The organism is Thermodesulfovibrio sp. TK110, from assembly GCF_054658355.1.
Map to the genome: position 1 here is coordinate 340,853 of NZ_BAAHNB010000001.1, position 206,648 is coordinate 547,500.

Here is a 206,648-nt window from a genome sequence, read left to right on the forward strand (position 1 = left end):
TATTGCTAAAAAATGAATCAAAAGCACAAGGGATATCAGGATCATATTGTAAATAATTATGGAGCATTTGAAAAATTCTTTATAAGCAAAATAAAACTCAAAAAAATTCAAAGCTTTTATCATAGAATAAAAGTCAGAACTGTTAATCTGAAACTAATTCCCAATATTAAATCTGCAAAGAAAATTTTAGATATAGGATGTGGTCAAGCAGACACTTTAAAATTTATAAAAGAATATATTAATTCCTCTGCTGAGCTTTATGGTGTTGATTTAGAAAAAAATAAGAATATACCTTCTTTTGTTAAATTTTATGAAGTTGACATAGATGAAGAAAAACTTCCCTTTGAAAATGAGTATTTTGATACAGTTATTTCTACATTTGTATTAGAGCACTTAAAAAATCCACAGCAACTTTTCCTTGAAACAAATAGAGTTTTAAAGAAGGCTGGATATTTCTACTGTATTACTGAGAATTATACGTCAGTTTTTTTACCTGGTAGATTTAATTTTTACTCAGATCCAACTCATATAAGGCCATGGACAAAGAAAAGTTTTAAGGCTCTTTCAGAGATGTCTGGTTTTGAAGTTGTAAAAATTGGTCATTTTAGACCGGTAGGCTATTTTCTTCTCATTCCATTTGTGCCTGTTTTGAGCTTGATTTTTGGCTCAGAATGTTCTATTGTGATTTATGAAGTATTTTTTGGGAAGAGTATTTATTGTATTCTGAGGAAAATTTGAAAACTAAAAATTCATAATGTTTAAAGATATATCTTCTGTCACGCTTGCCTTTGTCTATGTAAATATTCTTGGATATGTTTTTCATTCTGTTGTAAGCCGAAGTCTTGGTCCAATCGGATTTGGAGAGTTTATGGTTTTGTATTCTTTAATGTTAACAGTTGGAAATATTACAGTGCTTCTTGGAACTGTAAGCATTAAAACTATAATTGAAAATTATCAAAATAGATTTAATTTTTTAAGCTCTCTAAGATTAGTGGGAGTTGTGATTGGTGCAGTATTTGCTTTTTCAGTATGTGCTTTCTCTTCTTATCTTAAAGACTTTCTACATGTAACTGAATACTACTACTTTTTCATAATTGCCTTAGCATGGTTTGGAATGGCTTTAGTTGCTGTGGAAAGAAGCTTTCTTCAGGCAACTGGTAAATTCTCTCTCTTTGCCTTTTCTACAGCACTGGAGCTAACACTTAGATTGATTGCAGCATTATCAGCAATCTATGCAGGATTCAAAGTAGGTGGAGTTCTTTTTTCTACAGTTGTTGGAGTATTGGCTGTATTAATAATTCTTCTTAAAATAAATGGAAATCTTAATAGCAAAAGAGCACAATTAAATATAAAGAAAATGTTAACAGTAGCTCTTTATGCCTCTCCTATTGGTTTTTTTATCTATGCAGATAACATATTTATAAAAAGAGTATTTGATGAGCATACTGCAGGACTTTACTCAGCAGTATCAATTGTTGGAAAAGTGCTTGTATGGTTTATTTTAACAATTCTTAGTGTTTATTTCCCGAAATTTGTACAGGCAAAAAATTCAGCAGTTTTTAAAAAACTGGTGTTTTCTTTGTTAGGAATAGTAATTCTATCTGAAGTAATAGCTCAAACAGCTTGTTTTTTAATTGGTAAACCATTATTTTTACTACTTTTTGGAGCAAAGTTTGAGCCTGCTTTAAATTTTCTTCCCCTTTATTTTATTGCTATATTGCCTCTTCTTTTCAGTATAGTTTTTATCAGTATGGCAGTAGCCTTAGAGCGATATTTTTACATGATTTATATGCATCTATGCCTATTTTACGGAGGATTTATTATACTTCCCTTGAGGAGTATTTCTGATTATTTAGCATATATTTTTTGCATAAATGCCTTTTTTGTATTATTATATTTCTTAAGCTTTAAAAGGGCGTTAAAATGAATGTAATTGTAATTCTGCCTACATACAATGAAGCGGAAAATGTAGAAAAATTAATTCCAAGACTGCTTGAGCATGAAGTTGACATACTTTTTATTGACGATGCCTCTGAGGATCATACAGCGGAAAAAATAAAAAATTGGATGAAGCACACTCAGAGAATTAATCTAATACAGAGACCATCAAAACTTGGTCTCGGAACAGCCTATATAACAGGCTTTAAATGGGCTTTAAACAGACATTATGATTATATCTTTGAGATGGATGCAGACCTATCTCATGATCCTGGAGAGATTCCAAAATTTATAGAAAAATGCAATGAAGGATATGACCTTGTAATTGGCTCAAGATATACTCGTGGCACAATAAGTGTTGTTGGATGGGATTTTCGGAGGTTGCTGCTTTCAAAATTTGCAAATAAATATGCTACAACAATACTGGGACTCAAATTTCTCAGCGATGTAACAAGTGGATATCGCTGTTACCAAAGAAAAGTTCTTGAAGCCATAGCTCTTGACAGTATAAAATCAAATGGCTATGCCTTTCAGATAGAAATGATTTACAGAGCTTACAAAAGGGGATTTAAAATCACAGAAATTCCTATAATTTTTTACGAAAGAAACAGTGGTTCATCAAAAATGAGCAAAAAAATTGTCATAGAAGCAGCAATCATGGTGTGGAGATTGAGATTTGGTAAGTAAAAAAGTGTTATAATTCAATCATGTTTGAATATGAAAAGATTTCTCTAAAAAGAATTACAGAAAATTTAAAGAATAGTTTTTCTTACAGGCTTAAAGCTGTTGTGGCATTTGGTTCAAGGGTAAGGGGAGACTTTAACAGGGAGTCTGACTTTGATATTCTTGTTATAGTTGAAAATCTGACAATTTCTGATGAAGAAAAGATTATAAAAATTATTTTAGAGGAAGAAGAGAAAACAGGGATTCCCTATGAACCTATCATTAAATCCCTTGATGTTTTTGAAAAAGAAAAAGAGTTCAAAACAGGATTTTATTTAAACATTATAAAAGAAGGAGTATTTTTATATGACTCTAACATTAGAGGAAAAGAGAGCACTTGCAGAGTATAGAATTAGAAAGGCAAAGGAAATTTTTGAGGAAGCCAGCAGGACTGAGGATTCTTTAAACAAAGCTCATGAATTTCTGATTATGGCAGAGAAGCTTTTAGAAAGATTAATGAAAGATGAGCAAACTTTTAATTGATGGATATAATCTTATTGGAATTTTCCATAAAGATTTAAAAAAAGCAAGACAGGAACTGATAGAAGAACTTATCAGATATGGCAACAAAAAAGGACATGAGATTACTGTTGTTTTTGATGGATATAAAGAAGGACCGGGAAAGGAAACTGTGGAGTATCGTGGAGGAGTGAGAATAATTTACTCTGGAGCAAATGAAAAAGCTGATGATATAATAAAAAGAATACTCAGTAATGAAAAGTTCCTATGGATTGTGATAACCTCTGATAAAGAAATAGAAAAGGCAGCATGGAAGGAAAACTGTGTTGCTGTTGAGTCTTCAGTATTTTTTGATATTCTTAATGGTGAAGAGTTTTATTTTGAGCAGAAAAAAGGCATGACTTTATCAAAAAAACAAAAGGCTATACTAAGGGCAATAGCAAAACTCTAATGATAAAAGATTTTTTCAGGCTTCAGCCTGCATTTCAATTAAATATTGTTTTTTTTACAGCACTGTGCTTGATTTTGCTTATTTTTTTAAATAAGCTACCTTCTTTAAATTTTTTTATAGTTTATGTCTCCATAGTTATATTCCAGATTTTTCTTTGTAAAGTTCCTGAAAATGCTCTTCTTGGTTTCATAAAAAACATTGGATTGCCTGTTTTTTCTGTTTTAATAGCTTTTGATACAATTGGTGAGCTTATCCCTTATATAAATCCAAAAGATATTGATACAGCATTACTCAAACTTGATTATTCAATTTTAGGATTTTATCCCTATGTTTATTTTGATAAAATAGCAAATCCTGTATTAACTGAATTAATGCAAATTTCCTACTGTTTTTATTATATTCTTCCCTTTATGATTGGCATTTATCTTATGAAAAACGGAAATAAACAGGAATTTTATAGAGCTCTCTTTCTTGTGCTTTTCTGTTATTATCTTTCCTATATTGGATATATGTTATTCCCAGCAGTTGGTCCAAGATACAGTATCCCTTATATGTTTCAAAATGAACTAAATGGATTATTTCTGGCTCATAAAATTAAAGATTTTCTGAATTCTCTTGAAGGAATAAAGAGAGATGCCTTTCCAAGCGGACATGTGGCTGTTTCATTGGTTGTCCTGTTTTTAATGTTAAAATATTCAAAAAAGCTTTTCATGCTGAGTTTTATTCCTGTGATTTTTCTAATACTTTCCACAATCTACTGTAGATATCATTATTTTACAGATGTTTTAGGAGGAACTTTACTTTCAGTTGTAACTTTAGTTGCAGGTAATTTATACTATAACTTTTGGCTATCAAAAAATGGAGATACCTTTATCAAAAGATAAAAATGGTTTTTTATTAAAACTAATAGTGAAGACAGGAGCTAAAACTGCTGGCATTGAAGGAGTTGAAGGCGATATATTAAAACTAAGGCTTAAAGCTCAACCCCATGATGGATTGGCAAATAAAGAACTTGTTGAAATGCTTTCTGAGATATTGAATGTTTCCAAATCAAGAATTGAAATAATAAAGGGTAAAACATCAAGACATAAGCTTGTTAGAATAAAAGGAGAATTAGATTGATAGAAAGTCTTACAGGTTATGGATTTTCTGAAAAGGGAATATTCAGAGTTGAGGCAAAATCTTTAAATCATAGATTTCTTGAGATAAATTTAAAACTACCTCAAATACTCTCCAGATATGAAATTGAAATCAGAAATCTTATACGGAAAAAATTTCAAAGAGGCAAAATAGATGTTACTGTAACAATCAATCAGAAAGAGAAAACAGGCAGAGTTTACCTCAATAAAAATCTTGCAAAGCAAGTTTATGAAGCGTTTATTGATTTAAAAAAAGAGTTAAGCATTCTTGGCTCAATTGATATTTCAATGTTTTCAAATTTTAGAGAACTTTTTATATATGAGGAAGAAGAACCTGATATAAATACCCTTATGCTTGCCTTATCAGAGGCTCTTGAATCGCTTCATGAAATGAGAATAAGAGAGGGACAGATAATTTATCAAACTTTAATAGAAATTACTGATAATCTTGAAAAGGACATAGCAACTTTAGAAACTTTTGTGGATGTAAGTTATAATAATTATATTAACTTTTTGAGAAATAGAGTAAAACAACTGATAACTGAAAACAACCTTGATGAAAAAAGGGTTTTAGAGCAGATTATTTTATATGCACAGAAAATAGATATAAAAGAGGAAGTTGATAGACTTCAGAGTCATATTATTCAGTTTAAAGAAAATATCTTGAAAGGCGGGATAATGGGGAAAAAACTTGATTTTTTACTACAGGAGATGAACAGAGAAATCAATACAGTTCTGGCAAAAACAGAGGACTTTCAGGTAAAAACCCTTGCGATTGAGATAAAAACAAATGTTGAAAGACTTAAAGAACAGATTCAGAATATACTATGAGTTTCATAAACATTGGTTTTGGTAACATAGTGTCTCTATCAAGAATTATTGCTGTAGTGAATCCTGGCTCTTCTCCTATGAAAAGAATGAAAGAGGAAGCAAAGAAAAGAGGAAAACTTATTGATGTAACTGAAGGAAGAAAAACCCGTTCAATTATAATTACTGACAGTGATCATGTAATACTTAGTGCCTTACAGGTTGAAACAATTTTACAAAGAATTAATGAAACAAACATGGTGGATGATGGAACTTTATAAAAGAGGTAATATTTTTGTTATTTCTGCTCCTTCAGGCGCTGGCAAAACAACATTGTGCTCAAGACTGCTTAAAGCATTACCTGATTTAAAAATGAGTATTTCTCATACAACAAGAAAGCCAAGACATGGAGAGATAGATGGAGTTGATTATTTCTTTGTAGATAAAAAAACATTTGAAAAAATGATAGCGAATGAAGAGTTTATTGAATGGGCAGAGGTTTACGGAAATTTTTATGGAACATCAAAAAACATTATATTTCAACTAATAAAACAGGGATATGATATACTGCTTGATATTGACACTCAGGGAGCAAAAAGCATAAAAAAAATTTATCCTGAAACTATTTTGATTTTTATTCTTCCACCTTCTATGGAAGAACTTGAAAGAAGACTTTTACAGAGAAATGAGGATAAGGATATAATAAAAAGAAGATTGAGCAAAGCAGGAGAGGAAATCTCACAGTATAAATTTTATGACTATATTGTAATAAATGATAATCTTGAAAAAGCATTAAATGATCTGCTCTGTATAATCTGTGCTGAAAGACTTAAAACAAAAAGAATACAACAGAATGAAATAGAAAAAATCTTCAAAAAATAAGGAGGAAAATAAGATGGAAAAACAAGAACAAACCATTGATATTATCTCTCTACCAATAGAAATTGACAGGACAAAAATTGATTCAAGATATCGTTTGGTTCTTATAGCAGCTCAAAGAGCTGCTGAACTTTCTCTTGGTGCCACATCAAAATTAGAAAAAAAGGCGAGAAAAGTTACGACCACAGCAATACTTGAGGTTTTATTAAACAAAATAGAGTATATTACAGGTGAAGAAGCATTGAAAGCCAAAGAAAAAATTGACCAGATTGATGTTAAAAAACTTCTTGAAGACAAAAGAAGAGCAATTCCTGACCTCAGCGAACTTGAAAAAGACCTTAAGGTTTACTTACATGGTAAGGAGTCTGCTGAAAAACTACTTGAGGAATTGTTCTCAGAACAACCACAACAGCATTCTGATGAACAAGAATAAATAACAGTGAAGGATTTTTTAAAAAATAAAAAAATTCTGTTAGGCATAACAGGAAGTATCGCAGCTTATAAAGTATACGAAATAATCAAGCTTTTAAAGGAATCTGGTGCTGAGATTTTTCCTGTTATGACTGAAAAGGCAACTTATTTTATTACACCTCTAAGTATTGAAATATCCTGTAGTAACAAAGTTTTGATTGATATGTTTCAGGAACCTCTCTCTCATATTGAACTTGCAAAAAAAGGTGATCTCTTTTTAATAGCGCCAGCCACTGCAAATTTAATCAACAAATATGCTTGCGGAATTGCTGATGATCTTCTTACAACACTTCTTCTTGCCTTTCGTGGTCCTGTAATCATAGCTCCTGCTATGAACTGGAGAATGTATCAGTCTGCACAGGTTCAAAAAAGCATTGGTTATTTAAAAAGCATAGGAGTTGAATTTGTAGGACCAGAAGAAGGACATCTTGCCTGTGAAGAAGAAGGTACAGGAAGACTTGTGAGAGCAGAAAAGATTTTTGAAGCAGTTGTTTCGGCTTTAACTGAAAAGGATTTAAAAGAACAGCATGTTCTTGTTACAGCAGGACCCACACGGGGATACATTGATGCTATAAGATTTATAACAAATAAATCATCAGGTAAAATGGGTTATGCCCTGGCAAAAATTGCAAAAAGAAGAGGTGCAAGAGTAACCCTTATAAGCGGTCCTTCAAACATTGAACCTCCAGAGGTGGATAAATTTGTCAGAGTTGAAACAACTGAAGAAATGCTTGAAAAAGTTATGGAAACTATAAATTCTGCGACAATTCTTTTAATGGCAGCAGCACCAATTGACTTTGAACCTGAGAAATTCTCTAATACAAAAATTGATAAAAAATCAATAAATTCCATATCTCTCAGGCTATGTCCTGATATACTTAAAGAAGTTTCAAAACTTAAGAAAAAGCCTTTTATTGTAGGCTTTTCTGCTGAATCAGGGTTCAATACAGAAAGAGCAAAAACAAAGTTTAAAGAAAAATCTCTTGACATGATTATTTTAAATGATATTATGCAAAAAAACACAGGAATGCAGTCTGATACAAATCAGATAATAATGCTTTACAAAAAGGGAAATAAATTTTTTGAAGAAAAAACTGAATTACTTCCAAAAGAAGAAATAGCCAGCCTGATTCTTTCTAAAATCAAGGAGTTAAAAGTTGGCAGATAAATATGAAAAGAGAGTTAAGAAGGTTTTTGATAAAGTTTCTTCAACATCTGAAGCATTTTTAATAACAAATCTTAAAAATATCAGATATTTAACAGGCTTTAAAGGCTCCTTTGCGGTTGCTCTTTTAACTCATAAAGAGCTTTTTCTTTTTGTTGATTTCCGTTATGTGGAACAGGCAAAAAAGGAAGCTTTTGCTGAAATTGTTTTTTTTAAAGACTCCTGGTTCAATGCTTTAATAAAATTTATTGATGATTTGAAGATAAAAAAACTTTCTCTGGAAGTTACATGCAGTGTGGAAACTTTTTTAAAGCTCAGTGGTAAAATTGAGATGGTTCCTCAGTATTATGTGGTTGAGCATATTAGAGCAGTTAAGGAATGCGAAGAAATTGAGCATATGAAAGTAGCGGTTAAAATAGCTGAAGAGGCTTTTTTACGAATTAAACATCTTCTGAGAGAGGGCACTACAGAAAAAACAATAGCAAAAGCTCTTGAAAGTGAGATAAAAAAACAAAGCGATAGTTTACCTTTTCCTGTGATTGTAGCATCTGGAGCTAATTCTTCCATGCCACACTGGCGAAACTCTAACAAAACACTAAATTATGGTGATTTTGTTATAATTGATTGGGGTGCAGAATATGAAGGTTATTTTTCTGATATGACCAGAACATTTATAATTGGAAAGGCTGACGATAAAAAGAAAGAGATTTATGAGATAGTAAATAACGCAAGACTGGAAGCAATTATGTCATGTAAAACAGGAGTGCTTGCCAAAGATATTGACCAGGCAGCAAGAAATCTGATAAAACAATCAGGTTATGAAGAAAATTTTGGGCACGCAACAGGTCATGGAGTTGGGCTTGATGTTCATGAATTTCCAAAGATAAGTTATCAATCTGAAGAAATAATTGAGCCTGGTATGGTCTTTACTGTGGAGCCTGGAATTTATATTGAAGGCTTTGGAGGAGTAAGAATAGAAGACATGGTTGCTGTAAGAGAAAATTCAGTAGAAATTTTGACTACCCTTTCAAGAGATTTAGAAATCTTATAGGAGGTAAAGCATGAAAAAATTCAGATATAGAATAGTAATAGAGCAAGATGAAGATGGAGTTTATATCATTTCCTGTCCAGCTTTAAAAGGATGCTATTCACAGGGAAATACAGTAGAAGAGGCAATTGAAAACATCAAGGATGCTATAAAACTTCATATTGAGGCAAGACAATCTCTTGGAGAGCCTGTTCCCATAGAAGTAGTAATGGACGAGGTTGAAGTTAGTGTCTAAGTTGACTCCTATAAAGCCTGATGAATTAATAAGAGTGATTGAAAAGTTGGGATTCAAAAAGATAAGACAGAGTGGAAGTCATGCTGTTTTTTTTCATTCTGATGGAAAATGGACAACAGTGCCTATACACAAAGGTAAAGATGTTGCAAAAGGAACTTTAAGAAAAATACTGAAAGATTTAGGAATCTCATATGAAGAGTTTAAAAAATTGTTATAGGGGAGGTAGAGCATGATTTCAACATCAGAGTTTAAAAAAGGCTTAAAGATTGAATACAAAGGAGAACCCTATGAAATAATTGATTTTCAACATGTAAAAATGCAACAAAGAGCACCAATTGTTAGAACTAAAATAAAAAATCTTAAAACAGGAAGGGTTCTTGAGGAAAACTTCCCTGCCGGAGAAAAATTTGAAAAACCAGAGCTTGAAGAAAAACAGATGCAGTATCTTTACTCTCAGGCAGACTCCTATGTTTTTATGGATATGGAAACCTATGAACAGATTGCTATACCAGTAGATAGAATTGGAGATGCAATTTATTATATAAAAGAAGAAATGATTGTTGATGTGATTTACTACAAAGGGGAGCCTCTTATAATTGAACCGCCAATGTTTGTTGAATTAAGAGTCATTGAGACTGAACCAGCCTTTAAGGGTGATACAGCTTCTGGAGGAACAAAACCTGCAAAACTTGAAACAGGTCTTACAGTAAAAGTTCCTTTTCATATCCAGACAGGAGATTTATTAAAAATTGATACAAGAACAGGAGAATATATTGAAAAGGTAAAGGAGTGAATGATGGAACTTGAAGAAATAAAAGAAATTATATCCTTTTTAAAGGATACTGATGTAACAGAGTTAAATATTGAAAAAGAAGGTTTTAAAATTAGAATTAAAAGGGGCTATGTTTATACTCCTGTAGAATTTGCAAAACCCATCAAGCCAGCAGCAGAATCCTCAACCTCTCAAGCAGAAGTTTTAAAGGAAGAGGAAGTTCTTCACACTATCACCTCTCCGCTGGTTGGAACATTTTATAGAGCTTCTTCTCCTGATGCACCACCCTTTGTTGAAATCGGCTCAAAAGTGGAAAAAGGACAGGTTTTGTGCATAATAGAAGCAATGAAAATTATGAATGAGATTGAAAGTGATGTTTCAGGAATTGTGAGAAAAATACTCGTTGAAAACGGACAGCCAGTTGAGTATGGAGAGCCACTGTTTTTAATTGAGGTAACTGAATAATGGAGTTATTCAAGAAAATTCTCATTGCAAATAGAGGAGAGATAGCTGTAAGAATTATCCGTGCCTGTAGAGAACTGGGCATCCGTACTGTTGCAGTTTACTCTGAAGCTGATAAAGACTCTTTACATGTGAAACTTGCAGATGAATCAATATGTATAGGTCCTGCAAATCCTGCTCAGAGCTATTTAAATATTACTTCAATTCTCTCTGCAGCAGATATAACAGATGCTGAAGCAATTCATCCTGGTTATGGCTTTTTGTCTGAAAATGCTCAATTTGCAGAGGCTTGCATAAACTCTGGGATAGTGTTTATTGGTCCTACACCTGAAAATATTAAAGTTGGAGGAGATAAAGCTAAAGCAAGGCAGATACTGAAAAGAAAGGGTATTCCTGTAGTTCCTGGAAGTGATGGTCCAGTAAACGATGAAGACTCCTGTATGAAGATAATCAAAAAAATAGGACTTCCTGTAATATTTAAGGCTTCTGCTGGTGGTGGTGGAAGAGGAATGAGAATAGTAAATGATGAAAAAGATATTGAACAGGCTTTTTTTATGGCACAGAGAGAAGCCCTTGCAGCCTTTGGAAACGGTGAACTTTATATTGAAAAGTATTTCCCTAAGGTAAGACATATAGAAGTGCAAATACTTGCTGATAAACAGGGGAATATTATTCATCTTGGAGAAAGAGATTGCACAATACAACGGAGGCATCAGAAATTGATTGAGGAAGCTCCTTCTTGTGTTTTAAATGAAAAATTAAGGAAAAAAATTGGTGAATATGCTGTAAAAGCTGCTAAAGCACTGAAATTTAGAAACATAGGCACTTTTGAATTCATTGTTGATCATGAATTAAATCCTTATTTTATTGAAATAAATACAAGAGTTCAGGTAGAACATCCAGTAACAGAGGAAATTACTGATATTGACATTATTAAAGAGCAGATCAGGCTTGCGAAAGGATATCCTTTGTCTTTCAAACAGCCTCAAATTAAATTTCGTGGACATGCTATAGAATGCAGAATTAATGCAGAAGACCCTGAAAAGTTTATTCCTTCTCCAGGTATAGTAGAGTTTATACATCTTCCAGGTGGCCCTGGCATAAGAGTTGATAGCTTCCTCTATCAGGGATGTAAGGTGTCTCCTTATTATGATTCTCTGGTAGCAAAAATCATTGCTAAGGGAGCAAATAGACAGGAAGCAATAAATAGAATGAAAAGAGCTCTTCACGAAACAGTGATAAAGGGCATAAAAACCAATATATCTTTATTTTTAAAAATTCTTGACCATCCTGATTTTATCAAAGGAAAGTTCTTTACTGATTTTATCCAGATGATGAACAATAATATTACTTAATTTGGGTCTTGATATTGATAGAAATAATTTGCTATCCTTTTATAAAGCTTTATGAAAAAAAATCTTTCAGATATTATTGAGAATTTATTTCAAACAAAAAGCACAGGGTTGCTTACTGTAAATTTTGAATCAGAAAAAAATCTGCTTAAGTTTTATCTAAAAAATGGTCAAATTTATCATATATCCTTTGGATTTCAAAAAGGCAGACGATGCTTAGATGAGATAGCTTCAAGACAGCCCATTTCGTGTAATTTCATTCCTCAAATTTCAATTGATATTACAAGCGATGATATTCCTTCAACTGAAGATATAATTAAAAATTTACAAGATATGAACAAATTTGTAGGTTTCGCTGATTCTTCTTTTGTTCAGTCTTCAGATTTTCAAAAAATAAAAGATGCTATAAAAACTGCATTAATCAGGCAAATTGGACCAATTGGAGGAAAAATCACAGAAAAATATATGAGTGAAAAATGGCTTCCTTCTCAGCCACCATCAAAAGAAGATTTTCTCAATTTAATTGATATGTTAAAGGAAGAGATAGAAGATCCTCAATCAAGAAAAGAGTTTTTACAGGAAGTAAATAAAATTTTAGGAGGTATATAAATGAGAATAGAACTTGGATTAAGAGCAGGAATAGCTTTGCCTCTTTTAGCAACTTTGATTGCAGGAATGAGCATATTAGTTGTTTTTAATTATATCATGCAGGTAAATCTTTTAAAGGATGAAGAAAACCGAAACATTGAGGCATCAATTAATACAGCTCAAATTTTGCTTGAAACTTCCACAATTCATTATCAACAAATGGCTCATCTGATTGCACAAATGTCAGATGTTCAGGAAGCTGTTAATAAAAAAGACAGAAATCGCTTAATAGATAAATTTCTGCCTGCTTTTAATTCTTTAAAAGAAAATTTTGGAGTTGCTCAATTTCACTTTCATATACCTCCTGCAGTTTCTCTTGTAAGGCTTCATGATCTTTCTCATTTTGGTGATGATATTTCAAAAGAGCGTAAAACTGTTGTTCAGGTACAAACAATTAATAAAGGTGTAAGAGGTATTGAGATTGGTTTGGGTGGAGTTGGATTAAGAGGAGTTGAGCCAATTTTCTACAAAGGTGAGTTTGTAGGTAGTGTTGATTTGGGTGGTGGATTGAAAACAGAAATTGATCAAATTAAAAAAGCCATAAATGCTGATTTAGGAGTTGCTGTTTACAAGGATCTACTTTCTGGCTGGCCTGGACTAAAAGATGTAAAACATACTTTTGGTCAATGGATTTCTCTATATTTTACTCAACCTGATCCAAAATTGTTTGTCTCTGAAGCTTCTTTAAAAAAAGCTGCTCAATCAAAAGAGAGATATTATATTGAAGTAGTTCCTTATGCAGGTAAAGAATATATTGTTGCTTACAGTCCTCTTAAGGATTTCTCAGGTAGGGTTATAGGTTTTATATATATTGTAAAAGAAAGAATTCTCAGTCCTTTTAAAGTTTTTACAATTCTTGGTATAAACGTTTTAGTTTATATTATAATGCTCATAGTAATAGCTCTTTTAATAGGATATGGTATGAATAAATATGTAATAAATCCAATAGTGGCACTTACAAAGGTTACAGATGAAATATCTATGGGTAAGACATCTCAAAAAGTAGAAATTAAAGATGCTCGTGGAGAAATAGCTATACTGGCAAGAGCTGTTGAAAGAATGCGTATAACAATGAAAAAACTTCTTGAATAGGAGTAAAAAATGGCAGGAGAAAAAATATTAGTAATGGATGATAGTCCTCTTGTAAGAAAACTTGCTGAAGTTTCTTTGCAAGAGGCAGGATATGAAGTTTATACAGCTAGTGATGGAGAAGAAGGTTTAAAAATTGCCGAAGAGATTAAGCCGGATTTAATTTTAGTTGACTTCATAATGCCCAAGATGACAGGTTCTCAGGTTTGCAAACTCATAAGGGAGAATGAAACTCTTAAAGATATTCCCATTATTTTAATTACTGGAAAAGGGGAGACAGTTGGGCAGACATTTATTGAAAAATATGGAATTCTGGATTACTTTATAAAACCTTTTAAATCAGAAGAACTGGTAGATAAGATCAATGAGGTTTTAAGTAAAGCTCCTGAAATTAAAGAAATTCCTGTTTTTAGTTATGAATCACAGGAAACAGAAAAGGAAGTGGAAGAAACAGAGCCTATTGTATTACCGAAAACAGAAGAAGTATTCTCCATTGAAGAAAAAGAAATTGATTTAACAAAAGAAATTGAATTAAAAGAAGATATATTTGAAGAACCATCACAAAAAATAAAGGATTTGATTGAATCTCCAGAAATTGAACTTCCAGAACTGGAAATGATAGAAAAAGAAGAAATATTTGAAACAGAAGCGGTTGAGCCTGTTCAGGATTTAAGGGAAGAGCCATTAAAAACAGAAATTGAAGAAACAAAGTATACTTTTGATTTAACTACTCTGGAAAAATTAATAGAAAACAAATTCAATAGCTTTTGTGAAAAAATTACACCTTTATTTGATATTTCAGTGGAAGGAGTATTAAAAAAATATGGTTTAATAAAAGATTCTTCTGTGATTCTATCAGGCAATTTAAATTTCTTTAAAATTAAGGAAATTTTTGCTCTAATAAGTTCTAATGATTTAAATGGTATATTTTCTGCTTACGGTAATGGAATAGTTTACGAATTTCTATTTATGAATGGAAAAATTATTTATGGAATCTCAAGCCTGCAAAAACAAAAAGCAGGAGGCAAACTATTGAATGAACTGTCTGAAGAGGAAATTAAGAATATTACAACTGAGACATTAGATTCCTTAGAGAATCTTCAAAATGGAACCTTTATTTTTGAAAAAAAAGATTTTTCAGACACATGGTTGCTGAATAGAACTGGCTATAATCCATTAGAGCTTTTTAAATAAACATGAAAATGATATAATACATAAGGGAAGAGTAAAATGCATAAGGTGCTTGTTGCAGAAGATTCAGTTACAGATGCAAAATATATTGAGTCTATTCTTAAAGAAGGTGAATATGAACTTTTTTTTGCAAAAGATGGTGAGGAAGCTGAAGAATTGATAAAAAAAGAAAATTTTGATCTTGTTATTTTAGATGTTGTCATGCCTAAGAAAAATGGCTTTCAAATTTGTAGAGAGATAAAGAAAAACGAAAAAACAAAAGATATACCTGTAATTATTGTTAGCTCTAAAAAAGAAGAAGCTGATAAGTTCTGGGGAAAGCAGCAGGGAGCTGATGAATACATTACAAAACCCTTTGAACCAATTGATCTTCTGGTGGCTATAAAGAAATGCCTGAAGAAATAAAAGAAAAAACAGAAAAATCTTATTGTGTATTAGGAGTAGGGGAAAGAGAGTTTTTAGTCCCGAAAGAAAGCGTTGTTCAGGTTCTGGATATTACAAGAATATTTCCAATTCCTGGTGCTCCTGACTACATAGTTGGAGCTTTACCTGTAAGAGGCAAAATTATTCCTGCTGTGGACCTGGCAAAGGTTTACAATATTGAGAGATTAAACTATGCTGATAATAAATTACTGGTTATTGAAGTAAAAGGTGAAAAAATAGGAATTTTATCGGATACTGCTCCTTTCTTTGTCAGTTTTGACTCTGATATAGTGGTAGAAGACTTTATTGATCCTGAACAATTATTTGAACAACTTAAAATAAGTTATCAAAAACCTGCGGAAAATCTAAAGAGCGGACTCCCTGGCGAGACCAATACACACAAAGCATGAAAAAACTCAGAGAAAAATGATAGATAAATCTGAGCTTATAAAATATTTTTTACTGGAAGCAGAAGAACATGTAAATACTTTAATTGAAGGAACAGAGGAGCTTGAAACTAAAGGATACAACAAAGAAACTGTAGAAAGCCTGTTCAGAGCAACTCATACATTAAAAGGCTCTGCCTCTATTGTTAAATTCAATAAAATTGCCACAATATCTCATCGTCTGGAAGACCTTTTTGAAGCTTTGTTAAATGAAGAAATAAATTATGAAAATTTTCTTATTTACCATATTAAAAAAGCTATTGATGCAATAGTGGGATTTGTAAATGAAGTAAATGAAACAGGTGAGGAAAAAAGCGAGCTTGATGAAGAAGTTATAAAATCAATTGATAATATTCTACGTAAAAAACAAATACCTGCTGAAGAATATGAGCCTGCAGTTTTTAAAGCCCTTCCTATTGGTAACACTGTCAGAGTCGGAGTTGAAGTCATTGATCATATTCTCACCTCTCTGGGAGAGACTCTTGTTCAGAAAAATACAATAATGGATAAAGAAAGAGAATTATTAAACATTGTGGAAGAAATTAACAACAGCGGGAAAAGACTTTTAAAAGAAATAACTGATTTTTCAGACAGGTATTGGTTATCCACGCAAAATAAAGATGAAAAAGTTATAGACAGTTTTTTTGCAGACTTCAGCGATCTTGAATTTGATCGCTATGATGAATACCATATTTTTTTAAGAAAAATTCAGGAGATAACCAATGATATAACAGAAGGTATAAATTCATTGTTTATTTTTTCTGAAAATCTCTCATATCATTTCAAATCTCTTAATAGAGAAATCAACTACTTAAAAGATAGTCTGATTGAAATAAGAATGATACCAGTTGGAAAGCTTTTACATAGACTTTCTGAAGCTGTTAAAGACATAGCAAAAGCCCATGGTAAAACTATTGAAATAGAGATAAAAGGAGCAGAAACAAAAATTGACAAACCAATTTTTGATGCATTATATGAGCCAATTCTTCATATTCTTCGTAATGCTGTCCAGCATGGAATTGAATATCCTGAAGAAAGAACAAGAAAAGGAAAAGAAAAGACAGGTCACATACAAATTAATGTACAAAAAGAAGGGAAATCCATTGTTATAACTATAAAAGATGATGGCAGAGGAATAGATATTGATAAAGTGAAAAAAATAGCTATTCAAAAGAAATTCATTACTCCTCAATATACTCCTTTTATTTCAAATGAAGAAATTCTATCTTACATATTTGCCCCTGGTTTTTCCACACAAGAAGAAGCAGATTTCCAGAGTGGAAGAGGCATGGGACTTAATATTGTTAAAACAGCAATTTCAAAACTTAAAGGCACAATAGAAGTTTCTTCAAAACTTGATAAAGAAACCACTTTTATAATAAAAATTCCGCAATCGTTAACTATAAGCAATCTTTTAGTTTTTAGCTCACATAATTTAGATTTTGCTATACCTATCAACTACATTGAAGAAATCTTGACACTGGAGGATTTTCCGCAAGCAACAGTAGAAAGAAATATCAATCATAAAAATAGAATTATTCCTGTGAAACTATTTTCAGAAGTTTTTTTCTCTGCAAACGGTAAAAAAATTGAAAAAGGGTTTATAATTGTTTTCAATTTTTCAGGAATAAGAAAAGGACTTATTGTTGAAGAAATTCTGGGACATGAGGAAGCAACAGTTCATAGTTTTGGAAAGTTTCTTGAAGGATTAACTCAATATCTTGGTTATTTTATATCTGGTAAAGGCTCTCCAAGATATGTCATTGATCCTTTGAAGCTATTTGAAGAAGAATTTGTATTTACAACACCATTGGCTGAGAAAATTAAAGAATCATTCATATACAAAGGTTCTGTCCTGGTTGTGGATGACTCCATAAGTGTAAGAAAGAGCTTACAAAGTATTCTTGAGGATAGAAAACTGAAAGTGTATACTGCAAAAGATGGGGCTGAAGCATTAAATTTACTGGAAAGAAAAAAAATTGACCTTGTAGTAACTGACCTTGAAATGCCTGTAATGCACGGCTATGAGCTTATTAGCAGGCTAAGAAAAGATGTAAGATTCAAAGATTTACCAATTATAGTTCTTACTTCAAGAGGAACAAAAAAGCATGAAGAAAAAGCCATTGCACTGGGAGCAGATGGATATATTGTAAAGCCCTTTGATGAAAAAGCCATACAAGAACAGATTCTTAATCGCCTTATATATTCAGAATTATAGTTATTAAACTTTAAATTTTTCAGTTACATTAACAAATTCTTTTGAAGTATCTGATAGAGAATGAGATATATCTGTAAGCTCCTGAGTTATTTCATAAATATTTTCAGTCACTTCCTTTACTTTCTGAGCTGAATTTACCTGTTTATCTGTTATTTCTTTCTGTTTTAAAGTATATTCATTAATGTCATCTATAACCTCTCCTATTCTTTTTATGATTGAATCAATCTTTTCAAATATTTCTGTTGTTTGATTTACCATATCTGTTCCTATTTCAACATAGTTTGTTTCTTCTTCAAGATTTTTTGTAACAGCTGTTGCCTCCTCCTGAATTGCTGTAATAATATCTGCAATATTTTTTGATGATTTGGCTGTTTTCTCAGATAAACTTCTTATTTCTTCAGCAATAACCACAAATCCCTTACCCTCCTCACCTGCTCTTGCAGCTTCAATTGAAGCATTAAGGGCAAGAAGATTTGTTCTGTTTGCAATATCACTAATTATAGTTGAAATTGTTCCTATCTCCATTAATTTTTCTGAAAAAAGCTTCATTCTTCTGTTTATTCCTTGAACAGCTGTTCTGATTAATTGCATGCTATTAATTGTCTCTGTGACAACTTCATTACCCTTGACTATTGCATCAATGGCTTCTTTTGAAACATCTGTTGCTGTAGCGGTTTTATTTTTTGTCTGTAGAGCAATTTCTGAAGCGTCTTCAATAAGAGATACTATTTTATCAATCTCCTGTTTCTGTATTTCTGCACCTGCTTGTAATTTCTGAATTATCTCATTGAGCATGTTACTTTTCTGTCCTACATCTTCTGCTGTGTTTTTAACTTCTTTGACAAGTTCACTCAATCCATCTGTCATAAGATTAAAAGCATCAGCCAGAGAACCAAACACATCTGGAGTAACTTCTGCTTTCTGCGTGAGGTCTCCTTCAGCTGCCTGAGTCATTATCTGTAAGAATTTTATAATGTTGTTCTGCATCTCTTTTCTCTGTTCTTCTGTCTGAATAAGTGTAGAAAGTTTATCCATCATCTGATTAAAAACATCTGCAATTTTTTCAAATTCATCACCGGTTGTTAATCTTATTCTTTTTTCAAAATTTCCTTTTCTTATAGCTTCTACAGCTTCTTCAATTATTGAAAGTGGAAATATAATCTGTTTTCTAAACCATAAAACATTGGCTGTTGATATTCCTATCAATGCTAAGGCAAATATTCCAATAACAGGTAAAAATTTTAAGAGACTATTTATAATTCCCATTTTTTTCATAATAAATTCTTCGCCATAAATTTCGTATCCTGTAATAATAAGCCCAGCAACAAGAATAATGGTTGAAAAAACAATGGATAGATTAAATACAATAAGGAATTTTCTATAAAGACCTGCTGGCTTTTTAAGTTTTGATTTAGCTACCTGAGGCATATAATTTCCTCCTTTGTGAAAAATTAAGCTTATAAAGTATGTAAGAAAAATGCTTCAATTGTCAATATTTCATTATCACCTATACCCCAATTATTTTACCTGTTTTTAAGTCAATGTCTATTCTTCTGAAATTTGGATTTGAGGCAGTTCCTGGCATCAGATTTATATGCCCTGCTACAGGAACAATAAGTTTCGCACCTGTAAAAATTAAAACATCTCTTACAAATAACTGCCACCCTCTTGGAACACCTCTTAATTCTGGATTGTCTGAAAGGCTCAGATGAGTTTTTGCCATACATATGGAAAACTGGGAGAATTCAGGATTTGAGTTGATACTTTTAAGCTTCTCTAAAGCCTCGGCTGAAAACTCAATAGAATCTGTTCCATATATCTCTCTTGCAATTAATTCTATTCTTGAAATATGAGGAAGCTTACTATCATAAAGAAATTTAAACTGTGATTTATTACTGCATGCATCAATAACCATATCAACAAGCTCCAGAGCTCCAGCACCTCCTTTTTCATAGTGCTCTGAAATTGCTACTGGAATTCCTATTTCTTTACAGGCTTTTTTAACAAATTCCAGCTCGTCACTGTCATCTACGTAGAATTTATTTATACAAACAACAGGATTCACCCCAGCTTTTTTAACAATATTGATATGATGAAACAGATTTTCAAGCCCTTTTTCAAGCCATTTAAGATTTTTTTCAAAATACTTCTCTGGTAGAGGATTTCCTGAAATAATCTTTGGAGCATCTCTATCTGCTCCATGATATTTTAATGCCCTTAAAGTAGCTACAATAACTGCTGCATCAGGTTTTAATCCTGATATTCTGCATTTTATGTTCCAGAATTTTTCAAAGCCAATATCTGCACCAAATCCACTTTCTGTAATATGATATTCACTGAGTTTGACTCCTATCCAGTCAGCAATAATTGAAGATTGTCCTATTGCTATGTTAGCAAAAGGTGCAGCATGAACAAACACTGGCTGTCCTTCAATAGTCTGAATTAAATTGGGATTTATTGCAGGAAGCATAAAAGCTGTCATAGCTCCAGCAACTTCAAGATCTTCAGTTGTTATTGGATTCCCTGATTTTGAATAGGCTACCACAATTCTGCCAATTCGTTCTCTTAAATCTTTTAAATCTTTCACCAGTGATAGAATAGCCATCAATTCTGAAGAAGTAGCTATATCAAACCTTGATTCCATAGGTATTCCGTCTTTTTTGCCGCCGATTCCAATTACAATTTTTCTTAATGCTTGAGCACAGAAGTCAATAACCCATCCAATCTGCACTCTTTTCGGATCAATATCAAGCCTTTTTAAGCCTTTTTTATTAAGGATCTCATCTGAATAGTTGGCTTCATGAAGCATTCTTGCAGTCAAAGCTACCATTGCAAGATTATGGGCATTCATAACAGCATTTATATCTCCTGTGAAGCCCAGGGAAAATTCTGTTCTCGGAATACACTGGGAAAGTCCTCCACCTGCAGCACTTCCCTTTATGTTCATTAATGGACCTGCTGAGGGCTGCCTTATAGCACAGCTCACTTTTTTGCCTCTTTTTCCGAATCCCTGTGTTAATCCAATAGTTGTTGTTGATTTTCCTTCTCCAAACGGCGTAGGAGTGATTGCTGTTACAACAATGTATTTACCATCTGGATTATTTTTGATTTTTGAATAAAGTCTTTGATAATCAATTTTTGCCATGTAATAGCCATAGGGAATTAATTCATCCCTTTCAATACCAACTTCCTCGGCAAGCTCAAATATTGTTTTCATTTGCTTTTCAGCTTGCTGCGCAATTAACCAGTCTTCAATCTTAGCAGGCATAAACTATCCTGAATTATTTTTTGTTTTATTCTGATGGATTATCTATATCTGCGAGATAATCTTTAAGTTTTTCAATTAATGAATCTGGTAAAATCTCATCATAAAGCAAAGCATTCATCTCTTCAATAGTCAGTTTCTCTTTGATATCTCTTGGAAGCATCCTCACAATAGCAACTCTTTCAGTTAAAGGCTGTTTTTTTTCATCCATTTTTTTCTCCTTTCTAACAGGTTAAGTGAAAGGCACCTGCTACAGCTTTTCCTTCAGCTAAAAGTTGATTAAATACTGCTACAGCTTTTTCTGTTCCATAAACAAAAGTTTCAATTCCCCTTTTTTTAAGCTCTTCTATTAAGCTCTGGGGTACCTGCATTCTTTCATAAGCTCCTGTTCCAACAACAAGAATTTTAACATCTTTTTTAAATACTTCTGCGAGGTCTTCCATACAAAGGGAATGCCCCTGTTTTCTCCACCATGATGGGAAAACAGAATCAGGAAAAACAATAAGATCCTGCGCGTATTCGTTTCCGTTAATCACGATTTTTCCAAAAGAATAATGTGTTATTTTCATTTCCGTCACCTCTCTAAATAAGCTGGCGGGAGTGTGTGGGAATCGAACCCACCCTGCCTGCTCCTTGCAGGCAACACTGGATTTGAAGTCCAGGAGGGACACCAGAACCCCATACACTCCCATTTATAGAATTTTACAGGATTTAAAGAAATTTTTCAAAACCTATTTATTAAGATAAAAACTTGTCCCTTAAGTACCTGAGAATATCATCATATGCAGAGGGAACAACAAGAAAAATTTCTATGTCTTTTGGAAGGGAGAGCTTAACTCTATCCTGATCTCTTAATATCAAAACTGCTGATTCTCCTTCCTGAAGTTTATCTGAAATTTTATTGCCCATTTCTTTTATTCGCCTCTCTGTGATTTGACTGAAATAGTCAAAAACTTTGTGCATCACAGCATTGGTTTTAACAACTCTCAGACAGTTTCCCCAATCAATAAATTCTCCAAATATTTCAGGATCTTCAATGCCTATGACAGTAGCTCCTTCAGAAACTTTTTTCTCTATAAAAGGATAAAGATAAGGATTTGTCTCTCTTATGACATCAACTGCTTCCTGGCCTTCAATGAATATTGTTTCTACAAATATTTTTGTAACAAAACCTAATTTTTCAAGCTTTTCAATATGAGAACTCGCTTCCTGCCAGTATCTCTCAATTAAATCTTTAAGTTTTTCATCTTCCTCATCAACAACAAAAATATTGGGAACGCAAAAAAGTCTTTTTTTGCCTTTAAATTCATCTATGCTGAGTCTCTGTATTTTACCTAATTCAGCCATATTTAATTTAAGTTAGAAAATTTTTTAAATTCTTCAAACTTCCTGTAAGCCCTGCCACTATAAATTGATTCTCTGGCTGTCTCAATTCCCTCTTTAAAATCTGATGCCAGTCCTGCAACCTGAAGTGCTCCAGAAGCATTCATTAAAACCATATCCAGACATGGAGATTTTTCACCTTTAAGAATACTCAAAAATATTTCTGCACTTTGTTTTTTATTGCCACTTTTAATATCCTGAAGGGATGCTCTTTTTAAGCCTATATCTTCAGGAGAGATTATGGCTGATTTTACCTCTCTGTTTTTAGCTCTTATAATGTACGTCTTCCCTGTAACTGTTATTTCATCAAGCCCATCCTCGCTGTGAACAATCATTACATCCTCAGAGCCAAGTTTTTGTAAAACTTTTGCAATTGTATCCATGTATTGCCTTGAAAAAACGCCTAAGAGCTGACGCTTAACCTGCGCAGGATTAAGCATTGGACCAAGAATATTAAACATCGTCCTTATTTTAAGCTCTCTTCTTACTGGAGCAACTCTCTTCATTGCAGGATGATAAAGAGGTGCAAAAAGAACTGTGATTCCACACTCAAAAAGGCATTTCTCCGCAGTTTCTGGATTCATATTTACATTTATACCAAGCTCCTCAAGAACATCAATGCATCCACATTGACTTGAAGCAGAGCGATTGCCGTGTTTTGCAACAGGCACACCTGCTCCTGCCACAACAAAGCTTGTTACAGTGGAAACATTAAAAGTTCCTGAAAGGTCTCCACCTGTTCCAACAATATCAATAGCATTCTCAGGAGCTTTAATTTTTATTGCATATTCTCTAAAAAGCTTTACTGCTTCAAGAATTTCTTCTTCTGTCTCACCTTTCATAGAAAGCCCCATAAGAAAAGCTGCAATCTGAGCTTCTGATGCTTTACCTTCAATAATTTCAATAAAGCTTTCTCTTAAAAGCTCAGGCTCCAGATTTTCTTTTTTGTTTAATTTAACTATTGCATCAGTTATCATAGTTTTAAAAAATTCTTTAATAAATCCTTGCCAACTTTTGTCAGAATACTTTCAGGATGAAACTGAACACCCTCAACTATGTATTCTTTATGCCTTATACCCATAATTATACCATTTGAAGTCCATGCTGTGACAGTCAAACACTCTGGTAAACTCTCTTTATCAACAACAAGAGAGTGATATCTTGTTGCCTCAAAAGGATTTGGAAGACCTTTAAAAATCGTTTTACCATCATGATAAATAAGAGAGGTCTTACCATGCATTATCTCTGGAGAAAGAACTATTTTTGCACCAAAGGCTGCACCAATTGCTTGATGACCAAGACATACTCCAAGAATTGGTATTTTACCTGCAAAATGCTTTATTACATCACAAGAAACTCCAGCTTCTTTTGGAGTACAGGGACCTGGCGAGATTATTATTCTTTCCGGATTAAGCTCTTCAATTTCCTCTATAGTAATCTGATCATTTCTGTAGACAGCGATATCTGGATTAATCTCTCCAATATATTGATAAAGATTGTATGTAAATGAGTCATAGTTGTCAATTAAAAGAATCATTTCTGCTCCTTACGCTCTAAAAAAACTCACTGCTTTAAGCATGGCAGTTGCCTTATTAACTGTTTCAGTATATTCTTTTTCAGGAACTGAATCTGCCACAATACCAGCACCTGCCTGAACATATACTTTTTTGTCCTTTATAACAAGCATTCTTATGCCTATACACATATCCATATTTCCACTGAAACCAAAATAGCCAACTGCTCCAGCATAGGGACCTCTTTGGGTTGGTTCAAGCTCTTCAATGATCTGCATTGCTCTTACCTTTGGTGCTCCTGTTACAGTTCCTGCAGGAAAACAGGACATAAAAACATCAAAAATATCAAGCCCTTGCCTGAGCCTGCCTTCAACATTGCTTACAATATGCATAACATGACTGTATCTTTCAATTGTCATAAGCTCTGTAACCATAACACTGCCTATTTCTGCAACCCTGCCAACATCATTTCTTCCAAGATCAACAAGCATAATATGTTCAGCCTTTTCTTTTTCATCACTGAGAAGTTCTCTTTCAAGGAAGAGATCTTCCTCTTCAGTTCTTCCTCTTGGACGGGTTCCTGCAATGGGTCTTAAAGTGATTTTTTCATCTTCCACTCTTACAAGGATTTCAGGAGATGAACCAACAAGATATCCTTCTTCTGTATCAATATAAAACATGTATGGTGAAGGATTTATTACCCTTAAAGCCCTATAAATATCAAAAGGATGAACTTCTAAGGTAGTTTCAAATCTTTGAGAGATAACAACCTGAACAACATCACCTGAAAGAACATAATCTCTTGCTTTTTTTACAGCATTGATAAAATCTTCTTTTTTAAAGTTTGAGGTAAATCCAAGCAATGGTTCTTTAAACTTGTTTTCTGAAAACTCTCTTAAATAGGATCTGAATCTTTCATCCTTAAGGTTTTTCAATTCTTTGATTATTGTCTCTATTTTATCCTGAGCTAATGCGTAAGTCTCTGAAGCATCTTCAGAACTAAGAAAAGCATTGTAGATAATTTTTATTGACTGTTTGAGATTATCAAAAATTAAAAGGGTTTCTGGAATCATAAGAAATATATCAGGCATATTCAGATCTGGGTTACCGAGGTCAGGAACTTTTTCAAAAAGTTTTACAGTATCATAGGAGATGTAGCCTACCATACCTCCGAAAAATCTTGGGAGTGAGGGGTCTATATATGCTTTGAATTTTTTGAAAAAATCTTTTAAAAAATCAAAGGGATTTACATTATCAAGCCGGATTTGATTTAAACCTTTCAGGCTTATATTTCTTTTCTTTGATTTTATAATAAACGCAGGATCGAATCCAATAAAAGAATACCTTCCCCATTTTTCACCTCCCACAACGCTTTCAAGAAGGAAAGAAGGCTTTTTATTAAGTTTTAAAAAAGCTCCTACAGCAGTATCAAGATCAGCAATTATTTCCCTGTAAAGAGGAATAACATTGTAATGTCTGGCTAAAGATAGAAATTCATCACGTTTCAGATTCATAAAATAGTTTAAATAATCAGCTTTAAAAAAGGCAAACCGAGACGGGTCCCTAAAAACTCGGTAGAATTTTGTATATATTTTCTCTCTTTAAATTCCTCTTTCTTTCCCTCATTCCAGTTATCTACAGGTCTTAGGTAACCAACCACACGGGAATAAACTTCTGTAGTTCTTCCACATTTTGGACAATGGGAATGTTCTCCCTCAATATATCCACATGCAGGACAAACACTAAATGTTGGTGTAATGCTTATGTATGGAAGTTTATATCTTGTAAAAACTGCTTTTATAAAGTCTTTAAGCCTCTCTGGTTCAGGACTTTCTCCTAAAAATACATGAACAACTGTTCCACCAGTGTATTTACTCTGAAGTTCATCTTGATGGTCAAGTAAATAAGTAATTGATTCTGTAAAATTCACAGGTAACCATGTTGAGTTTGTATAGTAGGGATGGTCTTTACCCTGTGTAAAAATATCTGGATATTTTTGCTTGTCAATCTTTGCAAGTCTATAACTTGTTCCTTCTGCAGGAGTTGCCTCAAGATTGTATAAGTTGCCTGTTTCTTCTTGATACTCTATGAGTTTCTCTCTTATAAAATCCAATACTTTTAATGCAAAGGCTTTACCTTCATTTGTCCATATTCCTTTTGTGTTAAGCCATTTTGCATTAGCAATGGCTTCATTCATACCAATTACTCCTATTGTTGAGAAGTGATTACTCCAGTATGCACCTGTGCGTTCCTTTACTGAATTGAGATAATGCTTTGAATATGGATAAAGCCCTGCATCTGTAAATCTTTCAAGCACCTTACGCTTAATCTCAAGGGAAGTTTTTGCTATATCCATAAGTTTTGTTAAACGCTCAAAAAACTCTTCTTCTGATTTGCTTAAATATCCAATTCTTGGTAAATTCAATGTAACAACACCCGTAGAGCCAGTTAAAGGGTTTGAACCAAAAAGTCCACCACCACGATGTTTAAGCTCTTTTGTTTCAAGCCTGAGCCGGCAACACATACTCCTTGCATCTTCTGGTTTCATGTCAGAGTTTACATAGTTTGCAAAGTAGGGGATTCCGTATTTTGCTGTTGCCTGCATGATTAAGCGGGTAACAGGGCTATCCCAGTCAAAATCCTTTGTTATGTTGATTGTAGGAATAGGAAATGTGAAAACTCTTCCCTTTGCATCTCCTTCTATGAGAACCTCAAAAAGTGCCTGATTAAACATATCCATCTCTTTCTGAAATTCTCCATAAGTGGATTCTTGAGGAATGCCACCAATAATAACAGCCTGTGATGCAAGATGTTCGGGCACTTTCAAATCAAGGGTGATGTTAGTAAAAGGACTTTGAAATCCCACCCTTGTAGGAATGTTAAGGTTAAAAACCCATTCCTGCAAAGCCTGTTTTACCTGTTTGTAGTTTAGTTCATCATATGCAATGAATGGTGCAAGAAAGGTATCCACATTGCTGAATGCCTGTGCACCAGCAGCTTCTCCCTGAAGAGTAAAAAGAAAGTTCACTACCTGTCCGAGTGCACTTCTAAAATGTTTTGCAGGCAGGGATTCTACTTTTCCTGCCACACCACCAAATCCCCTAATTAACAAATCCATTAAATCCCAGCCCACACAATATGGTGCAAGCACATTTAGGTCATGAATATGTAGCTCTCCATCTATGTGAGCTTGTCTTACCTCAGGTGGATATATTTTATGAAGCCAGTAACTTTTGCTTATCTCACCTGATATGTAGTTGTTTAGTCCCTGAAGGCTAAAGCTCATATTTGAGTTTTCTTTTATCCGCCAGTCAACCTTACTTAAATAATTATCAATTAACTCAAGCCCACCCTGACGGGCAATCTCACGCATACGGGCATGTTGGTCACGATAAATAATATAGGCTTTTGCAGTTTTACGATAAGGACTGCTTAGGAGTATCTCTTCAACAATGTCTTGAATCTCTTCAACATGGGGGTCACGGTCACGAATCAGTTCCTCAGCTAAAAGCAAAACCTTAATTGTAAGTCTTCTGGCTGTATCATAGTCAAACTCTCCTGTTGCTTTACCTGCCTTTGATATAGCTATTGTGATTTTTTCAGGGTCAAAAGGAACCTGACGACCATCACGCTTTATAATGTTTTTAAACATCTTTTACCTCCTTACGCATTATCTCTGCAACTTTAACCATGTTTTTAAGGGAAGGAATGGTTTCTTGCCATCCTCTTGTTTTAAGTCCGCAATCAGGATTTATCCAGAAAAGTCTTTTATCAATAAGCTTTATTGAGCGTTTTACTATTTCAAGCATCTCTTCCACATCTGGCACTCTTGGAGAGTGAATATCATATACTCCGATTCCAATGCCTCTGTCATATTTAAAGTTTTCAAAGGCTTTAAGAATCTCTCCTTTGCTTCTTGATGCCTCAATTGATATCACGTCAGCATCCATTGCATAGATTTTTTCAATTATGTCATTGAAATCAGAGTAGCACATATGGGTATGAATCTGGGTTTCAGGTTTTACTGAGGAGGTAATAATTCTGAAGCTTTTTATAGCCCAGTCAAAGTATTCATCAACTTTTGCTCTTTTAAGAGGCATTCCTTCTCTGAAAGCAGGCTCATCAATCTGAATGATTTTTATTCCAGCTTTCTCAAGCTCCATTACTTCTTCTTTTAGAGCAAGAGCAATTTGATAGGCAATTTCTTTTTTTGAAATATCCTTTCTTGGATATGACCACTGAAGTATTGTGACAGCTCCTGTAAGAATTCCTTTTACTGGTTTTTTAGTGAGAGACTGAGCATAGAGGGTTTCTTTCAAAATTAAAGGTTTGTCTCTCCATACATCGCCATAAATTATCGGTGGTCTTACACATCTTGAGCCATATGACTGAACCCATCCATTTTTTGTTATTGCAACTCCCTGAAGACGCTCTGCAAAAAACTCAACCATGTCAGTTCTTTCAAACTCTCCATGCACTAAAACATCAAGCCCTAAATGCTCTTGAATTTCAATTGCTTTTTTAATTTCATTATTTATAAATGATTCATACTCCTTAAGAGAGATTCTGCCTGCCTTATAGTCTGCCCTTACTTTCCTTAGCTCAGGAGTCTGGGGAAAGCTTCCTATTGTGGTGGTTGGAAAAAGAGGAAGTTTGAGAATTTGCATCTGTTTTTCATATCTCTCTTGAAAAGAGGATTTTCTTTCAAGAGCATTTTCATCAATCTGAGAGATTTTCTTCTTGATTTCAGGATTAACAAATTTCATGGATAAATTCTGCTCTGGAGGCTCTTTACCTTCATTTATTACTGTTTTAAGCAGTGTAAGCTCTTCAAGCCTTTCATTGGCAAAGCTTAACAGATGCAAAATTTCCTCAGGTAGGGTTTCATTTTTCACACTCACTGGAAGATGCATAAGAGGACAGGAGTTTGAAAGAATTATGTTTTCCGTAAACTTTGTAAGAGTCTCAATAAGTTTCAATGTTTCAGTAAAATTTGTCTTCCAGGGGTCTCTTCCTGAGACAACTCCTGCAATTAATAGTTTATCCTTTGGAAAGCCGAATTTTGAGAGACTCTCAAGATTATCTCTCCCATCAACAAAATCAAATCCAATACCATGAACTGGCATTTCGTAAACTACTTTCTCATACTGTGAGAGGCTTTCATAGTAAGTTTGAACATAAACTTTTATCTTACTCAGTGCAGAAGTGATTTTTCTGTAACAATCTATAATTACATGAACAGTATCATTATCTAAATCAATAACCATTGCAGGTTCATCAATCTGAACCTCTTCAATTCCTGATTCTTCAAGCTCTTTAAGAAGCTTTATGTAAACATTAGCTATCCTGTGAAGGAAATAAGCATGGTCTTTTAGTTTAGCACAGTAAAGATAGGTAAAAGGACCTGTGATAACAGGTTTTGTTTTAAGATTAAGAGAGTTTTTTAAAAGTTTATATTCTTTTAAAGGTTTATTTTCAATGAGTTCAAACTCTGTATCATTTTCAATTTCAGGAACAATGTAGTGATAGTTTGTGTTAAACCACTTTGTCATCTCTGAAGCAGGAGCATCTGCAGAGCCTCTTGCTATTGCAAAGTATCTTTCCAGTGGATCAGAGATATTTTTAAATCTCTCTGGAATGACATTAAACATTACTGAGAGGTCAAGGATAAAGTCATAAAGGGAAAACTCATTGGATGGAATAATGTCAATTCCGTGTAGAGTAATGGTTTTTGCATTGTTGATAATTAATTTTTCAGCTTCTTCAATAAGCTCCTTTTGAGAGATTTTTCCACTCCAGTAGGATTCAAGGGCTTTTTTAAGCTCTCTTTGGGGACCAATCTTAGGATAGCCAAAGACAGTTGTTTTAACGGTCATTTAATTCCTCCCACGAGGTATTCTGAAAGCCAAAGGCTTTCAGGCTGGATAGGTCTTCCGGCTTTGGGCTCAATCTCCTACTTACCCGCCTTCCCGGAGACTTCTCTCCAGTGGCTTAAGACAGCAGTGCTGCCTTCCTGGGCTTTCGTTCCCAACACGGCTGCGGGGCAGCGGGGGATTCTCACCCCTCTTCCCTTACATCCAGCAATTTTGAAGATACATTAAGTAGAATTTTTTTGTCAAATTAGCCAAGGTTCACATGAACAGGCGTTCAGGATATGAGTCAAGGAAGAGAATAGTAGATGCTGCTGTGAAGCTATTTTCCCAGAGTGGCTTCAGTGGCACGACAATGAGAATGATTGCAAAAGAAGCAGGAATAAGCGTAGGAGGACTTTATCTTTATTTCAAAAACAAGGAAGAACTATCACTTTGAAACTTGTCAAGAAAATTGTGTCTGTTTGTAAAATTTTGCATTAAACCTTACATTGTTTGTATCTTCATCTTTTATGCTGGTATGATAGGCGTCTATAAAAAGGGCAAATAGCTCTGAGGGTATCTCTTTTGTCTTGAATTCCTTCGCTTTATTGTATAAATCTTCTTTTATCTCCTCTAGTCTGTTTTATTCTTTCTTATACCAATTATTTTAAACTAGAAGAAGATTTAGAAATTCCTACTTTGCAAAAGTTTTTCTAAAACGGTAGACTGAAAAGCTAAACAGTATGCTGCCAAGAACAATTATTCTAAGAATATCATGCCAGACATAGTTTATTCCATTACCTTTAAAAAGAACACTGTAACCAAAGTCAATAAAATACCGCATTGGAGAGATAAGGCTTAAATATCGCATCAAAGGCTGCATAGACTCAGGTGGTGTCCATGCACCTGAGAGCATGAGCATTGGTGTAAGAATTACGAGCATGAGCATCATTGATTGGGCAAGATTTCTTGCCACAGTAGCAATTGCTATTCCAAGAGAAGACATGGTAAAAACATAAAAAAGCATAACAGGATAAAAAAGCAGCAGGCTTCCCCTTATTGGAACTTTAAATACCCCTTTAATTATCAAAAATATGCTTAAAAGGGAAAGAATTCCTACTGCAAAAATTGTTGGAATTATTTTAGCAACAAATATCTCCCATGTTCTGACAGGTGTAACAAGAAGTTGTTCAACTGTGCCATATTCCTTTTCTCTTACAAGTGCTGCGGCAGTTACAAGAAGAGAAACCATTGTTGTTACATTGAAAAGCTCAAGCAAACTCATAAACCATGATGTAAGTATGTTTGGATTGAATTGAACCCTTACTCTTTCATCAATGATCGGAATTTCATTGAAAAATCTGCTCGTTATACCCATCTTTCTTTCAAAAAGTTCTATTGCATAGTTGTATGTTATGGATGATACATAGGCAACAGCCATTGTTGCAGACATAGACATTGTTCCATCAATTATCACCTGTATTTTTGCTCCTGAACTGTCAAGTTTTCTTTTGAAATCTGGAGGAATAACAATAGCCATTGATGCTTTACCATTGTCAAGCCATTCTACCACTTCCCTGTCATTATCAACAAAAGCAAGGATTTTAAAGTAAGGCTTCTGAAATCTGCTGGCAATTTCTCTGCTTTCAGGACTATGGCTCATATCGTATATAATTGTTGGGAAGTTTCTTACTTCCATAGAAACTCCATGACCTGCAGTATAAATCATTCCAGTAAATCCCCAGAAAAGAATGAAAATTAAAACTTTATCCCGCATGAGCTGAGTCATTTCTTTTTTTATGAGCGACAGTAGCCTCATCTTATTCTTTTCCTGAAAAATAGAATTGAAAGCGAATATACAATCAAGACATAAAGTAAAAGAGATAGAATATTAGGCAGATAATAACCGAGCCCAAGTCCCTTAAGATAAACCCCTCTTACAACACCTATAAAATATGTTGCAGTAATAAATTTGCTCATTATCTGTCCTGTAATCTCCATACTTGTTACAGGTGAGAAAAACCCTGAATACATAAAAGATGGAGTAATAGTCCCTAAAAATGCCATAAGCATTGCTGTTATCTGAGTTTTTGCTATCATTGATATAAGTATTCCTATTCCAATTGTGCATGTTAGATAAATTAGGGTAGCAATTGTTAGCACGAAAAAGTTGCCGATAAACTTTGTTTTAAAAAAAACAACTGTGATGATAAAAAGAATTATGTAGGTGGTAAAAGATATGGTTATGTAAGGAATTGCCTTACCTAAAACAACCTCCCAAGCTTTAACAGGTGAACAGTAAAGATTAAATATGCTTCCAGATTCTTTTTCCCTTACAACAACCAGAGATGCAATCAAAACAGGATAAAACATTAAAGTTATAACAAGCATCCCGGGAAGTACAAAGTTTTTGCTCTCAAGTGCAGGGTTATACCAGGCTCTCATTTCAGTTTCTACTGGAAAACTTATGTGTCTACCCTGCATTGAGACGAAATCTTCAAGAAGTTTTTGATTGAACTGATTATTGATTGCAGAGACATATCCCTTTGTTATCTCTGCACGGGATGGGAAAGAGCCATCAATGAGAAACTGAACCTGAGTTTTCTGCCCGCTGTAAAGTTTTTTTGAAAAATCAGGAGGGATTACAACAATCACTCTACATTTCCCTGATTGAATCAACTTATATGCTTCATCGTAGTTATTTATCATTAAATAAAATTTGAAATACTCAGAGTTTGTGAATGAGTGTCTGTAATCCCTGCTTAAAGCTGAACGGTCAAAATCAAGAAAAGCCACAGGAATATTTTTCACATCAAGTATTAATCCATAACCCATAAGTATCAGTATAATTACAGGAACAATAAGAGTAAGGCTAAGATAAAGAGGGTCTCTCAGCAGTTCCCTGAATTCTTTTTTAAGTATTGCAAAAAGTCTTTTATGTATTTTCATAAGCTTTAAGAATGATACCGGTCTGCGTGCAAATTGTAAATCTCAATCCTCCTTTTCATATTTATTCTAACAGATTTACATCCACAGTACTGTTATAGAAAATTCTAAATTTTCACTTCATTGAGAAACTTTTCACTTTCTCTTATATAGTCAATAAATGCTTCCTGAAGGGGGATAGGTGCCTGTGTGAGTTCAAACTGTTTGATTTCTGCATTCCTTAATATTTCGCTTAATACTTGCTTTGTCTTTTCTGGCTCAAAGCTTCTTATAAATATTTTGCTTCCGTAAATTGATATGTCTTTGAAGTTTTTTATAACCAAATCATAAGCTTTTGTAAGTTTCTCTGTTTTCACCTGAATAAGACTTCCTGAAAGCTTTTCAGAGTTTTTCTTGATTTCTTCAGGGCTTCCCAACCCAATAACCCTTCCATGATGCATAAGACAGAGTCTATCACAGTTTTCAGCTTCATCCATGTAATGGGTTGATACAATTACTGTTACATTTTTATTCCTTGATAGCTCAAAAATGATCGCCCAGAAACTTCTTCTTGCGACAGGATCAACGCCACTTGTTGGCTCATCAAGGAATAAAATAGGTGGTTCATGAACCAGTGCGCAGGCAAGAGCTACTCTCTGTTTTATTCCAAGAGGAAGGTCTTTTGTGATTCTTTCCTCAAGTCCTTCAAGTCCAAGCAGTTTGATTATTCCTTTGAAATCACTGTTTTTTATATTGTAGAGTCCAGCATAAAGCTTCATGTTTTCCATCACTGTTAGGTCTCTGTAAAGGGAAAATCTCTGTGACATGTAGCCAATTGTTGACCATATTTTTTTCTTTTCTCTTTGCACATCAAAGCCATTTATGTTGATGCTTCCATCTGATAGTTCAATAAGTCCGCACATCATTTTTATGAGAGTTGTTTTGCCTGCTCCATTCGGACCAAGAAGTCCTAAAATCTCTCCTTTTTTTACATCAAGCGTAACAGAGTCAACAGCTTTAAATTTTCCAAAAAGTTTTGTCACTGATTTGCATGAGATAACAGGAGATTCCTCGCCCGTGGTTCGGAATGAAGGCTTAAAACTCTTAATAATCTCAACTTTATCATCAGCCATTTTTTCTATAAAAACTCGCTCTAAATTGCCAAATTCATCAGGGCTTCCCTGAAGAAGAATTCTTCCTTCATGCATGAGTGCAACCCTATGGCATCTTTCTGCTTCATCCATATAGGATGTGCTAAGCAAAACAGTCACACCCCTTTGTGTTACAACTCCGTGAATGATGTTCCAGAAATCCTGCCTTGAAAGAGGATCTACTCCTGTTGTGGGTTCATCAAGAAGAATAATATCTGGAAGATGTAGCAGTGTGCAAACAAGAGCAAGCTTCTGCCTCATGCCTCCTGAAAGAGCTCTTGCCTGCCTCTGAAGAAATGGTGTGAGCCTTGTTATATCAAGGAGTGTTTTTTTATTTTTTTTAAATACTTCATCGGGAATAAGCCTTAGTCCTTTGAAAAATTCAATATTTTCCTCAATTGACAGAGAATCATAAAGATTAAGTCCAAGACCCTGAGGCATATAGCCGATTATTGATTTAACAGCCTCTGGATTTTTTGTAACATCAATGTTATTTATGAAAGCTTTCCCTGAGCTTGCTTTAAGCACTCCTGCAAGAATCTGTATTATTGATGTTTTTCCAGCACCATCAGGACCAATAAGACCAAATACTTCTCCTTTGTTTACAGAGAAGGAGACATTGTCAACTGCTTTGATTTTTTTATAGCTTTTACAGAGATTTTCAACTTTTATTACTGTGTTTATCTTGGCTTTATCCAAGGTACATCATCTTTCCATTTTATTACAACATCAGCAGGCATTCCAGGTTTTAGGAGTCCCTCTGGATTATCCACAGATACTTCCACGCCGAATACAAGTTTAACGCGCTCTTGTTTTGTTTCCACATTTTTGGGAGTAAACTCAGCTTGCTCATAAATCTTTGTAATCCTTCCATTGAAAAATCTATCAGGATAGGCATCAATATAAACTCTTGCTGGCATTCCAAGCTTTAGCTTGCCAATATCAGGCTCAGGCACATAAACTTTTACATAAAGCCTGTTTAAGTCAACGATAACATACAAAACAGTTCCAGGATTTACAACCTCTCCAGCTTCAACAGGCCTGCTGAGAATAACTCCATCAATGGGTGAATAAATCTTTGTTTCATTTAGATCAGCCTGTGTCTCCTTAAGCCTTTGCTGTGATGCTCTGAAGTTTGCTTCAGCCTGAGCTATAGCCTTGGAAGCAGCTTCAACTTCAGCCTGTGCTGATTCATACTGCATCTTAATTCTATCAAAATCACTCTTTGAGACAAGTTCTTCTTTAAGAAGGCTTGTGTATCGCTCATAATCTTTTCTGGCTTTATCATATGTAGCTCTGGCTTTCATTAGATTTGCCATAGCCTGAGCAATTGCAGCAGAATGTAGCCTTCATGGTAGGTTTAGCATTTGCAGTTTCATTAGATTTGCCATAGCCTGAGCAATTGCAGAGTAGGAAGCTTCTCGAGTTTCAACTGCAGCTTTGTATCTTGCAGAGAGTTGTTCTGAATCAATCTCGCATAGAAGCTCTCCCTGCCTTACACTATCTCCTTCATCTTTATAAAGTTTGATAATCCTGCCCTGAATTTTTGGAGATACATTTGTTTCTCTCCCTTCAATTCTTCCACTTAGAATAATAAGTCCCTGAGGAGTTTTTTCGGAGCCTTTTATTATCAGAAATGATAAAGCAAACAAAAGAATCAGAATAATTGTAACTATTATCAGCTTTTTAAAATTGATTTTCACTGCATCTATTATAGACTTTATTTTTCAATGATTTCAATAAACCAGAAATTGCGGTAGAAATTAACAAAACATTACATCACCTTAAATCTCCGAGGCATTTAGAGATAATTTTCTCCCGCCAACTTCATGATTTGACTTTTATAAGGATATTGTTATAGTATTTTGTTTATGGAACTTACAGTTATTGACCTTATAAAACAAACAGGAGTTGTTGCAAAGGCTGTTTTACTTATACTTCTTTTCTTTTCCATACTTTCCTGGGCAATTATATTTTACAAGTGGAAACTCTTCAAAAACATGAAAAAGGAAAATCAAAAATTCTTTGAAGCCTTTTTAAATTCCAATGGAGCAAAGGAGCTTTTTGCTATAGCTAAAAGATTTGAATTAAGTCCTCTTGCATCTCTTTATAGAGGAGTTTTCTCAGAGGCTTACGGTAAAAGCCACAGCAATATTGAAGCTATTGCAAAAAAATACTCCTCTGATGAAGTAAATAAAGTGGAAAGTTATCTTGGTTTTCTTGCAACTACAGGTTCAACAACTCCATTTATAGGACTTTTTGGAACAGTATGGGGAATTATGGATGCCTTTAGACATATAGGAGTTAAAGGTTCAGCATCAATTGCCACTGTTGCACCAGGTATTGCAGAGGCACTGGTTACAACAGCTGCTGGTCTTTTTGCAGCAATTCCTGCAGTAATTGCTTATAATTACTTTACATCTCAGGCAAATAGAATAATCAATGAAGTTCATGACTTTTCTGAAACTCTCTTAAAATATCCATGGCAGGATTAAACCCTCGTAGAAGGTCTTCAATAGCAGATATTAATGTTACTCCTCTGGTTGATGTTATGCTTGTATTGCTCATTATTTTTATGATTACAGCTCCGCTTCTAAAACAGGGAATTGATGTAAATCTCCCCAAGGCAAAAGGAAAAAGTCTTGAAGAAACTGAAAAAATAAGCATTGTCATTACTAAAGAAGGCAGAATATTTTTAAACGATAGAATAATTAACAAAGATGAGCTGCCTGCATTACTTAATTCTTATAAAGAAAGCAATACTGCTGTGCTTTTAAAAGCTGATAAAGATGTTCCTTACGGTCTTGTAGCGGAAGTTATGGGAGAGATTAAAGCTGCTGGAATAGAAAAAATAGGAATGGTAACAGAGCCTAAAGAAACTAAATGACAGGCAAAATTTATTCTTCTCTTTTTCTATCTTTTCTTTTTCATGGTTTGGTTATTCTGGTTTTAATCTTTGGAGTAAGAAATTCAGTTAAGGATTTTAAAAATCTCACATATGTAACATTGATTCAAGAGGCAGGCAATCAATCACAAACAGCCTCATTAAATGAAGAAAATAAAACCCAGAGCAGATTTCAATCAATAAAACAACCCGAGCAGCAGACAAAAGAAGTTTCAAAAAAGCCTCAGGAAAAAGCACAAAAAATTTCAAAGGAAGATGAACAGCTTCTTCAGGAAAGAATTGCTGCCCTTAGAGCTAAAAAGAAAGTCCTTGAAAAAGCTCAATCAGGCTCTGTAGAATTTAGAAGCGGGCAAAATACTAAGGGCAGTGGAGTTTCAACAGCTTATTTAGCATTAATCTCTGGAATTATAAGAAAGCACTGGAGCATTCCTGATACAGTTCCTAAAAATCTTGAAGCAGTTGTGTCAGTGCGCATTCTTTCAAATGGACAGGTTATCATTGAAGGATTTGAACAAAGATCAGGAAACATGCTTTTTGACTCCTCTGTATTAATGGCAATTAAGAATTCCTCTCCTCTTCCTCCTCCTAAGAGTGAGATTTTTGTAGGATTGAGGTTTAAACCATGAATTCAGGATTAAAAAAACTCATCTTTTTAACTATTTTTTTTACCCTTTACCTTAAGCCTTTTACCTTAAGTTCTGCTCTGGCAGAAAAAATTTATCTTGATATAAATCAGCCAGGAATTAAAAAACTTGCTCTGGCAATTGAAGGATTTGATAGGTTGCCTGTTCTGTTTAACACCATAAAAGAAAATCTTGAATTTACAGAATATTTCAGGGTTTACGGACCTTTTCCATTTAAAGGAGAGGCATTTGACCCTAATTTATGGAAGTCCTCTGATGTTGAAATTATTGTAAGAGCTGAAACTTTAAATAATATTTCAATGAAGATTTTTACTGTTACATCTGCATCACCCATATTTGTGAAGGAATATCCTTTAAAAAATGATCAGGCTACAGGAAACCTTATTGCTTCTGACATATATAAATTATTGACAGGAAAAGAGGCACCATTCTTTAATCGCTTTGTTTTTGTGAGAAAACTATCAAAAACCATGGGAATTTTTCTAAGTAACTGGAATGGGAAAACTATTTACGATACAGGATTGAGAAGAGAAATAATATCAAAAGTTGTTTTTAAAGGAAATAAAATTTTTTACTCCTGCCTTAATGGAAAGTTCTGGAGAATAGAAGTATTTGACACAGCAACCAAGACGAACAAAGAGATTATAAAGAGCAAATCCCTGCTTTTACTTGGTGATGTATTAGATGAATCACAGTTTCTGTATTCAGAAAGTGATGGAGAGATATGGGAAATTAAAATATCTGACATTTATGGAAAAACAAGAACAATATCCTCATCAAGATGGATTGATACTTCACCAAGATGGACTAAGTCTTCTATATTTTTCGTTTCAAACAGAAGCGGTTCTCCGCAAATTTATGAAATGACGCAATCAGCAACGGGCATAAGAAGAGTAACCTATCAAGGGAAATACAATACAGAACCTGCTATAACTGCAGATGGCAGTAAACTGGCTTTTTCAACTCTTGATGGAAACTTTCAGATTTATGTTATGGATATATCCTCAGGTATACAGAACCAGATAACAAAAGAGGGGAATAATGAGCAGCCTTCTTTTTGTCCTGATGGTCATTTTTTAACAATAATGTCAGACAGAAGAGGTAAAAAGGAGATATATCTTATAAGCTCTGATGGTGTAGTGCAGAAACCTTTAACACATGGGTATCTTCCCTCGTGTAGCAGATAATGGTTTATTCAGGAATAGATAGATTTGAAAAAACTCTTCCAAAAAGATTTTATGGTTTACAGGCTGGAGTTCTTATTCATCCAGCATCACTAAATAGGAAACTTGTTTATACCAAAGACATTCTCATTAAAAGCAAAAAAATCAGGGTTAAGGCTTTTTTTGGACCCCAGCACGGAATATTTGGAGATACTCAGGACAACATGATTGAATGGGAAGGCTTTGTTGATAAGCTGACAGGTTTACCAGTTTACAGTTTATATGGAAAAACAAGAAAGCCTACAGCACAGATGCTTGACGGTATTGAACTCTTTATTGTTGATCTTCAGGACATTGGAGCCAGATATTACACATTTATCTGGACAATGGCTTTATGCATGGAAGCCTGCGAGGAAAAGACAATACCGATGATTGTTCTTGATAGAGTAAATCCAATTGGAGGACATCTAACTGAAGGACCTGTGCTTAAGTTAGAGTTTTCATCCTTTGTAGGATTGCATCCATTGCCTATCCGCCATGGAATGACAATTGGTGAAATAGCAATTTATTTTAAAGAACAGTTTTATCCTAAACTTGATCTTACAGTAGTTCCTCTTTCTGGCTGGAAAAGAAATCAATGGTTTGATAAAACAGGACTTCCATGGGTGATGCCATCACCAAACATGCCAACCCTTGAGACTGCCACGGTTTATCCAGGAATGTGTCTTCTGGAAGGAACTATTTTAAGCGAAGGAAGAGGCACAACAAGACCCTTTGAGATATTTGGTGCACCTTTTATAGAGCCTGAAAAGCTTGTAAAAAGATTGAATGATTTCAAGTTAAAGGGAGTATTTTTTAGGCATATTTATTTTAATCCCACTTTTAATAAATTTTCTGGTAAGTTATGCGGAGGTGCACAGATTCATGTTATTGACAGGGAAAAATTTAAGCCTTTCAAAACAGCCATTGCAATTCTTCTTGCAGTAAAGGAGCTTTATCCAGAAGTTAATTTATGGCGTGAGCCTCCATATGAATACGAGTTTGATAAACTTCCTTTTGACATTCTTACAGGCTCAGATAGATTAAGGATTGAAATTGAAAAAGGTGTTACACTAAAACAGATGGAACAGTGGTGGAGTGAAGAAAATGAAAATTTTGAGAAAATACGAAATAATTATTTGATGTATAAATAAATGTCAAACAGTATTAAAGCTTTTATTCTTGCTGCAGGATATTCAACAAGATTGAGACCTATTACAGAGCAGATTCCCAAGCCTTTGATGCCAATTGCCGGTGAGGTTTTACTGGAATACATTTTTAGAAATTTAAATGCCCTGACTAAAGAAGTTGGCATAAATTTACATTACAAAGCAAAGGAAATTGAAGATTACATAAAAAAGCAGAATCTTCCCTTAAAAACATTTTATGAAGAGGAGATTCTTCTTAGTGGTGGAGCATTGCGGAATGCAAGAGAGTTTCTCAAAGACTCTATTTTTATTGTCCATAATGGAGATATTTACTCTGATGCAAACATTAAAGAAGCAGTAAAATGGCACATGGAACATGAAAACTCAATAACTCTACTTGTTCATGATTATAAGCCTTACAATAAATTAATCGTTGATGAAAATGGAAATTTACGTGGAGTTGGAGACTTGGATAAATCTCATCTTGCTTTCTCAGGAATTGCTATTTATAGTCCCCATATTCTTGAGCTTTTGCCTGAAGGTCCTTCATCAGTTATTGATTTATGGATTAACTGCATTAAAAATGGATTTAAGGTAAGCACATTTAAAATAAAATACAGCTTCTGGTTTGATATTGGAACTCCATGGGATTATGCCAATGCAGTTTTTGATAAATTAAAGAGAAATTTTACTTCTCTATACATTCATCCTTCAGCCTCTGGATGTGAGCTTATCAAACCTGAAGGTAAAGTGGTGATTGAGAGAGATGTAAAAATAAAAAAGAGATTCAGGGGAAAAAATATTATAATTTTGCCTGAGACTGAATTTACACCTGAAAACGAATATCTCTCAAATCTCATAATTGGTAAAAATTTTATGATACCAATTGAGACACTACATGGTGCTGAAACACTAACTTCTGGTGGGTCTGATAGAGAATACATTAGAGAAAATAACAGAATCCTTTGCAAATGGGGAAAATTATCAGAGGATTTTGAAAAAACGATTGTTTTAAATAAGTTTTTCATTGAAAAAGGAGTCTCTGTGCCTGAAATCCTTGAAGTAGACAGGGATAAAAAAACGATTATTTTTAAAGACCTTGGAGATTTAACCCTTTACAGCTGGCTTCAATGTAAAAGAAAAGATGAAGAAATTGAAAAAATTTATAAAAAAATAATTGAAAAGATTGGAAAACTTCACTGGAAAATCTCTAAGGAAGCAACTGATTTAAATCTTCCGGAATTTGACTACTCCTATTTTCTCTGGGAAAGTGATTACTTTTTAAAAGAATGTGTCAAAGAAATCTTTAAAATTGAAGAAAACCCTCAGGAAGAATTCCACATAATTGCTGAAATTCTATCAAAAGCTAAAAAAGTAATATTGCACAGAGACTTACAGAGCCAGAACATAATGTTGAAAAATGGAAAAATCTATTTTGTTGACTATCAGAGTGCAAGATGGGGCCCTGCAGCTTATGACATAGCTTCACTTCTCTGGGATCCATATGTAAAGCTCAAAGATGAAATGAGAACAAGGCTTGTTAATTTCTATATTCACAGCCATAAGCTTGATGAAAAAGCTTTTTTAGATGAGCTTTCTTTATGCAGAATTCAAAGACATATGCAGGCTCTTGGAGCATACGGATTTCTATCTTTAAAAAAAGGAAAAAAGAATTTCCTGAAGTTTATTCCTGATGCATTAGATTTACTGGCAAAAGACCTTGAAGAATGCCATATCAATCTCTCAGAGCTAAGACACCTTGTTTTTAAAATCAAAAAAAGCTTTATAATATTTAAATGAAACGATTCTGGATAGTTTTAACAGTGATGTTACCCACCTTTATTGAAATTCTTGATACAACAATAAATAATGTTGCATTAAGACACATTCAGGGAAGTCTTTCCGCAGGGGTTGATGAATCAACATGGATTATTACTTCCTATCTTGTCTCTAATGCAATTGTAATTCCAATGGCTGGATGGTTAAGCAGAGTTTTTGGAAGAAAAAACTATTTGATTTTTTCAATATCTCTTTTTACAATTTCCTCATTTTTATGTGGAATGTCTTGGAGTCTTACATCTTTAATATTTTTCAGAGTTCTTCAAGGAATTGGAGGAGGGGGGCTTCAACCTTTAAGCCAGAGCATTCTTCTTGAAACATTTCCAAAGGAAAAATATGGCACAGCAATGGCAATTTATGGGATGGGTATAATTATGGCACCAATACTTGGTCCAATTGTGGGAGGCTGGATTGCTGATAACTTTTCATGGAGATGGATTTACTATATAAATATTCCTGTTGGTGTAATATCTATTTTAATGACCTATCTTGTTATAGAAGACCCTGATTATTTGAAAAGGAAAGAAAAGCTGAGAATTGACTATCCCGGAATCATTCTTTTAGCATTGGGAATCGGATGTCTTCAGGTAATGCTTGATAAAGGTGAAAGAGAAGACTGGTTTGAATCAAAATTTATAATAACTCTATTTGTGGTAAGTATCGTAAGTCTTATAGCTCTTTTATGGTGGGAGCTAAAGCGAGCAGAACATCCAATTGTTAATTTCAGACTTTTTAAAGATAAAAACTTCTTTTTTGGAAATCTCGTAATGTTTTTTACCTTTGTAAATCTTTTCGGAAGCATTATTCTTTTACCAATTTATGTTCAGAATTTAATGGGATATACAGCATTTTTAGCAGGACTGGTTCTTGGTCCTGCTGGAATTGTCCAATTTATAGCTTTCCCAATAAGTGGAAAAATCGTAGATAAGATTAATCCTAAGATACCACTTGCTTTCGGTATTATCATGTGTGCTTATTCAACACATCTTATGAGTTTATTTAATCTTCAGGCAGGATTCTGGGACTTTGTATATCCAAGAGCTGTCCTTGCTCTTGGTATGGCTTTTGTTATAACTCCTCTGGCAGTATTAACAGTGGCGTATATTCCAAAAGAAAAAATGCAGGATGCAACACCATTGAATGCTGTTATAAGAAACATAGGAGGTTCTGTAGGTACAGCAATAGTTACAACAATCGTGTCTCAGAGAGCACAGTTTCATCAGTTCCGACTTATAGAAAATCTAACTCCCTATGATATTCCCTATCAAATAGCCATTGAAAAACTGAATGAGTATCTGCAGCCAGGAGCATTATCAGCTGAGGGAGTAATTTACAGAGAACTTATAAGACAGGCACAGTCAATTGCTTTTAATGAAGCATTCTGGATACTAAGCATTGGAATGATTTCAATGGTTTTAACGATTATGTTTTTCCGTAAACCTATTTATAAAAATAAAGGAGGGACTCCTGATGCTGTCCATTAAAGGAAAAGTTGCACTTATAACAGGTGCATCAAAAGGTATAGGACTGGCAACTGCTGAGAAATTCGCCAGTGAGGGAGCTAATCTTGTTTTAGTAGCAAGGTCTCGGGAACTGTTGAATAATGTTACACAGAAGCTTAAAATCTATGGAACAAATGTTGTCAGTGTTCCTGCTGATCTTACAAAACATGAGGAAGTTGAAAGAGTCTTTGAAGTATTGAAGGATTCTTTTCAGGAAATTGATATTCTGGTTAACAATGCTGGAAGGGGAATTTTTAATTACATTGAAAATGGTTCTCCGGATGAATGGAAAGAAGTTATTGATCTGAATCTTACAGGAGTTATTCATTGCACTCATCTGGCTGTAAAAATGATGATTCCAAGGAGAAGTGGCCATATTGTGAATATTTCATCAGTAGCTGGAAGAGTTGGAATTCCTGGTTGGTCTGTTTACTGTGCCACAAAATGGGCAGTTATAGGTTTTTCTGAATCAATTCGTAAGGAATTGATAAAATACAACATTCGTGTTACAGTAATAGAACCAGGTGTTACAGCAACTCAATGGGGTGAAAACATGCCTGAAGAATGGATAAAGAGCAGAGGAGCAATGAAAGCACTAAAAGCTCATGATATTGCAGAAGCTATATATTATGTTGTAACGCAACCCGAGCATGTCAGTATAAATGAGCTACTTATAAGACCATCAGAGCAGGAAAGATGAAAATAATGATAAAATGACAATAGGTTCAGTATTTTCTATTTCAGGAATAAGAATTAGATTGACTTCTGAGAGATGGGTGCATATAGTAGAATCGCATGATTATATGGCAGGTAATCTTGACTTAATTCTGGAGACTATTGAAAATCCAGATTTTATTGTTCAAGGGAATAAAGGAGAGTTAATAGCAATTAGATACTATGAAAAAACTTCAATATCAGAAAAACACTTAGTAGTAGTTTATAAAGAACAAAGAAAGTGATGGTTTTGTTATTACAGCATTTATGACATCTAAACCAGAAAGCATAATAAAGCGAGGAATAATATGGAAAAAAGAATCATTGAAATTTTGAACCTTATTCCTTCATTATTACAAACTTCTTTTAAAAAAATCTGGATAGACTATGATGAAGAGGTTGATGTGCTTTATATAAGTTTTCAAAAACCTCAACAGGCAAATGACAGTATTATGGAAGGTGAAATAGTTTATCATTACAGAAATGATGAATTGGTTGGAGTGACTATTTTAAATGCCAAGAAAATTGCGTATTCAAAAGAAAAAGTAACCGTTTAAAAGATTATGTTTACTCATTTTGACGAAAAAGGACAGGCACGAATGGTGGATGTTACAGGAAAACCTGTAACTGAGAGAATTGCCATTACTGAAGGCATTGTAAGAATGAAATCTGAAACCTTAAAAATGATTTTGAATAAGGAAATTGCAAAGGGCGATGTTTTTCAGGTTGCTCGTCTTGCTGGAATTATGGCTTCAAAGATGACACCTCATCTTATTCCGCTCTGTCATCCCATTCCAATTACATCTGTTGAAATTGATTTTGAACCTGATGAAAAAAACTCTCAGGTTAAAATAAAAACCACTGTTAAAACAACAGCGCAAACAGGAGTTGAGATGGAAGCAATGGTTGCAACCTCTTTAGCAGCACTTACAATATATGACATGTGCAAAGCAGTTGACAAAGAGATGGTAATTGAAGATATAAAGCTTGTTTACAAAGCTGGAGGTAAAAGCGGAGAGTTTTTTAGAGTTTAATTGTCCCTATTTGAGTCTCCTCCAAAATAGAGCTGTTTTTCCACAATTGGATTAAGTCTTATAAAAATCAAAATAGAATTGTCTTCCTTTTTATAAACTGTTTCAACTGGCTCCAAAACTCCAAATACCCAGGGGAAATAAATTGGTTTTAACTCATAACCTATAAGATTTCCTTCAACTGATATGGCTGAGCATTTTATAGAACTAACAGAAGGAATTTTTAAAATTTCATCAACAATCTTCAAAGCTTCTTTTTCGCTCAGATTTTCCATTGTTGTATATTTAAAATGAGGAGCATAGGGAACTATTTTAAATCTGTCAAGGGCTTTATCAAGAATTATGAAAGTTTCAGGATCCTCTATAAAGGAATTTGAATAAATAATCAAATTGAATGTTCCTTTAATCTCGCCTAAATTGCAGTGATTGAGTAAAATCTCAGCATTCAGATTTAATGGCAGTATAAGCAATCCGAGGAATATTAATATTTTAATCAGCTTCACAAAAATATTATACTAAAAATTGTGAATGCAGTGGTAGGAAAAAATTTAACAAAGTATTACGGGCAATTTAAAGCACTTGATTCAGCCAAATTTGAAATAGGGCAGGGAGAATGTTTTGGATTTCTTGGACCAAATGGTGCTGGAAAAACAACCCTTATGGGAATGATTTATGGATTTATTAAACCCTCTTCAGGAGAAATAGAAATATTTGGTATCAAAGTAGATGAAAAAATTTTTCCACAACTTAAAAAGAGAATTGGTGTGATTCCACAGGATAATAATCTTGATCCTGACCTTGATGTCCTTGAAAATCTTATTGTTTATGCAAGATACTTTGACATTGGCAAAAAAGAAGCCATTAACAAAGCTATGGAGCTTCTTAATTTTGTAAGGCTTGATGAGTGGAGCAAAACCAATGTTAGAAAACTTTCAGGAGGAATGCAGAGAAAGCTTATATTTGCAAGGGGGTTAATAAATGACCCTGATATAATAATTCTTGATGAACCTACAACAGGACTTGATCCACGTAGCAGAAGACAGATATGGGATAAAATTGAATTTTTAAAGCATTCTGGAAAAACACTCATCCTTACAACTCATTACATGGAAGAAGCTGAAAAGCTATGTGATAGAATTGCCATTATGAACAGAGGTAAAATACTTGTTATTGATACTCCTCAGAATCTTTCAGACAGATTTGGCGGAAATCTTGAGCATGTTTATCTTAACATGACAGAGGAGTAAGATGAATCTGAAAAGAGCATTCAGAGTATGGCAGAGAAATGCAACAGTTTATAAAAGACTTTATCGTTCAAGTCTTACGCTTAATTTTTTTGAACCAATGCTTTATTTAATTGCTCTTGGTTATGGTCTTGGAGGATTTATAAAAGAAATAAAAGGGATTTCATACATTGAGTTTATTGCTCCAGGAATTGTAATGTCTTCAGCCATGTTTGCAGCCTGCTATGAATGCACCTATGGAACTTATGTGAGGATGGTTTATCAGAAGACATTTGATGCAATTCTGGCAACTCCCATAACTTTTAATGAACTTATATTTGGAGAATTGCTATGGGGAGCAACAAAAAGCATGATTTATGGCACTATTATAATTATTGTTATTTCCCTGTTCGGACTTGTAAAATCTTCTTATGTTATTTTTCTAATTCCATTGATTTTCATATGTGGATTGATATTTGCCAGTTTATCATTAATTGCCACAGCTATAGTTCCTGGAATTGATTCATTTAATTATTTTTATACTCTGATTCTCACACCTCTTTTTTTATTCTCAGGAATTTTTTTTCCTCTTGAAGACATGCCTGACATTGTAATCAAGCTTTCTCAGGTAAATCCTTTACTTCATTTTGTAAATATTTCAAGAATGCTCTGTTATGGAAACATTTCTGATATTCTTTTTAGTGATATAGGTATAGTTTTTATATATCTTATTTTGCTTGCTCCTCTTCCATTTATTTTACTAAAAAGGCGATATATTTTATGAAATTAAGCTTCACTCTTTAACATTTCACATATTTTTATACCCTGAATTCTGAATCAGGATAATTTTACTACACCTCCAGATTTGCCGATAGAAGTCTCAAAGGAAGTTATAATAGAATTGTGTCAATTTGGCAGGTAATTGAATTAGTTAAAGGAAGAATTAGGATGACAGACAGGTTTCATTGAGAAAAATCTATCTTTTATATTAATTTTCCATTTTTCTATTTTACCTGAATGCAGTGATCGGATAAGAGGACATCCTTTCAATAAATGAATCAGTTTCATACACAATCTGATAGCATTTTTTACCTATCCGAGAGTCTGCATCCTGATTTACAATTTTAGCAAAGGAGTGGATTATTATTCCGTCAGGTTTTAGAAATGCAATTGTATCAAAGATTGCATTACAAGTTTCTGCCACTTGAAAAAGTTATTATTGATTTCCATAATTAATTAATTTTTTAAGCTTTCGTAGATTTCTTCAATTCTTGAAGCGTTTTTCTTGAATGCATCAAGAACTTTTGGATCAAAGTAATGAGGCATGTATCTTCCATCTCCCTCTGTGATTATTCTGTAAGCAGTTTCATGGTCAAAGGCAGGTTTGTAGGGTCTCTTACTTCTTAATGCATCATATATATCAACAATTGTTACAATTCTTCCTTCAATTGGTATCTCCTCTTGTTTAAGTTTATTGGGATATCCTGAACCATCCCACTTTTCATGATGTGTAAGGGCAATTTTTTTAGCCATCTTAAGCCTTGGATGCTCTCCTATTATTTTTGTACTCAAAATTGTATGCTTTTTTATTTCTTCAAATTCTTGTTCTGTAAGTTTTCCAGGTTTTCTCAATATATCAGGATTAATATGGACTTTCCCTACATCATGCAAAAGTGCCTTAACCTTTATTTTTTCTATGAAATACTGTGGTAACCCTAATTCCTGAGCAATTACTGCTGCATAACTGTCAATTCTTAAAATATGATTTCCTGTATCTTCATCATTTGCTTCAGCAGATCTTGCAAGAACATAAACTGTATAAACAAAGGCATCCTCTGTTTCTTTTATTTGATTGGAAAGAGAATTCATAAAAAGAATAAGGGCAGTATAATAAAATTTTGTCTGTTTTAAGGATACTTTAAAATAATTGGTATGAGAAAGAATAAAACAAAACAATTAAAAAAAGGAAATAAAAAAATAAGGAGGCACTTGTCAAGAATTTTGTGTCTGGGCATAGAATTTTCTATTAAAAATTTGTCTAAGTTCATAGGTATTAGCTTTCAGTATAGGTACAGGATTTTTCCATCTGCCTTGTAACAACCTTTCCCTCTGCAAAAACAGATTTGTCTCAAGTATTTCAATTGATTGAAAATATCCTCCAAGCCTCAGTCTTATTTCCTCTATTCTTCTGTTAAAGTTCTCTGCTGCATTAGTTGTGTATATATATTTTCTTATCTCTTCGGGATATTTGAGAAAATTAAAATACTTCTCTGCCTTTTTCTTTAGTTCCTTCATAAAATAAGAATAGTTTTTCTCGTATCTATCACAGAGAGATTTAAACCTCTCTAATGCATCCTCAAATCCTAAGCTTAGCTGTTTTATTTGATTAAGCATTTTAAGAAATTCCTGAGAAGCCAGTTTTCCCATGTTTTTTCTGATGTTTCTTTTTAAATGTACAAAACAGAGTTGATGCTCTGTAAGTGGATAAAGTGCCTCAAGAGCCTCACTTAGCCCTGGGAAATCATCGCTTACTACCACAACTACCTTGTGATAGCCATCTATGAAAAGGGCAAATACTTCAGAGGGTAATTGCCTTGTCTTAAAATCCTCAAGTCTTTCCCTCAGGTCTTCAATTATCTTTTTCATCTCATCCTGAGTATAAGGAAGTCCTAACTCACTGAGTGTCCTGTGAAGCTGAGCGGGACTGTATCCGTTTATTATTAAAGAATAAAGGACATCTGTATAAGATGCACCTACTCTCTGGTATGGCTGAGGTAAAATGTAAGGCCGAAACTCACCATGTCTGTCTCTTGGAACAGTAAGGTCAAGGCAGAATGAGCCTTCAGAGAACTGACGATGATAATAGCCATTGCCCTTATTGCCAGGGCTATTTTTTAGATATATCTCTCTTTCAGATTTCATTATCTGGTTTAATGTTTCTTCAAAAAGCTTCTTTAGTCTTACCTGTTAAAACATCATCTCAAAGTACTTTCATGGCTGCTTCCCTGAATAGCTCCTCTTTTACTGCCTCATACATCTCTTTTGATTTTCCATATCCTCTTTCCTCCTCTTTATTTAGTTTTCAAATTCATATATTTTATCCATAGACACAAAATTATTTTAACTTCCCTCAAAGGACATTACAGGATGGTTTTAGGGATGATGTAGACAGAAGGATCTATTGGTAAGGAAAACTTTTTCTATATGATGCTCTGTGGGCAAGGAGTGTTGTAGGTGTTTTTAAAATTCTGAGTTATGGTAATATATTTTATTATTAGTTTAATTCCAAAAAGGGAGGAAAAAAATGATTTTAAAAAAATATCTGCTTGCACCAGGACCAACTCCAGTCCCTCCAGAAGTTCTTTTAAGTATGGCAATGCCTGTTATTCACCATCGGAGCCCTGATTTTTTACCAATTCTTGATTCAGCAAAAAAAGGTCTTCAATGGATTTATCAAACTAAAAATGATGTTTTAATACTTTGCTCTACAGGAACAGGTGGAATGGTTGCTTCAGTAAATAACTTTTTTTCACCTGGAGAAAAAGTTCTTATAATAAATGGTGGTAAATTTGGCGAAAGATGGGTAAAAATAGCACAGGCTTATGGATTAAATGTATTGGAAATTCCGGTTGAGTGGGGATATTCAGTTAATGTTAATAGAGTTGATGAAGAATTAAGGAAACATCCTGATATTAAAGGTGTTTTCATACAGGCAAGTGAGACTTCCACAGGTGTATATCATGATGTGGAAGCAGTTGGAAAAATAGTAAAAAATTATGAAGATACACTATTTATTGTGGATTCCATTTCTGCTCTTGTTGCTCATGATATAAAAACTGATGAATGGGGAATTGATATAATGGTGAGTGGTTCACAGAAAGGATTTATGCTTCCTCCAGGGCTTGCTTTTATAAGCGTTAGTGAAAAGGCATGGAAAAGAAATGAAAAATCAAAAATGCCGAGATTTTATTTTAACCTTAAAAAAGAGAGAGAAAATCTTGCTAAAAATCAAACAAATTTTACCTCTGCTGTGTCTCTTATTATTGGTCTCAATGAGGCATTGAAATTTATGCAAAAAGAAGGGCTTGAAAACATATTCCGAAGGCATGCAGTTTTAGCCCGTGCAACAAGGGAAGCTGTAAAAGAAATAGGACTTAACTTATTCCCTAAAGGCACGCCAAGTAATGCTGTTACAGCAATTGAAGCACCACAGGGTATTGATGGGCAAGTTATCTATAAAACCTTAAGAGAAAAACACGGAGTTACAGCAGCTGGTGGACAGGATAAACTGAAAGGAAAAATATTCAGAATTGCACATCTTGGATATGCTGATAAATTTGATGTAATCGTTGGGATTTCAGCTCTTGAGATGACACTTAAAGAGCTTGGATATCCGATTACTTTTGGTAAAGGGGTGGCAAAGGCTGAAGAAATCTTTTCAAAGGAGGAAGTAAGGTGAAAGTCCTTGTCAGTGACAGCATTTCTCCAAAGGGAGTTGAAATTTTAAAAAAAGCAGGATTTGAAGTAGATGTTAAGACAGGATTAAAACCCGAAGAACTCAAAGCAATAATAGGTGAATATGATGCTTTGATTATAAGAAGTGCTACGAAAGTGACTGCTGATATAATTGAATCTGCAGATAAGCTTAAAGTCATAGGTAGAGCAGGAACAGGAGTTGACAATGTAGACAAAGTTGCTGCTACGAAAAAAGGAATTGTTGTTATGAATACTCCTGGAGGCAATACTATCACCACTGCTGAACACGCTATTGCAATGCTTTTTGCTCTTGCAAGGAGAATTCCTCAAGCAACAGCATCTATGAAAACAGGAAAATGGGAAAAGAAAAAATTCATGGGCGTTGAACTTTACAATAAAACTCTTGGAATAATTGGACTTGGTAGAATTGGTTCTGAGGTTGCAAAAAGAATGCAATGCATGGGAATGAATGTTTTAGCTTATGATCCTTTCTTAAGTGATGAAAGAGCAGAAGAACTTGGAATTACAAAGACTGACCTTGACAGACTTTTTTCTGAATCAGACTTTATTACAATTCATACTCCTTTGACTGCTGAGACAAAGTATTTAATAAATAAAGATACAATTGCGAAAATGAAGAATGGAGTTTATATAATTAACTGTGCTCGTGGTGGCATAGTAAAAGAACAGGATCTTTATGAGGCAATTCAATCAGGAAAAGTTGCTGGTGCTGCTCTTGATGTTTTTGAGAAAGAACCTCCAGAAGAAGGTTATCCACTCATAGCAGATGAAAGAGTTATTTGCACTCCTCATCTTGGGGCATCTACAGTAGAGGCTCAAGAAAATGTGGCTGTTGCAATAGCAGAACAGGTTGTAGATTACTTAATTAATGGAACTATTCGTAATGCTGTTAACTTTCCATCAATTCCCTTTGACCAGCTACCGCTTATCAGACCATATCTTGTATTGCTTGAAAGAATGGGAAGTTTTGCTTCTCAGATTTTCACAAAAAGCATTAAACAGGTTCAGATTGAGTATCTTGGAGAGATTTCCACTCTTAACACACAGGCATTAACAGCATCAGCACTAAAGGGAGTTTTAGATCCTATACTTGGAGAGCCTGTAAATTATGTTAATGCCTTATTTATTGCAAAAGAAAGAGGCATAGAAGTTAAGGAAATCAAAGGAAAAGAGGCTGGAGATTACCAGAGTCTTGTTAAAATAATTCTGATCGGGAAAGAAGATAGAACAGTTGTGGCAGGGACACTTTTAAGTAGAAGAGATCCAAGAATAGTTCAGATCAATGATATTTCTATGGAGATTATTCCTGAGGGTAATATGATTTTTATGAGAAACTGGGATCGCCCTGGTGTTATTGGCAATATCGGAACTTTGCTTGGACAGAACAATATAAATATTGGGCATATGCATTTCGGAAGAAAGGAAGCTGGAGGCATAGCTTTTTCTGTTATAAGTATTGATGCTCCATTGACAGAGGAAATAATTGACAGAATAAAGAAACTTCCAAACATTCTGGAAGTAAAACCAGTTTATATTTCTGCTAATTAGAAAAACAAAGGAGAAAGAAAATGCCAACAGTTGTTATTGTAGGAGCACAATGGGGAGATGAGGGAAAAGGTAAAATAGTTGATTTTTTAACAGAAAAATGTGATTATGTTGTGAGATTTCAGGGAGGATGTAATGCAGGACATACAGTTGTTGTAGGAGATGAAAAGTACATACTTCATCTAATTCCTTCTGGTATTCTTCATAAAAATAAAAAGTGCATCATTGGAAATGGCGTAGTTATTAATCCTGAAAGCTTGTTAAAAGAAATAGAGACACTGGTAAATAAAGGAGTAGAAATTGACAATAACCTCTTTATTGCAAAACACTGTCATCTTATAATGCCCTATCATATTGTTATAGAAGAACAGATAGAGAAAAAGAAAAAAATCGGAACAACAAAAAAAGGAATAGGACCATGTTATACTGATAAAATTGCCAGGAATGGTGTTAGAATGATTGACCTGCTTTATCCAGAGGTTCTCAAAAACAAAATTCACGCAAATCTTGAAATTGTTAATTTCTTACTTGAAAATTTATACAATGCTAAGCCATTAAGTATGGAAAAGATATTCAATCAATATATGAATTATGCAGATAAGCTTAAAAAATATATTGCTGATGCAGATATTTTGATAAATCAGGCAATTGACAGTGGTAAAAATGTCTTATTTGAAGGAGCTCAGGGCAGTTTACTTGACATTGATCACGGAACCTATCCCTATGTTACATCTTCAAACACAGTTGCTGGAGGTGCTTGCACAGGAGCAGGAGTAAGTCCCATAAAAATTAATAGCATTATAGGAGTTGTAAAGGCTTATACTACCAGGGTAGGTGGAGGTCCTTTTCCTACTGAAATAAAAGATGAACTTGGTGAATACATAAGGCAAAAAGGCGGAGAATATGGAGCTACCACTGGAAGACCTCGGAGATGCGGATGGCTTGACCTTGTAGGGCTAAAACATGCTGTAAGAATAAATGCCTTTACAGGCATAGCAATTACAAAACTTGATATTCTTGATGGAATTGATACAATAAAAGTTTGTGTTGCATATAAGTATGGAAACAAAATTTTAGAAGAGTTTCCAAAGGAGATTGAAATTCTTGAAAATTGCACTCCTGTATATGAAGAACTTCCAGGATGGCAGGAAAGCACAAGAGGTATCAGAAATTATGCATTATTACCTGATAATGCTAAAAAATATCTAAAATTCATAGAAGATTCATTAGATATCAAAATTCAGATTGTTTCTACTGGACAGAAAAGAGATGAGATTATCATTAGGGAGTCTCCTTTATGATTTAGTTTTTTACGAAAACTGCCCTGTGTGTAATAAAAAATCATACTGGAGGTATTCTCCTTTTTGTGAGTCATGCTGGAATAAAATAGAAGGGTTCACTACCCATAGAATTACTGCAGGAAAGTTTCATAATGATTTCTGGAAATATATTGATTCCCTTAATTGCTTTGGAGTATATGAAGGAATTCTAAAAGAGGCAATACATTGCTTTAAATACAGCGGTATAAAAAGAGTTGGTAAAGAACTTGGTAGGCTTCTTAGTTTAATTACACCTCCAGAGGTTGAGATATTGATTCCTGTGCCTTTGCACATAAATAAGCTTCGTCATAGAGAGTTTAATCAATCAGCAATTCTTGCAAAGGAATGCGCAAAGGCATGGAAAATTCCATTATCATTAACAATTCTTGTTAAAGTTAAAGATACCCCTGATCAGGCTTCACTTGAAGCAAAGGACAGATGGAGTAATGTAAAAAATGTTTATGCAGTAGCACAGTCAATTAAAGGCTTAAAAATAGGAGTCATTGATGATGTAGTTACAACTGGAGCTACCTTAATGGAATGTGCAAAGGTGCTTAAAAAAGCAGGAGCAAAGGAGATTCACGGGATAACTCTTGCAAGAGCCTAATAGAAAAACTGAATAATGTATCTCATGGCAATATAAACTATCAAGATACTTAGAATAAGCTTTATATACTTTTGAGGAACATGTTTTTGCGTTCTTGCTCCAAGATATATGCCAAAAGCACCACCAATACCAAAAAGTAAACCAAGTAACCAGTCAGGAGTTGTCTGAAGTCCTGCAGGTGAAGGCAAAATTGCATAATAAAGAACTCCAAAAACAGAAGCTGTAGCTGTTCCCATAAGACAGGCACCTGCTATGCTGTGTACAGGAAGCTTAAAAAAAGTTACTAAAAATGGTGACATAATTGCTCCACCACCAATACCATAAGCACCACCTATTACTCCAATGACAAAGGCGAGAGTAAACACTCCTATTGTAGTGAATGAAAATCTTTCACCCCAGAACTCATAAACAGTCTTTTTCAATGAAAAAGATATTGTTTTAACCGTGGCTTCCTTAGTAAGCTTCTGGTCAAACTTTTTCTGTGCTGCTGCTTTTTTCTTTTTAAAAGCATCAAGAAAAAGTCTCACACCAATATAAAGAAGCACAAGCCCTACAAAAAATTTGAAAGATTTAGGGTCTGGAAGAATTTTTATTCTTATGTAATAACCAATGATTATTCCGGGGATAGTTCCTATCATAATAACCCATGCAAGGGGCCAGGGAATTCTTTTTTCTTTATGATATCTATAAACACCTGAAGGAATTGCAACAACATTAAAAATAAAGTTAGTTCCACTTACTCCAGGAGATGTGTAATTAAGAAAGCTTACTTGAAAAGGAAGAAGTAGAAAAGCACCTGATACGCCTCCCATTGATGTAAAAAAAGAGACAATAAAAGCAACAATGGGCGGAATAAGAATATTGGTGGTAACTCCTGAAATAGGAAATGTATATGTGAGGAAATCTAACATGCTCCTATTCTATTCAAATTCCTCACATAGAGCAAATTAAAATTTTTTATTTTCAGATAAAATTATTTTGAACTGAGTTCTTCAATCAATATATTTCTTATTTTCTCTTCTGATGGAAGAGGAAATCCTGCATGTTTAAGTTTTCCATTAACAAGCAATCCAGGCGTGACCTGAGTGTATTTAAAAATCTCCTTCATATCTTTGATGTGACTTATTTCAGCCTGAATACCAAGCTGGGATACAACTTTTTTCACTGTTTCTTCAACTTTATAACAGTTAGCACAACCAGGACCAAGAATTTTTATTTCCATAATTCCCTCCTATAAAAATTTTTTTATCTATAATATCATAATTTCAAAAATTTTGCCAAATCTTCTGGCTTATAGATTGGATCAAAGTGTTTTGAACCAACTGAAGGAATAATGTAATTGCTGTCCTTCTGTCTGTGGGCAATAACTGTAAAAGGTGTTATTTGATGAATCGTTGCTTTTCCAATATTAGACTCTACCGTGGTATAAAAATTCAATGTAAGTAAATCATAATAACTGAGCAATGCTTTAACATAGTAAGGTGAAAGATATGGAGAAGCCAAATTTGAAAAGGCTTTCAAGGACAGGTTTGCAAGGTCAAAGTATTTTCTATTTTCAGTAATGGCATGCAATTTTAAAAGATTAATTATCATTATTGAATTTGCTGAAGGATAGGAAGTGTCATGAATATTTTTGTGTCTGATAGAAAGAATTGAGTCTTCAGAGTCATAGAATCCACCATATTCTTTATCCCAGAGCTTATTTATTGCCATTTCTGTTATAACAACTGCCTTATTTAAATACTCATTGTTTGATGTAACTTCATATGCTGAAATCAGAGCTGAAATCATGTAAGCATAATCTTCAAGCAAAGCGTTTATCTTTTTTGTTGTTCTATAAAGAGTCCTTTCATTAAATAGAGCTTCCAGAGTCTTATCAATGGCTGAAAGAGCCATTTTAAGCAAGTTTTTATCTTTAATAACTCGCCATGCTTTAATAAATGCTTCAGCACAAACTCCATTTACAAAACAATAAATTGTTTTATCTACTTCTGGAGACTGCCTTTGTTTTCTTTTTGAAATGAACCTTTTCTTTAACTGTTTAATCAGTTCCCTGTCTCTGCCAATAAGAACAAATCTCTCATTAACCATTGCATTTCCGTCAACAAGTGTAATTGTCATGTCAGAGATCTCTTTGAGTTCATTCTCCTTCCATGTATAATAAAAAGCATCAGCAAACTGGCTTGAATAAAAATAGCCATCCTGAGAAAAGAGATTATTTTTAATGTAATCAACAGTTTCAAAAACTATGTCCATATAAAAGGATTCTTTAAAGATATTGTATGCATCAAGATAATTTATTATATGCCATGCATTATCTATGGCAAGTTTTTCAAAATGTGGCATTAACCATGCTCTGTCAGTGGCATATCTGTGAAAACCTCCTTCTAAATTATCATAAATCCCTCCAGAAACCATACTCTTGAGAGTTATCTCAATTGCAGTTTTAATCCATGGTTTAGCTCTTATCCAGTATCTCCATAGAAGCAGATCAATATGAGCATAAATTGGAAATTTAGGAGTTTTTTTAAACCCACCAAACTCAAAATCAATCTCTTTCACTATGTCTTCTTCCGGATTTTGAAGAAGTTCTTCTCTAATTTCAGATGGTAGGAAAGATGCTGGCTTTATCGCATCTATTATTGTCTGGGAGCGAAATGAGATTTTTTCTTTATTTATTTTATATAGATCAATGGCTTTCTCTATCATTGCTTTAAAATAGTTTTTCCCCTCTTCAATTTTGTAATTAACTCCAGAAAAAGGCTTACCTTCAGGAGTTAAAAAAAGATTAAGAGGCCAGCCACTTCCCTGTCCAATGATGTATGAAGCTTTTTGATAAAACATGTCCAGATCCTGTCTTTCATCTCTGTCAATATGAATGGGAATGAAGTTTTTGTTTATCATTTCCGCTATTTCATAATCATCAAGACAGTCTTCTTTCATTTTTCTACAGTAATTACACCATTTTGCAGTAATATGAAGGAAGATTGGTTTGTCCTCAGCTTCTGCCTTTTTAAATGAAGTTTCTTCATAGGGTAACCATTCAATCATTTTTTTCTCCTTTAATTTTTTTTGATTTTGCTTTTTCAATAAATTTTTTTACAAGTTCAGGGTCTTTTTTGCCTTTGTAGAGCTCCACTCCACTACTTACATCAACTCCGTATGGTAATGCTTTTTTTATTGCCTCGGAAACATTTTCAACATTCAATCCACCTGAAAGTATAACCCTTCCAAACTGTTTTGCTATTCTGACGAATTCCCAATTAAAGGTTTTTCCTGTGCCACCATATTCATCTTTGCAGAAACTATCAAGAAGAAAAGCAGATACTTTGTAGTCAGGCAATACTTCTTTTAAAGATTTACCATCTGGTAAATTGCCAGACTCATTAATTCTAAATGCTTTTATAACTCTTTGAAACTGTTCACAAACCTTAGGAGGCTCATCTCCATGAAGCTGAATTGTATCAATTCCAGTAAAAGCCTTGATTTCTTTAATTTTTTCAATATCTTCATTGACAAAAACACCAACAAAATTTATAAAAGGTGGAAGAGCTTTTATTATCTCTTTTACTTTCTGAGGCTCAATATATCTTGGACTCTTTTTATAGAAAATAAATCCTATGGCATCAGCTCCACATTCTGCTGCCCATAGGGCATCTTCAAGATTAGTTATTCCACAAATTTTAACTCTAACCATTTATCCGCCATTGTATTATCTTATTGTATACCATTTGAGGTGTAATTTCTTTCATGCATTTGTGTTCATCACATTTCTTCTTAAAACAGGGGCTACATGGCATATCTGACTTTATAATAAGATGCCAGTTACCAAAAGGTCCTGTTCTTTCTGGAGATGTTGGTCCAAATAGGGCAACAACTTTCTTTCCACATGCCACAGCAAGATGCATGGTTCCTGTATCCGCAGTTATGACAAAAAGAGATTTTTCAAAAACAGCAATTAGTTCTTTAAGTGTTGTTTTTCCTGCCACAGATTTTGCTTTACCTCTGGTATATTCCTCAATTTTGATTGCCTCATTTTTATCAGATTTTGAACCAACAATGAGGAATTTGTAAGGCAACATCTTTACAAGTTCAACAAAATAGGGTATGGACCAGTTTTTTGACTGCCATCTTGTTGATGGAATTATTACAACAAAATCATCAAATTCATTGAGCCACGCTGGTTCTTTTACCTTAGGAAGAGGAAACTTTATGGAGTTGATTCTGCACCCAAGTGCTTTTGCAACCTCAAGATAACGGAAAACAGCATGTATGCCCTGTGAAACAGAAATTTTTTTATTGTAAAAAATGTGGCTAAGCTCTCTTGCCTCCTTAAATCCTGCTCTTATTGAAGCATTACTCAACCATGTAATAATTCCGCTTCTAAGAAGTCCCTGAAGATCAACAGTAATATCATAATTTTCGTTTTTTAATACTCTTCTTAAATTTTGGAATTCCTTGAAAGTCAATGCAATGTTTTTCAGGTCCTTCCATTTGTTTTTATCCACTGTAATAACTTTATCAATCAATGGATGTTCAGTTAAAAGCTCTTCAAATTCCTTTGAGACAATCCAGTGAATTTTAATATCTTTAAAGTTTTCTTTTACAGTATTTAAAAAAGCTAAACTGTGAACAATATCTCCAAGAGAACTTGGTTTGACAATAAGAAGTTTTTTTGCTTTCTCAAGCATTCATATCCCTTTTTATAAGTGATACTACCTCTTTCAAATTCTTTGCATCTCTTCCAATAAGAATGCCTTTTGCACCAATCATTCTGGCAAGTTCTACATCTGTCTGCTTATCTCCCACAACATAGGAGTTTTTAAAACTAATATTGTACTTATAACGGGCTATTAAAGGCATTGCTGGATTTGGTTTTCTACAAAAACATCCATCATCAGGATGATGAGGACAGTATAGAAAATCATCAAATCCGTATTTATCAATAAAAAATTTATTAACTTCCCTTACGAACTCCTCTTCAACAATGCCTCTTCTGATACCAGACTGATTTGTGACTCCAATAAGAAGAAATCCTAAATCCTTTAACTCTCTTAGACTTTCAATCTCAGGAAAAAGCTCAAAATCTTCCCACTTTCTTAAGTAATTTGCATCTTTACATAGTGTTCCATCTCTATCAAAAAATACTGCACGCTGTGAAGGAAAAAGTTCTAATAGAGCATTCCATACTTCTTCAACATCAATGGATCTCATGCATTTTATGTCATCGCATCTATTTTTAAAACAGGGACTACAGCTTATATTACTTCTAATAACTTTTCCAGCAAATCTTGGTGGTCCTGTAAGCTCTGGAGAGGTAGAACCGAATATGGCAACAAGAGGAACTCCTAAAGCATATCCAAGATGCATTATTCCAGAATCATTGCAAAGTAAAATGTCACACTCTGAGAGAAGACAGATTAACTCACTTAGAGAGGTTTTTCCAGTAAAGTCATAAACACTGGAATTTTCAATTTTTAAGCCTTCTTCAGAGTTTCCAAAAATAACAACAGAGCCCTTTTCAGCAAATCTTTCCACTATTTCAATAAATTTGTGAGTTTCCCATTTTTTTGTATCTCCATATTTTGCACCAGGAGCAACTGCAAGAATTGGTCTTTTAAGTCTTTTTAATTCTTCTCTTGCCCTTAATCTTTCATCAGCTGAAGGATTTATCCACGGATAATCAGGAGAAAGGGAAGGATTAAATCTTTTAGGAATCTCAAAAAAATAATCAATGTGATGAATTTTCCTATCTTCTCCGTGATATGGAACAGGATGGGTAAGAAGCAGTCCTCTCATGTCTCTGTTCCATCCAATCCTTTCAGGTATTCCTGCAAGAAAGCTTATCAGAGCAGCATCAAAGGCATTCTGAAGAAGATAGGCTCTTTTGAATTTCTTTTTCCTCAACTCCTTGATTGTTTTTATTTTCCCTGAATAAATAATTATTTCATTAATGGAACTCTCCCATTTAAATAATTCAGCAAGCTTTTCCTTTACAAGAATTGAAATGTTTGAATCTGGATGAAGCCTTCTAATTCCCCTTATAGCAGGCAAGCTCATTACAGCATCACCAAGCCAGTTAACAGAACGAATTAAAACATTGTCCATGCATGTATTTTAAAGCTATTTGCACTTGCATTGCAAATGGTATAATTAAAAAATGCGTACACGAACTTATTTAAAAATTGGGGATAAAGTGAGGCATCTCAATTATGCGTGCTGGGGTATTGGAGAGGTCATTGAAGAAAAAAACTCTCATCTGCCAGGTGGATTATGCCTTGTTAGAATTATATTTGAAGATGGCATTGAAAGATGTTTTATTAACAATCTTGACCATGAAATGTGCTGCTACTATACTGGAATTAGATTAATTGAAGAGTTCAGTATCTGGGAGACATAATTGGCAGTTTTAAAAGCCATTGACTTAAATAAAACTTTCAAAATTAAAACTTTAAAAATTCCAGCAGTAGAAAATCTCAATATTGAAATTGATAAAGATCAAATTGTTGCTCTGGTTGGAGAAAGTGGATCAGGAAAATCCACTGTGGCAAGACTTTTAGTTAAATTGATAAAACCAGATAGTGGACATATCCTTTTTAGAGATCAGAATATATGGGAGATGAAAAGAGATGATTCAATGATTTTCAGAAAGTCCTTAAACATAGTTTTTCAGGATCCTTATGCATCTTTGAATCCAAGAATGAAAATTCAGAGTATTGTGGAAGAACCATTAAAAATACACGATAAATCTGCATCAAAGGAAGCAAAATCAAAAGTTATTGAAATTATCAAAGAAATGGGATTTGATGAAACAATACTTGACAGATATCCCCATCAACTAAGTGGTGGACAAAGACAGAGAGTAGCTATTGCAAGAGCTTTAATACTGAATCCAGAAATTTTAATAGCCGATGAACCCCTTTCTGCTCTTGATATTTCTCTGCAGGCTTCTCTTTTACAGTTATTGATAAAAATAAAAGAAAACAAGAAAATGGGTATTTTATTCATTACCCATGATTTAAATATTGTAAGGACAATAAGTAGCAAGGTAGCAGTAATGCATCTTGGAAGAATAGTAGAAGAAGGCAAAACAATGGAAATATTTAAAGAACCCCTTCATCCCTATACACGGATTCTTATGAATAGTATTCCTGGTTTTCATAGAAGAGATAGGGAAAAAATCCCTAAAATATCCACTGAAGAGAAACTATCATGGAATTTAAAGGGCTGCAGATTTTTCAATAGATGTGATTATAAAATGGCTATCTGTGAAAATAATATTCCTGAACTGAAAACAGTCAGTGGCAGAAAAGTTAGATGTTTCCTTTATTAACAGGAGTGGTTCAGTTCCGGTGGAAAAGGCTCAAGATATTTTTGTAAAAGAATATACTCATTTTTAAATCTATATGCAAGACTTCTAAGAAGTTCTGTTATTACTCTGATTTCTATAATTCCTTTGCTGTACCTGTCAATTAATTGAAGAATATGCTTTTTTTCTTTCGCATTAAGCTTCTTTGACACACATCCCATTATATGCATCAGAACATTCACATTTTTTCTTCTGTTTGTTTTTTTTGTAAAAGCCTGATAAAATTTTTCTCTATATCTGTTAATTTTATCTTCAATTGGCATTCTACTGTCTGCCACTATCTGCCCAAGTTCTTTTAAATACTTCTGACTGTAAGCCATGAGTAAGAATTTATATCTTGAGTGAAAATCCACAAGGTTTTTTGCTCTTGAATGCCCATTCAACTGTCTCAATTCAGAAAAGGCAAATATTCTTGTAAGAAAATGCGTTTTGATTTCTTCATCTCTTAGCCTTCCTTCATCCTCAATGGGTAGGTAGTGGAAGTGTTTTTTTATTGCTTCAGCGAAAAAACCATCGGTTTTTGCAGCTATAGAGCCATTTCTATAAAGTTTTGCTGAACCCACTCCGCAGGATGGTGATTTTGCTTTAAGAATAAATCCGTCAATATTAGTCATTGAAGAAACTGTTTTAGACACATATTCAAGCATCTTTTCAGTAAAGTCTTTTCCAGTATCAGGTTGAATTAGTCTCTTAGATAAGCCATCATCAACAATTATTAATCTTTCACGGGGAACTCCCAAACCTATGTCAGATTCTGGACAAAAGTCTATATATTCAATATAAGGCTTGAGTTTTTCAACAAATTCATCCACAACAACTCCACCATTATACCTCACAGGCTTTGAAAAACATCTGCTGAGCACTATTTTTGGCTTTATCATGATTTATATTATAATGTAAAAATGATTGAAACTTACATACAATCTCTATCTCCTCCTGTTCAGGCTTTGATTGCTGGAGTTTTTACATGGGGATTGACTGCTATTGGAGCATCCTTTGTTTTATTTGCAAGAAATGTTAATAAAAAACTTCTTGATACAGCTCTTGGTTTTGCTGCAGGAGTTATGATTTCTGCAAGCTTCTGGTCTTTGCTTGAGCCAGCCATTGAGATGTCTCAGAAGCTGAGTATACCTTCATGGATACCTCCAGCTACCGGTTTTGTAATGGGTGCTTTATTTCTTAGATTGATTGATTTTATTCTTCCTCACCTTCACCTTCAAGCATCAATAAATGAAGCAGAGGGAATAAAAACATCCCTTAGAAGAAGTACTCTTCTCGTTTTTGCTGTTACACTGCATAATATTCCTGAAGGACTTGCAATCGGAGTTTCTTTTGGTGCTCATGGAACAGACCCTCAAGCTGTAAGTCTTCTATCTTCCATAATGCTTGCAATTGGAATAGGAATTCAAAATATTCCCGAGGGATTTGCCATCTCAATGCCCTTAAGAAGTGAAGGTTTTTCCAAGAAAAAAAGTTTTTTAATTGGACAGTTTTCCGGTCTGGTTGAGCCTGTTACAGCAGTTTTAGGTGTTTTATTGCTTGAGATTATGCATAATCTTTTACCTTATGCACTGGGTTTTGCAGCAGGTGCGATGATTTTTGTTACAGTTGAAGAATTAATTCCTGAGTCTCAAAGAAGTGGTAACTCTGATATTGCCACTGCAGGATTAATCATTGGATTTACATTAATGATGATTCTTGATATTGCATTTAAATAAGTCTCAGCATATTAGAGGACAAGAGAACATTTGACTGTTTATGAAGATTTCTGCTAATGTAAAAAAATTATGAAGAAGAAATCAAGACAGGAAAGAATTCTGGAAATAAAAAAGAAACTTCTTGAACAGAAAAGGCAAATTCTTATTGATGCTGGAGTAATGCTATCAAATCTTCCCTCTGAAAGCAACTTATCTGAAATAGGAGATATAGCATCTCAGGAGATTGACAGAAGCTTTCTTTTGAGGCTAAGGGACAGAGAAAGAAAGCTACTTAAAAAAATTGAAAAAACGCTTGAAAAAATTGAAAATGGCACTTATGGAATATGTGAGTCCTGCGGTGCAGAGATTCCTATTGAAAGGCTTGAAGCAAGACCTGTCACTGATTTATGTATTGAATGTAAGACAGAGCAGGAAGAAGCTGAAAAGCTCAAAGAGAGTTAATTTTCAAAAGTCTTTCAGGATTTTTTTCTCCAGCCAGTTTTAGTTTATACTCATCAATATTCAAATTTTTAAGCCTTCTTACTACATCTCTGAGGCTCATTGAGCCACCCTGAATCTTCTGGCTTTCTTCCTTTAGTTTCACCATATCAGAAATCAAAATAATTCTTTCAGGATTTTTAATATGAAAGAGCCATTTTAAAAGTTCATCATCTAAATGTCTTCCATCTCCAATCAACTCAACATAAATTTCCTGATTAATAACTCCAAATCCTGCTATTCCAGGTTCTCTATGATGAATTCCTCTCATGGCATTAAAAAGATGTGTTATAAGGCAGGCACCTGCTTTAAAACCTTCATGAGCTTCCTTATATGTAGCATTTGAATGTCCCATGCTTACAATAATTCCCATTTCACTGCATTTTTCTATTATTTTAACTGCTTCAGGAAGCTCTGGTGCTACTGTAATTACTTTAACAATCTCTTCAAATCCATCAATTAATTTATATAAAATTTCAATGTGAGGCTTCAAAAAATAGCCACTTTCCAGTGCTCCAGCTTTCTGTGGATTTAAAAAAGGACCTTCAAGATATACACCAAGTAGTTTTGCTTCTTCCTTTTGATTTTCCATTGCTTTTTTTATGTTTAAAAGAGTTTTTCTCATGGAGTTAATCTCTGCAGGATAAAGGGTAATTAAAAACCTGTCAACTCCCATTGCCTCATATTCCTGAGCAATTAAAAGAACTTGTTCTGGGCTGTTAATATCTCTCACATCTATTTTATTTGTTCCGTGAAAGTGGATATCAATCAGAGACATGCTTTATAATAACATATGCTTTTTAAAACAGGTAAAATTGATATAAACAGCTTATTGAATACTGTTAAAGAACATCCCACTAAAGGAAAAATCTCTGAAATATCCCGATATTTTCTTGGTATTCCTTATAAAAAAAATTCATTGATTTGCAGTCTCACTGAGCAGGAACAACTGGTTATTGATTTTGAAGGAGTTGACTGTATGACTTTTATTGAGTATGTGGAGGCATTGAGACTTTCCATTGATTTAAGCTCTTTTATTGAAAATTTGAAAAATGTTAGATATTTTGAAGGTGTTGTGGATTTTAGAAAAAGAAGACATTTTTTTACAGACTGGCTGGAGTTAAAATCAGTAAAAAATATGACTGTAGAGCTTACTGATAAGTTTGTAACAGTGGCAAAAAAGCTTAATTTTATTGAGGGATTAGAGCCGAAACAGAGAATTGTTAATTACATTCCAGCAGATATAGTAGAAAAAGTTGCATCTAAACTTCAGACAGGAGATTACTGCGGTTTTTATACATCAAGAGCCTGCCTTGATGTTACCCATACTGGAATAATTATTGTAGATGAAGGCATTGTGAGGCTCAGGCATGCTTCAAGCCAGAAAGGTTATGTAATTGATGAAGATTTTTTAAAATACTCAAAACAAAAAGAAGGTATAATAATTTTCAGACCTGTGGAGGAATAAAATGTTACATCTTCATGAGAGGAAAAAACAAATTAGAAAAGTTCTTCTGATTACGCTTTTATTGAATCTATCTGTTTCTTCAGCAAAAATAATTTATGGATGGTTAACAAACTCTGTAGCTATTTATTCAGATGGATTTCATTCTCTTTTTGATGGAATTTCAAATATTGGAGGATTAATCGCTCTTTCTATAGCAAGTCATCCACCTGATAAAGAGCATCCCTATGGACATAGAAAATTTGAAACAGTTTTTGCAATTTTTATAGGGGTTTTAATGTCTCTTACAGCAATAGAGATAGTAAGAAACGTCTATGAATCATTTATTGAAGCAAAAAAGCCTGAGACAGATGAAAAAGCTTTTATTGTTTTGCTTAGCACTCTCATGGTGAACATTTTTGTCTCCTTCTATGAAAAGAAAAAGGGAAAAGAACTTAAGAGTGAATTTTTAATAGCTGATTCAGCACATACAAAGGTTGATATTTATATAACCATTGGAGTAATAGCAAGTGTAGTCATTACCACATTAACAGAATTTAGTTTTGTTGATCCAATAGCTGGATTAATTGTTGGAGTTTTTGTTGGAAGAGAGGCAATTCTGATAATAAAAGAAGCTGCCCATATTCTTGCTGATAGAACAGCTCTTGATGGTAAAAAGATTGTCAGTATTGTTGAAACCTGTAGAGATGTTGAAGCCTGCATGGATGTAAGAACACGGGGAACACCAGGTGGGATATTTGTTGATTTAAAGATTTTAGTAAATCCTTCACTTTCTGTATTAGAAGCCCACAATATAGCAGAAAGGGTTGAAGAGTTGATTAAAAAAGAGTTTCCTGATGTTGTTGATGTTGTGGTTCATGTAGAGCCATTTGAGAAAAGTTAAAGAATTTTTTCAGAATCAAAAGAATTCAAAGATTGTAAATATTGCTCCCATTCTATGGGAAGCATATACTTTTTTTTATTATTGCATTCTTTACAGGCAGGCACTATGTTGCTTTTTACTGATCTACCTCCTCTAATAAGAGGCACCACATGATCCATTGTAAGCTCTTTTTCTGAGACTTCTTTACCACAGTAGTAACATCTTCTTCTGGAAATTTTTTTACGCCACCAAGAACTGTTTTTAAGAAGTCTTGCTTTCTCTTTTTCTTTTTTAATCTCTTCAGGGGTTACAGCAGGTATAAATCTATCCATTAACGGCCAAATCTCTTTTTTTCTTCTTCTTCAAAGAATTTATTATAAAGGACATTCCATTCAGGACTTCCCTCAATGATTTTCTTTGAAAAAGATTGAAGTTTCCTCCTTACAACCTCGTCAATTGCTTCACCGATTTTTAATGCCTGAATAAAACTTCTTTTGATTTCTCTTCTTACTTCCTGTTCTTCAACTTTAAGCTTGATTAATCCTTTATTAATCAAGCCATTGAATAAGACATGGGAAGTATGAGTTATTTTTTCCTCTGAAAGCATCATAGAACTAAATTTCTCTGTTTTACCAGTTTTTGTTTCGTCATCTCAAAAAGTTTTCTGTAGTCAAGCTTGCCTCTTTCAATTTCAGCTTCATATTTCTTGAGAAGCTCTCTTACTTCTTCATTAAGTCTGTCTTCCACCATCAACTCATCTAAAATAAGCTTTTCAGTTTCCTGAAGAAGTTGTTCTTTTGTAACTGTCATTTCAATCATGTCTTTCTTTAAAAGATTTTCTATTATCTTGTTTGCTATGTATGGCACCCAGCTCTTAGGTATTCTCATTTTTTAAATCTCTATATATGGTAATAATGCAATTGCTCTTGCTCTTTTAATTGCTCTTGTTAACTGCCTTTGATGCTTTGAGCATGTTCCTGTCATTTTTCTGGAAAGAATTTTACCTCTTTCAGTCATGAAACTTCTCAACATTTTAACATTTTTGTAATCAATAAAATCAATTTTTTCTGCGCAGAATCTGCAGTATTTTTTTCTGAAAAATCTTCTTTGCGTTGCCTGTTGCACATTTACCTCCTTTAAAATGGTTCTAAATCTGTGTATTCTTCTGGTGGAGTCTCTGTTAATTCGTGAGATTCCACAGCTTCTCTCTTTGGGAAAAATCTTATATTATTTGCGATAACTTCAAATTTGCTCTTTTTTTGTCCTTCATACTCCCATCTTCTTTCTCTCAATCTTCCTTCAACCAGTACAGTTCTTCCTTTGTTCAAATACTGGCTACAGGTTTCAGCTTGTTTACCAAAGACTATAGCATCAATAAAAAGAGTTTCTTCTCTAAGCTCTTCCCCCTGTTTATATCTTGAATTAACAGCTATTGGCACAGTAGCAACTGCTACTCCAGAAGGCGTATATCTTATTTCAGGGTCTCTGGTAAGATTTCCTATGAGTATTATTCTATTAAACATCTTACACCTTAAGCAGTAACTTCAGAAGGCTCTACTGGCATACCTTTTATTTCAGGTGGCATCATGGCAATTTGTTGTTTTGTGAGTTTAATTATCATGAATTTGAAAACAGGATCATAAACTCTGTAAAATTCTTCCATTTTTTTTATTGCTGAAGGTGGAGCTTTAAAAAGAAACAATACATAGTATCCCATATTTTGTTTGTTAAGTTTATAGGCAAGTTTTCTTTTGCCCCAGTTGTCAATTTTTAAAATTTCTCCACCATTGTCAGTAATAATAGAGGAAATTTTTTTAACTGCTTCCTGCACTTCTTCTTCAGAAAGTGTTGGAAGAAGAAGAACCACTTTCTCATAAAAATTATTCATACAATACCTCCATCTGGATTTTAAGCCCTTCTCCTAAAGGTAAGGGCATGGAGTAACCAAAGCTTCAACATATTTTATAACATATTTGTGATTTTTAAATCAAATTATAATGTTTTAGTTTTTTATTTAGAGTATTTCTATTTATTCCGAGAATCTTTGCAGCTTTTACCTGATTACCTCCAGTTTCATTAATGGCAAGAATTAAGAGCGCCTTTTCCACTTCCTGTATAACAGTTTCATAAAGGTTTGAATTTTCAATATTTGCAAAATCTTTTAAAAAATTGCCAATTTTTAATTCAAGAAAATTTTTTATTGATAGTTGATCACTGTATTCACCAAATAAATCTTTTGATGTAAGTCGGTAATGTCTTGACATAATACAGGCTTTAGCCAGACATTGTTTGAGTTGATGAGCATTTTCAGTCCATGAATGCTCTAATATTGCTTCCTGAGCATCTTTTGATAACTCTTTTTTAGGAAGATTTAAGCATTCTGAAATTTCCTGTAGAAAAAAATTAGCAAGTGGAATTATATCCTGCTTTCTTTCTCTTAGAGGAGGTATATAAATTTTTTTGGAATTTAATAACTTCTCATATAATTCAAAGGGTATTAAACCATTTTTATAAAGCTCCACGTAATCGTAGTCAGATAAAAAAATGGCGCATTTAAAATTTTTTTCAGGATCAAAAACAAAGGAAGCATTAATATTTTCAGGATTTTTAATAATATAAACTACATTTTCTTGCTTAAAGGAAGTTTTTTTACTAATGTCCTCGGGAATTTTTATAATCTCTGGCTGAATTATATTTGCAACTATTATCTTCGCTATGTAGTCTTTTTCAGTTCCCTTTTCTCCATATAGAAAAAATACAGTATTATCAAAAGAAAGCTTTTTTATGCTCTCCAGAATCTCTCGCATTACTGGGCTTTTATATACTCTGATTAACTGCATTGGCTCCATGGATCTACTCCCTGTAAAGTTTGTTTTTTTCAATATAGATTCTTACCTTTTCTGGTAATAGGTAACGAATGCTTTTCCCATTCTGAATCATTTTTCTTAGATGAGTTGATGATATCCAGAATGGTGAAACAGAAATAAAAAAGACTCTTTTATCTGAATTCTTTATTTTAAAACAATTTTTTGACTCTTCATGTTCAATAAACTCAGAATTTTGCAAATTATCAAAACCAGGTCTTGACATTACTATAAAATCAACCATTCTTAATAAATCTTCATACCTGTACCAGGATTTTAACTCAAAAAAGGCATCAATACCCATTATAAAAAAAAGATTATCCTTTTGGTAAAGTTTTTTTAAATGTGTAAGAGTATTTACTGTATAAGAGGGTGCTTTCTGTTTAACTTCTATATCAGAAACCTCAAAAAAGGGATTATCCTTTACTGCTAACTTAGTCATTTTCAATCTATGCATAGCCTCTAAGTCGTATTTTTTTAATGGTGGAATCCCTGCAGGAATAAATATAATCTTATCCAGCAAAAAAGCCTCTCTTACTTCTTCCGCAACTCTTAAATGTCCATAATGAATTGGATTAAAGGTTCCACCAAAAAGTCCTATTTTCATTGCCTTAACTGCCCGGATCCAAAAACTATGAATTTAGTGCATGTAAGCTCCTCAAGTCCCATTGGACCACGAGCATGAATTTTATCCGTTGAAATTCCTATCTCAGCACCAAGTCCAAATTGATATCCATCATTAAGTCTTGTTGAAGCATTAACAAAAACAGCTGATGAGTCAACTTCTCTTAAAAACTTCATTGCTTTGTTATAATCTTTCGTAACAATTGCATCAGAGTGTGCTGAGCCATACTTTGTTATATGCTCAATAGCCTCGTCCATATCCTTTACAACTCTCACATTAAGGATTAAATCAAGGTATTCTTTGTAAAAGTCTTCTTCTGCTACATCCATTACATTCGGATATATTCTCTTTGTTTTTTGGCAGCCTTTGAGCTGAACTCCTGCTTCTTCAAATCTTTTTAACATCTTAGGTAAAAATATTTCAGCTATAGCCTCATCAACGAGCATTGTTTCCATTGCATTGCATGTTCCAGGTCTTTGAACCTTGGCATTAAAACAGATCTCTTGAGCCATTTCTAAATCAGCATCTCTGTCAACAAAAACATGACACACACCTTTGTAATGCTTGAGCACTGGAATTCTTGAGTTTTCAGTAACAGTTCTTATGAGTGATTCTCCACCACGAGGAATTATTAAATCTATTAAGCCTTCAAGCTTGATCATCTCAACTACTGCCTCTCTTTGAGGAGTATCAATGAAACTTACAACACCTTCATGCATTCCTTCATCTTTTAAAGCCTGCTTTAAAATTTTTACCAGAGCTGAATTAGAATTTATGGCTTCAGAACCTCCTCTTAAAACAACTGAATTCCCTGCCTTAAGGCATAAACCTGTTACGTCTACTGTAACATTTGGTCGTGCCTCATAGATTACTCCTATTACTCCAATGGGAACTCTCATCCTACCAACAAGCATTCCATTTGGTCTCGGCCACATTTTTGTTATTTCACCAACAGGGTCCGCAAGAGCAATTACCTCTTCAACTCCTTTTATCATTTCATCAATTCTTTTTTCTGTTAAACTAAGTCTGTCAATTAAAGCTTTTGAAAGCCCTTTTTTCTGGGCATTTTCCACATCAATTTTGTTTGCCTTAATCAGTGCATCCTTTTCCTTTTTAAGATATTCAGCCATCCTGGTAAGAATTTTGTTTTTCTTTTCTGTTGAGGCTTTTCCTACAACTCTGGAAGCCTCTTTAGCTTCCTTTGCTTTGGTTAAAACCAGTTGTTTAATATCCATCTCCTTCACCTCCTAAAAAATTTAATTGCATATTTTAACTTTTTTTGGTATATTTTATAAAAATATAATTTTAAAAAAGGAGGAGGGTATTATGCCAACACCAGTAGTTGATTATGACCTTTGCGTAGGTTGCGGAAGCTGTGTGGAGATATGTCCTGAAGTTTTTGAAATGAGAGATGACAAAGCATGGGTTATTGGTCCTGACAAATGCAACACCTGTGATTGTCAGCAGGCTGCTGATCTCTGTCCGTCTCAGGCAATCAGACTGGAGTAGTTTTTTGAGGGTGGAGGATAGCCTCTGCCCTCAAATTATTTATAAATTTTCTGGCAAGTTCTAAAAAACCAAAAATTTTTAAATCTATATAGTTTCCATGAGTTCTTAGTTCATTGAGTTTTTCCAGAGCCTGGTTAAATGGAATTTTTAAAACTTCAATGTTTTCACTTTCATCAGGAGGATAATTTTTTTTAAGTTCCTGAGGAGCTTCTTTTACATTTTTTGCAATAAATACTGTTAGAACTTCTGTAGAGAGTCCTGAAGAAACCGGTCCTTCTGCAAGAAAAAAAACTTCATCTGAAAACAAGCCTGTCTCTTCAATTAACTCTCTCTTTGCAACTTCTATAAGTGCCTCTTTTCTATCGTTTAGTCCTGCTGGAAACTCCACAACAAAGCCACCAAGAACAGGTCTGAACTGCCTGATAAAAACAATTTCATTGTTTTCTGTTACAGGGATAACAACAACTATTCCCTTACAGTTGACTCTTTCAACAGCTTCCCACTGTCTTATTTTTCCCTGATTGTCCTCATAGGAAAGCAAGACAACTCTAAGATATTTTCCCTGCCAGACTACTTCTTTTTTAAGAATTTTCATGATATTATCCAGGAGGCCAGTGCATCTGTCTTCCTGCTAAAAGGTGAAAGTGAACGTGATAAACTGTCTGTCCTCCCTGAGAGTTGCAGTTCAGAACAATTCTGAAACCTCTTTCATCAACACCTTTTTCTTTAGCAATTTTCTTTATAACCATAAAAATATGTCCGATAAGCTCCTTTTTTCCTTCATCTATTTCAAGCAAAGTAGAGTAGTGTTTCTTAGGAATTACGAGAACATGAATCGGTGCTTGTGGAGCAATATCTTCAAAGGCTAAAACCAATTCATCTTCATAAATAATTTTTGATGGAATTTCCTTTTTTATAATTCTGCAAAATATACAATTCATTTTACGCTCCCAAAGTCAATTTTTCTATAAAAACAGGTTCTATTCCCTGTATGACAGGCACCCTGTCCATGTTGTTTAACCATAACAAGCAATGTATCACCATCACAGTCATAGTAAATCTCTTTTACTTCCTGAACACACCCAGAGGTTTCACCTTTTTTCCAGTAAGTCTGCCTTGAACGAGACCAGAAATGAGTAAAACCTGTCTCAATAGTTCTCCTTAAAGCTTCTTTATCCATGTAAGCAACCATTAAAACTTCCTTTGTATCTATCTCCTGAATTACTGCAGGAATAAGCCCCAATGCATCAAATTTTAGCTCAGACAGGTTCATATTTCTCCTTTCTTCATTTTTTCTCTGCAAAGTTTATATTCAATACTGTCAACTATTGCCTGCCATGAGGCTTCAATTATATTTTCAGACACACCAACAGTACTCCATACACTTTCCTCATCTCCTGATTCCACAAGCACTCTAACCTTTGAAGCTGTGCCTCTGCCTGAATTAACTACTCTGACTTTGTAATCTTTAAGCTTCACTTTTTTTAGTTCAGGATAAAATCTTTCAAGAGCTTTTCTCAGAGCATTGTCAAGGGCATTTACAGGTCCATTTCCTGTGGCAGCAGTATGCTCAATGCTTTTTCCTACTTTTACCATTATTGTTGCTTCACTCAGTGTTGGTTCATCTCCCTTTCTTTTTTCATCTATCACCCTGAACCCGATTAAATCAAAAAATTTTCTCTTTAATCCCAATGTCTTTCTGAATAAAAGTTCAAGCGATGCTTCAGCTCCTTCAAATTGAAATCCTTCATTTTCAAGAGTTTTTACAGCATCCACTATTGCCTGAACCTCAGGAGAATCAGGATTAAGAACAATGCCGAATTCTTCTGCTTTTTTAAGGATATTGCTCTTTCCAGCAAGATCTGAAACAAGTATTCTCTGATGATTGCCCACAAGCTCTGGTCTGATATGCTCATAGGTTTCTGGTCGCTTTCTTACAGCACTTACATGAACTCCTCCTTTATGGGCAAATGCACTTTCTCCAACAAATGGTTGTCTTTTAAAAGGAATGAGATTTGCTATCTCGTAAACAAATCTTGAAATTTCAGTAAGTTTTTTTAATCTGTCTTCATCAATGCATTTATATCCAAGTTTCAGTTGCAGATTTGGAATAACAGAACAGAGATTGGCATTTCCACATCTTTCACCAAATCCATTTATGGTTCCCTGAACCTGAGTAACTCCATTTAGGACTGCTATGATGCTATTAGCAACAGCGCAATCAGAATCATTGTGTGCGTGAATGCCAAGGGGAGCGCTTACTGATTTTTTAACCTCTTTTATAATTTTTTCCAAATCAGCTGGAAGAGTTCCACCATTTGTATCACAAAGTATGATACAGTCTGCCTCTGCCTCTTGAGCAGTTTTCAAACACTTTGTTGCATACTCAGGATTATCCTTATATCCGTCAAAAAAGTGTTCTGCGTCAAAAAAAACTTTCTCAGCGTATTTTTTTAAATAGCTGATTGTATTGAAAATAAGTTCAAGGTTTTCTTCAAGACTGATTTTAAGAGCTTCTGTTACATGAAAATCCCAAGTTTTGCCAAAAATTGTTAATATACTGGCTTCAGAAGCAATAAGGGATTTCACGTTTGAATCATTTTCTACTTTTATTTTTGGTCTATGAGTACTTCCGAAGGCAACTATCTTAGAGTTTTTAAGTGAAAGCTTTTTAACTTTTTTAAAATATTCTGCATCTTTTGGATTTGAGCCTGGCCATCCACCTTCTATGTAATGGATTCCAAGTTCATCAAGTTTTTCAGTGATTCGTAATTTGTCATCCACAGAGAAAGATATGTCCTCTGCCTGAGAACCATCTCTCAAAGTTGTATCATAAATTTCTACAGTTTGCATAAAAGTAATATATTACATTTTTGAACCATTAAGCAAGATATGTTATATTAAATACTATTATTTTTATTGAGAGGGAGAGTATGGAAAAGCTTTTAATGTTAGGATGTGATGCAATTGCCAGAGGAGCTATTGAAGCAGGAATTTCCTATGCTTCTTCATATCCTGGGACACCTGCAACACAGATTCTTGAATACATTGCCAATAATTCTAATGTAAAAGCTGAATGGTCTGTGAATGAAAAAGTAGCTTATGAGGTTGCCTATGGAGTATCCTTAACTGGAAGAAGAGCATTATGTTCAATGAAACATGTAGGCTTAAATGTGGCATCTGACCCCTTTATGACATCGGCATATCTTGGAGTAAGGGGTGGTCTTGTTCTGGCAGTAGGTGATGATCCTGGAGCATACTCTTCACAGAATGAGCAGGACTCCCGTTTTTATGCTTTCTTTGCGAAAATTCCATGCCTTGAGCCTTCAGATGTTCAAGAAGCCAAAGATATGACATATTTAGCCTTTGATATATCTGAAGAGTTAGCACTTCCTGTAATGGTAAGAAGTATTACAAGATTGCTTCATTGTTATGCTCCTGTAAGTCTTGGTGAGGTCAAACCTCAAAAAGAGATTAAACTTGAAAAAAATCCTGATTATTTAATTGCGATTCCAAAAAATGTTGTAAGACTTCATGGAGAGTTAAATAAAAAGCAAGAAAAAATAAAAAGAATCATAGAAAATTACGAATTTAATAAAATTTTTCCTGGCAAAGGGGAAAAAGGTATAATTGCCTGCGGGATTACCTATCTTTATGCAAGGGAATTGGAAGAAAACTTACCAATTCTTAAAGTTTCAGCCTATCCAGTTGATGAAAACTTAATTAAAGATTTTGTTACAGGAGTTCAGGAAGTTATTGTAATGGAAGAAGGTTATCCCTTTGTGGAAAATATTGCAAGAAAATATAGTTTAAACATCAGAGGAAAGCTTTCAGGGGATCTGCCTCTTGAAGGAGAGGTTGGTCCAGAACCCCTATTAAAGATTTTTGGCAGAATAAAATCTTATCACTCAGTAAACAGCCTCATTCCAAGACCACCTATGCTTTGCCTTGGATGTCCCCATAGAGAGTTTTACAAAGCATTGAATGAAGCCGCTCCAGCTTTTGTTACAGGAGATATTGGTTGTTACACTCTTGGTGTAAATCCTCCTCTCCAAGCAATTGATACATGCCTTTGCATGGGAGCAAGCATAAGTAAGGCAGCAGGTATTGCCTCACAGGGAGTAAAGAGAGTGGCTGCTGTAATTGGAGATTCAACATTTATTCATTCAGGAATTCCTGCATTAATAAATGCTGTCTATAATAAATTGAATATTCTTGTTTGCATTCTTGATAATTCTGCAGTAGCCATGACAGGACATCAACCAACTCCTGCTACTGGAGTTACAGCAAAAGGAGAGAATACAAAAAAATTAGACCTTGCTGAAATATGTAAAGCCTGTGGAGCAGACTCAGTGGAAGTTGTTGATCCCTATGATAAAAAAACAACCTATGAAGCAATTAAAAGAGGACTTGACAACCCTGGTGTCAATGTCATAATAGCTCACAGAGCATGTGTTTTGCTCGCTAAAAAATCAAAGAGCTAAATTTATAAAGAATCTCCAAGATGCCCTAATCAAGTTCCTCTCTCTCTAACACAATCTCTGATTGTTTGAAGGCTTCTTTGATTTTGTCTTCATAATCTGCCTTTGAAATCTGTCCTTCCATTGCTTCAAGGGTTATTTTAACTGAGACCTGTTTGAATTTACTGGTAATGTATCTTAAAGTTCCCATGAAATTTGAAAATTTGCCTGCTGGCACTCTTATTTCAAATCTCATATGAGAGAATAAATCAAGCTGTAGAGGACCAGCAGATGGAACTGTCTTTTCATTTGTATATTCTGTCTTTTGCACTGCTGGTAGTTCATACTTTTCTTCCTTTTCTTCGCAAACTTCCTTTTTAACCAAAATCTCTCCTTCGCCAAGTTCAACTTCGCAGTCTTCTTTAAAATACTGACATAGGGGATTTTCCTTTTCAAGCATTCCCAGTCCAAAAACACCCTCTCTTACTCCTTTTTTAATTGCCGTTTTCAATACTTCCTGAGAAGGGATTCTAAGCTCACCGGGGACTTTGAGAAATGCCTCGTAAATTTTCTTTGTTTCAGAAAAATGAGCATCCTTCAGATATTTTTCAACTAAAACCTCTGGTGCAATACTCATTACAAGTTCTTCATTCTGTCTGAGGCTTTCATATACTTCCCTGTCAATTCCTCTGTCAGAACCATAGGTTCCAATACCCATATCAATCTCCTTCAGTCCATCCTTTGAAGGAAGATATATTTTTCTGTATAAATCTCTCAATGCACCTTTGAGCAACTCCTCTGCTTTTTTTATCTTTCCCTTTATCTCCTTTTTCTGCTCATCAGTGAGTCTCAGGAGTTTATCTTTTTCAATCATTTCCCATGCAAGTTTTTTCTTTATCTCATTTTCAAATCTCGGTCTCTGAGCTATTTCTTGCATTAAAAATATGAGAGTATTTTTGTAAACCCTGGGCCTGTCTCCATAGCTATGCAGTATTTCTTCTATATTGTTTCTTTTATTAAGAATAACAAGTTTCAATGAGGGAGTATCTGGAATATCCTTTGAAGTTCTGGGCCAGATATAGTTTTCAAAGCATTTCTCAAGTCTTGCCATAAGAAGTTCTTTTTCAAAGTTTTCAATGATCTCAGGATTGATGCCTTCCATCTTATCAATGAGTACTCTGTTAAGATTTGGCTTATTTGAGAAGAAAAGACCTTCATCGGAAAGATAAAAAAGTTGCTCCTTAAGCTTTTCAATGGTCTCCACTATTATGCTGCTGCTTACAGATGTTTCAGCTGATGAAAGCTTTATTTCACCTATGGTAGCTCCTTTTTCAGGTCCTCCGGAGAAGGAATACATAAAGATTGTAGTTACTACTGAAGTTCCGAAGTAATAGGGTCTGTAACTGTCTCCCAATGCTCTGTCTACTTTTTTTGCTCCTGAGTTTGGTGATGTTATATCCTGAGCAATCACACTATCATACTCTAAACCTATGTGTTTAATAAGTTCTCTTCTAATTTCTTGATTGGAAAGATTGAAATCTGCCAGTCTGATGTATGGTCTTTTCAGGTTAATGAGGGAGTGAACAACCATTGCAAGAAGTCTCAATACTCCTCTTGTTCTCTGAAAGGTAGGAAAACTTCCCCACCTCTTGTAAAGTACATCTATTACCTCTGGCTGGAAGGGATAGCTTCTTAGAAATCTATCTCTATAAAAAGACCTTTCCATTCCCTCAGATAAGAGAGCTTCCCTTTCGGCGTAATCAAGAAATTCTTTTATTACTTTTTTCATTCCATTTTCATCAATTCTTGAAAAAAGTCTTCTACGAATAACATCTGCCACTTCCTCATCACTCACAGGAGTGTAAACCTTTTCAACTCTTCCTACAATTTGCTTTAAGTTATTTAAAAGCCTTTCAGATGATTCATCACCATAGGGATCGCTTGCTGGAAGACTCATAAAAACTGCAGTTTTTTCCATTGTCTTCACTACATTTGTTAAACTCTGAAGAAAAACAAGGCTTTGGGCTGAAAGAGTGCTTTCTCCAATTTTTTCAGATGATGCTGATACAAGATAGTGATGCACCTCATCCATTAAAATTAAAAGGGGTTCATAGCTCTTTAAAAACTTCTTTAAGACTTCACCTCCTGGAGGAACTTTTCCTCTGAATCTATCAATCTTTCCAGTTAACTGCCTTTCCATTTCTTCCCAGATAGTGTTGTCCTTTGCTCCAACCTTGTCACCACAGAAAACCACCACATTTGCTCCCCATTCCTGTGCTTTGTAATAAAGATAGATGAGCGTATGAGTTTTACCACCACCAAAGGGAGTTTGTAGCTGAATTACAGAGTCTGAAGGCTGTCCTTTAAGCCTTTTTTCTGCCTCAATTAAAATCTGTTTTAATCCCAGTGTCTCATAGGTTCTTGAAAGGAATGTCTCACTGTCACCATATTCCTGAGGAGCGGTTCCTTTTGCCACTTCCCAGAGGTCAGCAGCATAGGTCTCCATTCTGAATTTACCTTCAAGTATATCCCTGTGAGGTATGGCTATCTCTGTAAAAGCCTTCATAGGTTTTTCTCCTTTAAATTAATCTCTGCTGTTGAGGTTTTTTAGTTTTAAGCTCATCTATTAGTCTTTCCTTGCCAGTTAAAAATCCATCAAGAAGTTTTTTCTCTTTGCTATCATTCGGCAGACACTCTGAAACTGCCTGTGCTACTCTGAATAAAATATCTTTCTCTCCATATCCAGAGGCATTGAGGAGTTTTATAATTTCATCCCTTTTGCCCCTTTCCCAGAAAATTAAACTCTGATGAAGCACATCAATCAGTTCAGCAGCCTGAGTTTGAACTTTTAAATTTAAATCCTCCAGAGCTCGTTCATGCGGTCCTAAAACCTTTATAAACTCTTTTTCCTTTTTTATAAAACCTTTATTCCAGAACTTCTCAAGATCAACACCTACAGACTGGGCAAGCTTTCTTGCCTCATCAAAAACCACCTTTGATTCTTTAAATGTCCATCTGTAGAGGATATAAAACCTTGTCAGTGCAGAAATCTCACCAGCTACACCATTATGGAGTATCTGACGGACAGCATAGTCTGTAACCATCTCTCTAACAAATTCAAGGAGTTTGTTAGCCCTGATTATGTTTCCTTCATAATCCATAACTTTTTCATATTTGCCGAATAATTCAATGGCTGAACCAATTCCTGCAATAAAAAAGTCCGCTCCAGATATTCCTTCTGCCCATAGGCGTTCAAGTTTTTCTGTGAGATGTTTTTTTATCTCCTCTTTTACATCATTAAACCAGCCTGTGGAAATTCTTTCAATCTTAAGTGCTACAATGTATATGGATGATGCAAGTACAGCGGATTTATTTGCCCTTAAGCGAGCTTGCATCTCTGTATTAATAGGCCAGGAAGCTGTTATTACCAAACCTGAATCTAAAAGAGAGTTTATCAGAGTTTCCCAGCCTTCTGTAGATTTATGGGCATAGACAATTACGGCTTTTGCCTCAGGCTTTAAAACTCTATTTATCTCCTTAAAGGATTTCTTCAGGTTTTCTTCAAAACATCTTTTACCTGCCTCAAAACCACCTTCGCCATGAGAATAGGCAACTATTTCATTTTTCTTAGGGGTAAGCGGTGTAGTAAATAAATCTGGATATAAATCACCGATAGCTCTTTTGAGCCAGACATAAAAGAAATCAGAAAGGTAAGAGTAAGGCACATTGTCATAATAAGGCGGATCTGTAAAAACCGCATCAAAGTGGTTATCAGGATAGGGAAGGGAGGTGGCAGAGCCTTGGGTAACGGTGGCGGGGATATAGCTGGGCAAACTACAATGCTTTACTACGCTCAAGTTATATTCTAATGAGTTTAACCAATCACCTGTGGAGCCACAAAATGGGTTAGATTCAAAATAATCCCATATCATTGGTAATGCTTGACGACTGAAAGAACCCGCAATAGTTTCTTTAGTATTAGCCCATCTACTGATAGAGTTATTTTTCTCTGCGATGTTATCTATGCTTATAGCCAAATAACTCACCATCGCCTTCGCATACTCCTCATCATATCCTTCTTCAATCATTTTTTTGTAAGATTGTCTCACTTTCTCAGTAAAAGTAATCAAAGCAAGCTTCTGCCGGGAGTTGAAAAGGTCGCCCCATGTATTCATCCCATAAACCCAAACATTAATAACTCCAAAGGTCACCGGAACTCTTACCAATGGTTCATCAGGCACAGGGTCAATTCCCCATTCTTCCATAAGTTTTTGCCTTTTTTCTTCGAGGTATTTTTCCGCCTCTTTAAAAACTTCCATGTCATTCTCTGTTGCCAATCTGTATGTCTTCCCCTGCCTCTGCGGGTCCCCAAAAACTCGTAGAGTTTTTGGGGTGCCCCTATTTGGATGATGTAGTACAACAGCAACCATTCTCTGTTCTGTCTTTCCTTGCTGAAATAGCTTTCTTACTGTATTATCATCCACTGTTGAACCACAAACTAAACATCTTGCAATTGCCCTTGATACCGTTCCTTTTTCAGGGTCAAAGCCAGATGGCATTTTCTCATAACCATCACCTACTATCTTAAACTTTACCTCTTTACCTTCCACATAAGGGTATAAGGAAACTTTTTTATTCTCTTTCTTTGCAAGCCAGAATTGACGCATCAAAGGAATTTCAGCATTGCATGTTGGGTTCTGGCATGGTACTGTCCTTGCCCATATATAGCCAACAGGAATAGAACCATCATTATCCTCTGGATAAAATCTTCCAATTTCTTTTTTTGCGGATTCAAGAACCCAATTGCCCCATTTTTTCACATCTTCAAGAAGTGGATTTACCTCTATCTCTGAAGATATTCCTAAACTTCCCTCTTCAACCTTTTTCTTAATTTTCTTTCCGTATTTTTGTGGATATTCAAGGGTGCACTTTAGGATTAGAGTTGCCACTGGATTGTATTCAAGAGCATGAACTTCACAGCCCAAGCGCAAAGCCTCTAAGGGAATAGAACCACCGCCAGAAAATGGATCAAGCACCCTTGGTGGTTTACCACCACTTTCTTTAAGAATATCTTCTCTTGCCTTTTTGATAAAGTTGGAATTTAAACTATTTTCCCATTTTGCAAGGTTTATTATAAAATCTCTTGTTTTGTTCCGCTCTTCCGTATTCTTAGGTGCAGGTATTAGAGCGGCATAACTTGTTGTTCTTGATGATGCCAGAGGTCTTCTTGCCCACCATATATGAAGAGTTGATATATGCCCGTGCCTGATGTTTTTCTCCCTTGCTGATTCTTCGCTTACTTCTTTTATCGGAAAGCTTTCTTCTATAAATGCCTTTTTCATCTTTTCTCTTATGGTTTTACCCCCTTGTTTTTCCATTGCTCTTTTTTTATTATAAATCTTACAATCTCAATCTTCTCATTTATCTGTAAACTTTCTGCAGGATTCTGAATTAAATAAAGGGTTGGATTGGTGGCAGCATTTTCAACTACATAGAGCCAGTACTGCTCTTTAAACCTTTTTGCTTTGAACCACTCATTTGGCGTGAGTGCCACATCTCCTGTGTCAGCCCTTGCTTTTACTTCAATATATCTTGTTTCATCCTTTCCCTTTGAACGAATATCAAAGCCAAAATTTTCCTTTGATACATCCTGAGGTATTCTTCCCTGAGATATTTCATACTCCATGGCTATCTGCATTCCAATCTCTTCAATCTCTTCTTCAGAGACCATCTCTGCTTTTGCTGGCTTTATGTATATGGCACCAATAAATTTTGGCATAGAGACAATCAGATGAGTCTCTTGTTCAATTGTTTTATAGAGATTTTTTAATGCATGCTCATAGTGTCTTTTTCTTTCTTCCTTGTTTCTTATAGCAACATCAACTTTTTCACCCCTGTCCTGCCTTTCATAAAGCTCCACAAGGTCAAAATCAAGCTCCTTTATGAGATGTTCTAAAGACGAAACTCCGTATTTCTCCTTTATCTCTGCCTGTCTCTGCCTTTCTTTAAGTATTTCTTCTTTGTAAGCTTTAAGTGAAGAGTAGGCAAAATCCTCAAATTGAGTTTTCTCCCTGTTTCCAATCTCTAATTCATCAGTCTTTTCTGAAGGCACAAGGTCCCATATAATGGACGGATTAAGCTCTTTTATTTGCTTTCCATCATCATAAAGGGCTATCAACTTTTTACCTGCTATATCACCATTACCATCCTTTATCTCTCCTTCATAGAAATATACGAAGCCATTGAGCCTTGCCTCAGGGTCTTCAAAGACAGCTCCCTGATGAAGACTGACAATATACTTGTTCTTGACCCATTCAAGCAATGCCTCAAGCAGCGGATGTCCAAAGGATACGAACTCAACTTCAGGGTTTTTAAATGCTAAATCTTTATCAAAGGTTATTTTTGGATAGGAACTGAGCATAATGCCATATCGGTTTTTAAAATTTACATCATCGGCAATCTGCTTGAGCTCATAAGGAATGAATTCTATGCCTAAAAATCCATCTTTTCTAACTCTATACCTACCACCAGCGTTCTCAAAGACTTTTTTAAAATACTCCTCCACATACTCAGGTATGAGCCTTAATTCCTTTGCTTTTTCTGCCATTTCTTTGATTCTTGTGTAGTCAATCTGTCTGGTGGCAAGGCTTTCACCAAGCATTGTTTTTATTTTTCTTATGTATTCTTCATTAATCTGTATGTCAATATCGCTTATTATTTCATCAATTGTTTTTGCTTGAGTTATAGCATCAATAATGAGTTGATAAAGATTTTTTCCATAAAATACATCGCCGATTATGTCAAATACTTTGTCTGTACCAAGAGCATTTTTTATTTCCTCAAGTTTATCAAAAATTTTTGAAAAGACCTCTCCTTCACGAGTATCTTCAGCCACAAGATTGAACATGAAGACATCCCTTTGCTGTCCATATCTATGAATTCTTCCCATTCTCTGCTCAAGCCTGTTCGGATTCCAGGGAATGTCATAGTTAATCATAATGTGACAGAACTGAAGATTAATTCCCTCCCCAGCTGCTTCAGTGGCTACCATAACTTCAGTTTGATTTTTAAATATCTTTTCAGCTTCAATTCTCTCATCAATCTTCATGCCACCATGAATGTAGTTTACTGAGTAACCCCACGAGTTTATCTTTTCATAAAGATATTCCATTGTGTCTTTGGATTCAGTAAAGATGAGAATTTTTTTATTTCCCTTTATCTCCTCAATTTTTCTGAATCCTTCCTCTATTGCTTTCTTTAGTTCTTTGAGTTTAACTTCCTCTTCATTCCTTATAAGTTCCTCTGAGAGATTTTTGAGTTCCTCTAAGGTTTTAATCTCTCTTTTTAGTTCTTCTTTGTTTGCTGCAATGCTCAGTGTTTCCCATTTATTTTCTTCCTGCCATCTTTCCGATTCTTCATAGTCTTCATAGTCCTCGTATTTTTCCATGTTTAGAAAAGCTAATTCTGGCCTGACTTCAGGTTCTTTTAGAAGCTCCTCAAGCCTTTGTTTTCTTCTCGTTAGAGAACGATAAAGGGCATATATGCTTGAAGCAAGCCTTCGCTGTAAAATAAGAAGAGCAAAGACAACATTTCTTTTCTTAAGTGATTGTATTGCTTTGTTGTACTGGGATAAAACATATTCAGAGACTTTATTGTAAAGAAGCTTTTCTTTATCAGAAAGTCTGAATTTAACTGTTTTTGCATAACGATTTGTAAATAGTGGTTTTCCTTCAAAGTCTTTAAGATCTTCCTTCAGTCTTCTTATGAAGAGAGGATTTTCCATTTTTTCTATTGATTCCTGAACCATCTGGGAAGTAGCAAAAAATCCTGGTTCTAAAAGGTCAAGTAAAAGACGGTAGTTTTCAGGGTTTCCTTTGTGAGGCGTGGCAGTGAGAAATAGAAAATGCCTTGTATTTTTTGATAGTATCTCGCCAAGTTTATATCTGTCTGTCTTTGAAACACTGCTTCCATAGCTGTAGGCAGCCATTTTATGGGCTTCATCCACGATTACTATATCCCAGTGAACACTGCTTAAGGTCTGCAAAATTTCATCTCTCTTTGCAAAATCAATTGATGTAATAATCTGATTATACCTTTCCCAGATATTTTCACCATAGTGAGCATCCATTATCTGCCGTGTTACAACTGTAAAAGACTCCTGAAATCTTTCCTTGAGTTCTCGCATCCACTGATCTTTAAGCTGTCCGGGCACTACAATTAAAATACGATTTAGTATTCCTCTGAGTTTAAGTTCTTTAATAATAAGTCCTGCCATAATTGTTTTGCCTGCTCCAGGATCATCGGCAATCATAAATCTTATTTTCGGTAGCTTAAGCACATATCCATAGACAGCATCTATCTGAAAGGGAAGGGGATCAATTTTTGAAATATTCATCGCCAGAAAGGGATCAAAAAGGGAAGCATAGCAGAAACGCAAACACTCAGCAGCAAGAAACACTTCTTCAGCATTACCTGAAAAGGTAAGGGAAAACTCTTTGTATTTTATCTTATTTAGCTCACTATGGGGAATTATGTCATCCACATGAGAGCGAGAATAAAGCTTTGAGCCTATTATATGTATGCCAATGCTTCTTTCTTCAACTTTTTTTACTTCAACAGGCTCATTCCAGAAGGGTGCTTCAATTATTGAGCCTTCCTTTAACATTATGAAAATGTTATCAGATTATATAGATTTTTTCAATCTATTACCCACTATGTAAGCCTGTCCGAGGGATATGCAGGCATCATTGCTGGGAACATTTATGTGATAGAGGGGTTCTATACCTATTTTTTGCATAGCTTTTATGGTTTCCCTTATTAAATAGGCATTCTGAAAGACTCCTCCGCTTAAACCAGCTCTTTTAAAGCCTGATTTTTCTCTGAAATATTGGGTGAGCTCAATGATTATTTTGATTATGGTGTTGTGGAACTTCCATGAGATTTCTGAAACTGCTCTGCCTCCAAGAAAGTCATCAATAACCTGTTTTATCATGTAAGTGTAATCAACTACTACAGCTTCAGTATCTTTTTTAGATATCTCAAAATCGTAGCATGCTTTTTCAGAAAACTCCATGCCTCTATCTATCAAGCTTTCAAGGGCAATTGCTGCCTCTGCTTCAAAGGTATTGTAATGGCAAACTCCAAGAAGGGAAGAAACTCCGTCAAAAAACCTTCCCATTCCCGAGGAAGGAGGGCTAAACTGAGGTATTTTTTTCAGTCTCAGTATTTGGTTGATTTTGTTTTCTTCCATAGTTCTTGAAAGAGGAAGCTTTTTTATTAAATCCATATCTTCTCCAAAAGCATCATCAATCAGAGAAAGAGCTATTCTTGAGCATTCCTTTATAGCATTTTCACCTCCTGGCAAACTTATTGGCTTTAGATGGGCAAGTCTTTTGAAATCATTAACAGTGCAGTATAGGAACTCACTTCCCCAGATGCTTCCATCTGTGCCATAGCCTGTTCCATCAAAGGCAATTCCAAAAAGTTCATCCAATCCATATTCTGCCATCAGTGAGGCAATATGACAGTAATGATGCTGAAGAGCAAAGGCTGGAACATTCTTTTTTTCTGCGTATTCTTTTGCCCATTGAGTGGAAAAATACATGGGATGAAGGTCATGTCCCACAGCTACAGGCTCAATGCGATATACTGATTTTAGATTGTTTAAAACTTCCTCATAAAAATCAAGGGTTTCAAGATTTTCCATGTCTCCTATGTGCTGGCTCATTATTGCATAGTTTGACTTTATAAGTGTGAAACTATTTTTCAGGTCAGCACCTGCGCCGAGAACTTCGGGAAGTTCTTCCTTTAGAGATAATGCCTTAGGAACAAATCCCCTTGCCCTTCTAATAAAGTAAATTTTACCTTTAAGCTCTCTTACAACAGAGTCATCAACGCGCATAAAGATTTCTCTGTTGTGCAATAAAAAAGCATCTGCCACACTGCCAAGCTTTTGCAGTGCTTCTTCGTTTTTTGTTATGATTGGCTCTTCAGAGATATTTCCGCTTGTCATTACAACTGCGTCAAAGTGAGGCTTAGGGAATATCCCAAAAACTCCTTCAAGGGGATAATAAAACAACAGATAATGAAGGGGTGTATAGGGAAGCATAAAGCCAAGGCATGAATTTTTTGGAGCAAGAGCTTCAGGAAGCTCACATTCAGGCTTTTTCCTTAAAAGAACAATGGGTCGCATGGTTGAGGTCAAAATTCTTTTTTCAGTCTCTGAAAGAAAGCAAAATTTTTCCACTGACTCAATATTTGGACTCATTAAAGCAAAGGGCTTGTTGCTTCTTTTCTTCCTTCTTCGTAATTCCTCTATAGTCTTTTCATTCTTTGCATCACAGCATAGATGAAAGCCTCCAAGCCCTCTTATTGCAAGGATTTTTCCCTGTTTTATAAGCTTTATAGCCTCTAAAACTGGATTTTCAAGCTCTTTTAATTCTGTATCAGTCTTTAAAAAAAGCCTAATCTCAGGACCACATACTGGACATGCATTTGGTTGAGCATGAAATCTTCTATTTGATGGGTCTTTGTATTCTTTAAGGCAATCATCACACATTTTAAAAACAGACATTGTTGTATTTGGTCTGTCATAGGGAATTTTTAATGTAATTGTATAACGGGGACCACAGTTTGTGCAGTTAATGAAGGGATAGAGATACCTTCTGTCTGATGGAGTAAAAAGCTCTCTTAAACATTCATCACATATGGATACATCCTCTGATATATGGGTAAATCCTGTATCATCTATGCTTTCAATTATCTCAAAGTTTTGATAGTTATTGGGTGGAAGCTCCTCGGTATCTATTGAGTAAATCTTTGCAAGTGGAGGAGGTTCATTCTGTAGCCTGTTCAGAAACTCCTCAACATTTTCACCTTCAATCTCAATTGTTACTCCTTTTGATGTATTTGTAACATATCCATTTAAATTCAGGCTTTTTGCAAGATTATAGACAAAGGGTCTGAAACCCACTCCCTGAACAACTCCTTTAACCTTTATATGGATGCGTTTCATGTATTAGAATAACATTAATTCTCTTACTGGAGAAAAGCTTTTTCTGTGAATGGGACAGGGTCCGAATTTTTTTAAAGCACTGAGATGTTCCTTTGTAGCATATCCTTTGTGTCTGTCAAAACCATACTGGCAGTATTTTTCATGATACTCTTTCATTATTCTGTCTCTTGTTACTTTGGCTACAATACTTGCAGAGGCAATTGAGGCACTCTTCTGGTCTCCTTTTGTTATTGCTTTTTGCGGAATTTTTAAATCTGGCAAGAAGACAGCATCTATCAGTAAAAGATCCACAGTTCTGCCAAGATTTTCATAGGCACGGATCATTGCAAGGCGTGTGGCTTCAAGTATGTTTATTCTGTCAATCAGATCTACATCAATAATTCCAATTCCCACAAAAGAATTGCTGATTATTCTCTCAAAAAGGCTTTCTCTTTGCTCAGAGGTTAATTCTTTTGAATCTCTTATGCCTTCAATAAAAACATTATCTTTAAAGCTCACACAGGCTGCAACAACAGGACCTGCAAGACATCCTCTTCCAGCTTCATCTATACCTGCAATGCTCGTGTATCCCTGAGCAAAAAATGCCTCATCAAAGGCAAAGAGGTTCATGCCTTTTTATAGTCTGTCTTTTCTTTAACCTTTGCCTCTTTACCTTTCTTTGTTCTCAGGTAATAAAGTTTAGCCCTTCTAATCAGTCCTTTTCTTACCACTTCAATTTTTTCAATTATGGGGCTATGAAGTGGAAATACACGCTCAACGCCAACTCCAAAGGAGATTTTTCTTACTGTAAAGGTTTCTCTTAATCCTCCGCCTCTACGGGCAATAACAACGCCTTCAAAAACCTGAATTCTTTCTTTGTCTCCCTCTTTTACCTTTACATGAACCTTCACAGTATCTCCTGGTTTGAAATCAGGAATATCACTTTTTTTAAATCTCTCCTCTATGGCTCTAATTATTAACTGGTTCATGGACTCCCTCCAGAATTTTTTTATTTATTTCAGAGCAAAGCTCTTTGAGAATTTTCATATCCTCTGTGGATAAATTTTTTAGTAAATCAGGTCTGTTTTTCAGTGTATTTTTCAAGGCTTGTCTTTTTCTCCACAGGGCTATTTTTTTATGGTCACCACTTAATAAAACCTCAGGAACTTTCATTCCTTTAAAATCCTCTGGTCTTGTGTAGTGAGGATAGTCTAAAAATCCTTTCATAAAGGAATCCTCCTCTGCGGAAAGCTCATCTCCCAATGCACCTGGTATTAGTCTTACAACACTATCTATTATAACCAATGCTGCCAGTTCTCCACCACTTAAAACATAATCACCCACTGAAATCTCTTCATCCACAAGAGACTTAACCCTTTCATCAATGCCTTCATATCTACCACATATTAAAACCAATCCCTTATTTTTTTCTATAAACTCCTTGGCAACCTTCTGCGTAAATGTTTTTCCTTGTGGAGAAAGCAGAATCAGTTTTTTTGGCTTTCCATCAGCCTTTATATACATTATGGCATTGTAAAAAGGTTCAATCTGCATAACCATTCCAGCTCCGCCACCATAGGGATAGTCATCCACTTTTTTATGTTTATCAGTTGTAAAGTCTCGTAAATTATATATCTTCACTTCTGCAAGCCCTTTATTCAATGCTTTTCCAACAATACCATGCTTTATGTAGCATTCAACTATTTCAGGAAATATTGTTAAAACTTCAAATTTCATAAAATTAAAATGAGCGATATCTTTCGCTTCTTCTTTTAAAATCAAAAGAAAAGGGCGTGGATTTCACGCCCTTTATTTAATTCTTTTAATGGACTATTCTAAGATTTCAAGGACACATCTTTTGCCAACTTTTGTTCCAGCAGCACCAAGAATGGTCCTCATAGCCCTTGCAGTTTTACCCTGCTTTCCAATAACCTTTCCAAGATCACTTGGAGCAACTCTGAGCTCATAAACAGTGGTTTTCTCACCCTCAATCTCAGTAACCTTAACCTCCTCTGGTTTGTCCACCAGTGACTTTGCCATTGTCTCAATGAGTGTCTTCATGCTCATGTTCTAACCTCCGTCAAAAGAGTAGTAAAATACCCCAATGGGTATGTTAAGCAGAAACCCGTTCAATTAACTTTTTAACAGTATCCGAAGGCTGTGCGCCTTTTTCAAGCCAGTATTTAACCCTGTCCATGTTAAGATTGATCTCTGCAGGGTCTGTCTTAGGATTATAGGTACCTATAATTTCAATAAAAGGTCCATTTCTTCTGGCTCTTGCATCAGCTACAACAATTCTGTAAAATGGTTTTTTCTTTGCTCCCAACCTCATCAGTCTTATTCTAACCAATTGAATCCCTCCGATTAATTTCTTTAACTATAAATATATTACATTATAGCCATTAAATTCAACTATTTTTTAAAAACTGAAAAATTCTTTCTGCAATCATTTGAGCATTATGAAGTTCAGTTATATCAAACCATTTTATATCTTTTTCTTTTTTAAACCATGTAAACTGCCTTTTTGCATACATTTTTGTTCTTTTTTTTATGAGACTAACTGCTTCCTGCAGGCTGTACAAATCAGCAAGACAGCCTGCTATCTCCTTGTAACCTATTGCCTGTAGTGCTGGTAATGGGGAGTCTCCAGTTGCGTTTTTCTTTATTAAGTTTAAAACATTTCTTACTTCTTCAATTAACCCTTTTTCAATCATTTTATCAACTCTTTCCTCAATCATTTTATATAGTTCTTTTCTGTCTCTTGTAAGCCCAATTTTTATAAAATCGTATGGTAGAGGTTTTGTAAATTTTATCTGAAACTCTGTTATATTTTTTTGCTCTTTAAAAAACACTTCCAGTGCTCTAACTGTTCTTCTTAAATCAGCGGGATTAATTTTTTTTGCATAATCTGGATCAATTTCTTTGAGAAGTCCATAAAGTTTGCCCGGTTGAGTTTTTTCTTCTTTCAGGAGTTGTTTTCTTAAATTCCAGTCAGCTTCAGGACCTTCAAAGATTCCCTCTGTCATTGCTCTGAGATAAAGCCCTGTTCCACCAACAATCAATGGAGTTTTATTTCTCTGAAAAATTTCTTCTATAATCTCTTTCACTTTTTCAATATATGCTCCTGTGCTGAAATACTCCCATGGATTAACAATATCAATCATGTGATGAATTACTTCTTTTCTTTGTTCTAATGTAGGCTTTGCTGTACCAATATCCATGTACTTATAGATTTGCATTGAATCAGAGCTTATTATCTCAGCATTTAAGAGCCTGGCAAGCTTGATTGAAGCTTCTGTTTTTCCTACTCCTGTGGGTCCTAAAAGAATTATAATTTTTCCTTTCATTAAATTTATTATACTTTAAAAAGCCATTGATAAATTTTATTAATCTCTTTATAATTAAAAAATGGATTTAGTAGCATTACTTGGTTTAATCATAGGTGTTGGTGCTATTATTGCTGGTAACATTGCCGAAGGTGGCACAACAGCACACCTTGTTCAGGCAGCAGCAGCTATTATTGTATTTGGTGGAACTTTAGGAGCTACTATCTTAAGCTTTCCATTGAAAGATATAATTACAGCCTTTATTAGTTTAAAATTTATATTTTTTAGCAGAAGTGTTAATTTTGATGAAGCCATAGAAACTATTCTTGATCTTCTGGTTATAGCCAGAAAAAGAGGGCTTTTGGCTTTACAGGAAGAACTTGATAGAATTGATGACTCATTTTTAAAAAGAGGAATTACCTATGTAATTGATGGAGTTTCTCCGAATATTATTAAAGAATCACTTCAGCAAGAGATTTATGCTTATGAGGAAATTATAAGAAGAGCTGCCAGGGTTTATGATTCTGCAGGTGGATTTGCTCCTACAATAGGAATTATTGGAGCTATTTTAGGACTCATTCATGTTTTAAAAAATGTTGCGGATCCATCAAAAATTGGTATAGGTATTGCAACAGCTTTTGTGGCAACTATTTATGGAGTTGGTTCTGCAAATCTTATATTTATTCCCATTGCAAAAAGAATAGTTAACAAGCTGGAAGATGAAATTCTTCTTATGGAACTCATGGTTGAAGGTATTCTTGGAATAGAAGCTGGAATGAATCCCTACTTCTTAAGAACAAAACTTGAATCCTTTGTTAGAGAGCGTCAGAAGGAAAGAATATGAGACAGAAAAAGAAAAATAACAATGAAGAGGAGAATATTCATCGCTGGCTTATATCATACTCTGATTTTTTAACTCTTTTATTTACTTTTTTTGTGGCTCTATATGCTCTGTCTACAGTAGATATCACAAAAGCTGAAAAAATGACAACCTCTTTAAGAAAGGTGTTCAAAGTTATTGATGAACCTATCTCCTTTGAAGAAGACCGTAATAAGGCAATTATTGAAGACCTTAGAAAACTTTTAAATGATATTTCTGGAATAAACATAAAATCAGATGCCAGAGGCGTTGTAATAACTTTTCCAGATGCTCTTTTATTCAGCTCAGGTTCTGCCGAACTGAAACCTGAAGCTTATGATGCGCTCACAAGAATTGCTGAAAAATTAAAGGAAATTCCTGGGAAAGTCGCAATAGAAGGACATACTGACAATGTTCCAATAAGCTCTTCTATCTATAAATCAAACTGGGAACTGTCTGCTGCAAGAGCCTCATCGGTGCTACATTTTTTACTTCAAAAAGGACTCAATCCAGATAGATTTATAATTGCAGGTTATGGTGAATACAGACCTGTAGCTTCTAATGATACTGAAGAGGGTAGATCAAAAAACAGAAGGGTTGAACTTATCATACTTAGGTAAGTATAATGGTAAATATGGAAGAAACATATCAGAGAATGAGAGAGTTTTCAAGAGTAGATGCTGTTATACCTCTTGGAGTGAGAGTGATTTGTCCTGAAGAAACAAAGAGGGTAAAGGCAAGAATCTCTGGAGAAGTAAGTTTCACCCATACTCCTTTTGATGAACCATCGGATAAGGCACTTGCTCAATGGATAAAAATTATCAATGCAAAGCTTGATTATCTAATTAATCTATTGAGTTTTAAGGAAGAAGGTTTTTCATCGCTACCACTAACTGGGGTAAACATAAGTGGAGGTGGAATGAGTTTTGACTCTGATGTATCTTATAACAAAGGTGATATCCTTGAATTAAAAATGGTTCTTGAGTCACCTTCACCTGTGGCATTATTTCTTTATGGAGAAGTGGTCAAATGTGAATTGGTAAATAATGCTTACAGAGTGGCTGTAAAATTTATCAATATAGAGGAGGATATCAGGGATCACATTGTAAGATTTGTTTTCCATCGTCAAAGACAGCTACTAAGACAAAAGAGGGAGATCTGATGCTTGTCGTAATCGGTGGATTAGTTGTCCTTGGTAGCATAGTTAGTGGTTATCTTCTTGAAAAAGGGAATCTCTCAGTTCTTTTTCAGCCTGCAGAGGTTCTTATAATATTCGGTGCTGCTATAGGTGCACTTGTAATAGCTTCTCCTATGCATGTTTTAAAGGGAGTTATAAAAGGCACAATCAGCACAATCACAGGTGGCAAGGGTTATTCAAAAAGAGATTACATGGATACACTGCTACTTTTAAGTGAACTTTTTACAAAAATCAGAAAAGAGGGACTTATCTCAATTGAACAGGATGTTGAAGAACCTGAAAACAGTGCTATTCTTTCTAAATATCCTAAATTTATGAAAAATCATCATGCAATGGCACTTCTTACAGATACTCTAAGAACTGTGATGACAACCACAGTTTCTCCATATGAGCTTGAAAGTATTCTTGACAGTGAAATTGAAACATTACATGAAACAGAATCAGCTCCTGTAAGAAATCTTCTTAATATTGCTGATAGCCTTCCAGGTCTTGGAATCGTTGCAGCAGTCTTAGGAGTTGTTTTAACAATGGGTAAAATGAAAGAACCTCCTGAAGTTATAGGACATTCTGTCGGAGCAGCTTTAGTTGGAACATTTATGGGAGTTCTTATGTGTTATGGATTTGTTGGTCCTTTAGCAAGAAGGCTTGAAGCAAGCGTAAATCATGAGAGAGAATACTTACAGGTAATAAAATCCGCATTAGTAGCATTTGTAAGCGGAGCAGCTCCTCAGATTGCTGTTGAGTTTGCCCGTAGAAACATTCCTCCTCATGTAAGACCTACTTTCCATGAATTAGAAGAAGAAATAAGAGCATCAAAGAGTGGCAGATAAATCTAAAACAACAGTAATAGTTAAGAAAATTAAAAAAGGACATGAAGCTCATCATGGCGGAAGCTGGAAGGTAGCCTATGCTGATTTTACAACAGCCATGATGGCTTTTTTTCTACTTTTATGGCTTATCTCAATGCTTGAACCTGCAAAAAGAGCTGCAATTGCCGATTACTTTACCAATTTTAATCTTTTTCAATCAGGTCAGTCCTTTATGCAACAGACCTCAGCAATTCATGAAGAAATAAAGGTAACACAAGCAGAAAATCCTGCAGAAAGATTTAAAGAGCAGATGAAAAAGGCAATTGAGGAAAAACTTAAAGAGCTTAAAGATCATATTATGATAGATACAGTTGAAGGAGGAGTAAGAATACAGATTGTTGACCTTGAAGGTGAGCCAATGTTTCCTCTTTCATCTTCAGAGCCAACTGAAAAGGCTCGGGAAATTTTAAAGGTAGTTGCAGACAATATAAAAGATGAGCCAGCAAAAATTGCAGTGGAAGGGCATACAGATGCTGTTCCTTTCAGAGGAGGTAAAACCACAAACTGGGAGCTTTCCACTGCAAGAGCTTCCTCAGCAAGAAGAGAGCTTGAAAAAAATGGAGTTGCACCTGAAAAAATTGCAAGGGTTGTTGGTTATGCTGATACAATGCCTCTCATAAAGGATGAGCCAAAGGATCCGAGAAATCGTAGAATAAGTATTATTTTGATGTTTGAAAAAGGGCAAACACCTTCGCAAACTAATTATATTCAGGAAAAACAAGGTTAAGGGCATCCCTCATGAGTTCAATTTCAACAGGAGTTTTTCCAAAATAATCACCATCTATTTGAACATGAGCATCTCCAGTGATTTTTAAGGCATCAGTTTTAAAATAATCAGTATTCATCATCTTAATGTGCTTACCAATAATTACTCCCAAGATTTGAAGGCTTAGCTCAAATTTAGAAGGAGTTTTTGAAAGGAAAACATAAAAATAGGGCTTTTTTAAGCTTGCATCCGGTGCAATCCTGAAAGAACCTCCATAACATGAAGCTTTACATACAACAGCACTGTATGCTTCTTTGGTTTCTGAATTAAAAATTTTGAGTTCATGTGGTGCATAATTAATCAGAGTTTTTATTCCACTTAAAATATAGGCTATTTTCTTAAAATGTTTCTTTTTTTCTGAGTCTACTGCAAATACTGCCATTCCATCAAAACCAATACCTGCCATAAGAATGAAAAATCTCTGTTTTTCCTGATTTTTTATTTTTCCAAGATGAATCCTTTGAACATTTCCTTTAAGAGCTATGTCAATTGCCTTTTCAATATTATCTGGAATTTTTAACTCCTTTGCAAGAACAGAGGTTGTTCCCATTGGAAGAATTGCCATCGGAGTTTCAGAAAAAGCAACTCCATTTACCACTTCATTATATGTTCCATCTCCACCTGCAGCAATAATAAGTATTTCCCTGTTTTTCATCTGTTGAGCAAACCATTGAGCATCACCCTTCTTTTCAGTAAGTAAGGTTTTAACTGAAATTCCTTTATTTCTCAATATGTTTTCTGCCTTTTTAATTTTTTTTACTGCTCCTCCGCCTGCTATGGGATTCCCTATTAAAATCACCTTTTTGTATTTCATATGACAATTACAGGAGTTTTTTCAAGAAAATTTATTAATTTCTCAATATTTAAAGGAAGTTTAACAAAGAAGGCTCTTCCACCAATAGTTTCGCCATGTTTTTTTATGTTTGTTATTCTTAAATATCCAAAATCCTTTGATGCAATGTATCCTGTGGTATAATCTATATTATCAGACACACAAATTTCAGCAACCACTTCAGGACAGAATGCTACTTTTGATGCCACTGTTACTGCTTCAATAACTCTTTGAGGCTCAGATGTAAAATTCTTAATTTTTCTTAAAACCTGAATTCTTCTTTTTTTATCCATATGAATTCTTGACACTCTTACCCCTCTTTCTCTGTCAGGTTCAATCCTGTCTCCTGTTAAATAATCAATTAATGAAGCTCCTCTCATTCTCGGTCCCTTTATTACATTCCAGCCAGTAGTGATTGCTTTTTCTGAGATTCCAAGTTTGGTTAAATATTCCTTAATAATTTCCTGAGCTTTTTCAGGAGTCTCACAGAATATAGTTTTTATTGGAAGAGCTTTAATAAACTGAATTTGCTCTTTTATTTTTTCCAGTGTGAAAAAAATTTTATCAGGAAAACCATTTGGATGTTCAATAGCTCTTTTAAAAAATTTTTTAAGAAATTTTTCCATTTCATCAAATTTGTAAATCCCTTCTGCTCCAGAGATATGAATTTCTCTATCAAACTCAACCTTGCAAGCCCTCATTCTAAGGGACCACATAGTCAACCTCAAGACCGTGATTTTCTATGAATTTTAAATCATCAACATAGCTTCTTCCATGAGTTGTTAAATAATCACCAGTCATTAAAGCATTTGCTCCAGAAATAAAAATCCATGATGCAAACTCACCAAGCAATGGTCTACCTCCACAAATTCTTATGTCTTTGTCTGGCAAGATCAATCTAAACATGGCAATAATCTTTAATGCCTCTATAGGAGACAAAACAGGCTGGCTCTCAAGAGGGGTTCCTTTTATGGGAGTAAGAAAATTAACAGGAATAGAATCTACATTAAATTCTTTTAAAAAATAAGCCATCTCAACTCTATCTTTCCATAACTCTCCCATTCCAAAAACTCCACCTGAACATACAGAAACTCCGGCTTTTTTTGCTGCCTCAAGTGTGCGGACTTTATCTGAGAAACTATGGGTTGTGCATATCTTAGGGAAAAATTCTTCTGAAGTTTCAATGTTACAGTGAAGCCTCTGAAGTCCATAATCTTTTAAATAGGAAACTTCATCATAATTTAGAAGTCCTAAGGAAGCGCAGGTATTTATTCCATTTTTTGCAATTGTTTCAATAGCCTCAGCAATTTTTTTCATTTCTTGCTTTGATGGTTTTATTCCACTTATTACAATTGAGAATCTTTTAACTTTATAGTTTTTTGCTTCTAAGGCTTTTTTTAGAATTTCATACTTATCCATTAAAGGATAAATGGGAGCATGTGTCCTCCATCTTAAAGATTGGGCGCAGAAGGAGCAGTTTTCAGGACAGGCTCCGCTTTTTGCATTCACTATTGCACATAGCTCTATTTTGTTTTCTTTGTGTTTTTTTCGTTCTGAGTTTGCCATAAAAATTAATTCATAAAAATCTGTTTTTTCTAAAAAATTCAATGTTGCTTCTTTTGAGTTAAACTGGATTGTCATTTTTTTATCACTCTCATATACCTTATATCTCTCATAACAATTTTACGACTTTTTACAGCAATAACTGCTAAAAATAAGAGAAACAAAATAATAAATAGCCTGGCTACAAGCTTTGATGTTTTCTCAGTGAAAAATATATTATTGAAATCTTTAATTACCCAGAAATAAAGTATGGCAAAAATAAAAATCGGAGAGACAACACCTACAATATATACAAATAATTTTGGCAACCTTAGTGTGGTATTCTGGGTTAACTCTTTATAGAAGTTATTGATTCCAAAAATCCATATAAAGACAACTATTTCAACTAAGCCAAAGAAAAGAAGCATAAAACATCCTGCCCAGAAATCAAGCTCATCTATAAAATCAGGCATAAAAGCTGAAAAATGAGCTCCAACTGTTACTAAAATCATTGATACTGTGACTGCTTTTGTATGTTGCCACTTCATTTCATCCTCAAAAAGAGCTATTAATGGTTGGATTAATGCTAAGGAGGATGTAAGAGCTGCGAGGAAAAGCAACAAAAACCAAATAAATGAAATAAGCCATCCATATGGAAAACTCATAAACACAGCAGGCATTGTCATAAAACCAAGCCTGAATGTTCCTTCCTTTGCAAGCTCAGGAATAGCAACAGCGGAAAACATTGCAAAAGCAGCTGGAATTGCAATTGATGCACCTATCACAACTTCTACAAATTCATTAATTGAGGCAGTCCAAATGCCTGCTTTTACAACATCTTCTTTAGCTTTTGCATAACTTGCATATACTGCAATTGCTCCCATTCCCAAAGAAAGTGTAAAAAATATCTGTCCAGAGGCTTCAATCCAGACAGTGGGATCTTTAATCCCTGAAAAATTTAGATTATATATGAATTTCAATCCTTCAACCCCCTTCCAATCATTTGCTGAAATGCATATTAATCCAAGAAAAACTCCAAAGACAATTATTGCTGGCATCCCTAATTTTGCTGTAATTTCTATTCCCTTTCTTACTCCTTTTTGAAGAATAAACCAGTTAATTGCAATGGTTAAAACAAGGAAAAAATAAGCCATAGTTGAAGGTTTTGTATATTCTTTAAAAAAACCTACATAGGGTTTGACTGCTTCATGAGCATCAGAACTGATTACAGGAATTGGCATCTGACCAAAAAGAGAAAGAAAGGCAAAACCTAAGGTCCAGGACTCAATGTATATGTAATACATGCAGATAAGTAAAGGTATGGCGACTCCTATTGAGCCAAGGACTCTTGCCCAGCTTGCATGATTGAAAAAAAGACCTAAAATTCCAGTCATTGAGCCATGACCATATCTGCCTGCATATCTTCCTATGATCCATTCAATGATCATTAACGGAAATCCCATGAGTAGCAAAGCAATGAAATAGGGAACCATAAAGGCTCCACCACCATATAAAGCAGCCTTTGAAGGAAACCTGAGAATGTTTCCAAGTCCAACAGCATTGCCTGCTGCAGCAAGAATTAAACCCAATCTTGAACCCCAAGATACTCTTTCCTGCATAGAAAATATATTATAATAAAAAATGAAGTTTGAGCCAAGATGGATAGCCTGGGAAATAACCCGTAGATGCAATCTTCACTGTATTCACTGTCGTTCTTCTTCAGAAGAAGTAGTCAAGGAACATCCTGATCCCTCAAAGGAAGAATGTTTTAGAATCATAGATGATATATCTTCCTATGCTCAACCTGTTATAGTTCTCACTGGAGGAGAGCCTCTTTTAAGAGAGGATATATTTGATATTGCAGAATACGGGCGTAGTAAAAATTTAAGAATATGCATGGCTACAAATGGGACACTGGTTAATGATGAAATCTGTAAAAAAATTAAAAAGGTTGATATAAAGATGGTTTCTCTTAGCCTTGATGGTCCTGATGAGAAAACGCATGATGAGTTTCGTCAGCAAAAAGGCGCATTTAAAGCAACAATAAATGCTGCACAGCTTTTTAAGAAATATGAAATCCCCTTTTTAATAAATTCTTCATTCACAAAAAGAAATCAAAATTTTATTGAAGATACCTATCATCTTGCAAAACAGCTTGGAGCAACTGCCTGGTATATGTTTATGATTGTTCCAACAGGAAGAGCTGAGGATTTGCTTAACGAGCTTATAAATAAAGAGGATTATGAAAAGATACTTCATTGGCACTATGAGATGGAAAAAAATGAAAAGGATATGCTTGTAAGACCAACCTGTGCTCCACAGTATTACAGAATAATTTTAGAGAGATCAAAAAAGGAAGGTGAAAAGTTTGAAAGAAGAACTCTAAAGTTTTCAACTGGAGGAGCCAAAGGATGCGTGGCAGCTCAGCTTATATGTCTTATAAATGTTGATGAAGATGTAATGCCATGTAGTTATTTCCCTCTTTCAGGTGGTAATTTAAAAAAGCAGAGTTTTCGGGAAATATGGGAGAATTCAAAACTCTTTAAAGATTTGAGAGATTTTGGAGCTTATAAAGGTCGCTGTGGAGTCTGTGAATATTTAAATGTATGCGGAGGATGTAGAGCTCGTGCCTATTGTTTAAAAGAAGACTATATGGATGAAGATCCTCAATGTGATTACATCCCAAGGAGATATATATGAGAGATGCTTTTCTAAAAGCCTGTAAAGGTATTAGACCTCCTTATACTCCTGTATGGTTTATGAGACAGGCAGGCAGATATATGCCAGAGTATCAAAAAATAAGGCAGAAATACGATTTTCTTATAATGTGTAAAACTCCTGAAATAGCTGCAGAAGTGACATTGCAACCTGTAAAAATTTTAAATGTTGATGCAGCAATTTTGTTTTCTGATATTTTGATTCCCCTTGAAGCAATGGGTTTAAAAATAGAGTTTGTCAATGATCAAGGACCAAAGGTTTTGCCTCCTTTAAGAACAGGGGCTGACTTAAAAAATTTGATGCCCATAGAATTATCAGCTATAGATTTTGTTTTTAAGACAATTAAAATCTTATTAAAAGAACTTGATGTTCCACTCATAGGCTTTTCTGCTTCACCATTTACTCTTGCAACATATTTAGTTGAGGGTGGTTCTTCAAAGGATTTTGTTAATACAAAAAGATTTATTTTCTCTGAGCCAGAAAGTTTTCATAATCTCATGGAAATTCTTACTGAGGCAACCACACAGTATCTTATTGAACAGATAAAAGCAGGAGTTCATGCAGTGCAGATTTTTGATACATGGGCTGGAATTCTTTCTCCCTATGATTATGCAGTATTCTGCAAACCCTACTTGAAAAAAATTATAGAAAAACTTTCTGCAACTATTCCTGTAATCTATTACTGCTCAAATACTTCAGGTCTTTTAAATAGTATTAAAGATTTAGAAGTGGATGTTTTTAGTTTTGACTGGAGAGTTGATATTAAAGAAGCATGCTTGAATCTTGATTATAAACCCTTTCAGGGAAATCTTGACCCTATGGTGCTACTTGGTAGAGAAGATGAAATCTTAAAAAGAGTAAGAACCATATTAATTGATGGCAGATATGCAAAATCTCATATTTTCAATCTTGGTCATGGCGTTCATATCAATACTAAAGTGGATATATTAAAAAAAGTTGTTGATTTTATTCATGAATTTCATTTTGAGGAGGTTTAAAAATGCTTAAAATTGGAGTTTTAGCTTCAGGAAGAGGCTCTAATTTTCAGGCAATAATTGATGAGATTGAAGCAGGAAGCCTTCCTGCAAAAATAGAGATTCTTATAGTTGATAATCCAGAGGCTTATGCAATTGAAAGAGCTAAAAAACACGGGATACCTTTTCTTTATATTAATCCAAAGGAGTTTCCTACAAAGGAAGCATTTTATGAAAAAATAAGGGATGAGCTTTTAGCAAAAGGTGTGGAATTGGTGGTTCTGGCTGGATTTATGAGAATTGTTAAAAAGCCTTTGCTTGATGCTTTCCCAATGAGGATTATGAATATTCATCCTGCCCTTCTTCCTTCTTTTCCCGGGCTTCATGGACAGAAACAGGCAGTTGATTATGGAGTTAGAATAAGTGGATGTACAGTTCATTTTGTTGATGAGGGAGTTGATTCAGGTCCTATAATTATTCAGGCAGCTGTGCCAGTTCATCCTGAGGATACAGAAGAAAGCCTTTCTGAGAGAATTCTAAAACTTGAGCATAAAATTTATCCTGAGGCAATAAGACTTTTTGCTGAAGGAAGACTTAAGGTTGAAGGAAGAAAAGTAAAAATTTTAAACTACAGCCTTCCTGAAAACTATTTTACAAATCCTGAGTTAGGAAAATAAAATGAGTAAATTCAGGCCGCAAAATACAGTAAGACCAACTCCTGCCGTGGTGAGAAAGGCTATTTTTGATATTTTAAAAAATGTGGAGGATAAAACATTTGTTGACCTGTATGCGGGTAAAGGCTTAGTTGGAATAGAGGCATTAAAAAGAGGTGCTCGTGAAGTAATATTTGTAGAAAAAGATCCTGTTTTATGCATTTTTATAAAAAACAATCTCCAGAAAAAGAAACTTTCTGATAGGGTAAAGGTTTATAATCTGGATGCAGTGCATTTTCTTGAACAGAGCCACGAAGCATATGACATAATTTTTGCTGATCCTCCCTATGAATCAGGCGAACTGGAAAGATTGTTCAAACTATTTGAAAGAAAACTTCTTATTAAAGAAGATGGATTATTGATTCTGCAGCACTATAAAAATGAATCATTAAGGGAAAAACTTAAAGCTCTCAAAATACACAAATGCTACAAGTATGGTGATACTCTTTTAACTGTTTACAGGAGGCAAGAGTGAAAAAAATAGGGATTTATCCAGGAACATTTGACCCTATAACAAATGGACATCTTGATGTAATTAAGCGGGCTCTTAAAATCTTTGATGAACTCATCGTTGCTGTTGCAGTTTCAAGTTATAAAAAAAATCCTGTTTTTACTGTGGAAGAAAGAGTTTATTTTATAAGAGAAACAACAAAGGAGTTTAAAAATTTAAAAGTTGAATCCTTTGATGGTCTTCTTGTTGAGTTTTTGAAAGAAAAAGGAGCTGTAGCTATTGTAAGAGGTTTAAGAGCAGTTTCAGACTATGAGTTTGAACTTCAACTTGCTCATGCGAATCGCAGACTTTTTAAAGAGGCTGAAACAGTATTTTTAATGCCTTCTGAAGAATATTCTTTTCTTTCTTCCAGTATTGTTAAAGAAATTGCATATTTTGGAGGCTCTGTAAAAAACCTTGTACCTCCTGTTGTGGAAAAAGCTTTAAAGAAAAAATTTAAAGGAAGAGTTTAAGAGGAATCCTTGTTTCTTTTTATTTGACTTTTTGAGGTGAAATGTATTATTTTTAAATAATCTTCGCTATTTTAAACGGGCAGGTAGCTCAGTCGGTAGAGCAGGGGCCTGAAAAGCCCCGTGTCGGCGGTTCGATTCCGTCCCTGCCCATTTTTAAATCTGTTGATTGACAAAAATCAATTGAAAAGTTTAAATTATTAAAGCTGTGTACGGGCCGCTAGCTCAGCAGGCAGAGCACCGCCCTTTTAAGGCGGGTGTCGTTGGTTCGAATCCAACGCGGCTCATTGTATGTCCCCATCGTCTAGCCAGGCCTAGGACATCGCCCTTTCAAGGCGGTAACAGGGGTTCAAATCCCCTTGGGGACGTTAAAAAAGCCGCAGAGAAAATCTGCGGCTTTTTTATTTTACTGGAACAAATCCTGATTTTTTAGATTTGCATACTGGACAGCGATAATCTTCTGGAATTTCTTCAAATGGTGTTTCAGGTTTGACTTTATTTTTTTCACATCCCTTTAAAGGTTCGTATATATATCCACAGTGAGAGCATCTGAAAGGAACAAGAGAGGCTTTATTTTTTTTATCCATTTAATTTCCCTCCTATGATACTTTCTGCATTGTTCCTTTTTGTCCACATTTTGGACATTTCTGAGGTTTACATTTTCCTTCTTTTGTAGTCCCACAATTGCTGCATTTAAAAATTGCCATTTTTTTCACCTCCCTGCAAGTTTTATTTTATTTTAAATAAAAATATTTATAAAGTCAATCAACTCGGTTTTTAAGCAATATGAGTTATAATAATGTATTAAATTTTTTATGGAGGATAATTAATGCATATAGCTATAATTGGTACAGGATATGTGGGACTTGTAACTGGCGCATGTTTTGCTGAATTTGGTGTTTTTGTAACATGCGTTGATAAAGATCAGGAAAAAATTGAAAACCTAAAAAAAGGTATAATTCCCTTTTATGAACCAGGACTTGAGGATATTGTAAAAAGAAATTTAAAAGACTACAGGTTAAAATTTACTACCAGAATTGATGAAGCAGTTAAAGAATCTCTTGTAATATTTATTGCTGTAGGAACACCACCACGGGGAGATGGTTCTGCAAATCTTGATTATGTTGAAGAAGTTGCAAGAGATATTGCAAAAAATATGAATAGTTACAAAGTTATTGTTACAAAAAGTACAGTTCCTGTTGGAACAGGATTCAAAATAAAAGAAATTATCAAAAAAAATCTTAAAAGAAGCATTGAATTTGATATTGTGTCAAATCCAGAATTTTTGAGAGAAGGCTCTGCTGTTGAGGATTTTATGCGTCCTAACAGGGTTGTAATAGGCGCAGAAAGTGACCAAGCAATTGCCATAATGAAAGACCTTTATAGACCTTTATATCTAATAGAAACTCCTTTTGTAATTACAGATATAGCAACAGCTGAATTAATTAAATATGCTACCAACAGTTTTCTTGCAACAAAAATCTCATTTATTAACGAAATATCAGCACTTTGCGAAGCAGTTGGTGCAAATGTCAATACAGTAGCAAAGGCTATGGGACTTGATGGAAGAATTGGGCCTAAATTTCTTCATGCAGGCATAGGTTTTGGTGGTTCATGCTTACCAAAGGATACAATGGCACTTTTAAAAATAGGTGAAGAAAAAGGTGTAGAGCTTCGCATTGTTAAAGCTGCAATTGAGGCAAATCAAAATCAGAGGGAAAGATTAACTTTAAAAATAATAAAAGCATTTAATGACAAAATTGAGGGAAAAATTATTGGTATACTTGGTTTATCATTTAAGCCCAATACTGATGATATAAGAGAGGCTCCAGCTTTGTATATAATTCAGACTTTGCTAAATAGAAAAGCAACAATTAAAGTTTATGATCCTCAGGCTATGGAAAATACAAAGAAAATTTTTCCAAACATAATTTACTGCTCAGATGCTTACTCTGTAGCAAAAGATGCTGATGCTGTGGTAGTTGTTACTGAATGGAATCAATTCAGAAATCTTGACCTTGAAAAAATTAAAACTCTTATGAAGGGTAGTTTATTTTTTGACTTCAGAAACATTTATGATCCAGTGAAAGTAAGACAATTAGGATTTAGTTATTTCAGTGTAGGAAGACCATAAAATTTTTTTTCAAGAATAGCCTGAAAACATGGATGATTTCTTATAAGGTCGTATGTTTTAGATGTTTTAAGATATTTCCAATTGTTATATCCTTTTTCAATTGCCTTTATAAGCCATTTACAAGCTTCTTCTGGCATTCCTTTCATGGCAAAAAGCTCTGCCATACTGTTTAATGCATATATATTGTTAGGATTCAGTTCAATTGATTTTTTAATGTCTCTTTCAGCTTCTTCTAATTTGCCCATTAATAAATAAGTAAATCCTCTATTGTTGTAAGGCATTCCATTGTTTGGTTTTAATTCAATAGCTTTATTATAATCAGCAATTGCAAGCTCATATAAGCCTAAAACTGAATAAACTATTCCGCGATTATTGTAAGCAAGAAAATAATCGGGTTTAAGCTCAATAGCCTTTGTATAATCTGATATTGCAAGATGATAGAGCTTTTTTCTGTAATAGGCATTCCCTCTCTCTTTATAAGCCTGATAATTATGAGGCTCTTTTTCTATAATTTTTGTATATTTTGCAATCGCAATATCATGCTTTTTTCTTTTTATAAATTTTAAGTTTTTATTTACCTGTGGCATATATAATTTTATTTTGTTTTGCCTTTTTATTTCAATAACTATATTAACCAATCCATACAGTTTTATTAAAATCAAACATTCCTTCAACAAAATGATTGGTTGTTCCTCGGAATCCAACTTTTAAACTATCTTCAAGATTGTAATACTTAAGACATGTTCCACAGGTAAATATCTCTGTTCCCATTTCTTCAATTTTTTTAAGAAGTGGGATAAACTCTTCATCTGTGGTAGAAAGTTTCACTGCAGTATTCATTAAAAAGAGCATCTGTGGGAGTTGCCGGGTGGCTATCATTGTTTCAAAATAGGCTTTCATAAGAATTCTCCCTAATTTCTCATCCTTACCCATTACATCTGATGAGATAATAATCAGTAAATCCTTTTTTGTCTGTTTTTGTAATGGTGAAGAAATCTGACAGGTATAACCTTTAACTATCTTTACTTTCCAGTAATTTTCCTCCTTTTCAACTTCATAGTAATAACCGAATCTCGTAGCATATCTTTTTAAATTTTCCATAGAGCCTTCATTGTCAACAATTACAGTTACAACCCCTTCTTCTATTTTTGACAAAGCTTCTTCAGCAAGAATAATGGGCTTTGGACATCCTAAACCTCTTGCATCTATTTGCATATCTCCCCCCCAATTTTTATTTCATTTTACTCCATTTTTATAAGCATTTATCAATATGTTAGGATAAAATAATGGGAAAATTGATACTGGCAATAACAGGAGCTTCAGGCATAATCTATGGAATAAGACTTCTTGAAGAGGTTTCTAAAAATTTTGAAGTATCAGTAATTCTATCCAACTCTGCCATAGAGGTAATGAAGCATGAAACAGAAATTAAAAGTTTTCATGAGTTTAAACAAAGGTTTAAAAATCCAAATATAGATATTTATTTTGAAAATCAGATTGATGCTTCTGTGGCAAGTGGTTCATATAAAACTTCTGGAATGTTTATTGTTCCATGTTCTATGAAAACTCTTTCTGCAATTGCTACTGGTTATGCTGACAATTTAATAACAAGAGCTGCTGATGTAATAATTAAAGAAGGAAGAAAACTTATAATTTCTCCAAGAGAAATGCCTTTGAGTGCAATTCATCTTGAAAATATGCTAAAACTTGCCAGGATTGGAGTGATTATAGCACCACCCATGCCAGCTTTCTATCATAATCCTCAGACAATTGATGATATGATAAACTTTGTCATAGGAAAACTTCTTGATAGCATGGGGATTGAAAACAATCTTTACAGGAGATGGAATGGATAAAATCGGAGTAATGTTACTTAACATGGGAGGACCTGACAGTCTCTCCTCTGTTAAACCTTTTCTTTTTAACCTTTTTAGTGATCCTTACATAGCAAACTTTGGATTTATGCAAAAACCTATTGCATGGCTTATTTCTTCTTTAAGAGCAAATAAACTAAAAAAAGCCTATGAAAAAATCGGCGGAAAGTCACCTTTAAAAGAAATTACAGAGGCGCAGGCAAAGGCTTTACAGAAAGCACTGGGAGAGGAATTTAAAGTTTTTGTAGGAATGCGATACTGGCATCCTTTTATTGAAGAGTCTGTGGATGAGTTTAAAAAATTAAATATAAAAAAAGTTGTTGCTGTTTCCCTTTATCCACAGTTTTGCACTGCCACTACCTCTTCAGCAGTTGAGAGATTTACAAGGCTTGCAATTGGAAATTTTGAGTTCAAGATAATAAGTTCATGGTGTGATTATCCTTTATTTATTGAGGCATGGGTTGAGCAAATTGAAAAAGCATTTGAAAGCCATGGAAGTGAATCTTTTGTTCTTTTTAGTGCTCATGGGATTCCTCTTTCACTTCACAAAAAAGGAGATCCTTATATATCAGAAGTGAAAAAAACTGTAAATGCCATTGCCAGTAAAATGAAGTTAAAACAGTTTAAAATATGTTACCAGAGTAGAACAGGACCTCTAAAGTGGGTAAAGCCCTCAACTGAAGATGTGATTAAAGAACTCAGTAAAACAGAAATTAAAAAAATCTTGATTGTTCCAGTGAGCTTTGTTTCTGATCATATTGAAACTCTTTATGAGATTGATTTTGTATATAAAAAAATGGCTAATGATTTGGGAATGCAACTTTATCGCGTTCATTCATTGAATACTTCATCAAAATTTATTGAAGCTTTAAAAAATCTTGTATTAGAATCTTTACAAGGAGGATTTAAAAATGCTTTACGGTGAAAAGGCTATAAAAGAGGCAAAACTTGAAGCATGGGATAATCCGTATCCTCAGAGAGATTATAGAATTGAGATAAGTTTTCCTGAATTTACCTGTTTATGCCCAAGATCTGGATATCCTGATTTTGCTACAATAAAAATAAGTTATATTCCTGATAAAAAAATCGTGGAGCTGAAATCATTAAAGCTCTATCTCAACTCTTATAGAGACAAATATATCTCCCATGAAGCAGTAACAAATAAAATCTACGAGGATCTTTACAATCTTCTTCAACCAAGAGCTCTTGAAGTAATAGGTGATTTCAATCCCAGAGGCAATGTGAAGACCATAATCAAAGTATCTTCTCAAGACAGTTGATGTGTTATAATATTTTTAGCGCCCATAGCTCAGTAGGATAGAGCGGCGGACTACGAATCCGTAGGTCGGGGGTTCAAATCCTCCTGGGCGCACTGAAATAAATGCAGAGCATAAAACAGGTGAAAATAGGAATAATTGGCGGTAGCGGTCTCAGTGAAACAGAGGCAAAAAAAGAAATTATCACCATAAAAACTCCATATGGTGAACCTTCCTGTCCTTACGAAAAAGAAAAGATTGACACTCTGGAAGTTTTATTTCTCAGGCGTCACGGTGAAAAACATAGTATACCACCTCATAAAGTTAATTATAGAGCCAATATTTACGGATTTAAACTTTTTGGTATAGAAAGAATATTTGGAATTTTTGCCACAGGTTCATTAAGCGAAAACATACCACCAGGTAGCATTGTGATACCTGATCAAATAATAGATTTAACTCAAGGAATGCGAGCCAATACTTTTTATGATGAAGGAAAAGTCGTTCATATAGATTTCACAGAACCATTCTGTAGTGAAATGCGTAATCATTTATTAGAAACAGCAAGAAGAATTGGAATTAATGTAATTCCTCACGGAACATATATATGTGTAAATGGTCCAAGGCTTGAAACAGCTGCTGAAATAAGATTTTTTAAAAATATTGGTGCTGATATTATTGGCATGACAGTGATGCCAGAGGCTTCACTGGCAAGAGAATTGGAGATATGCTATGCTGCTGTTGCTGTTGTTGGTAATTATGCTGCTGGAATATCAAAATTTCCTCTTACAGTTAAAGAAGTTATTGAAACAATGGAAGATTCACTTGATACAGTGGTTTTACTTATAAGAGAAACTATAAAAAAACTACCTCATGAAAGGAAATGTCTCTGCAAAGATGCTCTTAAGAATGCTTCTTTTTAGCATTTTAATTTTTATTTTTTCTGTTAACAATACCTTTGGGGCACCCCCAAAAAGTCCACGACTTTTTGGGGACCCCTTTGCCTATGAAACTGCTGATTTAGTGGTTATTATCAAGTCAAAAAGAGTAATGTTTCTCATGAAGGAGGGTAAAATAATTAAAGCCTATAGAGTTGCTCTTGGAAAAAATCCTTCTGGAAAAAAGACATCTCAGGGAGATGGTAAAACTCCTGAAGGAAGATATTACATAGTGGGAAGAAATCCCAACAGTAGTTTTTACAAGGCACTGAAAATATCATATCCCAATGAGAAAGATATTGAACAGGCATCAAAACTTCATGTAAATCCTGGTGGTGGAATAATGATACATGGACTTTCAAAAAAAGTGGAATATCTTGGTAAATATCACATAATTGATGACTGGACCGAAGGCTGCATTGCCGTTACCAATGAAGAGATGGATGAAATATGGAGGATTGTTCCTGATGGGACTGCTGTAGAGATTTTGCCATGATGGAGATTGATTTAAACGAGGAATTTCTTAAAGCGTTAGAATTAGCGGAAAATACAGATAAAAATCTATTTATAACAGGCAGGGCAGGGACAGGAAAATCAACATTTTTAAGCTATTTCAGAGAAAATACGAAAAAAGAGATTGCAGTACTTGCACCAACAGGAGTAGCAGCAGTAAATGTCAAAGGACAGACAATTCATTCCTTCTTTAATTTTAAGCCTGATGTTACCATTCATAAAATAAAAGAGATAAAGCCAAGGAATCCAGATCTTTATAAAAAACTTAACTGCATTGTAATTGATGAAATATCAATGGTAAGAGCAGATATTCTTGATTGCATTGATGCTTTTTTAAGAATTCACGGTCCAAAGAAAAGGAAACCCTTTGGCGGCATTCAGATGATTTTCATCGGTGATTTGTATCAACTACCTCCTGTTGTTACATCAAAAGAAAAAAGCATTTTTAAAGAGTTTTATAAAACTCCTTATTTTTTTAGTTCCAGCGTATTTAATGAATCTGAATTTGAATTTATTGAGCTTGAAAAGGTTTACAGACAATCGGATATAGAGTTCCTTGAAATTTTAAATTCAATAAGAAACAACACTATTAACGATGAAATCATTGAAAGACTGAATAAAAGAGTTGATCCTGATTTTGAGCCTGATGAGGACGATTTTTATATTTATCTTACAACAACAAATGAAATGGCAGAAAAGATAAATTTTGAGAAGCTTTCAAAGATAAAAAATAAAGAATTCAAATTTTATGGCTTTGTTGATGGAGAATTTACCGAACAAGATCTTCCAACATCTCAGGAACTTATACTAAAAGTTGACTCTCAGGTAATGCTTCTTAATAATGATGCAAAAGGAAGATGGATAAACGGAGATATAGGAAAAATAGTGGAGATAAAATCAAGAAAAACAGAGCCAGATATAATATCTGTGGAGCTTCAAAATGGAGAAACTGTTGAGATTATCCCATTTACCTGGGAAATGTATGAATTTTACTATGATAAAGAAAAGAAAAAAATTTTAACTCAGACAGTTGGACAGTTTACACAATATCCACTAAAACTTGCATGGGCTATAACAATTCATAAAAGTCAGGGTTTAACTTTTGATAAATTAATACTTGATATAGGAAGAGGAACTTTTTCTCATGGACAGCTTTATGTAGCACTTTCAAGATGTCGCTCTTTAGAAGGACTGATATTAAAAAGACCTATTTGCCAGAAACATGTTCTTCTTGACAGAAGGATTGTAAGATTTCTTACTGAATTTCAGTATAAACATGCAGAAAAAAATCTTCCAATTCAGGAAAAAATTTCATTAATAGAAAAGGCTATAAGAGATGGGAAAAAATTAGAGATTGTTTATCTTAAATCTACAGATGTAAAATCAAAAAGACTGCTAAAGCCTATTTACATAGGACCGATGCAGTACAGTGATAAAACATTCGTTGGTTTAAAAGCCTTCTGTATGCTCAGAAACGAAGAGAGAAATTTCAATGTGGAGAAAATTATTGATTTAAAGCTTGTAGATTAGCCTATCTCAGAAGATCTCTTAAGTTTTGAGCAAGCTCATTGCTGAGATTAAACAATACGGAGACTTCTCTATAAGCGCTGTCTTTGTTTCTGGTTAAATAATAAAGAATACCTTTTAAATAGTGCATATAAGCAGAGTTAAAGCCTGAGTTATTGATAAGCTTTAAAGCTTCTTCAAAGTCTTTTTCAATAATACATATTCCAACAAGCCTTGCAATAGTCTCTTCATCCTTTGAAAGCATTTTAAAGTATTCCTTTGCTTTTTTAAAATTGCCAAGACGATAATAAAGAAGTGCAATTTTGTTTATAATGTTTCTGTCTTGTTTATGTTTCACAATATCTTCATAAACTGATAAAGCCATGCTCCACTGCCCGTTTTTTTCATATTGTTCAGCCAGGGCAGCGTAATCAATGATTTTTTCTTTTTTAACCTCTGAAGGAAATAATGTTTTAACTTTTGAACAGGCTTCATTTTTATTCGCAATGAGTACCTTTATATCTCTGTCAATTAAAACTTCTTCTGGATTAAAATAAACAGGTTTTCTCTGTAAAAAATCAATCAATAGCAAAGCAATCCCTTTTCTTTTATCTACAATAACGCAGTCTTTTACAGGATAAACATATCCATCCTGTACAACAATTAATTGTGAACGCAAAGTAGTAATCCATTTCTTTATAGGCTCTATCTTACTGATATAAATATTCTCTCTTTGAGTTTCAAGAAGCTTATAGCCCAGCATTGGCTTGTCTTTTTCGTCAATGACAAAAACATAGGCTGGCTCACTGGCAAAAAGCATTGATGGAAGAAGCAATAAAATAATTATAACTAAACTCTGCATTTAAATATTTTATCACAAATGGAGATACTTAAAAGTTAAAATTAGTTATGCATCTGATAATTGAAAAAATAGAGGCTTTAAAAAACAGAGTGAAAGAGTTAGAAACAAAAGGGCAGTTATCTAAAATAGAATCGCTACTTAGTCAGTTAAGAGAATTTATACTTCAGGAAAACAGAGAAAGAGCTCTCTGTGGAATGAGTTTAATATGCGCTCAATGTGGAAAGGAGGGAAAAGCCTGCTGCGGGAAAAATATAGAATTCAAATACTCTGACGAACTGCTTTTAATAAATCTTCTTTATGGAGTGAAATTTCCTGAGGAACCCGAATTTCCTGAAACGTGCCTTTTCCTTAAAGAGTCAGGATGCATACTTTTTGCCAGAGATGCCTTTTGTATAAATTTTATCTGTGACAGAATTAAAGAACAAATCCCGCTGGAAAAACTAAAAAAGCTCAGGCAGCTGGAAGGGCTTCATCTAAACCTTCAGTTTCAGCTTGAACAGATACTCAAGAAATTCAGTGGTGTTTATGATTTTCAAAATTACAATAAATTGAACTATTTTCGCATTTAATACATTCTATTTGAATAACACTATGTTTAATGCCCATGTGTCCCAGTTTCTCTTCAATTTTTTTTCTTATTTTATCAGCCTCACTTAAAAGCTGATTATCAACTACCACATGAGCTGAAAAGGCTGCGACACCGTAACCAATTGACCAAATGTGAATATCATGAATATCAATAATTCCTTTAATTTCTTTAATTTTCTCTGTTATTTCCTCTACATCAAATCCTTTTGGAACAAAATCAAGAAAAATCCAGAGAGAATCTTTAATAACTCTTACTCCACCAGTAATAATAACAAAGCCTACAAACCAGCTTATTATTGGATCTATTATAAACCAACCTGTGTATTTTATAATTAAACCTGCTATAATGACTCCTGCTGATGATATGGTATCTCCAATTACATGTAACCACGCACTTTTAATATTTAAATCTTCATGCCGGTGCCCCAGAATCCATGCCATTAGAAGATTTCCAAGAAAACCAAATATTGCCACAGGAAGCATTATACCATGGTCAACTTTCGGAGGATTGAGCAGTCTTTGATATCCCTCAAAAAATATCAAGCCGGCAATTACAATAAGACTTACTCCATTTATAAATGCGGCAAGTATCCCAATTTTATGATATCCGTATGTAGCTTTTTTGCCTGATGGTTTTTTAGTAATAATTGAGGCAATGAGACTTAGAATCAATGCAAAAGAATCTGTAAAAACATGTCCTGCATCACTAAGTAAAGCAAGGCTATTACTTATTAATCCACCAATAATCTCAACAATGAAAATAAAAAAAGTTATTCCAACAGCAAAAGATAATTTTTTTGTAGATGACTGCTGCATTGCTTATTTTATTAAATCCAGTGCTTTTTTATGAAGTATTTCACTTGCAGAGACTAACAGAGTTGTTTTTGTATTAAAGGCAACTTTCAGATTTTCAATTGAATTACCCTCAATATCTGTTATGATTGCACCGGATTCTTTTGCGATTAAAATTCCTGCTGAAAAATCAAATATTCTTGATGGTGTTGGAACAATGAATAAACTCAAAGAGCCTGATGAAAGATAAGCAAGGTCTAATGCTGTGCTTCCAAAACATCTTATCCTGTTTGCTATTTTGAAGACAGGAAAAATCTGTTTTATAGCATCATATGGAGTTGATGCTTCAAAGGCAATGATTACAGGCATTGTATTGTCTTTGACTTTAATCCTCTGTCCATTTAAAAAAGCACCTTCATCTCTTTTTGCCCAGAATTCATTGCCATTTATAAGGTTTATTATGTAACCTAATTTAAGAGTTTTTAATGTTCTTCCATCAGCTATTGCTATTGATGTAGAAAAAAAAGGAATACCTGATACAGCATTCTTACTGCCATCAATTGGATCAATTATAAGGCTTGGATAATCCTCCTGTATCAATTTTGAGCCTTTTTCCTCTGAAATTATGTTGATTTTGATACCTTCTTTTTCAAATGCCTCTATTATTCTGTCTTCAGCTAATTTATCAACTGGATATGTGATATCGCCTGATGCACCTCTTCCTAAGACAGTTTTATTAAACTGTGGCTTTACCAGTGATATTTCTTTAAATAGCTTTTGCCCAATGTTTCTTAAAAACTCTATCTCCATAAGCTTTTATTATAGCCTAAATATTCACTAAAGTAACAGTCTCAGAGTCCTGACGAAAATTTCCTTTTGTGCTTTCTGAGTCAAAAAGAGGAGTTCCTAAGTTGACTATATAACAATGAGAACCTCAGGGAGAGTCTCAGCCCCTGACGTCAGGGATTCCTGTTTGGACAAAAAGAAGAAAAAATTCTTGAGAGGCTTTTAAAGAGGTCTCAGCCCCTGACGTCAGGGATTCCTGTTTGGACCATATTGCACAATTAACATATTTTTTGTTCATATTTTTCTGTTTGGATTAAAATCCAAAATTTTCGTGTTCTTGTTTTTTAAATTTTGTTTTATAAAGCTCTTTCTTAGAAACTAAAGCACGCCAGCCTTTTATAAGTCTATAAAAATACCAGATATAACCAATAGCTCCTACCATAAAAGAACCTACTATTGTAAAACTTAATAAAAGTATCCAGATTAAAAATAAAATCGCACCATATACAGTTCTTTCCTGCCATTGAAAGTTATCAATTAAATATTTTTCTTCTTTTTGAGATATAGCTTTTTTCTTGTAATAATAAGCTACTGCTCCCATAAAAAGAATAAAAAAAGGAAAAACAATTCCACTAAAGGTTAAAGCAACATAATTAAATTTTGCAATATTAACCAGTTTTTGACTTTTCTTTTTGACAAAATCTGTGACATCGTTAACAAACTCTTCTACTTTGTTTACTCTCTCTTGAGTTACTTTTTCTTGCTGTTCCATTTTTTAATTTACCTCCTTTTAAGTTTAATTTTTTTATATTTTAAAATAACAACAAGTCTCAGCCCCTGACGTCAGGGATTCCTGTTTGGACTCTGAAAAAGGAACAAACAAGGTATAGAAAAATGTGTCTCAGCCCCTGACGTCAGGGATTCCTGTTTGGACATGGTAATAGTTGTAGGCTTGATAACGGGTTAGGAGGGTCTCAGCCCCTGACGTCAGGGATTCCTGTTTGGACGTAATATTCTATCTCTAATCTGAGCTCCTGTTCCTTGTCTCAGCCCCTGACGTCAGGGATTCCTGTTTGGACCGATTATGCTTAGTATGTCCCTGCTTAGCCAGCCCATGTCTCAGCCCCTGACGTCAGGGATTCCTGTTTGGACACGGAATATACCGTAGGCTAAAAAAAATCGACAGTCTCAGCCCCTGACGTCAGGGATTCCTGTTTGGACCAAGCAAAAAAGTTAGCCATTCTTTGTTTGAATCTGTCTCAGCCCCTGACGTCAGGGATTCCTGTTTGGACTATTGCCTTGTAAGTCATTGTTTTCAAAGAACTTTTTTGGGCGTTTTTGCAAACCTCCTTAGTTTTAAAAGTTTTTAACAACTTTTTAACATAGGTTTGCATAGCCCTCCTAAAGTGACATCTTAAAAGCATAAAATAGTTTACAACTTTTTTGTGAGAAAAATAAATACCTGACACTACTTTAATTTTGATAATTCTTGATAGGCACGGTGGGGATCGAACCCACGACCTCTTCCGCGTCAAGGAAGCGCTCTCCCACTGAGCTACGCGCCTTGTGATTGTTAATTATAAATAATTTTCTACTGATATTGTCAACTGGTGACAACCTCCTTCTATTTTGCTTTGGCTGGTGCGGGCTTGAATAGAGATTCGCTTGTTATCTTAAATCTAATTGAATGATGTTTTTCGCCCCAGTAGCTCGTATCTCCAGAAGCTACTATTTCATCTTCTTCTTTCCCAGATATTAAACCACTAAAACTCTTTGAGTTAGGGTCGTAGCAGAGTTCAACTTTTTTCGTTTCACCTTTTGCAAAATCAAGGTCACTTTGAAAATCGAAGGTCCCAATCTTATATTTTTCTTTTACTTCAATTATTATCGGTACTTTCTCAGTTGAAAGCAGCGGGATATCAAATGAAAAAGGAACTTCAATTGAATTAGATTTACCATATATCCCATCTTTGTTATAATCTTTAAGAGTTTTTACATAGCTTCTTTCGCCTATGTTAACAATAACATCAAACTCTATCGGTTCCACTTCCAGTTTCTCGTTCCTTGCAGTATAGGGAGTAATACCCCTTATATCTTCTATCTTTAGCCGAGCGCTGTGGCATTTTTCTGCAGGTTCATTTTGGATTGATGTGTAAAATAGAGGTTGATTTTCTAATGTGATACCATCCCATTTAAAGAACTCTACTTCAAATTTTTTTGAATCAAGCCAATAATCAATTTCTGCATAAACAGACAATCTTCCACTTAACAAAGTTAAATTATTAATAGCCTTAGCAGTAAACTGAAAAGATGGATTTGGTGATGGTATGTATTTAATACTTCCATTTACTGTGGGACGAGCTTTTATAAGAATTAAATCTCCTTCAACTCCCACTTCAACAATCTCGTATCCTGCAGCTAACTGACCGTATGCATTTGCCAAAAGATACGGAGTGAGCCCAAGAGATGCATGATCAATAGAATAATCAGCAGCAATTGTAAGTGCAGCTTTGCCTTTAAACCCAAATTCGCCTGTAATATCAATAGGTCCCATTGGAAAACTGATTTCTTGCGAGTAATTAATTTCTTTATTAAATAGCTCTTTGCTCTGGTTACCACTCAAACTAAGGTTTGTCTCTCCTCCACCTAACCATTTAGCCCCATCTAACCATTCGGCTACGAGTTTAGAGTCATCTTTATCAATCAGTAATAAGTGAATATTTTTCCCAAAAAATTTAATATCTGTCCAAATAAAGCCAGGCTTTCCGTCCAACTTCTTAATATCAACTTTTTCTTTTCCACCATCAATTCTTATACTGTATCCGAGGACAACTCCAAAATTCTCATCTCCAAAAGAGGCATCCCATGATTTTTCCCAATTAAGGGGAATAAAGTCCCTGGGACAACCTGCAACTTGCTGGCTCTTCGTGGATGGAGGTATTGATTGACAAGTGTTTTCAGGGGGAGGAGACGCTAATCTAAATTGTTTTAAAAACATTGCTTTTTGGAGATTAAGTTTATCAGCAGGATACATATAGTGAATCTTAACTGGAGTCTTGTCTCGTAAGGTATAGCCTGCTTTGTTAAGTTTTTCTTCTATTTCATTTACTTCTTTTAAAAACTTATCAAACAGAATGGTTTTACCGTTTTTTAAAGTAATAAACTCCTGTCCATTTATGATTTTAATGGCTTTTATAAAATTTGAACGAGCAAATGGATAAAACTTAATTGGCGGAAGTTTTTGAAAGGAGAATTTCTCAGGAGGTATACGTAAAATCGTCCCTTTCTTTATAGCTTCTTCAGGAATCTTAGGGACATGTAAGCATTTAGGTCTGAAACTCTTTTTAAAGTCAGAGTGTGGATGGCATTCATTCTGCTGGTTGTATGGAGATTGGTTGTAAACTGCAAAAGAGGCATAGATCGCAGAGTCTCTGCATTGTAAAGGTTCTTTTGAAGCCCATCCCCATACATCAATGTATCCCTTCTTTAAATCATTTTCTGTTACCACAAAGCCTATAACTGGAAATCCACCGTAATCGTAGGGAGGAAAGGCAGGGGTTGGTCCATAATACTCAAGAAGATTAGTTTCAGTCTCAGAGTACTTAACTCCTATCAGTCTGAGGGACATTGTCTTTGACCAGAATTTAGCTGGAGCATCTGAAGGTCCTTCAAAAGCACAACTGCATAGCTTTTGCCCCGGAGCACCTGGAATTATTGTCTTTTTTGTAAATTTAACCCTCACACCAACTGTTAATTTTTGCCCCTGTTGAGGTTCCTCAGTAAAGAGTATGTCTTGCACCTCTGCGCACCAGTAGGTTTTAGCAATTTTTACCTGAGGAGGAATCTGTGGTTTCATCTGAGCAAATGAAAGAACTGGAAAAACTATAAAACTCATTAAAACCCATACTAAAGATTTTGTTCTCATAATTTGTACCTCATTATAATTATTTTCTATCATTATACACTATCCTCCACTAAAGGAGAATTTCGTTCCTCAATTTTAGTTGTCTATTAACAGTGATAAATTTACCTGATGCATCATTATATAGTATTCATTGCTCTGTTTAATCCAGTTGCAACTAAGGCATCTTGATTTCATTGAAAATTAAATGGAAAATTGATATATTAGGTTTAAGAATTCAATTTGAAGACCTTATAGTCTCTGTATTAAGAGCTGTGTTGAGCAAATATTTAAACTTTGAAGTAACGATGGAAGGTCAGAGAATTTTTAGAAAAAATGGAGAGACTTTGAAGGAGATGCTATATTAGGATGTGAAGGAAAAGTATTTATGGTAGAAATGCTTTTAACTCCAAAAGTTGAAGATATAAAGGAGATAAAAGAGAGAGCAAGGCGTTTCTTTGAGTTTTTTCTGAATCCGGGATAAAGAGCTGGTAGTGATATCTGGAACATTAGTTTTTCTGACAATGTAATAAAATCTCTTGATTCTTAAGAAATTGTAAGTTTTTGAGTAAATTCAAGAGTATAAAAGGAGGTATAGGATGAAAACAGGATTTATAGGGCTTGGAAATCTTGGTAAGGCTATGGCAAAAAGATTGATTTCTGAAGGAGTTGAGCTTACTGTATGGAATAGAACTATTGAAAAAGCAAAGGATCTCGGAGTAAAAATAGCAAAAAACCCTGCAGAACTTATATCTGAAGTGGATGCTCTTTTTCTAAATCTTACTGACAGTGATGCAGTAATGAAGGTTCTAACAGATGAAAAGGGAGTTTTAAAAGGTAACTGCACAGGCAAATTCATAATTGATACCACAACAAATCATTTTGAAAAGGTGACTCAGTTTCACAGTCTTGTAAAAGAAAGTGGAGCATACTATTTGGAAGCACCTGTTCTTGGAAGCGTTATTCCTGCATCACAGGGACTTCTTACAGTTTTAGTGAGCGCTGAATTTCAAGCTTTTGAAAAGATAAAACCCTTACTTGAAAAAATAGGCAGGAACATTTTCTATCTTGAAAAACAGGGTCTTGCAACTAAAATGAAATTAATAAACAATCTTGTTCTCGGTTCTTTCATGGCAACTCTCTCTGAAGCCATTGCCATAGGAGAGAACTGCGGAATAAGTAAAGCTCAGGTAATAGACATAGTTCAATCAGGTGCTGGTAATTCAATGATTCTCAATGTGAAGAAGCAAAAACTTCTTGATGAGGATTTTTCCCCTCATTTTTCAAACTCCCTAATTTACAAGGATTTACAGTATCTGCAGGAGCTCTGTTATTCCATGAAAAAACCAGTTTTTACTGGAAGCCTTGTGAAGGAGCTTTTTGCAATGGCAATTGCAAAAAACCTCTCAGAGGAGGATTTTTCAAGTATTTATAAAGTCTTTAAGGAGTTGTAGAGAAAAAACTAAATTTTTTTAAAATAACTTTGTCCAGAACATAATTGGCATAGAAATTTTCCATTTACAGGAACAGTAAAGTTCTTAGGTTGAAGCTCTCCACATTCAGTGCATTCAACAATCTCCTGTTGTTCATCTCTTTGAGGAAGCCTTATCCTGATTTTTTCAATTTTGAAATATTTTTCATCAAGATTTAAAAAATCTTCAATAAGTTTGTCTCTTTCCTCGTGACTTAGCTTTCCTTCTCTTAGCAAAAATTTTTTTATTCTTGCACTTGCATCTATAGCCTCTTTTTTTAAAGATACTCTATAGCCCTCTCCATTTTCACGAAGGACAATTGAAAGAGCAAGTTTTCCATAATTATAAACAATAAGATTTTTATTACCCGTTGTGGTCTGAGCTTCAATCTGGAGAGCGTCAGGAAGACACATTCTTGTTTCTGCTATTCCGAATATTTTCTTTCCCTTTGGCATGTCTCCCATCTTCTTATAGATAAGTTGAACCATTCTCATTCCAAGAACAAGCCCTGGACTTCTATGCCCATGAAATCTTTCTGCAAACTCTAAATCCATATTTCCTCCTAAAAGAGATTTACATCCACGACCTGATCCTTTTCCAGATCAGTTTGTGTTGTCACAAATCCATCAGCAAGAAGACTTTTAACAGCATTAGAGATAAGACTTGGCTGATAATTCGAGTTTTCTGGAATTATGCTTAAAGGTGAATCTTTATAACCCACTGGATAGGCATATCCATCAACATTTTTTATAAAAATTATATACTCAAAGCCTGGAGTTGGTATTTTAACAGTTTTTTTCATTCTCATTTTTATTTTTGGGAAAGGAATATTGCCAAGGAAAAATTTTCTCAAAGAAAGCATTGCAATAAAAGCACCTGCTGGCTTTCCAGGCAGTGCAAATACAGGTTTGTTTTTGATTACTCCTATTGCCATTGGCTTGCCAGGTCTGACCCTCACTTTATGCAAAACCAATTCTCCTTCATCTTCTATAACCTTTATTACAAAATCCTTTTTACCCACACTGACTCCTCCTGTTGTTATCAGAGCATCACAATAGACTAAACCTTGAAGCATAAGTTCTTTTAATTCTTCATAATCATCTCCCGCTGTTCCTAATAATACAGGCTCTTCTCCCCATTGTTTTATAAAAGAGGCTACTACAAAGGAATTCACATCCTTTACAATTCCTTTTTTTATCTCATCACCTGTGGCAATAATTCCAACCCTGTATTTTTTAAAAACTTTAATCTCATCAATATGCAAAACAACCATCATAGCTATTTCCTGTGGAGAAATTCTCCTACCTGCTTCAACAATCAGTTCGTTTTCTTTAAAGTCTGTTCCTTTTTTTAATACATATCTACCAGATGTAATATTCTGAAAAAATAAACCTTCTTCAGTTAATTCTGCTTCTTCAATTTTTACAACAGCATCTGCTCCCTCTGGCAAAGGTGCTCCTGTTGTTATATAGCAGGCATAACCTTTTTCAATTTTTCTGATAGGCGAGTCAGGAAAGACCTCGCCTATAAGTTTCAGAGGAGGTGGGTCAAGACTGTTTACAGCATATCCATCCATTGTGGCAATATCATAAAGAGGCAGGGTTTTATTTGAATACACATCTTCTGCGAGAATTCTACCTATGCTTTCAAGAAGAGAAACAGATTCGGACTGTCTTTTAAAGAAAAATTTTTCTCTAAATTCATATAAAATTTTGTCAAGATGTTCTAATGTTACCAATCTCATTTTTTAACTCCATGAAAAGTAATCCTCTATCAAAGTTGAGAAGTTTATAAATATTTTGCAGCTTTTCAATCTCTTTTAAAAGTTTCAAAATATGTGTGGTAAGAAGTCGGTGCTGAATTATTTTTAATTTTACAACTGTTTCCATGTCTCCATGCTGACGATATCGGAGTTCATCACTAATAAGTTTGGACATAAATGCAAGTTGCGTGATAATGTGATCAGGTGGTAATTCGTCAATTTCAAAACCGTAATTTAAATAAAACTCCTCTATTATTCCGGGATACACATCCTTTAGTAAGCCATCAAAATATTGATAGCCTCTGAAATTTTTAGTTTCTTCTGAAGTTATTCTATTGATGTCTTCTTCTATTTCTGGTAAAAAAATTTTTAGAGCCTCAATACTTTCACTGGCAACTTTTTCTTCTTTATACAGAGAGTAAAAAGCACTGAATAAGGCAGAATACAGTTTTGCTCTTCCTATTGTGATAAGAATGTTGTCTTTTACCAGATTATCCATGGCACCTCTAAACTCCCTTTAGATTTTTTAGTTACCTTTGCCACTGTAAAGTAAACCTGTGCACCACCTATCCAGCTCAGAAGAGACCAGTTACCAGTTGTCGAGTCTGTAAGTGCTACCATATTGGGAGATACTCCAGAAAATCTCCAGCTATCAGGAAGTAAGTGTTCATAGTAGCCTTTCTTGGATTTTGTAAATAAAAGCTTCTTTCTAATTTCATCAAGTCTCTTTACAGGATTAACAGCTTCTTCTGGTAGATCTATTTTCTTTGGGAGGTTCTCAATGTCTTTTTGAAGGTTTCCATCCTTAAGTTTAAAATACTTAGGTTTCATAACCACTGAATCAGCCCATCTTCCCATACCAACTGGTATAGCTATTACTCCTTTTCTTACAGAAGGTTCAACAACAGCTTTAACATCAAGATAACCTGTAGGAGTTTCAATTGTAATTATATCACCACTTTCTATTTCCAAAGATCTCGCATCTTCAGGATGAATTATTGCAAAATTTTCTGGCATTATTTGTTTAAGCCAATAATAAAACATGCTTCTGTGCTTTGTAAATAAAGGACTTCCAGGGAAAATGACTGTAAAGGGATATCCGCTAATTTGTTGCTGTAATGATTTTCCTGCATAGTCAGAAATTGCAAAATATTTTGGTCCGCCGTAGAATTTTTTACCAGTAAGGCTGTTTTTGGTTTTTGCAAGTTTTTCATTCCATAACATTAAAACTTCTGTTGGAGGTTTTCTCTTTGAAAAACCATTTTCATCAAAGGATTTTTCATACTCTGTAAAAACTCCTCCTCTGGCAAGTCCATAGGCAATATATTTCCACTCATCTGGGACAATGTCTCTGAATTGGGCAATTGGGTAATTTTTCTCAACGAACTCAATCTCTTCAGGAGTGGCTTCTTTTATCAGTCCAGCTTCCTTTCCATCCATTGCAGAGTTTGCAAAAACTCTCATTATATATTCCCAGACACAGTAAAGAGAGAACTTTTTATCTTTAAATTCCTCTTTTTCCTTGTTTCCAGAAATCCCTGCCTCTCCAAATCCTGGCATTCCCATCTTAAGTCCAATATCTATCAAAAACTCCCACATAGAGGCAAATCTTGGATGTTTATTAGGACATTCTCCAATTTTAACTGTTTGTGGCATAACAGCTGGAGTTCTCCATGTTTCTGCATGTTTAACACCTCCACTTGATGCATATAAATACTGACAACCCATTGTTCCACCATCAAGATAGGTTGTATCAGGTACAATGTAATCAGCATAAAGGAATGTTTCATTTATTGATGTGGTGATGCCAATGAATAGAGGAAGCTTTTTTGTATCCTTAAGTGTTTCAATAAACTTTAATCCATAGTTTGCTGAAAGCACAGGATTGGCGTAATATAACATTAAAACTTTGATAGGATAGGGATAGGCATCATGAATACCAGCAAATGCTTCAGTATAAATTTCCTCTGGAGTTAATGGATACCAGGGTCTTTTTGCAGGATAGCCATTAAAGTAGAATTCAAAACTATCTTCATAGGCAACTCCATGACGGTCAATGGGAATTCCCCATGAGACATTTTTAACCTTTTTTAAGTCGTAGATGAATTCGTTATATTTAAGATGACCTGCTCTACCAAGCATTCCACCTTTTTGATGGATGTTTCCTATTAAAGTATCAATTGCCCTGAATGCCCAAACAGTATACTCTCCATTTGGATGCATTCCTAACCCACGATGAATTGTTGTACCAGCCTTTGGTGCGTTTTTGTGAAGATCCTGAGCGATAGTTATAACTGTGTGTGGTGAAATACCACATATATTACACCATTCTTCTACAGTCTTTGACATCGATTCTTCTTTCAAAATTTGAAGCGTTGTTTTAACAGTCACTTCTTTTCCTTCAACTTTTACTTTGCCTGTATAAAATAATTCTGCTCTGTCTATAGCCTGAGAATCTTTGTAACCGGATGAATAAACAACAGGGTTCTCATGATACTGACCAATGTTTTTACCTTTTAAAAACTGTCCGGCTCCATCTCCGTCAACCATAACAAGCCATGTGGCATTTGTGTATACTGGCTGTTTTGCTTTTTCTGATGCCTTTTTCCCCGGGATTGAAAGAAATTCTTTATTGAACCACTCCTTTTCAAACATGACTCTAAGTATTGCCATAGCAAGAGCGGAATCTGAGCCTGGTTTAACAGGAATCCAAACAATATTACCATTTGCTGTTGTTCTTGGAGCAGTAGGATTAACATAATAGATTTTTAACTCTCCCAGTGCTGCTCTTTCAATGAGAAGTCCCTGTCCTGTTGCGCCGGGATGAAGTCTTCCCATCTGAGCTCCAGCCATAAGTATAACCTTTGAAGTCTGGACATCCATTTGAAGGTCTGTTGTTCCTGCCCATAGTTTATTCCCAGCATAATAACCAAGCTGGCATGCAGAGGTATGTCTCAACCAGTTAACACTTCCAAAGGAGTCTATCCATCTTTTATAAAAATCGTCTGCATGAGCCTGTCCTCGACCTCTGTAAAAAATAATCTGATTTGCCTTAGTTCCAAGGTCTGGTCTGTCAGGGTCAATTAAAATTTCTTCAAGCTTTAATGGAGCAATTTTCTGAGTCCACTTGGTTTTAAATTCTTCTATCGCCTTTTTTAATGATTGTTTATCTGTAATTTTTCTGTCTTTAATTTTTGCCTTGATATCTTCAATATCTTTTTTCATCTCATCAAGGATCTCATCTGGCTTAAAGCCTGCCTGTTTAAGTTTTCCATAGACAAAAATCTCCTTTAATCCTTGCAATTTCTCTTTGGTTTCATCAATAGTTCCACCCTCTATAACTTCTTTTATTAGTTGATCCCATGATATTATTTTAAATTTTCCACTTCCTCTGGGTCCGCTTCTCTTAAGTGGAGCAAGAATTCTATAGGGATCATAAAGATAATGGATACCGTCTTCTCCTTTAGCACATAATGTTCCCGAATAACTAAGTGACTCTGAGATTGATGTATTGTATGGAAGAGAGAAATATCTTTTTACCTGATTTTTTATGCTTACCGCCCTATTGTATGGATGATATGGGTTACCTGAGACTCTTTCAATAACTTCTCCATAATCTGTTTTTACAATCTTCACTCTTATTCCGCAGCGAACATTACAACCAAGGCATGCAGAGTGAACAATTCTTCCCTCACCATCAGGTAAGACTTTATTAAATCTGGGTTTGATAATTCTGCTAATCGTTGGTACATAACCTGCAACAAAAACACTGGCAGCTGCAAGCCCAACTAAACCTTTAACAAAGTCTCTTCTACTTATTTGTTTCATAGCTCTCACCTCTTAAAGGATATATTGAAGAGAGTATTAAAAAAACAATTATAGCTATTGCAATTGGCGAGAGTGTTTCAAAAAACCACCATCCATGAAGCCCTGCTTTAACTGTGCCCATTCCTGTTCTTGAGATAAGTTGCGCATTTATAATCATATTCCATTTATTAATGATAACTCCTATTAATGCTACTATTCCCACCCATAAAACAAGATTTTCTTTTTTGGTAGCAATAATAGAGAGAGTTGCTGTACTTGCAAAGATTAAAAATGCAATAATGAGTAGAGGATAAATAGAATAAATCCCTGAATACATTGTACCTCTTACTGTTAATGTCCATGTTAAAATTTGAATAAATATTAATGCACATAAAACTATTGCCGCTGCAGAATGTATGTAAAGAAGAAGATTCTTGTTTTTTTTCTTGAATATTTCTCCAACTATTATTGCAGATGCAGTAGCAGTTACAAAAGTTTCTGAAAAAAGCATTGCAGGAAGCATCCCCCAGTTTCTCCAGCCAAAAAGCCATGTTTGAGAGATAAAAAGTATCCCTGGATATATGGACCACATAAGCGTAAATGGAACAAGGACTATAAAAAGTATTTTTATTTTGGATTCAAAACTTTTATATCTATTTTCATCTGCATAAAGAAAGCTGTATTTTAGACTTTTATTACTCATATAAAGTCCGGTTACAGCTACCCCAAGAAGAAAGGTTATTATCCATAAAACTCCACCATAAAGAGCCATTACGCTCATACCTGGATATTGCGCTGATGAAAATAAATGTTGATGAAACATTATTCGCCAAGCCCTATATGGAAGAGACAAATCTGCAAGGGGACCGAGAAGAATAATTGAAAAGAAAGAAAGTCCAAGAAGCAAAAACACAGGAATCCATTCAGTCATTTTTTTAGTAAAATATGCTATTGCTGCAAGAAAAAGTAAATCCGCACCTGAAATTAAAAAAGAATAAGCAAAAGCAACGGGCTGCCATACAAGTGCTTCATTAAAATAAACATAACCAAAGGGATATGTAAAATTTAAAAAATCCATTATTCCACCCCCTCGTAATTAAGGTAATAAACCCGAGGTTTGTTACCAGTATTTGGTTTCAAAACATGCATATGAAGCTTTATTTCTGATTTCCTTAAAAACATTCTGGCTGAAGTAGGGCAGGCTTCTACACAGGCAGGAAGTTTTTCAGGTATTCTGTGAGCGCAATAGGTACATTTGTCTGCTACTCCTTTTACAGGATTTAAAAATCTTGCACCATAAGGACATGCCTGAATACAGGCTCCGCAACCTATGCATATTTCATCATCAATTAGAACAAGTCCGTCATCCCGTTTATATGTTGCTTTTACAGGACAGGCAACAACACAGGTTGGGTTATCACAATGATTGCATATCTTGGGAAGAAAAAAGTTTGTTCCATCGTTCTTTACAAATCTTTCAACCCATGTTCTGAAAACTCCTATTGGTACATTATTTTCAGAGGCACAGGCAGCAACACAGGACATGCATCCATAACATTTGGAAACATCAATTACATACTGATATTTGGTTTTACTCATAAAAACCTCCGAATGTCAGTAAAATTTTTTTAATAAATCCTCAAGTTTTTCAGTCTCAGGTTTCTGTTCCACAAGTGCTTTTTCTCTAATTACAGGAATCTGCTCTTCAAAGGTAGGCATTTCTGATTTATATATGATGCCTATGGGGATTCTGTCTCCCCATTCAAGTGCTTTTTCAAAAGCTCTGGTTCTATCAGATGGGTCATAATCATTTTCAAGTTTATACACTCTTTGACGATACCATTCAAAAGTGTTAATTTTATTGAAACTAACACAGGGCTGAAGTATGTCAACAAGGGCAAAGCCTTTGTGATTGACAGTTTCTTTTATTAGAGTTTTCAGATGCTCTATATCTCCTGCAAAGGCTCTTGCAACAAAACTACAGTTTAAAGCTATTGCTAAGGCAAGGGGGTTAAACTGCTCTGAAAAAACTCCAAAGGGCTGAGTTTTTGTTACCACTCCTTTCATTGTGGTTGGTGATGCCTGTCCCTTTGTAAGTCCATAAATCTGATTGTCATGGACAAATAGCTTAATATCTATATTTCTCCTTATGGCATGGATGAGATGATTTCCTCCTTCACCATAGCAGTCTCCATCACCAGCTACTGCAAAGACTTTTAGCCTATGATTTACAAGCTTTATTCCTGTTGCAACAGGAAGAGTTCTGCCGTGAAGTCCATTAAAGGTGTGACACCTTGTGTAATGGGGAAACTTTCCAGCCTGTCCAATTCCCGAGACAATTACAAATTCATAGGGATTCAGTCCCAGTTCAACCATTGCCTCGTTGAAGGCTTTTAAAATCATGAAATTTCCACAGCCCGGACACCAGGCAGGCGTTTTCCCTTTATAATCTTCCAATGTAGCCATATACCTTCTCCTTTAGTTCATCCACTGTAAATGCTCTTCCATCAAAACGATTTATCTGCTGATGAGGGCTAAATCCTGTCTCCATTCTTAGTAGTTTTGCAAACTGACCTGTTGAATTCTGTTCAATGTTTATGCAAAGCTTTGCATTTTTTAGAGTTTCAAGCCAGCCCATTTCTTGAGGTAGTGGATAAATCTCACTGAAATGAACCATGGCTATTTTATATTTCTCAGAAAGTTCATCTACCACTTCTTTTACTATTCCATACATTGATCCCCAGCATAAAAGCACAATATGAGGAGAGATCTCTCCATAAATAAGGGGAGGTTCAATCTCTTTCTTTATAAGAGGTATTTTTCTTAAAAGCCTTTTTTCAACCATCCTTACTCTTGTGTCTGCATCCTCAATTATATGTCCTTCTTCATCGTGTTCATCAGAATCTGTTACTACAAGATGACTGGAATCCCCAGGGACTCCAAGAGGAGAAACACCAGTTTCTGTAAATGAATGACGGGCATAATATTTTAATCTCCTGAATGCATCACCTCGCAGGCGATAGTCATTGTATTTAAGCTTGGTGAGATTAAATCCTTCATAGCTCCATTGACTGTCAGCAAGATATTGGTCTGTAAGAATTATAGCTGTAATCTGATATTTTTCAGAAAGTTCAAAGGCTTTATTGGTAAGATACACTGCCTCTTCAGGATTTCCCGGAGCAAATATTACCTTTGGAAACTCTCCATGCCCTGCAAAAAGGGCAAACAATAAGTCAGCCTGCTCTGTTCGGGTAGGAAGTCCTGTGGCAGGTCCTGGTCTCTGGGCAAGGGCGATTACAAGAGGCGTTTCTGTCATCCCTGCAAGAGAGATACCTTCAACCATAAGGGCAAAGCCTCCTCCAGATGTTCCTGTCATTGTCCTTACTCCTGCAAAGGAAGCACCTATTGCCATATTCACTGCTGCTATTTCATCCTCTGCCTGCTCAACCACTATACCGAAATCCCTGGCATTTTCAGCTACAAAATTAAATATACCTGTTGATGGAGTCATTGGATAGGCAGAGTAAAACTTTAATCCAGAGGCAATTGCACCAAAACCTATGGCTTCGTTACCTGTAATAAGAAGTTTTGGAGAAGAAAATCCTGATACCATAAAAGAACAGGTAAGACACTGCTTACGGGCATATTCATAGCCAGCCTTTGCAGATTTCAGGTTTGCATCTATAACTTCTTCCGCCTTTTTCTTAAAGGTTTTCCTTACAATTTCATACATAATCTCAGGATTCATACCAAGCATGCCAATAACAGCACCCACTGCCACAGTGTTTGCCATTATCTTACTTCCACCATGAGTTTGAGCAAGCTCAAAAAGAGGAACATCAAGGAAATGGGGTTTATCATACTTTTCCTTAAGAAAGGTAGAGTCATAAAGAACATGACCCTGCTGGCTAAGTTCCTTTTCATGCTCTATAATGCTTTGTTTATCAAGGGCAACGATTATGTCAACTTTAATTCGTGAAGCTGTTACAGGTTTATCGGAGATTCTAATCTGATAAAAATTATGTCCCCCTCTTATGCGGGATTCATAGTCTTGATGGGTGAATACATAGTAACCTGCACGGGCAAATATATGGGACAGAGCATCCCCTACTGTCTGGATACCCTGTCCTGCTTCACCACCTATTTTTATGGTGTAATCCATTATGTTGGAGTTACGCCATATTTAACGATGTTTATCAGAGTATCATCAGGCTTAGGAAGTCCTGCAATCTTCCATGCTAAAAGTGGGTCTATTAGTTTTTCTGCTATGCAGTCTTTTGGCTGATTTACATTTTTGCAGACTGCATTAAGAACTGGAAAGTAGTTGTATTTTTTGTAGTATTCATTTATAAATTTAACAATTTCAAGCTGATCCTTTGATAGAATTCCGAGTCCTTCCCTGAGTGCAATTGCCTGGGCTACTTTTTCATTCCAGTCATTTATGTTTTTCAGATAACCCTCATCATCAAAGGCAACAGATTTTTCAACTGCTTTGTATTCTGAGACCTCTTCAGGTTTTTCTCTCTCAAATCTTTCTCTCTCAGTAAAGTTCTTGATGAACTGACCTATCTGAACACCAAGATAAACGCATTTCACATTATTCATGCAGTCATCGGCATCCTGTTTGTCAAGATGAGTAATCAATTCAGATGTGTCCTTCTGAAATCTGATTATGTAAGCCTGTTTTTCTTCACTGTAGTAGATATTGATATTGAAGCCATGTTCTTTTACTTCAGGATACATCTCAAGAATTTTGTTTTTTAAATCATCAATTGTGTAAGCCATATACTCCTCCTATTTTAATCTTTTTTCTACTTCTTGCCAGTTAATGTTTTTAAAGAAGGCTTCAATGTAATCAGCACGCTTGAGTCCATAATCAATCATAAAGGCATGTTCAAAAACATCCATAATAAGAAGAGGATTACAACCTGAGGGGTGCCCTACATCATGCTCATTAATCCAGAAATTTATAAGTTTACCTGTTAGAATATCCTGATAGAGAACTACCCATCCAATTCCACGCATTGTGCCTGTTGCCTTGAAATCCTTTAACCAGTTTTCAAAACTACCAAAGTTTTCATTAATTAGCTTTGCCAGTTTACCATTCTGAGGAAAAACACCACTGCCACCGAGATTTTCAAAGTAAAGCTCATGAAGTCTTACGCCATTCCACTCCCATCCAAGCCTTCTTTTTAGTTCTGCATACTCTGGTGTTGCTGTTTTTCCTTCATTGAGCATTGTTTTTAGTGTGTCAAGGAGTTTATTCGTATTTGTCACATAGCCTTGATAGAGAGTAAAGTGATTTTTAAGAAGTGTTTCACTGAATCCCTGCATTCCAATTAATTTTGAATAATCCTTTGGCTCATAAGACATAGTTAACCTCCGATAAAAATTTTTTCTTAAATAAAGATTATCAAATAAAAATCAGAATGTCAATCTTTTTTTAGATTGTCTTCAGAATTGTAGTGCCCTCAGTGATGATAGTGTTTTTTAGTAACAATTTTGAACCAGCAGAGGGACAAAAGAAGAAAATTCTTCGTCAACACTTAAAAATCTAAGACTTTTTGAGCAACAGATTAAGTTCACAATATTTTAAGAAATCTTTATGAAAGTGAGTTTTTCTCAGCAAGTTATCTTTTAAGTTTTTTAGCTATTTCAGTAAGTCTTCTACCAAAAGCTTTGCAGATATTTGCTTCGTTTTCATCAATTTCTCTTTTATTTTCAGCTTCTGCTACATGACCTGGTCCGTAGGGAGAGCCTCCACCCTTTGTAAGATAAAGATCAGGAACAGAATAAGGCACACCTACAATAACAAATCCAAGATGAAGCAAAACAGTCATAAATGTCAGAATTGTGCTTTCCTGTCCACCGTGCATTGTTCCTGTTGAAACAAAAACTCCAGCTGGTTTACCTTCAAAAATTTTTAGCATCCATAGGGGACCAAGTTGATCAATAACATTTTTAAGCTGGGCAGATACATTACCAAATCTTGTAGGAGTTCCAAAAGCATATCCATCAACATTTTTAAAATCATCAATACTAACCACAGGTATATCCTTTTGCATATCTCTACCAGCCTGCATATCCGGTCTTGAAGCAATAACCGACTCTGGAATGAGTTCAGGACATTTTCTTAATACAGGTTCACCTCCTGCTTCCTTAACTCCTTCTGATATCAATTTTGCCATTTTATAGGTATTACCAAAGGTACTGTAATAGACAATAAGAATTTTCATGGTTGCCTCCCTGAAATTTTTTGGATCATTTAAATTATACCAGAAAGATGTTATCAGAGTATTAATAATTGTTATTTGAGATTAAATGAGTTTTTCTGCAATAATTTTCTTATGAAGCAAATCACAGAAAATATTATGGATCTATCTGAAAAAATTGAAACCACTGATGAAAATCTCGTTATTCATACAAATTCATCTCAAATAAAAGATGTAGCAAAACTGCTTGTAATGCAGGGAGCGAGATTTACTCATCTTACAGCCATTGATTTTATTAATCAAAGAAATAAGATTGAACTTAATTATTTTTTCTCTCTCATTGATGAAAAAATGAATGTGATTTTAAAAACCTCCCTGAATGCCTTAGAACCTTCCATATCATCAATCTCAGAGATAATTCCAGCAGTAATATGGGCTGAAAGAGAGTGTAATGACCTATTTGGTATAAAATTTGAGGGACATCCTGATCCAAGAAGACTTGTTCTTCCTGACAACTGGCCAGAGGGAATTCATCCATTAAGAAAAGATTTTTCTTACAATAACAAGCCACCAGAATCAAAACAGCCTCAGCCTCTCAAGAAACCACAAGAAGGTAAAACAGTTATTCCAATTGGTCCATTTTATCCATCCCTTGAAGAGCCTGCTTATTTTAGATTAATTGTTGAAGGAGAAGAGATTGTTGATTTTGACTACAGAGGTTTTTATGTTCATAGAGGAATTGAAAAGCTTGCTGAAAGTGCACTGAATTATCAACAGATTCCTTTTCTTGCAGAAAGAATCTGCGGTATTTGCGGATTTGTTCATTCCTGTGCATACTGTCAGGCAGTTGAAAAAGCTGCAAATATTGAAATTCCCTTGAGGGCAAAGTTCATCCGGAGCATGTTTCTTGAACTTGAGAGACTTCACAGCCATCTTTTATGGATAGGGCTTGCAGCTCACATTGTTGGTTTTGATACGCTTTTCATGCAGTCATGGAGAATTCGGGAACCCGTTATGTATATATGCGAGATTATAACAGGAAATAGAAAAACCTATGGAATAAATATTGTTGGAGGAGTCACTATTGATGTTCAACCAGAGCATCTCAAAGACGTAGAAAAAGTAATATCAGAAATTGAAAGAGAAGTAAGAGAGCTTAGAGAAATTATTCTTGATGATGAGGTGATACAGCTAAGATTTAAAAATGTGGGGATTCTTAAGGAGGATGATGCAAAAAAATACTGCGTATGTGGTCCTGTTGCAAGAGCTTCAGGAATAAATATTGATATGAGGGTTAATTTTCCCTATGCTGCCTACTCAATGCTGAATTTCAGAGTTCCTTTAAATAGAGCAGGAGATGTATGGGCAAGGACTCTTGTAAGATTGGAAGAAATCTTAATTTCAATAAGCATTCTCAAGCAGATTATTGAAAATATTCCTGAAGGACAAACATCAGTAAAAGTCTCAAAAATTGAACCATGGAAAGAAGCAATATCTTACATTGAAGCACCAAGAGGACAGCTTTTTCACTATGTTATGACAGGACCTGATGGAAGACCTTACAGATGGAGTGTGAGAGCTCCATCATATCAGAATTATCAGGCTCTTTCTGTTATGCTTAAAGGAGCTTCAATAGCCGATGCTCCTTTAATTATTGGAAGTATTGACCCGTGTTTTTCCTGTACTGAAAGATATGAAGTTTTTGATTTAAAAAAACATTCTATAAAGGTTTACACAGCAGAGGAATTAAAAAATGTTTAAAAGTAAAATAAAGGCACTTTTACTTTCATCAAGACATAAAAAAATCACAAGACCCTATCCATTTGTTCCAGTAACTCCGCCTGAAAATCTGAGAGGAAGGCTTGAGGTTGACCCAGATAAATGTATAGGTTGTGGAAACTGTGTAAGAACATGTCCTTCAAGATTAATAACTACTGAAAATCATGAGGATGAAAGAATTGTGATGTTTTCATCAGGCAGATGTATATATTGTGGAAGATGTGCTGCTTCTTGTCCAGAGAAAGCAATCAGAATTACCCATGAGTATGAACTTGCTACTGACAACAAAAATGACCTTGAGATTATTATAAAAATAAAGATGGTAAGATGCATTGTTTGTGGGAAACCCTTTATTTCATTGAATATGTTAAAAAAGCAAATTGAAAGGCTTCAGTACAAAAGCGAGGAACAGATTAATAAACTTAAAATATGCCCTGAATGCAGAAGAAAAGCAGCTTCATAAGGAGTTAGCATGGATTTTCTTTATTTAACATTGATTACACCATTTATCGGAGCATTACTATCTTATACTTTTAAAAATAAAGCATACTTCATTGCTTCTGTATTTTCTCTGATTACACTTTTATTCAGCTTATTAAGTATTTTTGAGACATTTCATTCAACAATCAGAGTTTATTATAGTTTTTCACTATTTAAATGGTTGCATGCTGAGTTGAGTTTCGGACTTTTTTGTGATCCTCTTACATCAATTTTACTTATTCTTATAACTGTAATTGGCTTTTTTGTAGTTTTATACTCCTGTGGATATATGTCTCCTTTAAATGTTGATCATCCCTTCTACAAACCTTACGGAAGTTATTACTTTCTTATGCTCCTTTTTATAGGTGCAATGGTTGGAGTTGTTACAGCTGTCAATTTTTTACAGTTATTTTTCTTCTGGGAAATAACAACTCTATGTTCATGGGCATTGATTTCATATACAAGAGAAAAAAAGGCTCTTTTTTCTGGATTAAAGGCATTCATAATGACACACATTGGAGGAATTGGCTTTTTAATTGCTCTTGCTTTAATGTATTCTCAGGCAAAATCTTTTGATTTTTCAGTAATTGATTCACTATCTTTATCCAGTAAGTTTATTGTTTTTGTTCTTTTATTTTTTGCTGCCACTGCAAAGTCAGCTCAGATACCCCTTTTTACCTGGTTACCTGATGCAATGGTTGCTCCAACACCAGTAAGTGCCTATCTTCATGCAGCAGCAATGGTTAAAGCAGGCGTTTATTTGATAGCAAGAATCTATCTTTCTAACTTTTCTTTTACAGAAAATGAAGCCTTTATTGTGGGAATTATTGCTATTTCAACAATGATGCTTTCTGTAATTTTATACTATTTTCAGGATGACCTGAAAAAACTGCTTGCATATTCAACCATAGGACATCTTGGTTATATTCTTCTTGGTGTATCTGTTGGAATCTATGGGTCTAAAACAGCATGCTCTGGAGGAATTTTTCATATTATTAACCATGGGTTTGCCAAGGGACTGCTTTTTCTTTCAGTTGGTGCAATTGCCTATGCAACAGGCTCAAAAAGTATTAAAGAGCTTCAGGGAGTTTCAGAAAAATTCCCTATTTTTACTGCCTGTTTTCTTACTGGTATGTTTTCAATAATTGGAGTTCCACCTTTTTCAGGATTCTGGAGTAAATTCATGATTTTTACAGGAGCCTTTGAAATTAAAAATACAGCTACTACCATATTTGGGATCATTGCAATTTTTGAAAGCATTCTTGCCTTTTGTTGGTACATTTTTGTGGGGCACAAAGTTTTCTTTGGAGAAGCCTCAGAGAAGGTAATGAAAGCTGGTAAAGATGTTCCTTTCTCAATGAAATTAAGTTTAATGATACTTTTAATTTTGACTCTGCTTTCACCTCTAATTGGCTATCCCTTTGTTAAAGCTTTATCAGGAGGATATTGATGGAATATCTTTATATTTCATTTTTAGCCTTGATTTCTGGAGCAGCATTAACATCTTTTATTAAAAATAAAAATCTTTCTGGATTTTTAGCAGTTTTTCTCACAGTTATTTCCTCAGCATCTCTTTTTTACCTTTCCATAGATGTAATCCTGGGAAACAAAATTGTTGAAGATAATGTTTTTCCCATTAAGCCTCTGGTAAACTCTTCCTTTCTTGTAAGTATTGATGCTCTTTCTGGTTTATTTCTTTTAATAATATCTATGATTTCCTTCTGCGTATCTTTATTTTCATGGAAGTATCTTAATGCTTATAAAGAAAATTCACCAGCTGGTTTTTATCCATTTTTAATGCTGCTTTTTATTTCATCTATGGGAGTTGTTTCTGTGAAAGATATGCTGTTTTTCATATTTTTCTGGGAGTTTATGACATTGAGTTCGTGGTTTCTTGTTGTTTTTGAAAAACAGAGGAAACCAGCAATTAAAGGAGGACTTCAGTATTTTATTACCACTCATGTGGCAACAGCATTTTTAATTCTTGCCTCTGTAATTCTTTATTCATACAGCAATGCTTTTTCTTTTAATGAAATAAATAAAAGTTTTGTGTTTATTATAACCAATCACCCAGGAGTTGCTCACTTTATTTTATTTTGCTTTTTCATAGCCTTTGTTACAAAGGCTGGAGTGCTTCCTTTTGGATTCTGGCTACCAAATGCATATCCACAGCCTCCGTCATCAGCTTCTTCTTTCTTTGGTGGAGTAATGTCAAAGCTTGCAGTTTATGCTCTCCTTAGATTTTTTTGTTCTGTGCTACCTCTTTCTTTTCATACTCAGATATGGGGATTTATTATCGCAGCATTTGGGGTTTTTTCAATCTTTATTGGAACAATTGCTGCTTTAACACAGGATGAAGCTAAAAGACTCATGTCATTCCATTCCATTGGACAGGTAGGATATATGCTTCTTGGAATCGGTGTTGGACTTTATTTTATTAAAATTAATCCATTTCTTGGTGCTGTTGCACTGGTGGGAGGATTATTTCATGTTTTTAATAATTCTATTTATAAAAGCCTTTTATTTCTAAATGCTGGCTCAATTTTTTATAAAACAGCAACTACAGATCTTAACAGGGTTTCAGGATTGATGAAAGTAATGCCTCTTACAGCAATCACCGCTCTGATTGCCTCTCTATCAATTGCTGGAGTTCCTCCCTTTAATGGTTTTATGTCAAAACTTCTTATTTTTGAATCCTCAATCTGGTCAGCAAAACAGTCAGAAGTATTCTTTCTGATAAGAGGAGCTTTTATAGTTTTTGGAATTATCTCTGTTTTTATCTCTGCAGTAACTTTAGCATCTTTTCTTAAATTTGTAAATTCTGCTTTTATGGGAAAGCTTCAGGCAGCAGTTGATGAAAAAAGAAATTTACCATGGAGCATGGTTTTGCCTCAGTTGTTCCTTGCAATAGTTTGTATTTTAACAGGATTATTTCCCATGATTCCTTTAAAAATTATTTATATTGCCACTGCAGCTTCATCAGTCTCTTTACCTGATTTTTCCTCAGTTTTTGCAGTCAATATTGCAGGGGTTAACATTAACTTCATTAAAAATAATTCTCAGGGTGCCTGGTTTCCTGTTTTTGTTATGATTCCTTTGCTGCTTCTCTGTCTTTTAATATTTTCCTTTGAAAAATATGCTAAGGCTCCTAAAAGAGAAGTTGAGACATGGTACGGTGGGAAAGAACATACACCTGAAGAAGTAGCATACATAGGACACAGTTTTTATCAGCCCTTTAAAGACCTTGTGAGCTTCAGAATTGGAAAAATTCAATTTAAAGGATTTTATCCTGTTACAACTCCATCAATAAAACTCTCACTACCGGAAAAAATTTTAAAAATTCTTCATCCGGATGAATGGCTTTATTATCCAGTAGCAAATATTTTGGTAAAGATATTTGAATCACTTTATAAAATACACAGCTCAATGACGAAAAAATATATTGCATGGCTTATACTTGGTAGCATTCTCATTATGATTTTACTGTTTTATTTTTCAGGGGGAAAGTTATGAGTTCATATTTTCTCATATATTCATCAATTGTAAATATATTCGTTGTTTTACTCCTTTCTCCATTTTTTGATGGATTTACCAGAAAAATAAGGGCATTGATTCAAAGCAGAATAGGACCTCCTCCGCTTCAATCATACTATGACATTATCAAACTAATGGGAAAGGAAGACCTGAAATCAACAATAAATCCACTTTTCAGGCTTTCACCATATCTTTCAGTTGTAAGCATTGGTATGGCATCTCTTTTAATACCTATAACTGGATTAACTCCTCCATTAAACTTCTGGGGAGATATATTTCTTTTTATTTACATAATTACAGTTGTTGGAATTGCAATAATTATTACCGCATCTGCCTCTGAAAATCCCTTTGCCTACATTGGTGCATCACGAAAAATGATGTTACATCTTTCAGTTGAGCCAATTCTTGCAATAGCTCTCATAACAGGTGCTATAAACGCCGGGTCTTTTAAAATTGGAGATATAGTTACATGGTATCATGCCAGTGGACCAAATGTTTCAATGCTTCTTGCAACAGTTTGTGTATTTCTTTCGCTTCAGGCTTTGATTGGTAAAATTCCCTTTGATATATCTGAAGCTGAACAGGAGATTGCAGAGGGTGTTCTGATTGAATTAAGCGGACCAAAGTATGCATGTGTTAAATGGGCTAATATGTCAAGGCAGGTTCTCTTCTGCCTTGTTTTTACGCAGATTTTTATTCCCTGGCCTCTGTTAGGAAACTCTTTACTGAACATAGGCATTGCATTGATAAAAGTGTCAACAATTATATTTGTAAGCACTCTCATTGAGGCTTTAAATCCAAGACTCAGAATTGACCAGGCACTGAAATATAATCTTACGCTTGCTCTTTTTTCATTAACATCTATATTTCTTGCTCTTTTAGGGGTGTAATATGAAAATAATCTACATTATAATTTTATTTTTCACTTTTCTTGCAGGAGAAGCTAAAAGCTTAAAATTTTCCACTTTGAGTCTTGTTCCTCATTCTCTTTTTATTGTTGTGGCAGTATTTGCTATTGGCTATATCTCTGAAATACCTTCTCTTTATATGATAGGAGTAGTTGATCTAATTGTAAGAGCTGTTTTAATACCTGTTTTTTTACTCAAGTGTCTTAAAAACAGAATTGAAACAGAAGAAAAACCTTCAATATCCCATCCTCTTTCTATAGCTCTATCAATAGTTGTTCTTTCTGTTGGTTTTCATTTTGTTGAAATATTCAAAGCATCTCAGCTGCCACAGGTGCTTTCAAGCTTTTCCTGTGGATTAACCCTTTTTATCTATGGCTTTTATCTTTTCATATCAAAAAAAGACATGGTTAAAATGATTATAAGCTTTTTTATTGTTGAAAACGGTATTCATTTCTTGATAATAAGCATGATTCCTCATATGCCAAAGCTTATTGAAATTTCTTTGACTTTTAATTTTGTTGTTGTAGTGCTATTTTTTGTCTATCTTACTGTAAGGCTGAATGAAGTATTTTTTAGAGAGGAAATGAGAAAATTTAAAGAAATAAACTCTCAGAGGAGTGAACAATGAGTTTTATTTTGCTCACTCTCAGTTTTATAGCTCCAGCTTCAGGTTCTTTAATAATTCTTTTTTCTGGTAAAAGAGTTTTAATAAAGGAATTGATTTCCACTTTTTCAATAATTTTAGCTATGCTGTCAACGGTGCTGACTTTGATTTCATTAGTTTCATCGAATGGAAAATCTCTATTTTCTGGAGAAATCTTTTACATTGATGGATTAAGCCTGCTCATGCAGTTAATGGTTGAATTTGTTGCTTTAATGGTAATTTTATATTCACCAAAATATATTGTTAGAGTTTACAATCACAGAAAAGAAAGCTTTCATCTCTATTACAGTGTGATACTTATCAGCACAGCATTTATGAATCTTGCATTCACTTTGAATAATCTTTTCTGGCTTTATATTGCACTTGAATTGAGCAGTATTCTTTCAGTTTATCTTATTGTTTTCAACTTAAATAAGGAATCACTAAAAGCAGGTTTTAAATATCTAATTTTAGTTAATGTGGGAATTCTTTTCAGTTTGCTCGGAATTATTCTACTTTTCTATATAGCTGAAAAACCTGTAATGATAAGCAATATTGGAGAAGTAGTTAAAAATTTACCACGAAATATTGCCCTTTTATCTGCATTTTTATTTATTGTGGGATTCTTTACAAAAGCAGGATTAATTCCATTCCATCTATGGTTGCCTGACTCATATTCAGAATCTCCGTCAGCTGTAACAGTATTTTTAGCTGGGGCAGTAACAAAACTTGGATTTTATGGATTAGCCCGCACAGTAACAATATTCTCTTTTAACTATGAAGAAATAAAGATTCTCGTAGTAACCCTTTCATCATTAAGCATGTTGATTGGTGCTATCCTTGCATTTAATCAAAGGGATATCAAAAAATTGATTGCCTACATAAGCATAAGTGAGATGGGATTTATAGCATCAGCCTTAGCTTTGAAAAGTTATGAGGGATTATTCGGAGGCATTTTTCATATTATAAATCATACCATTATGAAAGGGATTTTATTCTTTTCAGCAGGTGCAATAATTTATGGTATTGGAAGCAGAAAAATTGAGGAAATAAAGAAATCAATAGGGAAAATGCCTGCAATAACTATATTATTTTTCATTGGTTCACTGGCAGCAGGAGGAATGCCACTTTTTGCAAGCTTTTTGAGTTCAGTTACAATATTTATTGCTATTGCTAATGAAGGTTTTTTATGGGTATCAATAGTCTTAATTTTATCGGAGTTTATCTGTGCAATTGCTCTTTTAAGGACAGCAATATCAATATTCTGGGAGAAAAATGAAAAAATAGAAGTTTTTACAACCTCAGTGCCTTTTTCAATGATATTTTGTACCGGAGTATTCGGTGTACTGATAATAATTTTTGGAATATATCCAGAAATTATTTATCCTGTGATTGATATGGCAGCAAAAGGAATTATAAAAATCGCTGGCTAAAGGAGGTTATAAGATGTCTTTGCTTAAAAAATTAGCTCAAAAGGCACTTAAAAAATCAATATGGATATTTCATGTAAACACAGGAGCATGCAATGGCTGTGATATAGAACTTCTTGATGTACTTACTCCCTACTATGATATTGAGAGATTTGGGATGAAAGTAGTAAGTTCTCCCCGTCATGCAGATGCACTTGTTATTTCAGGTCCTGTAACAAGACCTACTGTAGAGTTTGTTAAATCAGTTTATGAAGCAACTCCTGAGCCAAAGATTGTTATTGCTCTTGGCTCCTGTGCAACAGCAGGTGGAATATGGTTTGACACCTACAATGTAGTTGGTGGAGTTGATAAAGTAGTTCCTGTAAATTTATATATCCCAGGATGTCCTCCCCGTCCTGAGGCAATTCTTTTTGGAATTGCTCAAGTAGTTGGAATATCAAAAAAGAAAATAAAACCTCTTGTGGCAGAACAAATTGGAATTGAATGAATTTTTAAAAAACATTAAAGGAAAGGTTTTAATTGCAGGAATAGGAAATCCTTTGAGAGGAGATGATGCAATTGGCTCATATATTGTAAAAGCACTAAATAACGAAAAAATAAATGCAACTTTGATTGACTGTGAAGATCAAACTGAGAGATTTATTGACAAAATAATCCAGCATAAACCAGATACAGTTATTTTTATTGATGCTGTGTATATGAATCATGAACCTGGTTCTGTAGTTTTTTTAAAAGAAGAAAATTTGCATCATACAGGAGTCTCAAGTCATCAGAGCAATCTTAAAATGTGTATTGAATATATAAAATCAAAAATCAAAACACAAATTTTTATAATTGGTATAAAGCCTGAAAATACGGACTTTGGAAAACCAGTGAGTGAAAAAGTTTTAAGTGTTGCAGAAATTTTAAAAAATATTTTAATTCAAGCTTTAAAAAAGTAGAATTTTCAATGTTTTCTTGTTTTTAGAATCTTTTTATATAAGTCATGAAGCAGTCTCTCATAATCAACAATGCCTTCTTCTACTTTATCCATAAATGATTCAAGCTGTTCTGTAAATTCTTCGGAAAGAAAGCTTTTTATCTCTTCCTTTTGATTTAAATAAAAATACACGGTTTTACCAAGTTCTGTAGGAATTAAAAACCCTTTTGATTCAAAGATATATTTTCTATCAAGGAGTTTTTCAACAATGCTGGCATAGGTTGAAGGTCTTCCAATTCCCTTTTCCTTCATTTTTGCTACAAGCTCACTGTAAGTGTAAAGATAAACCTTTGGTTGTTGTTTGATTTGTTTTGTATTTTCTACATTAAAAATACCTTCTACTTCAGGATAAGTGTCAATTTTTAAAATTTTGTTCCAGCCGTCTTCAATTATCTCTGTCCGCAAGTTCATTTTTTGTTGTTTATCCAATGCTTTGATTAGAATTTCTCTGTATTTAGACTTAACTGGTTTCATCTGGCTTGCAATAAATCTTTTAAAAATCATTTCATAAAGAAGAAGATGTTCTTTAGTTAGCCCTTCAATCTGTCCAGTTATGAGCATTGAGCTTAATTCTTCAGGTTCAATTGCTTTTGTAGGTCTGATGCATTCATGAGCACCTTCTTCAGACCAGAGTCTTGGTAAAAAGTATTCCAGACCAAACTCTTCTTTTATGAATTCCTTTGCCACATTAATTCCAGCATCAGAAACTCTTTGAGAGTCTGTTCTGTGATAAGTTATAAATCCAAGTTCAAAAAGGCTTTGAGCAAGTTCCATTGTTTTTGGCAGGGAAAATTTATAAAAATCTCCAGCATCTTTAAGCATCGTATCAGTTCTGTAAGGAGGTTGAGGCATTTCTATTTTTTCTTCCTCTGAAATAATTTCAATTTGAGCTTCTTTTAAACTGGCAAAAAATTTCATGGCTTCCTGTTTATCTTCAAAGTCAAAACTAATTCTTAGTTTTTTATTATTTTCTACTATGAAAAATAAAACCTTATAGATTTTTTCTTTGTATTCCTTTTCCCTGTTAATTATCCAGCCTAATACAGGAGTTTGAACTCTTCCAGCTGAAAGAGTTTGTTTTCCAAAATTTTTTTGAAGTAACTGAGAAAACTCAAATCCAACCCATCTGTCAGCAATTCTTCTTACGATCTGGGCTTTAACAAGATTTAAATCAAAATCTCTTGGTTCTTTTAATGCTTTAATTACTGCTTTTTTAGTAACTTCGTGAAATTCCATTCTCTTTATCTCTTTCACGTAGGGTTTTAATATCTCATGAATATCCCAGCCTATCTTTTCTCCTTCAGTATCAGGATCTGTAGCAATAAGAACCTGCTCTGCTTCTACAGCAATTTTTCTTATGCTTTTGATTATTGAGTCTTTACCTTCAATGGTTTCATAAATTGGAATAATGTTCTTGTCAACTAATACTCCATAAAAAGCCTCATTTTTTATCAAATCAAGAATGTGTCCATAAGAGGATGTGAGCATTATATATCTGTCTTCAATGGATGTTTCAAAAATGTCATGATCAAAGATTTTTCTTTTTACAGGTTTGCCAAAAAAGTTTGCAATGGTTCTTGCTTTATTTGGAGACTCTACAATAATTAAAACAGGTTTTAGTGGATCTTTACTGTGTTTATGTTTCTTTATTCTGAAAAACTCTTTAATTTTTGCCCTGTCCCTATCAATTTCTTTTAAAATACTGTCTAAGTCAATCTCCTCTACAGGCAAAAATTTTATTTCATCACTGAACCATTTTACCTTTCTCATAAGATGTTTAAAAGTAGCTTTATCATCAACTAAAATTAATGAAAGTCCTTTTGTAATTCCACCCGCATACATTCTTGAAGTTCTTCCACTTGCCTGTAGATACCCAGTAGCATCGGATATCATCATAAGATAGCCTTCTTCAGTGAATCTAAGTGTTATTTCGTCAGAGGAGTTCAGTAAATTCAAAACTTCTTTTGATGAGAAAAAATTGCCGATTTCTTCTCGTAAACTGTCTATTTTCTGGCTAAGAGAGGGTTTTAAATTTATAAACTCTTCGGTTAGATATTGAAATTTTCTCAATTGATTAATCCAGCTGTTTATTTTCTGTGTGTATTCTGGTAATTTTTTAACGATAAAAGAACGAATTGAAGAGACTGCCCATAAAAGATGACTCAGGTTTGATTCAAACTTTAAGGAAATAACAATTTTTGGTACTCCATAAAAAAGTGAGTATCTGACAGCATGGGGCATGTCAAATCCACGAGCTAAAGGATTTTTATAAGAAGCTATACCCACTAAAACATCTACTTTACCTGTTTCAAAACTGTGTATTGCTTTATCATTTATATTTTCATAGGATATTGCCTTTATTCCATTTTTTTTGAATTCCTTTATAACTTCATTTATTCCCTCTTTCCCTTTATCAGAAGAGATAAAAACCAGCCCTCCATTACCAAGTTTTTTAATCCATTCAACCAATGAACCTTTTTCAGTAAAGGCATCAACAACATTTCTTAAATAAAATGTGGGAGTGCCAATTTCAAATCCCAGAAGTTCATGAAAAATTTTTATTCTCTTTGAACGAGGTTGACTGGTGGCAGAAGATACCACAAGCACGCCTTTCTTGTAACTTTTTAATTTGTCAAGCTCCTTCTGAATTTCATTTATTTTTTTCCAGTCAGTATCAGTTTTATTAGCCTTTGCTTTAAGTAAAATGAGTTCAAAAGCTTTTGCAATGTCAGAGGGAGAAAATCCGAGTAAATGGAGAACTTTGTCAACATTTTTGGCTGTTTTTAAAAAGGAGTCTACATCGTCAATAAAAATAAAACTGAAGTTTTCTGGAATTATTTCCTGATTTTTATAAAGGAACATTGATGTAGTAATGAGAACCTTGAAGTCCTCTTTTTTTAATCTTTCTTTAAGTTTTGCAGTGGTTTCATTAAAAGTAAGAATCTCATCTTTAAGTCCAAAATCTTCTAAACGCTCACAGACCTGTTCAACTAAAAGTTTTGTTGGCACAATAATGTATGACTTTTTATCTTCCCTTGCAAGATATGATGCCATTGAGATTCCAAAAGAAGTTTTGCCAACTCCTGTTGGTGCTAAAAGAGCAAAGGAACTGCCAGAAAAAACTCTTTTTGCCCATGTTTTCTGAAGACTCCATGGTTTTGATTTTATATATTTTTCAAAATGGTTTTCCCACTTTTGAACATGTTCGTTAATCTGGCAAATTTCTATATAATAATTTCCTGATTCTATGAATTTACAGGGATCAACCTCTTCATCAGGAAGGCATTTTTCACAGGGAAGACCTTTTTCCAGTCTTTGAGAAGTTATATCTCCTCCGCAGTTAGGACATAACTTTTTAAACAGGACTGGAATCATATAAAGAGATTTTTATACTCCTCCTTCAGTTTATATTTCTGAATTTTTCCACCCACTGTTTGTGGAAGACTTTCTATAAAATTATAGCTTCAGGAATTTCATAAAAGGCAAGCCTGTCTCTACAGAAAGATAATAATTCCGTAAAAGGTTGTAACATCAATTTTCATATTACTGACTCCTTTTAAAGTTTATACTGAATTTGCCATCTTATAAATGTGGCATTTTTTGCTTTTGATGTATAAAAGTCTTCAGGTATGAAGTATTCAAACTGTAAAAGTCCGTCAATATTTTTTGTAAACTGATATGTTCCAAGAAAAGTTAACATATGGCCTCTGTCATAACCTTCATTTGAAAACATCTGACGGAGTGTTCCTGTAAAATTCGTTTTTTTATCTGCCCAGAGATGCTGATATGAAAAACAAAGATTCGCATTTTTGGAAGGAGTTAAAATTAATTTTGTTAGCACTTCCTTTAAGTTTGTCCAGTAACCTGGCATTGGACCTCCTTTTGATGAAGTCTCTGGAATAACTATATATGCAAATAGCTCATTTGTGAATGCAGCTCTTGAAAAAGGAGGATTCCATGCCTCATCTTTATTAGGCGTATTTCTATTATCTCCAGATAAATAAACAAAGCCTACTTCAATTTTTGGAGATAGTTTTACCTGTGGAAAAGCCTTTGCTAAAAAGATATATCCACCAAATCCTGTTTTATCTTTTCCGTCAGAGTATTTACCAAGCTGGCGAGCCATTTCTCCTCTTAATGACCATTCATCGTTTATCTTGAAGACTGCTCTCATTCCAAAAGTATGAAAATTAAGCTCAGGATTTCCATCCCATTCATCTTCTGTTTTATAAAGATAAAATGGCTCAACTGTAAATTTTTGAGAAAGTTTATTTTTTCCATATATCAAAAAACCCTGTTCATGAGTTGCAGTAAGTCTTTTTTTATGGTTTATATAAAGTCTGCTCGTTTCTTTTTCAGTATCATATGCAGAAGGATGAAGGCTTGGAAGATAAGTGTCTGTTGCAGGATCTGATATGTAAACAAAGTCAACAGTATGCCCTTCAGCTAATATAAGTTGAAGTTTAATAGCATTGAAATAAAAACTTCTTGAGCCATCAGCAGGAGTTCCATCAAAAATTATAAATCCTTCTCCATATATGTCTTTTCCGAGAAAATCCTGTCTTCCAATTCTGAGATTTAATGGAAGGTTGAATGGATTTTTAAGGTCTAAATAAAGGTTATCAATAAAGATTTCATCCTGATCAAGCCTTTTTAAATTTGTTCCATTGTCAAGAGTAACACGATATGGACCTGAAACATAATACCTTGGCTCTGTTGCCAGTCTTGCATAAAGAGAGATTTTATCATTGAACTTAACCTTATCCCAGAGCTGAATTCTTAATCTTAAATAGCTTCTATCATCAGCTGGTGAATGGGTTGTTCCAAGGTAAATGAAATTATCAAGTATTTCCTGCCTGAGTCTTATGGCACCTCCTGTTTCATGTTCAATTGCAAAGGCAAAAAAAGGAAAAGACAACAAAAAGAGCAAAAATAAAATAATTACCCCATCTTACCCCTCCTGAATTATCTTAAAAGTAAGCCATTTTTTAAATCTTCTATAGCTTGTTCTCTAAGTTTATAATGTTGTTTTTTCCCTGTAGCTGTCATTGGAATAGAATCAAGAAATCTCCAGTAACGAGGTCTTTTGTAGACTGGAAGCATGGGATGTTTTGATATGAATTTTTTAAGTTCCTCAACAGTTAAGGTTTCATCTTTTTTTACAACATAGGCTACCAGAGCCTGTCCTCTTTTTTCATCAGGAACTCCCACAACTGCACAAAGCATTACCTTTGGATGCTCCTGTATTACTTCTTCTATCTGAATTGGATAAATATTTTCTCCTCCAACAATAACCATATCATCTTTTCTTGAAACGATTGTTATATACTCATTTTTATCCCATGTGGCAAGGTCTCCTGTATAAAACCATTCTTTGTTAAGTTTTTTCTTTATCTCTTCAGGTTTGTGGTGATAATCATAACTGCATTTAAGTGATTTTATAATAACTTCACCAACTTCCTGATTGTCTTTTTTAACAATTTCTTCTGGTTCTGCAAGTCTGTCTTCATAAACTTTTACTACTCTAACTTCATCAAATAAAACTGCCCTGCCAGCAGTTCCAGCCATCTGAGGAAGATCTTCTGGCATTAAGAGAGTGTTCCAGAATGTTTCAGAAGTGCCGTACCCGTTGAATATGTTTGGAGTAAATATATTCTGCATCTCAATGCAGAGTGCTCTGTCAAGTGGAGAACCCATGCTTACAACTCCTCTTAAGGAACTTAAATCATGATGATGCTTTTTCTGTTCTTCCATCATAACCTTATACATTGTAGGAACACCAATTATAAATGTGACTTTATATTTTTCTATTGTTTCTAACGCAGGTTTTGGATAAAAGCCTTTCATTGATGCAATTGTTGCACCAAGATAAAGTCCTGGATTTGGACCTCCAATGTGAATCCCTCCACGATGAAACCATGGAGAAAGATTAAGTAAAATATCGTTTTTATTCAGTCCAAGGCTGACAATTACATCAATGGCTGTTAAAACTTCATTTATATTATTAAGAGGAACTCCCTTAGGTCTTCCAGTTGTTCCTGATGTATAAAGCCTTGTAACTTCAGAATAAGCCTCTTGAGGAGGTTCCACTGGCTCAAAATCCGGTTTTCCTTTTACATATTCTTCATAAGGTACTGCAAACTCACATTCTCCCTGTCCAACATAAATCAATCTTTTTGGTTTATGTTTTGAAAGTTTAATTGCTTCCTTTACCATTTCTTTTAAAGATATGTCAAAGATAAAAATCAATGGTTGAGAATCATCTATTGTATAGGCAGTTTCACCTGAAGAAAGTCTGAAATTTATAGGACTGCTTACAGTTGCAGTTTTCTGACATCCAAGCCAGATAAAAACAAATTCTGGAACATTCATAAGCTGAAACATGACAACATCGCCTTTTTTTGCTCCTTCCTGAATTAAAGCGGAAGCAAACCTATTTGCTTCTTTATTAAGTTCACTGTATGTCCATTGTTTTGCAGTATCTGTATCAATAAGAGCTACTTTTTCAGGAAATTTTTTAACATTTCTTAAAAAGCCCCACAGGTAAGTAAAATTTTTTTCAAAAATTTTTTTAAATCTTTCTACATTGTAACTACTCATAAGAGACCTCCTTATATCTTTTTAATACCAAGGAAGCATTGATACCTCCAAAACCAAAAGAATTTTTTAAAACTATGTTTACTTCTTTTTTTCTTGCTTTATTTGGAACATAATCAAGATCGCAGTCTGGATCAGGATTTTCAAGATTGATGGTTGGAGGTATAATTCCTTCAAGGATTGTTTTTATGGAAAAAATAGTTTCTACTACTCCAGCAGCACCCCACATATGTCCAATCATTGACTTATTTGCTGAAATAGGGATTCTGTAGGCATGTTCTTTGAAAACTTTTTTTATTGCTACTGTTTCAGTTAAATCGTTTAAAACTGTAGAGGTCCCATGGGCATTAATACAGTCAATTTCTTCTGGTGAAGCTCTTGCGTCCTTTAAAGCTATTTTCATGCATTCAGCAATGCTTAAAGCGTGTGGTTCTGGTGCGGTTGGATGATAGGCATCGCAGGTTGCACCAAATCCTGCAACTTCAGCTAAAGGCATTACTCCTCTTTTCAAGGCATGGTCATAAGATTCTATAATGATGCACCCAGCTCCTTCTGCAGGAACGAAGCCGCATCTTAACCTATCAAATGGTCTTGAGGCTTGTTGAGGCATCATATTTCCTTTTTCAGCAGCAATTGCTCCGATGTTTTCAAGAGTTGCAATAATCGTTGGTGTTATGCCTGCATCAGCTCCTATAACCATTGCAATGTCAATTATTCCCATCTGAATTAATTTTGCAGCCAGACCTATAGCCTTAGTTCCTGCAGCACAGGCTTCCTGAAGAAAATACTGTGGTCCACGAGCATTGAAAATTTTTGCTACCTCTCCTGCAACAGGATTGGCAGCTAAGTTTAAAATACAAAAAGGAGAGACCTTTTTAGGTCCTTTTGATATGCATATTCCATAATTTTTTTCAAAAGTAGCTGGACAACCAATAGCACTTGCTCCAATGATAGAAAATCTGAAAGCATCTTTAACGGATTCAGCTTTAAAACCTGATGTTTCTGCTGTTAACAAAGCTACTGAAATAAAAAGATGAAACATTCTGTCATAGCGGGATATTATTTTTTTATCAAGAAATTCTTCAGCTGAAAAATCATTACACTGCCCTGCAATCTGACATTTAAAGTTTTCAGGATTAAAAAATGTAATTCGGTTAATTCCAGATTCTCCATTAACTAATCTTTTCCAGCATACATCTAAACCTACTCCCAGAGGAGTAATAAGATTCATTGCTGTTATAACAGCTTTTTGTTTCATATTAAAGATTTTTCCAGAATTTTCATAAAAGAATGAGGAAGAGCAACAGGTTTATTTTCTCTGTTGACACAGATATGATATGTGAAACCTTCGGCAATCTTTTCTTCTTCTTTAAAAACTTCATAGCGAAATACAATTCCTCTTGATTTTAAACTTTCTATTGAAGTTCTTATAACAAGCAAATCATCATATGTTGCAGGCTTGTAATATTTAACATGAAACTCAACCACAGGAAGATGATATCCATTGTTTTCCAATTCCTTATAAGTGTATCCTTTTTCCCTTAAATATTCTGTCCTTGCTTTTTCAAAAAATATTGCATAATTTCCATAATAAACAATACCGAAATTATCTGTATCAGCATACTTAACTCTTACTGGAACATCTATAAAACCCTCCGAATTCACGGTAAAAATTATATCACAAAAAAAAATTGTTGTAAAGGTATTAGAGATTCTGTTAACTTGACAATATCGCAATGAAATAAGATAAAATTCAATAAACTAAATTGCTGAGCTCGGGAGGATCTGATGACAAAGGCTGATCTTATCAATTTTATTTTTGAAAGAGTAGGATTACCGAAAACTGAGATACAGAAAATTGTGGAGACAGTTTTTGATACAATAAAAGAGGCTTTAAAGGAAGAAGAAGTAGTTAAAATATCAGGCTTCGGGGTTTTTACAGTAAGAAGAAAAGGAAGCAGAATAGGTAGAAATCCAAAGACCATGCAGGCTGTGGAAATTAAGCCAAGAAAAGTGGTTACTTTCAGACCAAGTGGGCAGTTGAAGCAAAGAATTCAGAAAACTATGAACTGAAATGGGAGATGTAATACAAAAACAACTACCATTTAAAATTTTTTATAAAATTGGAGAAACAAGCAGAATTGTCGGAGTGGAGCCTTATGTTTTAAGATACTGGGAAACAGAGTTTCCTTTTTTAAAGCCTAAAAAGACAAAGACAGGGCAGAGATTGTATACTAAAAAAGATATAGAAATGCTTTTTTTGATAAAAAAGATGCTTTATGAAGAGAGATTTACAGTAGAGGGAGTTAGACAGAAATTAGGAAAAATGTATCGGCAAGATTCAAATGAATCGCTAACAAAAAAAGATATAATAAATAAAGTGAGATTTAAACTCAGAGAGATTTTGAGAATGCTTTCTTAAATCGGGGCGTAGCGCAGCCTGGTTAGCGCACTCGCTTGGGGTGCGAGTGGTCGGCCGTTCAAATCGGCTCGCCCCGATTTTTTAATTAAATTTTAATTATGAATTAAGGGGGTATAAATTAGGACAATGCAGGAAACACCTTTATCTGAGCTTATCCAGCAGAGGATTAAAAAACTTGAAACACTAAGAAGTCTTGGTATTGAGCCTTACAATGGAGTTTTTGAGCCTGAATATAGCACTGAAGAAATTTTTACAAAGTTTGGAAATCTTGATAAAGAAAAACTGGAAAATGAAAACATAAAAGCCTCAGCTGCAGGAAGAATAATTCTTCTAAGAGATTTTGGTAAAGCAGCCTTTGCCCATATACAGGATTCAAAGGGAAGAATCCAGATTTATCTCAGAAAAGATGTTTTAGGAGAAAGATTTTCCTTAATTAAAAATCTTGATATTGGCGATATCATTGGTGTTGAAGGAAGACTTTTTAGAACCAAGACAAATGAGTTAACTATAGAAGTTCATAATTTTGTTTTTTTAAGTAAATCTCTTAGACCTCTTCCAGAAAAGTGGCATGGACTTAAAGACATTGAGGCAAGATACAGACAGAGATATGTTGATCTTATTGTGAATCCCTCAGTAAAGGAAACTTTTATAAAGAGGCAACAAATTATTAAATATTTAAGAGAGTTTCTTGAAGGTGAAGGTTTTCTTGAAGTTGAAACTCCTATGATGCATACAATTGCAGGTGGTGCAAGAGCAAAGCCCTTTAAAACATATCATGAAGCTCTTGATATGGAGCTTTACTTAAGAATTGCACCTGAGCTTTATTTGAAAAGACTTCTTGTTGGTGGATTTGAAAGAGTTTTTGAAATAGGTAAGAATTTTAGGAATGAAGGAATATCAACAAAACATAACCCAGAATTTACAATGGTGGAGTTTTATGTAGCTTACAAAGACTATGAATGGCTTATGGATTTCACAGAAAAGCTCTTAGTTTACATTGTTGAAAAACTTTGCGGAAGTCTTCAGGTAAAATATGGAGATTACATAATTGATTTCACTCCACCATTTAAAAGAGTTGCCATGTACGATGCACTGAAGATTAAAGGTGTGCCAGAGGAAGCATTAAAAAACATAGATTTCGCTTTAAAATGGGCTAAGGAAAAAGGTATAGATATTCCAGAGAAAAGTTCTTTAAGCAAGGTTCTTGACGAGATATTTAAAGAAGTTGTAGAGCCTGAACTTATTCAGCCAACATTTATCATTGATTATCCTGTTGAGCTTTCTCCTCTGGCAAAAAGAAAAAAAGACAATCCAGAGCTTGTAGAAAGATTTGAGCTTTTTATTGCTGGAAGGGAAATGGCAAATGCATTTTCAGAGCTAAATGATCCTATTGATCAGAAAGAAAGATTTCTTCGGCAGCTTGAAGAAAGACTTAAAGGAGATGAAGAAGTGCCTGAGATGGATGAGGATTTTGTAAGAGCTCTTGAAGTTGGTATGCCTCCAGCAGCAGGAGAAGGCATCGGGATAGATAGACTTGTTATGATTTTAACTGACAGTCACTCAATAAGAGATGTTATACTGTTTCCTCTTTTAAGACCTGAGAAATGAGACTTCCTTTTTTTATTGCCTTAAGATACTTAAGAAGCAAAAAAAGAGGGTTTTCCTTCGGCACTATAATTTCCATAAGCGGAGTTGCCTTAGGAGTTATGGCTTTGATTGTTGTTATTTCTGTAATAAGTGGATTCCACGAGGATTTACAGAAAAAAATTCTCGGCACACAGGCACATGCTGTTGTTTTAAGTTATTCTGGAGGAATTGGTAATTACAGAGATGTTATGGATTTTTTATCAAAGAAAAAGGAAATTGAGGCATCTTCTCCTTTTGTAATGGGACAGGTTCTGATTTCATCAGGAAAAAGAGCTCACGGAGTATATCTTAGAGGAATTATTCCAGAGTATGATATGAAAACTACAGAGGTTTTTAAACATGTTAAATATAAATATCAAAATCACACAGACCTGCCATGGATAATAATTGGCAAAGAACTGGCAAATCTTCTTGGAGTGCTCCCAGGAGATACAATTACAATAATATCTCCAATGGGCTCACTCAGTCCACTGGGTATAATTCCAAAGGTCAAGAAATTTATTGTTACAGGAATTTTTGAAATAGGAATGTATGAATATGATATGAATCTCGCAATAACAGATCTCAAGATAGCTCAGGATTTTTTTGAATATGGAGATAAAGTAACAGGTATTCAACTGAGACTTAAAGATCTCTATAAAGCAGATATACTCTGTCAGAAACTTGCTCGTGAGCTTGATGGAGAGTTTTATCTCAAGGATTGGATGCAAATGAACAGAAATCTTTTTTCCGCTCTTAAGCTTGAAAAATTCACAATGTTTCTTATTCTTACATTGATTGTGCTTGTTGCATCATTTAATATAATAAGTATGCTAATGATAAATGTTACTGAAAAGCAGAGAGATATTGCCATACTTAAATCAATGGGTGCAACAGATAATCTTATAAAGTGGATTTTCATATCTCAGGGGCTTATTATTGGTTTAATTGGAACTTTTATTGGTTTAATCGGAGGAATTTTCTTATGTGAGATTGTTAAATCCTACGAAATTGTAAAACTTCCAGCAGATGTTTATTATCTGAGTAAACTGCCAGTTAAAATCAAGATTTTTGATGTTATAGTGATATGTGCATGCGCCTTATTTATCAGCCTTATTTCAACTGTTTATCCTGCTCATAGAGCATCAAAAATAAATCCTGTTGAGATTCTGAGGTATGAGTAATGTTTAGATTTATAAGAAACATTGGATGCCTGAGTATAGTTGTATTTATCGTTTTTCTTATTGTTGCAGTGTTTTTTGGTGGAGGGAAAATCAGACAGATAGGTGATAAAACAACTGGAATTGTGAAAAAAGGATTTCACTATACTGCAGATAAAGCAGACGGGATTCACCAGTATATAATGAAAAAAATAAATGAATTTAGGAAACCCTTTCGTGAAAGAGATACTGAGGACAAAAAACCTTAAAAAAACTTACTACACAAAGGCTGGTTCAATAGAAGTATTGAAAGGGATTGATTTTATAGCCTATCAAGGTGAGATTATTGCAATCACAGGAGCAAGTGGAGTTGGTAAAAGCACATTTCTTCATGTCATTGGAACACTGGATTCACCCACATCCGGTGAGATTTTATACAAATTTAATGGTGAGATAAATCCTTCAAAGCTTTCAAGAGATGCTCTTTCAGAGTTTAGGAATAAATATATCGGGTTTGTATTTCAGTTTCACTATCTTTTATCAGAATTCAATGTTATGGAAAATGTTATGATGCCAGAGTTAATTGCAGGGCATTACAGGCAGATTAAGATAACTCAAAATATTATTAAAGAAAGAGCTTTTGAAATATTGAAAAAATTGGGATTATCAGAACGAGCCTATCATCGTCCAGGAGAGCTTTCAGGTGGTGAGCAGCAAAGAGTTGCTGTGGCAAGAGCTTTATTTAAAAATCCTTCTTTGGTGCTTGCTGATGAACCTACAGGTAATCTTGATTCAAGGTCAGCTCATGAGCTTTTTGAACTTTTTCAGAAAATTAATTCTGAAGAAGGCACAACCTTTATAATTGTTACTCATAATGAAGCCCTTGCTCAAAAATGCACAAGAAGACTGAGAATGATAGATGGGATTTTAATCTGAGATATTGATTATTGCTTGAGTTTTGGATTAATATAAAATTTGAATAAATTTAAGGAGGTTGAGCATAAAAGTAAAGGTTAAAGAAACTATTTTTGAGGTAGAGCCTGATGAATTAAAAAGGCTTTTTAAGGAAAAACAGGCAATAGCAATTAAAATTAATGGAGAGATAAGAGATTTATTTTTTTTATCTTCACTTAATGGAGATGAAGAAGTTGAAGTAATTACACCTGAAAGCAGGGAAGGAGTGGAAATCCTCAGACACAGTACTGCTCATATTATGGCTCATGCTGTAAAAGATTTATTTCCCGATGTTAAAGTTACAATAGGACCTGCCATTGAAGATGGATTTTACTATGATTTTGACAAAGATGAGCCTTTTACTGAAGAGGATCTTCAAAAAATAGAAAAAAGAATGCAGGAAATTATAAAAGCAAAAAATCCCTTTGTAAGAAAGGACATCTCAAAAGAGGAAGCAATTAAACTTTTTGAAACCCTTGGTGAATCCTATAAGGTTGAGATTCTTAACGAAATACAAGATGATAAAGTCTCAGTATATGAAGAAGGTGGATTTATTGACCTTTGTAGAGGACCTCATATACCTCATACTGGAATGGTTAAAGCCTTTAAACTTCTCAGTGTTGCAGGAGCTTACTGGCGTGGTGATGAAAGAAATAAGATGTTACAGCGAATATATGGAACAGCCTTTCAAACAAAACAGGAACTTGATGAGTATCTTAAATTTCTTGAAGAAGTTAAAAAAAGAGACCATAGAAGGCTTGGCAAACAGCTGAAACTTTTTGAAATTAGTGAAGAAGTAGGTCCTGGTCTTATAATATGGCTTCCGAATGGAGCAATTGTTAGAAAAATTATTGAAGATTTCTGGAAAGATGAACATTTAAAAGCAGGATATCAACTTCTTTATACTCCTCATATTGCAAAGCTTGAGTTATGGAAAAAAAGTGGACACCTTGATTTTTACCGGGAAAATATGTATTCTCCTATGGAAATTGATGAAGTTGCATACCAGCTTAAACCAATGAACTGTCCTTTCCATATTCAGGTATATAAATCTGAACTTCGTAGTTACAGAGACCTTCCATTAAGACTGGCAGAACTTGGAACAGTTTACAGATATGAGAGATCAGGAGTGCTTCATGGACTTTTGAGGGTCAGAGGATTTACTCAGGACGATGCTCATATATTCTGCACAGAAGAACAGCTTGAGGAAGAGATTCAGAAAGTTCTTGATTTTACAGTGTTTATTCTGTCAACCTTTGGATTTGATAACTATGAAATATATATTTCTACAAGACCTGAAAAATATGTTGGAAGTATTGAAAACTGGGAAAAAGCAACAGAGGCTCTGGAACTGGCACTTAAAAAGAGAAGTCTGTCCTATCATATTGATCCTGGAGAAGGAGTTTTTTACGGACCAAAGATTGATATAAAAATAAAGGATGTATTAAACAGAGCCTGGCAGTGCAGCACAATTCAGGTTGATTTTAACATTCCAGAAAGATTTGATATCACATATAGAGGAAAAGATGGTAAAGAACATAGACCAATTATGATACATAGAGCCTTGATGGGTTCACTTGAAAGATTTATGGGAGTGTTGATTGAGCATTATGCTGGTGCCTTTCCATTATGGCTTGCTCCTGTGCAGGTTGAGGTTATGTCCATTTCTGAAAAACATGTTGATTATGCCAAACAGATTTATGATAAGTTTGTGCAAAAAGGGGTTAGGGCAAAGCTCAATACAGAAAATGAAAAAATAGGTTATAAAATAAGACAAGCAACTTTAAATAAAGTGCCCTATATGGTAATAGTTGGTGAGAAGGAAATGGAAAGTGGTAAAATTACAGTAAGATTCAGGGAAGGACAGAATCTTGAACTTATAACAATTGATGAGTTTTTACAACAGCTTTTTGAAAGAATACAGCAAAGAAAATAAATTGAGGAGGTGAGAAGATAGCAACAAAGGAAATTAGAGTAAATGAAACTATTAAGGCAAAGGAAGTAAGATTGGTTGATGAAAATGGCAAACAGATTGGAGTGGTAAGCACCAGAGAAGCTATTCAAATAGCAAGAGAAAGAGGTTATGATCTTGTAGAAGTTGCACCAAATGCAAATCCGCCAGTTTGCAGAATAATGGATTATGGAAAATATAAGTATCAACTTGAGAAAAAGAGTTCCTCAAAGAAAACTCCTACAGTAAAAGAAATAAAGATAAGACCACAGATTTCAGACCATGATCTTCAGCTGAAAGTAAAGCATATCAAAAGATTTCTTGAAGATGGAGATAAAGCGAGAGTAACACTTTTTTTCAGAGGGAGAGAAATTGTTCATCCTGAACTGGGAATGAAAGTTTTTGATAAAATAAAAGCTCTTCTTGTAGGTTTTGCCCACAGAATAGAGCAGGAACCCCGCCTTGAAGGTAACAATATGAGCATGATTATAGCTCCAGGAAAAGATTGATAATTTCATTAAATTTTTATTAAAATATTTGTCTAAACTTATGTAGGAGGAGATTGTTTATGCCAAAACTCAAAACACACAGAGGAGCGGCAAAAAGATTTAAAGTTACAGCAACTGGAAAGATTATGCGCAGAAGGGCTAATAAGAGTCATTTACTTACAGGCAAACCTTCAAAGAGGACAAGACATTTAAGGCATCCAGCTCAAGTTGATGAAACTCAGTATAGAGCTATAAAAACTCTTATTCCTTACAAATTTTAACAGGGAGGTTAAAAATTGGGAGCTTACACAACCTATCATCCTCATAAGCTTAAAAAGAAAAGAACTCATGGTTTTCTCAAAAGAATGAGCACACCTGGTGGAAGAAGAGTAATAAAAAGAAGAAGAGCAAAGGGTAGATGGAGATTAACTCCTTAATATCAAGAATTTCTTTGATTTTAATAAGATTTTACAGGAGGTTTATATCACCATTTATGCCTCCTGCATGCAGATTTTATCCAACATGTTCAGAATATGCAGAACAGGCTATTAAAAAATATGGTGCAAAGGGTATTTTTCTTGCTATTAAAAGACTACTTAAATGTCATCCCTTTCATCCAGGAGGATATGATCCATTAAGGTGAGGATATGGATAACACAGGATTAAGAGCATTTTTAGCAGTAGTTTTAAGCATGGCTATTCTTTTTGGTAGCCAGTATTTGTATACAAAATACTATAAGCCACAGAATCAACCAGTTCAGCAAAAGGAAGAAGTGAAAAAGGAAGAAAAACCTGTTGTTCCGCAAACCTTTCAGTTTCCTTCTGATAAAAAAGAAGAAACAAAACCTTTAGTCAAAGATGGAAAGTACAAGGAAGTGATTGTAGAAAATGAAGTGTTCAAAGTAGTTCTTTCAAATGAAGGAGCAACTATTAAATCAGTGGAATTGAAAAAATATAAAGATTCAAAGGGTAATCCAATTAAGCTTTCTTCTAGTCAAATTTCAGCAGTTTCAATAATTAAGGATGGTAAATTTGATTATACAAAAATTATTTTCAATGTAGATGATTCAAAGGCAACTTTCACTAATTCCAATGAAGCAGTGGTGGTATTTAACTGGAGCAATGGCAGCAGTTCAATCAAAAGAAGTTTTATTTTTAACAAAACTGAATATTTAATTGATGTAAAAGAAGAGGTAAGCGGAGTTGGTTCTTATTATGTAACACTGGGAGAAGATTTTGGAATTTTTGATAAAACAAATGCACCCCATTGGGGACCTGTAATTTTAAAAGAAGCTCAGAGAATTGAGCTTAATCCCTCAAAAATGAAGGAACCTGCTACATACAAAGAAGGTGTAAAATGGATTGCTCAAGAAGACAAATACTTTTTTTCAGCCATTGTTCCTGTAAGTAAAGCTCAACAATTCGTTGTTTTACCTTATAATGGAAATGCTCTTACAGCAGTTGAATTTAACGATGGAACAAATCAGTATAAAGTATTTACTGCGCCAAAAGATTATGATTATCTCAAAAAATTTAATGTTGGGCTGGAGCATATAGTTGATTTTGGATTTTTCTCAATCATAGCCCGTCCTCTTTTCTGGTTTTTAAAGCTTCTTTATAGCTTCACTGGAAATTACGGAGTTGCTATAGTAATTCTCACAATAGTTGTAAGAATTCCTTTTATTCCCATAGTTAATCGCGGGCAGAAGTCAATGCAAAAGTTAAGCGAGCTTCAACCAAAGTTATTGCAATTGAAAGAACAATATAAGAATGATCCGCAAAGACTTCAAAAGGAGATGATGGAACTTTATAGAAAATACAAAATCAATCCAATGAGTGGATGTCTTCCTATACTTCTTCAGATTCCTGTATTTTTTGCTCTTTATAAAATACTTACAATAGCAATTGAGCTCAGGCAGGCTCCATTCATGTTATGGATTCATGACCTTTCAGCAAAAGATCCCTATTATATTTTGCCCATTTTAATGGGTGCTACAATGCTGATTCAACAGAAGATGACTCCTTCCACTGCAGATCCAAGCCAGCAAAAAATAATGTTACTTATGCCAGTGGTTTTTACATTTTTGTTCCTGAGTTTTCCTTCAGGACTTGTTCTTTACTGGCTTGTAAATAACTTATTTGGAATAGCCCAGCAATTTTATATTAACCAGAAGATAAAAAAAGCTAAGTGATTTCCTCAGAGTTTGACACAATTGCTGCCATAAGCACTCCCTTAGGAGAAGGTGGGATTGGAATAATCCGTATAAGTGGAAAAGAAGCTATACCTATTGCAAATAAAATATTTCAAAGCTCAAAGGGAGTAAAGCTATCAGATGTAAAAACTCACACAATTCACTATGGTTTTATAATTGATCCTAAAACAGGACAAAAGATTGATGAGGTTTTGGTGACTGTTATGCGAGCTCCAAATACATACACCAGAGAAGATGTGGTGGAAATCAACTGTCATGCTGGATATGTAACATTAAAAAAAATTCTTGACCTTGTTGTCTCTCTTGGTGCTCGTGTTGCTGAACCAGGTGAGTTTACAAAAAGAGCATTTTTAAGAGGAAGAATTGACCTGAGTCAGGCTGAGTCAGTGATTGACATTATTAGGGCAAAAACTGAGCAGGCTCAAAAAATTGCATTAGAGCATTTAAGTGGAAAACTCTCTGAAAAAATCAATGAATTGAGAGATTCTCTGATGAAGGTTTGTGCTCATGTTGAAGCTTATATTGATTTTCCAGAAGAGGATATTGATGGATTAACTCATGAACAGATCCAAAGTGAGATAGACCGTATAAAGGAAGAGATTAAAAAACTCATTGAAGGATATGAAGAAGGTAAAATTTACAGGGAAGGGCTAAAAGCTGCAATTGTGGGTAAACCAAATGTTGGGAAATCTTCACTGCTTAATGCATTACTGATGAAAGACAGAGCGATTGTAACGGAAATTCCAGGCACTACAAGGGATATTATAGAGGAGTATGTAAACATTAAGGGAATGCCTCTTAAAATTGTTGATACTGCAGGTATTCGTGAAGCTCATGATCTTGTAGAGGCAGAGGGTATAAAGAGAAGTTTAAGGGCAGTTGAATTAGCTGAACTTATTTTACTTGTCCTTGACATGAGTAGACCAATTGAAAGTCTTGATGAAGAAATAATAAACAAGATAATTCATAAGAAAGTTATTGTTGTAATGAACAAAAAAGACATAAAAAGTAAGAAATTCCAATTGCCTCAGCCTCTCAAAGACAAGCCTGCTATAGAGATTTCAGCATTAAAGGGCGAAGGAATAGAAGAGTTAAAGGAGCTTATTTTCAATACAACGATTTCAGGTAAATATGAGCAGGAAGGAGTAATTGTAACAAAATTGAGACACAAAATAGCCCTTGAAAATGCCCTTGAAGCCCTTGAAAATGCCCTTCAAAGCTTTGGGAAAAAAGAGCCTCTTGAGATAACAGCCATGTTTCTCAGAGAGGCTCTGAGTTTTCTTGGTCAGATTGTTGGTGCTGTTACCACTGAAGAGATATTAAACTTAATCTTCAGTGAATTCTGCATTGGTAAATAATTATTTAGCCTGCCGAGGCATTTCTTCAGGTTTACTTCCAATCAAAGCCTGATTGAGTATTTCCTGTAAAGCCTTTTCATTAACCTCTACTTTATGTTTCTTTTTGAGTTCTTCAATATAGCTGTTAAACCAATCCTGCTGTTTTTTTGCTCTAAGCTGTTCAATCAGTTGTGTTTTAATTTGCTCAAACTGAACAGGAGTTCCTCTCACATCAGTAACTTTAAATATGTAAAGGGCTCCTTTTAAATTCATGGGCATACTTACCTGACCTTTTTTGAGGTTAAAGGCAATATTTTCTATTTGGGGATTAAGCTGTCCTTTTTTAAAGAATCCTATATCTCCACCAGAAGCTTTTGTTTTTTCATCCCTTGAAAGATCCTTAGCTATTTTCCCAAAATCCTCACCTTTGTCAATTCTTTCATAAACCTTTTTAGCTTCATCTTCATTTTTTACAACTATCTGGCTCAATCTTACTTCAGTTGGTTTAATAAACTGGTCTTTATTTTTTTCATAATAATCCTCTGCATCTTTTTCAGTTACCTGGGATAAGTTTTTCAATTCCTGTTCAAGCAACATGTTGATAAGTGTAATTTTTTTGAACTCCTCAACTCTTCTTTTAAATTCTTCAGAGTTTGCCAGCTTCTTTTTCTTTGCCTCTTCATATAAAATTTCCCTTTTAATTAATTCATCTTTTAGACGATTAACACCTTCAGGTGAAGCAAGAAAGGCTTTTGTTTGAGGAGGAAGGCTTTTAAGATCCTCCTGAAGTTCTTTTTTAGTAAGCTTTGATGAACCAGCTTTTACCACCACCTCATCACTTTTACTGCAAGCAAAAATAATTGAAAAACTCAAAAGAAAGATAAGAATCTTCAAATATTTCATATATAGCTCCTTTCAAAATTTTTTTAATTTAACATTAAATGACTGTTTTAAGCAAATGTTGACAAAAAAAAGCTAAAATAGATATCTTAAAACTTCAATGATACCATTTATAAAATTTATTGGCAGATATACCATAGAGCTTTTAATGTTTTTAGGAAGAATGTTTCTCTTTCTGATTGATTCAATTTATCATATTTTTACTCCTCCCCTTAAATTCAGAAATTTTCTCAGGCAGGTAAGATTTTTCGGTAATAAATCAATGATTGTTGTAGTCTTTACAGGTGCTTTCAGTGGCATGGTTCTTGCGCTTCAGGGTTATCATGCATTAAATAAGTTTGGCTCAGAGGCACTTTTAGGACCTGTTGTTGCTCTTTCTCTTATAAGAGAACTTGGTCCTGTGCTTTGTGCATTGATGGTAACAGGAAGGGCTGGTTCTGCAATAACAGCAGAAATTGGAATTATGCGAATTACTGAACAGATTGATGCCCTTACAGTAATGGCAGTTAATCCAATGAAATATGTGGTAGTGCCCAATATTCTTGCTGGCATTGTTACTTTTCCTCTTTTAACAGCAGTTTTTGATGTGGTAGGTATTTATGGTGGATATCTTATTTCAGTTCATGCTCTTGGTTTAAGTGAAGGAACATACTTTTCTCAGATGGAGCTCTATGTTGATATGGAAGATATAAGAATCGGAGTTTATAAATCTCTAAGCTTTGGTCTTCTTGTTACATGGATATGCACATTTATGGGCTATAATGCTGGTTATGGAGCAAGAGGAGTAAGCAGAGCAACAACAAATGCTGTTGTGCTTTCAAGCGTTGTTATACTCATCTGGGATTATATTCTTGGAGCATTTCTCTTATGATTGAAATAAAAGAGCTTTATAAGTCCTTTGGAAAGCAACAGGTTTTAAAAGGTGTTAATTTAGTTATAAATGAAGGAGAAGTCACTGCTGTTATTGGTAGAAGCGGTGGTGGAAAGTCTGTTTTGCTTAAACATATTGTTGGGCTTTTGAAACCAGACAGAGGAAGTATATTCATAAAAGGACAGGATATAACAAAGCTAAAAGGAGGCAAGCTTGATGAGATTAGAGCAGATATTGGAGTTGTCTTTCAGGGAGGTGCTCTTTTTGATTCCATGACAGTTTATGATAATGTGGCATTTCCCTTAACAGAGAAAAACAGATTAAATAAAAAAGAGATTCATGAAAGAGTTATTAAAGCTCTGAGTGATGTTGGACTTCTTGGAATGGAGTATAAATATCCTGCGGAGCTCAGTGGAGGAATGCGTAAAAGAGTTGCCCTTGCAAGAGCATTAATAGCCCATCCCAAAATAATCCTTTTTGATGAACCTACAACAGGACTTGATCCAATTCTGGTTCGTTCAATTCATAATCTTATAAGAGAAACTCAGAAACAGTATGGATTTACTGGATTGATAATAAGCCATGAAATCCCTGAAATTTTTGAAATTTCAGATAGAGTTGCCATGCTTCATGATGGAAGAATTGTTGCAACAGGAACTCCAGAAGAGATTCAGAAAAGTGATAATATTGTTGTAAAAAATTTTATAATGGGTATAGAAAATGGAGGGAACAATGAAAAGAGAAAATCTTGAAATAGCAGTGGGCATATTTGTTTTAATTGGAATTTTAGCATTGGCGTATCTCTCTTTCAGACTTGGTAAGATTGATATGTTTCAGACTGGTTATTATACTGTTTATGCAGAATTTGATAAGGTAGGAGGAATTAAAAAAGGCTCTGTTGTAGAGATTGCAGGAGTTCCAGTTGGTTCTGTTGAGAAAGTAACACTTAATAATAAATATCAGGCAGTGGTTGAATTGAAAATTCTTAATTCCATTAAGCTTCCAGAGGATTCAATTGCTTCCATAAGAACAAAAGGATTGATAGGCGAAAAATATGTTCAGATTACACCTGGAGGTTCTGAGCAATATATTGCTCAGAATGGTAAAATTAGAGAAACAGAATCTGCAATAGATATAGAGGAGGTGTTGTCTAAATATGTATTCGGAAAAATTTAGAATTTTAATTATTGCCACAGTGGTTTTGTTTTCATCAGTTTGTTTTTCAGAAGACAGAGTTGTTCTTGATCTCAAAGGATGCATTGAAAGAGCAGTTAAGTTTCATCCAGAGCTTGGTGAGTATAAGCAGGATATTGAAATTTACAAAGCAAAACTCAGTGAGGCACAGTCAGCAGTATTTCCACAGATTGAGCTCATGGCTTTAGGAGGTCCCTCTCCTGAAGCACGCAGAGACGCAATATCTCCAGAGATTAGAACCGATGTTAAATCAACCACAATTAATGGTATTTTTGGCATAATTACAATGCAGGTATTGCAGCCAGTTTATACCTTTGGAAAGATTTCAGGATACAGGACTGCTGCAGAAGGAGGAATAAAGGTTTCAGAAGCAGAGCTTGAAAAGAAACGTTCAGAAGTTATTTTAAAAACCAAAGAGCTTTACTGGAGTCTTGCCATGCTAAGAGATTTGAGAAATCTTGCCAATGAGATTAAAGATGAGCTTGAAAAAGCTATAAAGAGAACAGAGGAGGATTTAAAGAAAGAGATTCCTCCTGCTGATGAACTTACTCTTTATAAACTTAAAACCTATTTTGGTGAGGTCAAAAGAAACTTGAATGAGATTGATAAAAATGAAGCAATCATATTAGAAGCCTTAAAATTCATGACAGGAACTCCTCAGCATACGAAACTTGAGATAATTACAGAACCATTAAAATATGAAGAAATATATATGAAACCAGATGAACTTATAGCAAAGGCTTTTCAGTTAAGACCTGAAATGACTCAGATAAGAGAAGGACTCAAAGCAAAGCAGGCTCTGATTGATGTTGAAAAAAGCAATCTTTATCCTCAGATATTTTTCCTTGTTAAAGGATCTCTGGCAGGAGCTACAAACCGAGACAGAATTCACAATCCTTATATTTATGATCCTCTTAATGATTCAATGCTTGCAGCAGTGCTTGGAATGAAACTCAATATTGATTTTGGTATAACAAAGGGTAAAATAAGAGAGGCTCAGATTGAGTATCAGAAGGTGCTTGAAAAGAAAAAACTTGCTGAAATTGGAATTCCAGTTCAGATTATGAAAGCCTATTACGAACTTCAGGAAGCAACAAAGTCTGCTCGGGATATGGATGAGGCTTATCAGAATGCAAAAAAATGGCTTGTAACCACGGATGCAAACATTGATATGGGAGTTGGAGAGACAAAGGATCTTGCAGATGCTGTTGTTGCCTATGCTACTACAAGAGTAAATCACCTGAAAGCACTTTATAATCAAAAGATGGCTATTGCAAATCTGCTTCAGGCATCAGGACTTGACAGAGAAAGGGAGGTTCAGTAATGAAAAAATTGGTAATATTTTTATTATTTTTTGTTTTTACAATATCTATCGCCCTTGCTATTTCTTCTCCAAAGGAACAGATTAAAAAAACTGTGGATAAAGTGATAAGCATTCTCAAAGACTCTAAATACAAAGGAGAAAAAAAGACACAGCAGAGAAGAGCTGAATTGAAAGCAGAGATTAGCAAAGTTTTTGATTTTGAAGAGATGTCAAAGCGTTCCTTAGGTGTTTACTGGAAAGATAGAACTCCACAAGAAAAAAAAGAGTTTGTTGAGCTTTATAAGGACCTTCTTGAAAGGTATTACGCTGGAAAGATTGAGTCCTATACTGATGAGCAGATAGTTTATACAGATGAAAGAATTGAAAATGGTAAGTATGCTGAGGTAAAAACTAAAATAATAACAAAGGACAAAAAAGAGATTCCCATTGATTATAAGCTTTATTTCAATGGAAAAGAGTGGAAAGTTTATGATGTGGTTATTGAAGGAGTTAGCCTTGTAAGTAATTATCGTAGCCAGTTTAACAAGATAATTCGTACTCATTCCTATCAGGAGCTTGTAAAAAGAATGAAAACCAAGCAAGCAGAAGAATTGATGAGGGAGAAGTAAGATGAAAATTTTTTTATTGGAAAAATCACCTTTTGTATCTGATTATTTAAGTAATTTAAAGGAAGACAATTTTTCAATTATAGCTTTTTCAGATACTGATAAGGCTTTGCAGAGCATTGAAGAGCACAGTCCACATTTAATAGTTTCAGGTGTTGATATAGAAGAATCAGATTTATTAAGTTTTTTTCAAAAAATAAGAGAAAAATACTCTCTTTTACTACCAATTTTAGCAGTGCTGAATTTTTACTCTTTCATAAATCTTGAGCAATTAAGAAAGCTTGGCGTAGATTTCATTGTTAAGCCATTTACATTAGAAGAATTAAATGAGAAAATACAATCTCTGCTGGGCATAAAAAAACAGTCAATTTCTATTCAAGAAAAAGAAGATGAATTAATTAGCAAACTCAGACCTTACATAAACAGGGAAGTTAACAGGGAAATGAAAAATATTTTCAAACAAATTCTGGAGGTCATGGAACAAAAAGATGCTTAAAGAAAAGGTTATAAGTGAAGTTTATCAACCTCAGGAAATTGAAGTGAGGCTTTATAGCTTCTGGGAAGAAAAAGGTTTCTTTAAACCAGATCCTGATCCTAAAAAAACACCTTACTGCATTGTAATTCCACCTCCCAATGTAACAGGGACTCTTCATATGGGACATGCTTTAAACGCAACTCTTCAAGACATATTAATCCGATGGAAAAGAATGCTTGGCTATGCTACTTTATGGATTCCAGGCACAGACCATGCTGGAATTGCCACTCAAAATGTTGTGGAAAGAGAACTTTTAAAAGAGGGACTGAATAGATATCAAGTTGGTAGAAATTCTTTTCTTCAGAGAGTATGGCAGTGGAAGGACTCCTGTGGAGGGAAAATTATACAACAACTTAAAAGAATAGGTGCTTCCTGTGACTGGTCTCGTCTTCGCTTTACAATGGATGAAAGGCTTTCAAAGGCTGTTAAAGAGGTTTTCCTGAGACTTTTTGAGGAAGGACTCATATACAGGGAGCTGAGACTTATTAACTGGTGTCCGAGATGCCATACAGCTCTTTCTGATCTTGAGGTAGAGCATGAAGAAATAGAAGGTAAGCTTTATTACATAAACTATCCATTAAAAGATGCGGCTGGGCAATTTATTACAGTGGCAACAACCAGACCTGAAACAATGCTTGGAGATACAGCAGTTGCTGTTAATCCTGAAGACAAAAGATACCAAAATTTTATTGGTAAAATTCTTATACTTCCTCTTATGAATAGAGAGATTCCTATAATTGCAGATAGTTCTGTTGATATGGAGTTTGGAACAGGTGCTGTTAAGGTCACTCCTGCTCATGACTTCAATGATGCTGAAATAGCTCAAAGACACAATCTTCCCTATGTATGTGTGATTGATGAAGAAGGAAAAATGACTGAGGAAGCTGGTAAGTATAAGAGACTTGATAGATATGATGCGAGAAAACGAATAATTGAAGACCTTGAAAGAGTTGGACTTCTTGAAAAAATAGAAAAACATAAACATGCTGTGGGACATTGTTATAGATGTAAAACAGTTATTGAGCCCTTTCAGACTGTTCAGTGGTATGTGAAAATAAAACCATTAGCTGAGGAGGCAGTAAAGGTTGTTCAGGAGGGTAAAATAAGATTTATTCCTGAAGGATGGGTTAATAACTACTATGCCTGGATGCGTGATATAAAGGACTGGTGTATTTCAAGGCAGCTTTGGTGGGGGCATAGAATTCCTGTATGGTACTGTGCAAAATGTAAAACACAGCAAGGTATTGAACAGGGCGATCTGATAGAAATTTTATTTTACAAACCATATAGTTTTAATGGAAGAGAAATATGGAGCGGTACATACAATGAATTAAGAAAACTTGGCATTACTAAAGATGAAATTGAACAGACAGCAAAGATGATTAAAATTCCAAAGGAGCTTTCTCATTTTGCAAGCAGAAATGAACCCAGAGTCTGTCCAGTATGTGGCAGTGAAGAAATAATACAGGACCCTGATGTTCTTGATACATGGTTTTCTTCAGCATTATGGCCCTTTTCAACACTTGGCTGGCCAGAGGAAACAGAGGATTTAAAAAGATTTTATCCTACAACTGTTCTTGTTACAGGTTTTGATATAATATTTTTCTGGGTTGCAAGAATGATAATGATGGGAATGAAATTTATGGGTGATATTCCTTTCAGAGATGTTTATATTCATGCCCTTGTGAGAGATTCAAAGGGACAGAAGATGAGCAAATCAAAGGGTAATGTAATAGATCCTCTTGTGATGATAGAAAAATACGGAGCAGATGCCTTTAGATTCACCCTTGCAGCATTTGCAGCTCAGGGCAGAGACATAAAGTTTTCAGAAGAAAGAGTTGAAGGATACAGGCATTTTATAAACAAAATTTGGAATGCTATGAAGTTTATAATGAGCTTTGCTCATTTAAGAACAGAGGAAACTGTTACAATGCAAGAGTTGAAAGCTTTCAAAAACAGATGGATTCTGTCAAAACTTTCAGAAACAATAGAAGAAACGAATCAGGCTTTAGAGGCGTACAGGTTTAATGATGCAGCAAATTCAGTTTATCAATTTCTCTGGCATGAATTCTGTGACTGGTATATAGAGTTAAGCAAGGTTGTGTTATACTCTGAAACAGAAAACAAGGAAGAAACTGTTAACTGCCTTTTCTATGTTTTTGAAAATGTTTTAAAACTTTTACATCCCTTTATGCCTTATGTGACAGAGGAAATCTGGCTTAATATATTAAAAAAGGACCAATCAATAATGATTTCTTCATATCCAACCAATGACCTTGTAGGCAGAGATGAAGATTCAGTTGAAAAAATGGAATACATAATGCAAGCAATTTCAGGAGTAAGAAGTATTCGTGGAGAACTGAATATATCTCCTTCAGTAAGTCTTGAACTATTTATTAAACCACTTTCTTTAAAGGCTGAGAAGGTTTTAAATGAAGGATATCAATTTATTTTAAAACTTGCCAGAGCAAAAACATTAAAAATCAGCAAGGAGATTGTCAGGCAAAAAGGCTCAGCAGTTTCAGTAAAAAAAGAGTTTGAAATTTATATTCCTGTAAAGGAAATAATAGACATAGGTCAGGAGAAAAAGAGGCTTTTAAAGGAACTTCAAAAAACTGAAGCAGACATAAAATTTCTCAACAAAAAATTGATGAATGAAGATTTTATAAAAAACGCACCTAAAGAGGTGGTTGAGAAAGATAGAGAAAAATATGAAGAGCTTTTAATTAAAAGTGATAAAATAAAAGAGAATCTTAAGGTTCTTGAAGAATTAGATTAGGAGGAAAAGATGGAAGAAAAAATAGAAATTGAAGGACAGAGTATGGATATAGTTGAAGCTGAATTTCTCACTATAAAACAGAGTACAGCAAGGGCTATTGAAGCAGGTTCTGCAGAAATGCAGCAGATATGTGCATTAAGTATTGATTCAGAAAAAGCTGAAGTTACACAGGGAGCAATAGGATTTGTAAGAGCTAATGAATTAAACATGAATCAGTGTATAAGTGGAGTTGCAGTTGGAGAGAAAACTGATGTTAACTTTTCTCTCTGTCCTATTGCCATTGGTAGAGAGGAAGCTGAAATTAAAAGATCAGCATCAGGTATAGTTATAGGGAATAATGTGGAGGTTAAAAATTCTGCCAGTCTAATTGTAATAGGCAAAAACATTCAGGGCAATGTTACCACTCTTTTTGACTGGAAGAGCGCTATTGCAATTACAGCAGTCGCAGGAGGCATTTACGGGCTTTTAAGACTTTTTTTTAAGAGATAATGTACACTTCACTAATTGATGAACTTTTCAGAATAGCAATCTTAGAGGATATTGGAAAAGGTGATATAACTTCAGAAATAGTTGTTCCTGAAAAATGTGACGCTGTTGCTCAGATAATATGTAAAGAAAATCTGATCCTTGCAGGAATGCCTTTTATAAAAAGATTTTTTTCAATTCTCTCTTCAGCCTTAAGCCTTCAGCCTGATAATTTATTCTTTGAGGAACACTACAGAGATGGCGATTTTATTGAAAAAGGTAATGCAATTGCCACACTTAAAGGCAATACAAGATTGCTTCTTGCAGGAGAAAGAACTGCCTTAAATCTTTTACAGCGACTTTCAGGCATTTCCACTTTTACATCAGAATTTGTTAAAAAAATTAAAGACCTTCCAGTTAAAATTCTTGATACAAGAAAAACAACTCCTGGCTTAAGATTTATGGAAAAATATGCTGTAAGGGTAGGTGGAGGACATAATCATCGTTTTGCTCTTTATGATGCGGTTTTAATAAAGGACAATCATATTAAAATTGCAGGTTCTGTAAGAGAGGCAGTGCTTAAGGCAAAAAAAACCTGTATTTATCAGAAAATTGAGGTTGAGGTAAAAACTATTGAAGAGCTTGAGGAGGCAATTAGTGCAGGAGCAGACATTGTAATGCTTGACAATATGGAGATTGAAACAATGAAAAAGGCTGTATCCATTGCAAAAGGCAGAGTTCTAATTGAAGCCTCAGGTGGTGTTAATCTTGAAAATGTAAGAGAGATTGCTTTAACAGGTGTAGATTTTATCTCTATTGGAGCTTTAACTCATTCTGCCAGAGCTGTTGACATAAGCATGAAAATAAGGGAGGTTTTATGAGCATTACTTACAAGCAAGCTGGTGTTGATATTGATGAAGCGGAAAGATTTGTAAAAATGATTTCTCCTCTTGTGAAGACAACTTTTCGGAGAGAAGTTCTTACTGAGATAGGACTTTTTGCAGGATTATTTAGTCTGGATATAAAAAAATACAAAGAGCCAGTGCTGGTAAGTGGAACAGATGGAGTTGGAACAAAGCTTAAAATAGCCTTTGAAGTAGACAGACACGATACAGTTGGAATAGACCTTGTTGCTATGTGTGTGAATGATATTCTGACGGTTGGTTCAGAGCCTTTATTTTTTCTTGATTATTTTGCTGTAGGAAAGCTCAATGCTGAAAGAGCAACTCAGGTTATGAAAGGCATTGTTGAAGGTTGCAGGCAGGCAGGCTGTGCACTTATAGGAGGTGAGACTGCTGAACTGCCTGGCTTTTATAAAAAAGAGGAATATGACCTTGCAGGTTTTGCTGTGGGAGTGGTTGAAAAAAGAGAAATTATTGATGGAAGAGAAATAAAAGAAGGAGATGCAATAATAGGTGTTGCTTCATCAGGACTTCACAGCAATGGTTTTTCTCTTGTAAGAAAAGTTCTTTTTGAGAGAGCAAAAATGAAAATAGATCAGTATGTTCCTGAATTGGGTTGCAGTCTTGCTGAGGAATTACTCAAGCCCACTCAAATCTATGTTAAAGCCTATTTTGCTCTTAAAGGAAAAGTTAAGGTTAAAGGCATGGCGCATATAACAGGTGGTGGAATTCCTGGAAATTTACCAAGAATTTTCCCTGAAAATAAAACTGCTGTGCTATATAAAAAACAATGGCAGATTCATCCAGTATTTCAACTTATTCAAGAAACAGGAAAGGTGAAAGAATCAGAGATGTTTAAAGTTTTCAACATGGGAATAGGCTATATTTTTATCATTGACAGTAAAGATGTGAAAAAGGCATTGAATATTTTAAATAAAAAAGGATACAGAGCTTACTGTATTGGTGAAATAATCACAGGAAAAGGAAAAATTAAAGTAGAATGAAGATATTTCATAGAGAAGTCCAATTAGGAGAAGTTTTTTTAAAATTTATAAATTTCTATTCAGAGCCATTGATACTTTTTGATCCTGAAAGAATAGAGATAATCTATATGAATCAGCCTGCAATGAATTTTTTTGGTGTGCATTCAGAGTTATCAGAATTTTTTGAAGAACAGGAGTATAAAAACTTTATTAGATTAATTCATGATTGCTACAGCATAGAAGACCAAAGGGTTATAAGTTATAGAAAAAATGATGGCAGTAAAGGGGTTTTGCTTTTCAGTTTGTATCCTTTGGAATGGGAGGATCAGAGAGTTGTATTTTTTAAATTTAATGACATAACAGAAAAAATAAGGAAAAAGGAAGAAAAAAGAAGAAGAAATGCTCAATTAATACTGCAGGACAAACTAAAATCAATTGATCTGGTTACTTCAAGTATATCTCACGAAATAAACAACATCTGTAATTTTATGTTGAATAATCTCAGAATAACATTGCAGGCATGGCAGGATGTTTTTAATCTTGTTAAAGAGTATGAGAATGAAAATGGTGAGTTTTTGCTGGGAGGAATCTCATCTACAGAGATTGAAAAAATTATTCCAAGACTTATGCTGTCAATCATGGAGGGTATAACGAGAGTTTCAGATACCATTGATGATTTCAGAAAATACATTAAAGAAGGTTTAAAATCTGAATTCTCAATTATTGATGTAAATGAAGTGATAAAGAGAGTGGTAACAATGCTTAATCATCATATTTTTATGCATACTGAAAATTTTGGTCTTAATCTTCAAGAAGGATTACCAAAAATAAGAGGTAATACGCAAAAGATTGAGCAGGTTATAATAAATCTGTTAATGAATGCCTTACAGGCATTACCTGACAGAAAAAAGGGAATTTTTATCTCCACAGGCATAAAAAGAGATAAAATATACATTGAAATCAGAGATGAAGGCATTGGAATTTCTAAGGATATAATGCCTTATATTTTTGAGCCATTTTTTTCAACAAAATATTCATCAGGTGGTTCAGGGCTTGGACTTTATCTTTCAAAGTGCATTATAGAAGAAGTTGGCGGCGAAATCACAATTAAATCAGAAGAAAATACAGGTACGCAAATAATCATTTATTTGCCCTGTTATCATGGACATGGAAAACTTTAATTACTCTGTTGCAATAATAGATGATGAAAAGGAGTCTTTGTATACATATTCATTAATTCTGAAACAATCGGGAATCAATGATGTTATTTTAATTGAGGATCCAAGAGAACTTCCTGTAATTTTAAAAGAAAGAGCATTTTCTATTTTACTGCTTGACCTTTCAATGCCACATATCTCAGGTTTTGAACTTTTAAAATATATATCAGTGGAATATCCTGACATTCCTGTAATTATATTAACAGCAATAAAAGACATAGAAACAGCTGTTGAATGCATAAAAATAGGTGCTTCTGATTATCTGGTAAAGCCTGTTGAAAAAAATAAGCTAATTTTATCAATAAAAAAAGCATTGGAAATGAATCGCCTGAAGGAGGAGATTTCAGGATTAAAGCATCGCTTAATAGAGGATAAACTTGAACATGAAGAGGCTTTTTCAGAAATTATTACTGTAAATCAAAAAATGAGAGGTATTTTTCAATACATAGAAGTAATATCCAAAACAGAGCAACCTGTTTTAATAACAGGTGAAACAGGAACAGGAAAGGAACTTGTGGCAAAAGCAATTCATAAAATAAGCGGCAAAAAAGGTGATTTTGTGGCAGTAAATGTGGCAGGACTTGATGATACAATGTTTTCTGATACTCTATTTGGTCACAGAAAAGGAGCATTTACAGGAGCGATATCTAACAGGGAAGGACTTATTTTAAGAGCAAAAGGAGGAACTCTTTTTCTTGATGAAATCGGAGATTTATCTGAGGCTTCTCAACTTAAGCTGTTAAGGGTTATTCAGGAAAAAGTTTATTATCCTCTTGGTTCTGATATCCCGAAAAGCACTGATGCAAGAATTATAGTTGCCACAAATCAGGATATACATGATATGGTTAACAAAGGGATTTTCCGAAAGGACTTATTTTACAGACTCAAAGCACATCATGTACATCTTCCACCTTTAAGAGAAAGAAAGGATGATATACCTGTTTTAGTTGAGCATTTTATTGCAGAAGCTGCACAACAGCTGGGGAAAAAACCTCCCAAGTATCCAAAAGAGTTATTAATTCTTTTAATGAATTACAGCTTTCCAGGAAATATAAGAGAATTAAAAATGATAATCTATGATGCAGTGGCTCGGTGTAAATCCTCCATTTTGTCATTAGAACTCTTCAAAGATATGATAGACATAAGCAATTCCATTGATAAAGAGCTTAAAAGTGAGATAGTAAAGTTTTATATCCAGATGAGATTTCCTGATAAACTTCCCACATTAAAGGAAATGGAAGAACTGCTTATCCATGAAGCTTTAAGAAGAGCTAAAGGGAATCAGGGTATTGCAGCTTCAATGCTTGGTATAACAAGGCAGGCACTTAATAAAAGATTGCATAAATTGCATAAAAAATAACCCCTGAAAAAATTTTTTCTAAATTATAGTTCAAGCAACCTTAGTTGCACCCGCTTTGTTAAAAAAGTTTTTGAATTATATGAAAATTTTATGTGGCATATAGATTGTTAATAAGTTAAATAGATGAACCGATTAAATTTTCCATACAGCCCCCTGATGAGTTTAATCGGTGGACAGGGGAAGCGGTTGAGGCATGAAACCTCAAAGCTTCCCTTTTTATTTAAAAACTAAAGAAGGAGGAGGTTTATGGAACTTACCAGACGAAGTTTTCTTAAAATCTCAACAGGCGCTCTCCTTCTTAGCTCACTTGGTCTTAATCTTGAGCCTGCAAAAGCCTATGCAGCTGAGCTAAGAACAAAGGGCGCTAAGGAGACAACTACAATCTGTCCTTACTGTTCTGTTGGCTGTAGTATCATTGTTTCTGTAAAGGATGGAAAAGTAATTAACACAGAAGGAGATCCGGATAGTCCTATTAATGAAGGAACACTATGTCCAAAAGGTGCCTCAATTTATCAGATGGCAAACAATCCTTACAGGGTCACAGAACCCCTTTATCGTGCACCTGGAGCTACAGAATGGAAAAAGATAAGCTGGGAGGAGGCTTTAAACAAGATTGCAAGGCTTGTAAAGAAGACAAGGGATAAGTATTTTATTACAAAAAATGCTCAAGGACAGGTTGTAAACAGAGTTGATGCCATTGCCCATGTTGGTTCAGCAGCCCTTGATAATGAAGAATGCTATCTTCTTCAAAAATTAATGCGTTCCTGGGGGCTTGTTTATATTGAACATCAAGCTCGTATATGACACTCCGCTACTGTAGCGGCTCTGGCAGAGTCGTTTGGTAGAGGAGCAATGACAAACCACTGGATTGATCTTAGAAATGCAGATGTTATTTTAGTTATGGGTGGTAATCCTGCAGAAAACCATCCTGTCTCAATGAAATGGATAATGAAAGCTAAGGAACAAAGAGGAGCTAAACTCATTGTAGTTGATCCAAAATTTACAAGAACAGCTTCAAAAGCAGACCTTTATGTTCCGATTCGTTCTGGAACAGACATTGTATTTCTTGGTGGTTTGATTAAATATATAATTGACAACAATCTCTATTTCAAAGAATATGTAGTAAACTACACAGATGCATCATTCCTTGTTGATCCAAACTTTAAAACCGCTGAAGAGCTTGATGGAGTATTCTCAGGATATGATGAGAAAAAGAGAGCCTATGACAAATCCACCTGGAAGTATCAACTTGATGAAAATGGAGTACCAAAGAAAGACCCAACGCTTCAGCATCCAAATTGTGTTTTCCAGTTACTCAAGAAACAATATTCAAGATACACCATTGATACAGTAGCAAATATTACAGGAGCACCAAAGGAAAAAATTGAAGAGTGTTACAAGATCCTCGCCTCAACAGGTAAACCAGATAAAGTTATGACAGAATGTTATGCAATGGGCTGGACACAGCATACTGTAGGTGTTCAGAATGTAAGAGCCTTTTCTATTATTCAAATGCTACTTGGCAATATAGGAATGGCAGGTGGTGGCGTAAATGCTCTGAGAGGTGAATCAAATGTTCAGGGCTCAACTGACCACGGACTTCTTTTCCATATCCTTACAGGATACAACCCCACACCTGTGGCAAGCGATGTAGATCTTACAAAATACATTGAAAAATATACTCCAAAAACAAAAGAGCCAAAGAGTGTTAACTGGTTGTCTAACAGACCAAAGTACATTGTGAGTTATTTAAAGGCTTTATACGGTGAAAAAGCCACAAAGGAAAATGATTTCTGTTACAGTTATCTTCCCAAGAGAGATGATGGGCAGGACTGCTCATGGCTTATGATATTTGATCAGATGTACAAAGGAAATATTAAAGGATTCTTTGCCTGGGGACAGAATCCAGCATGTTCAGGTGCCAATTCTAACAAAACAAGAAAATCACTTGCTAAGCTTGACTGGCTTGTAGTAGTCAATCTCTGGGATAATGAAACAGCTTCATTCTGGCGTGGTCCAGGTATGGATCCAAAGAAGATAAAAACTGAGGTATTTTTCTTACCCTGTGCAAGCTCTGTGGAAAAAGAAGGAAGTATTACCAACTCAGGAAGACTTGCCCAGTGGAGATACAAAGCAGTTAATCCACCTGGTAAAGCGATGCCAGATGCAGAGATAATTAATGAGCTTTACTTCAGAGTAAAGAGACTTTATGAAAAAGAGAAGGGAGCATTTCCTGAGCCAATAATTTATCTTACATGGAATTATGGTGAAACAGACAAAAACGGAAAAGTAAAACACATTGATACTCATAAAGTTGCCAAAGAGATAAACGGATACTTTACCACTGACATAGCAGAACATCCTGTGGACAAAAAAGCATACAAAAAAGGTCAGCAACTCCCAAGCTTTGTATTTCTCAGAGATGATGGTAGCACAGCATGTGGTAACTGGATATATTCTGGAAGTTATACTGATGCAGGTAACATGATGGCAAGAAGAGGAAAGGAAGATCCAACAGGACTTGGGCTTTATCCGAACTGGGCATGGTGTTGGCCTGTAAACAGAAGAATACTTTACAACCGTGCAAGTGTTGATCCACAGGGTAATCCATGGGATCCAAAGAGAGCTGTAATTAAATGGGATGCAGTAAACAAGAAATGGGTTGGGGATGTGCCAGATGGACCTGCACCTCCACTTGTAATGGAAGGCGGAAAGCTTCCATTCATAATGAAGCCTCTTGGAGTGGGTGCAATATTTGGTCCTGGATTAGCAGATGGACCATTCCCTACTCACTATGAGCCTCTTGAGTGTCCGTTCTCAGAAAATCCACTTTACAAGAAACACAGAATAAATCCAACAGTAAAACTTTTTGGTACTGATGCAGATACCTTTGTATTTTGTGACACAAGATATCCATATGTGGGTACAACATACAGAGTAACAGAGCACTGGCAGACAGGAGTAATGACAAGACATACTGACTGGTTACTTGAACTGGAGCCTCAGGTATTTGCAGAGATTGATCCAGTACTTGCAAAGGAAAAGGGAATAAAGAGTGGAGATAAAGTGATTGTTTCTTCAGCAAGAGGAAAGCTCTGGGCAATTGCAATAGTTACTCCAAGACTTCAGCCAATGAAAGTTTTAGGTCAGACCATTCATATTGTAGGACTTCCATGGCACTTTGGATGGCAGTGGCCTAAGGATGGTTCTGGTGGAGACAGTGCAAATCTTCTCACGCCATCAGTGGGCGATCCCAATACCATGATACCTGAGACAAAGGCATTCATGGTAAACATAGAGAAGGCATAGGAGGTGAAAAATGGCACGTAAGGGATTGTTAATAACACCAGATATATGCATAGGATGCAGAGCCTGTCAGGTGGCATGCAAGGAGTGGAACCAGCTTCCTGCAACAAAGACAAAAAACAATGGAACCCATGAAAATCCACCAGACCTTGATGCAAATAACTTCAACAGAATCAGATTTATAGAGCACGCTGATTCTAAGGGAATAAAATGGCTTTTTGTGAGCCAAAGATGCATGCACTGTGGTGAGCCTGCCTGTGTTCAGATATGCCCTGTTGGTGCATTGATAAAAGATAAAGAAACAGGTATTGTCTATTATGACAAGAACAAATGCATAGCCTGTCATGCCTGCCGTTCTGCCTGCCCCTTTGATATTCCAAGATATGATCAGGGTGGAAAAGGTAAGATTTCAAAATGTCACATGTGCATTGACAGAGTTCAGGCTGGACTTACACCTGCATGTGCAAAGACATGTCCAACAGGAGCTATTAAATTCGGTGACAGAGATGCACTTATTAAAGAAGCAAAGGCTAAGGGATTCAAGCTTTATGGTGAGACAGACCTTGGAGGACTGGGAGTTGTATTTGCCCTTAAGGATTCACCAAAGGTTTACCAGCTTGTAGAATCACCTCGTATATCAGAGTCTGTTGCATTCTGGGGTTCTGTGTTAAGAACACTTGTAGGAAGAAGTGGTTCAACAACTTCCACCTTCATCAAATATCTTGCTCAGAAATCTACTGAAGAAGTAAAGAAATAACTTTTACAGAGGGGAGGTTCACTCCTCCCCTCAATTTATAATTCCACTATCCTGCGTTTTGGACAACTATTACATGGTAAAGAGGAATCATTTGAAATAAATTTTTTTCTGAAATCCTTAGAATTTCTTAAAATAAATGGTAGAGTTTTTTCAGTTATGTTGCCAAAAAAGATATTTTTAAATCCCTTTGCCGGGATCCCTGTGAATACACATGGAGAAACATATCCAAGAGAGTTTATAAAAATTGACTTCAATGGATTTTCAGAACAACTTTTTCCTTTTTTGAATGGGTGAGGAATGTTAAAGGATATTGATAGATTAAGTTTTTTCCCCTCTTTTATGACATTGACTGCTTTATTTTTTAAAATATTGAACTCTTCCTCTGTTTCAGGAACAAGGGATTCATCTTTAAGAGAAGATTCAGGAACAAAATCAAGAAGACTTATCACAACATGGGCAATGCCTTTTTTGCTAAAAATTTCAGGAATTTCTTCCAGCTCATCAAAGTTTGATTTAAGAAGCATGTAAGCAATGTGAATCTTTGGATTTGAGGATTCTTTTTTTATTTTCATCTTGTTTAATTGCTCAATTATTTTAAAAATCCTGTCAATCTTGGTTCCAGCACGCAATTCGTCATTTTTCTTTATACCTGTCAATGAAAAAGCTATCACATCCATTTGAAGATCAATTATTTTTTCTATATGGGATTGCTCAATTAACATTCCATTTGTTGTTGTACCAACTCTGCATCCATATTTTTTTGCAATCTCTACGAATTTAAAAAAATCGCTATTACAGAAAGGTTCACCCCATCCCTGAAGATAAAGGAGCCTGACTTTTTTAAGGTATGGTGCAATAAGAGAAAATTCAGAGAGACTAAGGTTTTTTCCTTTCCATGATTTTCTGTGCGTTGTATGAGGACAGTAAAAGCAGGAAGCATTACAAAAACCTGAGACTTCAACCTGAATCCAGTCAAGATGAGGCATTAAAATTTTTTCAAGTAGTTTCATTTTAGTTATTATAAACTATGACTTCATTTTTTTCATCTCTCTATGTTCATGTTCCTTTTTGCATAAAGAAGTGTAAATACTGCAGTTTCTATTCATTGCCCTATGATAGAGATTTAGAAAAGCTTTATATTAAGGCAATTCTAAAAGAAATAGAGATTGCAAAACATCTTCCCCATCTTCTTAAAACAATATATATAGGTGGAGGAACGCCTTCATCCTTGAGCATACATGGTTTGGAAAGTCTTCTTTCAGGTTTAAGAAAAAATTTTAAAATAGCCCGAGATGTGGAGTTTTCAATTGAGATAAATCCTAAAACTCTTAACATGGAAAAGCTTGATTTGTTAAAAGATTACGGAATTAACAGATTAAGCATAGGAGTTCAGTCATTTAATGATAAAGAACTCTTATTTTTAGGAAGAATTCATAATGCTCAGGAAGCAGTTAAAACCGTTGAAACTGCTTTAGAAAATGGCTTTGAAAACATATCAATTGATTTGATCTATGGGATTCCAGTACAGACATTGAAAAGCTTGAAGGAAACTCTTAATAAAGCAGTCAACACAGCTGTCAGCCACATTTCAGCATATGAACTCTCAGTGGAAGAAAATACACCACTTTGGAAGGAGCTTTATGCTGGGAATTTTTCACTTTTTTCACAGGATGATATTGCTTTAATGTATGAGCTTATCACAGATTTTCTTAAAGAAAAAGGATTCAAAAAATATGAGATATCAAACTTTGCTCGGACAGGCTTTGAATGCAAACACAATATTTCATACTGGTTAAGAAAACCATATCTCGGGCTTGGTCCTTCAGCTCATTCCTTTATTGATAGAAAAAGGTTTCACAATCCCTTAAATTTATTTCTTTATGCAAATTCTTTACTTAACGGTAAACTTGCGTGGATAGATGATTATTCTGTTGATAAAGTGGAGTCATTAAAAGAAAAGATTTTTCTCGGGTTGAGGATGACAGAAGGCATCAATCTTAAAGAAAGATGTTTGCTTGAGTTTTTAAAGGATTTTGAAAAGGAAAAACTGCTCAGCATTTCAGGTAATAAAGTGAAACTTACAGATAAAGGAATGCTTATCTCTAACGAGATTTTTGCCAGGGTATTATTACATATTGAAAACTGTCCTGCCTGTAAACAAGAATGAGAAGGTCAGAGTCTGCTGTTTTTGAGATGATATCATTAAAATCACTCATGGAGTTTACTGGTTTTTTGTTAATCTCAATAATTATATCTTCCTCTTTAAGTATTCCAAGTGCAGGACTGTCTTCATTAACTTTCTTTACATAGACACCCTTTATAGATTTCTTTAAATTTGCCTTTATTTCTTCAGGAATTTCTATAATCTCAACACCTTTTATCTTTGATGTATGAAAAGACTTTGTCTGAAGCAGAGTTTCTGGAGGTTCTTCAAGGATTACTTGAAAATTTTTATAAAGTCCTTCTCTTAAAATCTTTAAATTGACAGAGTCTCCAGCAAACTTTGTTGAGATTATATTTTGCAGATCTTTTAACTCTTTAATCATGTAACTATCCGCTTCAACAATTACATCTCCTCTTTTTAATCCTGCTCTGTCTGATGGACCACCTTCATAAATATTTGTAATTAACACTCCTTCAGAAGCATTAAATATTTTGCTGAGTTGAGCAGTTAATGTTTGCCCCTGAAGTCCTAACCAGCCTGGTTTTCTTTTTATCAATTTATTGATCTCTGAATAAACAGGCTCAATCAACAAAGCCTCTGAAACATTATCGCTTTCTGTGATAACTCCGATTGGTGTTAAATCAAGAGAAAGAAGCAGAGAACCAGGAATCTGTTTGCCCTGAATCTGGAGTTTACTGTTTTTAAGTTTTCCTTTTACAAGCAGTAAAGATGGTTCTTCAAAGAATGTCAAGAGGAAAAATATTTCATCTTTTGTTGCTGATAGCCCAAAGTTTACTGGTTTGAGATCTCTATTGAGTTTTATTACAGCTATATTTAATTTTGAATCTACAGCAACCACAGGATTTTTTACTTTCTCAACAATTGTGGCTGGAAGTATGGCATAGTTTCTGTCTATTGCAACAGCCACTCCTTCCGGAAGAGGGATTATGGAATCTGAAAATCTTTGATAGATTGTATCAAATTTATTTTTTATTGATGTGGAAAAATTTTCTTCAGAATAAAGAGTTTTTGAAACTAAAGTAATGGTTACCAGAATAAAAACAGTGATTACAACTTTGGCATAATTTTTATCTGTAAACATCTCTTTGTATTATCATCAATTTTGAATCTGTCGTCAAGTCTGTAGCCTGCAATACACACAATCTCTCCATTACTTTCAATTACTGCAATACTGTCTCTTTCATCTCTCGGGACCTTTTCATCAACAAAGAAATCCTGAAGCTTTTTCTTTTTTCCAAAACCAAAAGGATAAAAGTAGTCTCCTGGTTTTCTTGCTCTTATAATTAGCGGAAATTTAATTTTATCCATGTCAATATAAATTATACTTTTCCCATTCCCGAAATCTTGAAGATCCTCTCTTTTTATTTCCTTTAGACTTAGAAAGACATTAGCTTCTTTAAGATAAATATCCATAGGCTCATGTATTTCATAAGTAGAAAGTCTTTTTGGAAGCTCTGCTGTTACTGTTAAAGTTGAATATCCCTTTATAGCTCTAATTCCTTTTGGAAGATATAATCTGTCACCTGGTTTACCATTTTTTATAAGTTTTATTATGTCTTCTATGTGATCAAAAGTTAGACCTTTTAAATCTCTCACACTATCAATGGCAACTCTTAAAGCTCTTCTTAATATAACTATATTGAGTACTTCCATTGGATTACAGAAGAGTTCAACTGTTTTATCTGTTTTTCTGCTCATAAGTCGCATTAAAGCTTTTGTTACTGCTATATTTATATAATCGTTTTCTTCTCTTAAAATATCAGCAGTTCTTGAAATAATTTTTGTAGCCTGCGGAGAGATTGATTTTACAACAGGCATCAAGGTCTTTCTTATTTTATTTCTTAAATACTTTAAGCTCTCATTTGATGGATCAATAATATAGGAAATGTTTTTTTCTGACAGGAATTTTTCTATTTCTGCTCTTTCAACTTCTATCAGAGGTCTTATGATTTTTTTTCTTACTGGAGGAATTCCGCTCAATCCAGCTGGTCCTGCTCCTCTTAAAAGTCTCATTATAACAGTTTCAGCTTGATCATCAGCATTGTGCGCTAATGCAATTTTATGTGCCTTAATGTTAATACTTATTTGCTCCAGTGCTCCATATCTCAGAACTCTTGCTGCTTCCTGGATATTTATCTTTTCAGTTTTTGCAAAGTTTCTAACATCTATTGATTGCGTATAAAAGGGTATATTGAGGGATTCGCACAAATGCCTACAAAATTCAATTTCTTTCGGAACATCATCAGGTCTTAGTCCATGATCTATATAGGCTGCTGAGATTTTTAATCTGTATTCAGGCTTAAGTATATTTAAAATCTGAAGAAGGCAAACAGAATCAGGTCCTCCTGAAAGAGCAACAAGGACATGATCTTCAGTTGAAATCATGTTGTATTTGTCAATTGTATGTTTGACTTTTTTGATTATATCCATCTGTTAATTTTAACAAATCTATCTTGATTTTTTTGAGAGATTTGTTTTTAAACTAATTAAAAAATAAAAGGGAGATAAAATGAAAAAAGCAGGATTTTTTTTAATTTTTTTATTTTTAAGCTTCATTCTTTCATCTTGTAATCTCTCCACTAATTCTTGTTCAAACATCAAAGAAAAGAATTTAAAAGAAACATTAAAAATTGATTTTGACAGCATTGTTGAAAAAAATGAAATTAAAGGAACAAATCTATGCCAGATTGTAATTCAAAAAGGCGGTGGATTAAATGTGTTTTATGCATATCCTGATGGCAAAACTTTCATATTTGGAGACATTTATAAAGATGGAGTATTTTTAAGTAAAGCAACCTTAGAAAGGATTCAGGAGAAAAGTTTTAAGAATTTTCAATCAGAAATTGAAAAAGTTGTTGCTTTTTCATACAAACCAGATGGTGCTAATAAATATGTTTACATGATTACTGATCCAGATTGCCCATTTTGTGAAAGAGCAAAAAACTCAGTTAAGCAATGGGCAGATTCAAGAAAAGTGGAAGTGAAAGTTATATTTTTTCCTCTTGAAAGACTTCATCCTCAGGCAAAACAGAAAGCTATAAGAGCAGTATGTTCAGGAATGCAATTCAATGATTATCTTAGTTCAAAATGGACAGGGCAGCAATGCTTTGAGGGAGTTAAAAAGATAGAAAACTCAATTGCTCTTATGAATAAGATTAATGTAAATGGTACGCCTTCTTTTATTTCTTTCAATGGAAAACGCATAATTGGTTTTTCGCCTGAGGGACTTGACAGTATCATAAACTAAAGGCTTTTTCATGCAAAAATTCATAAAAAAGCCTGTATATGTAAGGTAAACTTCTTTTTGCATGAGTAGCTATGTAAAAGGTTCTACTCATTGTGTAGTTCTTTATTTTTACAACTTTAAGTTTTCCGCATTCTACTTCATCCTTAATTGAATGGATTGAAAGTATTGATATGCCTATTTTATTTTTAATTGCCTCTTTAACAGCATCTGTGCTACTTAGTGTGCATACCACATTGAGTTTTTCTACATCAATTCCCATTTCATTAAGCCATCTTTCCATTTCTTTTCTTGTTCCAGAGCCTTCCTCCCTCATTATAAATGGAAGTTTCAGAAGTTCTTCTGGTTCAATAAAAGATTCTTTTATAAAATCAGGGCTTGCAATTACAAGTTCATCATTCATAAAAGGAAGATAATTGATTTTTGATTCATGAAGTTTTGTTCCTACCACTCCCAGTATACTTTGCCCTGAAAGTAAGTTTTCTATAACGGATTTTGAATCTGAGATGTCTATCTGAACTGAAATATTGGGATAAATCTTTTTAAAAGAAGATATCAATCTTGGTAAAATATATGTCCCTGGAATGCTGCTTGCTACAATATGGAGATCACCCGATGGTTCGGATTTTATTTTTTGTAAAATCTCTTTCAGAGTTTCAACCTTTTCTATTACTCCACATGCATGTTCATATAGTATTTCTGCCTCTTTTGTGGGGATAATGAGTTTTCCGAATCTGTCAAACAACTTGCAGTTCAATTCTTCCTCAAGAGTTTTAATATGTTCACTTATTGTTGGTTGTGTGAGGAAAAGCTCTCTGGCAGCTTTTGAGAAACTTTTATTTTTGAATACAGAAATAAAAATTTTTAGTTGATGAATATCCATAGAAAACATTTTACCAGGATTAATAATTAATTTGACAGATTTTGCTTTTTTTGCTATTCTTTCTTTAAATGAAACGATTGATAATTTTTTCAATTTTTGTTTTGATTTTAACTCCTTGTGCCTATGCCTTTGACAGAAAAGGATTTTCACCTACTGCACCATTCTGTGTAATCTCTACTTTTTCTGCAGATACTCCAAAACAGAATCAGGTAGCAATTGATCTGAGTTATGAAATGACAAATGATCCTGATATAAAAAGAACGAATCTGAATGTTTCTTATGGATTAACCAATAATGTGGAGATTATTGCTAATCTGCCCTATAATCTTTCATACCATAATTCTCTTAATGACAATGGTGCAGAGGATATTAATTTTGGCTTTAAACACAGGATAATTGATGAAACAACCTATTTACCAGCTTTTGCATACATGCTCTATGTTTCAGGAGATTTTGGTAGTGAAGAGTTCTCAACAGAAGGAGGCATTGGAGGAGGTTTTATTGTGACAAAAAAAATAGGACCTGTAAAAGCTCATGGAAACATAATTTATTTTAGACCGAATAAAGAAGGCTTAAAAGAAACATGGAACATGAATCTTGGTTCAGAGCTTAAAGTAAGCTATAACTCTTCTATTCTCTTTGAAATAATCGGACGAAAGGCTATTGATAAAAATAAAATAGACCTTGTAGAATGGAGGCTTGGTTACAGAGTCAGGGTAACAGATTTCTCTTATACAACAGTAAGTACAGGTTTTGACATAAAAAACAGGAATCCAGATGTGAGATTTATGTTTGGCATAAGTGTGGTGCTACCTGGAGAAAAACATAAAATAAAAAGAATTGTAGAAGATGTTGAATAATGTTATAATAGTTTCATGTTTGATTTAGGATTTCAGGAACTCATTGTAATATTTATCGTTGCTTTGCTTGTATTTGGTCCAAAAAGACTTCCTGAGCTCGGATATACGCTTGGTAAAACAATTAATGAAATAAAAAAGGCTTTTCAGGGAGCAAAATCTGAGATGGAAAAGGAGCTTCAGGAAGTTAAAGAAACCGTTGAAGAAGCCAAAAAGGAGATAAAAGACCCTCTCCAGCTTAAAGAAGAACTTTTTAAAGACTTACCATCTATTTCTGATCTTAGAATAGATAAACATATTGAAAATATTGCCAGAAAAGAGATTGAAAAAAAGGAGTAATAATGGATGGAAGAACAGAAGATGTCTTTAATAGAGCATCTTTCAGAGCTAAGAAAGAGAATTTTAATATGTCTTGTAGCTCTGATTATAGCTTTTATATTTACATTTAGTTATTCTGAATATATTTTTAAACTTCTGCTTTTTCCTCTTGAATTTACTCCCCAGTTTTCATTGAAAGAAGGACTGGTTTTTGTTCCTGACCAGAAGCTTCATAATACAAAGCTCGTTTTTTTAGGACCTGCAGAAGCCTTCTGGATGAACATGAAGATTGCACTTGTATCAGGATTTGTTCTTACAATTCCTGTAATTTTTTATCAGCTCTGGAGATTTGTCTCTCCGGGTCTTTATTCTCATGAAAAAAAATATGTTTTGCCCTTTGTTTTAAGTGCAACAGGACTTTTTTTAGCTGGTGTTGCTTTCTGTTATCTAATTGTTCTTCCTTTTGCTATGGGATTTTTACTTAATTATAAAGTAGGAGACTTTTTAATGCCCATGCTTTCTGTGGGGCTTTACATAGATTTTTTACTGAAGTTTCTTCTTGCTTTCGGAGTTGTTTTTGAATTACCAATTTTGATTGTGATCACAACAAGAATGGGATTAATAACTCCTCAGACACTGAAAAAATATAGAAGATTTGCTATAGTTCTTGCTTTTGTGGTTGCAGCAATAATAACACCAACTCCTGATGCATTCAATCAGACACTTATGGCAGTTCCTATGATCATACTTTATGAACTTGGAATATGGGTTTCAATAATACTTAATAAAAAAAGGGGAAACAATGGAGGGCAGAACTAAATCACTTTCAGCTATAGCCTCTGACATTGCAGAGGGATTTATTACAGTAAATCCGTTGTTTTTAAAAAAGTTTTCAGAAAAAGATTTAAAAGAGCTTCATGATGTAATAATTAAAAAAGATCGGCAGATAAGGGCAGATCCTTTTCCCTTTAATGAGCCTTTGTTAATAAGAAAAAGAAATATGAAACTTCAGAGACTTCATCAAGCCATGGTAGTTATAAAAAACTTCATAGAAGGAAAAATATGAGGATTGCTTTAACTGGGTTTTTCAATTCAGGAAAGACCACGATTTTCAATGCAACTGCCTATCAGAAAATTGAAACTTCTTCATATCCCACTCAGGCAGAGAAAGTTCACAAAGGAGTTCTTCAGGTAGATGATCCAAGATTAAGAAAAATAAGTGAAATGATAAATCCTAAAAAAACAACTTTTGCTCAGGTAGAATGTATAGATCTACCAGGATTAATAAAAGATAATCCCTCACATAATTCAAAAGTTATAAAACAAATGATGGATGCTGATGCTTTAATATATATTTTGCGGGGCTTTGAAGAATTATCAGTGCCTTATCAATTCAATACCATTGATCCTGTAAGGGATTTAAATGAACTTGAATATGAATTTATAATGATTGATTTAGATCTTGTGACTAAAAGAATTGAAAGAATCTCCGAACATAAAAAGAAAGGGCAGAAGATAAATGAGGCGGAAATGGAGATTCTTGAATTTTTAAAAAATCATCTAGAAGAGGGCAATCCTTTAAGAATAATGAAAATTACAGAACAACAGATTAAACAGATAAGACATTTAAACTTCTTAACTTTGAAGCCTGCTTTTGCTGTTATAAACGCAGATGAAAAATCCTTTAATGAGGGAAGATTTAAAGATACAGGTTTTTTAATAATATGTGGTTCACTTGAAAGTGAAATCATTCAACTTCCTCAGGATGAAATTTCAAATTTTCTTGATGCTATAGGAATAGATGAACCTGTAAGTAAAAAAATCATAAGAAAAGCATATGAAATTCTTGATTATATATCTTTTTTTACAGCAGGACCACAGGAAGTAAAGGCATGGAGTATTAAAAAAGGAACATTAGCAGTAGATGCAGCAGGAAAGATTCATTCTGATATTCAAAGAGGATTTATTCGAGCAGAGGTAATATCATACAATGATTTTGTCGTCTTAGAAGGAGACCTTAATTTAGCAAAGCAGAAAGGAGTTTTAAGACTTGAAGGAAAGGAGTATGAAGTTAAAGATGGGGATATTATAACTTTTAGATTTAAAGTATAATTTTGGAGGTGGGGAGATGAAAAAAATTTTAAGTGAGCTTGACAGAAGGGTAAAGTTACGCTGGAAAATGGTTATTCCTCTGGCTTTAGCTATTGCTTTTGGAGTTATTGCAACAGTTATCGTTACTGGTTATGGTGCTTATAAAATTGCCTATGACACTTCAATTCATTTTGGTGCTAAAGAAGTTCCTGTGGAGATAATGAATGAGGTAAGAACACTTCAGCTTGTTTTTGCTGTTTTAGGATTTTTAGGGATTATTTCAGCTTCAGCAATAGTTTACATAACCTATATAGTTACTCACAAACCTGTTAATCTTCTTGCTCAGGCATTACAAAAAATAGCTGAAGGAGACTTAACTGTAAGCATTGGTTTTAAGGACAGAGTGGATATTGTGGGAAGACTTGCAAAGGCTATTGATAAGGTTTTGCAAACATTTATAAATCTCACTGACAAATCTTTTGAGTATTCTCAGAAACTTGCTGAAAGTGTTGACAGATGTAACAGAGTGATAGATGAAACAATTGAAGGAGCAAAAAGACAATCTCAGCAGGCAAATCAGATTGCCACAGCTGCTGAAGAGATGACCCAGACAATCACAGATATAGCCAACAATGCTTCAAAAGCTTCTGAAACTGCTCAGGAAACAATGGAAATTGCTAAAAAGGGAGGAACATTGGCTCAGAATGCGGTCCAGAAAGTAAATGTTGTTTATGAGACAACAAATGAGCTTGGCAGAATGATAGAAAAACTTAATAGTTCTGCTTCTGAAATAGGAGAGATCGTAACAGTGATTAAAGATATTGCTGACCAGACAAATCTTCTTGCTTTGAATGCAGCAATAGAGGCAGCAAGAGCAGGAGAGCAAGGCAGAGGATTTGCAGTTGTTGCTGATGAGGTTCGTAAACTTGCAGAAAGGACAATCAGAGCAACAGATGAAATTGCTCAGAAAATCAACATGATTCAAAAAGAAACTTCAGATACTTCTCAATCAATGAAAAAAGAACTTAAAGAAGTCACAGAAGTTACAGAATCTGTTAAAAGCATAGGAAATGCATTGGGAGAGATTGTATCTGCTGTTACAAAGCTTAAGGATCAGATAACACAGATTGCAACTGCTGTTGAAGAACAGTCTGCAGCAAGTGAAGAAGTAACAAGAAACATTGAAGAGTCTGCCAAGATAGCATCTCAGATAGAACGTCTTGCAGAAACAATAGTTAAAGATTCCTATGAAATCCTGCATGTTTCATCAGATCTGAGACATACAGCATCTGCTGTAAAAACAAAGAGAACCCAGGAGATGCTTTTTGACATATTTAAAGGAGACCATGAAAGACTTATAATAAGAGTTCATGCACATGTGAAGGGAATTGACAGACTTGATCCTGACAGACTTGCTGACTATCGCTCATGTGGAATAGGTAAGTGGTATTACAGTGAAGAAGGACAGAAATTCAAGGATCTTCCAGGATTTTCAGAGTTTGAAGATGTTCACAGGATGTGTCATAGTCTTGGTAGAGATATAGTTTTAGCTCATAATGCAGGAGACCATGAAAAGGTAAAGAAGCTTTTTGATGAAGCTGAGAAAAACTTTGAAAAATTAAACAGACTTTTAGAGCAGCTTAAAAGTGGTTATCTTGCAAGATTGAGATAAACAGTGTTATTATTAAAAGAGTTGGAGAGGTGGCCGAGTCGGTCGAAGGCAGCCGCCTGCTAAGCGGTTGTGGGGCCAAAAGCTCCACCCAGGGTTCGAATCCCTGCCTCTCCGCTCTTTTATAAAAGAATGAATTCCTACTCAATCATAGAGCAGTTTTCCTATCCAGGTTTATTTTTTCTATTAATTCTTGGCGGACTTGGTGTTCCTTTCTTCCCTGAAGATTTAATTCTCATTGCCTGTGGAGTAATGATTTCAGTTGGGATAATTAAACCTCTTCCTGCAGTTTTGATTTCTTACGCAGGTCTTATTTTGTCTGATTTTATGCTTTACTGGGCTGGAAGAAAATTTGGTAGAAAAATAGTAACAAATCATAGATTTGAAAAAATTCTTTCTCCTGCTAAATTTTTAATAATTGAAAAAAAATTTCGTAGACACAGCACCCTTATAATGTTGCTTGGCAGACTTCTTGTCGGATTCAGGACTCAGGTTTTTTTACTCTCAGGGATCACTCGGGTTTCAATGACAAAATTTTTAATTATTGATTCTTTTGGCTCCGCAGTTGTTCTTACGATTATGGTTACAGCAGGGTATCTTGGAGGTAAATTTTTAGAAAGCGTGCAACAAGGCATGTTGTATATGGAATATATTGTTGGTTTTTTAGCTATAGTTGCAATAATTTTAGCTATAATCTACCTGTCTTACAAATATGTGACAAAATCCAATAATACTTCGTGATAAAATTGTCTTGTTTTTGTTAAAATAATTAAAATTTTCTTTTGAGAGGTGTTTTATGGAAAAGGTAGAAATTAGATGGCATGGAAGGGGAGGGCAGGGGACTGTAACTGCTGCAAAGGTTTTTGCAGATGCCTGCCTGAGTGGAGGTAGATATGTTCAGGCATTTCCTGAATACGGACCAGAAAGAGCTGGTGCGCCCCTCAGAGCATACAATAGAATAAGTTCAAAAGAACTAAGAATGCATTGTCCTGTTTCAAATCCTGATGTTGTTGTGGTTGTTGATCCCACATTAATAGAAAGCATTGATGTTACTGAAGGAGCAAAAGAGGATGCCAAGTTTATAATTAATACTTCAAAAGAACCTGCTGAATTAAGAAAAAAGTTGAATCTTAAACCAACTCAAAAAGTTTACACTGTTGATGCCACAAAGATTGCCATTGAATGCTTTGGAAGACCGATGCCAAACTCTCCGATGGTTGGAGCTTTAAACAAAGTGACAGGTCTTGTTGATCTTGAAACATTGCTTGAAGATGTAAGAAAAAGTTTCGGGAAGAAATTTTCCCAGAAAATAATTGATGGTAACCTTCTTGCTGTAAAGAGAGGTTACGAGGAGGTGAAGGAAGGATGATAGGATGGAAAGATATACCACCAGGAATGGTTCTCCTTGAACCAGGAAGTGCTCTTAAGTTTAAAACTGGCTCATGGAGAGCTTTCAAACCAAGATGGATAGAGGAAAACTGTATTCAATGCCTTCTTTGCTGGCTTTATTGCCCGGATAATGCAGTCAAAGTTAAGGACGGAAAGAGGCAGGATTTTGATTTTGATTACTGCAAAGGCTGTGGAATCTGTGCTATGGAATGCCCGGGTAAAAAAGGTAATAAAGCAATTGTAATGGAAGAGGAGGTAAAATAATGACAAAGGTTGTGGCAGTAACAGGAAATGAAGCAGTAGCAAATGCCTTTCGTCAGATAGAACCAGATGTTTGTGCAGCCTATCCAATTACTCCACAGACAGAGCTTATGCAAAGATTTGCTGCTTTTGTATCAAATGGACAGGTAAAGACAGAGATGATTCTTGTAGAAAGTGAACATTCTGCTATGAGTGCCTGTGTGGGTGCTGCAGCTGCAGGTGGAAGAGTTGCAACTGCTACAGCATCTCAAGGACTTGCTTTAATGTGGGAAATTTTGTTTATTGCCTCAGGATTAAGACTTCCAATTGTAATGCCTGTTGTAAATAGAGCTCTTTCTGCACCAATAAACATTCACTGTGACCACTCTGATGCAATGGGTGCAAGGGATAGTGGATGGATTCAGCTCTGGAGTGAGAATGCACAGGAAGCTTATGACAATACAATTCAGGCATTCAGAATTGCTGAACACATGGATATAAGACTGCCTGTAATGGTTTGCTATGATGGTTTTATAATAAGCCATTCTATAGAAAGGATTGAGTATCTTGATGATGAAGTGGTTAAAAAATTTGTTGGTGAATATAAGCCTCTTTATCCACTCTTAGATATAGACAAACCAAAAAGCTATGGTCCTTTGATTCTTACTGACTTATATCATGAAGTAAGAAAAGCCCATTCTGAAGTATATAAAAAAGTTCCTAAGGTAGTAGTTGAGATTGCAAAGGAGTTTGAAAAAATATCTGGAAGAAGCTATGGACTTTTTGAATCCTACAGACTTGAAGATGCTGAGATAGGAATTGTTATTTTAAACTCTGCAGCTGGAACAACAAAGGATGTGATAGACGAATACAGAGATAGGGGCATAAAGGTTGGTTTGCTAAAACTGAGACTTTTCAGACCGTTTCCTTATGAAGAGGTTGGTAATGCTCTTAAACACTTAAAAGCAGTCTGTGTTCTTGATAGAGCAGATGCTTTTGGAGGCTCTTTCGGTCCCCTTTATCTTGATATAGCTGCAAGTTTGTGTAACTTTAAGGAAAAACCATTTTTAATTAACAGAATATATGGACTTGGTGGAAGAGACTACATGCCAGAGCATGCCCGAGGTGTTATTGATGAACTCATTGAAATTGCAAAGACAGGAAAACTAAAAGTTTTAAAAGAATACATTGGAGTGAGGGAGTAAAATGAGCACACCATTAAACTTAAAAGAGCTATCAAAAAAAGAGTTAAGATTTACATCAGGACATCGTCTTTGTGCAGGATGTGCAGCGCCCATAGTAGTTAAAATGATACTTCTTGCAGCCTGCGATTATCCTGTTGTTGTAGCATCTTCTACTGGATGCCTTGAAGTTTCATCCTGCATATCAACATATACTGCGTGGAAACTGCCATGGATTCACAATGCCTTTGAAAATGCAGCTGCCACTCTTTCAGGAGTGGAAACAATGTATAGAGCGCTTAAAAAACAGGGTAAGATTGACAGAGATATAAAATTTATTGCTATCTGTGGAGATGGTGGAACATATGACATCGGTTTTCAAAGCCTTTCTGGTGCAATGGAAAGATGGCATAACATGCTTTATGTATGTTATGACAATGAAGCATATATGAATACGGGAATTCAGCGTTCTGGTGCAACTCCCACATATGCTGATACTACAACCTGCCCAGCAGGTTCAGTTATACCGGGAAAGCCTCAGCAGAGAAAGGATTTAACAAGAATTATGGCGGCTCATGGAATTCCTTATGTTGCACAAGCATCACCAAGTCACTGGCCAGACTTAATGAAAAAGGTTAGAAAAGCTCTTGAAATTGAAGGTCCTAAATTTATAAACGTTTTCACACCTTGTAATCGTGGATGGAGAACAAGAACAGATGATGCAATACTTATAAGCAGGCTTGCTGTTGAGACATGTTTCTGGCCACTTTATGAAGTTGAAAATGGCGTTACAAGAGTTACTGTGAAACCAAAGGAGAAAAAACCAATTGTAGAATTCCTTAAAGCACAGGGCAGATTTAAACATCTTTTTGAACCTGGGAAGGAAAAGCTCATTGCTGAGATTCAGGAAATAATTGATAAAAACTGGGAAAGACTTTTAAAAGAAGAAGAAATGTTTGCTTCAAAAGAAGATAATCAATAAAATTCAATAGCTCTCTGTAAAAACTACAGAGAGCTATTCTTTTTTTCATCTTTTTTTTGTTATACTATTTGCTATCATTTTTGAAGGGTGGTAAATGGGCTTGGATGCTTTAAACCAAAGATATTTACCTGTTCTGGTAGTGATAATTATTTCAATTATTATTGGAGTTTCCATGCTTTTAATTAGTAGATTAGTTCGTCCAAAAAGAGCCTATACTCTGAAACTTACTCCCTATGAATGTGGAATTCCTTCCATGGAAGATACATGGGAAAGATTTAATGTAAAATTTTATATTGTTGCATTGATTTTTGTTATTTTTGATGTGGAAACTGTTTTTCTTTATCCCTGGGCAGTGGTTTATAAAAAAATTGGTTTTTATGCTTTGATAGAAATGTATCTTTTTATTTTTATTCTTTTAATCGGTTATTTTTATGCAATTGGCAAAGGAGTTTTTAACTGGAGTAAAGAATGATTCATGTTATTGACACAACTACAGAGCCTGTAGAAGTAGAGGAAGGCATTAAAGTCATTCCAGCAGCTAATACAATTATTACGACTCTTGATAAAATAGCAAGCTGGGGAAGGCGTTCTTCTCTTTGGCCTCTTACATTTGGACTTGCATGTTGTGCAATTGAAATGATGGCAACTGCTGCATCCCATTATGACCTTGACAGATTTGGAATTATAATGAGAGCAACACCAAGACAGGCAGATGTGATGATAATTGCTGGAACTGTAACAAAAAAGATGGCACCTGTAATAGTTAATCTATATCATCAGATGCCAGAACCAAGATATGTTATTGCAATGGGAAGCTGTGCCTGTAGTGGTGGAATTTTTAACACCTACAGTACTGTTCAGGGTGTTGATGAAATTCTGCCAGTGGATGTTTATATCCCAGGTTGTCCACCAAGACCAGAAGCTTTAATTGAAGGACTGTTAAAGCTTCAGGAAAAAATAAAAAACGAACCCTATAAAAAAAGAGGTTGTATTTCAGGAGTTTGTTTAATTGATAAATCTCAGAGAAGGTGTAGTTATGAATCCTGCAGAAATAGTGAAAAAGATTAAAGAACAATTTCCTGAAGAAATTTTGTGGTTTGTATGTTTCAGAGACGAATGCTCAATTACAGTAAAAAAAGAAAAAATAAAAGAAATCCTTGCTTATTTAAAAAATACTCCTGGAATGGATTTTGACTATCTTATAGACATTACAGCAGTTGATTATCTTGGTTTCAGAGAACCTCGTTTTGATGTGGTTTATCATCTACAGTCACACAAACACAGACATAGAATAAGAATAAAGGCACAGGTGCCAGAGCAGGGATGTTGTATAGATTCTGTTACTGACCTCTGGGCAACTGCAAACTGGTTTGAAAGGGAATGTTTTGATATGTTTGGTATTCAATTTACAGGACATCCAGATCTGCGAAGAATTCTTATGCCTGAGGACTGGAATGGATATCCTTTAAGAAAAGATTATCCTGTAAAAAGTAATCTTGGTGACAAAGAATGGGAAGTTTATAAGGAATTAAGAGAAGCTGCAAAAGCATGGAAGGAAAATGCAGAACAAAGCTAAAACAGTAAAAGAAATTGTAGTAAATATGGGTCCTCAACATCCAGCAACTCATGGAGTTTTAAGGCTTATTCTTGAACTTGAAGGAGAGGTAATCAAAAAATGTACTCCCTATATTGGGTACTTGCATAGAGGAGTAGAAAAACTTTCTGAAGATTTAACTTATGTTCAGTCTCTTCCTCTTACTGATAGAATGGACTATATTTCAAGTATGGTAAACAATGTTGGTTTTTGTATTGCCATTGAAAAACTTGTTGGTATTAATGTTCCAGAAAGAGCAAAGTTTATAAGAACAATAATGTCTGAGATGGCAAGAATATGCAGTCACCTTGTCTGGATTGCAACACATGCTCTTGATATTGGCGCAATGACAGTATTTTTATATGCAATGCGAGACAGAGAATCACTTCTTGAATTATTTGAAATGGTAACAGGTGCAAGGCTAACTGTAAGTTATCCGAGAGTTGGTGGTGTAAGATGTGATGTGGACAATGAATTTCTTGATAAACTTTACAAATTTGTAGAGGAATTTCCAAGAAAAGTTGAAGAGTATGAAACATTAATTGATAGGAACAGAGTATGGTTAAAAAGAACAAAGGGAGTTGGAGTAATTACTGCAGAAGATGCTATAAATTGGGGACTTACAGGTCCAACACTGAGAGGTTCTGGTGTTTACTATGATGTAAGAAAATTTTTCCCATATGATGCGTATGATAAAGTGGATTTTAAAGTTCCAATTGGTAAAAATGGTGATATATATGACAGATATAAATGTAGAATGCTTGAGTTCAGGCAATCTGTGAAAATAATCAAACAGTGCATTGAAAAACTTCCTAAAGGAGATATTCTTGCTGAAAATGCTTTAAGAATAAGGATGCCTGAATCTCCTCTTAAAATTGATAAAAAAGATATTCTTTTTGAAATATACACTGACGATAAACAAATTCAGGAATTTATTCAAAAATTTACAGAAGTTTATGCCTCAGTAGAGGCTCCTCGTGGAGAGCTTGGATTTTACATTGTTTGTGACGGCTCCTCAAAGCCTTACAGAATGAGAGTTCGTGCCCCTTCTTTTGTTCATGCAGGAGTGTTGCCAAAATTATGTGAGGGCTCCTTAGTAGCAGATGTTATAGCAAACATAGGCTCAATAGACATAGTCTTAGGAGAGTGTGATAGATAATGGAAACACTTTATATCGTCCTTATAGCGACTCTTAAAACTATAATTTATTTTGGAATTCTTATGCTTCATGTTGCATATGCTACATATGCTGAAAGAAAGGTAATAGGACATATTCAACTAAGACTTGGTCCCATGATTGTTGGTCCCCATGGATTACTTCAGCCAATTGCAGATGTTATTAAGCTTATATTTAAGGAGGATATTATTCCGATAAAAGTAGATAAAGCAATTTTCAAAATAGCACCTCTTATAAGTCTCACTGCAGCTTTAAGCACCTTTGCTGTAATTCCTGTGAATAAAAACTGGGTTATTGCAGATATAAATGTGGGTTTGCTTTATGTGATTGGTGTTGCTGGAATTGGAACTTATGGAATAATTTTTTCAGGATGGTCATCAAACTCCAAGTATGCTTTTTTAGGTAGTCTTCGTTCAGCAGCACAGATGATAAGCTATGAAGTTGCTCTTGGTTTAAGTCTTGTTGGTGTTATTTTAATGGCAGAGTCCTTTAATTTAACCGAAATAGTTAACAAGCAAACTGAATACTGGTATGGAATGTTTTTATTTCCACAGATTATTGGATACTTTGTTTTTATTGTTGCCATGCTTGCAGAAACCAACAGACTTCCCTTTGACCTGCCAGAAGCAGAAACAGAACTTGTTGCAGGATATTTTGTTGAATACTCTGGAATAAGATTTTCACTATTTTATCTTGCTGAATATCTTGCAATGTTCTGCATGTCTGCAGTTGCCACAATATGTTTCTGGGGGGGATGGACAATCCCGCCAGTTTTAGTAAAAGCTTTACCATTTCTTGGATTTGTTCCTGGCATTGTTTGGTTTCTTATGAAGGTTTACTTTCATATATTTCTGTTTTTCTGGCTGAGAGGTACCTTGCCAAGATACAGATATGACCAGCTAATGGCTATTGGATGGAAGGTTTTGATTCCCTTAGCTTTATTTAATATTGTGGTTACTTCAATTTTCAAGTATTATTGGTAAAACTATGAAACTGAAAGAAATTATAAATAAGATTTTTCTCATAGAAATATTTAAGGGACTTTTTCTTACATTGAGGATGCTTTTCAGTAAACCTGTAACAATACAGTATCCTCTTCAAAGAAGAAAAATTTATCCTGGATTTAGAGGCAGACATGCTCTTGTAAGAGACCCTTTTACAGGAAATGAAAAATGTATTGGATGCATGAGATGTACCACCGTATGTCCATCAAGATGTATTTACATTAAAAGAGAAAAAACAGAAAATAAAATGATTGTAACAGACTATGTTATTGATGCATCAAGATGTATATTCTGTGCCTATTGCGTGGAAGCCTGTCCAGTATGTGCTCTGGTGCTTACAGAGGATTTTGAATATTCTGACTATACGAGAAAAAAACTGATTTTTAACAAAGAACAACTTCTTAAAAACTGGGATGAGTTTGCAAGTAAGTGGCCCTATGATTTTTATTTCAATAAATTCTGGCAACCACCAGGAATTGATCCATCAAGGTGGCCCAAAGCAAAGAGAGAACAAAAACCTATTCCAATTAAAAGGTTTGTTGAGATAAAGAAGGAGGAACCTAATGAATCCAGCAGTTGAGCATGCTTTTTTTATATATTTTTTTGTAAGCCTTTGTATTTTAAGTATCGCAGTTATTGCTTGCAGAAATATCATTCACAGTGCTTTTTATTTATTGATTTTTCTTCTTAATGTGGCAGCAGTATTTCTTTTTTTAAATGCTGAGTTTTTAATGGTTATTCAGATTATTATTTATGTGGGAGGAGTTCTGGCTTTATTTATTTTTGCCATAATGGTAATGAATATTAAGGAAGAGCTTAGACATAAAAGATTTGTAAAATTTTCTGTTGCTGGATTGATTGCAGGTATTATATTTTTTATGAGTCTTTATATTTTCTTAAGCGTTGTAAGATCCCAAGAAAATGTTTTAATTAAGTCTGATACTAATTTACTTGGTAAGCTTCTCTTTTCTTATTATCTTTTGCCATTTGAAATACTTTCTTTAGTTTTACTCGTTGCTCTTATAGGAGGAATTATTATTGCAAAAAAGACTCCTGTTGACAGGGGGGCAGATGACGCCTCTTAGCTGGTATTTAATCCTGAGTGCTACAGTTTTCAGTATAGGTTTAATAGGTTTTATTATAAGGAGAGATTTGATTGCAATGCTCATGTGTCTTGAAATTATGTTTAATGCCGTAAACATTGCTTTTGCTTCTTTTAGCTATTATAATGCTAATCTTACAGGACAGATTTTTGTTTTATTTTCAATAGCTATTGCTGCATGCGAAGCTGTTATTGGTCTTGCTATTGTTCTATCTCTTGTCAGAAACACTGGAATAAATCATTCTGATGAGATTAATAAATTGAGGGGCTAAGATGAAGGAATACTATATTTTGATTCTACTTTTTCCTATTACAGGGTTTCTTTTTAACATAATTTTTGGGAGATTTGTTAATACAAAAGTTGTAAGCTACGTAGGAACTCTTTCTATACTTGGTTCTTTAATTGTTTCAATTTTTGCAATCTCAGAGGTTTTTCAGGGAAAAATCATTGAATACAATGTTTATACATGGATTTTATCAGATGATTTAAGAATAAGCTTTGGCTATCTCATAGATCAGCTTACTGCTGTAATGCTTTTTGTTGTATGCTTTGTTGGCTGGTTGATTCATATATATTCTGTTGGATATATGCATGGTGATCCAGGATATGCAAGATACTTTGCCTACCTTAATCTCTTTGTCTTTTCAATGCTTATGCTTGTAATGGGAAACAATCTTGTTATGCTTTATTTTGGATGGGAAGCAGTGGGACTGTGTTCATACTTTTTAATTGGTTTCTGGTATAAGAAAAAATCAGCCTCTGATGCAGGTAAGAAAGCATTTATAGTAAATAGAGTAGGAGATTTTGGTTTTGCTCTTGGTATTTTTCTTTTATTTGTCAGTGTTTATGCTTTGAATTATAGTGAAGTTTTTCCTAAGATTTCAGCTCTCCAGGGTAAAACAGTAAATTTATTTGAATGGAATGTGGATTTAATCACTCTTATAGCTTTACTTCTTTTCTGCGGTGCAGTTGGAAAATCAGCTCAGATTCCTCTTTATGTATGGCTTCCAGATGCAATGGAAGGTCCAACACCAGTAAGTGCCCTTATTCATGCTGCCACAATGGTTACTGCTGGAGTATTCATGGTAACAAGGCTCAGTCCATTATATAGTCTTTCAGAAACTGCAATTGCAGTTGTAGCAATCACAGGTGCTGTAACAGCTTTTTATTCAGCCACAATAGGTCTTGTTCAGAGGGACATGAAGAGAATTATTGCTTATTCAACAATCAGCCAGATTGGATATATGTTTGCTGCATGTGGAGTTGCTGCCTATGGAGCTGGTATATTTCATCTTTATACTCATGCCTTTTTTAAGGCTCTGCTTTTTCTTGGAGCTGGAAGTGTAATGCATGCAATGGCTGGTGAGCTTGATATATATAAGATGGGTGGATTACGAAGCAAAATGCCTGTTACATACATTACATTTTTAATAGCTGCTTTAACTATTTCAGGAATTCCAGGACTTTCTGGATTTTTCAGTAAAGATGAAATTTTGTGGTATGCCTTTGCCTCTACAAAAACATATGGAAAATTTGTCTGGATTCTTTTAACAATCACTGCAGCATTGACCGCATTTTATACTTTTAGAATTGTCTTTGTTGCCTTTCATGGCAAGTTCAGGGGTTCTCATGATGATTTCAGGCATGTTCATGAATCACCTCCAATAATGACTGTTCCTCTGATAGTTCTTGCAATTGGTTCAATTTTTGTTGGATATTTTTCAGTTCCTCACTTTCTTGAACCTTTAGTTTCCAAGCCAGTGATTGCATTGTCTCATGAATATGAAAAATTTGTAATGGCAATTTCAATTATTGCAGGTTTACTGGGAATATTCATTGCTTGGTATATGTATATTTTAAAGCCTGAAGTTCCAGAAAAGCTCACAGAGTCTTTTAAAGGATTATATAAAGTTTTATGGAATAAATACTATGTTGATGAAATTTATAGCTTCCTCTTTGTAAAACCAACTTTATGGATTGCTGATAAACTAATTGAAAGAATTACAGACATTAAGATAATAGAAGGAATTGTAAACGGTCTTCCTAATTTAATCTACAAAGCAGGCTATTACATAAGACCTGTTCAAACAGGACAACTTCAACAGTATGCAATCTTTATGATTGCAGGAATTATTGTTTTTGTTCTGATAGTTTTCTGTTTTGGACAATTTTAAATAATGGGGAGTTAAATATGCATGAAGAAGCAGTAATTAAAAATGACAGTAACAGAGAGCTCCTAAAACATCTCTTAATCTCACTTTTGCTTATTGTTCTTCTTGGTGGATCTATTTTAATGTTCGGATTTGCAGTAAATAATTTACATTTTCCAGTTCTTTCAACTCTTATTTTCTTTCCAATTGTAGGTGCTGCCTTTATAGCAATTCTTCCAAGACAAAAAGAGGAATTAATAAAATTTTCAGCTCTTGTTATATCAATTGTTGAGTTTGTCCTCAGTATTCCTTTATATATTTCTTTTAACAGAGCTACTTATGAGATGCAGTTCAGGGAGGAATATTTATGGATTCCTCAATGGGGGATTAAGTATTCTCTTGGAGTTGACGGAATAAGTGTGTTGTTTATTTTACTCAGCAGTCTTCTTACCATTCTTTGTGTAACAGTCTCATGGAGAGAGATTGACAAGAAAATAAAAGAATTTTATTCTGCTGTGTTACTTACTCATTCTGCAATGATCGGTGTTTTCATGAGTCTTGACATTTTCCTTTTTTATATTTTCTGGGAAGCAATGCTTATTCCCATGTATCTGATTATCGGAGTATGGGGTGGACCAAGAAGAATTTACTCAGCAATTAAGTTTTTTTTATATACCTTTGTTGGCAGTGTCTTAATGCTTGTTGGAATCTTAGTCCTTTATTTCCATACAGGAACATCAGATATTCTTGCACTTATGAAAACATCTTATCCTTATAAAATGCAACTCTGGCTTTTCTTGGCTTTCTTTGCTGCATTTGCTGTCAAAGTTCCCATGTGGCCAGTGCACACATGGCTTCCTGATGCTCATACTGAGGCACCCACTGCAGGAAGTGTTATACTTGCAGGAATTCTTATTAAAATGGGAGCATACGGATTTCTAAGATTTAATCTTCCCATGTTTCCAGAAGCTACACTTGCAATGAAACCTTTTATGATGATTCTTTCAGTTATTGCAATTATCTATGGTGCCTTAATATGTCTTGTCCAGAAAGATCTTAAGCGTCTTATTGCCTACAGTTCTGTAAGTCATATGGGACTTGTAACACTTGGAATTTTTGCCCTTAATCAGCAGGGCATTCAAGGCGGAGTTCTTCAGATGCTTAATCACGGAATTGTTACAGGAGCTTTGTTTTTATGCGTTGGAATAGTGTATCAGAGAACCCATACGCGTCAGATAGCAGATTATGGAGGTGTTGCCACTGTAATGCCTGCATACTCTGCATTTTTCATGACTTTTACTCTTGCATCCATTGGACTTCCCGGAACAAATGGATTTATTGGTGAGTTTCTAATACTGCTTGGAGCATTTAAAGCATGGAAATTAATGTGTGTTCTTGCAGCCACTGCATTGATCATAGGTGCAGCATATATGTTATGGCTTTATCAAAGAGTTTTCTTTGAAAAAACCAATCCAGAGTTTCTCAATCACATACAGGATTATGGAGATTTAAATGCAAGAGAAATACTAACACTTTTTCCACTTCTTGTAGCAGTGCTCTGGATAGGATTTTATCCAAATGCTCTTCTTAGTTTTATGCATCAATCAGTTAAAGAGTTAATTAATCATGTGATGACTCAAGGAGCTGTAAAATGAATATACCGCAGATTCCTTTAAATTTTAATGCTTTGATACCTGAAATAATTCTTACAGGTTTTGCATCATTGATTTTACTTGCAGGGCTTCTAAAAATCAGAAATGAAATTCTTCTCTGGAGTTCTGTTCTGTTTTTAGTTGTTCTTGTTTTGATTGTGCCAGGATTTGAAGGTCAGGCATTTGGTGAGATGTTTTTAAATGATTTTCTATCAGTTTATTTGAAGTTAATCATAATTATTGGAGCAATTCTTTCACTTCTTGTTCTTAATTCCTATTTGAAAGAAAAATTAATTTTGCTTAATGAAAGTATAGCTCTTGTGCTTTTCTCAGTCCTTGGTATGATGCTTTTAGTATCTGCAAGAGAGTTGATAAGCTTTTTTGTTTCTTTTGAGCTCATGTCTTTGAGCATATATGTTCTGGTAGGGATAAGAAGATATGATCAGAGATCAAATGAAGCAGCAGTTAAATACTTCATGCTCGGAGGGATTTCTTCAGCAATTATGCTCTTTGGAATAGCTTTTCTTTATGGTGCTACAAATACTACAGATTTTTCAGTTTTGATGAAATCTCTTTCAAATCATGTGTCTCTGGGTTATATAGGGCTTGGGCTATTCATAATCGGGCTTTGTTTTAAAATAGCTCTTGTTCCATTTCATATGTGGGCACCAGATGTATATGAAGGTGCACCAACTCCGATAACTGCTTTTATATCTACTTTACCAAAAGTAGCTGTGCTTGGTGCTTTTGGTAGAATTTTAATTGAAATTTTCAGAAACTACTACATTGACTGGAGTAGTTTTCTTATAGTGCTTTCAATTGCCACAATGGCAGTGGGAAATCTCTTTGCTCTTGTTCAGAGAAACATAAAAAGAATGCTTGCGTACTCCAGTATTGCTCATGCAGGATACATTACAATTGGATTGATAGTGGGAACACAGACAGGATTTAATGCTGTTGTGGTTTACATGTTAATTTATACTCTCATGAATATTGGAGCTTTTGCGATGGTTATTGCTTTTAATGAGGAGGATATAGAAAACTACAAAGGACTTCATAGATTTCATCCTGCTCTGGCACTTGCAATGTTGATATTTATGTTCTCACTTACAGGGGTGCCTCCCACAGCAGGATTTATTGTTAAATTCAATATATTTCTTCAGGCTGTAAAAGCAGGGTTTACATGGCTTGTAGTGATTGCTGTTCTTTTCACTGTGGTATCAGCTTACTACTATTTGAGAGTTGTAATGTACATGTATATGAAAGAGCCTTTGAAATCTCCTGAACCAGTTTATTCAAGAGAACTTGAGATAGCAGTTTTGGTCTGTATAACAGGCGTTATATTGTTTGGAATTCTGCCAGTATTTTTAATATAGTCAGGACAGGAAAATTACCTTACAACAAGAACAGGACAGGGTGCTTGATTTATAATTTTAGCTATAAGGTTCTTACGAAAGAGCTTTTTGATTGGACTGGTTTTTTCTGCCTGTATAATTATTAAATCAACATTTTCCTCAACTGCGGCTTTTAGAATTTTTTCCTCTATATCACCTTCTTGCACTTTTATTTTCACTAAAGCTCTTTCAGATTCAGCAATATTCTTTACTTCATTAACAAAAATCGTTACATTGTTGTTTATTACATCGGCAATATTTTTAATTCCTGTCAGATGCAAATCTCCATCATAAGGTGGAATTATTTTTAGAACAGTTACCCAGCATCCCTCATCTTTTGCCAATTTTATTCCGTATTTTAAAATATCATTTGAACCATTTACTGCAATTAATAGTTTTCTATAACCTTTCATTTTACAATTATTACAGGTAAAGATGAATTAATAATAACTCTCTCTACATTACTTCCCATGATTACCTTATCAACACCCTTCCATCCATATGTTCCCATAATGATTAGATCGTAAAGCATTAGATTAGCTGTTTGAACAATTTTTTCCGATATAGAACCTTCATGAAGAATCTTTTTTATAGAAACATTATATTTTAAGGCAATTTTTTCAGCTTCTGAAAGGATTTTTTTTGCTTCATCAATTAAAGCATGTTTTATAGATTCAGTACTGAAAAATTCCACCATTTCCTGATACCTTGGAATTACATAAATTACAGAAATTGTAGAATCCTCTATTTTTGCAAGTTCACATGCCCTCTGCAGGGCTTTTTTACTATATTCAGATTCGTCAAAGGCAACAAGGATTGATCTGTAATGTAGTTCATCCGATGTAGAAATTTTCTTTACTGCCATTACATCTATCGAGGATTCCACAATAACTTTATAGGTAGTGCTACCTAAGATAAGCTTTTTAAGTCCTTTTTTACCATATGTTCCCATAACTATTAAATCTGCTTTTTTGTCATCTGCTACCTGTAAAATTACATCAGGAGCATCACCTTCACATATTATAAGTTCTGCCTGTATGTTGTATTTTTCTGATACTTCCTGACTCATTTGATAACAAACCTGCTTACCCAGCATTATTCTTTGTTCCCTATGTTCAGGACTTATAATGAATTCTTCTTCATCAAAGTATACTGCATGAACCATAATTATGTGACCACCATGCTTTTTTACCCATCTGACAGCTTCAAATAAAGCAGCTTTACTGAACTCTGAACCATCAAAGGCTACTAAAATATTGCTATACATTAATTTGCCTCCTTAATTTTAATGAGCTTTTCCAGCTTTTCTAAACAGGACCCCTACTGAGAATCCAGCCAGTATTGCAATTAATATGCAAATAATTCCATAAAATAAAGAGTTATTATTTGCCATATTTGAAAGCGCTTTCAGTATTCCAATTTTTTCTACATTAATCTGGGTTTGAGCAGTATCAATAACTTTTCCATCTTTTATTTCATATGCTGTAACAGTGTATATGCCAGGTGGAGCCTGATAGGGCCACTGAATCAAAGTATAATAATGAGTCTGTTCATTTTCTTCGCTTTTTGTAATATCTGCTTTTACACTATATAATTTTGATTTTTCTTTGAATTTAATGAAATCATTCCACAATCTTTCTCTTTCATTTTCGTTTGAAACAGGAGTAATCTGTGCAAAGTTTTTGAGTGCTGAGTAGCCTATTTTATTTTTAACTGCTTCCTGTTCGTTCAAGATATCTTTTAGTTCCTTTGTGCTTCTTAATATGTAAAGATTTGGAATATTGTCAAACTTAAGATTTTCTACACTCATCCATACCAGATCAAGAACTCTCCCCTTTTTCCTTAATACCTGAGATACATCAGGAGATGTTATTTTAACAACAATATCTGATCCAGGTTGAGCCTGTCCTTTTACACTTACTGTAGAACCATGATAAAATAAATTAATAGTAATGTGATTATGATTTGCAATCACTGAAATTTTAGCCCATGCATTTGTTGAGATTACAATGAAAAAAATTAGGATAAGAAAAATCATCAATTTTTTCATTTTAATGTCCTCCTGCGGGTGATAATAAAATTGATGGTGGTGTAATTAATTCAATAATTATTTTTACTGTGACCATTAATACAAGAATTGCCATCAGAATTCTTAATTGTTCACCTTTTATTTTTTTACCTATAATTGCACCAACCTGGGCTCCAAAGCTTGAACCAATCAAAAGCATTATGGCAAGTAAAATATCCACTGTGTGATTTATGTATGCTTGAAGAAATGTTACCTCAACACATGTAAAAAAGATCTGAAAAAGACTTGTTCCTATAACAATGTTCATGGGCATTCTAAGAAGATAAAACATCACTGGTACCATTAAAAATCCTCCTCCAACTCCCATTATTGCAGCAAGAATACCCACAATGTACCCAACTGTAGCTGTTAATAATATGGAATGGGTAATACCTGATTTTTGATAATGAATTTGAAAGGGAAGAGATTTGAAAAACTTTGTAACAGCTGAGTCTTTTTTCTCTTTGTTTTCAACGATTTTGTTTTTATTTTTGAGTTTACTGAGGCTTTCTATAAACATGAAACTTCCTATTACTCCAAGCATTATTACATAAGTAATTTTAATCAAAAAGTTTACATTTCCAATCACTCTAAGAATTTTAATTATTTCTACACCTGTTAATCCACCAAGAAATCCTCCAATTAGCAGATGAAATCCCATTTTAAAATCAACATTCCCCAGCCTCCAGTGAGCATATGTTCCTGAAGTGGATGCTCCAACAATTTGAGCTGCGTCAGTTGCTGCTGCTATAGCAGGCTGAATCCCGAGCATCATCAAAAGAGGCGTCATAAGCCAGCCACCTCCCACACCAAACAATCCTGAAAGTAATCCAACAACCAATCCGAGGCATACAGGTAAAAATGCATTAATACTTGTTAATGCTACAGGTAAGTAAATATACATATCCCCTCCTATTTTTTATTTCTTGTCATTGTTACAACTGGACAGCCAGCATGTTTTATAAGGTTTTTCAATTTTCTTGCAGATAGTTCTCCATTCACGGTAATTTCTGGGCTCAGCAGCACCATTTCAATATGCTCGTTTTTTCTTAAAAAGTTATCAATTGCATTATAGACTGTATTTTCGATATAAACTACATCAACCTTAATTCCTGACTGATTGTATTTTTCTTTTAAACTTTTGAGATTCTTTTGAATTATCTCATTCTGGTCCTTTTGCAGTAATTCCGATGCAGTAATTGATTCACTTGCTTCTGCAAACGTAACTGCGGTCATCAAATCTTCAAATTTTCTTTTTTTAGGATGAATTAATAGCATAGTTATATCCTTATTCATAATTTTTGCCAGTTCTTTAGTGTACTGGAAGACTTCATCTAGCCTTTCTCCCCACAATACTGTTAGCAAAAGATGTTTCCTGCTCATTTTATTTTCTAAGAGAAAAAATAACAAAAATTATGCCACTTAGATTTTCTTGATATTATTTGATTTTTAAAAGAAGAGAAAGATAGATAGTGTTTTATTTTGAAACAGTGATGAACAATTTATTTATTATCTGATTTCAGTATTCTCCACAAACTTGTTCGTGAGATGCCAAGAAGTTCCGCGGCTTTACTTTTATTGCCTCCTGTAATTTCTAAAATTTTTTCTACATATTCTTTATTTAATTCGTCTATAGTTTTTATATTGCCGTGCTGTATTGTTTCTATTTTAAACAGTGAAAGAGTAGGAGGCAAGCTTTCTACAGTAATGTATTGAGTTTTTTCAAGTATTATAGCTCGTTCAATTATATTTTCAAGTTCTCTTACATTGCCTGGAAAACTGTAATGTATCAGAATATCCATTGCTTCTTTTGTAAATCCTTTGATTTTCTTGTTGTATTTTGGTAGATGTTTTTGTAAAAAGAATTTGCTTAATGGTTCAATATCTTCTTTTCTTTCTCTTAAATGTGGTATATTTATTTCCATTACATTAAGACGGTAATAAAGGTCTTCACGGAATCTTTTCTCCTGTATGGCTTTTTTCACATCCTGATTGGTTGCTGCGATAAATCTCACATTAACTTTTATGGGTTTTGTGCCCCCAACTCTGAAAAATTCGCCTTCTTCTATAACTCTCAAAAGCTTTGCCTGAATGGTAGGACTCATTTCAGCAATCTCGTCCAGAAAAAGACTGCCTCCGTCAGCTACCTCTACCAATCCCTGTTTCTGTTTTATTGCTCCTGTGAATGCTCCTTTTTCATGACCAAAAAGTTCGCTGCTGAGTAATTCTTCTGTTAAAGTAGCGCAGTTGATGGATAAGAAAGGCATATCTTTTCTTTTGCTCGTATAGTGAATAAGTTTTGCTATAAAACTTTTGCCTACTCCACTTTCTCCTGTAAGAAGAACATTACAATCAGAGTTTTTTATCTGTTCAATAATATTTAGAATATTTTTCATGCTCTCGCTTTTGCCAATGAAAGAGGTCTTTTTGTTTATTTCAAGAAATGTTTTTAATGCTATATTCTGTCGTTCAAGAATTTTTTTTTCTTTAATCTTGGAAATTTTAAAAATTAATTCATCCAGATCAAAGGGCTTTGTGATATAATCATATGCTCCTTTTTTCATAGATTCAACTGCTGAAGCTATACTTCCAAACCCTGTAATTATAACAATTTCAATATCTGGTTCTTTTTTTTTGGCTATTTCAAGAAGTTGCATTCCGTCAATCTCAGGCATTTTAATATCTGTTATAAGAACTTCAAATTTATTTTTTTCAAGCATTCTGAGAGCTTCAAGCCCATTGGTAACTCCTTCTACTTCATATCCTTCTGCTTTAAGAGCGTATACAAGATGTTTTAATGTGATTTCTTCATCTTCTGCTACAAGAATTCTAAAGTTCATATGATGCTCCCGGTAATAAAATTCTAAAGATTGTTCCTTTGCCTTCTGTGCTTTCTACAAATATTTTACCATTGTGTTTTTGAATAATATTATAAACTATTGCAAGACCGAGTCCTGTTCCTTTATTTTTTGTAGTAAAAAATGGTTCAAATATCTTTTCCAATTTATCAGCAGGAATTCCTGTTCCTGTATCTGATACAGAGATTTCAACGAAATCGTTTTTCTTTAAAACTTTTAATTTTATCTCGCCATCCTCAGGCATAGCATCTATTGCGTTCTCAAAAAGATTGAGAAATACTCTTTCCAGCTGATCTGGATCAGCGTTTATTACAATTTCTTCTGGAATTTCTTTTAAGTCTATATTTTTAAAGTTTCTCTGTTTGATTATTGAATTAGAGGCTTTAAAAATAATATCCTTTATTCTTACCTTTTTAAAAACTGGCTCTTTGCCTCTTGCAAATTCAAGTAAATCTTCTATAATTCTTTTTACTCTTGCTGTTTCATGAGATATATCATTTAAAATCTCATTAATAAATGGAGGTGGCTCTTTTAACTCTTTTTGCAAAATTTGGACTGAAATATAAATATTGTTTAAAGGATTGTTTAATTCATGAGCAACTCCTGTAGCAAGAGTACCAATTGCAGCCAGTTTTTTTGATTGAAAAAGTTGTTTGTTTTTCTCATCAAGTTCTATCTTTCTTTGCATGAGTTTGTTTTCCATTTCATTGATTTTTCTAATAAGTAAATCAATTTCATCTTTGTTAGAACCATTAGAAATCTGAATAAACTTTCCATTACCAACTTTTTCCACCACAGAAGTTACCAATTTTAGCCTTTTTATGATATTTTTCCCCACAATCAAGAAAATTCCATTACCACCTAAAAAAAATAGTGTAAGGAATAGAAAAAACATTCCATATGATCGTTTTATGACCATCTCAATGTTGTCTCTTGAGTTTTGATCAATTTTTCTTGATATATTTACAATATCTTCTCCTGTTTTTCTAAGTTCCTTGATATTATTATCCAGATTTTTTAACAAAATAATCAGTTTATTGTTTTCTTTGCTGGATTGCTTCAGAAAATCTACTACTGCACCTGGATTTTCTACCACTGCAGAGTTTATAAGAATAAATTCTTTAGTTTTGAATATTTTATTTTTGTCAAGTTCTTGTTTAATCTGGCCAATTAATATTAATAATTCATTGAACTTTTGCTTGTAATGATTAATTAAATTTTTAAGA

At 34.4% G+C, this 206,648-nt stretch carries 220 protein-coding genes, 8 tRNA genes, 2 pseudogenes, 1 CRISPR repeat array and 1 riboswitch (1 of these 232 cut by a window edge); of the genes and pseudogenes, 137 read left to right on the top strand and 93 right to left on the bottom strand.

From position 1 onward, the window contains the following. The first annotated feature begins 12 nt into the window (after positions 1–12). Genes ACYQ3X_RS01820 through ACYQ3X_RS01940 form a run of 25 tightly spaced genes read left to right on the top strand, consistent with a single transcriptional unit; the run spans position 13 to position 17,916 of the window. Positions 13–738, top strand: coding sequence for a class I SAM-dependent methyltransferase (locus tag ACYQ3X_RS01820; RefSeq protein ID WP_460180135.1), 726 nt, complete (start codon positions 13–15; stop codon positions 736–738). A gap of 16 nt (positions 739–754) precedes the next feature. After that, complete coding sequence (locus ACYQ3X_RS01825) at positions 755–1,927, top strand: oligosaccharide flippase family protein (protein ID WP_460180136.1); 1,173 nt, start codon at positions 755–757, stop codon at positions 1,925–1,927. Next, on the top strand, positions 1,924–2,625 hold the full coding sequence (locus ACYQ3X_RS01830; RefSeq protein WP_460180137.1) for a polyprenol monophosphomannose synthase: 702 nt from the start codon (positions 1,924–1,926) through the stop codon (positions 2,623–2,625). Before ACYQ3X_RS01825 ends, ACYQ3X_RS01830 begins: the two co-directional genes overlap by 4 nt. Before the next feature lie 20 nt (positions 2,626–2,645). Then, entirely contained in the window at positions 2,646–3,011 is a 366-nt protein-coding gene (locus ACYQ3X_RS01835) for a nucleotidyltransferase domain-containing protein (protein WP_460180138.1), read from the top strand. Continuing rightward, positions 2,968–3,144, top strand: coding sequence for a hypothetical protein (locus tag ACYQ3X_RS01840; protein ID WP_460180139.1), 177 nt, complete (start codon positions 2,968–2,970; stop codon positions 3,142–3,144). Before ACYQ3X_RS01835 ends, ACYQ3X_RS01840 begins: the two co-directional genes overlap by 44 nt. Next, on the top strand, positions 3,125–3,571 hold the full coding sequence (locus tag ACYQ3X_RS01845; RefSeq protein WP_460180140.1) for an NYN domain-containing protein: 447 nt from the start codon (positions 3,125–3,127) through the stop codon (positions 3,569–3,571). Before ACYQ3X_RS01840 ends, ACYQ3X_RS01845 begins: the two co-directional genes overlap by 20 nt. Further along, the gene (locus ACYQ3X_RS01850; protein WP_460180141.1) at positions 3,571–4,455 is read left to right on the top strand and encodes a phosphatase PAP2 family protein; all 885 of its coding nucleotides are present in this window, start codon (positions 3,571–3,573) and stop codon (positions 4,453–4,455) included. The genes ACYQ3X_RS01845 and ACYQ3X_RS01850 overlap by 1 nt, the downstream gene beginning before the upstream one ends. Further along, a complete protein-coding gene (locus ACYQ3X_RS01855) occupies positions 4,430–4,693 on the top strand; it encodes a DUF167 domain-containing protein (protein WP_460180142.1) in 264 nt (87 codons plus the stop codon). Before ACYQ3X_RS01850 ends, ACYQ3X_RS01855 begins: the two co-directional genes overlap by 26 nt. Continuing rightward, entirely contained in the window at positions 4,690–5,541 is an 852-nt protein-coding gene (locus tag ACYQ3X_RS01860; protein WP_460180143.1) for a YicC/YloC family endoribonuclease, read from the top strand. Before ACYQ3X_RS01855 ends, ACYQ3X_RS01860 begins: the two co-directional genes overlap by 4 nt. Further along, entirely contained in the window at positions 5,538–5,798 is a 261-nt protein-coding gene (locus tag ACYQ3X_RS01865; RefSeq protein ID WP_460180144.1) for a DUF370 domain-containing protein, read from the top strand. Before ACYQ3X_RS01860 ends, ACYQ3X_RS01865 begins: the two co-directional genes overlap by 4 nt. After that, positions 5,764–6,399: a guanylate kinase gene (gene gmk, locus ACYQ3X_RS01870; protein ID WP_460180145.1), complete on the top strand. Its 636-nt coding sequence runs from the start codon at positions 5,764–5,766 to the stop codon at positions 6,397–6,399. Before ACYQ3X_RS01865 ends, gmk begins: the two co-directional genes overlap by 35 nt. Positions 6,400–6,412: 13 nt before the next feature. After that, positions 6,413–6,829: a DNA-directed RNA polymerase subunit omega gene (gene rpoZ, locus ACYQ3X_RS01875; RefSeq protein ID WP_460180146.1), complete on the top strand. Its 417-nt coding sequence runs from the start codon at positions 6,413–6,415 to the stop codon at positions 6,827–6,829. Positions 6,830–6,835: 6 nt separating this feature from the next. Beyond that, complete coding sequence (gene coaBC / locus ACYQ3X_RS01880) at positions 6,836–8,035, top strand: bifunctional phosphopantothenoylcysteine decarboxylase/phosphopantothenate--cysteine ligase CoaBC (RefSeq protein ID WP_460180147.1); 1,200 nt, start codon at positions 6,836–6,838, stop codon at positions 8,033–8,035. Then, the gene (locus ACYQ3X_RS01885; protein WP_460180148.1) at positions 8,025–9,083 is read left to right on the top strand and encodes a M24 family metallopeptidase; all 1,059 of its coding nucleotides are present in this window, start codon (positions 8,025–8,027) and stop codon (positions 9,081–9,083) included. Before coaBC ends, ACYQ3X_RS01885 begins: the two co-directional genes overlap by 11 nt. A 10-nt stretch (positions 9,084–9,093) precedes the next feature. Next, the gene (locus tag ACYQ3X_RS01890) at positions 9,094–9,315 is read left to right on the top strand and encodes a type II toxin-antitoxin system HicB family antitoxin (RefSeq protein WP_460180149.1); all 222 of its coding nucleotides are present in this window, start codon (positions 9,094–9,096) and stop codon (positions 9,313–9,315) included. After that, positions 9,308–9,532, top strand: coding sequence for a type II toxin-antitoxin system HicA family toxin (locus ACYQ3X_RS01895; protein WP_460180150.1), 225 nt, complete (start codon positions 9,308–9,310; stop codon positions 9,530–9,532). Before ACYQ3X_RS01890 ends, ACYQ3X_RS01895 begins: the two co-directional genes overlap by 8 nt. Positions 9,533–9,544: 12 nt before the next feature. After that, a complete protein-coding gene (gene efp / locus ACYQ3X_RS01900; RefSeq protein ID WP_460180151.1) occupies positions 9,545–10,108 on the top strand; it encodes an elongation factor P in 564 nt (187 codons plus the stop codon). Positions 10,109–10,111: 3 nt separating this feature from the next. Further along, a complete protein-coding gene (gene accB, locus ACYQ3X_RS01905; RefSeq protein WP_460180152.1) occupies positions 10,112–10,552 on the top strand; it encodes an acetyl-CoA carboxylase biotin carboxyl carrier protein in 441 nt (146 codons plus the stop codon). Beyond that, the gene (gene accC, locus ACYQ3X_RS01910) at positions 10,552–11,904 is read left to right on the top strand and encodes an acetyl-CoA carboxylase biotin carboxylase subunit (RefSeq protein WP_460180153.1); all 1,353 of its coding nucleotides are present in this window, start codon (positions 10,552–10,554) and stop codon (positions 11,902–11,904) included. Before accB ends, accC begins: the two co-directional genes overlap by 1 nt. A 51-nt stretch (positions 11,905–11,955) precedes the next feature. Beyond that, on the top strand, positions 11,956–12,510 hold the full coding sequence (locus ACYQ3X_RS01915) for a hypothetical protein (RefSeq protein ID WP_460180154.1): 555 nt from the start codon (positions 11,956–11,958) through the stop codon (positions 12,508–12,510). Next, on the top strand, positions 12,511–13,641 hold the full coding sequence (locus ACYQ3X_RS01920) for a cache domain-containing protein (RefSeq protein WP_460180155.1): 1,131 nt from the start codon (positions 12,511–12,513) through the stop codon (positions 13,639–13,641). It abuts the gene before it with no gap. Between the two features lie 9 nt (positions 13,642–13,650). Next, positions 13,651–14,832, top strand: coding sequence for a response regulator (locus ACYQ3X_RS01925; protein WP_460180156.1), 1,182 nt, complete (start codon positions 13,651–13,653; stop codon positions 14,830–14,832). A 36-nt stretch (positions 14,833–14,868) separates the two neighbouring features. Then, positions 14,869–15,234: a response regulator gene (locus ACYQ3X_RS01930; protein WP_460180157.1), complete on the top strand. Its 366-nt coding sequence runs from the start codon at positions 14,869–14,871 to the stop codon at positions 15,232–15,234. Continuing rightward, a complete protein-coding gene (locus tag ACYQ3X_RS01935) occupies positions 15,219–15,662 on the top strand; it encodes a chemotaxis protein CheW (RefSeq protein WP_460180158.1) in 444 nt (147 codons plus the stop codon). The genes ACYQ3X_RS01930 and ACYQ3X_RS01935 overlap by 16 nt, the downstream gene beginning before the upstream one ends. Before the next feature lie 16 nt (positions 15,663–15,678). Then, positions 15,679–17,916: a hybrid sensor histidine kinase/response regulator gene (locus ACYQ3X_RS01940; RefSeq protein WP_460180159.1), complete on the top strand. Its 2,238-nt coding sequence runs from the start codon at positions 15,679–15,681 to the stop codon at positions 17,914–17,916. A gap of 3 nt (positions 17,917–17,919) precedes the next feature. Here the strand turns inward: ACYQ3X_RS01940 and ACYQ3X_RS01945 are convergent, their stop codons facing one another. The 11 genes from ACYQ3X_RS01945 to metE form a co-directional block, all read right to left on the bottom strand. Continuing rightward, positions 17,920–19,344 carry a methyl-accepting chemotaxis protein gene (locus ACYQ3X_RS01945; protein ID WP_460180160.1) on the bottom strand — a complete coding sequence of 475 codons (1,425 nt, stop codon included), beginning with the start codon at positions 19,342–19,344 and terminating at the stop codon, positions 17,920–17,922. A 79-nt stretch (positions 19,345–19,423) separates the two neighbouring features. Beyond that, complete coding sequence (locus ACYQ3X_RS01950) at positions 19,424–21,184, bottom strand: formate--tetrahydrofolate ligase (protein ID WP_460180161.1); 1,761 nt, start codon at positions 21,182–21,184, stop codon at positions 19,424–19,426. A 25-nt stretch (positions 21,185–21,209) separates the two neighbouring features. After that, complete coding sequence (locus tag ACYQ3X_RS01955) at positions 21,210–21,392, bottom strand: hypothetical protein (RefSeq protein ID WP_460180162.1); 183 nt, start codon at positions 21,390–21,392, stop codon at positions 21,210–21,212. Positions 21,393–21,405: 13 nt separating this feature from the next. After that, positions 21,406–21,750 carry an Mth938-like domain-containing protein gene (locus ACYQ3X_RS01960; RefSeq protein ID WP_460180163.1) on the bottom strand — a complete coding sequence of 115 codons (345 nt, stop codon included), beginning with the start codon at positions 21,748–21,750 and terminating at the stop codon, positions 21,406–21,408. Positions 21,751–21,773: 23 nt separating this feature from the next. Continuing rightward, a tRNA-Sec gene (locus tag ACYQ3X_RS01965) sits at positions 21,774–21,871 on the bottom strand. A 48-nt stretch (positions 21,872–21,919) separates the two neighbouring features. Further along, positions 21,920–22,528, bottom strand: coding sequence for a hypothetical protein (locus tag ACYQ3X_RS01970; RefSeq protein ID WP_460180164.1), 609 nt, complete (start codon positions 22,526–22,528; stop codon positions 21,920–21,922). Between the two features lie 2 nt (positions 22,529–22,530). Continuing rightward, on the bottom strand, positions 22,531–23,541 hold the full coding sequence (gene trpD, locus ACYQ3X_RS01975; protein ID WP_460180165.1) for an anthranilate phosphoribosyltransferase: 1,011 nt from the start codon (positions 23,539–23,541) through the stop codon (positions 22,531–22,533). After that, complete coding sequence (locus tag ACYQ3X_RS01980) at positions 23,538–24,101, bottom strand: anthranilate synthase component II (protein ID WP_460180166.1); 564 nt, start codon at positions 24,099–24,101, stop codon at positions 23,538–23,540. The genes trpD and ACYQ3X_RS01980 overlap by 4 nt, the downstream gene beginning before the upstream one ends. Positions 24,102–24,110: 9 nt before the next feature. Then, a complete protein-coding gene (trpE, locus tag ACYQ3X_RS01985; RefSeq protein WP_460180167.1) occupies positions 24,111–25,592 on the bottom strand; it encodes an anthranilate synthase component I in 1,482 nt (493 codons plus the stop codon). 8 nt (positions 25,593–25,600) lie between these two features. Then, entirely contained in the window at positions 25,601–27,730 is a 2,130-nt protein-coding gene (locus ACYQ3X_RS01990) for a ribonucleoside triphosphate reductase (RefSeq protein WP_460180168.1), read from the bottom strand. After that, positions 27,723–29,954: a 5-methyltetrahydropteroyltriglutamate--homocysteine S-methyltransferase gene (metE, locus tag ACYQ3X_RS01995; protein ID WP_460180169.1), complete on the bottom strand. Its 2,232-nt coding sequence runs from the start codon at positions 29,952–29,954 to the stop codon at positions 27,723–27,725. Before metE ends, ACYQ3X_RS01990 begins: the two co-directional genes overlap by 8 nt. A 30-nt stretch (positions 29,955–29,984) precedes the next feature. Continuing rightward, positions 29,985–30,191: riboswitch (cobalamin riboswitch) on the bottom strand. Between the two features lie 22 nt (positions 30,192–30,213). Here metE and ACYQ3X_RS02000 point away from each other — a divergent pair. Beyond that, positions 30,214–30,387 (top strand): TetR/AcrR family transcriptional regulator, encoded by a 174-nt coding sequence (locus tag ACYQ3X_RS02000; protein WP_460180170.1) that lies wholly within the window; start codon positions 30,214–30,216, stop codon positions 30,385–30,387. Positions 30,388–30,624: 237 nt separating this feature from the next. Here the strand turns inward: ACYQ3X_RS02000 and ACYQ3X_RS02005 are convergent, their stop codons facing one another. The 5 genes from ACYQ3X_RS02005 to ACYQ3X_RS02025 all read right to left on the bottom strand — a co-directional run bounded on the left by ACYQ3X_RS02005 (position 30,625) and on the right by ACYQ3X_RS02025 (position 35,709). Then, positions 30,625–31,749 (bottom strand): ABC transporter permease, encoded by a 1,125-nt coding sequence (locus tag ACYQ3X_RS02005; RefSeq protein WP_460180171.1) that lies wholly within the window; start codon positions 31,747–31,749, stop codon positions 30,625–30,627. Next, entirely contained in the window at positions 31,746–32,879 is a 1,134-nt protein-coding gene (locus ACYQ3X_RS02010) for an ABC transporter permease (protein ID WP_460180172.1), read from the bottom strand. The genes ACYQ3X_RS02005 and ACYQ3X_RS02010 overlap by 4 nt, the downstream gene beginning before the upstream one ends. A 104-nt stretch (positions 32,880–32,983) precedes the next feature. Next, positions 32,984–34,705, bottom strand: coding sequence for an ATP-binding cassette domain-containing protein (locus ACYQ3X_RS02015; RefSeq protein WP_460180173.1), 1,722 nt, complete (start codon positions 34,703–34,705; stop codon positions 32,984–32,986). Continuing rightward, a complete protein-coding gene (locus ACYQ3X_RS02020; protein WP_460181679.1) occupies positions 34,687–35,337 on the bottom strand; it encodes an HlyD family secretion protein in 651 nt (216 codons plus the stop codon). The genes ACYQ3X_RS02015 and ACYQ3X_RS02020 overlap by 19 nt, the downstream gene beginning before the upstream one ends. A gap of 18 nt (positions 35,338–35,355) precedes the next feature. Further along, positions 35,356–35,709, bottom strand: coding sequence for a hypothetical protein (locus tag ACYQ3X_RS02025; RefSeq protein ID WP_460180174.1), 354 nt, complete (start codon positions 35,707–35,709; stop codon positions 35,356–35,358). Positions 35,710–35,877: 168 nt separating this feature from the next. Here ACYQ3X_RS02025 and tolQ point away from each other — a divergent pair, with 168 nt between their 5' ends. The 11 genes from tolQ (at position 35,878) to moaC (ending at position 44,994) form a co-directional block, all read left to right on the top strand. Further along, positions 35,878–36,501, top strand: coding sequence for a protein TolQ (gene tolQ / locus ACYQ3X_RS02030; RefSeq protein ID WP_460180175.1), 624 nt, complete (start codon positions 35,878–35,880; stop codon positions 36,499–36,501). After that, positions 36,489–36,893 (top strand): protein TolR, encoded by a 405-nt coding sequence (gene tolR, locus ACYQ3X_RS02035; protein WP_460180176.1) that lies wholly within the window; start codon positions 36,489–36,491, stop codon positions 36,891–36,893. The genes tolQ and tolR overlap by 13 nt, the downstream gene beginning before the upstream one ends. Continuing rightward, positions 36,890–37,537, top strand: coding sequence for a cell envelope integrity protein TolA (tolA, locus tag ACYQ3X_RS02040; protein WP_460180177.1), 648 nt, complete (start codon positions 36,890–36,892; stop codon positions 37,535–37,537). Before tolR ends, tolA begins: the two co-directional genes overlap by 4 nt. Beyond that, the gene (locus ACYQ3X_RS02045; RefSeq protein ID WP_460180178.1) at positions 37,534–38,742 is read left to right on the top strand and encodes a hypothetical protein; all 1,209 of its coding nucleotides are present in this window, start codon (positions 37,534–37,536) and stop codon (positions 38,740–38,742) included. Before tolA ends, ACYQ3X_RS02045 begins: the two co-directional genes overlap by 4 nt. Then, positions 38,742–39,911: an exo-beta-N-acetylmuramidase NamZ family protein gene (locus tag ACYQ3X_RS02050; protein WP_460180179.1), complete on the top strand. Its 1,170-nt coding sequence runs from the start codon at positions 38,742–38,744 to the stop codon at positions 39,909–39,911. Before ACYQ3X_RS02045 ends, ACYQ3X_RS02050 begins: the two co-directional genes overlap by 1 nt. Continuing rightward, positions 39,912–41,705 carry a sugar phosphate nucleotidyltransferase gene (locus ACYQ3X_RS02055; protein ID WP_460180180.1) on the top strand — a complete coding sequence of 598 codons (1,794 nt, stop codon included), beginning with the start codon at positions 39,912–39,914 and terminating at the stop codon, positions 41,703–41,705. Continuing rightward, entirely contained in the window at positions 41,702–43,228 is a 1,527-nt protein-coding gene (locus ACYQ3X_RS02060; RefSeq protein WP_460180181.1) for a DHA2 family efflux MFS transporter permease subunit, read from the top strand. Before ACYQ3X_RS02055 ends, ACYQ3X_RS02060 begins: the two co-directional genes overlap by 4 nt. Further along, the gene (locus tag ACYQ3X_RS02065) at positions 43,215–43,946 is read left to right on the top strand and encodes an SDR family oxidoreductase (RefSeq protein ID WP_460180182.1); all 732 of its coding nucleotides are present in this window, start codon (positions 43,215–43,217) and stop codon (positions 43,944–43,946) included. The genes ACYQ3X_RS02060 and ACYQ3X_RS02065 overlap by 14 nt, the downstream gene beginning before the upstream one ends. Before the next feature lie 13 nt (positions 43,947–43,959). Next, positions 43,960–44,205, top strand: coding sequence for a hypothetical protein (locus tag ACYQ3X_RS02070; RefSeq protein WP_460180183.1), 246 nt, complete (start codon positions 43,960–43,962; stop codon positions 44,203–44,205). A 63-nt stretch (positions 44,206–44,268) separates the two neighbouring features. Beyond that, entirely contained in the window at positions 44,269–44,517 is a 249-nt protein-coding gene (locus tag ACYQ3X_RS02075; protein ID WP_460180184.1) for a DUF2283 domain-containing protein, read from the top strand. A 6-nt stretch (positions 44,518–44,523) separates the two neighbouring features. Next, positions 44,524–44,994: a cyclic pyranopterin monophosphate synthase MoaC gene (moaC, locus tag ACYQ3X_RS02080; protein WP_460180185.1), complete on the top strand. Its 471-nt coding sequence runs from the start codon at positions 44,524–44,526 to the stop codon at positions 44,992–44,994. Here the strand turns inward: moaC and ACYQ3X_RS02085 are convergent. Next, complete coding sequence (locus tag ACYQ3X_RS02085) at positions 44,991–45,494, bottom strand: hypothetical protein (protein ID WP_460180186.1); 504 nt, start codon at positions 45,492–45,494, stop codon at positions 44,991–44,993. The two genes, moaC and ACYQ3X_RS02085, sit on opposite strands and share 4 nt — an antisense overlap. Positions 45,495–45,524: 30 nt before the next feature. Here ACYQ3X_RS02085 and ACYQ3X_RS02090 point away from each other — a divergent pair, with 30 nt between their 5' ends. Then, entirely contained in the window at positions 45,525–46,238 is a 714-nt protein-coding gene (locus tag ACYQ3X_RS02090) for an ABC transporter ATP-binding protein (RefSeq protein WP_460180187.1), read from the top strand. Between the two features lies 1 nt (position 46,239). Continuing rightward, on the top strand, positions 46,240–46,998 hold the full coding sequence (locus tag ACYQ3X_RS02095) for an ABC transporter permease (RefSeq protein WP_460180188.1): 759 nt from the start codon (positions 46,240–46,242) through the stop codon (positions 46,996–46,998). Positions 46,999–47,450: 452 nt separating this feature from the next. Here the strand turns inward: ACYQ3X_RS02095 and ACYQ3X_RS02100 are convergent, their stop codons facing one another. From ACYQ3X_RS02100 to ACYQ3X_RS02110, 3 genes and pseudogenes are all read right to left on the bottom strand, one after another. Beyond that, positions 47,451–48,083, bottom strand: a complete 633-nt coding sequence (locus ACYQ3X_RS02100; RefSeq protein WP_460180189.1) for an HD-GYP domain-containing protein — start codon at positions 48,081–48,083, stop codon at positions 47,451–47,453. Between the two features lie 123 nt (positions 48,084–48,206). After that, positions 48,207–48,776 carry a transposase gene (locus ACYQ3X_RS02105; protein WP_460181680.1) on the bottom strand — a complete coding sequence of 190 codons (570 nt, stop codon included), beginning with the start codon at positions 48,774–48,776 and terminating at the stop codon, positions 48,207–48,209. A gap of 3 nt (positions 48,777–48,779) precedes the next feature. Next, a pseudogene (locus ACYQ3X_RS02110) lies at positions 48,780–49,154 on the bottom strand (transposase); the annotation flags it as partial. Between the two features lie 364 nt (positions 49,155–49,518). Between ACYQ3X_RS02110 and ACYQ3X_RS02115 the strand changes: the two are divergent. From ACYQ3X_RS02115 to ACYQ3X_RS02130, 4 genes are read left to right on the top strand one after another with little or no spacing between them, the layout of a single operon-like run. Beyond that, entirely contained in the window at positions 49,519–50,673 is a 1,155-nt protein-coding gene (locus ACYQ3X_RS02115) for a pyridoxal-phosphate-dependent aminotransferase family protein (RefSeq protein ID WP_460180190.1), read from the top strand. Then, a complete protein-coding gene (gene serA, locus ACYQ3X_RS02120) occupies positions 50,670–52,259 on the top strand; it encodes a phosphoglycerate dehydrogenase (protein WP_460180191.1) in 1,590 nt (529 codons plus the stop codon). The genes ACYQ3X_RS02115 and serA overlap by 4 nt, the downstream gene beginning before the upstream one ends. Before the next feature lie 20 nt (positions 52,260–52,279). Next, positions 52,280–53,557 (top strand): adenylosuccinate synthase, encoded by a 1,278-nt coding sequence (locus tag ACYQ3X_RS02125; protein ID WP_460180192.1) that lies wholly within the window; start codon positions 52,280–52,282, stop codon positions 53,555–53,557. Beyond that, positions 53,526–54,182, top strand: coding sequence for a ComF family protein (locus ACYQ3X_RS02130; RefSeq protein ID WP_460180193.1), 657 nt, complete (start codon positions 53,526–53,528; stop codon positions 54,180–54,182). The genes ACYQ3X_RS02125 and ACYQ3X_RS02130 overlap by 32 nt, the downstream gene beginning before the upstream one ends. Here the strand turns inward: ACYQ3X_RS02130 and ACYQ3X_RS02135 are convergent. From ACYQ3X_RS02135 to waaF, 6 genes are all read right to left on the bottom strand, one after another. Then, entirely contained in the window at positions 54,179–55,093 is a 915-nt protein-coding gene (locus ACYQ3X_RS02135) for a TSUP family transporter (protein WP_460180194.1), read from the bottom strand. The genes ACYQ3X_RS02130 and ACYQ3X_RS02135 overlap by 4 nt on opposite strands. 62 nt (positions 55,094–55,155) lie before the next feature. Then, positions 55,156–55,404 (bottom strand): thioredoxin family protein, encoded by a 249-nt coding sequence (locus ACYQ3X_RS02140; protein WP_460180195.1) that lies wholly within the window; start codon positions 55,402–55,404, stop codon positions 55,156–55,158. A gap of 35 nt (positions 55,405–55,439) precedes the next feature. Continuing rightward, entirely contained in the window at positions 55,440–57,233 is a 1,794-nt protein-coding gene (locus ACYQ3X_RS02145; RefSeq protein ID WP_460180196.1) for a thioredoxin domain-containing protein, read from the bottom strand. Then, complete coding sequence (locus tag ACYQ3X_RS02150) at positions 57,226–57,879, bottom strand: phosphoribosylanthranilate isomerase (RefSeq protein WP_460180197.1); 654 nt, start codon at positions 57,877–57,879, stop codon at positions 57,226–57,228. Before ACYQ3X_RS02150 ends, ACYQ3X_RS02145 begins: the two co-directional genes overlap by 8 nt. Continuing rightward, positions 57,872–58,873, bottom strand: coding sequence for a lipopolysaccharide heptosyltransferase I (gene waaC, locus ACYQ3X_RS02155; protein WP_460180198.1), 1,002 nt, complete (start codon positions 58,871–58,873; stop codon positions 57,872–57,874). Before waaC ends, ACYQ3X_RS02150 begins: the two co-directional genes overlap by 8 nt. Further along, the gene (gene waaF / locus ACYQ3X_RS02160) at positions 58,866–60,290 is read right to left on the bottom strand and encodes a lipopolysaccharide heptosyltransferase II (RefSeq protein WP_460180199.1); all 1,425 of its coding nucleotides are present in this window, start codon (positions 60,288–60,290) and stop codon (positions 58,866–58,868) included. The genes waaC and waaF overlap by 8 nt, the downstream gene beginning before the upstream one ends. A 52-nt stretch (positions 60,291–60,342) precedes the next feature. On the opposite strand from waaF, the gene ACYQ3X_RS02165 reads away from it, so the two are divergent. Together ACYQ3X_RS02165 and ACYQ3X_RS02170 are read left to right on the top strand one after the other, a co-directional pair. Then, entirely contained in the window at positions 60,343–60,582 is a 240-nt protein-coding gene (locus tag ACYQ3X_RS02165; protein ID WP_460180200.1) for a DUF3553 domain-containing protein, read from the top strand. Beyond that, the gene (locus tag ACYQ3X_RS02170; RefSeq protein WP_460180201.1) at positions 60,583–61,515 is read left to right on the top strand and encodes an ABC transporter ATP-binding protein; all 933 of its coding nucleotides are present in this window, start codon (positions 60,583–60,585) and stop codon (positions 61,513–61,515) included. On the opposite strand, the gene ACYQ3X_RS02175 is transcribed toward ACYQ3X_RS02170, so the two are convergent. Then, positions 61,512–62,432, bottom strand: a complete 921-nt coding sequence (locus tag ACYQ3X_RS02175; RefSeq protein WP_460180202.1) for a YbgA family protein — start codon at positions 62,430–62,432, stop codon at positions 61,512–61,514. The two genes, ACYQ3X_RS02170 and ACYQ3X_RS02175, sit on opposite strands and share 4 nt — an antisense overlap. Before the next feature lie 21 nt (positions 62,433–62,453). On the opposite strand from ACYQ3X_RS02175, the gene ACYQ3X_RS02180 reads away from it, so the two are divergent. Next, entirely contained in the window at positions 62,454–63,269 is an 816-nt protein-coding gene (locus tag ACYQ3X_RS02180) for a ZIP family metal transporter (protein ID WP_460180203.1), read from the top strand. Between the two features lie 69 nt (positions 63,270–63,338). Further along, a complete protein-coding gene (dksA, locus tag ACYQ3X_RS02185) occupies positions 63,339–63,710 on the top strand; it encodes an RNA polymerase-binding protein DksA (RefSeq protein ID WP_460180204.1) in 372 nt (123 codons plus the stop codon). On the opposite strand, the gene ACYQ3X_RS02190 is transcribed toward dksA, so the two are convergent. Next, entirely contained in the window at positions 63,697–64,524 is an 828-nt protein-coding gene (locus tag ACYQ3X_RS02190; RefSeq protein ID WP_460180205.1) for an N-acetylglucosamine-6-phosphate deacetylase, read from the bottom strand. The two genes, dksA and ACYQ3X_RS02190, sit on opposite strands and share 14 nt — an antisense overlap. Before the next feature lie 15 nt (positions 64,525–64,539). Between ACYQ3X_RS02190 and ACYQ3X_RS02195 the strand changes: the two genes are divergently transcribed. Then, positions 64,540–65,214 carry an N-acetylmuramoyl-L-alanine amidase-like domain-containing protein gene (locus ACYQ3X_RS02195; protein ID WP_460180206.1) on the top strand — a complete coding sequence of 225 codons (675 nt, stop codon included), beginning with the start codon at positions 64,540–64,542 and terminating at the stop codon, positions 65,212–65,214. Position 65,215: 1 nt separating this feature from the next. Then, positions 65,216–66,094 carry a cation diffusion facilitator family transporter gene (locus ACYQ3X_RS02200; protein WP_460180207.1) on the top strand — a complete coding sequence of 293 codons (879 nt, stop codon included), beginning with the start codon at positions 65,216–65,218 and terminating at the stop codon, positions 66,092–66,094. On the opposite strand, the gene ACYQ3X_RS02205 is transcribed toward ACYQ3X_RS02200, so the two are convergent. The 9 genes from ACYQ3X_RS02205 to ACYQ3X_RS02245 all read right to left on the bottom strand — a co-directional run bounded on the left by ACYQ3X_RS02205 (position 66,091) and on the right by ACYQ3X_RS02245 (position 70,797). Beyond that, positions 66,091–66,405, bottom strand: a complete 315-nt coding sequence (locus ACYQ3X_RS02205) for an HNH endonuclease (RefSeq protein WP_460180208.1) — start codon at positions 66,403–66,405, stop codon at positions 66,091–66,093. The genes ACYQ3X_RS02200 and ACYQ3X_RS02205 overlap by 4 nt on opposite strands. Beyond that, positions 66,405–66,683, bottom strand: coding sequence for a DUF507 family protein (locus ACYQ3X_RS02210; protein WP_460180209.1), 279 nt, complete (start codon positions 66,681–66,683; stop codon positions 66,405–66,407). The genes ACYQ3X_RS02205 and ACYQ3X_RS02210 overlap by 1 nt, the downstream gene beginning before the upstream one ends. Continuing rightward, positions 66,680–66,961: a DUF507 family protein gene (locus tag ACYQ3X_RS02215; RefSeq protein ID WP_460180210.1), complete on the bottom strand. Its 282-nt coding sequence runs from the start codon at positions 66,959–66,961 to the stop codon at positions 66,680–66,682. Before ACYQ3X_RS02215 ends, ACYQ3X_RS02210 begins: the two co-directional genes overlap by 4 nt. 3 nt (positions 66,962–66,964) lie before the next feature. Continuing rightward, positions 66,965–67,198: a 30S ribosomal protein S18 gene (rpsR, locus tag ACYQ3X_RS02220; RefSeq protein ID WP_460180211.1), complete on the bottom strand. Its 234-nt coding sequence runs from the start codon at positions 67,196–67,198 to the stop codon at positions 66,965–66,967. An 11-nt stretch (positions 67,199–67,209) separates the two neighbouring features. Next, positions 67,210–67,596 carry a single-stranded DNA-binding protein gene (locus ACYQ3X_RS02225; RefSeq protein ID WP_460180212.1) on the bottom strand — a complete coding sequence of 129 codons (387 nt, stop codon included), beginning with the start codon at positions 67,594–67,596 and terminating at the stop codon, positions 67,210–67,212. An 8-nt stretch (positions 67,597–67,604) separates the two neighbouring features. Beyond that, the gene (gene rpsF / locus ACYQ3X_RS02230) at positions 67,605–67,961 is read right to left on the bottom strand and encodes a 30S ribosomal protein S6 (RefSeq protein ID WP_460180213.1); all 357 of its coding nucleotides are present in this window, start codon (positions 67,959–67,961) and stop codon (positions 67,605–67,607) included. Positions 67,962–68,055: 94 nt separating this feature from the next. Continuing rightward, entirely contained in the window at positions 68,056–68,922 is an 867-nt protein-coding gene (locus tag ACYQ3X_RS02235; RefSeq protein ID WP_460180214.1) for an AAA-type ATPase lid domain-containing protein, read from the bottom strand. Between the two features lie 4 nt (positions 68,923–68,926). Beyond that, the gene (nadD, locus tag ACYQ3X_RS02240; protein ID WP_460180215.1) at positions 68,927–69,544 is read right to left on the bottom strand and encodes a nicotinate-nucleotide adenylyltransferase; all 618 of its coding nucleotides are present in this window, start codon (positions 69,542–69,544) and stop codon (positions 68,927–68,929) included. Continuing rightward, positions 69,541–70,797 carry a glutamate-5-semialdehyde dehydrogenase gene (locus ACYQ3X_RS02245; protein ID WP_460180216.1) on the bottom strand — a complete coding sequence of 419 codons (1,257 nt, stop codon included), beginning with the start codon at positions 70,795–70,797 and terminating at the stop codon, positions 69,541–69,543. The genes nadD and ACYQ3X_RS02245 overlap by 4 nt, the downstream gene beginning before the upstream one ends. A 91-nt stretch (positions 70,798–70,888) precedes the next feature. Here ACYQ3X_RS02245 and ACYQ3X_RS02250 point away from each other — a divergent pair, with 91 nt between their 5' ends. After that, complete coding sequence (locus ACYQ3X_RS02250) at positions 70,889–71,071, top strand: ferredoxin (RefSeq protein ID WP_460180217.1); 183 nt, start codon at positions 70,889–70,891, stop codon at positions 71,069–71,071. Here ACYQ3X_RS02250 and ACYQ3X_RS02255 read toward each other — a convergent pair. The 4 genes and pseudogenes from ACYQ3X_RS02255 to cimA form a co-directional block, all read right to left on the bottom strand. Continuing rightward, a complete protein-coding gene (locus ACYQ3X_RS02255) occupies positions 71,058–71,666 on the bottom strand; it encodes an NUDIX hydrolase (protein WP_460180218.1) in 609 nt (202 codons plus the stop codon). The two genes, ACYQ3X_RS02250 and ACYQ3X_RS02255, sit on opposite strands and share 14 nt — an antisense overlap. Positions 71,667–71,670: 4 nt before the next feature. After that, positions 71,671–72,012, bottom strand: coding sequence for a histidine triad nucleotide-binding protein (locus ACYQ3X_RS02260; protein ID WP_460180219.1), 342 nt, complete (start codon positions 72,010–72,012; stop codon positions 71,671–71,673). 14 nt (positions 72,013–72,026) lie between these two features. Continuing rightward, a pseudogene (hisI, locus tag ACYQ3X_RS02265) lies at positions 72,027–72,344 on the bottom strand (phosphoribosyl-AMP cyclohydrolase); the annotation flags it as partial. Further along, positions 72,341–73,924 carry a citramalate synthase gene (gene cimA / locus ACYQ3X_RS02270; protein ID WP_460180220.1) on the bottom strand — a complete coding sequence of 528 codons (1,584 nt, stop codon included), beginning with the start codon at positions 73,922–73,924 and terminating at the stop codon, positions 72,341–72,343. The gene cimA and the pseudogene hisI, both read right to left, overlap by 4 nt. 80 nt (positions 73,925–74,004) lie before the next feature. On the opposite strand from cimA, the gene ACYQ3X_RS02275 reads away from it, so the two are divergent. Further along, on the top strand, positions 74,005–75,555 hold the full coding sequence (locus ACYQ3X_RS02275) for a thiamine pyrophosphate-dependent enzyme (protein ID WP_460180221.1): 1,551 nt from the start codon (positions 74,005–74,007) through the stop codon (positions 75,553–75,555). Between the two features lie 25 nt (positions 75,556–75,580). Here the strand turns inward: ACYQ3X_RS02275 and ACYQ3X_RS02280 are convergent, their stop codons facing one another. From ACYQ3X_RS02280 to miaA, 10 genes are all read right to left on the bottom strand, one after another. Beyond that, positions 75,581–78,097 carry an ATP-binding protein gene (locus ACYQ3X_RS02280; protein WP_460180222.1) on the bottom strand — a complete coding sequence of 839 codons (2,517 nt, stop codon included), beginning with the start codon at positions 78,095–78,097 and terminating at the stop codon, positions 75,581–75,583. Positions 78,098–78,110: 13 nt separating this feature from the next. Further along, complete coding sequence (locus ACYQ3X_RS02285; protein WP_460180223.1) at positions 78,111–80,873, bottom strand: DUF1156 domain-containing protein; 2,763 nt, start codon at positions 80,871–80,873, stop codon at positions 78,111–78,113. A gap of 8 nt (positions 80,874–80,881) precedes the next feature. Further along, positions 80,882–84,196 carry a helicase-related protein gene (locus tag ACYQ3X_RS02290; protein WP_460180224.1) on the bottom strand — a complete coding sequence of 1,105 codons (3,315 nt, stop codon included), beginning with the start codon at positions 84,194–84,196 and terminating at the stop codon, positions 80,882–80,884. A gap of 18 nt (positions 84,197–84,214) precedes the next feature. After that, on the bottom strand, positions 84,215–86,545 hold the full coding sequence (hypF, locus tag ACYQ3X_RS02295; RefSeq protein ID WP_460180225.1) for a carbamoyltransferase HypF: 2,331 nt from the start codon (positions 86,543–86,545) through the stop codon (positions 84,215–84,217). A gap of 3 nt (positions 86,546–86,548) precedes the next feature. After that, the gene (locus ACYQ3X_RS02300) at positions 86,549–87,154 is read right to left on the bottom strand and encodes a ribonuclease HII (protein ID WP_460180226.1); all 606 of its coding nucleotides are present in this window, start codon (positions 87,152–87,154) and stop codon (positions 86,549–86,551) included. Next, entirely contained in the window at positions 87,151–87,513 is a 363-nt protein-coding gene (rplS, locus tag ACYQ3X_RS02305) for a 50S ribosomal protein L19 (protein ID WP_460180227.1), read from the bottom strand. The genes ACYQ3X_RS02300 and rplS overlap by 4 nt, the downstream gene beginning before the upstream one ends. Further along, positions 87,494–88,261: a tRNA (guanosine(37)-N1)-methyltransferase TrmD gene (trmD, locus tag ACYQ3X_RS02310; protein ID WP_460180228.1), complete on the bottom strand. Its 768-nt coding sequence runs from the start codon at positions 88,259–88,261 to the stop codon at positions 87,494–87,496. Before trmD ends, rplS begins: the two co-directional genes overlap by 20 nt. Positions 88,262–88,354: 93 nt before the next feature. Next, the gene (locus ACYQ3X_RS02315) at positions 88,355–88,585 is read right to left on the bottom strand and encodes a KH domain-containing protein (RefSeq protein WP_028841925.1); all 231 of its coding nucleotides are present in this window, start codon (positions 88,583–88,585) and stop codon (positions 88,355–88,357) included. A gap of 52 nt (positions 88,586–88,637) precedes the next feature. Continuing rightward, positions 88,638–88,874, bottom strand: coding sequence for a 30S ribosomal protein S16 (gene rpsP / locus ACYQ3X_RS02320; protein ID WP_460180229.1), 237 nt, complete (start codon positions 88,872–88,874; stop codon positions 88,638–88,640). Positions 88,875–88,932: 58 nt separating this feature from the next. After that, entirely contained in the window at positions 88,933–89,871 is a 939-nt protein-coding gene (gene miaA, locus ACYQ3X_RS02325) for a tRNA (adenosine(37)-N6)-dimethylallyltransferase MiaA (protein WP_460180230.1), read from the bottom strand. Between the two features lie 61 nt (positions 89,872–89,932). On the opposite strand from miaA, the gene ACYQ3X_RS02330 reads away from it, so the two are divergent. Genes ACYQ3X_RS02330 through ACYQ3X_RS02350 form a run of 5 tightly spaced genes read left to right on the top strand, consistent with a single transcriptional unit; the run spans position 89,933 to position 93,503 of the window. Further along, positions 89,933–90,694: a flagellar motor protein gene (locus ACYQ3X_RS02330; protein WP_460180231.1), complete on the top strand. Its 762-nt coding sequence runs from the start codon at positions 89,933–89,935 to the stop codon at positions 90,692–90,694. After that, on the top strand, positions 90,691–91,329 hold the full coding sequence (locus tag ACYQ3X_RS02335) for an OmpA/MotB family protein (protein ID WP_460180232.1): 639 nt from the start codon (positions 90,691–90,693) through the stop codon (positions 91,327–91,329). The genes ACYQ3X_RS02330 and ACYQ3X_RS02335 overlap by 4 nt, the downstream gene beginning before the upstream one ends. A gap of 5 nt (positions 91,330–91,334) precedes the next feature. After that, positions 91,335–91,871 carry a PilZ domain-containing protein gene (locus ACYQ3X_RS02340; RefSeq protein ID WP_460180233.1) on the top strand — a complete coding sequence of 179 codons (537 nt, stop codon included), beginning with the start codon at positions 91,335–91,337 and terminating at the stop codon, positions 91,869–91,871. Next, positions 91,871–92,737, top strand: coding sequence for a flagellar motor stator protein MotA (motA, locus tag ACYQ3X_RS02345; RefSeq protein WP_460180234.1), 867 nt, complete (start codon positions 91,871–91,873; stop codon positions 92,735–92,737). The genes ACYQ3X_RS02340 and motA overlap by 1 nt, the downstream gene beginning before the upstream one ends. Further along, entirely contained in the window at positions 92,727–93,503 is a 777-nt protein-coding gene (locus ACYQ3X_RS02350) for a flagellar motor protein MotB (RefSeq protein ID WP_460180235.1), read from the top strand. Before motA ends, ACYQ3X_RS02350 begins: the two co-directional genes overlap by 11 nt. On the opposite strand, the gene ACYQ3X_RS02355 is transcribed toward ACYQ3X_RS02350, so the two are convergent. The 4 genes from ACYQ3X_RS02355 to ACYQ3X_RS02370 are packed head-to-tail and all read right to left on the bottom strand — an operon-like array spanning position 93,475 to position 97,535. Then, on the bottom strand, positions 93,475–94,356 hold the full coding sequence (locus tag ACYQ3X_RS02355) for a diacylglycerol/lipid kinase family protein (protein ID WP_460180236.1): 882 nt from the start codon (positions 94,354–94,356) through the stop codon (positions 93,475–93,477). The genes ACYQ3X_RS02350 and ACYQ3X_RS02355 overlap by 29 nt on opposite strands. Beyond that, a complete protein-coding gene (locus tag ACYQ3X_RS02360) occupies positions 94,353–95,090 on the bottom strand; it encodes a 6-carboxyhexanoate--CoA ligase (RefSeq protein ID WP_460180237.1) in 738 nt (245 codons plus the stop codon). Before ACYQ3X_RS02360 ends, ACYQ3X_RS02355 begins: the two co-directional genes overlap by 4 nt. After that, positions 95,077–96,015, bottom strand: a complete 939-nt coding sequence (gene bioB, locus ACYQ3X_RS02365; RefSeq protein ID WP_460180238.1) for a biotin synthase BioB — start codon at positions 96,013–96,015, stop codon at positions 95,077–95,079. The genes ACYQ3X_RS02360 and bioB overlap by 14 nt, the downstream gene beginning before the upstream one ends. Continuing rightward, positions 96,012–97,535 carry a sodium-dependent transporter gene (locus ACYQ3X_RS02370; RefSeq protein ID WP_460180239.1) on the bottom strand — a complete coding sequence of 508 codons (1,524 nt, stop codon included), beginning with the start codon at positions 97,533–97,535 and terminating at the stop codon, positions 96,012–96,014. Before ACYQ3X_RS02370 ends, bioB begins: the two co-directional genes overlap by 4 nt. Before the next feature lie 22 nt (positions 97,536–97,557). Between ACYQ3X_RS02370 and ACYQ3X_RS02375 the strand changes: the two genes are divergently transcribed. From ACYQ3X_RS02375 to ACYQ3X_RS02410, 8 genes are all read left to right on the top strand, one after another. Then, entirely contained in the window at positions 97,558–98,616 is a 1,059-nt protein-coding gene (locus tag ACYQ3X_RS02375; protein ID WP_460180240.1) for a radical SAM protein, read from the top strand. Further along, on the top strand, positions 98,613–99,632 hold the full coding sequence (hemE, locus tag ACYQ3X_RS02380; protein WP_460180241.1) for a uroporphyrinogen decarboxylase: 1,020 nt from the start codon (positions 98,613–98,615) through the stop codon (positions 99,630–99,632). The genes ACYQ3X_RS02375 and hemE overlap by 4 nt, the downstream gene beginning before the upstream one ends. 2 nt (positions 99,633–99,634) lie before the next feature. Continuing rightward, on the top strand, positions 99,635–100,285 hold the full coding sequence (gene purN / locus ACYQ3X_RS02385) for a phosphoribosylglycinamide formyltransferase (protein ID WP_460180242.1): 651 nt from the start codon (positions 99,635–99,637) through the stop codon (positions 100,283–100,285). A gap of 1 nt (position 100,286) precedes the next feature. Then, a complete protein-coding gene (gene rsmD / locus ACYQ3X_RS02390; RefSeq protein ID WP_460180243.1) occupies positions 100,287–100,796 on the top strand; it encodes a 16S rRNA (guanine(966)-N(2))-methyltransferase RsmD in 510 nt (169 codons plus the stop codon). Continuing rightward, entirely contained in the window at positions 100,793–101,284 is a 492-nt protein-coding gene (gene coaD / locus ACYQ3X_RS02395; protein WP_460180244.1) for a pantetheine-phosphate adenylyltransferase, read from the top strand. Before rsmD ends, coaD begins: the two co-directional genes overlap by 4 nt. Positions 101,285–101,361: 77 nt before the next feature. Then, positions 101,362–101,434 (top strand) — tRNA-Phe (locus ACYQ3X_RS02400). Positions 101,435–101,495: 61 nt separating this feature from the next. Next, positions 101,496–101,568, top strand: a tRNA-Lys gene (locus ACYQ3X_RS02405). A 6-nt stretch (positions 101,569–101,574) separates the two neighbouring features. Then, positions 101,575–101,649, top strand: a tRNA-Glu gene (locus ACYQ3X_RS02410). A 33-nt stretch (positions 101,650–101,682) separates the two neighbouring features. Here ACYQ3X_RS02410 and ACYQ3X_RS02415 read toward each other — a convergent pair. Both ACYQ3X_RS02415 and ACYQ3X_RS02420 read right to left on the bottom strand, forming a co-directional pair. Beyond that, positions 101,683–101,868: a rubredoxin gene (locus ACYQ3X_RS02415; RefSeq protein ID WP_460180245.1), complete on the bottom strand. Its 186-nt coding sequence runs from the start codon at positions 101,866–101,868 to the stop codon at positions 101,683–101,685. Positions 101,869–101,880: 12 nt separating this feature from the next. Continuing rightward, on the bottom strand, positions 101,881–101,988 hold the full coding sequence (locus ACYQ3X_RS02420) for an RCKP-type rubredoxin-like domain-containing protein (protein ID WP_460180246.1): 108 nt from the start codon (positions 101,986–101,988) through the stop codon (positions 101,881–101,883). Between the two features lie 122 nt (positions 101,989–102,110). Between ACYQ3X_RS02420 and ACYQ3X_RS02425 the strand changes: the two genes are divergently transcribed. Next, positions 102,111–103,415 carry a UDP-glucose dehydrogenase family protein gene (locus tag ACYQ3X_RS02425; protein WP_460180247.1) on the top strand — a complete coding sequence of 435 codons (1,305 nt, stop codon included), beginning with the start codon at positions 102,111–102,113 and terminating at the stop codon, positions 103,413–103,415. Here the strand turns inward: ACYQ3X_RS02425 and ACYQ3X_RS02430 are convergent. Both ACYQ3X_RS02430 and yedF read right to left on the bottom strand, forming a co-directional pair. Further along, on the bottom strand, positions 103,391–104,077 hold the full coding sequence (locus ACYQ3X_RS02430; RefSeq protein WP_460180248.1) for a tetratricopeptide repeat protein: 687 nt from the start codon (positions 104,075–104,077) through the stop codon (positions 103,391–103,393). The two genes, ACYQ3X_RS02425 and ACYQ3X_RS02430, sit on opposite strands and share 25 nt — an antisense overlap. Then, positions 104,046–104,630 (bottom strand): sulfurtransferase-like selenium metabolism protein YedF, encoded by a 585-nt coding sequence (gene yedF / locus ACYQ3X_RS02435; RefSeq protein WP_460180249.1) that lies wholly within the window; start codon positions 104,628–104,630, stop codon positions 104,046–104,048. Before yedF ends, ACYQ3X_RS02430 begins: the two co-directional genes overlap by 32 nt. Before the next feature lie 71 nt (positions 104,631–104,701). Here yedF and ACYQ3X_RS02440 point away from each other — a divergent pair, with 71 nt between their 5' ends. From ACYQ3X_RS02440 to ACYQ3X_RS02470, 7 genes are all read left to right on the top strand, one after another. Further along, positions 104,702–105,271, top strand: a complete 570-nt coding sequence (locus ACYQ3X_RS02440) for a UbiX family flavin prenyltransferase (protein WP_460180250.1) — start codon at positions 104,702–104,704, stop codon at positions 105,269–105,271. Then, positions 105,264–106,214, top strand: a complete 951-nt coding sequence (gene hemH, locus ACYQ3X_RS02445) for a ferrochelatase (RefSeq protein ID WP_460180251.1) — start codon at positions 105,264–105,266, stop codon at positions 106,212–106,214. Before ACYQ3X_RS02440 ends, hemH begins: the two co-directional genes overlap by 8 nt. After that, on the top strand, positions 106,201–106,569 hold the full coding sequence (queF, locus tag ACYQ3X_RS02450; RefSeq protein ID WP_460180252.1) for a preQ(1) synthase: 369 nt from the start codon (positions 106,201–106,203) through the stop codon (positions 106,567–106,569). The genes hemH and queF overlap by 14 nt, the downstream gene beginning before the upstream one ends. An 18-nt stretch (positions 106,570–106,587) precedes the next feature. Next, a tRNA-Arg gene (locus ACYQ3X_RS02455) sits at positions 106,588–106,661 on the top strand. A 9-nt stretch (positions 106,662–106,670) separates the two neighbouring features. Next, a complete protein-coding gene (mtnP, locus tag ACYQ3X_RS02460; protein ID WP_460180253.1) occupies positions 106,671–107,468 on the top strand; it encodes an S-methyl-5'-thioadenosine phosphorylase in 798 nt (265 codons plus the stop codon). Then, positions 107,443–107,979 (top strand): L,D-transpeptidase family protein, encoded by a 537-nt coding sequence (locus ACYQ3X_RS02465; protein WP_460180254.1) that lies wholly within the window; start codon positions 107,443–107,445, stop codon positions 107,977–107,979. Before mtnP ends, ACYQ3X_RS02465 begins: the two co-directional genes overlap by 26 nt. After that, complete coding sequence (locus ACYQ3X_RS02470) at positions 107,976–109,526, top strand: ATP-dependent DNA helicase (RefSeq protein ID WP_460180255.1); 1,551 nt, start codon at positions 107,976–107,978, stop codon at positions 109,524–109,526. Before ACYQ3X_RS02465 ends, ACYQ3X_RS02470 begins: the two co-directional genes overlap by 4 nt. Before the next feature lies 1 nt (position 109,527). Here ACYQ3X_RS02470 and ACYQ3X_RS02475 read toward each other — a convergent pair whose 3' ends face one another. Beyond that, the gene (locus ACYQ3X_RS02475) at positions 109,528–110,364 is read right to left on the bottom strand and encodes a tetratricopeptide repeat protein (RefSeq protein ID WP_460180256.1); all 837 of its coding nucleotides are present in this window, start codon (positions 110,362–110,364) and stop codon (positions 109,528–109,530) included. A 47-nt stretch (positions 110,365–110,411) separates the two neighbouring features. Here ACYQ3X_RS02475 and ACYQ3X_RS02480 point away from each other — a divergent pair, with 47 nt between their 5' ends. After that, positions 110,412–110,933, top strand: a complete 522-nt coding sequence (locus tag ACYQ3X_RS02480; RefSeq protein ID WP_460180257.1) for a hypothetical protein — start codon at positions 110,412–110,414, stop codon at positions 110,931–110,933. Here the strand turns inward: ACYQ3X_RS02480 and ACYQ3X_RS02485 are convergent. The 5 genes from ACYQ3X_RS02485 to ACYQ3X_RS02505 form a co-directional block, all read right to left on the bottom strand. Then, positions 110,878–111,768, bottom strand: a complete 891-nt coding sequence (locus ACYQ3X_RS02485; RefSeq protein WP_460180258.1) for a cation diffusion facilitator family transporter — start codon at positions 111,766–111,768, stop codon at positions 110,878–110,880. The two genes, ACYQ3X_RS02480 and ACYQ3X_RS02485, sit on opposite strands and share 56 nt — an antisense overlap. A gap of 3 nt (positions 111,769–111,771) precedes the next feature. Beyond that, positions 111,772–112,554 (bottom strand): inositol monophosphatase family protein, encoded by a 783-nt coding sequence (locus ACYQ3X_RS02490; RefSeq protein ID WP_460180259.1) that lies wholly within the window; start codon positions 112,552–112,554, stop codon positions 111,772–111,774. Positions 112,555–112,843: 289 nt separating this feature from the next. Beyond that, entirely contained in the window at positions 112,844–113,302 is a 459-nt protein-coding gene (locus ACYQ3X_RS02495) for a hypothetical protein (RefSeq protein ID WP_460180260.1), read from the bottom strand. 55 nt (positions 113,303–113,357) lie between these two features. Continuing rightward, positions 113,358–113,822: direct repeats of the CRISPR family, unit length 36 nt; unit sequence GTCTCAGCCCCTGACGTCAGGGATTCCTGTTTGGAC. A 201-nt stretch (positions 113,823–114,023) separates the two neighbouring features. After that, a tRNA-Val gene (locus tag ACYQ3X_RS02500) sits at positions 114,024–114,095 on the bottom strand. Between the two features lie 59 nt (positions 114,096–114,154). Further along, the gene (locus ACYQ3X_RS02505) at positions 114,155–116,455 is read right to left on the bottom strand and encodes a hypothetical protein (protein WP_460180261.1); all 2,301 of its coding nucleotides are present in this window, start codon (positions 116,453–116,455) and stop codon (positions 114,155–114,157) included. Positions 116,456–116,628: 173 nt separating this feature from the next. On the opposite strand from ACYQ3X_RS02505, the gene ACYQ3X_RS02510 reads away from it, so the two are divergent. Both ACYQ3X_RS02510 and ACYQ3X_RS02515 read left to right on the top strand, forming a co-directional pair. Further along, positions 116,629–116,799 (top strand): hypothetical protein, encoded by a 171-nt coding sequence (locus ACYQ3X_RS02510; protein ID WP_460180262.1) that lies wholly within the window; start codon positions 116,629–116,631, stop codon positions 116,797–116,799. A gap of 231 nt (positions 116,800–117,030) precedes the next feature. Next, the gene (locus ACYQ3X_RS02515; protein ID WP_460180263.1) at positions 117,031–117,885 is read left to right on the top strand and encodes an NAD(P)-dependent oxidoreductase; all 855 of its coding nucleotides are present in this window, start codon (positions 117,031–117,033) and stop codon (positions 117,883–117,885) included. Positions 117,886–117,893: 8 nt separating this feature from the next. Here the strand turns inward: ACYQ3X_RS02515 and ACYQ3X_RS02520 are convergent, their stop codons facing one another. The 11 genes from ACYQ3X_RS02520 to wrbA all read right to left on the bottom strand — a co-directional run bounded on the left by ACYQ3X_RS02520 (position 117,894) and on the right by wrbA (position 129,708). Beyond that, the gene (locus tag ACYQ3X_RS02520; RefSeq protein ID WP_460180264.1) at positions 117,894–118,457 is read right to left on the bottom strand and encodes an FmdE family protein; all 564 of its coding nucleotides are present in this window, start codon (positions 118,455–118,457) and stop codon (positions 117,894–117,896) included. 8 nt (positions 118,458–118,465) lie between these two features. After that, positions 118,466–119,647 carry a molybdopterin molybdotransferase MoeA gene (locus tag ACYQ3X_RS02525; protein WP_460180265.1) on the bottom strand — a complete coding sequence of 394 codons (1,182 nt, stop codon included), beginning with the start codon at positions 119,645–119,647 and terminating at the stop codon, positions 118,466–118,468. Continuing rightward, positions 119,619–120,164: a hypothetical protein gene (locus ACYQ3X_RS02530; protein WP_460180266.1), complete on the bottom strand. Its 546-nt coding sequence runs from the start codon at positions 120,162–120,164 to the stop codon at positions 119,619–119,621. The genes ACYQ3X_RS02525 and ACYQ3X_RS02530 overlap by 29 nt, the downstream gene beginning before the upstream one ends. Beyond that, positions 120,149–123,493, bottom strand: a complete 3,345-nt coding sequence (locus tag ACYQ3X_RS02535) for a molybdopterin-dependent oxidoreductase (RefSeq protein WP_460180267.1) — start codon at positions 123,491–123,493, stop codon at positions 120,149–120,151. Before ACYQ3X_RS02535 ends, ACYQ3X_RS02530 begins: the two co-directional genes overlap by 16 nt. Further along, positions 123,477–124,550, bottom strand: coding sequence for a hypothetical protein (locus tag ACYQ3X_RS02540; protein WP_460180268.1), 1,074 nt, complete (start codon positions 124,548–124,550; stop codon positions 123,477–123,479). The genes ACYQ3X_RS02535 and ACYQ3X_RS02540 overlap by 17 nt, the downstream gene beginning before the upstream one ends. After that, on the bottom strand, positions 124,550–125,071 hold the full coding sequence (locus ACYQ3X_RS02545) for a 4Fe-4S dicluster domain-containing protein (protein ID WP_460180269.1): 522 nt from the start codon (positions 125,069–125,071) through the stop codon (positions 124,550–124,552). Before ACYQ3X_RS02545 ends, ACYQ3X_RS02540 begins: the two co-directional genes overlap by 1 nt. Positions 125,072–125,086: 15 nt before the next feature. Beyond that, the gene (locus ACYQ3X_RS02550; protein WP_460180270.1) at positions 125,087–125,938 is read right to left on the bottom strand and encodes a 2-oxoacid:ferredoxin oxidoreductase subunit beta; all 852 of its coding nucleotides are present in this window, start codon (positions 125,936–125,938) and stop codon (positions 125,087–125,089) included. After that, a complete protein-coding gene (locus tag ACYQ3X_RS02555; RefSeq protein WP_460180271.1) occupies positions 125,916–127,634 on the bottom strand; it encodes a 2-oxoacid:acceptor oxidoreductase subunit alpha in 1,719 nt (572 codons plus the stop codon). Before ACYQ3X_RS02555 ends, ACYQ3X_RS02550 begins: the two co-directional genes overlap by 23 nt. Then, a complete protein-coding gene (locus tag ACYQ3X_RS02560) occupies positions 127,634–128,257 on the bottom strand; it encodes a TusE/DsrC/DsvC family sulfur relay protein (protein WP_460180272.1) in 624 nt (207 codons plus the stop codon). The genes ACYQ3X_RS02555 and ACYQ3X_RS02560 overlap by 1 nt, the downstream gene beginning before the upstream one ends. Before the next feature lie 9 nt (positions 128,258–128,266). Beyond that, the gene (locus ACYQ3X_RS02565) at positions 128,267–128,845 is read right to left on the bottom strand and encodes a superoxide dismutase (RefSeq protein WP_460180273.1); all 579 of its coding nucleotides are present in this window, start codon (positions 128,843–128,845) and stop codon (positions 128,267–128,269) included. Positions 128,846–129,102: 257 nt separating this feature from the next. Further along, complete coding sequence (gene wrbA, locus ACYQ3X_RS02570; protein WP_460180274.1) at positions 129,103–129,708, bottom strand: NAD(P)H:quinone oxidoreductase; 606 nt, start codon at positions 129,706–129,708, stop codon at positions 129,103–129,105. A 111-nt stretch (positions 129,709–129,819) separates the two neighbouring features. Here wrbA and ACYQ3X_RS02575 point away from each other — a divergent pair, with 111 nt between their 5' ends. Genes ACYQ3X_RS02575 through ACYQ3X_RS02615 form a run of 9 tightly spaced genes read left to right on the top strand, consistent with a single transcriptional unit; the run spans position 129,820 to position 139,399 of the window. Further along, complete coding sequence (locus tag ACYQ3X_RS02575; RefSeq protein WP_460180275.1) at positions 129,820–131,445, top strand: NADH-quinone oxidoreductase subunit D-related protein; 1,626 nt, start codon at positions 129,820–129,822, stop codon at positions 131,443–131,445. Further along, positions 131,438–131,926: a 4Fe-4S dicluster domain-containing protein gene (locus ACYQ3X_RS02580; RefSeq protein WP_460180276.1), complete on the top strand. Its 489-nt coding sequence runs from the start codon at positions 131,438–131,440 to the stop codon at positions 131,924–131,926. The genes ACYQ3X_RS02575 and ACYQ3X_RS02580 overlap by 8 nt, the downstream gene beginning before the upstream one ends. A 9-nt stretch (positions 131,927–131,935) precedes the next feature. Next, positions 131,936–133,393 (top strand): hydrogenase 4 subunit D, encoded by a 1,458-nt coding sequence (locus ACYQ3X_RS02585; RefSeq protein ID WP_460180277.1) that lies wholly within the window; start codon positions 131,936–131,938, stop codon positions 133,391–133,393. Further along, positions 133,393–135,456 (top strand): complex I subunit 5 family protein, encoded by a 2,064-nt coding sequence (locus tag ACYQ3X_RS02590; protein ID WP_460180278.1) that lies wholly within the window; start codon positions 133,393–133,395, stop codon positions 135,454–135,456. Before ACYQ3X_RS02585 ends, ACYQ3X_RS02590 begins: the two co-directional genes overlap by 1 nt. Beyond that, positions 135,453–136,367 (top strand): respiratory chain complex I subunit 1 family protein, encoded by a 915-nt coding sequence (locus ACYQ3X_RS02595; RefSeq protein WP_460180279.1) that lies wholly within the window; start codon positions 135,453–135,455, stop codon positions 136,365–136,367. The genes ACYQ3X_RS02590 and ACYQ3X_RS02595 overlap by 4 nt, the downstream gene beginning before the upstream one ends. Position 136,368: 1 nt before the next feature. Continuing rightward, a complete protein-coding gene (locus ACYQ3X_RS02600) occupies positions 136,369–137,013 on the top strand; it encodes a hypothetical protein (RefSeq protein ID WP_460180280.1) in 645 nt (214 codons plus the stop codon). Further along, complete coding sequence (locus ACYQ3X_RS02605; RefSeq protein WP_460180281.1) at positions 137,010–138,461, top strand: complex I subunit 5 family protein; 1,452 nt, start codon at positions 137,010–137,012, stop codon at positions 138,459–138,461. Before ACYQ3X_RS02600 ends, ACYQ3X_RS02605 begins: the two co-directional genes overlap by 4 nt. Before the next feature lie 13 nt (positions 138,462–138,474). After that, positions 138,475–138,945 carry an NADH-quinone oxidoreductase subunit B family protein gene (locus tag ACYQ3X_RS02610; protein WP_460180282.1) on the top strand — a complete coding sequence of 157 codons (471 nt, stop codon included), beginning with the start codon at positions 138,475–138,477 and terminating at the stop codon, positions 138,943–138,945. After that, positions 138,938–139,399: a hydrogenase 3 maturation endopeptidase HyCI gene (locus ACYQ3X_RS02615; protein WP_460180283.1), complete on the top strand. Its 462-nt coding sequence runs from the start codon at positions 138,938–138,940 to the stop codon at positions 139,397–139,399. The genes ACYQ3X_RS02610 and ACYQ3X_RS02615 overlap by 8 nt, the downstream gene beginning before the upstream one ends. Positions 139,400–139,404: 5 nt before the next feature. On the opposite strand, the gene rgy is transcribed toward ACYQ3X_RS02615, so the two are convergent. The 5 genes from rgy to ACYQ3X_RS02640 form a co-directional block, all read right to left on the bottom strand. Continuing rightward, entirely contained in the window at positions 139,405–142,812 is a 3,408-nt protein-coding gene (gene rgy / locus ACYQ3X_RS02620) for a reverse gyrase (protein ID WP_460180284.1), read from the bottom strand. A gap of 181 nt (positions 142,813–142,993) precedes the next feature. Continuing rightward, on the bottom strand, positions 142,994–144,367 hold the full coding sequence (locus ACYQ3X_RS02625) for an alginate export family protein (RefSeq protein ID WP_460180285.1): 1,374 nt from the start codon (positions 144,365–144,367) through the stop codon (positions 142,994–142,996). Between the two features lie 35 nt (positions 144,368–144,402). Then, positions 144,403–146,037 (bottom strand): class I adenylate-forming enzyme family protein, encoded by a 1,635-nt coding sequence (locus ACYQ3X_RS02630; protein WP_460180286.1) that lies wholly within the window; start codon positions 146,035–146,037, stop codon positions 144,403–144,405. After that, positions 146,030–147,292: a beta-ketoacyl-[acyl-carrier-protein] synthase family protein gene (locus ACYQ3X_RS02635; protein ID WP_460180287.1), complete on the bottom strand. Its 1,263-nt coding sequence runs from the start codon at positions 147,290–147,292 to the stop codon at positions 146,030–146,032. The genes ACYQ3X_RS02630 and ACYQ3X_RS02635 overlap by 8 nt, the downstream gene beginning before the upstream one ends. Then, entirely contained in the window at positions 147,289–147,699 is a 411-nt protein-coding gene (locus tag ACYQ3X_RS02640; protein WP_460180288.1) for an acyl-CoA thioesterase, read from the bottom strand. The genes ACYQ3X_RS02635 and ACYQ3X_RS02640 overlap by 4 nt, the downstream gene beginning before the upstream one ends. Positions 147,700–147,822: 123 nt before the next feature. Between ACYQ3X_RS02640 and ACYQ3X_RS02645 the strand changes: the two genes are divergently transcribed. From ACYQ3X_RS02645 to mnmE, 14 genes are all read left to right on the top strand, one after another. After that, positions 147,823–148,107, top strand: coding sequence for an integration host factor subunit alpha (locus tag ACYQ3X_RS02645; protein WP_460180289.1), 285 nt, complete (start codon positions 147,823–147,825; stop codon positions 148,105–148,107). Between the two features lies 1 nt (position 148,108). After that, a complete protein-coding gene (locus ACYQ3X_RS02650; protein WP_460180290.1) occupies positions 148,109–148,456 on the top strand; it encodes a MerR family transcriptional regulator in 348 nt (115 codons plus the stop codon). A 2-nt stretch (positions 148,457–148,458) separates the two neighbouring features. Beyond that, positions 148,459–148,533: transfer RNA gene (locus ACYQ3X_RS02655), tRNA-Pro, on the top strand. Between the two features lie 49 nt (positions 148,534–148,582). After that, on the top strand, positions 148,583–150,064 hold the full coding sequence (lysS, locus tag ACYQ3X_RS02660) for a lysine--tRNA ligase (protein WP_460180291.1): 1,482 nt from the start codon (positions 148,583–148,585) through the stop codon (positions 150,062–150,064). Beyond that, complete coding sequence (locus ACYQ3X_RS02665) at positions 150,061–151,266, top strand: lipoprotein-releasing ABC transporter permease subunit (protein ID WP_460180292.1); 1,206 nt, start codon at positions 150,061–150,063, stop codon at positions 151,264–151,266. The genes lysS and ACYQ3X_RS02665 overlap by 4 nt, the downstream gene beginning before the upstream one ends. Continuing rightward, a complete protein-coding gene (locus ACYQ3X_RS02670; protein ID WP_460180293.1) occupies positions 151,266–151,511 on the top strand; it encodes a hypothetical protein in 246 nt (81 codons plus the stop codon). Before ACYQ3X_RS02665 ends, ACYQ3X_RS02670 begins: the two co-directional genes overlap by 1 nt. Then, on the top strand, positions 151,480–152,178 hold the full coding sequence (locus ACYQ3X_RS02675; protein WP_460180294.1) for an ABC transporter ATP-binding protein: 699 nt from the start codon (positions 151,480–151,482) through the stop codon (positions 152,176–152,178). Before ACYQ3X_RS02670 ends, ACYQ3X_RS02675 begins: the two co-directional genes overlap by 32 nt. A gap of 64 nt (positions 152,179–152,242) precedes the next feature. After that, complete coding sequence (thrS, locus tag ACYQ3X_RS02680) at positions 152,243–154,132, top strand: threonine--tRNA ligase (RefSeq protein WP_460181681.1); 1,890 nt, start codon at positions 152,243–152,245, stop codon at positions 154,130–154,132. 32 nt (positions 154,133–154,164) lie between these two features. Beyond that, the gene (gene infC, locus ACYQ3X_RS02685; RefSeq protein WP_460181682.1) at positions 154,165–154,656 is read left to right on the top strand and encodes a translation initiation factor IF-3; all 492 of its coding nucleotides are present in this window, start codon (positions 154,165–154,167) and stop codon (positions 154,654–154,656) included. A gap of 59 nt (positions 154,657–154,715) precedes the next feature. Continuing rightward, entirely contained in the window at positions 154,716–154,916 is a 201-nt protein-coding gene (gene rpmI / locus ACYQ3X_RS02690; protein WP_460180295.1) for a 50S ribosomal protein L35, read from the top strand. Positions 154,917–154,931: 15 nt separating this feature from the next. Continuing rightward, positions 154,932–155,072, top strand: a complete 141-nt coding sequence (gene rpmH / locus ACYQ3X_RS02695) for a 50S ribosomal protein L34 (protein WP_012545609.1) — start codon at positions 154,932–154,934, stop codon at positions 155,070–155,072. Continuing rightward, a complete protein-coding gene (yidD, locus tag ACYQ3X_RS02700; RefSeq protein WP_460180296.1) occupies positions 155,054–155,278 on the top strand; it encodes a membrane protein insertion efficiency factor YidD in 225 nt (74 codons plus the stop codon). Before rpmH ends, yidD begins: the two co-directional genes overlap by 19 nt. Positions 155,279–155,282: 4 nt before the next feature. Further along, positions 155,283–156,827 carry a membrane protein insertase YidC gene (yidC, locus tag ACYQ3X_RS02705; protein WP_460180297.1) on the top strand — a complete coding sequence of 515 codons (1,545 nt, stop codon included), beginning with the start codon at positions 155,283–155,285 and terminating at the stop codon, positions 156,825–156,827. Continuing rightward, positions 156,824–158,206, top strand: a complete 1,383-nt coding sequence (gene mnmE, locus ACYQ3X_RS02710; RefSeq protein WP_460180298.1) for a tRNA uridine-5-carboxymethylaminomethyl(34) synthesis GTPase MnmE — start codon at positions 156,824–156,826, stop codon at positions 158,204–158,206. The genes yidC and mnmE overlap by 4 nt, the downstream gene beginning before the upstream one ends. Here mnmE and ACYQ3X_RS02715 read toward each other — a convergent pair whose 3' ends face one another. Continuing rightward, positions 158,207–159,088: a peptidylprolyl isomerase gene (locus ACYQ3X_RS02715; RefSeq protein WP_460180299.1), complete on the bottom strand. Its 882-nt coding sequence runs from the start codon at positions 159,086–159,088 to the stop codon at positions 158,207–158,209. It abuts the gene before it with no gap. 97 nt (positions 159,089–159,185) lie between these two features. On the opposite strand from ACYQ3X_RS02715, the gene ACYQ3X_RS02720 reads away from it, so the two are divergent. From ACYQ3X_RS02720 to ACYQ3X_RS02785, 14 genes are all read left to right on the top strand, one after another. Continuing rightward, positions 159,186–159,956, top strand: coding sequence for an MlaE family ABC transporter permease (locus tag ACYQ3X_RS02720; RefSeq protein WP_460180300.1), 771 nt, complete (start codon positions 159,186–159,188; stop codon positions 159,954–159,956). Continuing rightward, the gene (locus tag ACYQ3X_RS02725) at positions 159,953–160,708 is read left to right on the top strand and encodes an ABC transporter ATP-binding protein (RefSeq protein ID WP_460180301.1); all 756 of its coding nucleotides are present in this window, start codon (positions 159,953–159,955) and stop codon (positions 160,706–160,708) included. The genes ACYQ3X_RS02720 and ACYQ3X_RS02725 overlap by 4 nt, the downstream gene beginning before the upstream one ends. After that, positions 160,689–161,132: an outer membrane lipid asymmetry maintenance protein MlaD gene (gene mlaD / locus ACYQ3X_RS02730; protein WP_460180302.1), complete on the top strand. Its 444-nt coding sequence runs from the start codon at positions 160,689–160,691 to the stop codon at positions 161,130–161,132. The genes ACYQ3X_RS02725 and mlaD overlap by 20 nt, the downstream gene beginning before the upstream one ends. Further along, complete coding sequence (locus ACYQ3X_RS02735; protein ID WP_460180303.1) at positions 161,113–162,474, top strand: TolC family protein; 1,362 nt, start codon at positions 161,113–161,115, stop codon at positions 162,472–162,474. The genes mlaD and ACYQ3X_RS02735 overlap by 20 nt, the downstream gene beginning before the upstream one ends. Further along, positions 162,474–163,082: an MlaC/ttg2D family ABC transporter substrate-binding protein gene (locus ACYQ3X_RS02740; protein WP_460180304.1), complete on the top strand. Its 609-nt coding sequence runs from the start codon at positions 162,474–162,476 to the stop codon at positions 163,080–163,082. Before ACYQ3X_RS02735 ends, ACYQ3X_RS02740 begins: the two co-directional genes overlap by 1 nt. A 1-nt stretch (position 163,083) precedes the next feature. Continuing rightward, complete coding sequence (locus tag ACYQ3X_RS02745; RefSeq protein WP_460180305.1) at positions 163,084–163,575, top strand: response regulator; 492 nt, start codon at positions 163,084–163,086, stop codon at positions 163,573–163,575. After that, complete coding sequence (locus tag ACYQ3X_RS02750) at positions 163,568–166,393, top strand: valine--tRNA ligase (protein WP_460180306.1); 2,826 nt, start codon at positions 163,568–163,570, stop codon at positions 166,391–166,393. The genes ACYQ3X_RS02745 and ACYQ3X_RS02750 overlap by 8 nt, the downstream gene beginning before the upstream one ends. A gap of 9 nt (positions 166,394–166,402) precedes the next feature. Next, positions 166,403–166,882, top strand: a complete 480-nt coding sequence (locus ACYQ3X_RS02755; RefSeq protein WP_460180307.1) for a hypothetical protein — start codon at positions 166,403–166,405, stop codon at positions 166,880–166,882. Continuing rightward, positions 166,882–167,739, top strand: coding sequence for a carboxylating nicotinate-nucleotide diphosphorylase (gene nadC / locus ACYQ3X_RS02760; protein ID WP_460180308.1), 858 nt, complete (start codon positions 166,882–166,884; stop codon positions 167,737–167,739). Before ACYQ3X_RS02755 ends, nadC begins: the two co-directional genes overlap by 1 nt. Before the next feature lie 2 nt (positions 167,740–167,741). Then, positions 167,742–168,764 (top strand): phosphoribosylformylglycinamidine cyclo-ligase, encoded by a 1,023-nt coding sequence (gene purM / locus ACYQ3X_RS02765; protein WP_460181683.1) that lies wholly within the window; start codon positions 167,742–167,744, stop codon positions 168,762–168,764. Continuing rightward, a complete protein-coding gene (locus tag ACYQ3X_RS02770; RefSeq protein WP_460180309.1) occupies positions 168,761–169,924 on the top strand; it encodes a sensor histidine kinase in 1,164 nt (387 codons plus the stop codon). The genes purM and ACYQ3X_RS02770 overlap by 4 nt, the downstream gene beginning before the upstream one ends. Continuing rightward, positions 169,911–171,320 carry a sigma-54-dependent transcriptional regulator gene (locus tag ACYQ3X_RS02775; protein ID WP_460180310.1) on the top strand — a complete coding sequence of 470 codons (1,410 nt, stop codon included), beginning with the start codon at positions 169,911–169,913 and terminating at the stop codon, positions 171,318–171,320. The genes ACYQ3X_RS02770 and ACYQ3X_RS02775 overlap by 14 nt, the downstream gene beginning before the upstream one ends. Before the next feature lie 246 nt (positions 171,321–171,566). Next, positions 171,567–174,629, top strand: a complete 3,063-nt coding sequence (gene fdnG / locus ACYQ3X_RS02780; protein ID WP_460180311.1) for a formate dehydrogenase-N subunit alpha — start codon at positions 171,567–171,569, stop codon at positions 174,627–174,629. 10 nt (positions 174,630–174,639) lie between these two features. Continuing rightward, positions 174,640–175,383, top strand: coding sequence for a 4Fe-4S dicluster domain-containing protein (locus tag ACYQ3X_RS02785; protein WP_460180312.1), 744 nt, complete (start codon positions 174,640–174,642; stop codon positions 175,381–175,383). A gap of 35 nt (positions 175,384–175,418) precedes the next feature. Here the strand turns inward: ACYQ3X_RS02785 and ACYQ3X_RS02790 are convergent, their stop codons facing one another. After that, positions 175,419–176,393: a radical SAM protein gene (locus ACYQ3X_RS02790; protein ID WP_460180313.1), complete on the bottom strand. Its 975-nt coding sequence runs from the start codon at positions 176,391–176,393 to the stop codon at positions 175,419–175,421. A gap of 17 nt (positions 176,394–176,410) precedes the next feature. On the opposite strand from ACYQ3X_RS02790, the gene hemW reads away from it, so the two are divergent. Then, positions 176,411–177,550, top strand: a complete 1,140-nt coding sequence (gene hemW / locus ACYQ3X_RS02795; RefSeq protein WP_460180314.1) for a radical SAM family heme chaperone HemW — start codon at positions 176,411–176,413, stop codon at positions 177,548–177,550. Here hemW and ACYQ3X_RS02800 read toward each other — a convergent pair. Both ACYQ3X_RS02800 and tilS read right to left on the bottom strand, forming a co-directional pair. After that, positions 177,486–178,649 (bottom strand): PDZ domain-containing protein, encoded by a 1,164-nt coding sequence (locus ACYQ3X_RS02800; RefSeq protein WP_460180315.1) that lies wholly within the window; start codon positions 178,647–178,649, stop codon positions 177,486–177,488. The two genes, hemW and ACYQ3X_RS02800, sit on opposite strands and share 65 nt — an antisense overlap. Then, positions 178,616–179,998: a tRNA lysidine(34) synthetase TilS gene (tilS, locus tag ACYQ3X_RS02805; RefSeq protein ID WP_460180316.1), complete on the bottom strand. Its 1,383-nt coding sequence runs from the start codon at positions 179,996–179,998 to the stop codon at positions 178,616–178,618. The genes ACYQ3X_RS02800 and tilS overlap by 34 nt, the downstream gene beginning before the upstream one ends. Before the next feature lie 79 nt (positions 179,999–180,077). Here tilS and ACYQ3X_RS02810 point away from each other — a divergent pair, with 79 nt between their 5' ends. After that, entirely contained in the window at positions 180,078–180,815 is a 738-nt protein-coding gene (locus tag ACYQ3X_RS02810) for a thioredoxin fold domain-containing protein (RefSeq protein ID WP_460180317.1), read from the top strand. Here the strand turns inward: ACYQ3X_RS02810 and ACYQ3X_RS02815 are convergent. Further along, a complete protein-coding gene (locus ACYQ3X_RS02815) occupies positions 180,805–181,788 on the bottom strand; it encodes a selenium metabolism-associated LysR family transcriptional regulator (RefSeq protein WP_460180318.1) in 984 nt (327 codons plus the stop codon). The two genes, ACYQ3X_RS02810 and ACYQ3X_RS02815, sit on opposite strands and share 11 nt — an antisense overlap. On the opposite strand from ACYQ3X_RS02815, the gene ACYQ3X_RS02820 reads away from it, so the two are divergent. The 23 genes from ACYQ3X_RS02820 to ACYQ3X_RS02930 all read left to right on the top strand — a co-directional run bounded on the left by ACYQ3X_RS02820 (position 181,764) and on the right by ACYQ3X_RS02930 (position 200,478). Beyond that, positions 181,764–182,555 (top strand): hypothetical protein, encoded by a 792-nt coding sequence (locus tag ACYQ3X_RS02820; protein WP_460180319.1) that lies wholly within the window; start codon positions 181,764–181,766, stop codon positions 182,553–182,555. The two genes, ACYQ3X_RS02815 and ACYQ3X_RS02820, sit on opposite strands and share 25 nt — an antisense overlap. Positions 182,556–182,570: 15 nt before the next feature. After that, positions 182,571–182,891, top strand: a complete 321-nt coding sequence (tatB, locus tag ACYQ3X_RS02825; protein WP_460180320.1) for a Sec-independent protein translocase protein TatB — start codon at positions 182,571–182,573, stop codon at positions 182,889–182,891. A 6-nt stretch (positions 182,892–182,897) separates the two neighbouring features. Next, the gene (gene tatC, locus ACYQ3X_RS02830) at positions 182,898–183,689 is read left to right on the top strand and encodes a twin-arginine translocase subunit TatC (protein WP_460180321.1); all 792 of its coding nucleotides are present in this window, start codon (positions 182,898–182,900) and stop codon (positions 183,687–183,689) included. Next, complete coding sequence (locus ACYQ3X_RS02835; protein ID WP_460180322.1) at positions 183,673–183,936, top strand: hypothetical protein; 264 nt, start codon at positions 183,673–183,675, stop codon at positions 183,934–183,936. Before tatC ends, ACYQ3X_RS02835 begins: the two co-directional genes overlap by 17 nt. After that, on the top strand, positions 183,933–184,982 hold the full coding sequence (locus ACYQ3X_RS02840) for a DUF933 domain-containing protein (protein ID WP_460180323.1): 1,050 nt from the start codon (positions 183,933–183,935) through the stop codon (positions 184,980–184,982). Before ACYQ3X_RS02835 ends, ACYQ3X_RS02840 begins: the two co-directional genes overlap by 4 nt. A gap of 16 nt (positions 184,983–184,998) precedes the next feature. Beyond that, positions 184,999–186,633, top strand: a complete 1,635-nt coding sequence (locus ACYQ3X_RS02845; RefSeq protein ID WP_460180324.1) for a methyl-accepting chemotaxis protein — start codon at positions 184,999–185,001, stop codon at positions 186,631–186,633. A gap of 23 nt (positions 186,634–186,656) precedes the next feature. Next, a tRNA-Ser gene (locus ACYQ3X_RS02850) sits at positions 186,657–186,747 on the top strand. A gap of 15 nt (positions 186,748–186,762) precedes the next feature. Then, complete coding sequence (locus tag ACYQ3X_RS02855; protein WP_460180325.1) at positions 186,763–187,371, top strand: DedA family protein; 609 nt, start codon at positions 186,763–186,765, stop codon at positions 187,369–187,371. A gap of 55 nt (positions 187,372–187,426) precedes the next feature. Beyond that, on the top strand, positions 187,427–187,999 hold the full coding sequence (locus tag ACYQ3X_RS02860; protein ID WP_460180326.1) for a 2-oxoacid:acceptor oxidoreductase family protein: 573 nt from the start codon (positions 187,427–187,429) through the stop codon (positions 187,997–187,999). Then, entirely contained in the window at positions 187,996–188,283 is a 288-nt protein-coding gene (locus ACYQ3X_RS02865; protein ID WP_460180327.1) for a 4Fe-4S binding protein, read from the top strand. Before ACYQ3X_RS02860 ends, ACYQ3X_RS02865 begins: the two co-directional genes overlap by 4 nt. Further along, positions 188,283–189,464: a pyruvate ferredoxin oxidoreductase gene (gene porA, locus ACYQ3X_RS02870; protein ID WP_460180328.1), complete on the top strand. Its 1,182-nt coding sequence runs from the start codon at positions 188,283–188,285 to the stop codon at positions 189,462–189,464. The genes ACYQ3X_RS02865 and porA overlap by 1 nt, the downstream gene beginning before the upstream one ends. 1 nt (position 189,465) lies before the next feature. Continuing rightward, positions 189,466–190,422, top strand: a complete 957-nt coding sequence (locus ACYQ3X_RS02875; RefSeq protein ID WP_460180329.1) for a thiamine pyrophosphate-dependent enzyme — start codon at positions 189,466–189,468, stop codon at positions 190,420–190,422. 94 nt (positions 190,423–190,516) lie between these two features. Next, positions 190,517–190,894: an NADH-quinone oxidoreductase subunit A gene (locus tag ACYQ3X_RS02880; protein WP_460180330.1), complete on the top strand. Its 378-nt coding sequence runs from the start codon at positions 190,517–190,519 to the stop codon at positions 190,892–190,894. Next, positions 190,891–191,490, top strand: a complete 600-nt coding sequence (locus tag ACYQ3X_RS02885; RefSeq protein ID WP_460180331.1) for an NADH-quinone oxidoreductase subunit B — start codon at positions 190,891–190,893, stop codon at positions 191,488–191,490. Before ACYQ3X_RS02880 ends, ACYQ3X_RS02885 begins: the two co-directional genes overlap by 4 nt. Continuing rightward, positions 191,459–191,998: an NADH-quinone oxidoreductase subunit C gene (locus tag ACYQ3X_RS02890; RefSeq protein WP_460180332.1), complete on the top strand. Its 540-nt coding sequence runs from the start codon at positions 191,459–191,461 to the stop codon at positions 191,996–191,998. Before ACYQ3X_RS02885 ends, ACYQ3X_RS02890 begins: the two co-directional genes overlap by 32 nt. Further along, a complete protein-coding gene (nuoD, locus tag ACYQ3X_RS02895) occupies positions 191,982–193,175 on the top strand; it encodes an NADH dehydrogenase (quinone) subunit D (RefSeq protein ID WP_460180333.1) in 1,194 nt (397 codons plus the stop codon). The genes ACYQ3X_RS02890 and nuoD overlap by 17 nt, the downstream gene beginning before the upstream one ends. Next, positions 193,175–194,176: an NADH-quinone oxidoreductase subunit NuoH gene (nuoH, locus tag ACYQ3X_RS02900; RefSeq protein WP_460180334.1), complete on the top strand. Its 1,002-nt coding sequence runs from the start codon at positions 193,175–193,177 to the stop codon at positions 194,174–194,176. Before nuoD ends, nuoH begins: the two co-directional genes overlap by 1 nt. 4 nt (positions 194,177–194,180) lie before the next feature. Then, positions 194,181–194,777 (top strand): NuoI/complex I 23 kDa subunit family protein, encoded by a 597-nt coding sequence (locus ACYQ3X_RS02905; RefSeq protein ID WP_460180335.1) that lies wholly within the window; start codon positions 194,181–194,183, stop codon positions 194,775–194,777. Further along, positions 194,761–195,282 carry an NADH-quinone oxidoreductase subunit J family protein gene (locus tag ACYQ3X_RS02910; protein ID WP_460180336.1) on the top strand — a complete coding sequence of 174 codons (522 nt, stop codon included), beginning with the start codon at positions 194,761–194,763 and terminating at the stop codon, positions 195,280–195,282. The genes ACYQ3X_RS02905 and ACYQ3X_RS02910 overlap by 17 nt, the downstream gene beginning before the upstream one ends. Continuing rightward, the gene (gene nuoK, locus ACYQ3X_RS02915) at positions 195,269–195,571 is read left to right on the top strand and encodes an NADH-quinone oxidoreductase subunit NuoK (RefSeq protein WP_460180337.1); all 303 of its coding nucleotides are present in this window, start codon (positions 195,269–195,271) and stop codon (positions 195,569–195,571) included. The genes ACYQ3X_RS02910 and nuoK overlap by 14 nt, the downstream gene beginning before the upstream one ends. A gap of 1 nt (position 195,572) precedes the next feature. Then, positions 195,573–197,474, top strand: a complete 1,902-nt coding sequence (gene nuoL / locus ACYQ3X_RS02920; protein ID WP_460180338.1) for an NADH-quinone oxidoreductase subunit L — start codon at positions 195,573–195,575, stop codon at positions 197,472–197,474. 17 nt (positions 197,475–197,491) lie between these two features. After that, positions 197,492–199,105 (top strand): NADH-quinone oxidoreductase subunit M, encoded by a 1,614-nt coding sequence (locus ACYQ3X_RS02925; protein ID WP_460180339.1) that lies wholly within the window; start codon positions 197,492–197,494, stop codon positions 199,103–199,105. Then, entirely contained in the window at positions 199,102–200,478 is a 1,377-nt protein-coding gene (locus tag ACYQ3X_RS02930) for an NADH-quinone oxidoreductase subunit N (RefSeq protein WP_460180340.1), read from the top strand. The genes ACYQ3X_RS02925 and ACYQ3X_RS02930 overlap by 4 nt, the downstream gene beginning before the upstream one ends. Before the next feature lie 14 nt (positions 200,479–200,492). Here the strand turns inward: ACYQ3X_RS02930 and ACYQ3X_RS02935 are convergent, their stop codons facing one another. The 7 genes from ACYQ3X_RS02935 to ACYQ3X_RS02965 all read right to left on the bottom strand — a co-directional run. Further along, on the bottom strand, positions 200,493–200,909 hold the full coding sequence (locus ACYQ3X_RS02935; protein ID WP_460180341.1) for a universal stress protein: 417 nt from the start codon (positions 200,907–200,909) through the stop codon (positions 200,493–200,495). Beyond that, on the bottom strand, positions 200,906–201,763 hold the full coding sequence (locus ACYQ3X_RS02940) for a universal stress protein (protein ID WP_460180342.1): 858 nt from the start codon (positions 201,761–201,763) through the stop codon (positions 200,906–200,908). The genes ACYQ3X_RS02935 and ACYQ3X_RS02940 overlap by 4 nt, the downstream gene beginning before the upstream one ends. Positions 201,764–201,781: 18 nt before the next feature. After that, on the bottom strand, positions 201,782–202,546 hold the full coding sequence (locus ACYQ3X_RS02945) for a TIGR02186 family protein (RefSeq protein WP_460180343.1): 765 nt from the start codon (positions 202,544–202,546) through the stop codon (positions 201,782–201,784). Position 202,547: 1 nt separating this feature from the next. Beyond that, entirely contained in the window at positions 202,548–203,468 is a 921-nt protein-coding gene (locus ACYQ3X_RS02950; protein ID WP_460180344.1) for a sulfite exporter TauE/SafE family protein, read from the bottom strand. An 8-nt stretch (positions 203,469–203,476) separates the two neighbouring features. Continuing rightward, complete coding sequence (locus ACYQ3X_RS02955) at positions 203,477–203,947, bottom strand: hypothetical protein (RefSeq protein WP_460180345.1); 471 nt, start codon at positions 203,945–203,947, stop codon at positions 203,477–203,479. Between the two features lie 119 nt (positions 203,948–204,066). Further along, positions 204,067–205,404 carry a sigma-54-dependent transcriptional regulator gene (locus ACYQ3X_RS02960; RefSeq protein ID WP_460180346.1) on the bottom strand — a complete coding sequence of 446 codons (1,338 nt, stop codon included), beginning with the start codon at positions 205,402–205,404 and terminating at the stop codon, positions 204,067–204,069. Continuing rightward, a protein-coding gene (locus ACYQ3X_RS02965) for an ATP-binding protein (RefSeq protein WP_460180347.1) crosses the window boundary here: on the bottom strand, positions 205,394–206,648 show its 3' portion. The gene runs 302 nt beyond the window's last position; 1,255 of the gene's 1,557 nt are visible here — the last part of the coding sequence; its start codon lies off the right edge, out of view — the gene reads right to left on this strand; it ends in the stop codon at positions 205,394–205,396. The genes ACYQ3X_RS02960 and ACYQ3X_RS02965 overlap by 11 nt, the downstream gene beginning before the upstream one ends.

What these genes read in the sequence shown, in the direction of transcription:
- ACYQ3X_RS01820 (WP_460180135.1), top strand. Translation starts at nt 13, where the DNA reads ATGAATCAAAAGCACAAGGGATATCAGGATCATATTGTAAATAATTAT.
- ACYQ3X_RS01825 (WP_460180136.1), top strand. Translation starts at nt 755, where the DNA reads ATGTTTAAAGATATATCTTCTGTCACGCTTGCCTTTGTCTATGTAAAT.
- ACYQ3X_RS01830 (WP_460180137.1), top strand. Translation starts at nt 1,924, where the DNA reads ATGAATGTAATTGTAATTCTGCCTACATACAATGAAGCGGAAAATGTA.
- ACYQ3X_RS01835 (WP_460180138.1), top strand. Translation starts at nt 2,646, where the DNA reads ATGTTTGAATATGAAAAGATTTCTCTAAAAAGAATTACAGAAAATTTA.
- ACYQ3X_RS01840 (WP_460180139.1), top strand. Translation starts at nt 2,968, where the DNA reads ATGACTCTAACATTAGAGGAAAAGAGAGCACTTGCAGAGTATAGAATT.
- ACYQ3X_RS01845 (WP_460180140.1), top strand. Translation starts at nt 3,125, where the DNA reads ATGAGCAAACTTTTAATTGATGGATATAATCTTATTGGAATTTTCCAT.
- ACYQ3X_RS01850 (WP_460180141.1), top strand. Translation starts at nt 3,571, where the DNA reads ATGATAAAAGATTTTTTCAGGCTTCAGCCTGCATTTCAATTAAATATT.
- ACYQ3X_RS01855 (WP_460180142.1), top strand. Translation starts at nt 4,430, where the DNA reads ATGGAGATACCTTTATCAAAAGATAAAAATGGTTTTTTATTAAAACTA.
- ACYQ3X_RS01865 (WP_460180144.1), top strand. Translation starts at nt 5,538, where the DNA reads ATGAGTTTCATAAACATTGGTTTTGGTAACATAGTGTCTCTATCAAGA.
- gmk (WP_460180145.1), top strand. Translation starts at nt 5,764, where the DNA reads ATGAAACAAACATGGTGGATGATGGAACTTTATAAAAGAGGTAATATT.
- rpoZ (WP_460180146.1), top strand. Translation starts at nt 6,413, where the DNA reads ATGGAAAAACAAGAACAAACCATTGATATTATCTCTCTACCAATAGAA.
- ACYQ3X_RS01890 (WP_460180149.1), top strand. Translation starts at nt 9,094, where the DNA reads ATGAAAAAATTCAGATATAGAATAGTAATAGAGCAAGATGAAGATGGA.
- efp (WP_460180151.1), top strand. Translation starts at nt 9,545, where the DNA reads ATGATTTCAACATCAGAGTTTAAAAAAGGCTTAAAGATTGAATACAAA.
- accB (WP_460180152.1), top strand. Translation starts at nt 10,112, where the DNA reads ATGGAACTTGAAGAAATAAAAGAAATTATATCCTTTTTAAAGGATACT.
- accC (WP_460180153.1), top strand. Translation starts at nt 10,552, where the DNA reads ATGGAGTTATTCAAGAAAATTCTCATTGCAAATAGAGGAGAGATAGCT.
- ACYQ3X_RS01915 (WP_460180154.1), top strand. Translation starts at nt 11,956, where the DNA reads ATGAAAAAAAATCTTTCAGATATTATTGAGAATTTATTTCAAACAAAA.
- ACYQ3X_RS01920 (WP_460180155.1), top strand. Translation starts at nt 12,511, where the DNA reads ATGAGAATAGAACTTGGATTAAGAGCAGGAATAGCTTTGCCTCTTTTA.
- ACYQ3X_RS01925 (WP_460180156.1), top strand. Translation starts at nt 13,651, where the DNA reads ATGGCAGGAGAAAAAATATTAGTAATGGATGATAGTCCTCTTGTAAGA.
- ACYQ3X_RS01930 (WP_460180157.1), top strand. Translation starts at nt 14,869, where the DNA reads ATGCATAAGGTGCTTGTTGCAGAAGATTCAGTTACAGATGCAAAATAT.
- ACYQ3X_RS01935 (WP_460180158.1), top strand. Translation starts at nt 15,219, where the DNA reads ATGCCTGAAGAAATAAAAGAAAAAACAGAAAAATCTTATTGTGTATTA.
- ACYQ3X_RS01940 (WP_460180159.1), top strand. Translation starts at nt 15,679, where the DNA reads ATGATAGATAAATCTGAGCTTATAAAATATTTTTTACTGGAAGCAGAA.
- ACYQ3X_RS01945 (WP_460180160.1), bottom strand. Translation starts at nt 19,344, where the DNA reads ATGCCTCAGGTAGCTAAATCAAAACTTAAAAAGCCAGCAGGTCTTTAT.
- ACYQ3X_RS01950 (WP_460180161.1), bottom strand. Translation starts at nt 21,184, where the DNA reads ATGCCTGCTAAGATTGAAGACTGGTTAATTGCGCAGCAAGCTGAAAAG.
- ACYQ3X_RS01955 (WP_460180162.1), bottom strand. Translation starts at nt 21,392, where the DNA reads ATGGATGAAAAAAAACAGCCTTTAACTGAAAGAGTTGCTATTGTGAGG.
- ACYQ3X_RS01960 (WP_460180163.1), bottom strand. Translation starts at nt 21,750, where the DNA reads ATGAAAATAACACATTATTCTTTTGGAAAAATCGTGATTAACGGAAAC.
- ACYQ3X_RS01970 (WP_460180164.1), bottom strand. Translation starts at nt 22,528, where the DNA reads ATGGCTGAATTAGGTAAAATACAGAGACTCAGCATAGATGAATTTAAA.
- trpD (WP_460180165.1), bottom strand. Translation starts at nt 23,541, where the DNA reads ATGATAACTGATGCAATAGTTAAATTAAACAAAAAAGAAAATCTGGAG.
- ACYQ3X_RS01980 (WP_460180166.1), bottom strand. Translation starts at nt 24,101, where the DNA reads ATGATTCTTTTAATTGACAACTATGACTCATTTACATACAATCTTTAT.
- trpE (WP_460180167.1), bottom strand. Translation starts at nt 25,592, where the DNA reads ATGAATCTGAAACGTGATGAATTTCTATCTTTAGCCAGACATTACAAT.
- ACYQ3X_RS01990 (WP_460180168.1), bottom strand. Translation starts at nt 27,730, where the DNA reads ATGTTTAAAAACATTATAAAGCGTGATGGTCGTCAGGTTCCTTTTGAC.
- metE (WP_460180169.1), bottom strand. Translation starts at nt 29,954, where the DNA reads ATGACCGTTAAAACAACTGTCTTTGGCTATCCTAAGATTGGTCCCCAA.
- ACYQ3X_RS02000 (WP_460180170.1), top strand. Translation starts at nt 30,214, where the DNA reads ATGAACAGGCGTTCAGGATATGAGTCAAGGAAGAGAATAGTAGATGCT.
- ACYQ3X_RS02005 (WP_460180171.1), bottom strand. Translation starts at nt 31,749, where the DNA reads ATGAGGCTACTGTCGCTCATAAAAAAAGAAATGACTCAGCTCATGCGG.
- ACYQ3X_RS02010 (WP_460180172.1), bottom strand. Translation starts at nt 32,879, where the DNA reads ATGAAAATACATAAAAGACTTTTTGCAATACTTAAAAAAGAATTCAGG.
- tolQ (WP_460180175.1), top strand. Translation starts at nt 35,878, where the DNA reads ATGGAACTTACAGTTATTGACCTTATAAAACAAACAGGAGTTGTTGCA.
- tolR (WP_460180176.1), top strand. Translation starts at nt 36,489, where the DNA reads ATGGCAGGATTAAACCCTCGTAGAAGGTCTTCAATAGCAGATATTAAT.
- tolA (WP_460180177.1), top strand. Translation starts at nt 36,890, where the DNA reads ATGACAGGCAAAATTTATTCTTCTCTTTTTCTATCTTTTCTTTTTCAT.
- ACYQ3X_RS02045 (WP_460180178.1), top strand. Translation starts at nt 37,534, where the DNA reads ATGAATTCAGGATTAAAAAAACTCATCTTTTTAACTATTTTTTTTACC.
- ACYQ3X_RS02050 (WP_460180179.1), top strand. Translation starts at nt 38,742, where the DNA reads ATGGTTTATTCAGGAATAGATAGATTTGAAAAAACTCTTCCAAAAAGA.
- ACYQ3X_RS02055 (WP_460180180.1), top strand. Translation starts at nt 39,912, where the DNA reads ATGTCAAACAGTATTAAAGCTTTTATTCTTGCTGCAGGATATTCAACA.
- ACYQ3X_RS02060 (WP_460180181.1), top strand. Translation starts at nt 41,702, where the DNA reads ATGAAACGATTCTGGATAGTTTTAACAGTGATGTTACCCACCTTTATT.
- ACYQ3X_RS02065 (WP_460180182.1), top strand. Translation starts at nt 43,215, where the DNA reads ATGCTGTCCATTAAAGGAAAAGTTGCACTTATAACAGGTGCATCAAAA.
- ACYQ3X_RS02070 (WP_460180183.1), top strand. Translation starts at nt 43,960, where the DNA reads ATGACAATAGGTTCAGTATTTTCTATTTCAGGAATAAGAATTAGATTG.
- ACYQ3X_RS02075 (WP_460180184.1), top strand. Translation starts at nt 44,269, where the DNA reads ATGGAAAAAAGAATCATTGAAATTTTGAACCTTATTCCTTCATTATTA.
- moaC (WP_460180185.1), top strand. Translation starts at nt 44,524, where the DNA reads ATGTTTACTCATTTTGACGAAAAAGGACAGGCACGAATGGTGGATGTT.
- ACYQ3X_RS02095 (WP_460180188.1), top strand. Translation starts at nt 46,240, where the DNA reads ATGAATCTGAAAAGAGCATTCAGAGTATGGCAGAGAAATGCAACAGTT.
- ACYQ3X_RS02100 (WP_460180189.1), bottom strand. Translation starts at nt 48,083, where the DNA reads ATGAATTCTCTTTCCAATCAAATAAAAGAAACAGAGGATGCCTTTGTT.
- ACYQ3X_RS02115 (WP_460180190.1), top strand. Translation starts at nt 49,519, where the DNA reads ATGATTTTAAAAAAATATCTGCTTGCACCAGGACCAACTCCAGTCCCT.
- ACYQ3X_RS02125 (WP_460180192.1), top strand. Translation starts at nt 52,280, where the DNA reads ATGCCAACAGTTGTTATTGTAGGAGCACAATGGGGAGATGAGGGAAAA.
- ACYQ3X_RS02130 (WP_460180193.1), top strand. Translation starts at nt 53,526, where the DNA reads ATGAGATTATCATTAGGGAGTCTCCTTTATGATTTAGTTTTTTACGAA.
- ACYQ3X_RS02135 (WP_460180194.1), bottom strand. Translation starts at nt 55,093, where the DNA reads ATGTTAGATTTCCTCACATATACATTTCCTATTTCAGGAGTTACCACC.
- ACYQ3X_RS02140 (WP_460180195.1), bottom strand. Translation starts at nt 55,404, where the DNA reads ATGGAAATAAAAATTCTTGGTCCTGGTTGTGCTAACTGTTATAAAGTT.
- ACYQ3X_RS02145 (WP_460180196.1), bottom strand. Translation starts at nt 57,233, where the DNA reads ATGATTGAATGGTTACCCTATGAAGAAACTTCATTTAAAAAGGCAGAA.
- ACYQ3X_RS02150 (WP_460180197.1), bottom strand. Translation starts at nt 57,879, where the DNA reads ATGGTTAGAGTTAAAATTTGTGGAATAACTAATCTTGAAGATGCCCTA.
- waaC (WP_460180198.1), bottom strand. Translation starts at nt 58,873, where the DNA reads ATGCTTGAGAAAGCAAAAAAACTTCTTATTGTCAAACCAAGTTCTCTT.
- waaF (WP_460180199.1), bottom strand. Translation starts at nt 60,290, where the DNA reads ATGGACAATGTTTTAATTCGTTCTGTTAACTGGCTTGGTGATGCTGTA.
- ACYQ3X_RS02165 (WP_460180200.1), top strand. Translation starts at nt 60,343, where the DNA reads ATGCGTACACGAACTTATTTAAAAATTGGGGATAAAGTGAGGCATCTC.
- ACYQ3X_RS02175 (WP_460180202.1), bottom strand. Translation starts at nt 62,432, where the DNA reads ATGATAAAGCCAAAAATAGTGCTCAGCAGATGTTTTTCAAAGCCTGTG.
- ACYQ3X_RS02180 (WP_460180203.1), top strand. Translation starts at nt 62,454, where the DNA reads ATGATTGAAACTTACATACAATCTCTATCTCCTCCTGTTCAGGCTTTG.
- dksA (WP_460180204.1), top strand. Translation starts at nt 63,339, where the DNA reads ATGAAGAAGAAATCAAGACAGGAAAGAATTCTGGAAATAAAAAAGAAA.
- ACYQ3X_RS02190 (WP_460180205.1), bottom strand. Translation starts at nt 64,524, where the DNA reads ATGTCTCTGATTGATATCCACTTTCACGGAACAAATAAAATAGATGTG.
- ACYQ3X_RS02195 (WP_460180206.1), top strand. Translation starts at nt 64,540, where the DNA reads ATGCTTTTTAAAACAGGTAAAATTGATATAAACAGCTTATTGAATACT.
- ACYQ3X_RS02200 (WP_460180207.1), top strand. Translation starts at nt 65,216, where the DNA reads ATGTTACATCTTCATGAGAGGAAAAAACAAATTAGAAAAGTTCTTCTG.
- ACYQ3X_RS02205 (WP_460180208.1), bottom strand. Translation starts at nt 66,405, where the DNA reads ATGGATAGATTTATACCTGCTGTAACCCCTGAAGAGATTAAAAAAGAA.
- ACYQ3X_RS02210 (WP_460180209.1), bottom strand. Translation starts at nt 66,683, where the DNA reads ATGATGCTTTCAGAGGAAAAAATAACTCATACTTCCCATGTCTTATTC.
- ACYQ3X_RS02215 (WP_460180210.1), bottom strand. Translation starts at nt 66,961, where the DNA reads ATGAGAATACCTAAGAGCTGGGTGCCATACATAGCAAACAAGATAATA.
- ACYQ3X_RS02225 (WP_460180212.1), bottom strand. Translation starts at nt 67,596, where the DNA reads ATGTTTAATAGAATAATACTCATAGGAAATCTTACCAGAGACCCTGAA.
- rpsF (WP_460180213.1), bottom strand. Translation starts at nt 67,961, where the DNA reads ATGAATAATTTTTATGAGAAAGTGGTTCTTCTTCTTCCAACACTTTCT.
- ACYQ3X_RS02235 (WP_460180214.1), bottom strand. Translation starts at nt 68,922, where the DNA reads ATGGAGCCAATGCAGTTAATCAGAGTATATAAAAGCCCAGTAATGCGA.
- nadD (WP_460180215.1), bottom strand. Translation starts at nt 69,544, where the DNA reads ATGAAAATAGGACTTTTTGGTGGAACCTTTAATCCAATTCATTATGGA.
- ACYQ3X_RS02245 (WP_460180216.1), bottom strand. Translation starts at nt 70,797, where the DNA reads ATGGATATTAAACAACTGGTTTTAACCAAAGCAAAGGAAGCTAAAGAG.
- ACYQ3X_RS02250 (WP_460180217.1), top strand. Translation starts at nt 70,889, where the DNA reads ATGCCAACACCAGTAGTTGATTATGACCTTTGCGTAGGTTGCGGAAGC.
- ACYQ3X_RS02255 (WP_460180218.1), bottom strand. Translation starts at nt 71,666, where the DNA reads ATGAAAATTCTTAAAAAAGAAGTAGTCTGGCAGGGAAAATATCTTAGA.
- ACYQ3X_RS02260 (WP_460180219.1), bottom strand. Translation starts at nt 72,012, where the DNA reads ATGAATTGTATATTTTGCAGAATTATAAAAAAGGAAATTCCATCAAAA.
- cimA (WP_460180220.1), bottom strand. Translation starts at nt 73,924, where the DNA reads ATGCAAACTGTAGAAATTTATGATACAACTTTGAGAGATGGTTCTCAG.
- ACYQ3X_RS02275 (WP_460180221.1), top strand. Translation starts at nt 74,005, where the DNA reads ATGGAAAAGCTTTTAATGTTAGGATGTGATGCAATTGCCAGAGGAGCT.
- ACYQ3X_RS02280 (WP_460180222.1), bottom strand. Translation starts at nt 78,097, where the DNA reads ATGAAGGCTTTTACAGAGATAGCCATACCTCACAGGGATATACTTGAA.
- ACYQ3X_RS02285 (WP_460180223.1), bottom strand. Translation starts at nt 80,873, where the DNA reads ATGAAAAAGGCATTTATAGAAGAAAGCTTTCCGATAAAAGAAGTAAGC.
- ACYQ3X_RS02290 (WP_460180224.1), bottom strand. Translation starts at nt 84,196, where the DNA reads ATGTTAAAGGAAGGCTCAATAATTGAAGCACCCTTCTGGAATGAGCCT.
- hypF (WP_460180225.1), bottom strand. Translation starts at nt 86,545, where the DNA reads ATGAAACGCATCCATATAAAGGTTAAAGGAGTTGTTCAGGGAGTGGGT.
- ACYQ3X_RS02300 (WP_460180226.1), bottom strand. Translation starts at nt 87,154, where the DNA reads ATGAACCTCTTTGCCTTTGATGAGGCATTTTTTGCTCAGGGATACACG.
- rplS (WP_460180227.1), bottom strand. Translation starts at nt 87,513, where the DNA reads ATGAACCAGTTAATAATTAGAGCCATAGAGGAGAGATTTAAAAAAAGT.
- trmD (WP_460180228.1), bottom strand. Translation starts at nt 88,261, where the DNA reads ATGAAATTTGAAGTTTTAACAATATTTCCTGAAATAGTTGAATGCTAC.
- ACYQ3X_RS02315 (WP_028841925.1), bottom strand. Translation starts at nt 88,585, where the DNA reads ATGAAGACACTCATTGAGACAATGGCAAAGTCACTGGTGGACAAACCA.
- miaA (WP_460180230.1), bottom strand. Translation starts at nt 89,871, where the DNA reads ATGAAAGGAAAAATTATAATTCTTTTAGGACCCACAGGAGTAGGAAAA.
- ACYQ3X_RS02330 (WP_460180231.1), top strand. Translation starts at nt 89,933, where the DNA reads ATGGATTTAGTAGCATTACTTGGTTTAATCATAGGTGTTGGTGCTATT.
- ACYQ3X_RS02335 (WP_460180232.1), top strand. Translation starts at nt 90,691, where the DNA reads ATGAGACAGAAAAAGAAAAATAACAATGAAGAGGAGAATATTCATCGC.
- ACYQ3X_RS02340 (WP_460180233.1), top strand. Translation starts at nt 91,335, where the DNA reads ATGGTAAATATGGAAGAAACATATCAGAGAATGAGAGAGTTTTCAAGA.
- motA (WP_460180234.1), top strand. Translation starts at nt 91,871, where the DNA reads ATGCTTGTCGTAATCGGTGGATTAGTTGTCCTTGGTAGCATAGTTAGT.
- ACYQ3X_RS02355 (WP_460180236.1), bottom strand. Translation starts at nt 94,356, where the DNA reads ATGAAATACAAAAAGGTGATTTTAATAGGGAATCCCATAGCAGGCGGA.
- ACYQ3X_RS02360 (WP_460180237.1), bottom strand. Translation starts at nt 95,090, where the DNA reads ATGTGGTCCCTTAGAATGAGGGCTTGCAAGGTTGAGTTTGATAGAGAA.
- bioB (WP_460180238.1), bottom strand. Translation starts at nt 96,015, where the DNA reads ATGACAATCCAGTTTAACTCAAAAGAAGCAACATTGAATTTTTTAGAA.
- ACYQ3X_RS02370 (WP_460180239.1), bottom strand. Translation starts at nt 97,535, where the DNA reads ATGCAGGAAAGAGTATCTTGGGGTTCAAGATTGGGTTTAATTCTTGCT.
- ACYQ3X_RS02375 (WP_460180240.1), top strand. Translation starts at nt 97,558, where the DNA reads ATGAAGTTTGAGCCAAGATGGATAGCCTGGGAAATAACCCGTAGATGC.
- hemE (WP_460180241.1), top strand. Translation starts at nt 98,613, where the DNA reads ATGAGAGATGCTTTTCTAAAAGCCTGTAAAGGTATTAGACCTCCTTAT.
- purN (WP_460180242.1), top strand. Translation starts at nt 99,635, where the DNA reads ATGCTTAAAATTGGAGTTTTAGCTTCAGGAAGAGGCTCTAATTTTCAG.
- rsmD (WP_460180243.1), top strand. Translation starts at nt 100,287, where the DNA reads ATGAGTAAATTCAGGCCGCAAAATACAGTAAGACCAACTCCTGCCGTG.
- ACYQ3X_RS02415 (WP_460180245.1), bottom strand. Translation starts at nt 101,868, where the DNA reads ATGGATAAAAAAAATAAAGCCTCTCTTGTTCCTTTCAGATGCTCTCAC.
- ACYQ3X_RS02420 (WP_460180246.1), bottom strand. Translation starts at nt 101,988, where the DNA reads ATGGCAATTTTTAAATGCAGCAATTGTGGGACTACAAAAGAAGGAAAA.
- ACYQ3X_RS02425 (WP_460180247.1), top strand. Translation starts at nt 102,111, where the DNA reads ATGCATATAGCTATAATTGGTACAGGATATGTGGGACTTGTAACTGGC.
- yedF (WP_460180249.1), bottom strand. Translation starts at nt 104,630, where the DNA reads ATGCAAATAGATGCAAGAGGTTTAGGATGTCCAAAGCCCATTATTCTT.
- ACYQ3X_RS02440 (WP_460180250.1), top strand. Translation starts at nt 104,702, where the DNA reads ATGGGAAAATTGATACTGGCAATAACAGGAGCTTCAGGCATAATCTAT.
- hemH (WP_460180251.1), top strand. Translation starts at nt 105,264, where the DNA reads ATGGATAAAATCGGAGTAATGTTACTTAACATGGGAGGACCTGACAGT.
- queF (WP_460180252.1), top strand. Translation starts at nt 106,201, where the DNA reads ATGCTTTACGGTGAAAAGGCTATAAAAGAGGCAAAACTTGAAGCATGG.
- mtnP (WP_460180253.1), top strand. Translation starts at nt 106,671, where the DNA reads ATGCAGAGCATAAAACAGGTGAAAATAGGAATAATTGGCGGTAGCGGT.
- ACYQ3X_RS02465 (WP_460180254.1), top strand. Translation starts at nt 107,443, where the DNA reads ATGCTCTTAAGAATGCTTCTTTTTAGCATTTTAATTTTTATTTTTTCT.
- ACYQ3X_RS02470 (WP_460180255.1), top strand. Translation starts at nt 107,976, where the DNA reads ATGATGGAGATTGATTTAAACGAGGAATTTCTTAAAGCGTTAGAATTA.
- ACYQ3X_RS02475 (WP_460180256.1), bottom strand. Translation starts at nt 110,364, where the DNA reads ATGCAGAGTTTAGTTATAATTATTTTATTGCTTCTTCCATCAATGCTT.
- ACYQ3X_RS02480 (WP_460180257.1), top strand. Translation starts at nt 110,412, where the DNA reads ATGCATCTGATAATTGAAAAAATAGAGGCTTTAAAAAACAGAGTGAAA.
- ACYQ3X_RS02485 (WP_460180258.1), bottom strand. Translation starts at nt 111,768, where the DNA reads ATGCAGCAGTCATCTACAAAAAAATTATCTTTTGCTGTTGGAATAACT.
- ACYQ3X_RS02490 (WP_460180259.1), bottom strand. Translation starts at nt 112,554, where the DNA reads ATGGAGATAGAGTTTTTAAGAAACATTGGGCAAAAGCTATTTAAAGAA.
- ACYQ3X_RS02495 (WP_460180260.1), bottom strand. Translation starts at nt 113,302, where the DNA reads ATGGAACAGCAAGAAAAAGTAACTCAAGAGAGAGTAAACAAAGTAGAA.
- ACYQ3X_RS02505 (WP_460180261.1), bottom strand. Translation starts at nt 116,455, where the DNA reads ATGAGAACAAAATCTTTAGTATGGGTTTTAATGAGTTTTATAGTTTTT.
- ACYQ3X_RS02515 (WP_460180263.1), top strand. Translation starts at nt 117,031, where the DNA reads ATGAAAACAGGATTTATAGGGCTTGGAAATCTTGGTAAGGCTATGGCA.
- ACYQ3X_RS02520 (WP_460180264.1), bottom strand. Translation starts at nt 118,457, where the DNA reads ATGGATTTAGAGTTTGCAGAAAGATTTCATGGGCATAGAAGTCCAGGG.
- ACYQ3X_RS02525 (WP_460180265.1), bottom strand. Translation starts at nt 119,647, where the DNA reads ATGAGATTGGTAACATTAGAACATCTTGACAAAATTTTATATGAATTT.
- ACYQ3X_RS02530 (WP_460180266.1), bottom strand. Translation starts at nt 120,164, where the DNA reads ATGGATAATCTGGTAAAAGACAACATTCTTATCACAATAGGAAGAGCA.
- ACYQ3X_RS02535 (WP_460180267.1), bottom strand. Translation starts at nt 123,493, where the DNA reads ATGAAACAAATAAGTAGAAGAGACTTTGTTAAAGGTTTAGTTGGGCTT.
- ACYQ3X_RS02540 (WP_460180268.1), bottom strand. Translation starts at nt 124,550, where the DNA reads ATGGATTTTTTAAATTTTACATATCCCTTTGGTTATGTTTATTTTAAT.
- ACYQ3X_RS02545 (WP_460180269.1), bottom strand. Translation starts at nt 125,071, where the DNA reads ATGAGTAAAACCAAATATCAGTATGTAATTGATGTTTCCAAATGTTAT.
- ACYQ3X_RS02550 (WP_460180270.1), bottom strand. Translation starts at nt 125,938, where the DNA reads ATGGCTACATTGGAAGATTATAAAGGGAAAACGCCTGCCTGGTGTCCG.
- ACYQ3X_RS02555 (WP_460180271.1), bottom strand. Translation starts at nt 127,634, where the DNA reads ATGGATTACACCATAAAAATAGGTGGTGAAGCAGGACAGGGTATCCAG.
- ACYQ3X_RS02560 (WP_460180272.1), bottom strand. Translation starts at nt 128,257, where the DNA reads ATGGCTTACACAATTGATGATTTAAAAAACAAAATTCTTGAGATGTAT.
- ACYQ3X_RS02565 (WP_460180273.1), bottom strand. Translation starts at nt 128,845, where the DNA reads ATGTCTTATGAGCCAAAGGATTATTCAAAATTAATTGGAATGCAGGGA.
- wrbA (WP_460180274.1), bottom strand. Translation starts at nt 129,708, where the DNA reads ATGAAAATTCTTATTGTCTATTACAGTACCTTTGGTAATACCTATAAA.
- ACYQ3X_RS02575 (WP_460180275.1), top strand. Translation starts at nt 129,820, where the DNA reads ATGAAGCAAATCACAGAAAATATTATGGATCTATCTGAAAAAATTGAA.
- ACYQ3X_RS02580 (WP_460180276.1), top strand. Translation starts at nt 131,438, where the DNA reads ATGTTTAAAAGTAAAATAAAGGCACTTTTACTTTCATCAAGACATAAA.
- ACYQ3X_RS02585 (WP_460180277.1), top strand. Translation starts at nt 131,936, where the DNA reads ATGGATTTTCTTTATTTAACATTGATTACACCATTTATCGGAGCATTA.
- ACYQ3X_RS02590 (WP_460180278.1), top strand. Translation starts at nt 133,393, where the DNA reads ATGGAATATCTTTATATTTCATTTTTAGCCTTGATTTCTGGAGCAGCA.
- ACYQ3X_RS02595 (WP_460180279.1), top strand. Translation starts at nt 135,453, where the DNA reads ATGAGTTCATATTTTCTCATATATTCATCAATTGTAAATATATTCGTT.
- ACYQ3X_RS02600 (WP_460180280.1), top strand. Translation starts at nt 136,369, where the DNA reads ATGAAAATAATCTACATTATAATTTTATTTTTCACTTTTCTTGCAGGA.
- ACYQ3X_RS02605 (WP_460180281.1), top strand. Translation starts at nt 137,010, where the DNA reads ATGAGTTTTATTTTGCTCACTCTCAGTTTTATAGCTCCAGCTTCAGGT.
- ACYQ3X_RS02610 (WP_460180282.1), top strand. Translation starts at nt 138,475, where the DNA reads ATGTCTTTGCTTAAAAAATTAGCTCAAAAGGCACTTAAAAAATCAATA.
- rgy (WP_460180284.1), bottom strand. Translation starts at nt 142,812, where the DNA reads ATGATTCCAGTCCTGTTTAAAAAGTTATGTCCTAACTGCGGAGGAGAT.
- ACYQ3X_RS02630 (WP_460180286.1), bottom strand. Translation starts at nt 146,037, where the DNA reads ATGAGTAGTTACAATGTAGAAAGATTTAAAAAAATTTTTGAAAAAAAT.
- ACYQ3X_RS02635 (WP_460180287.1), bottom strand. Translation starts at nt 147,292, where the DNA reads ATGAAACAAAAAGCTGTTATAACAGCAATGAATCTTATTACTCCTCTG.
- ACYQ3X_RS02645 (WP_460180289.1), top strand. Translation starts at nt 147,823, where the DNA reads ATGACAAAGGCTGATCTTATCAATTTTATTTTTGAAAGAGTAGGATTA.
- ACYQ3X_RS02650 (WP_460180290.1), top strand. Translation starts at nt 148,109, where the DNA reads ATGGGAGATGTAATACAAAAACAACTACCATTTAAAATTTTTTATAAA.
- lysS (WP_460180291.1), top strand. Translation starts at nt 148,583, where the DNA reads ATGCAGGAAACACCTTTATCTGAGCTTATCCAGCAGAGGATTAAAAAA.
- ACYQ3X_RS02665 (WP_460180292.1), top strand. Translation starts at nt 150,061, where the DNA reads ATGAGACTTCCTTTTTTTATTGCCTTAAGATACTTAAGAAGCAAAAAA.
- ACYQ3X_RS02670 (WP_460180293.1), top strand. Translation starts at nt 151,266, where the DNA reads ATGTTTAGATTTATAAGAAACATTGGATGCCTGAGTATAGTTGTATTT.
- rpmI (WP_460180295.1), top strand. Translation starts at nt 154,716, where the DNA reads ATGCCAAAACTCAAAACACACAGAGGAGCGGCAAAAAGATTTAAAGTT.
- yidD (WP_460180296.1), top strand. Translation starts at nt 155,054, where the DNA reads ATGGAGATTAACTCCTTAATATCAAGAATTTCTTTGATTTTAATAAGA.
- yidC (WP_460180297.1), top strand. Translation starts at nt 155,283, where the DNA reads ATGGATAACACAGGATTAAGAGCATTTTTAGCAGTAGTTTTAAGCATG.
- ACYQ3X_RS02715 (WP_460180299.1), bottom strand. Translation starts at nt 159,088, where the DNA reads ATGAAATATTTGAAGATTCTTATCTTTCTTTTGAGTTTTTCAATTATT.
- ACYQ3X_RS02720 (WP_460180300.1), top strand. Translation starts at nt 159,186, where the DNA reads ATGATACCATTTATAAAATTTATTGGCAGATATACCATAGAGCTTTTA.
- ACYQ3X_RS02725 (WP_460180301.1), top strand. Translation starts at nt 159,953, where the DNA reads ATGATTGAAATAAAAGAGCTTTATAAGTCCTTTGGAAAGCAACAGGTT.
- mlaD (WP_460180302.1), top strand. Translation starts at nt 160,689, where the DNA reads ATGAAAAGAGAAAATCTTGAAATAGCAGTGGGCATATTTGTTTTAATT.
- ACYQ3X_RS02735 (WP_460180303.1), top strand. Translation starts at nt 161,113, where the DNA reads ATGTATTCGGAAAAATTTAGAATTTTAATTATTGCCACAGTGGTTTTG.
- ACYQ3X_RS02740 (WP_460180304.1), top strand. Translation starts at nt 162,474, where the DNA reads ATGAAAAAATTGGTAATATTTTTATTATTTTTTGTTTTTACAATATCT.
- ACYQ3X_RS02745 (WP_460180305.1), top strand. Translation starts at nt 163,084, where the DNA reads ATGAAAATTTTTTTATTGGAAAAATCACCTTTTGTATCTGATTATTTA.
- ACYQ3X_RS02750 (WP_460180306.1), top strand. Translation starts at nt 163,568, where the DNA reads ATGCTTAAAGAAAAGGTTATAAGTGAAGTTTATCAACCTCAGGAAATT.
- ACYQ3X_RS02755 (WP_460180307.1), top strand. Translation starts at nt 166,403, where the DNA reads ATGGAAGAAAAAATAGAAATTGAAGGACAGAGTATGGATATAGTTGAA.
- nadC (WP_460180308.1), top strand. Translation starts at nt 166,882, where the DNA reads ATGTACACTTCACTAATTGATGAACTTTTCAGAATAGCAATCTTAGAG.
- ACYQ3X_RS02770 (WP_460180309.1), top strand. Translation starts at nt 168,761, where the DNA reads ATGAAGATATTTCATAGAGAAGTCCAATTAGGAGAAGTTTTTTTAAAA.
- ACYQ3X_RS02775 (WP_460180310.1), top strand. Translation starts at nt 169,911, where the DNA reads ATGGAAAACTTTAATTACTCTGTTGCAATAATAGATGATGAAAAGGAG.
- ACYQ3X_RS02785 (WP_460180312.1), top strand. Translation starts at nt 174,640, where the DNA reads ATGGCACGTAAGGGATTGTTAATAACACCAGATATATGCATAGGATGC.
- ACYQ3X_RS02790 (WP_460180313.1), bottom strand. Translation starts at nt 176,393, where the DNA reads ATGAAACTACTTGAAAAAATTTTAATGCCTCATCTTGACTGGATTCAG.
- hemW (WP_460180314.1), top strand. Translation starts at nt 176,411, where the DNA reads ATGACTTCATTTTTTTCATCTCTCTATGTTCATGTTCCTTTTTGCATA.
- ACYQ3X_RS02800 (WP_460180315.1), bottom strand. Translation starts at nt 178,649, where the DNA reads ATGTTTACAGATAAAAATTATGCCAAAGTTGTAATCACTGTTTTTATT.
- tilS (WP_460180316.1), bottom strand. Translation starts at nt 179,998, where the DNA reads ATGGATATAATCAAAAAAGTCAAACATACAATTGACAAATACAACATG.
- ACYQ3X_RS02810 (WP_460180317.1), top strand. Translation starts at nt 180,078, where the DNA reads ATGAAAAAAGCAGGATTTTTTTTAATTTTTTTATTTTTAAGCTTCATT.
- ACYQ3X_RS02820 (WP_460180319.1), top strand. Translation starts at nt 181,764, where the DNA reads ATGAAACGATTGATAATTTTTTCAATTTTTGTTTTGATTTTAACTCCT.
- tatB (WP_460180320.1), top strand. Translation starts at nt 182,571, where the DNA reads ATGTTTGATTTAGGATTTCAGGAACTCATTGTAATATTTATCGTTGCT.
- tatC (WP_460180321.1), top strand. Translation starts at nt 182,898, where the DNA reads ATGGAAGAACAGAAGATGTCTTTAATAGAGCATCTTTCAGAGCTAAGA.
- ACYQ3X_RS02835 (WP_460180322.1), top strand. Translation starts at nt 183,673, where the DNA reads ATGGAGGGCAGAACTAAATCACTTTCAGCTATAGCCTCTGACATTGCA.
- ACYQ3X_RS02840 (WP_460180323.1), top strand. Translation starts at nt 183,933, where the DNA reads ATGAGGATTGCTTTAACTGGGTTTTTCAATTCAGGAAAGACCACGATT.
- ACYQ3X_RS02845 (WP_460180324.1), top strand. Translation starts at nt 184,999, where the DNA reads ATGAAAAAAATTTTAAGTGAGCTTGACAGAAGGGTAAAGTTACGCTGG.
- ACYQ3X_RS02855 (WP_460180325.1), top strand. Translation starts at nt 186,763, where the DNA reads ATGAATTCCTACTCAATCATAGAGCAGTTTTCCTATCCAGGTTTATTT.
- ACYQ3X_RS02860 (WP_460180326.1), top strand. Translation starts at nt 187,427, where the DNA reads ATGGAAAAGGTAGAAATTAGATGGCATGGAAGGGGAGGGCAGGGGACT.
- ACYQ3X_RS02865 (WP_460180327.1), top strand. Translation starts at nt 187,996, where the DNA reads ATGATAGGATGGAAAGATATACCACCAGGAATGGTTCTCCTTGAACCA.
- porA (WP_460180328.1), top strand. Translation starts at nt 188,283, where the DNA reads ATGACAAAGGTTGTGGCAGTAACAGGAAATGAAGCAGTAGCAAATGCC.
- ACYQ3X_RS02875 (WP_460180329.1), top strand. Translation starts at nt 189,466, where the DNA reads ATGAGCACACCATTAAACTTAAAAGAGCTATCAAAAAAAGAGTTAAGA.
- ACYQ3X_RS02880 (WP_460180330.1), top strand. Translation starts at nt 190,517, where the DNA reads ATGGGCTTGGATGCTTTAAACCAAAGATATTTACCTGTTCTGGTAGTG.
- ACYQ3X_RS02885 (WP_460180331.1), top strand. Translation starts at nt 190,891, where the DNA reads ATGATTCATGTTATTGACACAACTACAGAGCCTGTAGAAGTAGAGGAA.
- ACYQ3X_RS02890 (WP_460180332.1), top strand. Translation starts at nt 191,459, where the DNA reads ATGAATCCTGCAGAAATAGTGAAAAAGATTAAAGAACAATTTCCTGAA.
- nuoD (WP_460180333.1), top strand. Translation starts at nt 191,982, where the DNA reads ATGCAGAACAAAGCTAAAACAGTAAAAGAAATTGTAGTAAATATGGGT.
- nuoH (WP_460180334.1), top strand. Translation starts at nt 193,175, where the DNA reads ATGGAAACACTTTATATCGTCCTTATAGCGACTCTTAAAACTATAATT.
- ACYQ3X_RS02905 (WP_460180335.1), top strand. Translation starts at nt 194,181, where the DNA reads ATGAAACTGAAAGAAATTATAAATAAGATTTTTCTCATAGAAATATTT.
- ACYQ3X_RS02910 (WP_460180336.1), top strand. Translation starts at nt 194,761, where the DNA reads ATGAATCCAGCAGTTGAGCATGCTTTTTTTATATATTTTTTTGTAAGC.
- nuoK (WP_460180337.1), top strand. Translation starts at nt 195,269, where the DNA reads ATGACGCCTCTTAGCTGGTATTTAATCCTGAGTGCTACAGTTTTCAGT.
- nuoL (WP_460180338.1), top strand. Translation starts at nt 195,573, where the DNA reads ATGAAGGAATACTATATTTTGATTCTACTTTTTCCTATTACAGGGTTT.
- ACYQ3X_RS02925 (WP_460180339.1), top strand. Translation starts at nt 197,492, where the DNA reads ATGCATGAAGAAGCAGTAATTAAAAATGACAGTAACAGAGAGCTCCTA.
- ACYQ3X_RS02930 (WP_460180340.1), top strand. Translation starts at nt 199,102, where the DNA reads ATGAATATACCGCAGATTCCTTTAAATTTTAATGCTTTGATACCTGAA.
- ACYQ3X_RS02935 (WP_460180341.1), bottom strand. Translation starts at nt 200,909, where the DNA reads ATGAAAGGTTATAGAAAACTATTAATTGCAGTAAATGGTTCAAATGAT.
- ACYQ3X_RS02940 (WP_460180342.1), bottom strand. Translation starts at nt 201,763, where the DNA reads ATGTATAGCAATATTTTAGTAGCCTTTGATGGTTCAGAGTTCAGTAAA.
- ACYQ3X_RS02945 (WP_460180343.1), bottom strand. Translation starts at nt 202,546, where the DNA reads ATGAAAAAATTGATGATTTTTCTTATCCTAATTTTTTTCATTGTAATC.
- ACYQ3X_RS02950 (WP_460180344.1), bottom strand. Translation starts at nt 203,468, where the DNA reads ATGTATATTTACTTACCTGTAGCATTAACAAGTATTAATGCATTTTTA.
- ACYQ3X_RS02955 (WP_460180345.1), bottom strand. Translation starts at nt 203,947, where the DNA reads ATGAGCAGGAAACATCTTTTGCTAACAGTATTGTGGGGAGAAAGGCTA.
- ACYQ3X_RS02960 (WP_460180346.1), bottom strand. Translation starts at nt 205,404, where the DNA reads ATGAACTTTAGAATTCTTGTAGCAGAAGATGAAGAAATCACATTAAAA.